Here is a 169,829-nt window from a genome sequence, read left to right as displayed (position 1 = left end):
CCCGCAGCCGCCGCTCCAGCTCATCCATGGAGGGCGGGAGCACGAAGATGGTGACCGCGTCGGGGTGCTTGCGCTTGATGGCCTGGCCGCCCTGCACGTCGATGTCGAAGATGGCCACGCCTCGACGGGCGCGAGCAGTATCCACCGTCGACTGGGGGCTGCCGTAGAAGTGGTTGTGGACCTCCGCCCACTCCACGAACTCGCCGCGTTCGATCTTCGCCTGGAAGGTGGCGACGTCCACGAACTCGTAATCCACCCCTTCCTGCTCCTTGCCCCGGGGGCGGCGCGTCGTGACGCTGATGGAGAAGTTCGCCTGCGGCGTCTCCTTGAGGAGCCGATGGGCAAGGGTGGTCTTCCCCGCCCCGGAGGGCGCGGAGAGGACGAGCAGCAGACCGGGCTGAAGGATGGTGGGTTCGCTCATTCGACGTTCTGCACCTGTTCGCGGATGCGCTCGACTTCGGCCTTCATCGAGACCACGCGCACGGAGATCTCCGTGTGCTGGCTCTTGGAACCGGTCGTGTTCACCTCGCGGTGCATCTCCTGCACGAGAAAGTCCATGCGACGGCCCGCGGGCTCGGTGCTCATCATGAGCGCGCGGAACTGCTCAAGATGGCTCGCCAGACGAGTGACTTCCTCGGCGATGTCCGTGCGCTCGGCGAAGAGCACCACTTCCTGCGCCAGCCGCTGCGGGTCCACCGCGACGCCGCGCGCCAGCTCCGCCACCCGCTCCGTGAGCCGCTGCTGGTAGTCCTGCACCGCGCGGGGAGCGAGGTGGGCCACTTCGCGGCTCCAGCCTTCGATCAACTTCAGTCGCGCGTCCAGGTCGGCATGAATCGCCTCGCCCTCGACGAGCCTCATCTTCTCCAAGGCCCCGAGCGCCTGGTCCAACGCCTCCGTCACCGCGGGCGTCGCCGACTCCAGATTCACGCCCTTCTCTTCCAGGCGCACGACACCCTGCTGGTTGGCTACCTGGGACCAGGCCACGTCCGCCGGGAGGCCCAGCTCCTTGGCCAGCTCGCGGAAGGTGCGCAGGTACTCGCGCGCCAGGTTCAGGTCCACCGTGGGCACCGTCCCGGTTGCAGTGGAGGACTGCCGCTTCACCAGCAGCTCGACCGAGCCACGGGCCAGCCGGTCCTTCACCTGCTTCGTGACGCTCGGCTCCAGCGACGTGAGCTCTCGAGGCAGCCTCGCCTTCACCTCGCAGAACTTGTGATTGAGGGAGCGCAACTCCACGGAGACCTCTTCGTCCCCCACGCGCGCACGGCCCGCGCCAAACCCGGTCATGCTCTTCAGCATTGGGCGGTTGCTAGGGGCTTTCCGTCCGCAGGTCAAGCAGCGTGCTTGCACCCCTTTCAGTTCTGTGTAGGGTCCGCGCCGCGATGGTCTGGCATAAGCGGCTCGAGTTGTGGGCGAAGCTGGCGCTGGCACTCGTGGCGTCCCTGCTGTTCTGGCGCCCCGGCCGCCGGCTCCGTCCCGGAAGTTCCCTCCCCGTCCCCCGGAAGGTGCTGCTCGTGCGGCCGGACAACCGCGTAGGAGAGGCTCTCCTCACCACCCCCCTGCTGCGCACCCTCAAGGCCCACGTGCACCCCACCCCCGAGGTGCATGTGCTCGTTCACGCCAAGGTGGCCCGCGTCCTGGCCGGGCACCCCGACGCGGACCAGGTCATCGCGTTCGACCGGCGGCGCATCTGGATGGGGCCACTGGCCCCGGGAATCCGAGCCCTCCGCCGCGCCGGGTATGACCTGGTGGTCGACTGCGCCAACTGGGAAGCCCCGTCGGTGACGAACGCCCTGGTGTCACGCCTCGCGGGCCCTCGGGCCGTGGTCATCGGGCCGAGCGTCTGGCCGGTGTCCAGCCTCCACTCCCTGTCCGTCCCGGCCCGTGCCGACAGCCGTAACGAGGCGCTTCAGCGCACCCACCTGCTGACCCCTGTCACGGGCGACTCGCTGGCGCGAGGACTCTCCTTCCGCGAACCCAACATCAGCGCTCCGTTCCGTGCCTTCCTGGAAGCGGACGCCAGCACGCCCAAGGCGGTCATCAACCCCGGGGGCCGGCTGGGACCTCGACGCATCCCGCCCGAGGCCTTCGCCGCGGCGGCTCGCGCGCTCCTCGAATCCGGCCGCGTTCCCATCGTCACGTGGGGCCCCGGCGAAGAAGACCTCGCCCGCTCCGTGGTGTCGGCTGCTCCCGGCGCGCGACTCGCGCCCGCAACAAACCTGGACGAGCTCGCCGCGCTCATGCGCGCCGCGGGCCTCACCATCTGCAACAACACCGGGCCCATGCACCTGTCGGTGTCAGTGGGCGCTCCGACGCTGGCGTACTTCCTCCGCATGGACATGGAGCGGTGGGGCCATGCGTATGCCCCGCACCGGATGGTCGACCTCACCAGCCTCGTCGACGGCGCTGGAGGTCAGGGGCTGGAGGCTCGCGCAGCCGAAGAGGCTCGCTCGTTCGCGGCGCAGCTCCCTCGTTAGGCAGAGCGACAACTGTTCCTGAACGAAGCTGGGGCAGAGTGGAGGCGGGCGGGGCGCCTGCATTCGTCTCGGAACTCGCGGCTACCTACTCAGGCGCGTCATCCGCTCGTGGAGCAGTTGAGGCACTCCGTCCTCCACGGGCCACTCACACTGGCATCGGGAACAGCGGACCTTCACCTGCTCGTCCTGCACGATGGTGGTGAGCGAGCCCTTGCACTGGGGACAGCCCAGCACCGCCAGGAGCCCCTCATCCAGGGTCGGCATGCCCTACTTCGCGCTCTCACGACCGAGCCGACGCGCCAGCTCCGTCGTGCTGTGGTCCTTCGGGTCACCCGACACCGCAGTGCGCCCACCGTAGGCCCGAACCTCGTCGCCCTCGGGGATGCTGTCCGGCGTGTAGTCCGTGCCCTTCACGTGCACGTCCGGCTTCAACACTCGAATGATGCCGCGCACGTTGGGCTCGTCGAAGACGATGACGCGGTCCGTGCACGCGAGCGCTGCGACCAGCTCCGCACGCTCCCCCTCGGGGATGTGGGGCCGCCCAGGGCCCTTGTACGCCCTCGTCGAGGCGTCCGAGTTCACCGCCACCACCAGCACGTCCGCCAGCTCGCGGGCACCTTCCAGGTACCGCACGTGGCCCACGTGCAAGAGGTCGAACACGCCGTTCGCGAGCGCCACCGTGCGGCCCTCGGCCTTCCAGCGCGCCCTCGCCTCCGCCACCTGCTCGAGCGACTGAATCTTCTCCAAGGTGCTCATCGCGCGCTCCGCAGCTCCGCCAGCAGTTCGTCCCGGGACACCGTCGCGGTGCCCGACTTCTGCACGACCATCGAACCGGCCACGTTCGCCAGCCGCGCCGCCTCTCCGAACGAGGCCCCCGCCGCCAGCGCCAGCGCGAACGTCGCAATCACCGTGTCTCCAGCGCCCGTCACGTCCACCGCCGCCTTCGCGCCGTGCACCGGAATGAGGTCCACCCCTCCGTCCGCGTCGAAGAGCGCCATGCCGTGCCGTCCACGCGTCACCAGCAGCGCGCGACACCCCAGCCTGCGCACCGCCTCATGGCCCGCCGCCAGCATGTCTTCCTGCGAACGCACGGGACGCCCCGCCAACGCCTCCAGCTCTGGCTCGTTGGGTTTGCACACCGTCAGCCCCGAGAACGACGACAGCGCATAGCGACTGTCCACGCACACTGGCAGCCCATCCGCGGCGAGCTTCCGAAGAACCTCGCGCACCTCGTCGTTCAGAACTCCCGAGCCGTAGTCCGAGACGACCACCGCGTCCGCATCCTTCGCCGCTTCGGCCACGTGCTTCGCCAGGGCCTTGCGCACACTCGGCGGAAGCGCCGAGCGCTGGCCTCGGTCCAGGCGCAGCATCTGCTGTCGCGTCGTGCTCACTCCGCCCGCGAGGATGCGCGTCTTCGTCTCGGTCGCCAGGCCTCGTCCACCCACCGCATGCAGGCGAACTCCCGACTCGGAGAACAGGCGGCGCAGCTCGCGGCCCATCTCATCCGCGCCCAGCATTCCGACGGCCGTCACCTGTCCCGTCAGCGCACGGACATTGGCCGCCACGTTCGCCCCACCGCCCAGCTTCACCTCGGCGGACTCGTAGCGGACGATGAGCACCGGAGCCTCCCGGCTCACCCGGTCCGTCTGTCCGTAGATGTAGTGGTCTGCGACAAGGTCCCCCACCAGCAACACCCTGCGGCGCGCGAACGCGAGCGGCAGGCGAGTGGGCAGAGGCGACGAGCGAACGGGCGAGACTGCGGCCATGGCGGCGGTTTGTCCCACAGCCCTCCGCGTCTCACAAGTCGGCAGACGCGCCCGACAGACCGAGCGCTCGACGCAGCTGAGCTTCGCCTTCCAGCACGTCCACCCCCAGCCGGACCTTCCAGGCCGAGAACCCCACGGGCAGACGCACCGCGTCCTTCTCCGTCGTCACGACCTTCACCGCCCCCAGCTTCGCGGCCCGAGCCTCCACGTCGCGCAGCTCGTCCACCGTGAAGCGGTGGTGGTCCGGGAAGAGCGCCGCGTCCAGTACCTCCACCCCGAGAGACCTCAGGGTCTTCAGGAAGCCCCCCGGCCGACCGAGCCCCGCCAAGGCCAACACCCGCTGGCCACTCAGCGCTCCCGAAGGATGCAGCCCTCCCGCTGGGTCCACCCAGGCCGAAGGTCCATAGCGCGCGCGGACGCGAGGGATTCCGTCCCCCTCGGGCGGCAACCCCAGGGTCCTCGCGTCGAATGGTATGGGCGAGGATTCGCTCGCGCCTGGGGCAGTGGACGTTCGCACCCAGAGCAACGTGGCCCTCCGGAGGGACGAAGCGGGCTCTCGCAGCGGGCCCCTCGGCAACATGTGGCCGTTTCCGAGCCCCACGGCTTCGTCCACCACAAGGAGGTTCTCGTCTCGCGCGAGGCGTCGGTGTTGGAAGCCGTCGTCGAGGAGCACCGTGTCCAGGCCGTACTCGTCTCTCGCCCGGTAGGCGCTGGAGACGCGGTCCGCGTTCACGAAGATCCTCACACTCGGGCAGCGGCGCGCGAGCAGCAAGGGCTCATCGCCTGCGTCCTCTACCGAGGGTTGTGACTCCGCCCCCGTGAAGGTGAGCGGCTCTTGCGAGCGACGCCCGTAGCCCCGCGTGAGGATGCCGACCTTGCGGCCCTCGCGCACCAGCAGGTCCGCCAGGTGGAGCACCGCGGGCGTCTTCCCCGTTCCTCCCACGTTGAGGTTGCCCACGGAGACGACGCGGAGGCCTTCCACCCGCTCGGCGCGCAGCAGGCCCAGGTCGTACAGGGCGCCTCGCAGATGCACCGCCGCGGCATAGGTCCACGACAGCGCCATGAGTGGGGACAGCAGGGCTCGCCGTCCCCAGGGCTCGGGCGACGGCGGGTAGAACACCCGCTCGATGGCGGTGGGAGACTCGGGAGCAGGAGTGCTCAAGACCTGGAGGCTCCACACATGGCGTGTCCCGACACGAATCGCCGGGCATCATCGAGGGTCAACATGCTTCCGACACGCTACCAGTCCATGCCATCGCGTACGACTCAGCGCGTGCGCGTCTTCGCCACTTGCGCGTAGAGGGCGAGAACGTCGGCGGCGATGCTCGCATTCGTCGGGTGCGCCACTGGCGCCCTTCGTCCCGATAGTGAAGCGGCCACCACCGCTTCGGGCGTGGGTTCAACGACGCGCGCATCCGCCAGCTCAGGGAGCGCGCCTTCCTCCACCGCCACCACTCGCACCCCACAGGCTCGGGCCTGTGCCGCTGCTCGCGCACTCCAGTCGTTGCCGAGCCCCAACAGCCAGACCTCGTCCAAGACCTTCAGCCACCGCGCGAAGTCCGCGCCCTGCTGATAGCCGGCGAAGACCACTGCCTCCGTCAGCCCCAGTGATGCCACCTGACTCCGCGTCGCCTCCAGCAACCCGCCGTCTCCCACCAGGACGAAGCGCGCCTCAGGCCGCTGCCTGCGGTAGAGCGCGAAGGCCTCCACCCCCACCGCGTGCCGTCGCGACGGCTGGAACGTGGAGACCATTCCCACCAGTGGCGCGCCCTTCAATCCGAGTTCGCGCCGCAACACCTCACGGTCCGACACGGGGCCAAAGCGCGGATCCACCAGCGCGGGGAGCACGCGGGCCGTCTTTCCTCGCTCCGACAAGCGGAGCAGCAGGGAGCTCGCTGGCACCGTGTACGCGTCCGCCGCTGGCAACGAGGAGCGGATGGAACGCGGTGCATGGAGGGAGCGGACCAACACCGCCCCCTCGGGACGTCCCCACCTCGCCAGGAAATGGTCGTGGCTGAAGTGCGAGTGCACCACGTCGACTCGCCGCGCGCGCAGCCGTCGCAAGTCTCGCCACACGCGCCAGGGTGGAGACTTCACCGACAGCTCGAGCCCCTCATCATCCAGCAGCCCCAGCTCTCGCAGCCGTGGCACCGCGGGCTCTTCCGCCGCCACTTCCTCGCGCCGACGGTCCACCGCCACCGTCACCTCGTGCCCGGCCTCCCTCTGCGCCAGCGCGAGCAACGCGACGTTCTCCGCAGGGCCGCTGAAGAAGGGGCTCGCCAGCAGGTGAAGGATTCGCATCCGACTACCGCCCGACCAGCGTTCGGTACAGCGACTCCAGCGCGTGCGCCTCATGCTCCACGCCACACCGACGCCGTGCCTCCTCGGCCGCGTTGCGCCCCACCTCGCGCGCCCGCTCCGGCTCTCGCATCAGCATGTCCAGCAGCTCGCGCAAGGCCTTCACGTCTCCTGGCTCGAAGAAGAAGCCCGTCCGACCATGCTCGATGAGCGTGTCCAGGTACGGCAGCTTCGAGGCCACCACGCAGCAGCCAGAGGCCATCGCCTCCACGTGCACCAGCGAGTACCCCTCCGCATAGGACGGATGCACCAGCACCGTGAGCCCCCGGTACCAGGGCTCGATGACCGACTGCTCGCCGGCCAGGGACACCCTGTCCTCGAGGCCAGCTCGCAGGCCGTTCACCCAATCCAGGTCCGCGCCCTTCGCCAGGCCCACCAATACCGACTGCCACTCGGGATGCTCGGACAGCAACGGACGCACGGCTTCGAGGAAGTCTCCCTGCCCCTTCTCCTTCCGGATACGACCGATGACGCCCACTCCGAAGCGCCCGCCCTGCCCCAGTCGCTCCCAGGCCTGGGCTCGGTCCTCCGGTGGATGGAAGCGCGTCAGGTCGATGCCATGCGAGATGACGGTCGACGGCAACGCGATGACCTCCGCCACCTGCCGCGTCAACGACACCAGCGCATCCGCGCCTCTCGCGATGAAGCGAGTGAAGCCGCTCGGCGCCATCGACGTGTGTCTCGTGAAGACCAGCCGCACCTGACGCCCCACCAACTTCAGCAACATCCCCGCGAGCAGCTCGTTGTTCCGGTGCGCATGCCACACCACCGGCTCCGAACGCGCCCGGCGCAACAGCTCCGGCCAGGAGATTCGCGGCAGCCCATCGCTCAGCCCCGAGCCGATGACTCGCGTCTCCGAGCCCGTATCCTTCACCAACGCGGGGACGACCGACTCGACGTGGCGCGTGACGCCCGTGTACCGCTTGTGGAAATGCGGGTGGACGATGAGCGTCATCGCGGCCCAGCCCTTCCGTGGGGAAAGAGCGTCGTCATCGCCTCGGCGTTCCTCTCACTCGCGCCGGAAATCCGGCTCACTGTCTCCAGGGCTCGCGCCCCCAGCTCCTCGATTCGACCCGGCGCATCGAGCAACTCCGTCAGCCTCGCGTGCAGCGCCTCGGCGTCCTCCACCTGGATTCCTCCGTGCCCCGCGAGCACCGCCACGCTGTCCTTGAAGTTGTCCATGTGCGGACCGAACAACACCGGCTTCCCCTGCCCCGCGGGCTCCAGGATGTTCTGCCCACCGCGCTTCGTGAACGACCCACCCACGAAGACCACCGTCGCCAATCGGTACGCACGCGACAGCTCGCCAATGGTGTCCAGCACCACCACCTGACCTCGCTCCGGATTCCCCTGCGAGCGAAGGCCGACACTCAAGCCCGCCTCACGCGCCAGCGCAGCCACTCGGGGCGCACGGTCCACGTACCTCGGCGCAATCACCAGCCGCAGGTCCGGCCACCGTGTGAGCAGGCGCCGGTAGACGCCGAGCAACACGTCCTCCTCGCCCTCGTGCGTGCTGCCCGCAATCCACACCCGGGCGTCGACTGGGAGCCCGAGCGCCTCGCGCAACACGTCGTCCTCCACCGCCGGCCCCGAGGCCAGCGAGTCGAACTTCGTGTTCCCCGTCACCAGCACCCAGTCCGGTCGCGCCCCGAGACTCCTCGCCCGCTGCGCCTCGTCCTCGTGACGCATCAACATCAGGTCGAAGTCCTTCAGCGGATTGCCGATGAGCCTGAACAACCAGCGGTAGCGCTCCACGTTCGTCGGCGAAAACCGGCCGTTGGTCATCACCACTCGCGCCCCACCCCGCTTCGCGGCACGAATGAGGTTGGGCCACACCTCCGTGTACTCCAACACCAAGATGTCCGGCCGCAGCGCCTTCACCGCCCGGCGCGTCGCCCCCCACAAGTCATAGGGCGCGTAGACGACCCCATCGATGTCCTTGGCGAGCCGGCCCGTCGCCATCGCATGGCCGCTGTCCGTCATCGTCGACAGGATGAGCTGGCACCCCGGGAAGCGCGCCCGCAGGGGACCGAACATGGGGGACAGCGCCAGCAGGTCTCCCGCACTGGCGCCGTGCAACCACACCACCGGCCCGTCCCCTCGTGGGGGTAGCGAGCCCCTCGCGTAGAACCCCAGCCTCTGCCACAGGCCATGACGCGTCTTCCGGTGCAGGCAGAGCGCCGGGAAGAGCAGCGGGAAGAGAAGATACGTAGCGAGGATGTACAGGAGTCGCATGGACGGCTCCCCGGCCCTCTATCAGATGCCAGGCCCCCGAGGCAGTACACGCACGGGGCTCGGGACAATCCACGGTCGCCACTCGGAGCCAAAGAAGCGCCCTGGCCCCTTCGCCCACACCTCCACCCGCACCACGCCCTCCCCCGTCAGCTCCACCGACGTCCCGTCCGGACCCAGCTTGCCCGCGCCCCACACCTCGACTCGGACCGTGTCCACGTCCGGGATGCCGGGCAGGCGCACCTTGAGCACGTCCCCTACCTGGGCTTCCCTGCGCTCGAGGTCCACCCCTTCGAGGGCGAAGCCCTCGGGTTCCCCCAAGGCGCGGAAGGAACACACGGCCCCACCACTCCGCAGCGCCCCCGTCACCAGCGCCGCCGCCACCTTCGCATCCGCCGGCAGGGGCGCGGGAACCTGCTCCGACGGCAGGTACATCGCGAGGGAGCGGAACACGGACTCGTAGGACGGAAGGCCGTGGGCGTCGTGCGCGCAGAACGCGAGGCGAAGTTCTTCTCGTGACAGTTCGAGGAAGCGCTCACCGGGCTCGTCCCCCGGCGCCACGAGCACCATCACCCCGTGCATCGGGTTCGCCAGGTAGGCACCGACGGCCGGCAACAATCGGCTCACGGGATTGCGCAGCGCGTGACGGAAGAAGGTGTCCGCCGAGTACAGCTCGAAGCCCTTCGCCTGACTCGCGCTCTCCGCGTCTGTCCACGGGTTGTGACGCTGCACAGGATGAGCGAGGACCGTCGTCCCTCCCGCCGCGTGCACGGCGCGCACGGCGTCTCCCGCCGGCATCCACCGCTTCATGCCCTCCAGCGGGCGCTCCATCCCGAAGGCGACCAGGTGCCCCGCCGACGTGGAGATCTCGATGCCAGGGACAAGCAACACGCCGTCCACCCACGTGGGCGCGGGCGGGGTGAAGTCGTTGTGGTCCGTGAGCAGCACGAAGTCGAGGCCCGCTGCCTTCGCGGCGCGCGCGACGGACAGGGGCGTGCCTCGTCCATCCGAGCGCGTGGTGTGCACGTGGAAAGCGCCCCGGACCCACTTCGGCGCTCCCTCCTGCGGCGGAATCACCGGGTAAGTCGCATACGAGGCGGGCAGTGCGAAGAAGCCGCAGAGCCCCAACAGCAGCAATAGCAGACCGACCAGCGCACGGACCGCCTTGCCTGCGTACTTGCGAAGCGGGCTCATGTTCGGCTCCGCCCCGTCACGCGGCGCCTCGCTCGACGGGCCCCTCCGTCTGCATCCGCCACAGGGCCGCGTAGCGCCCACCCTTCTGGAGCAGCTCCGCGTGCGACCCACTCTCCACCGCGCGGCCCGCCTCCATGACGTGCAGCACGTCCGCGTTCACCACCGTCGACAACCGGTGCGCGATGACCAGCGCCGTACGCCCCGGCAACACCGCCGCCAGCGCGGCCTGCACCTCGCGCTCGCTCTCCGGGTCCAGGCTGCTCGTCGCCTCGTCCAGAATCAGCACCCGCGCGCGCGCCAGCACCGCTCGCGCGATACACAGCCGTTGCCGCTGCCCACCGCTCAGCGTCACGCCCCGCTCACCGATGCGCGTGTCGTAGCCCTGCGGCAGCACGCGGATGAACCCGTCCGCGTTCGCGACCCTCGCCGCCGCTTCCACTTCCTCGCGCGTCGCGTCCGGCCTCGCGTAGCGCAGGTTCTCCAGCACCGAGCCCTGGAACAACAACGGCTCCTGCGTCACCAACGCGAACTGCTCGCGCAGGCTCGCCGCCGTGTAGCGGTCCATGTCCACGCCATCCAGCAACAGCTGGCCCGACCGGGGCCGCTCGAAGCGCAAGAGCAGCGTCGTCACCGTGCTCTTGCCGCCACCACTGCCACCCACCAGCGCCGTCACCTGGCCCGACTTCAGCTCCAACGTCAGCCCATCCAGCGCGGGACGGTCGCCATACGCGAAGCGCACGTCCTCCAGGCGAATGCCCTTTGACAGGGGCGGCGCCGGCACCGCGTCCGGCGCATCCAGCACCGGGTGCTTCAAGTCCAACAGCGCGAACAGCCGCTCACCCGCGGCCCCCGCCTGCATCGCGAACTGCGTCACCCGGCCCAGGTCCTTCACGGGCTGGTACACCAGGATGACCGCCGTCAGCAGCGACAGCAGGGCCTCCGGCTCCATCAGCCGCGCACCCGCCGCGTAGGCCAACGCCCCCGCCAGCGCCGCCGCCGCCAGGACCTCCATCACCCCCGGCACAGCGCCTCGCGCCCACGCCGCTCCCACCACCGCGTCTTCATGCGCCTTCGCGTGCGACGCGAAGCGAGCCAGCTCCGCCGACTGTCCGTTGAAGGCCTGAATCGTCCGCAGCCCGCCCAGTCCCTCGTGAAGCTGACCCGCCAGGTGCCCCAGCTGCGTCTGCCCCTCACGCGTGCCCTTCAACACCTTGCGCGTCAGCTTGGACGCGGGCAGCGCCGCCAGCGGAATCACCACCAGCATCAAGCCACCCAGCAGCGGGCTCATCGACAGCGCCACGCCCGCCAGGATGATGACCTGGAGGCTGTCGCGCAGGTACGAGCCCACCGTGTACATCGCCGCCGCCTCCACCGCCGTGACGTCCGAGGAGAACCGGCTGAGCAAGTCACCCTGCCGCTCGCGCGCGAGCTGCGCGGGGGACAACGACGTGAGCTTCATGAACAGCTCGCGCCGCACGTCCTTCACCACCCGCTGCGCGAACAAGCCCATGAAGTAGAACTGGCCCAGATACCCCACGCCCTTCACCGCGCCCACCACCACCATCATCAGCGGGAAACCCCACAGCGCCGCGTCGCGCGGCAGGCTCGACAGCCACGGGACGCTGTTCGCGCCAGTGAAGCCGTCCTCGCCCCCCGACAACAGGAAGTGCAGCGCGGGGCCCGTGAGGTACGCGTACGCCCCCGTCGTCAACCCCACCACCGCCATGCACACGAACGCCACCGCCAGCACCGCCACATGCGGGCGCGCGTAGCGCAACAGTCGCAACAGGGTCCGCCGCATTCCCTACCGTCCCACCTTGCGCAACGCCGCCTTGGCCAGCTGCGAGTACGGGTTGTACTCCAGCACCTTCAGCAGCTTCTTGCGTGCCAACGGCGCGTCTCCCAGGTCCGTGTCGATGATGGCCGCGATGATGTGCAGCCGCTCCACATACGGCCCCAATGACAGCGCCTTCTTCAAGACCTTCTGCGCCTTCTGCGCCCGCTGGACCAGGGGACCGCCCGACGCCTGGTACGTCGCCCAGGCAAGGAAGGAGTAGTACTCCGGCTCGCGCGGGTTGAGCGACACCGCTTCCTCGAACGCATGCATCGCCGACAGGAAGTCGCGACGCTTCAACGCGGACTCGCCCCGGCGCAATGCAATCTCAGCGTCCACCACCACCGCCGTGTTCCGCCCCACGTCCAGCTTGCTGAACAGGTACTGGAGATACGCCTTGCGCTTCTCCTCCACGCTCAGCACCCGGTACGACGCGGACAGCTTCTCCTGCACCGAGTCCAGCAAGTCCTTCAGGTCGGAGATGTCGAACTCGGCCAACGTGTCGGGATGAAAGCGCATCGCCGTCTCGTGGTACGCGCGCTCCACCGCCTCCGCGTCCGCCGCGATGTCCAACCCCAGACTTCCGAAGTAGCTGCGGGTGATGATGCGCACCGCCTCCTCACGCAGCGACGCCGCCGTCTCCACCGGCAACGACTTGCGCTTGCGCGGGCCAATCCTGTCGGGCACCACCGCCGCCGACAGCACGTCCGCCCCCGTCGCCACCGGCGTCGCGGAGAACGTCACCCCACCCGTCAGCTTCAAGAACCACAAGAGCGAGTACGCCGCGCTCAGCTCGCCCCGGCCATGCGCGAGCAGCTCCTTCAGGACGATGCGGCCATTGACCTGCATGGCGATCTTGATGTCGTCCGTGTCCAGCGCCATCGCCTGCAAGTCACGACCGAAGTCGGACGAGCGCACCGGGTACTCCCCCAGGTTCGCTCGGAGCGACGCCGCCATCACCTTCAACGGGAAACAGCGCCGCGCACCCTCGAGCACCTGCGCCAGCGGCGGCAGGTCCACCGAGGCGACCTCCGTGGTGAACTCATCGCCCGAGTAGAAGGCATACCGGCCCTCGCGCATGCCCAGCACCCGCGCCAGCTTGTCGCGCGTGTAGTCACGCAACAACTGCGACAGCTCCTCCCCCGCCGCCTCCACCCCCGCCTCCGCCAGCGCGGAGCCGATGCGCAACCCGGAGGCCAGCGCCTCCAACACCCGGTCCGCCTGCGCCGCCGTCGCCAGCTTGCGCTCGACGAGGTAGCGCGGAAGCGAGTCGTCCTTCGCCGACGAGTCGAAGCTCACCGGCCCACCGCGCAGGAAGTACACCCGCCGACTCAGGCCTCGGTGCGCCGCCACCAGCACACCATCCCTCCGCAGCCGGTAGATGGAGTGCAAGAGCCCAGGCAGCGGATAGCCCTTCAGGTCGCCGCTGTTCACCGCCGGACGTGACAGCGTGGCCGCCAGCCCCGTCAGCGGCACCGCCTGCGCCGCGCGCACCAGCGACTCCAGGCGCGGCACCAGCTCGCCCGGCTTGAGCGGGTCCGCCACGTACGCGTTCACCTTGAGGTCCAGCACGGAGTTCACGCCGCGAGCCCGGCCCAAGTGCCCCTTGTCGATGGCGACAATCGGCACGCGCCCGCCCTGGCTGTGCCCTCGGATGAGGTGCACCACATGCGCGCCATCCACGCGGGGAAGGTCCACCGACAACACCATCACATCCGGGTTGTCCGCCGCGAAATGCTCCAGCACCGCGATGGGGTCATTCACCGCGCGCACGGAATACCCGGCCTGGGAGAGCAGACCCGTCAGGTGTTCGAGCGTGGGGGGATGGCTCTCGGCGAGCAGAAGCGTCTTCAAGGGTAGCGCAGTCTACACCTTCACCCTGGCTTGCATCAGGGTACGATGCGCCCCCCTTACATGACGCCCCCGCCCCGAATCCTCGTCGTGGCAGGCGAGGCCTCCGGCGACGCACACGCCGCAGAGCTCGTCGCCGCCCTCCAAGCCCAACGCCCGGACCTCACCTTCTTTGGCATGGGCGGCTCGCGCCTGGCCGCTCGGGGAGTGGAGCTGCTCTTCGACGCCCGCGAGGTGTCCGTCATGGGCATCACCGAGGTCCTCCCCCGGATTCCGCGCATCCTTCAAATCATGAAGGGCCTGGCCCACGCCGCCGCCGAGCGCCGCCCCGACGTCGCCATCCTCGTGGACATCCCCGACTTCAACCTGCGGCTGGCCGAGAAGCTCAAGGCCCAGGGCATCCCCATCGCCTATTACATCTCGCCGATGATCTGGGCGTGGCGCCGGGGCCGGGTCCGCACCATCAAGCGGCTGGTGGACCGGATGCTGTGCATCCTCCCGTTCGAGGAGGACTTCTACCGCGAGGCCGGCGTGAGCGCCCGCTACGTGGGCAGCCCCGTCGTCGAGCAGGTCCCCGCCCCCGACACCGCCGTCGCCTTCCGCGAGCGGCTGGGCCTGGCCAAGGACGCCCCCACGCTCGCGCTGCTTCCGGGCAGCCGGATGAGCGAGATTCGCAGGCTCCTGCCCGCCATGGTGGACGCCGCGAAGCGCTTGTCCGCCGAGCGCCCCGGCCTCCAGGTCGTCGTCCCCGTGGCGCCCACCATCCCTCGTGAGGAGGTGGCCTCCCGCTTCGCGGGGAGCGGCCTGACGCCCGTGCTGGTGGACGGACGGGCCCCGGAGGTCGTGGGGGCCAGCGACGCGGCGATAGTCGCCTCGGGTACAGCCGTGTTGGAAGCAGGACTGATGCAGCGGCCCCTCGTCGTCATCTACCGGGTGTCGCTCATCTCGTACTGGGTGGGCCGGCTGATGCTGAAGGTGGCCTTCGTGTCCCTCATCAACCTGCTGGCGGGCCGGCGCGTGGTGCCGGAGCTGCTCCAAGGGGAGATGACGCCCGAGCGCATCGCGGACGAGGTGCGCCGGGTGTGGACCCCGGGGGCCCCCCGAGAGGAGATGCTCAAGGGCCTGGCGGAGGTGCGGGGGCGGCTGGGCGAGGCAGGGGCCGCCACCCGGGCGGCGGAGTCGGTGATGGAGCTACTGCCCCCGCGCGCCATTTAGGGTATGTCGGCCCGGCCATGAACCATGCGCTGGTCTGCATCCCCACCTACAACGAGCGGGAAAACATCGAGGCCATCACCCTGGCGGTGCTCAAGGCCGACCCCCGCGTCGATATCCTCGTCGTCGATGACAACTCGCCCGACGGCACGGGGCAGATCGCCGACCAGCTCGCGGCGAAGGAGCCGCGCGTGCGCGTCCTGCACCGCGAGAAGAAGGAGGGCCTGGGTCGTGCCTACCTCGCCGCCTTCCGCTGGGCCCTGGCAGAGGGCTACACGTACATCCTGGAGATGGACGCGGACTTCAGCCATGACCCGCGCTACCTGCCCGGCCTGCTGGACGCGGCCGAGGCAGGCGCCGACCTGGTCCTGGGCTCGCGCTACGTCACCGGCGGCGGCACGGTGAATTGGGGCGTCGGCCGGCAGGTCATCAGCCGCGGCGGCAGCCTCTACGCCCGCACCATCCTGGGCGTGGGCGTCTCGGATTTGACGGGCGGCTTCAAGTGCTTCCACCGTCGGGTACTGGAGGCCATCGACTTCAATGCCGTGCACAGCACCGGCTACGCGTTCCAGATTGAACTCACCTACCGCACGCTGAAGAACGGATTCACCGTGCGCGAGGTTCCCATCATCTTCGAGGACCGGCGTGTGGGACACTCGAAGATGAACAAGAAGATCTTCGCCGAAGCGCTCACCATGGTGTGGAAGCTGCGCCTCACCGTCTAGAGAAGAAGGGCGTGCGGTGATGAAGGTCTACCTGGCGCAATTCCTCGTCGCGCTTCCGGCCATCTTCTTCGTGGTGGACCCCATCGGCGTGGTGCCGCTGTTCCTGGCGATGACGTCCGGGGACTCGAAGGAGAAGATCCGCCGCACGGCGATGCGCGCGTGTCTGGTGGCGTGCGGGCTGATGACGTTCTTCGCCCTCTTCGGCACCATCATCTTCAAGGTGTTCGGCGTGTCGCTGGGGGCCTTCCGCGTCGCGGGCGGAATCCTCCTGCTCATCACCTCGCTGGACATGCTCCGCGCCCGGCCTTCGGCGACGCGCACCACGCCCACGGAGGAGCAGGAGGGCGCGGTGAAGGAAGACGTGGCCATCGTCCCGCTGGCCATTCCGCTCTTGTCCGGCCCCGGGGCCATCGCCACCGCCATGGTGCTGATGGCCCGAGGCAACTCGATGACCGCCACCCTTCCGGTGCTGGCGGCCATCATCCTCACCTTCGTGGCCAGCTACTTCATCCTGCGCGCCTCCGGCCTCGTGCAGCGCGTGCTGCGTCAGTCCGGAGTCGCCATCGTCGAGCGCGTCATGGGGCTCATCCTCGCCGCCATCGCCGTGCAGTTCATCGCGGACGGCGCCAAGGAATTGCTCAAGTAACTCACTTACCCGCGACCCACTGGGGGCCCGCGCGAGTCAACGTGCCCTGCGGCGTGCCTTCCAGGGTGAGCTCGTCCGGCCCGGAGCGGCGCGCGTCGTACGCGTAGCCCTCGCGCACCTCCTGCAGGTACACCACCACCGCGTCGAGGACGCTCTCCTGGACGACCTTGAAGGTGGCGTCGCCGCAGCGGGGCTCGTCCCCCTCGAAGAAGCGCTCCAGCATGGACTGCTCGGGGCGCCGCACGTACACCCGCACCGGGGTGGGCTCGTGGCGGCCCTGCGCGGCGATCTCCTCCACCATGCGCGACGGCGTCGGTTCCTTCAGCACGGATTGAATCAGTGTGCACTTGTCCGCTTCCACCTCCCGCCTCACGGCGAGCGGCGCCTGATGCGCGCAGCCCGACCCCGCCAGGAGCGAAATACCCACCACGCCCCAGGCCCACCGTTGGAATCCGTCCATCCGTCGCCTCCTCGTCACGTCTTCGCGTCCGCTACAGCTTCCTCCACCGCGGCGAGAAGGGCGCCCCGTCCAGCGTCGGGTCCTCCACCGCGATGATGTACTCGGCCCGGCGGTTGCCCGCCTCCGCCGTCTCGTCCGGAGTGCGCACCGCTGGCGACTCCTCCCCGAAGCCCTCGTAGAAAATCGGCACCTTCAGCCCGCGCTGTCGGAAGGCCGAAGCAATGCTCCGGGCCCGCTTCAGCGACAGCTCACGGTTGTCCGCCGTGGCCCCCACCGTGTCCGTGTGCCCCAGGACGTACAGACGAACCGTCGCGAAGCGGCCGTATTTCGCCAGCGCCTCCGCAATCAACGCATGGCTCCTGTCCAGCTTGCCTCGCTCCGCGGCGGGAATGTCCGCGCGGCCCGAAGCGAAGCTCACCTCTTCATGAGGAATGTCCACGCGCCACGGGAAGAGGTCTACGCCCGTGTAGAAGTCCGATGTGTCGAAGGCTCGGAGGGAAATCTTCATCACCCTGCCCTCGGCGGGTGGCCAGCTCAGGGGAAGCGGCGTGCCCCCCGGCTCACCCTTGAAGGGCACCTCGCCCTCGAAGGCCTTCTTTCCCGTGTCCATCAGCACCGTCAGCTCCACGCGGCCCGCGGGACGGGAGAGCTGGAAGCGAAGCTTGCGCCCCGCGACGTCCACGTCCTCCGGGCGCACGTCCAACCGCAGCGGCCCGTTGAGCTCCGTGTCGAAGGACAGCGGCATGCTGCCCGACTCGGCGTTGGGGAAGCGCACCACCAGCTCGCCCTCGTAGTGGAAGCGCCCTTCGGGCTGCTCCAGTTCGATGCGTCGGGTGATTCCTGGCTTTCCCCCGCCCTTCACCTCGACCACCTTCCCGTCGCCGCGCTTCAGCTTCAGCTCGAAGCCGGCGATGGGTTCGTCGATGTGCACGAGCAATGCCGGGAGCGCCTCACCCACCGCGGCCCGGCCCTCCAGGGACACCCGGATGGCGTCCGCGAACGCGGGAAGCGGAGTTGCGGCGACGAGACTGAGCACTAGTACCAGGCGGGCATTCATGGCGCGGCGTCGACCTCCGGCGTCACGGGCCGCGCTGCAACAGCGGTCCGCATGGGTGGATTCCTCCGCGACAGGGTAGGCGGATGCTCCATGCGAGGAAATGCTTCGCGAGCAAGACGCGCCCGGCGCGACGGAATTCACCCGCGCGCGCCCCATTCCCGCAGGCAGCCGGGGAGGCGTGCTCCGGCTTCCTACCTGCTCCGGGGAGGCACGCTCAGGGCACGCCGACGAGGGTGATGCCCGCGGCGCGCGCGCCCGCGAAGAGCTCCGGCGCGTCCAGCAGCACGGTGCGCCCGGCCTCCAGCGCCAGCACCTTCGCGCCCACTTCCTTCATCACCTCCAGCGTGCGGGGGCCCGCTGCGGGCAGGTCGAAGCGCAGGTCCTGCTGCGGCTTGCAGCGCTTCACCACCACCGCGCCCGCGCCACCCAGCAGGCGACCTCCGCGACGGATGGCCTCGTCGGTGCCCTCCACCGCCTCCAGCGCGAGGACGTGGCCCTGGTGCACCACCACCGTCTGACCCACGTCCGCCTGCCCCAGCAGCACGGCCACCTCACGCCCCAGCGCGACGTCCTGCTCCTGCGCCTGGCTGAGCGGCGGCCCCGCCAGGTGGCCTGGGGGGCACAGCACCTCGCCCAGGAAGTCCGTGGGGGCGATGATGGTGATGCCGCGCGACTCGAAGTCCGCGGCCACGGCGCGCAAGAGCGCGTCGTCCCGGAAGCTGCGCAGGCGGGAGATGATGCGCATGGCGCCCAGGTCCGGACGCGCGTCCTTCAGCGCCTTCACCCGGCCGATGCCGCCCGCCATGGCCGCCTGCTTCACGGAAGCGGACTGGAAGGCCTTCTGGATGCGGTTCACCTGCCCCACGCGCACCCAGGTGAGCGAGGTGACCTCCGAGGCCAGGGCAGGGTCCGTCTCTCCTCGATGGGCCACGGCCACCACCTCCAGCCCCCTCGCCCGCGCCGCGCGCGCGAAGAGGAGCGGAAGCTGTCCGTTGCCCGCGATGAGACCAATCTTGTCGACGACGGGAGGCTCGCGCGCCATGTCCACGGACTAGCGCGTCAGCCCGCGCTTGCTCTGCGCGATGAAGTCCACCAGGTGGTCGACCTCGGGGTGGCCCGCCAGCTCCGCGCGCAGCCGCGCCAGCGCTTCCTGGAGCCCCAGCTTCGAGCGGAACAGGATGCGGTGGGCCTCCTTGATGCGCTCGATCTGCTCCTTGGAGAAGCCACCGCGCTCCAGGCCCACGGTGTTCAGCCCCACCAGCTCCGCCCTGTCCCCCTGCGCCGTGGCGTACGGGGGAATGTCCATGGTCACCATGGCGCCGCCGGAGATGAAGGCGAACCTGCCCAGGCGGGTGAACTGGTGCACCGCCGCCAGGCCGCTGATGATGACGTGGTCCTCCATCGTCACGTGGCCCGCGAGCGCGGACCCGTTGCCGATGCGGCAGCCGTCGCCGACGACACAGTCGTGGGCCACATGGCTGTTGGCCATGAAGAGGTTGCCGTTGCCGACGCGCGTGGCCCCGCCGCCGCCCGCCGTGCCCTTGTGCAGGGTGACGAACTCGCGAATCGTGTTGTCGTCGCCGAGCGTGAGCTCGGTGTCCTCGCCCGCGTACTTCAAGTCCTGCGGGTCCGCTCCCACCGAGGAGAACTGGAAGATGCGGTTGCGCGCGCCGAGCGTGGTGCGGCCCTCGAGGACGACGTGGGGCCCCACGCGGGAGCCCTCGCCTATCGTCACCTGGGGACCAATGACCGAGAAGGGCCCCACCTCGACCGTCTCATGCAGACGCGCATCGGGATGAACCACCGCGGAGGGATGAACCTGAGCCATGTCGTTTCCTCTGCCTCGCCAGCTCGCGGTCAGGACGCCGCGCCCTCTGCCGCTCCAGCGTCCTTGTTCTTGTCCACCACCGTGGCCAGGAACTCGCCTTCGGCGACCTTCACGCCATCCACGGTCGCCGTGCCCTTCGTCTTCCACACGGCGCCCTTGTGTCGCAGCACCTCGATGAGGAGCTGCAGCCTGTCGCCCGGCACCACCGGCTTGCGGAAGCGCGCACCGTCCACGCCCATCAGGTAGGTCACCTTCTGGGTCGGGTCCATGTTCTCGCTCTTATACGCAAGGATGGCCGAGGCCTGGGCGAGCGCCTCCAGGATGAGCACGCCGGGCATCACCGGGTGCCCCGGGAAATGGCCGTTGAAGAAGGGCTCGTTGATGGTGACGTTCTTGTAGGCCGTGATCTTCTGGCCGGGAACAATCTCCACCACCCGGTCAATCAGGAGGAACGGATACCGATGCGGCAGCAGGTTCTGGATTTCACCGATGTCCATCACTCCCCCTTCGCCTTCTCGAGCTGCTCCACCCTGCGGCGCAGGGCCCGCATTTCCTTGAGCAAGTCCGCCACCTGCCCGGACGCCGCGCTGGCACGCAGCCACTCGCGGTGGGCAATCGCCGGACTGCCACTCACCACCTGACCATCCGCGACGTCATGGGCCACGCCGGACTGGGCGCCGACCTTGGCCAGATCACCGACGCGGATGTGGCCCACCACGCCCACCTGCCCGGCCAGCACCACGCCGGTGCCAATCTCCGCCGAGCCGGACACGCCCGCCTGCGCGCAGATGAGCGACATGGGGCCGATGCGCACGTTGTGGGCAATCTGCACCAGGTTGTCGAGCTTGCTGCCCCGCCCCACCACCGTCTCACCCACCGTCGCGCGGTCGATGCAGGTGCAGGCGCCCACCTCGACGTCGTCCTCGATACGGACGTTGCCGACCTGGGGAATCTTGAAGTGCTCCGGCCCCTCTGCGCCCTCGGGGTTGAAGGCGAAGCCGAAGCCGTCCGCGCCCACCACGCTGGCCGCGTGGAGGATGACGCGGTCGCCGATGACGCAGCGCTCGCGCACCGTGACGTTGGGGTGCAGCACGCTGTCCTCGCCCACCCGGGCGTGCTCGCCCAGATAGGCACCGGGGTACAGCACGCTGCGCGCGCCCACGCGGGCGCCCGCTTCCACACAGGCGCCGGCGAGCACCGTGGCCTCGGGGTGGATGAGGGCCTCCGGGTGCACGTGCGCGCCGGGACGGACTCCCGGCGCGGGACGGGTGACCGGATGAAACAGCCGCAGCAGCTTCGCGTAGGCGAGGTGCGGGTTGGACACACGCACCAGCGCCACGCCCTCGCGAGGCGCAGCGTCACCGCCGACCAGCACGGCCGAGGCCTTGGTGGCCTCGAACTGGCGGCGGTAGCGCGTGTTTCCGTAGAAGGACACGTCTCCCGGGCTGGCTTCCTCGAGCCCGTTGAGTCCGTGGATGAGCTGCTCAGGGTCACCGAGGAGCTCTCCCCCGACATGGGCGGCGAGCTCCCCGAGCCGTCGGGGTGCAGGGGAGGTCTTCACGTGGAGCCGACTACTTCGTCGGGGCGTCCTTCGCCGCCGTCGTCTTCGTCGTCTTCGCGCTGTTGTACGAGCGAATCACTTCGTTGGAGATGTCGTACTGGGCCTTGGCGAAGACGATGCCCGAGTCACGCTTGTCCAGCACCATGCCCAGGTCGTCCCGCTGGGCGATGGACGCCACCACCTGGTCGATCTTGTTGATGATGGGCTCCATCTCCTGGCGCTCCTTGGTGGCGGCCTCGCCGCGGCTCTTCTCCCACTTCTGGGCGAGCACCATCACCTTGCGCTGCAGGTCCGCTTCCTTCTGGGCGCGGGCGTCGGGAGTCATCGCGCTGGCCTGCTTGTCCAGCGTCTCCTTCTCCGTGCGCAGCGCGGTCTGCTCGGCGTCGATTTCCTTCTGCTTGCCCTCCAGCCACTTCTGGAGGCGGGCCTTGGCGGCCTTGCCGTCATCCACCTCGAGCAGGACGCGCTGGAGGTCCACATAGGCGACCTTCAGATCGGCGGCCGAGGCGGCCACCGGCAGGGCAAGCGACAGGACGGCGGCCATGGCCGCGACAGTGGTGCGAAGCGACATGTTCAACAGCTCCTCAGGGAAGGGTACAGGGTCCGACGTCAGACGCCCGGGCTTGTTCAACCCTTCCCGCCAGGGCGGGGCCGGGACGACGGACGACGGCTTATCAGAAGAAGTTGCCGATAGTGAACTCGAACAGAATCCGGTCGTCTTCCGGTCGCCTGGTCAGCGGGATACCCCACTCGAAGCGCAGCGGGCCGATGGGGCTGAACCAGCGGAAGCCGAAGCCCGCGGAGTGGAAGAGGCCCAGCGGTAGCTTGTCCTGTCGGTCCTGGAAGAAGCGTTCGTTCGAGGCGAAAGCATTGCCCGCGTCGTAGAAGAGCACGCCGCGCAGGCCGGCCTTCTCGAAGATGGGGAACTCGAGCTCGAAGTTGAAGACGAGCTGCTTGTTGCCGCCGACGAGGAAGTCCGTGACGGTGGCGTCCGGGTTGCCGGAGCGGGGCACCTTCACCGAGGGGCTGATGCTGCGCAGGTAGTAGCCGCGGACGCTGTTGATACCGCCCACGTAGTACAGCTCGGAGATGGGCAGCGGCTTGTTCGAGTCGAGCTGCTGGATGTAGCCGATGGTGGCGTTCGTCTTGAAGACGAAGCCCAGCGGCAGGGGGAAGTACAGGCGCGAGTAGGCCGTGTACCGGTTGAAGAGGAACGTGCCGCCCAGGAAGTCCGGGGCCAGCTCCACCGAGCCGTAGTGGATGAAGCCGCGCGAGGGGAACAGGCGGTTGTCGCGGCGGTCGAACGACAGCGACAGGCGCGCCGCGCTGGTGGTGCCGGACAGGAACTGGTTGGCCAGGAGCACGGCGCCCAGGTTCGAGCCCGCCTCCACGTTCACCCACTCACGGGTGTAGCCGACGGTGCCGAGCAGGTCGTCGATGAACTGGTAGCCGATGGAGATGGTGCCACCGGTGGAGTTGCGGATGAAGCCGTCGTAGTCGGCCTGGACGCGGAAGAACTCCGCTGACAGCAGGTAGTTGGTGTCCAGGAAGTACGGGTCATAGAACGACAGCTGCACCAGCGAGCGCAGGCCTGAAATCTGCGCGGACGCGGAGACGCTCTGGCCCCAGCCCAGGAAGTTGTTCTGGGAGATCTGCGCCGTGAAGATGAAGTTCTCCACGTTGGAGAAGCCCAGGCCCACCTGGAAGGTGCCGGTGGCCTTCTCCTTCACCTCCACCTGGAGGACGATGGTGTCGTCGGTGCTTCCCGCGCGCTGGGTGATTTCCACCGTCTCGAAGAAGCCCAGCGCGGTGACGCGCTCCTTGCTGCGGCGCACACCGGTGCCGCTGTAGAGCTCGCCTTCGTACACGCGCAGCTCGCGGCGGATGACCTTGTCGCGCGTCTTGCTGTTGCCGATGACGTCGATGCGCTCGATCGTGACCTGGGGGCCCTTCTGCACGTCGAAGGTCAGGTCCACCGTGCGGTTGTCCGCGTTGACGCTGGTGACGGGGTTGATGTTCGCGTACGCGAAGCCCCGGTCGAAGTAGACGTCCGACAGGCCCAGGATGTCCTGCGACAGCTGCGAGCGGTTGAAGCGCTGGCCCGGCGTCGACTTCATCAGCTCGGTCATCTTCTCCTTCGACACGTCGGAGAGCAGATCTCCGGAGAAGTCGATCTTCCCGATGTCGTAGGGCTCGCCCTCTGTGATGCGCAGGGTGATGTAGATGAAGCGCTTGTCCGCGCTGAGCTGGACGGTGGGCTTGTCGATCTTGACGTTGATGAAGCCCCGGTCGTAGTAGGCGATCTGGATGACGGCCAGGTCGCGCTGGAAGGCCTCTTCGCGGTAGGTGCCCTCGCCCGTGAAGAAGGAGAAGTAGCCTCCCTCGCGGGTGATCATCGTCTCCTTCAGCTCCGCCGGAGAGACCTTCTCCGCGCCGATGAAGGTGATCTGCTTCACCATCACCTTGGCGTGCTCGTTGATGAGGATGAGCACGTCCACGCTGCCGCCCTCGTTGGGCTTGATCTGGTACTTGACCTCGGCGAGGAAGAAGCCCTTCTCCACGTACTTGGCCTGGATCTTCTTCACCGTGTTGCGCACGGTCTCCAGCTCCAGGATGGTGTTGGGCTTGGCCTCGATTTCTTCCTTCAGGTCATCCCGGCTCAGCTCCTCGTTGCCCTGGAGCGTCACCCACCGGACGATGGGCCGCTCCTCGACGCGGACGACGTAGGCGACACCGCGCGGCAGCCGCTGCACGAGCAGCTCCACGTTCTGGAAGTACCCCAGGGCCCACACGGCCCGGAGGTCCTCGGCGCTGCGAGCGGAGGCCAGCGGCTGGCCGACCTTGGTGCGCAAGGCGCGACGGATGGCCTCCGCCTCCACGCGCTTGTTGCCTTCGACGCGGACCTCCACCACCCGGTTGAGGTCATCCTCGGACACGGGGGCTTCGTCGGCGGGGGCGTCGTCGACAGGGGCGTCCTGAGGACGTTCAGGAACGGGGGCCGGGGTGCTCGGAACCGGGGTCGCCGAGGGCGCACCCCCATTCACCTGCGCCTGGACGGAGCCAGGCACGAGCGACCACAGGACGACCGCCAGCAGCGGGAGCAGTGACTTGCGGGACAGAACGGGGTGCCTCAAGGGGAGACCGGCCAGAGAAAGGCGGGGCAATGTACGGGAAGGGGCGCGACGCCCTCAATCCAAAAGCGCGGAGCCATCAAGCCTCCGACACCTGCCCGCCAGCCAGCCGCAGGCGGCGGGGCATGGAACGGGCAAGCGTTTCATTGTGGGTGACGATGACGGCGGTGATGCCCAGCTCACGGTTGACGTCCCTGAGGAGCTGGTGGATGCCCTCGCCCGTGGCCGGGTCCAGGTTGCCGGTCGGCTCGTCGGCGAGCAGGACCGCGGGCTTGAGCACCAGGGCGCGCGCCAGGGCCACCCGCTGGGCTTCACCACCGGACAGTTCCCCTGGCCTGTGGTCCACCCGCTGCCCCAGTCCCACCCGCTCCAGCAGCTCCCGGGCATAGGTGTAGGCCCCGGAGCGCTCCTGGCGCTGGATGAGGGCCGGCATGGCCACGTTCTCCAGGGCGGTGAACTCCGGCAGCAGGTAGTGGCTCTGGAAGACGAAGCCCATGGTGCGGTTGCGGAACTCGGCGATCTCCGCGTCGTTCATGTCGAACACGGAGCGGCCCTCGAAGAAGACCTCGCCCGCGGCCGGGGCATCCAGGGTGCCCAGGACGTGCAGGAAGGTGCTCTTCCCCGCACCGGAGGCCCCGACGAGCGAGACGAGCTCGCCCTTGCCGATGTCGAGCGACACCGCGCGCAGCACGTCGATGCGCTTGCCGTGCAGGAAGTAGCTCTTGAAGACGTTGCGGATGGACAACAGGGTCATGGCTACTCCGCCTTGAGCCCTTCCACCGGTTCCACGCTGCTGGCCTTGAGGGCCGGATAGATGGAAGCCAGGTAGGTGACGAGCACCGCGATGACGACGGCCAGCGCGGTCTGCAAAGGTTCGATGCGCACCGGCAGCGCGGGAATGTAATAGACCTCCGGGTCCAGCTTGATGCCGACCTTCTCGATGAAGAAGCACCAGGCGAGGCCGGAGAACAGGCCCAGCAGCCCTCCAGCGACGCCAATCTGGAGGCCTTCCGCGAGGAAGATCTTCACGATGCCGCCATCGGGGACACCGAGCGCCTTGAGCACGGAGATCTCCTTGCGCTTCTCCAGCACCAGCATGATGACCGTGGCGACGATGAGGCCGGCGGCCACGATGATGATGATGGAGAGGATGATGCCCATCACCAGCTTCTCCAGGCGCAGCGCGGAGAAGAGGTTCTTGTTCATCTCGCCCCAGTCGCGGGCGCGGTAGGGATACCCACCGAGCAGCTTCACCACCTGGCCGGAGATGCGCCGGGCGTCGTCGATATCGAGCACCTTCAGCTCGATGCCGGACGCGCCCTGGATGTTGAAGAAGTCCTGCGCTTCCTTGAGCAGGATGTAGACGAACTTGGAGTCGTACTCGTACATCCCCGAGTAGAAGACGGCCGCCACCCGGAAGGCCCGGTTCTTCGGGATGGGCCCCGTGGGTCCCAGCTCCGTGCCCAGGGGCGACACCACGTTCACCCGGTCGCCCACCACCACACGCAGCGACGCGGCCAGCTCGCGGCCGATGACGATGCCGGGCAGCACGGGCGCCTTCGTCGGCTTGCCAGAGCGGCGGATGATGTCGTCTCCGCCCTCCTCCCCTTCCCCACCCTCGGGAGCCTCGGCCTCTTCCTCGTCCAGGCCGCGCGAGAGGATCTTCTCCGGCGTGTAGAGGATGTCGAGCGAGCCGTTGCCGAGGATGTTGCGGGGCAGGTCCGTCACCTCGCCCACCGTGGCCGGGTCGATGCCCTTGATGATGACGCCGTCGACGTTGCCCTCGGAGGCAATCATCACCTGGTTGATGATGAAGGGCGTCTGCCCCGCGATTCCGGGCACCTTGCGGATGGACTCCATCACCTTGGCGTACTCGGGCAGGTCCCCCGCGTACCGCGTCACCACCGCGTGAGCGTTGGTGCCGAGGATCTTCTTCTGGAGGTCCGCCTCGAAGCCGCTCATCACCGACAGGACGATGATGAGCGCCATCACGCCCACGCCCACGCCGCCCACCGACAGGGCGGTCATCATCATGGTGGGCGACTGCTCGCGCAGCTTCAGCGAGTGCAGCGCCTCCGACGCGGCCAGCGGATCCGACAGGCCCAGCGCGCGGATGCGGGTGCGCTCCACCGCGGCCTCGGCGGCGCGGATGATGAAGTAGATGAGCAAGGGCGGGATGATGCCGAACATCAACACCGCCAACGTCCCCAACAGCAGCGACGGGCGGAACACCGCGACATGGCGGCGCGCGACGAACAGCTCGAAGCCCAGCTTCAGGTCCACGCGCCCGCTGCCGGCGGCGACGAAGCCCGTGTTGATACCCAGCACCAGCGCCAGCACCAGGCCGGTGAAGGTCAGCCAGTACGCCAGCTCAGGACGGCCGAGCAGGCCCGCCACATACGTCACCTCGCGCAGCCGGTAGCCGAGCTGGAGCTGGAGCCAGGGAATCCGCTCCATCAAGGTGAGGAGGATGGGGACGGGCAGGCCCAGGTAGAGGACGCCGATGGTGGCTTCCGGCAGCGACAGCCGCTGCGCACGAGATGCCCCCACGAAGCCGGAGATGAACGCCACCGCGGCGGCAATCACCAGGGAGATGGCGAACGCGCCGGTGGGAGGCAGTGACAGCCCTCCGCCCGAGTCCTTCACCGCGCCCAGGTCCGTGGAGGGAACACCACTGGACAGCACCGTCTGCAGGAGGACGAGCACCAGCTCCGCGAGCAGGATGCCGCCGCCGTAGGCCCCCAGCGTGCTCCAGTAGAAGTCCCGGTAGCGCGCCAGACGCGGGTAGAGCGGAGCCCCGGCCGCCGTGCTCGGGCCTTCCGTCGTCGCGGGAGCGCGGCGGATCCCCGCGGCGACCAGTCCCCAGCCCAGCAGCCAGATGAGCGTGCCGGAGACGAGCGACCAGGAGCCGGCCGGAGGAAGTGAGTCCTTCACCGCCGCGTGCGCCGGCAGGAGGGAGACCCCGTTGATGGCCTGGAGCACCCCGCCCCAGCCGAACAGGGACAACCCCAAAGCGGAGCTGACCTCCGCCCAGGCGCCGGACGCGGAGATGGACCATGCGAGCAGGATGAATCCCACCAGGGCCACGAGGGCCCCGGCCCAGAGGAGAATCCAGCGGTGGACGGTCTGCCGTTCTGCCGAGTGCAATTGGCCTCCTGGCTACTTCGCCAGTGGCTTGAGGAGGGGGAACAGGATGACGTCGCGGATGCTCTGCGCATCCGTGAACAGCATCGCGAGCCGATCAATCCCGATGCCTTCACCCGCCGTGGGAGGCATGCCGTGCTCGAGTGCCCGGATGTAGTCCTCGTCGTAGTCCATCGTCTCCTGCTGTCCGCGCTGCTTGGCGTCGAGCTGGCCCTGGAAGCGGCCCTTCTGATCCAACGGGTCGTTCAGCTCGGAGAAGGCGTTCGCGATTTCCCGCCCCGCCACATACAGCTCGAACCGGTCCGCGATTTCCGGATTCTGGTCGTTCCTGCGGGCCAGCGGGGAGACTGCAGTGGGGAAATGGGTGATGAAGGTGGGATGAATCAGGGTGTGCTCGACGTGGGCCTCGAAGAGGGCCCCCACCAGCTCGCCGTGGTTCATCGTGTCAATCGCGCGCCGCTCGGACTCGGCGCGCGCCGTCTTGAGCAGTTCGTGGCGGAGCTTGTCGGCGTCCGCCATGTCCTTGTCGGAGAGCGCCCCGCCGCCCACGGCCTCGCGGATGGCCTCCACCATGGAGATGCGCTTCCAGCCCTTGCCGAAGTCCAGCACGTGCTCGCCGTACTTCACCTTGGAGTCGCCGGTGACGGCCTTGGCCGCCTCGGAGATCATCTCCTCGCTCAGGTCCATCAGGTCCTCGTACGTGGCGTACGCCTGATAGAACTCGAGCATGGTGAACTCGGGGTTGTGCCGGGTGCTGATGCCCTCGTTGCGGAAGTTCCGGTTCACCTCGTAGACGCGCTCCAGGCCGCCCACCACCAGTCGCTTCAGGTACAGCTCTGGAGCGATGCGCATGTACAGGTCGATGTCGAGCGCGTTGTGGTGCGTGGTGAACGGGCGCGCCGCGGCGCCCGACACCAGCGGGTGCATCATCGGCGTCTCCACCTCGATGAAGTCGCGCCCGTCGAGGAAGGAGCGGATGAAGCGGACGAGCTTGTTGCGCCGGAGGAAGGTCTGCTTCACGTCCGGGTTGGACACGAGGTCCAGGTAGCGCTGGCGGTAGCGGATCTCCACGTCCGTCAGGCCGTGCCACTTCTCCGGCAGGGGCCGCAGGGACTTGGTGAGCGGCACGAACTTCGTCGCCGCCAGCGTCAGCTCGCCCGTCTTCGAGCGGAACAGCGTGCCGGTGACGCCCAGGAAGTCGCCCAAATCACACAGCTTGAAGACCTCGTACGCCTCCGCGAGCGCGTCCTTCTTCATGTGGACCTGGATTTCGCCGGAGCGATCTCTCAGCTTGATGAAGGCGGCCTTGCCGAACGAGCGCATCGCCACGAGCCGACCCGCGACGTCGTAGGAGACGGGCGTCTGCTCCAGCGCTTCCGGGGTGTCGTCCGCGTGTTTCGCGAGGATGTCGGCCGCGAGGTGCTGGGGGCGGTGGCCATTGCCGTAAGGGTTGAAGCCGGCCTCACGCCATTTCGCGGCCTTCTCCAGCCGCTGGTCGTAGATTTCCTGCTCCTTCGAGCCCAGGTCGTTGTTCTGGTCGTCAGCCATCGCGCGCCCTTCCAAGAGGCGCGGCACCGTAGCCAAGGCTCCCTCGGGACGCAACGCAACACATCGGGAAGCTTCAGGATGCCGCCATCACCAGGAAGGCAGCCACCGCCGCGGCCAGCAGCAGGGGGATGAGGATCTCCACCGGAAAGCGGTGCTGCATGTGCGCCATGTGCAGGCCCTTCAGCCCGAAACGACGCTGACGACGCACGCGATTCATCACCAACGACGCCAGCACGGGCGGGGCCTTCTCGCGCTCCACGCCCTGGAGACGTCGTACGGTGCGCGAATATCCCTCCCACCCCTGGCGACACTCGTCGCAGCCGTCCAGGTGCGTACGCACTGCCTTCGCCTGGGGGGCGGGCAGCTCGTCGTCGGCGAGCGCGAAGAACAGGGCCTTCGCCTCGCGGTGGTTCAGGTGCGGGTCCACGTCCGGGAGTCTGCGATGGAATCCACTCATGGCTCAAGCCGCCCCAGGAGGTTCGCCAGCTTTTCGCGCGCCCGGTGGAGCCGGCTCTTCACCGTTCCCTCGGGCAGCTCCGTGATGTCCACGATTTCGTCGTAGCTCAGGCCCTCGATATCGCGCAGGGCCACCAGCATGCGGGCATCCGGCTCGAGTTGGGAGATGGCCCACTGCACCCGGGCCCGCTCGCGCGAGGACTCCAGGGCGGCATCCGGCGCGGGCGGTGCCCCCGGGCCGTCCACCCACAGGTCGCTCGTCTCGTCGTACTCCTCCGAGCGCCCCCTGCCGCGGCGCTTGAGGTACTTGAGCCGGTTGATGCAGTGGTTCTTGGTGATGCGGAACAGCCAGGTGGACAGCTTCGCGTCCTCGCGGAAGCGGCGGACGTGCTGATGCACGCTGACGAAGATTTCCTGCACCAGGTCGTGGGCCTCCTCGCGGTCCCCCACCATGCGGACGCAGAAATCGTAGAGCCGGTCCTGATGCGTGCGCACCAGTTGCTCGAAGGCCTCGGGCTCGCCCTGGCGCAGCCGGGCCAGCAGGGCCGCGTCCTCGCGCCGTGACGCGGTCGCATCCGCGGCCGGCCCGTCCTGTCCGATTTCGAGCACGCCGCCCGGCGACACCGATGTCCTCCCGCGACAGCCCCTCCGAGGAGGAAGGGCCACTGCCCCTTGAGCCTATCCCGTTCCCCTGCCCCACCGCCCCTCCGACAGCAAGGCGCGGAAAAAGGTTCCCGGGGCAGGCATGGAACATCGGAGCGAGGGGATATCCCTCCCGCTCCGGCGGGTATCGCGGCTAGTCCATCGCCGCGTTGCGGTTGGGGTTCTTCACTCCCAACAACTGCGCGTTAATGAACTCCTCCAGGTCACCGTCCAGCACCGCGTCCACGTTGCCCGTCTCCACACCGGTGCGCAGGTCCTTCACCATGCGGTAGGGGGCCAGCACGTAGGAGCGGATCTGCGAGCCGAAGGAGATGTCCTTCTTCGCGGCCTCGGCGGCGTCGCGCAAGGCCTCGCGCTTCTTCATCTCCAGCTCGTACAGGCGGCCCCGGAGAATCTTGAAGGCCATTTCCTTGTTGGCCGACTGGGAGCGCTCCGTCTGCGTGGTGACGATGATGCCCGTGGGAATGTGGCGCAGCTGCGCGGTGGAGGACGTCTTGTTGACCTTCTGTCCACCCGCGCCGCTGCCTCGGATGAACTTCAGCTCGATGTCCTTCTCCGGGAGGTCAATCTGGATGGCGTCATCCACCTCCGGGTAGACGTCCACCGACGCGAAGGCCGTCTGCCGGCGCGCGTTGGCGTCGAACGGGGAGATGCGCACCAGCCGGTGCACGCCGACCTCGGCCTTGAGGTAGCCGTAGGCGAAGTCGCCTTCGATACGCAGCGAGACGTTCTTGAAGCCCGCCTCCTCGCCCGGCACCTCGTCGCTGATCTCCACCTTCCAGCCCTTGGTCTCGCAGTAGCGCGTGTACATGCGCAACAGCATGGCCGCCCAGTCCATCGAGTCGGTGCCACCGGCACCCGCGTTGATGTCCATGAAGCAGCTGCTGCGGTCCTGCTCACCGGACAGCATGCGCGCCAGCTCCAGCTTCGCGACGTCGCCGTCCAGCCCTCCTAGTGAGGCCTCCGCCTCGCGGGCCGTGTCCTCGTCGCCCGCCTCCGCCGCCAGCTCCAGCAGCGTCTGCGCGTCGTCCAGCCCGCGCATCACCCTGTCGTAGGAGGCCACGCCCGCCTCCAGCGCGGACTTCTCCTTCAACATCCCCTGCGCCTTGGTGTTGTCGTCCCAGAAGGTGGGCAGCGTGCTCTCACGCTCAATCAACGCGATGCGGGACCGCTTGCGGTCCAGGTCAAAGATGCCCCCGGAGCGCCAACACGCGCTCCCGCAGGCCGTTGATCTTCTCCATCGAATCGTTCGCCATGTCTTGTTCTCCGCGGGCGCGCGGTGCCGTCAGCGGCCACCGCGTGGAAGTAGGTTGAAAACGAAAAGCGTCAGGGCGTCTTGAGCCGAGCGACGGTGTCGCCACGGTCCGCTGACGCGCGGTGTGTCCCGGTGATGCGCGCGAGCACCCGGTCCAAGCCGAACGCCCCGGCCATGCCCACGGAGATGGGCAGGATGAGCGCGATGAGGCGCAGGTTGTCCTGGTTGAACGGGGGCAGCACCTTGAGCACGATGCCCAGCACCGCCGTCACGGTGAGCGCGCCCCACAGCTTGAACAGCCGCGAGCGCGCCCTCGGGTTGCCCCGCATCAGCGACACGCCGAAGGGCACCGCCAGCAGCGTCAGCGGGTTGGCCAGGAACAGGTTCTCGTTCCGGTAGACCACCGTGTGGTCCGTCACCAGCCACATCACGAAGAGCGCCGTGCCCGGAATGCCCAGCACCAGCCCCAGCACCGCGGTCTCCAGGCCCAGCAGCACCCGCGCCGCCCTGCCCCCACGCTTGCGCTCCCAGGCCGCCAGTCCCAGCGCCCCACCGCCCAGCGCCACGCCCAGCGCCAGAATCCAGGGGCCCCAGGGTGGAGGCTCGGCGGGAGGACGCGCGCGCACGGGCGACGCGTAGTAGTTCCAGCTCTTCGCCACCAGCGGCCGCGTCTGCCCCTCCGCGTCCTTGAGCTGGAGCGTGGCCACCTGCGTCTCCAACTCGTCCGGGAGGAAGGCCTCCTCCCAGCGGGTGATGGGGTGGTCAATCTCGTCATTCATCATGTAGTCGAGCAGCACGCTCATCGGCGCATTCACCGACGTGTAGCGCCGCGTGTGCTCGCGCAACGTCATCCGCCCCGGGGCCCGGTCCGCCTCGCGGAGCTGCCCGCCCGTGGCCCCGTCAATCATGTCCCGCAGTCGCGTGACACAGTTGTCGTTGTAGTGGTGATACAGATACTCGCGATTCTCCGGCAGGACGTTGTCGGCCAGCCGCTTCGCGACTTGCTGGCGCTGCTCCGGAGTGAGGTTCAGCTCCTGGATGCGGACGTCGCGGTCCTCCGCTTTGTAGAAGCGGTAGGTGTTCTCGACGCGGGCCTGCCCCACCCAGAACTCCAGGCGTCCCATCGCGAAGCGCGCCAGCATCGCCTCGTCGAAGGAGAACATCCCGTAGTTGTAGACGCGTGCCACACCGAGCCGGCGGTCCTCCACCACCAGCGAGCCATGTCCCCACCAGGAGGGCACGTCGTCGCCGGGGCTGAAGGTGGCCAGCGAGACGACGAGGTCTTCGCCCTGGCTCTCGCCGGTTCCCCAGGGAGGCACGAAGTCCGAGGCCGCGCGCGCGGGAGCCGAGAGCAGCAGGCCAAGCAGGCAGAGGGCGATGAGCGACAAGCGGGGCATGGCTTTGTCCAACACGCGGGAGGCGGCCTACCTATCATGCACGCCGCCCGACTCAATCGACAGGATGCCGGATTGTCCGCCAGGGGGCCGTGCGAGGTCCCTACATCAGGCTGCGGGCCCGGCGGGCCTTCGCGTCCACCTGGAGCGAGTCCGCCACCATGCCGCGCTCCCCCAGCAGCTCCTCCTCCAACGCAGCCATCCGCTTCGCGTCGCGCGGACGCTCGTGGTCGTGCCCCAGCAGGTGAAGCAGCCCGTGCGCCAGGTAGCGCGCCATCTCCGACTCCAGCGTGCGGCCGTACTCCTTCGCCTGCCGCTTCGCCGTGTCCAGGGAGATGACCACATCGCCCAGGGGGCGAGGGCCCGGCGTGCCCCGGGGCTGCTCGCCCGCGGGGAAGCTCAGCACGTCCGTCGCCTTGTCCTTGTCCCGCCAGGTGCGGTTGAGCCGCCGGATGGCGCGGTCATCCACCAGTGACAGCGACAGCTCGCAGTGGGTCAGCGACAGGCGCTTCAAGTAGTCCCGGGCCCACGTCGTCAGGAGCCGGCCGAACTCCTTGCCCTGCCCGTGCGCGAGCTGCACCGTCACCACGTTCTCCTTCTCCTGGGGCGCCGGCGCCTCCATGTGCGCGCGCTCCGGACGGAAGGCCGGCGCGCAGATGGACCAGTAGTCACACGCGCCCTTGCCGTCGTTGCGGTACACGACGCGCTTGCCGCGTGGCACCAAGCCCACCTCACCCGCGGGGATTCGCTCGCGGCGGCCCTCCACCACCAGCGTCAGCTCTCCCGTGAGGACGATGACCATCTCGTCGAACTCGGGTCGCTGAGCCGGCTCGGACCAACCTGGAGGCGCGAGCATCCGCGCCACGGACGCCGCATCCGTCCCCGTCGTCGCCGCGCCCACGAACTCCTCGATGCGCTTGCCGTCTTCCCTGGGGATGACCTTGCCCTTGCGCAGTCTCACGCCGTCACTCCTCGCGTCCCACTCACAACGCCCCCGCCGAGCGCGGCTTGTCCTTCGCCTCCACGGCCTTGCCTCCCGCCACCACCAGCGGCGGCGCCTTGCCGCCTCCCACCGCGCCAGCCGGATAGACGGGACGCGTGTGGTAGATGCCCTCCAGCGTGAGCAGGAAGGACTGCGAGATGAGGTTCAGGTCCTTCAGCGTCAGGTCGCACTCGTCCAGTTGCCCCTCGGAGAAGATGAGGTTGATGATCTTCTGCACCTGCGCCTGCAGCTTCGTCGTGGTGGGGTCCGTCATGGACCGCGTCGACGCTTCCACCGCGTCGGCGATCATCACCAGCGCCGCCTCGCGGAACTGAGGCTTCGGTCCCGGATAGCGGTAGATGCTCTCGTCGATGGGCGGCGCGCCTTCCTTGCCCTCCTGCTCCTTCAGGGCCTTGTGGTAGAAATACCCCACCGTGCGCGTGCCGTGGTGCTGCGGAATCGCATCCGCCACCAGCTTGGGGAGCCGGTACTGCCGCGCCATCTCCAGCCCCTCCGTCACGTGGCGCTTGATGATGACGGCGCTCATCGCGGGCGCGAGCGCGTCATGCCGGTTCTCCCCCTTCTGGTTCTCCCCGAAGTAGAGCGGATTCCGACCCTTGCCGATGTCGTGGTAGTACGCGCACGAGCGCGCCAGCAGCGGATTGGCGCTGATGGTCTCCGCCGCGTTCTCCACCAGCGTGCCGATGATGATGGAGTGGTGGTACGTGCCAGGCGCCTGGACGATGAGCTCCTTGAGCGCCGGGTGGTTGAGGTTCGCCAGCTCCAGCAGCTTGATGTCGGACGCGTAGCCGAACGTCATCTCGATGAGCGGCGTGAGCGCCATCACCATGACGGGCACCGCGAGCGACGAGCCGATGAACGCGCTCACCGCGGTGAGGGCCGTGTCCGCCGACAGCCCCTTGCCCTCCACCAGGAACAGGAAGAGCACCGCCACCGTGTTGGCCGAGCCCGTCACCAGGCCCGCCCGGAAGATGCCCACGCGGTCCTTCGCCTTGACGATGCGGTCCGCCGCCACCAGCGAGCCCACCAGCGTGTAGATGCCGAAGGCCAGCGAGTTGCCCAGCATGACGCCGGCGAGGCACGCGAAGACCATGGCGAAGAAGAGCGCCAGCTCCTGCGTGAGGATGAAGCGCACCAGCATGGCGCCGGCCGCCACCGGGAACACGTAGTAGAGCGCCTCGATGGGCAGCGCCGTGTACCGGTCCTGGATGGCGTCCGCGATGGACACCCACAGCTGCAACAGGGCCAGCGTCCCCACCAGCAGGATGCCCAGCAGCAACCCGTCCTTGCGCGTGGGTCGGAAGCGCCGGAACGCGCTGAGGCAGAAGAAGTACGAGGCGACCACCAGCAGCGCCACCAGGCCCGTGCCCCCCAGTTGCACCTGCACCAGGTCCAACCGGTCCGTCTCCGCGCGCATCCCGCGCAGGACGACGAGGTGCCCCTCGTTCACCAGCTCGCCATCACCGATGACGCGCTGCCCCTTCTTGATGGAGATGACCGCGTCCTTCACCGCCTGCGCGGCCTGGTGACGTCGCGCGTCCGTCTCCGCGATGTTGATGGTCAGGTTGGGCCGCACCAACCGCTTGGCCAGCCGCAGCACCGCGCGGCGCTGCACACCGGGCGCGTCCGGCAGGAGGTTTCCTGGGATGGAGGCGAAGCGCTCCAGCTCCTGGTGCGCCTCGCGGATGTCCACCACCTGCGGCGCGCCGTTGGGCAGCGTGTCCTCGCCCTTGTTCACCACGTCCCGGACGGTGAGGCCCTGGGGCGCCTCGCGCGCCAGCTCCTCCCGGGAGCCCGCCACGTGCACCGGCCCCTGCTCGGAGCGATAGGCCCGCTCCAGCAGCACCAGCGTGGCCGCCTCCACCTCTTCCGAGAAGCCCTTCCCGTAGAGCGCCTGGAAGTCCTCCGCCTCCAGCCCCGCGTCACGCTGGCCGAAGAGCAGCTCCTGGAGCTCGGCCTGCATCGACTCGCGGGCCCGGCGCTCGCGCTCCACCTGCTCCGCCGTCGGAGGGGGGTGACGGCGCGACTTCTTGCCGTCCTCGGGCTCGGCGTCCGGCTGGGCGTCCGCCAGCTCCCCCAGCCGCTCCCGCATCGTCGCGAACGAGGCGCGGACCACGGTGCGCAGATGTCCCACCACCGCGGGGTTCAGGTCATAGACGGGTTTGACGGCGGCCCGGGCCTCCTGGCGCCGCTGGGTCGTCATGGCGCGGTGGACGACCTCGTAGTCCCGCGCGGCCTTGAAGCCCGCCGGAGAGCTGGCCCGGAACGGCTTGCCGAGGTTCTCCTCAGAGAGCGCGGGGATCTGCTGGCTGTAGAGGCCCGGGGAGATGACGAAGCCGGCGCCCACCGAGACCGTGAGGAGGAGGAACACCTGGACCGCACGCCGCCCCCAGACGCCCTTTCCCAACCCAAGGCGTGCTGCGAGCGCGTCCAAAGGACTGGGCGCGGGGGACTGCGGTTCCGGTTCGTCCATGGAGGTCCTCACCCTAGATAGGGGCCGTGGCTCCATCAAGGCCGCAGCGCCTCGGAAAATTCACGAGGGCGGAAATACGAATGCCCGCCCGCCAGGGTACGGGCGGGTGGGCATAAGTAGGCCAGAGCCTTGAAGTCAGCTGACAGCGGCCTCGGACTTCACCGAAGTCGAGGCGGCGTGGGCCGCCTCACGAGCAAGCTTCGCTTCGCTCTGCGCCAGCTCCGCCCTGTCGTAGGCGCGGATGACCTCCTGCACCAGCGGGTGGCGGACGACGTCCACGTCGGAGAACTCCGCGAAGTGGATGCCCTCGATGTTCTTGAGCACCGTCCGGGCGTGATTCAGGCCGGACATCTTCCCCGTGGGAAGGTCCACCTGCGTCACGTCGCCGGTGATGACGGCCTTGCTGTTGTAGCCCAGGCGCGTCAGGAACATCTTCATCTGCTCCACGGTGGTGTTCTGCGCCTCGTCGAGGATGACGAAGGCATCGTTGAGGGTGCGGCCGCGCATGAAGGCCAGCGGGGCCACTTCCACCACGCCCTCTTCCACCAGGGTCGCCGCGCGCTCGACGGCCATCATGTCGTGCAGCGCGTCGTAGAGCGGACGCAGGTAGGGGTTCACCTTCTCCTGGAGGTCGCCGGGCAGGAAGCCGAGCTTCTCACCCGCCTCGACGGCCGGACGCGCGAGGATGATGCGCTTGACCTTGCGCTCCTGAAGGAAGGCCACCGCCATGGCCATGGCCAGGTACGTCTTGCCCGTACCGGCGGGGCCCACTCCGAAGACGATGTCGTGGGCTCGGATGGCGTCCACGTAGCGCTTCTGGGCGATGCTCTTCGGGGCGATCTGCCGGTTGCCGGAGCTCTTGAGCACCGGGCCGAGCATGACCTCCTGGAGCGACTCCGCCCCCCGTCCGAGCACCTTGATGCCCTGCTCCACGTCCTCGCGGTACAGGGGGCGGCCCGCGCGACTCATCTCCTCCAGGTTCTGCAGGAGGCGCACGGCGAAGGCCACCGCGTCTGAAGGTCCGGACAGATGGAACTCCGTCCCCCGCTGTCCCACCCGGACACCGAGGCGTCGCTCCATCAGCTTGAGGTTTTCGTTCTGGTTGCCGCACAGCGCCATGGCCGTCTCATTGTCCCGGACATCCACCTTGGCGGAGGTCGTCGAAACGGCTGCGGTCGCTTCCAACGTGGCGGGATTTCGCAATGCGTGTCGTTCCTCGGTCGGTACCGCTGTCCTCAACGTAACGCCGCCCCCCTGGCCCCGAAAGACGACTTTGGGTGAAGGCTAGCGCAAGGGTGGCAGGAGGACGAACCGCCGAGCGGCCAGCCGCCGGTAGTAGTACTCCTCCCGCCAGGGGTATCTGAGTTCGTCCGAATTCAACAATCCAGCTTGCACCAAAGCATCCAATCGCTCTGGCAGCTCACCGCGTTCCAGACGGAACACTTCCAGCGCGGACTCGATGCGGACGCGTTGGGCATCGGAAACATGACGCTGAGCCGCGGCATCGGCGAAGGCGGTGGCCGCGCGCGTGCGCTCTGGGTCCGCCAGCGCCACCCGTGACACCACCACGGCCAGCACCGCCAGCACGCCCATGGTGGCGACGACGCGGCCCACCGCGCCCCCCAGGCGGGAGAGCAGGCGCTCGTCCCCCGGCACGGGGGCCCGAGCCCCTTCCGGGTGGATGACACGCACGTACTCGCCCCGAACCAGGTTGTGCAGGGCCTTGCAGGTCTCGAACTCGCCCAGACAGCAGACGTCCACCAGCTTGCGCAGGTCGCGCCCCGGCGCGATTTCGTCGTACACGCGCCGCTCGGTGGTGGCGATGACGCCCAGCTCGCCGCCTTCCTCACCTTCGCGCGGCGGCGGCAGCGCCTTGAGGCGCTCGAACGAGAGGTCGTCGCGGTGGATGGACTTCCGGATGACGGGCCACTCGTCCACCATCCGGAAGCCCTCCATGAGCACCGTCTCGGCGCGCAGGGGACGGATGGCCTCGGCGTCGGGCTCGACGGGCTCCTGGCTGAACTCGTAGGTGCCGGTCTTCCAGGTGAAGAGGCGGTAGAGCGTCTCCGTGGCCTGCAGCTGCATCATCGACTGGAAGCGGTCCGCGGTGAGGGCATGGCTCGAGACGAGCACGTCACCCAGCCGCTTGAGGGTGCGCCGCTGCGTCTCCAGCGCCGCCTCCAGCTGCGTCTCGGTGATGAGCTCGGCGCGCACCAGCATGGCGCCAATGAGGTCCTTTCGCTTCCGGGTGATGCTCTCGACCTTGATGATGTGGCCGTCCCGGAAGCCGATGCGGACCTCCTGGTCCTTGTTGGCCAGCTGGAGCGAGCCCGTCTTCTGCTGCTGCCCGATGAGCTGAAGGATGTCGCCGATGCCGAAGTCCTTGAGCGTGCCTTTCAGGGACATGGTCTCACTCCTCCCCTTGTCGCAGCCGGTGCAGGCCGCGCAGCGACAGCAGGTGGACACTCACCAGCAGCAACACCGCCGGCACCAGCTTGAGGTACAGCGGCGCGTCTCCATAGGGCGCTCGCACCAGTCCGTGGTGCAGGAGCGTCGCGGCCAGCGCGAAGAGGAAGAGGAAGGCATACAGCGCGCCGCGCACCGCGCCTCCGGAGAACACATGCCCGGCGCCCGACAGCACCGCGCCCACCGCGTACGTCACCCGGCCCGCCCACGCCTGATGGCGCTGGACCTGGTCCGCCTTGCGCTGCCGCAACTGCTGCGGCACCAGCCCCCGGCGGGAGAAGACATTCACGCACTGGCCGCACTGCTGGCTGCCAACGCCCAGCTCGGGATCACACCGCACGCACACCGGCCGGCCACAGCGCTCGCACACCTTCGCGGCCTTCAGTCGCCGCGTCAGCAGGCCCCAGCCGATCAGGAGCACCACCGCCACGGCCGGCAGCGCCCAGGCCACCGGTCCCGGCTCCACCCCTGGCAGCAGCCAGCGCTCCAGCTGCGCCTCCACCCGGCGCCCCGCCTCCGCGCCATCCGCGAGCGACAGCCACTCCGACTCCGGCATCGCCGGCGCCAGCATCAGGAGGTTGAGCAGCAGGCGATCATCCGGGGGTGGCTCGCGCCGGAGCAGGTCTCCGTCCAGCGCCTGCGCCGACGCGGTGGCGGTCGTCACGCGCTCCATCGCCTTGCCCACTTCCGCGTCCGGCAGCGTCTTGGCCTGTCGGCGGTAGAGCTGCGAGATGTTGTAGTGGGGCGCCGCCATCTGCGGATCCGCCCGGGACGCCTGCACATAGAGCTGCGCGGCGCCGTCCACGTCCCCCAGCCCCACCAGCGCATTGCCGAAGCGGGTCAGCAGCCGCGCATCCCCGCTGCGCACCGCCGAGGCCGCCTTGAAGTGCGCTCGCGCGTCCTCGAGCAGGCCCCGCCGTGACTCGTACTGGCCCAGGGCCGTCAGCTCCGGGAAGGTGGCCTTGCGCGCTTCGTGCCGCGCCTTGACGCGCGCCACCGCGCCCTCGGCGGAGAGGCCGCCGCGCTCCAGCAGGTACACGTCCTCGGCGGGCGTTCCCGCGAAGGCCGTCAGCCGGGTGAGCTGTCCGGCGGCCAGCGGCGTCAGGCCCAGCCCCGCCACCAGCACCGCCGACACCACCCGCTCCTGCCGGGTGAGGTAGGGCACCACCACCGCCAGCAACACGAGCAGCCGGGGCACCAGACCCATCCCCAACGTCAGCGGCAGGCCGAGCAGCAACACGCCCAAGAGCACGGACTGCCACCGGGCCACCGCGCGCGGCAGCAGGTGGTGGAAGTCATGCAGCGCGTAACGCACCCGCCGCAGGAACAGCAGGCCCACCAGCGCCACCGCCGTGGCCGACCACGCCAGCAACAGCAGCGCGCCGAGGTCCGCCAGCGCCGGTCCGCGATAGCGCGGGTCCAACGCCATGGACAGGAAGGCCGCGCGCAGCTCACCCAGATAGCGTCCGGGCTCCGCTGGGGACGACATCGCGTAGTGTTCCGCCAGCCCGAAGCGCGCGAGTGGCAGGCGAGGCGACAGCTCCACGGCCAGCTCCGCCAGCCGGATGGCGCCACCCAGGTCTCCGGCCCGCCCTCGCACCTCCGCCTCGCGAAGGAAGCCGACGCTGATGGGCTCCAGGTCCGACGCGAGCAGCTCGCGCCTCAGCGTCACCAGCTCCTGCTGCGCCTTCTCCGCCGTGGCCGTGTCGTTCGTCGCTCGCGCCTGCCGCCACCGGTCCCACACCGCCAGCACCTCGTCGTCCGACACGCGAGGCGTCAGGATGGGGCTGAGCACCGGCCTGGGCGCGATGACGACGGGAGCGGGCTCGACGGGGGGCGGCGTCACCGCGGACTTCGGGGGAGCCGAGAGGGCCGGCGCCTTCCCTCCACGCGGAGACCTGCGGGGAGCGTCGTCCCGCTCGGCCTCGGCTTCACCGTCATCGACGGCGCCGTCATCGGCCGGGTCCGTCGTGTCGTAGGACTCGTCCTGGAGGTCGGGCTCGAGTGGACCGGGGTCCACCTCCTGGAGTCGCGTGGGCGCCTCGAGCTGAGCGGATGCCAACGCCGGAGTCAGGAGCAGCAGGCCCCAGAGGATCAGGGAGGAAAGCGGGAGGCGGATCATCCAGGGCTCGGATGATAGGCGAGCCCGGCCGAACCACGAAACGGAACGCCACCTGCCTCGTCCTGTCGCCGCCTTTCCGGATGCGACCCACGGGCCGCGTGTTACAGGGACGCAGCGCCGCGGGACTGGCCCCGCGAGGAGGCGACCGTGAGCGAAGCAGGCACCCCCGGGACGGAGCTGGAGCGTCTGGTGGACATCATGCGGCGGCTGCGCGCCGAGGGTGGCTGCCCCTGGGACAGGGAGCAGGATCTGCGCTCGCTGCGTCCCTACCTGGTCGAGGAGGCGTTCGAGGTCCTGGACGAGATGGACCGCGTGGCCTCGGGCGGGCCCTGGCACCCCCTGTGCGAGGAGCTGGGAGACCTGCTCTTCCAGATTGTCTTCCACGCGCAGCTGGCCGCCGAGCTGGGCGAGTTCACCATGGCCGACGTCAGCAAGGCCATCAGCGACAAGCTCACCAGCCGGCACCCCCACGTCTTCGGGGAGCTGCGCGGGGTGAATGGCTCCGAGCAGGTCCTGGCCAACTGGGCCAAGCTCAAGGCCGATGAGCGCAAGCGCAAGACGGGCAACGCGGGCTCCGTCCTGGACGGGGTTCCCACCGCCGCGCCCGCCCTCCTGCGCGCCGAGCGACTGACGGAGAAGGCCAGCCGCATCGGCTTCGACTGGCCCGACCTGGCCGGCGTGCGCGGCAAGCTGGCCGAGGAGCTGGTGGAGCTGGACGAGGCCATCGCCTCCGGCGACCGCGACGCCATCGAGCACGAGCTGGGCGACGTCCTCTTCTCCCTGGCCAACCTCGCGCGCTTCGTGAAGACGCCCGCCGAGGACGCCCTGCGCATGGCCAGCCACCGCTTCACCACCCGCTTCCAGCACATCGAGGCCGCCCTGCTCGCCGAGGGAGTCCCCTTCGGCGGCGCCACCCTGGAGCACATGGAGCGCCACTGGCAGGCGGCCAAGGCGAAGGAGAAGTCCCTCCCGCCCCCCAAGTCCCTGCCCCGCGCGCCCATCTCCACGCTGCGGCTGGGCGTGGCGGACCTGGAGGCCCAGCGAGCCTTCTGGGACGCGCTGGCCCCCAGCCTGGGGTGGATCACCCACCGCCCCACTCCGGACGAGGCCCGCTACGAGGACGGCTCCCTGCGGCTCGTCTTCCAGCGCGCACCCGCCTCGGCCGCCGGCGCATCCTTCACGCTGGAGGCCCCCTCCGCCCTCGCGGTGGAGCGGGCCCGGCAGGTGGTGGAGAAGATCCTCCCAGGAGGAACTGGGAACTCCGTCGCCGGGCGACTGTCCTTCCGGGATCCTGCCGGCCTGGTGTGGGAATACACCCCCTCCGCCGGATGATTCCCCTCGCGAACCTCGCTGATCCGCGTCCAGAGTCCGGAAATCCCGGCTGGACGAGCACGCGCGCCTTGACGCTTTCGAGGCGTCGCAGTAAGGACGGCCCCTCTTTTTAGCCTGCCTTTCGCTGGAGATTTCTCTTGGCCAACACCAAGTCCGCAGAGAAGCGTCACCGTCAGTCCCAGAAGCGCCGCGCCCGCAATGTCACGGTCCGTTCCGACGTGAAGACCGCGGTGAAGTCCGCCCGGGAAGCCATTGGCTCCAAGGATGGTGCCAAGAAGACGGACGCGCTCAAGTCGGCCTCCAAGGCGCTGAGCAAGGCCGCGACCAAGGGCGTGCTGCACAAGCGCACCGCGTCCCGCCGCATCTCCCGTCTCGCCAAGGCCGCCGCCAAGAGCGCGCGTCAGGCCTGATGTACCAGGGGACTCTTCAGAGTCCCCTTCGCAGTCTCCGAAGCAGGCTCCCCGGGAGGAGGCATCCGCCTCCTCACCAGGTGTTGGCCAGCCGCTCAAACCCATCGCGCATGAGCACTTCCGCCAGCCGGTCCAACGCCGCCTGACGGTTGGACTCCGCCTCGAGAATGTCGCCACGCCCTGGCCGATAGTCCTCGGTCCCCGAGATGACCGTCTCCTGGGGCTGCTGCTGACCTTCGCGCACCAGCCGCAGCCGCACCGTGCCGGCGACGCGGAAGAACCCCTCGACGATGGTCGGCGAGCTCCACAGCGAGAGCACCGTCCCCTCGACGCGCGCGTCGCACGAAGCCCCGCTCCCCAGCCGCCCCACCCGCGTCAGCTCCTGACGGAAGTAGCGGGTGAACACCGTCTCGAGCGCGGGCTCGGACGTGTCGTTGCCGAAGACGGGCGCACACACCGTGTTCACCCCGGCGGGCAGTCCCGAGCCACGCGGCGTCAGGCGATAGCCACACCCCGGAAGCAACACCGAGCAGGCCCCCCAACCCATCAGCGACACGGCCAGGTGGAGACGCCGTGAGGCAGTCCTGAAGGGAAGCGACATGGCCCGGCACCCTACCCGCCCGGACCACTCCGTCAAGCACGAGGGACTTCAGGTGGCTCCGACGACGGCGAGGTGAGCACCGCACCGCTCGCGTCCCGAACCACGACGCCCCGGGCCTTCATGGCGCCCGCCAGCGTGTGCCAGGCGCCCAGGAGCCTCGCGTCGCGCTCCGAGCCCCGGCGCGCCAGCCCCAGCGGCCAGCGCAGCCGCGCGCCCGTGGACGTCTCCAGCACCAGGGCGTGCACCCGACACACCGCCGCCAGCAGCCCGCCCAGCGCCGCCAGGGCGAACATCACCAGCTTCAATGGCAGCCCCGCGGCCACGAGCCCCAGCAGGCCGAACCCACACAGCACCAGGGCCTCGAAGAAGGGGCGGGACTCCAGCGTCAGCGCCCGGAGCTGGATGAGCTCCACGACGAGGGGAGGAACGGCCTCGGCCGCGCGATAGGTGAGCCGCCCGGCGTCACCGACGAGGGAGCGACCTCCTCCCAGGTCCGCGGAGAGGAAGGGCCCGAGCGGCGTGGGCACGGGCGCCTCGGGAAGCGGGCCCCCGCAGGCGATGCACCGCGCGCCGCCGGCCTTTTGAGGCTGGCCGCACGCGGGGCACATGACGAGGACCTCGGCCGGCACCCGGGTCCCCGCTCAGCCGACGACGAAGTTCACCAGCCGCTTGGGCACGAAGACGAACTTGCGCAGCGTCTTGCCGGCGATGGCGGACTGGACCCGCTCATCCGCCTCGGCCGCCGCGCGCACGTCCGCCTCACCCGCGTCCGCCGCCACGCGAATCTCCGCGCGCAGCTTGCCGTTCACCTGCACCGCGTAGGGGATGACGTCATCCACCACCAGCGCCGGGTCGAAGTCCGGCCACGGCTGCGCGACGGTGAACTCCTTGCTCCCGTAGGCCTCCGCGATTTCGTCCGCGAGGTGCGGCGCGAAGGGCGTGAGCACCACCGCCAGCAGGCGCACCGCCTCCGCCATGGCCGACTTCTCCGCGGCCGTCTCCGGCGTCCCCGCGTCGTAGAGCGCGTTGAGGCACTCCATGGTGCCGGCGATGGCGGTGTTGAAGGACAGCCGCTCGATGGCCTCCCCCACCCGCTTCAAGCCCTTGTGCGCCGCGCGGCGGATCTCCAGCGCCTTGCCCTCGAAGGGGCCGTCATGCGTGGCGCCCGCCACCGAGGCGTGGTGCGTGGAGGCCAGCACCCAGACGCGCTTGAGGAAGCGGAACACGCCCTCCACCTGAGCGTCGGACCAGTCGAAGTCGCGCTCCGGCGGGCCGGCGAACATGACGTACGCGCGCGCGGTGTCCGCGCCGTACTTCTGGACGATGGAGGCAGGGGCGACGACATTGCCCCAGCGCTTGGACATCTTCCGGCCATCCGGACCGTTGACGATGCCCTGCGTGATCAGGCGCTTGACGGGCTCGTCCACCGGGCTCAAGTCGAGCAGCTTCATCACCCGGGTCCAGAACCGGAAATAGAGCAGATGCATGACCGCGTGCTCGGGCCCGCCCACGTAGATGTCCACGGGCAGGAAGCGCTGGGCCTCCTTCGGGTCGAACGGCGCGGCGTCGTAGTGCGGCGACAGGTAGCGCGCGAAGTACCAGCAGGAGTCGACGAAGGTGTCCATCGTCTCCGCTTCACGCCGGGCGGGGCCGCCGCACTTCGGGCAGGTGGTGTTCACCCACGAGGCGACCTTGGCCAGCGGGGGCTCGCCCTTGCCGGTGAGCACCTCCTGGACGTCGATTTCAGGCAGCTTCACCGGGAGCTGCTCCACGGGCACGGGGATGCCGTGGCGCTCCGGGTCGCACTTCTCGCAGTAGACGATGGGGATGGGCGTGCCCCAGTAGCGCTGGCGGCTGAAGCCCCAGTCCTTCTGGCGGTACGTCACCGTCGCGCGGCCCTGGCCGTCCTTCTCCAGCTTCGCGGCCATCGCGGTGCGCGCCGCCTCGGACGTCATCCCGGTGTACTCGCCCGAGTCCACCAGCACGCCGTACTCCGTGTACGCCGCCTCCAGCGCGTCACCCGCCGGGAGCTTGTCGCCCGTGGCCGGCTGGATGACGACCTTCACTGGCAGCGCGTACTTGCGCGCGAAGGCGAAGTCCCGCTCGTCGTGCGCGGGCACGCTCATCACCGCGCCCGTGCCGTAGTCGCTCAACACGAAGTTGGCGATCCAGATGGGCACCTGCTGACCCGTGAAGGGATTGACGGCGTGGGCACCCGTGAAGATGCCCTCCTTCTCCGTGTCTTCCCCTGTCCGCTCCGACTTGGACTGGGCCGCCATGCGCTTGACGAAGGCGTCCACGTCCGCGCGGCGCTCGGGCGTCGTCACCTGGGCCACCAGCTTGTGGTCCGGCGCCAGCACCACGTAGGTGCAGCCGTGGATGGTGTCGATGCGCGTGGTGAAGACGCGCAAGGCCGCGTCATGGCCCTGGATGCGGAAGTCAGCCTCGGCGCCATCCGAGCGGCCAATCCAGTTGCGCTGCATGGAGGTGATGCGGTCCGGCCACTCCTTGAGCGTGTCCAGCTTGTCCAACAGGTCCTGCGAGTACCGGGTGATTCGGAACGCCCACTCGGGCATCTCCCGGTCCACCACGGGCGACGAGCAGCGCTCGCAGACGCCGTCCTTCACCTGCTCGTTGGCGATGACGGTGTGGCAGCCGGTACACCAGTTCACCTTGCTGAAGCGGCGATAGACGAGCCCGCGCTCCAGCATCTTGATGAAGAACCACTGGTTCCAGCGGTAGTACTCGGGCTTCGAGGTGTTGACCTCGCGCTCCCAGTCGTAGCTGTAGCCCAGGCTCTTCATCTCCTGCTTGAAGGAGATGATGTTCTCCGCGGTGCGGATGGCCGGGTGCACGCCGTCCTTGATGGCCGCGTTCTCCGCCGGCAGACCGAAGGCGTCCCAGCCCATGGGGTGAAGCACGTCGAAGCCGCGCATCAGGAAGTACCGCGCGTACACATCCCCGATGAGGTAGTTGCGCACATGCCCCATGTGCATCTTGCCACTGGGGTACGGCAGCATCTCGAGCACGTATTTCTTCGGTGCACCCGGGCGCTTGCCTGCCCGGAAGATGCCGGCCTCGTCCCAGCGGGCCTGCCACTTACCTTCAATCGACTGCGGCTCGTAACGCTCGTTCATCGCCATGTCCGCTGCGCCTCTTATGGGAGGGCTGCCCCTGTGGGCAAGGCCCCTCGTCTCAGGCCGACGGGGCCAGATTCCTCCGACTGACCTGAGAGAACCGCCGACCCGGGCCACTTCTGTCCCCGTTCGAGCCCCCGTCCGCCCGTCCCGTGCCGCCCACGCCTGACTGCTCACGCCAACGCGGGCTGGCGAAAACCGACCTGCGGGCGCGGCGGCGGGCAGGCCGCCACCCGATTCGTGGGGTCGGCCTCCGGGAGATCCACGATGTCCCCTGCCAGGTAGAGGCGTGATCTCCCCCTGTTGCGAGGCGTAGCGCGCCCCGCGTCATCGCTGACTCGGTACGAGATCGGAATATTTCCGTTTGGATGGATTTGGCCAACATTCTTGAAAAACAAGTCTCGCCATTGACTGGTTCAGTTCAGACGGTGACGATTCGCGCCCACGGCACCTGCTGGGGGGGCCGTACCCACCGTTGCGAGGAAAGATCCGAATGACGCTTAAGAGAGCGTTGATTCCGGGGTGCGTGATCGCACTCTTCTCGTTGGAAACAATGGCGCAGGAAGCGAGCCCGCCCGCAGCGGAACCGCAGCCGGCACCCGCGGCTCAAGCTCCCGCGACACCGGCGCCCGCGGAGGCGGCCCCGGCCAGCACCACTCCGACGACTCCCGCTCCCGCCGCCACGCCCGTCCTGGGCCGCACCGTGAAGGGGCGCGTCGCGGACCGACTGACGAACGAGGGCCTGCCCCTGGTCCGCGTCATCATCAAGGGCACCACGCAGGGCGTGGAGACGGAGCTGGACGGCACCTTCGCGCTGCCCAACGTCCCGCCGGGCTCCGTCACGCTGCTCTTCTCCAGCCAGGACTACGGCGAGCGGGAGGTGCGCGTCGGCGCCGCGCAGAACAACGTGACGGTGGCGCTCGACAACATCTTCTCCGAGGAGATGGTCGTCGTCGGCCGCGCCTCCGAGCTGGCCCGTAAGCACCTGGCCAACTCCGTGGCCTCCGTCAGCGCGGAGGAGATGAACCGCGCTCCCGCGCAGACCATCGACCAGGCCCTCCAGGGCAAGGTGGCTGGCGCCAACATCCAGCAGAACTCCGGCGCCCCGGGCGGCGGCATCCAGATGCGGCTGCGCGGCGTGTCCACCATCAACGGCTCTACCGCGCCGCTCTACGTCATCGACGGCGTGCTCGTCAGCGACGTGGCCATCGCCTCCGGCGTGTACGTGGTGACCGACTCCGTGGGCGGCTCCAACCCGAACCCCACGCAGGACAACCAGGTCAACCGCATCGCGGACATCAACCCCAACGACATCGAGAGCATCGAGGTCCTCAAGGGCGCGTCCGCCGCCGCCATCTACGGCTCCAAGGCCGCCAACGGCGTCATCATCATCAACACCAAGCGCGGTCGCGCTGGTGAGCCCAAGTTCGAAATCACCCAGCGCGTGGGCGTGTACACCCTGGCCAACAAGCTCGGCACCCGTCGCTTCGAGACCGTCGAAGAGGCCGTCGAGCAGTTCGGCCCCACCGCGGCCGACTACTACACGGGCAAGACGTACGACCACGAGGCCAAGCTCGCGGGCCGCCGGGACTTGTCCACGGAGACGCTCGCCAGCGTGAGCGGCGCGTCGGGCAACACGAAGTACTTCGCCTCCGCGATGCTCCGCAGCGACGAGGGCATCATCGCCAACACGGGCTACGACAAGCAGTCGTTCCGCCTGAACCTGGGTCAGTCGTTGGGCGACGCGGTGGAGATCAACGTCGCCACCAACCTCATCCACACGTTGGGCCAGCGCGGCCTCACCAACAACGACAACCAGACCATCACCAACTACATGGTGCTGCCGAACGTGCCCGAGTTCCTCAACATGGAACCGAACGCGCAAGGCGTGTACCCCGTCAACCCGTTCCTGCGGAACGGCGCGAACCCGCTGCAGACGTCCGCGCTGGTGAAGAACGACGAGGACGTGTGGCGCTTCATCGGCTCCGGTGACGCCACCTTCCACCTGTGGAAGAACGACGAGAACCACCTGCGCCTGCTCGCCAACGCGGGTGTGGACCGCTTCCAGCAGGAGAACCGGCTGCTGTTCCCGCCAGAGCTCAACTTCGAGCCGGTGGACGACACCTTCCCGGGCACGTCGCTGTTCGGCACCAGCCAGGTGCGCAACATCAACAGCGGCATCAACCTGGTGCACTCGTACAAGCCCGCCTCGAAGTTCCTCACCGCGACGACGTCCGCCGGTGTGCAGTTCGAAGAGCGCCGCATCGACTCCACGTACGTCGTCTCCGAGAACCTCAACGCCGGTCAGCCCGGCGTGGACAACGGCACCGTGATTGGCGTGCGCGACACGTCGACGCACATCCGGGACCGCGGCTACTACGTCCAGGAGGAAATCGTCACGTTGGATGACCGGCTGACCCTGGTCGGCGCCATCCGCGGTGAGCAGAGCAGCGCCAACGGCAACCCGAACAAGCTGTTCTTCTACCCGAAGCTGGCGTCCGCCTACCGCATCCCCACGAACATCAACGTCCTCAACGAGCTCAAGGTCCGCGCGGCCTACGGCGAGACGGGCAACCAGCCCCTGTACGGCATGAAGTTCAGCGGCATGAGCGCGCTGGGCAACGTGCAGGGCACGCCGGGCCTCGTCGGCACGGGCGTCGCCGGTGACCCGAACATCCGTCCGGAGCGTCAGCGGGAAATCGAGGCGGGCATCGACGCGCTGATGTTCGGCGGCGACGTCATGGTGGAGCTGTCGGTGTACCAGCGCGCCATCAGCGACATGCTGCTGCAGCGCGCCCTGCCGAGCTCCACGGGCTTCACCACCCAGTTCGTCAACGGCGGCTCGCTGCGCAACCGCGGCATCGAGGCCATGCTCCAGGTGACGCCGGTGCGCGGGGCGCTCGAGTGGACGAGCTCCGCGACGTTCGCCCTCAACCGCAGCCGGGTGACGAGCCTGCCCGCGGGGTCCTTCCAGGCGGGTGGCTTCGGCAACTCCCTGGGCGCGTTCTTCATCGAGGAGGGTTCGTCCGCCACGCAGATTGTCGGCAACGTCGGCCGCGACGAGAACGGCGTCCCCATCGTGAAGAAGATTGGCGACACCGAGCCGACCTTCACGCTCGGCTGGGCCAACACCCTGCGCTTCTCGGACGTCACTCTGTCCTTCCTGTGGCACTGGCAGCAGGGCAGCGACGTCATCAACCTGACGCGCTTCCTGTATGACGGCGCCGGCACGTCCGAGGACTTCGAGACGGCGGGCCGTCAGCGCCTGCAGGACCGCCGCAACAACGCGGGCGTCTACGTGGAGGATGCGTCCTTCGTGAAGCTGCGCGAAGTGACGCTCAGCTACAACCTGCCCAAGAGCTGGGTGTCCGCGATTCCGAAGCTGCAGAACGCGCGCCTCAGCCTGAGCGGCCGCAACTTGCTGATGTTCACCAACTACTCGGGTCTGGATCCCGAGGTGAGCAACTTCGGCAACCAGGCCATCGCACGCAACATCGACGTCGCTCCCTTCCCCCCCAGCCGCAGCTTCTGGACGTCGCTCGACGTCGGGTTCTAGGCCATGAATATCAACCAGACGAAGAAGACAGTGGTGGCGCTCTGCGCCGTGCTGGGCCTGGGCGGCTGCGGCAGCCTGGACATCGGCGACCTGAACAACCCGAGCCTGGACGAGTTCAAGAACAACCCCACCAGCTCGGCCGTCAATAGCGCGTCCACGGGCCTGCTGATCGGACACCGCGCGGGCGTGGCGATTCAGAACGGCTACGTCGCGCAGCTGGGCACCATCGGCCGCGAGGCGTACGTCTTCGACCCCGCGGATCCGCGCACGGTGGAGGAGATTCTCGGGCCGACGCTGGACCCGGGCGCTGGCGCCTTCGGCGGTAATTTCTGGGCGGCCCCCTACTCCAACATCCGCAACGCCAACACGGTGCTGGCGGCGCTGGACAAGGTCGCGGCCTTCACGGACGAGCAGAAGGAGGGCATCCGGGGCTTCACGAAGACCCTCCAGGCGCTGGACTTCCTGGTGGTCATCAACACCCACGACACCAACGGCGCGCCCATCGACGTGGACCTGCCCCTGGGCCAGCTGGCGCCCATCGTCGGCAAGGCCGAGGTGTTCAACCGCATCGCGGCGCTGCTCGACGAGGCGGCTGGTCACCTGGACAACGCGGGTGGCGCATTCTCGTTCCGGCTGACCACCGGCTTCGTGGGCTTCGACACGCCGGCCACGTTCCGGCGGTTCAACCGCGCCATCAAGGCGCGCGTGTCCGTGTACATGGGCAGGAACGAGGACGCGCTGACGGCGCTGAGCCAGTCGTTCATTGACGCCACCGCGTCCGCGGACGATGGCGCGAAGGCGGCGGCCCTCTCGTCGCTCAACGTGGGCGTCTACCACGTGTTCCGGGCGGCCTCGGGCGACGTGGACAACAACCTCCTGAGCGTCACCATCGTCGCCCACCCCTCCATCGAGACCGATGCGCCGCGCCAGGCGAACAACGCGCTGGATGACCGGGTGACGCGCAAGACGGCCAAGCTGAGGGAGCCGGCGAGCGCCGCGGGTGGAGCGCTGACGACGGACCTGGGCTTCACGATGTACCCCACGGCGGAGTCGCCGGTGCCCATCATCCGCAACGAGGAGCTCATCCTCCTTCGTGCGGAGGCCAACATCGGCCTGGGCCAGATTGGCCCGGCGGCGGATGACCTCAACTACATCCGCACCCGCTCCGGCCGGCTGGCGCCTCGCGCGGACATCACCGCCGCCAACGCCCTGGACGAGCTGCTGGTGCAGAAGCGCTACTCGCTCCTGTTCGAGGGCGGGCACCGGTGGATCGACATGCGTCGCTACGGCCGGCTGAACGAGCTGCCCCGCAACCTGGATGACAGCTACGGGCCGCACGAGCGCTACCCCATCCCTGTCGCGGAAATCAACGCGCGGCCGTAGCAAGGGGTAGCAAGCCGCACCGGGGCCTCCAGGGATGAAACCTGGAGGCCCCTCGTCGTTTCAGCGGCCCTTGGGCAGCCCGGCGCGCTCCGCCACGAGCGCCCCCAGCGCGGACCAGTCCAGGTCCCCATGCCCCTGGGCCACGCCCCCGAGGTACTGGTCCCGCACGAGACTGGCCAGCGGCATGGGCACCTCCGCCGCGCGCGCCGCCTCCAGCACCAGCCCCACGTCCTTGAGCCCCAGCCGCATCGCGAAGCCCGCGGGGGAGTACTTCTCCTCGGCGATGGCCTGCGCGTAGCGCTCGAAGATGGGGGAGTTGGCGAAGACGGCCCGGAACAGCTCCATGAACTGCTGGGGCTCGATGCCTGACTTGCGCGTGAAGGCGAACGCCTCCGCGAGCGCCTCCAGCATCGACGCGATGAGGAAGTTGCCGGAGAGCTTCACCACGTTGGCCATGGAGGCCTGCTCTCCCAGCACCGTGAGCCCCCGCCCCAGCGCCTCCAGCAGCGGCCGGCAGCGCTCCACGTCCGCCTTCGCGCCCGCCGCCACCACCCAGAGCTGCTTCTTCTCGGCCGCCTCGGGACGGCCGAACACGGGCGCGGCCACGTACCCCTGACTGGCGCTGGCGTGCGCGTCCGTGAGGCGCTGGGAGAGCGCCACGGAGATGGTGCTCGACGAGACGTGCACCCCGCCCTTCGCAAGCCCCGCGACGATGCCCTGAGGGCCCAGCGCCACGCCCTCCGCCGCGCTGTCGTCCGCGAGCATGCTGAAGACGACCTCCGCGCCCTTCGCCGCCTCGGCGGGCGAGGCCACCGCGCGGGCGCCCTGCTTCACCAAGGGCTCACCGCGCGCCGGAGAGCGGTTCCACACCGCCACCTCGTGCCCCGCGGAGAGCAGATTCCTCGCCATGGGCAGCCCCATGTTGCCCAGTCCCACGAAACCCAGCTTCATGTCGCGCTCCCGTCCGTTCGGTCCGCGCAACCCTGCGCTTTCGCGTCCGGACGTCGCAAGCGCCCCGGGCACGTGCGTCCAGGAGCAAACGCCTTGGCCTACTCCGGACGGTCCTCGGAGACGTCCAGGTGTTCGAAAGCACGGCCCAGCGTCAGCACGCCCAGGCCCACCTCTCCCGCCAGCACCGCGGACGCCGCCGCCGCGCCCAGGGGCAGCGCCCATACGTCCAGCGTCGACCACAGCGGGAAGCCCACCACCGCGCCCGCCAGCGCCGCCGGCAGCAGGCCCACCAGCGACACCACCAGCGAGCCCATCAGCGTCAAGAGGCGCTGGCCCAGCGCCTCGATTCCGCGCGCGCTGCCCGTCCGGTCCGCGGGCACCCACGCGGGGAAGAGCACCACCGCGGCGTTCTGCACGAAGAGCCCGGCCAGCGACACCGAGGGCAGCAGCACCGCGAGCGCCACCCCACCCGGCCACCACCACGTCAGGAGCCACGGGTCCTCGGCGCCCGGGCCACTGACGAGCCCCACCGTGAGGAGCCCGAGCTGGAGCAGGCCCACCATCAGCGCCGACGCCGCCAGCTCCGCGCCCACCACCTGCCAGCCCGCCAGCGGCAGCGCGCGCAGCAAGTCCAGCTTCGGCAGGTCCATCCGCAGGTCCATGCGGAAGACGCTCGGCCCCACCACCGCCATCATCACCGCGAGCGACACGCCCAGCGGCCCCAGCACCCGACGCGTATCCGTGAAGAAGCGCGACTCACCCATCAGCGCGACGATGGCGCAGCCCAGCAGCAGCGAGGCCAGCACCGACACCACCCCGCCCGCCATCCGCCTGCGGGTGATGAGGTTCTTCCAGATGAGCGCCACCTCCGGCCGCCCGCGCGCCGCCAGCCGGAAGGGCGCCTTGCGCGACACGAGCGCCCTGCCCTTCGCGACACCTCCCGAGGCCCGCTGCGCCCGCTCGCGCGTGCGCGTCTCCGCCTGCGTCACCGCGGATTCCTCGAAGGGGACCTCCGCCAGCCGCACCCAGACGTAGTGCGCCAGCGCCAGCCCCAGCACCGGAGGCAGCGCGCTCAGGAAGGCGCTCGAGTCCTGGGCCAGGGCCGGTGCCACCAGCAGCCGCGCGGGCCACAGCACCGCGCTCAAGCCCGGGGAGGCCACCACCGCCTGGACCCAATTCCGGAGCACTCCGGGAGTCGACAGCGTCCTCGGAAAGGGGTGCGTCTCCAGCGCGGCGTACGCGGCCAGGCCCACCGCGGCGAGCACGCACCCCAGCGCCACCCAGCGCGCCACCAGGCCTCGCGTCCCCCACTCCTCCGCCCAGCGCGTGCGCATGAAGGACGCGGCCGTGGCGTGCAGGTACAGCGTCCCCAGCGACAGGAACGCGCCCAGGAAGAACAAGCCCGGCGCCGGATTCACCAGCCGACCGACGAACAGCGAGGCGAACAGCGCGCCCATCGCCGCGCCCAGCCCACCGCGCGCCAGCTTGTAGTGCAGCAGCGAGCTCCGGGTGACGGGCGCGGGGAACAGCTGCACCACCTCCGTCTCCGTGAAGGTCAGCGAGGGACGGTCCGGCCCCAGCGCCCACGCGGTGAACACGGTGACGAGCGCGGAGAGCATCAACGACAGCTCCGCGAACAGGCGCACGCCGGGCGGCACGTTGCTCAGCGCCCCGCCGAACTCCAGCCGCCGCAGGAAGATGGAGTAGATGTAGCCCAGCCCCACCAGGGCCCCGACGAGGTAGCGCGGCTTGCGCAGTCGCTGGAGCTGGAGCCGCAGACGGTTGCGCGAGGAGGCCAGCCACAGGAACACGACGGCGCTCGAGAAGCTCACGGCGGGGGCTTCTCCGTCCCGACCCCGCTGGTGATGCGCACGAAGAGGTCCTCCAGCGATGCGCTCTCCCCATCCGGGCCACTCAGCCGCGAGCGAATCGACTCCAGGCTGCCCAGCGCCATGGCTCGCCCTCCAGCAATCACCAGCAGCCGGTGGCACAGCTCTTCCACCAGCGGCAACAGGTGCGAGGACAACACCAGCGCCGCCCCCTCCTCCGCGCGGCGCCGCAGGGACGCCTTCATCCGGCGGATGCCAATCGGGTCCAACCCGGTGAGGGGCTCGTCCAGGAGGATGAGCTTGGGCGAGTGCAGGAAGCCGCAGGCGATGGACAGCTTCTGCTTCATGCCGCGCGACAGCTCGCCCGGCAGGGCCTTCTCCTTGCCCGTCAGCTCCATCTCATCCAGCAGCGCCTTGCCCCGCTCCTCCCAGTCCTCCACGCCGTAGAGGCGCGCGGTGAAGTTCAGGTGCTCCCACACCGTGAGGTAGTCGAAGAAGCGCGGCTCGTCCGGAAGGAAGGCCAGCTCGCGCTTGGCGTCCACCGCGTCCTTCGCCAAATCATAGCCCGCCACCACCACCCGGCCCGACGTGGGAGGGAGGATGCCCGCGAGGCAGCGCAGCGTGGACGTCTTGCCCGCGCCATTGGGGCCCACCAGCCCGAGCACCTCGCCGGGCGCCACCGCGAAGGTGAGACCTTGCACGGCGTTCACCGCGCCGTAGCGCTTCTCCAGGCCCGCCACCCGCAGGACGAAGTCCATTCGCGCGCTCGTCCTCAGTCCAACTTCAGCAAGTCCCTGACGGTGTCCATCACCACCTTGGCTTGCACGGGCTTCACCAGATACGCGCTCGCCCCCAGCGACAAGGCCCGCTCCCGGTCCGCCGCCGCCCCCTCCGTCGTGATGACGACGATGGGCACGTGGCGATGGTCCGTCGCCTGACGGATGTGGTGGATGAGCTTGAGTCCATCCATCAACGGCATGTTGATGTCCGTGAGCACCAGGTCGAAGCGGCCCTGGGTCAACTTCTTCAGTCCCTCGGCGCCGTCCTGCGCCTCGGTGCAGACCATCCCGCTGATGCGCTGCAACGCGTACATGATGCTGCGTCGCATCGCCTGCGAGTCGTCCACCACCAAAGCTCGAATCTGCTGCGTCATGACCCGCCCAGACTAACACCCGGGCCTCTTCCACCGCCCGCTGTTCCTCGTCCCCTCATCGCCGTCGCCGGGCGAGCGCCGCCAGCGCGGGTCCGATTTCCCCCAGTCGCAGCACCCGCTTCACCGCGCCCGAGGCGATGGCCTCACCTGGCATGCCGAAGACGACCGCCGTCTCCTCCGACTCGGCCCACACCTCACCGCCCACGCGCTGCACCTCGCGCGCGCCCGCCGCTCCATCCGCGCCCATCCCCGTCAGCACCACCGCCAGCGCGCGGCTGCCCAGCACCTGCGCCACGCTGGCGAAGAGCCGGTCCACGCTCGGCGCGTACTTGTCCAGCGACGTGGGGGGCGGCGTTTGCAGCTCCAGCCGCGTGCCGCGCTCCACCACCACGAGATGCCTCCCACCCGGAGCGATGTACACGTGCCCCGGCTGAACCGTGTCCCCCTCGTTCGCCTCCGTCACCGTGAAGGGGCCGATGCGGTCCAACCGGTCCGCGAAGGCTCGCGTGAACTGCGCGGGCATGTGCTGACTCACCAGCACGCACGGCGTGGGCTCCGCGGCCAGGCCCTCCAGCACGCGCTGCACCGCCGGAGGCCCGCCCGTGGAGGCGCCGATGGCCACCACCAGCGGGAGCTCGCCCGCCACCGCCAGCGCCCGCGCCCCGGGCGAGGCATGACGCTGCCCCGGCCGCACGTGCAGCGCCGCGCGCACCTTCTCCAGCAGCTCGGTGCGAAGGACCTCCAGCTCCGCCGGGGTGCCCTTGGCGGGCTTGGCGATGAAGTCGAACGCGCCCAGTTCCAGCGCCTTGAAGACGTCCGAGCGGTGCGCATAGCTGGAGATGACGATGACGGGCGTGGGCGCCGTGCGCATCAGCAGCCGGAGGAACGTGTAGCCGCCCAGCTTCGGCATCTCCAAATCCAACGTCACCACGTCCGGCTTCAGCTCCAGGACCTTCTTCAGCCCCTCCTCGCCGTCGGCCGCGCGGTCCAACACCCGGACGTCCGGCGCGGACTCCAGCAGCGTCGTCAGCGTGTGCCGGTTGTGCGCGGAGTCGTCGATGACGAGCACGGAGACACCCTTCTGCCCGCTCATCGCGCCTCGCCCCCCGTCAACCCTGGCAGCTCCGGCCGCCGGTACACCAGGTCGCCTCGCAGGTGGACCAGCTCGAAGTCCGCGCCCAGGTTGAGCAGGTTCTCCGAGTGGCCCAGCAGCAGGTAGCCCCCCGCCACCAGCCTGTCGCGAAGGATTCGCAGCACCCGTCTGCGCGCGTTCTGGTCGAAGTAGATCATCACGTTGCGGCAGAACACCGCGTCCATCTTCATCACCAACTGGCTGCCCGCCTCGTCCAGCAGGTTGTGATGGCCGAAGGACACCATCGCCCGGACGTCGTCGCGCACCCGCACCTTCGCGTTGCCCGCCGGCACGAAGAAGCGCTCCAGCAAATCCGCCGACGTGGCGCGCAGCGCGGACGGCCCGTACTCCGCGCGCCGAGCCATGGACAGCACTCGCCGGGAGATATCGCTGCCGTACACCTCCACGTCCCAGTCCTCGAAGCGGCGCTCGTCCTTGAGCAACATCGCCAGCGTGTACGCCTCCTCACCGGAGGAGCACCCCGCCGACCACAGTCGCAGCCGCTTCGTGCGCGCGTTGCGCTTCTCCAGGAGCGGCAGCAGCTCCTCGCGGAACGCCTTGAGCTGCGAGGGCTCCCGGAAGAAGTACGTCTCGTGCGTGGTGAGCGATTCGACGGCGGCTTCCAGCTCCGCGTGCCGGTTCGTGTCGTAGCGAAGGTAGCGGTGGTACGCGCTGAAGTCCGGCACGCCCAGCGCTTCCAGTCGGGGCCACAGCCGCCGCTCCATGACGAACTTCATGTCCTCGTGCACCAGGATGCCGCAGTGCGAGTACACGTGGTCCCTCAGGAGTCGGAACTCCTCCGCGGACATCTCCGGCCGGCTGTCGTCGAAGCGCGCCACCCCGTGTCTCCCGCTCAGCGCCGAGCCAGGCGCGCCACCGCATCCGACAGCACCTGTCGGGCCAGGACGTCCGACTCCGCCTCCAGCGCCCGTCGAGTGGGGTCCAGACTCTCCGGCCCTCCCGAATCTCCCAGCACCCGCGCCGCCGCCGCTCGCACGTCCCAGTGCGGATGCTCCAGCAGCGACACCGCCAGCGCCACGCCCTCCCGAGACACCGCCCCCGCCGACAGCACCGCCTTCACCACCTCCGCGTCCGGATGATTCGAAGCCTCTCTCAACACGCGCTCACCCACCCGACCCAGCCGCGAGAGCGCGCGCACCGCCGCCACCGCCAGCGCCCCATCGGGGTGACGCACCAGCGGCTCCAGCTCGGCGACGCGGTCCATGGCGCCACTCTCCCCCACCGCCTCCACCGCCGCCCGTCGCACCGACGACTCCTCGTCCTGGAGCGCGGAGCGCAAGAGCGCCCCCGCCTCGGAGCCACCCAGGCGCCCCATGGCCCGAGCACCCGCGGCCCGCACCGGCGCCGCCTCGTCCGCGAGCGCAGCGCGCGCCAGCTCCCGTCCCACCCCGCCGTCCACCTCGCCCGCGACTTCCACCGCCGCCGCCCGCCACCGAGGGTCCACGTCCCGCGCCAGCTTGCGCAGCGAGGGCAACGCGGGCGCGCCACCCACCCGGCCCAGCGCCGCCACCGCCACGGGCGTCGCCCTCCGAGCCACCGCCTCCTCCAGCGCCGCGAGCACCGCCCCGCGACAGCTCCCCGCGAGCACTCCCAGCGCCCGAGTCGCCGCGCCCGCCGTCACCGAGTCCCGCAGCAAATCGACGAGCGGGCGCGCCGCCTCCGGGGAGCGCGTGCGTCCCAGCGCTCGCACCACCACGCCGCGCAAGTCATCCTCCGCCCACTCCAGCAGCGCGCACAGCGGGGTGACGGACGTCTCGTCCACCAGGTCCACCAGCGCCTCGGCCGCCGCCGCCCGCGCGGGCGCTGACAGGTCCGACATCGCCGCGAGCAACGTGCGCCCACCCTCCGCGCCCAGCCGCCCCAGCGTGCCCAGCACGTCCCGGAGGAGGCGGTCCTCGCGCGCGGCCTCGGCCACGGGCACGGCCAGGGACGCCTCACCGAGCGCCGCCACCGCCAGCAGCGCGCCCGCGCGCACCGTCACGTCCTCCGACTCCAGCGCCTGCGCCAGCCTCGCCACCGCGTCCGGAAGGCGCCGCAGCGCCGCGCGGATGACCTCCTCCAGCTCACCGCGCCGCCCAGGCTCCACCAGCGACACCTGCACGCCGAGCGCGGCGAGGGCCGCCTCGCGCACCGAGCGGGTGGGCGACTCCAGGCCCTGGCACAGCCGCTCCGTGGCCGCCACCTGGGGAATGAGGCCCAGCGCCCGGAAGGCACTGCGCCGCAGCCGCGCGTCGTCCAGCAGCGCCACCACCACCGGCAACGGAGGAGGCCGGCGCAGCAGCACCAGCCCCTCCAGCGCGGACAGGCGGAGGAGCGGCTCCGAATCTTCCAACAGGCGCTCCAGCGCGCGCGCGCCGTGCTCACTGCCCACGCGCCCCAGGGCCTCCGACACGGCCACGCGCACGTTGAGGTCTGGGTCCTCCAGCGCCAGGACCAGCGGCGCCTCCGCGGCGTGAAGGCCGAGCTGTCCGAGGATGTCCGCCGCGAACTTGCGCTGGTCCGGGTCCGCATGGCCCAGCAGCTTCACCAGCGGGCCCAGCGCGGGAAGACCCAGTCCCACCAGGGCCTCCGCCGCCGCGTTGCGGGCCCCCGTCTCACCCCGCTCCCCCAGCACGCCGACCAGCCGGAGGGCCACGTCCAAGGGCGAGGACAACCTCTGGAGTCCCTCCGCCGCCGCGTGGCGCACCCGCCAGCTCTCGTCGTGCAGCCCCTCGACGAGCACGTCCAGGCTGCCCACCCCACGCGGGTCCAGCTCCTGGAGCGCCCGGTAGCGCTCCTCCTCCGCGGGAAAGACGGGCAGGTGGCTCATGAGGAGACGACCCGGTCGGAGCCTTCCTGTGCGTAGAACCAGATGGCGTAGATGCCCAGGCAGGTGCCCAGCGGGAAGTTGAACAGCCCGATGATGCCCAACACCAGCGCGAGCACCCGCGACCAGCCGCGCCGCTTCAACAGACCGATGCCGGTGATGACTCCCGGCAGGCCGAAGGCCAGGACACACGCGCTGATGCCGCCGCCGAAGAGCCAGTAGCTCGCGCGCTCCTCGGCCAGCGACGCCTCGCTCACCATCATCGCCCCGGCGAACGCGAAGAAGACGGCCAGGCCGATGCCCACGAGCACCGTCAGCGCGTTGATGGCGATGAACCCGATACCCAGGATGCGGCGGTGGTTGTCCAAGTCATTGCGCTGCATGTTCATCCTCATCGTCCTCACTTCGAGGGGCGCACCGCTTCGCGCTCCAGCTCCGCGCGCAGCAACGCCTTCAAGTCCAGCAGCAACCGCAGTCGGTCCGGCGGGCCACACACGCCCACCACGAAGGGCGAGCGCCCCGACACTCGCAAGGCCGGCGCGGGCTTGATGTCGCCCCGCCGCACGCGCAGCACCTCCGCCACCCTGTCCACCCGCACCGCCACGCGCCGCGCGCCCAGCCGACACACCAGGAGCCGCGCCTTGCGTGACTCCACCGAGGGCTGGCCCTGGAGCCGGCGGCGCAGGTCCACCACCGGAAGGATGACGCCGCGCAGGTGCAGCACGCCCTCCACGAACGAGGGGGCATGCGGAATGGGGGTCACGCGCTGGAGCGGCAGCACCTCCTCCACGCGCTGGATGTCGAGCACGTACTCCTCTTCCCCCACGAAGAAGGCACAGAGCTGCACCATGGTGTCCAGCTGCTCACCGGGCGCATCCGGCCCCCCCGAGGGGTGGCGCGCCAAGAGATTGACCGAGTCCTTCATGGCGCCAGCGCCTGTTCCGGGTCCAGCAGGATGAACAGCGAGGGCCCGCGACGACCGATGCCCACGACACAGTCCTTGTCTCCCCGTCGCAGTCCAGGCGGTGGCGGCTCCAGCATGGAGGGCTTGAGCTTCACCACGCCGGCCACGGTGTCCACCCACACGCCCGCGGGCCCCGTCTGCGTGCGCAGCACCAGGATGCGCGCGTCCCGAGGCGGCACGGGCGCATCCGGCCCGGCGAGCAGGGGCACCCGCTCCGCCAACCCCAGCCGGACCTTGATGTCATACGCGGGCAGCAGCTCACCGCGCAGGTTCATCACCCCGAGCAGGTGGGGCTCCGCCCTCGGAATCTCCGTCAGCGGGGGCACCTTGGAGATTTCGCGCACCGCGCGGATGGGCACCGCGTAGCACTCGCCCTCCAGGCGGAAGGACAGGTACTCCTCCGGGACTTCCTCGGGCGTGGAAGAGGCGACACCGTCGCTGCCGGCGGCGAAGTCCTGCAGGCCGCTGACATCCTCGTCCGGACGGAAGAAGAAGTCGTCGAGCAGTTCGGCGAACCGGGACACAGCGCGCGAGGATAGCAGCCGGCCAAGGCGGACGTCAGGCCCGCCTTCGCTCCAGGGCAAGTCCCTCTTCCAGCAGGGCTGCTACGTCCAGCACCAGCACCGGCTGCCGGTTCCCCAGGTCCGTCGCCCCGGAGATACCCCGGACGGACTGCAGCCGGCCGCCCAGGGGCTTGGTGACGATGTCCTGCTGCCCGTGCAGCTCGTCCACGGCGATGCCCAGCCGCTCCTGCGCCAGCCCCACCACCACGACGAAGTAGCGACTCACCGGCCGCTCCGGCAGTCCGAACAGCCGCGACAGCCGCACGAAGGGCAACGTCTGGCCCCGCACGTCCAGCACCTCGCGCCGCTCCATGGTGCGGATCTCCCGAGGCTGGACGGAGAGGATCTCCAGCACGCTGTTGAGCGGCACCGCGTACGTGCGAGCACTCACCCCCACCACCAGCGCGCGGATGATGGCGAGCGTGACAGGCAGCGTCAGGTGGAAGGCGGTGCCCTTCCCGCGCTCGCTCCACACGTCGATGATGCCGGAGAGGTTGCCCAGGTTGTTCTTCACCACGTCCAGACCCACGCCCCGGCCGGACAGCTCGGACACGCTGCGGGCGGTGGAGAAGCCGGGCAGGAAGATGAGGTTGAGCAGCTCCCGGCGGCCCATCTCCTCCGCCTGCGCGTGAGTGATGAGGCCGCGCGTCAGCGCCACCTCGCGCACGCGCAGCTCGTCGATGCCCGCCCCGTCGTCACTCACCTGGATGAGGACGTGGTTGCCCTTCTGCTCGGCCCGCAGCGACACCACCGCGCGCCGGGACTTGCCCGCGGCCATTCGCGTGTCCGGAGACTCGACGCCGTGGTCGATGGCGTTGCGGATGAGGTGCATCAGCGGGTCGCTCAGCTCCTCGACGATGAGCTTGTCCAGCTCCACCTCGCCGCCGCCGATGACGAAGTCGATTTCCTTGCCCGCTTCGCGGGTGATGCGCCACACCAGCCGGGCCAGCTTGTCGAACACCTGGCCCACCGGCACCATCCGCGCTTCCAGCAGGCCCTCCTGCAGCGCCTCCAGCTTGCGCTCCAGGCCCCGCGTCTCGCGCGCCAGCTCCTGGCCGAACAGCTTCGACAGGGGCACCACGCCATCCTGCCTCGCCGACTCCGCGAGCCGCTGGAGGCTGGCCTTGATGAGCAGCAGCTCGCCCACCATGTTGATGAGGCCATCCAGCTTGCCGATGTCCACGCGCACCGTCTGCGTCAGCGAGCGCAGCGACGGTTCCGCCGAGGCGGAGGATGCGGCCACGGCCCCTGCCCGCGGCGCTCCCGAGGGTGTCGCCGCGCGGCCGGGCGCACGACCTCCCGGACCCTGGAGATACGTCACCAACGAGGGGACCTTCGCCGCGGGGGCGAGCTCCTCGTCATCCTCGGACACCAACCCGGGCACGCCATTCGCGGACGCGCTCGCCCCCGTCTCGCCCTCCTCCGTGTCGGAGGGCTCGGAGGCCCTTGGATGCAGGGGCTGGTTGGAGGCCTCGGGCGCGGAGGCGACACCCAGGGCGCCCAGGACGATGGCGGGCGACGCGGTGGCGCGGACGAGGGCCTCGGCGCTCCGCGTCGTCGCGGGCCGCACGGTGAGCAGCGACAGCTCCGCGGGGGTTCCTTGAAGTCCCGACTCCAGCTCCGGCACGGAGACCTGAGTGCCGAAGATGAGGTCGAACGCGATGCCATGCGCGCCACCGGGCTGGGCCGACGGCAGCGTGCTGATGACCTCGCCCAGGGGCTTGAGGCGCGTGTTCAGGTCCGCCAGGCCCTTGTCGAAGTCGGACAAGTCGAACGCGGCGCGCACACGCCACATCGACACGCCCTTGCGCACGTTCTCCCGGAGCCGGTGCTCCTCGTACTCGGTGAAGACGGAGCGCACCTGCGCCTCCAGCTCCAGCCGGTCCAAAGGGTCCTCGTCCCGGGTGACAGGCGCCTCGCCCAACCGCCCCAGCCGCTCCGCCATGCCGTCCGCGCGCCGGGTGAGGCCGTCCGTCTCCGTGCCCCGCGCCGTCTCCGCCAGCAGCGCCTGGAACGCGTCCAGCGCTTCAATCAGCGTGTCGAGCACCGCGTCGTTCAAGTGCAGCTTGCCCAGCCGGAGCCTGTCCAGCAGGTCCTCCGTCCCGTGCGCCAGCCGGGAGATTCGCTCCTGGCCGAAGAGCCCCGCTAGGCCCTTGAGCGAGTGCGCCGCGCGGAAGATGCCGTTGACCCGGTCGGGGTCCGCCTCCTGGCCGCGCCGCTCGTCCAGCACGAGCAGGTCCTTGCCGAGCGCTTCCAGAATCTCGGTCGCCTCGGCCACGAACTCGGCCAGCGCCTTGCTCGGAGGACTCACGGCAGCTTCAGGTACCGGCGCAGGAGCCCTTCCAGGCTCCCCGGTTGGAACGGCTTGACCAGGTACTCCGCCGCACCCAAGGCCAGTCCCCTATCGCGGTCCTGCTCGCGCCCTTCGGTGGTGATGATGAAGAGCGGGACGTCGCGGTAGTTGGGGTTCTTCTTGACGAAGTTGATGAGCTCCAGCCCGTTGATGTCGGGCATGTTGATGTCGGTGATGATGAGCTCGAAGCGGTGGCGCGGCAGCAGCTTCAGGGCCTCGAAGCCGCTTGAGGTGACGACGGCCTCGATGCCCTCCACGGCCTCCACGGTCGACGCGATGTACTCGCGCGACGCCTTGGAGTCCTCGACAATCAGCACCTTGACACGCATGTGCGCACGCCCCGGACGGTCACCCCCATGCTAACAGAAGCCCTGCCCGGTCGCTGTGCTTCAGCCCTTCCTGCCTGGTAGGAGCCGGACGAGCGCCTTGTCCACCAGGAGGGCCACCCGTCCGCCCTTGAACGCTGGGATGAAGCCCTTCTGGAAGCCCTCTGCCCGCGCCGCGTCATCCAGCGAACCACCGGCGGGAATCTCCAGCGCCACCGACGCCACCTTGGCCCGGCTCAGCACCTTGCCCGCCCCGGCCAGCGCCTCCTGGAGCCCTTCCGCGTCCAGCTGGCGACGCGCTCCCAGGCCGACGACGAAGATGCGCGGCACCTCCAGCTTCCCGTCGGAGGGCAGCAGGAGCCAGTCGTCCTTCTCGCCGGAGAAGAAGCCGCCCTTGAGCACGCGCGACAGCACGCCGCACAGGCGCCAGTCCACGTAGCCCGCGGTGGCCGGCAGCGGCCGGTCATCCTGCGCCACGAAGAGACACAGGGCGTCCACTCCGGACAGCGAGTCCAGCCCTTCCATCCCGATGTCGTGCGTCGTCGTCTGGCTCACGGCGCGTCCCTCCTTCGGCTCGAAGCTACGGCGCTCAGGCCTTGTTCAACGCCACCGCCACCCGGTCCAACAGGCCGTTGACGAAGGCGCTGGACTCCTCCGTCCCGAAGTTCTTCCCCAGCTCCACCGCCTCGTTGATGGTGACCTTGCGAGGGATGTCCGGACGGTACTTCAGCTCGAAGATGCCCACGCGCAGGACGTTGCGGTCGATGCGCGACATGCGGTCCAACCGCCAGTTGTGGCTGTGCGACTCGATGAGCCGGTCGATTTCCGCGCGGTGGGCCTGCACGCCCTCCACCAGCTCGCGGGCGAACTTCACCGCGTCCGGCTCGCGCTTCTCCTCTTCCGACGCCGTCCAGGCTGACTCCAGGGCGTCATTCACGGACGCGCCCGCCGCCATCTCCAACTGGTAGAGCGCCTGCAACGCCCGCTCACGTCCCGTTCTGCGCGCGCCCATGACTACCCCTTCCTCGCGTCGAGCGTGGTGGCCAGCTTGCCGTACAGGTTCACCATCTCGATGCAGGCCAGCGTGGCCTCGGAGCCCTTGTTGCCGGCCTTCACGCCAGCCCGGTCGATGGCCTGCTCCACCGTGTCACACGTGAGCACGCCGAACGTGACGGCCGCCGGAGGGCTGGCCGCCGCGGCGCTGAAGGCCACCGCGCCAATGCCCTTGGCGCACTCGCCCGCGACGTAGTCGAAGTGAGGCGTTCCACCCCGGATGACGGCGCCCAGGACGATGACTCCCGCGTACTGACGCGACTCCGCGACGCGGCGCACCAGCCCGGGCAGCTCGTAGGTGCCAGGGCAGCGGTACACGTCCACGTCCGCGTCGGCCACGCCGTGACGCACCAGCGTGTCGACAGCGCCCTTGGCCAGCTCCTCGGTGATGAAACCGTTGAAGCGGGCGACGCAGATGGCGAAGCGGCCCTTGGGGGGGAGGAAATCACCTTCGATGTAGCGAGGCATGCGGGGCTTCCTACACCACCCAGGCTCCGGCGTCGCCTGCTACGGCGTCCCGAAACCCGCCGCCCGGAGGGCCGCCTCGGTCACCCCACCCGGGGCTGGAGCGCCCGCCTGCCCTCGCTGGAGCAGGTACAGGCGCGCCACGTACTTTCCAATGGGGTCCGCCTCCAGGTTGACCCGGGCGCCCACCTTCTTGGCCCGCAGCGTGGTGCGCTCCTGCGTCTCGGGAATCAGCTGGACGCTGAAGCGGTCCACGCCCACCGTGTTGACGGTGAGGCTGATGCCGTCGATGGCCACCGAGCCCTTCTCGATGAAGTACGGCGCCAGCGACTCCGGCAGCCCGAAGACCATCACCCACGAGCCGCCCTCCGGGTAGGTCTCCAGCACCGTGCTGACGCCGTCCACGTGCCCGGAGACCAGGTGCCCGCCCAGCCGGTCCCCCAGCGCCAGGGCCCGCTCCAGGTTGACCCGGTCGCCCGGCCGCACGGCGTCCAGCGTGGTGCGCCGCAGCGTCTCCGGCGCGGCCTGCACGCGGAAGCTGTCGCCCGTGCGCTCCACCACCGTGAGGCAGGCGCCATCCACGGCGATGGACTCGCCCAGCGCGAAGGCCTGCGCGCCCAGCGACGTGCGAATCCACAAGTCCGTCATCCCGCCCGGAATGACGCGCTCCACCCCGCCGATGTCCTGAATGAGCCCGGTGAACATGAGGGGGCTTATAACGGACCCGGCGTCGCGACGCCCACGGACAACCGGGGCCCCCACATCCCCCATTCAACGGCCCCGTCACTCCGACTCATGCATGAGTCGCGGGCGCGCCGCGCGCTCGGTCCGGACCTACAGCAGCGCCTGGAGCAGGATGTCCTGCCCGTGCTGCTCGAAGGTGAGGTCCTTGACGGAGAGGGCCTGGGTCATCTCCTTCACGCCCAGGTCGCCCGCCCAGGACATGCCCTGGCGGCCCAGGAGCTTGGGGGCGAGGAACAGGGCCAGCTCATCCGCCAGGTGCTCGCGCAGGAAGCTGCCGTACATCTCCGCCCCGCCCTCCACGAGCACGTGGTTGAGGCCCGACTTGCCCAGCCGGCGCAGCAGGGCCTTCAGGTCCACCCGGTCGCCCTTCTTGCGCAGCTGCCACACCTCCACGCCCTGGGCCAGGAAGCGCTTGGCCTTGCGCCCCTCCGGGTCCTCCAGCGTGGCGATGATGGTGCGCGCGGGGCTCTTCTGGGTGAAGACGGTGTAGCCGGGCGACAGGCGCAGGTGACTGTCCACCACGACGCGCAGCGGGTCCTTGCCCTTTCCACCGGGCAGCCGCGTGGTGAGCTTGGGGTCGTCGTGGCGCACGGTGTTCGCGCCCACGAGGATGACGTCCACGGAGTCGCGCAGGTGGTGCACCCACTCGCGCGCCTTCTCGCCCGTCACCCAGCGCGAGTCCCCCGTGGCCGTGGCCAGCTTGCCGTCCAGCGTCGCCGCGGCCTTCAGCGTCACCCAGGGGATGCCCGTGCGGATGGACTTGAAGAAGGGCCGGTTGAGCTTGTCGGCCTCCTCCTGGAGCACGCCCGTGACGACCTTCACCCCGGCGCGGCGCATCCGGGCCACGCCCTTGCCGCTCACCTTCGGGTTCGGGTCCGAGGAGCCGGTGAAGACGCGGCGCACCCCGGCTTCGATGATGGCCAGGCTGCACGGCGGCGTGCGGCCGTAGTGGTCGCACGGCTCCAGCGTGGAGTAGAGGTCCGCGCCCCTCGCGCGGGAGCCAGCGGCCTCCAGCGCCACCACCTCCGCGTGCGCGGTGCCGGCCTTCTTGTGATAGCCGCGGGCGATGATGCGGCCGCCCTTCACCAGGACGGCGCCCACCACCGGGTTCGGGCTGGTGCGGCCCAGGCCCTTGGCGGCCTCCTCCAGGGCGATGCGCATGAAGAACTCGGCCACGGCGCGGTCGAAGTCCGCCGCCCGCTTCGCCCGGGGCGCCCTGGTGGCTTCCAACCTGGCCCGCGTGAGCAGCCGCATGCGTGTCCCCTCAGCTTCCCCGGCCCGGAGCGACGGGCGGCTTCGCCTTGCGCTCGCGCTCCTGGTCCTCGAGCAAATCCTTCAGCTCGTGCATGAACTCGGAGATGTCCCGGAAGCTCCGGTACACGGACGCGAAGCGCACGTAGGCCACCTCGTCCAGCTCCTGGAGCCGGCGCATGACCTCCTCGCCGATGACGGACGAGTTGATCTCCTTCTCGCCCATGCCCTGCAGCAGCCGTTCGATGGCCACCACCGTCTCCTCGAGCTGATCCGCGGACACCGGCCGCTTCTCGCACGCCTTCTTCAGCCCGCTGACAATCTTCTCCCGGTCGAACGCCTCGCGCCGGCCGTCCTTCTTCACGATGAGCGGATAGAGCTCCTCCACCCGCTCATACGTGGTGAAGCGGCGCTTGCAGGCCAGACACTCGCGGCGCCGTCGGATGACGGAGCCCTCGTGTGACTCGCGAGAGTCGATGACCTTGTTTTCGGCATCCTGGCAGAACGGGCAGCGCATGGAGACGGAGCTGAACTCCTGGTCCCTTCGGTTACTTGAGGCGCGAGGCGTACAGGGGGAAGCCCTGCGAGAGTTCCTTCACTTCGCCGCGGATGCGGGCGAGCGCCGCGTCGTCCTGCGCCGCGTCCAGCGCCGCGCCGAGGAGCTTGCCCACCACCGCCATCTCCGCCTCGCGCATGCCGCGCGTGGTGATGGCCGGCGTGCCCACCCGGACGCCCGACGTCACCATCGGCTTCTCCGGGTCGAACGGAATCATGTTCTTGTTCACGGTGATGCCCGCCTTGCCGAGCACCTCCTCGGCCACCTTGCCCGTGAGCTTCTTGGGCCGCAGGTCCACCAGCATCAGGTGGTTGTCCGTGCCGCCCGACGTCAGCCGCAGCCCGGCCGCCTTCAGCGCCTCCGCCAGCGCCTGCGCGTTGGCGACAATCTGCCGCTGGTACGCCTTGAACTCGGGCGTCAGCGCCTCGCGGAAGGCCACCGCCTTGCCGGCGATGACGTGCATCAGCGGACCGCCCTGGATGCCCGGGAAGATCTGGCTGTTGATGGACTTGGCGTAGGGCTCGCGGCCCATGACCAGGCCACCGCGCGGACCGCGCAGCGTCTTGTGCGTGGTGCTGGTGACGATGTCCGCGAAGGGCACCGGCGAGGGGTGCACGCCCGCGGCGACCAGGCCCGCGATGTGCGCCATGTCCACCATCATCGCCGCGCCGACCTCGTCGGCCACTTCGCGGAACTTCGCGAAGTCCAGCGTGCGCGGGTAGGCGCTGGCGCCCACGACGATGACCTTGGGCTTGTGCTCGCGCGCCAGGGACTGAACCTGCGCGAAGTCGATGGTCTCCGTCTCGCGCGTCAGGCCGTAGTGGACGACCTTGTAGAGCTTGCCGGAGAAGTTGAACGTGGCGCCGTGGGTGAGGTGGCCACCGGAGTTCAAATCCAGGGACAGAATCGTGTCGCCCGGCTTCATCAGCGCCATGTACGCGCCCATGTTGGCCTGGCTGCCGGAGTGGGCCTGCACGTTGACGAAGTCCGCGCCGAACAGCTGCTTGGCGCGGTCGATGGCGAGGGTCTCCACCACGTCCACCACTTCGCAGCCGCCGTAGTAGCGCTTGCCGGGGTAGCCCTCCGCGTACTTGTTGGTGAGCACGGAGCCCACCGCCTCCATGACGGCGGGGCTGACGAAGTTCTCCGAGGCGATCAGCTCCAGGCCATCTTCCTGGCGCTGCGTCTCCTCGCGGACCGTCCGGGCAATCTCGGGGTCCACGTCGGCCAGAGTGCGGGTGTTCTCCATGGCGGCTTTCCTCTCGACAACGGGTACCGCGATGGCCACTAGCCCTGGGACTCGGCCTCGCGAATCATCTGCACGCGCCGCTCATGGCGACCGCCCTCGAACGCCGTGCCGAGGAACGCCTCCAGGATGGCCCGACCCACGCCCGAGCCCACCACGCGCTGGCCCAGGCACAGCACGTTGGCGTCATTGTGGGCCCGCGCCATGCGCGCCTCGAACTCCGTGGTGCACAGGGCCGCGCGGATGCCCCGGTGCTTGTTGGCGACGATGCTCATGCCAATGCCGGTGCCACACACCAGCACGCCCAGGGTGGCCTCACCGGACGTCACCGCCTTGGACACCCGGGCAGCGAAGTCCGGGTAGTCCACCGAGTCCCGCGCGAACGGACCCACATCCTCGTGGGCCACGCCGCGCTCCTTGAGCGCCGCCACCAACTCCTGGCGGAGCTCCAGGCCCGCGTGGTCCGAAGCAAGAATGACTTTCACGCGGGGTCTCCTCTCCTGCCACCTAGCTGAAGCGCTTGAACAGCAGCACCGCGTTGGTGCCGCCAAATCCAAACGAATTGCTCATCACCGCGTCCACCTTGGCCTCGCGGGCCTTGTTGGGCACGTAGTCCAGATCACACTCCGGATCCGGGCTCGTCTGGTTGATGGTGGGCGGCAGGATGTTGCGCGACAGCGCCAGCGCGCTGACCACGCCCTCGTAACCACCCGCCGCGCCGAGCATGTGGCCCGTCATGGACTTGGTCGACGACACCGCCACCTTGCGGGCGTGGTCACCGAACACGGCCTTGATGGCCTTCGTCTCGTTCGCGTCGTTGAAGGGCGTGGAGGTGCCGTGGGCGTTGATGTAGCCCACATCCTCCGGGTTCATCCCCGCCGACTTGAGCGCCAGCCGCATGCAGCGCGCCGCGCCCTCGCCTTCCGGCGCCGGCTGCGTCACGTGGTACGCATCCGAGTTGGCGCCGTAGCCCACCAGCTCCGCGAGAATCTTGGCGCCGCGCTTCTTCGCGGCCTCCAGCTCCTCGAGGATGAGCATGCCCGCGCCCTCGCCCATGACGAAGCCGTCACGGTCCTTGTCGAACGGGCGGCTGGCAGCGGCCGGGTCATCATTGCGCGTGGACAGCGCCTTCATCACCGAGAAGCCACCCAACCCCAACGGGGTGATGGCCGCCTCGGCGCCGCCGGCGATGGCCGCGTCCGTCTCGCCCAGCTTGATGGACTTCCAGGCCTCGCCAATGGCGTGGGCGCTGGTGGCGCAAGCGGACACAGGAGCCCAGTTGGGCCCCTTGCAGTTGTAGCGCATGGAGATGAGGCCAGGCGCCATGTTGACGATCATCTGGATGATGAAGAAGGGCGACAGCCGGTCGAACCCCTTCTCCAGGCCCTTGCGGTGCTGCTCCTCCAGAGAGGAGATGCCGCCAATGCCCGAGCCGACGATGACGCCCACCCGCTCCGGCGTGTAGCCGTGCGGCACGTCCGGGCCTACGGGAAGCCCAGACTCCTCCACCGCCATCGCCGCCGCGGCCATGGCGTACTGCGCGTAGAGGTCCATGCGGCGCACTTCGCGCCTGTCGATGAACTTCTCCGGCTCGAAGTCCTTCACCTCGCCGGCGATTCGCGTGTCGATCTTCTTGGGGTCGAAGCGAGAGACGAGGGAAATGCCTGAAGTGCCGGCAAGCAGCGCCTGCCAGTTCTTCTCGGTTCCTGTACCCAGTGCCGAGATAAGCCCGGTACCGGTGATGACGACTCGACGGTGTGACACGGTCCTCTCCGGTGGCGCCTGGGACGCCGGGGACGCCGCGCTGGACGCGGCATCTCCCCGCCCCCCGGCACGCCGTGGTGCTGCCTACTTCTTGTGGGTGGTGATGTAGTTGATGGCGTCGCCGACGGTCTTGATGTTCTCGGCCTCCTCGTCGGGGATCTCGACCTCGAACTCCTCTTCCATCGCCATCACCAGCTCAACGATGTCGAGGCTGTCGGCGCCAAGGTCTTCGATGAAGGAAGACTCGGGCTTGATCTCATCCTCACCCACCCCGAGCTGATCAGCGATGATGCCCTTGACCTTGGTCTCAATTACGGACGTCGACATAAGTGATGAACCCTCCAGGAACCAGATGTAGGCCCGGAAGGCTTCCCGAGCCCTGTCGAAAGCCGGCGCGGTATATCCCACGCCCGCCGGCAATCCAACCTTGGGTTACATGTACATGCCGCCGTTGACCTTCAAAACCTCGCCGGTGATGTAGGACGAAGCGTCACCTGAGAGGAAGAGAACGGCCTGGGCCACCTCCTCCGGGTTGCCCAGTCTGCCCAGCGGAATGCCGCCAATCATCTTCTGGCGCAGGTCGTCATTCAGGTGGGCCGTCATGTCCGTGGAGATGAAACCCGGGGAGACGGCGTTGACGCGGATGCCACGGCTGGAAAGCTCCTTGGCCACCGTCTTCGTCAGGCCGATGAGCCCCGCCTTGGCCGCCGAGTAGGCCGACTGACCGGGGTTGCCCATATCCCCCACGACGGAGGTGACGTTCACGATGGCGCCGCCCCGCTGCTTCATCATGGGCCGGCAGGCCGCGCGGATGAGGGCGAAAGGGCCCCGCAGGTTGGTGTCGAGCTGTTTGTCCCAGTCCTCGTCCTTCACCCGCATGACCAGGCCGTCCACCGCCGTGCCCGCGTTGTTGACGAGCACGTCCAGCCGGCCGTGCGCCTTGACGATGCCCTCCACGGCGCTCGTACAGGCGTTCGTATCCGACACGTCGAAGCGCAGGGCCTCCGCCTTGGCGCCCTCGGCGGTGAGCAGGCCCACCGTCTCCTGGGCCGCCGCCTCGTTGCCCGCATAGCTGATGATGACCGTGGAGGCGCCCGCCTTCGCGAAGGCCACCGCGCACGCCCGGCCAATGCCGCGCGAGCCGCCCGTCACCAGCACCACCTTGTCCTTGAAGCTCATGCGCTCACCCCAGCGCCGCGAGGACCTTCTCCAGGCTCGCGGCGTCCTCGACGTTGAAGAATTCGATGTCCTTGGTGATGCGCTTGATGAGGCCGCACAGCACCTTGCCCGGACCCAGCTCCACCACGCGCGTGACGCCCTCGGCCTTCAGCGCCTCCACGCATTCAATCCACCGCACCGGCGCGCTCACCTGCTCCAGGAGCAGCGGGACGATGCGGGCCACGTCCGAGTTGGGCCGCGCCTCCACGTTCGTCACCACCGGCACCGACGGCGCCACCAGCTTCACGCCGCCCAGCACCGCCGCGAGCTTCGGCTTCACCGGCTCCATCAGCGCGCAGTGGAAGGGCGCGGACACCGGCAGCGGCATCACCCGCTTGGCGCCGGCCTCCTTGCACTTCACGCCCGCGCGCTCCACCGCCGCCGCGTCGCCGGCAATCACCGTCTGCTCGGGCGAGTTGTAGTTGGCCGGAGACACCACCTGGCCCTCGGCCGCGGCCTCACACGCCTCCTTCACCTTCGCCGGCTCCAGGCCCAGAATCGCGGCCATGGCGCCCACGCCCGCGGGCACCGCCTCCTGCATGAAGCCGCCGCGCGCGCGCACCGACCTCGCCGCGTCACCCAGCGACATGGCGCCCGCGGCCACCAGCGCGGAGTACTCGCCCAGCGAGTGGCCCGCGACGAACGACGCCGCCGGGCCCCGCTTCGAGAACACGGCGTGCGCCGCCACCGACACCGTGAGGATGGCCGGCTGCGTGTTGGCCGTGAGCTTCAGCGCATCTTCTGGCCCCTCGAAGCAGAGCTTGGAGAGGCTCTCCGCGAGCGCGTCATCCGCGGCCTCGAAGACGGCGCGGGCCTCGGGGAACTTCTCGAAGAGGTCCTTGCCCATCCCCACGGCCTGACTGCCCTGCCCGGGAAACACGAATGCGACCTTCGCCATGTGCGGTCTCTGCCTCCTGAAACGTCCAGTCCCGTGCCCGACTACCAGCGCACCACCGCGCTGCCCCACGTCATGCCCGCGCCAATCGCCATCATCGCGATGACGTCTCCGGGCCGGAGTCTCCCGGCGCGGTGGGCCTCGTCCAGCGTCATGGGCAGGGACGCGGACGACGTGTTGCCGTACTTGTGCAGGTTCAGCCAGCACTTGTCGCGGGGAATCTCCAGCCGCTCCAGCGCGGCGTCCAGGATGCGGACATTGGCCTGGTGCGCGATGACGTGGTCGACGCCCCGCGCCGTCAACCCGTGAGAGGCCAGCGCACCCCGCGTGGAATCCACGAGCGCGCGCACCGCGAAGCGGAACACCTCGCGCCCCTTCATCTTCAGCTTGTGGAGGTGGGCCCGGACGCCCTCCTCCGTCATGGGCGTGCGCGAGCCTCCGCCCGGAATGGTGAGCACGTCCGCGAGCGTCCCATCGGTGAACAGGTGGGTGGAGAGGATGCCCCGCCCCTCCGCCTCCGAGGGCGCCAGCACCATGGCCCCCGCCCCGTCCCCGAAGAGCACGCAGGTGTTGCGGTCCGTCCAGTCCACCACCCGCGTCAGCAGCTCCGCGCCCACCACCAGCGCCCGCTTCACCTGCCCGGAGCGGATGAATTGATCCGCGATGCTCATCGCGTACAGCGAGCCCGCGCACGCGGCGGCCACGTCGAAGGCGAAGGCCCGGCGCGCGCCCAGCTTCGCCTGCACGAAGGCCGCGCACGAGGGCATGGGCATGTCCGCGGTGATGGTCCCCACCACGATGAGGTCCAGCTCCTCCGGCGCCACGCCCGCCATCTCCAGGGCCTTCAGCGAGGCGGCGACGGCCAGGTCGCTGGTGGCCTCGTCGTCCGCGGCGCGTCGCCGCGCGTGGATTCCCGTGCGCTCACGAATCCAGGCATCGGACGTGTCCACGCACGCCTCCAGCTCCTGGTTGGTGATGACCCGGGAGGGAGCGTAGGAGCCGGTGCCGATGATCTGCGTGCATGCCACGAGGGTTCTCCGCAAAAGGAGCTTCATCGAACCCAACGCCCAGGCGCCGGTCTCTAATCGGAAACGGCTTCCTCTGTCCCTCTTTTTCCCCTCGGGTGGGTAGGGAGCCAGGCAGAGGCCCTGGCGATGCATTGCGTCAGTTCCTCCTGGAGTCCCCCCTGCGCGGTGGCCAGCGCGGCCCCCAGGGCGTTGTGGATGGCCCGGGGAGAGGAGCGCCCGTGGGCCACGATTCCCACGCCGCGCAGGCCCAGCAGTGGAGCGCCTCCGTACTCGGCGTAGTCCACCATCTTCCGCAGCCCCTTCAGGGCCGGCTGGAGCAGCAGCGCTCCCAACTTCTCCGACAGTCCGCCCCGCTTTTCGATGGCCTGCCGCAGCATGCCGATGACGCCCATGCCCACGCCCTCGGATGTCTTGAGGACGACATTCCCGGTAAAGCCGTCCGTCACCACCACCTGCACATCGCCCGAGAAGAGGTCCTTGCCCTCCACGTAGCCGGCGAAGTCCAGGTCCGACTGGCGCAGCAAGTCGCTCGCCTCGCGCGTCAGGACCGTGCCCTTGGAGGCCTCCTCGCCGTTGGACAGCACGGCGACGCGAGGACGCGCCACGCCCAGCAGCAGGCGGACATAGGCCTCGCCCAGCACGGCGAACTGCGCCAGGTGCGACGGGCGGCAATCCACGTTGGCGCCCGCATCCAGGAGCAGGCAGCGCCCGCCACCCTTGAGCGCGGGGAAGAGCGCGGCGATGGCGGGGCGCTCCACGCCCGGCAGCCGGCCCAGCGTCATCAGCCCGCCCGCCATGACCGCGCCCGAGTTGCCCGCGGACACCAACGCGTCCCCGTGCCCGTTCTTCACCAGCTCGAAGCCCACGCGCAGCGACGAGTCGCGCTTGCGCCGGAAGGCCGTGGAGGCGTGGTCATCCATCTCCACGACCTCGGAGGCGTGGTGCACGCGGAGGTTGGGCGGAGGCAGCCCGCGTCCCAGCAGGGGCGTCACCCGGGCCGTGTCTCCCACCAGGACGACCTCGTGCTCGGGGTGGGCCCGGGCGAAGAGCACCCCGCCCTCCACCGGCGCCCCCGGCGCGTGATCTCCCCCCATCGCGTCCAGGACCAGCCTCATCCGCTCCCTTTCCGTGTCTGCGTGCGTGTCATCTCGGCACCTACCCGGCCCGCCGGGCGGCGCGCAGCACACCAGGAACCTCCCAGGGGGGCAACGACTCGCTTGCCCCGTCACGTGGGGTGGGTCCAGGTGGGCAGGAGCCCATGGGTTCGCGCGGCGAGCCCCCGGGTTCGGATGATCCACGGAGGCGGGCGGAAATGAGCCCATCTCCAGCGTTGTCCCGGCGGAGCGCGTGAGGTATCTGGCGGTCGGGCGGCCCCGAGACACTTCGCGGTGTGACTGGGCAGTACACGCGCATTGACTCGGGCCTGATGAGCCGCTAGGGTCCGCCGCCTTTCAAGCCGGACCGGGAGTACGCGAGCTCGTCGCGACTGCTTCAAGTCCGGTGTTGACCGACATGTTGCGCAGGCAGCCGGGGACCCCGGCACAGCGCGTGAGACAGAGGTGAGCCGTGGGCGTCCCCAAGAAGCGTACTTCGAAGATGCGTCGTGACACTCGTCGCGCTGGCAACAACAACCTGCGCACCGCCGTGCAGGTGACCAAGTGCCCCAACTGCAAGGAGCCGGTGCTGCCTCACCGCGCCTGCACGTCTTGTGGCCAGTACAAGGGGCGCGAGCTGCTGCCCCAAGCAGAGGCCTGAGGCCTTGTCATCGACGCTCCTGAAGAGGAGCGTCGAGCAGCACGAAGGGCCGCGCCTCCCCAATCGGAGGTCGCGGCCCTTGCTCTTTTCCGGCCCCGAATCCCAGCGGGGCCGGCGTCCTCACCGGACTTCAGTTGCCGAGCTTGATGTTCTTCAGCGACGCCAGGCGGGGGTCCACCTGCTTCGTGTCACACTGGCACTGGGCCTCGTTGAAGTTCGTTCCGCACTGCGAGCACAGGCCCTTGCAGTCGTCCTTGCAGACCAGGTTCATCGGCAGGGCCAACAGCAGCTGCTCGCGGACGATGGGGTCCAGGTCGATGGTCTTCCCATTGAAGACCTCCTGGTCCACGCCATCGATTTCGAACGAGCCGCCCGTCTCCCCCTGCTGACGCTCCTTCTTCTCCATGGACTTCTCGTCGTCGTCCTTGAAGTCGTCGCCACGCACCATCGACTCGGGCACGAGGTTCAGCGAGAAGACCACGGGCTGGGCCAGCTCCACGTCCTTCAGGCAGCGCTTGCACGGACTGGTGACGTGCACGGTGAAGTTGCCGTTCAGCAGCACCCCGCCGCTCACCCTGCGCAGCGTGGCCTTGAGCTGGGAGGCCTGCGTGGCCCGGAAGCCGGTGTCCAACCCGGACGCCGTCCCTTCCAGCGCGGCGCTCAGCAGCTCCGGCGAGATGGGCTCATCCAGCTTCAGCCCCGCCTCATGAATTTGTTCAACCTTTACGAGCATTTACGCGACATCCAGGTAAAATTGGGCGGGCAACATAGAGGGCGGCCCCTCTAGCGTCAACACGCCCAGGTTCAACAGCACCGCGAAGATGTCACTGCGCCGTCACCACCGGTGGGGTGGCCTTCGTGGATCCTCCAGACAACGCTTTGCTAGGGTCGGTTTGATGCACAGGCACGATTTGCCGTTGCGAATGGGGGCTCTCTTCCTCGTCGTGGGCCTCCTGGCTCCACCGGGGCTGGCCCGTCCCCTCTTTCCCGCGCCCGCCCTCTCGCAGCTCGGGCCAGCAAGCCCAGAAATCACCCGCGCCCGCGAGCAAATTGACGACGGCGAGTTCGAAGAGGCCCGCCGCACGCTCCAGGCCGGCCTGGATGCCCCGGACGTCACCGACGACCAGCTCGTGGAGCTCTACCGCCTGCTCGGCCTCACGGCCCTGTACCTGGGCGACGAGGACCAGGCGCGCGAGGCCTACGAGAAGCTGCTCCAGGCCCGGCCCGACTACGAGCTGCCCCGCACCGCGCCGCCCAAGCTGCGCGCGCTCTACGCGCGAATCAAGGAGGACATCCGCAGCCGGCGCGTGCGCCCCGTGACGCTGGACGCGGATCCGATTCCGGACCCGCCCGGCGGCGAGCCCATCGTCGTGGAGGCCACCATCCAGGAGCTGGCGCTGGGCGCTCGCGCGCGGCTGTTCTACCGGCGCGCCGGAGACCAGGCCTACAACTCCGTGGACTTCGTGAAGGACCGTGGCGAGAAGGAGCGCTTCCGCGCCGTCGTCCCCGCCTACGACGTGCCCGTGGAGCCGGAGCCCTATGAGGTGGAGTACTACTTCGAGGTGGTGGACGCCGCGCAGCGCCGGCTCGCCGGCCGGGGCGACTCCTTCCAGCCGATGCTCTTCCAGGTGGCACCGCAGCGCTCGACGGCGGCCGCCGCCGAGGTCTCCGAGGGACGCCCCTGGTACAAGAGCCCCTGGCTCTGGGTGGCCGTGGGCGCGGTGGCCATTGGCGGCACCGCCGGCGTGGTGGCCCTCTCCTCCTCCGAGGACCGCGGCCGCGTCCCCATCACCATCCGCGTGGACCCCACCCAGCCATGAGCCTCCGCCTCCTGAAGTCCCTGCCGCTCGCCGCCGTCTTCTGCGCGTGCGGCCCCGATGACTCCGCGACGGTCGGCCGCTTCGGCCTGGACGTGACGATGTCGCGCGCCGTGGCCACCGAGGTCCACGCGCTCCAGGTGAGCGTGCTGAAGGACGGCTCGCGCCGCAGCTGCACCGAGCTGCAGCGCACCTGCCTCAACAGCCAGGTGAAGCGCGATGACCTGGTGGTGCTGGAGGACGTGCGCGGCAACGAGGGTCGCGCGCTGCGCTTCACCGTGGACCTGACGGCGATGCAGAACGGCGGCAGCCAGGCGCTCGAGGTGGATGTGCCGGTGGGCCGCGACTACGCGCTCGTCATCGAGGCCATCGCCGTGGGCTCACCGTCGCGCTTCCTCGGCAGCTCCTGCAACTACCTCAAGGTCGTCAACTCCGGCGACAACGTGCCGGTGGTCGCCGCGCCCCTCGTGCTGACCGAGCAGTCCTGCGACCCCTCCATCTCCCCCTGAGCGAGGCGGCGCTCGCGCCCTCGGGGCGCTGGTGCCACCGCGCTCGCGGCCACTCACCGCGCTACACCTTCTTCCGTCGAGCTACCAGAGGACATCCCAGAGGACCCCATGACGCGCATCCTGATCATCGAGGACGAGCAGGACCTCGCCGGGCTCGTCGAATACAACCTCCGGGCCGCGGGCTTCGAGACGGAGTCGGCGAACACCGGCGCCGGAGGACTGGCCCGAGCCCGGGCGAATCCACCGGACCTGCTGCTGCTGGACATGATGCTGCCGGACATCGCGGGCGGCGAAGTGCTCCGCATGCTCAAGCAGGACCCTGAGCTGCGAAAGACGTCGGTCATCATCGTCAGCGCCAAGGGCCAGGAGTCGGACCGCGTGCAGGGCCTGGAGCTGGGCGCGGACGACTACGTGGTGAAGCCCTTCTCCGTCCGCGAGCTGCTCCTGCGCGTCAAGGCGGTGCTGCGCCGGGGCGACGCGGACGAGGGACCCGCGCAGGTGCTCGCCGCCGGGGACATCCTCCTGGATACGTCCCGCCACCAGGTGCGCGTGAAGGACGTGGAGGTCGTCCTCACCGCGCTGGAGTTCCGCCTGCTGCGCACGCTGCTGGAGCGCAGCGACCGGGTGCAGACGCGCGAAATCCTCCTCTCCGACGTCTGGGGCATCCAGGCGGAGATCCACACCCGCACCGTGGACACGCACATCAAGCGGCTGCGGGAGAAGCTGGGCCCCGCGGGCGACATCATCGAGACGGTGCGCGGCGTCGGCTACAAGCTCAGTCCTCCCTAGTCGGCCCGCGCCATGCCCCTGCGCTACACGCTCCTGCCCCTGCTCCTGCCGGCCACCCTCGTCGGACTGCTCGTGGCCGCGCTGGGCACTCCAGGCGCCGCGGTGCCCGTGGCGCTCATCACCCTGGCCGGCTCCCTCATGGCGCTGGGCCTGAGTCGCGGCGCGCTGCAGCGGCAGTTGGACCGGCTGGCGCGCAGCACCCGGGGCCGCGCCGAGGGGGGCGGCGGACCGACGCCGGACCCGGACCGGCTGGAGGAGGTGGCCAGCCTCGAGGGCGCCATCGACTCGCTGCACACCCGCCTGTCCGCGCGAAACACGGAGCTGAACCAGGAGTCCCGCACGCTCACCGCGGTGCTGGACAGCATGGCCGAGGGCATCTGGGTGACGGACGCGGAGGGCACCGTGGTGCGCCACAACGACGCGCTCCGGAACATCCTCCAGACGGGCGCGCCCATCGTCGGCCAGCGCCCCCTGGCCGTCATCCGCGATGACCAGCTGCACGACGCCGTCATGCGTGGCTGCCGCGAGGGGACCTCCACCCACCTGGAGCTGGCCCTGGAAGGCCTGTTCCCCCGCACCCTGTCCGTGCGCGTGACGCCGCTGGGACGCGACTTGCCGGGCAGCGCCGCCGTCTTCCACGACGTCACCGAGCTGCGCCGGCTGGAGAAGGTGCGCAAGGACTTCGTCGCCAACGTCTCCCACGAGCTGCGCACGCCGATTACCGCCATCCGGGGCTACGCGGAGACACTCCAGGGCGGAGCGCTCGGTGACGCGCAGGTGGCTCCACGCATGGTGGAAATCATCCACCGCCAGTCCGAGCGCCTGTCCGAGCTGGTGGAGGACCTGCTGGAGCTGTCGCGCCTGGAGTCGCAACAGGTGAGCCTGAGACTCACCGACGTCCCCCTGGCGGAGGCCGCCGCCCGGGCCGCCGACACGGTGCGCCCCAAGGCCGAGGGTAAGGGCCAGGTGGTTTCACTCCACGTCCCAGCGGGACTGCTGGCGGTGGGAGACCCGCGCGCGGTGGAGCAGGTGCTGCTCAACCTCCTCGACAACGCGGTGAAGTACACGCCCGCGGGGGGCCGGGTGGACGTGGACGGAGCGTGCGAGGACGGACGGTGCGTGGTGCGCGTCCGAGACACCGGCGTGGGCATCGAACCCCGCCACCTGTCCCGCATCTTCGAGCGCTTCTACCGGGTGGACAAGGGCCGGAGCCGGGACATGGGAGGCACCGGGTTGGGTCTTTCCATCGTCAAGCACCTGCTCCAGGCCATGGACGGAGAGGTCAAGGTCGAGAGCCAACCGAACGAGGGGAGCACCTTCACGATTTTTCTGCCCCAGTCGGCTCCCGCTCGGTCTGCGACGGGGTAGGATGGCACGACCATGCGGGTCGCCATCCTCGCGGACATTCACGGCAACCTCCCCGCCTGCGAGGCCGTCCTGGAGGACATCGCGCGCTCCGTTGCGCCCGATTACATCGTCGCCGCCGGCGACCTCGCACTGCGCGGAGCGCACCCTCGCGAGACGGTGGACCTCCTCTTCGACCGCTGCGACTCGGTGTTGATGGGGAACACGGACTGCTACCTCGCCGGGAACTACCTGGGCGGTGCGTACCGCGAGCGAGACCATTGGAAGACGGAGCTGCTTCGCTGGACGAGAGATCAACTCGGCGACGCGCACCTGCGCCAGCTGGGCGCCCTGCCCTTCTCCGTGCGCTACACGCCGCGCAAGGGACAGGACCTCTTCGTCTGCCACGCCAACCCGCGCAACCTCGAGGAGTCGCTGGACCCCACGCTGGATGACGTCGCGGTGCGCCGCTACTTCGCGCACCTGGACGCGGCGGCGTGCGCCTTCGGCCACCTGCACTTCCCCTACCGCCGTCGCGTGGGCCGCATGCTCATCGCGGACGTGGCCAGCGCGGGCATTCCGCGCGATGGCGACCTGCGCCCCGCCTATGGCGTCTTCACGTACACGCCCAAGGGCTGGCGCGTGCAGATTCGCCGGGTGCGCTACCCGGTGCGCAAGGCCACCCAGGCCCTCACCGCGCGCCGCGTCCCCGGTGGCCCGCTGCTCATCCACAAGCTGGTGGAGGCGCGCTACCGCCACCACAACGCGCTGATGGAAGCCGCGCGCCGCCACTCCGGTCTGCCGCCTCCGGGCCCCGTGCTGCGGCCGCCTCCGGGCGCCCCCATTCGCAACGCGGCGGTGCCCATGGAGGGCCGCGCGCCTCCGGATGTGGACCCCGCCTCGCTGCCCACCGACATGGACGGCACCGTGACGGACGCGACACCGCTGTCCCTGGATGTGTTGAACGACCTGGACGGCTGAGCTTTGTCGCCAGGACGTTGCTTGCCCGGCGCGGTGGCGGGTGGTTGAGGCAGGCCACCATGTCTGCTCGCGAACTGCCGCTGCTGCTCGTCCGCCACGCCAAGGCCGAGGACACCCACGTCCTGGGTGACGAGGCCCGTGCCCTCACCCCGGAGGGCCGCGCCCTCTTCCGCCAGCACGCGCGCAAGCTGGCCCGCCTCACTCCGCTGCGCGGCATCGTCACCAGCCCGCTCGTCCGCGCCGTGCAGACCGCGGAGCTGCTCGCCGAGGCGCTGGGCCTGTCACGCGTGGAGGTCCACCCCGCGCTGGTGCCGCGCAGGAGCGCGCCCCGACGCATCCTCGAGCTGGCGCGGGAGCTGGGGCCGGGCTTCGCGCTGGTGGGCCACAACCCCTCGCTGGAGCAGGCGCTCGCGCTCGCGCTGGGCGACGACACACAAGCGCCAGAGCGGCTGCGCAAGGGCACCGCCGTGGCGCTCCAGTCCACCGGGGACGACGCGGGCTATCAGCTCGTCTGGTGGGCCGCGCCGGGCCGCGCGCTCAAGCGCTATGACTCGGAAGGGTGAAACGCTCAGCCCTCCGCCGCGCCCACGAGGAAGGACACCAGCAGCAACGTCAACACCACGGTGGTGATGGCCACGAAGAGCCGGTCCTTCTGCTGCCGGAAGATGAGCAGCGACAGCGCCACGCGCATCACCGGCACGGCCATCATCACCAGCAGCCCCGCCATGACGAAGGACTGCCCGCGCGCGGCCATGGCGCCCGCCACCACGTCCGCCAGCCCATGCGGCACGGGGTGCGGCGCGGTGAGGCGCTCCAGCGCTTCGGACGACACGAGGTAGTCGGGGTGGCGGAAGAACGTCACCAGCGTGCCCAGCGTCACCAGCGACAGGCTGATGAGGACGCCGTAGCGCAGCAAGTCGCTGATGAGCAACTCCGGCACCAGGGGCACCGCCTCCGGCCCCGTGGGCAGCGCCACGCTGGCGGGCGGCGAGGGACGCGGCTCGGACGACGGCGCTTCGCTCATGACGACCACCCCTTGCGCAGCATCTCGAGGGCCACCCACAGCAGCACGCAGACGAAGAGGGCGCGCAGCCACGACGCGTTCACCTTCGCCATCAGGTGCCGCGAGCCCAGCCACGCGCCCAGCGTCACGCCCACGCACACGGGGCCGGCGATGAACGGGTCGATGTAGCCTCGCGCGAAGTAGACGCCCGCGCTGGCCGCCGCCGTCACGCCAATCATGAAGTTGCTGGTGGCCGTGGAGACCTTCAGCGGCAGCCGCATGGTCAGGTCCATGGCGGGCACCTTCAGCGCGCCCGAGCCGATGCCCAGCATGCCGCTCACCGTTCCCGCCACGTACATCAACCCCAGCCCCGCCAGCGGCCGGGTGACTCGGTACTCCACCTCGCGTCCCGTGGACTCGTCCCAGTAGCCGCCGTGCAGCGCCAGCCGGTCCGCCAGCGCGTCCTCGGGCACCGGAGCGACTTCGCTGGAGTGCATCCGCCGCAGCATCACCAGCGCCGAGCAGGCCATGACGGTGCCGAAGACGAGGTACACCCCGCGCCCGCCCACCCGGCCCGACAGGAAGGCCCCGGTGAGCGCGCCCGCCGTCGTCGCCAGCTCCAGGAACATGGCCACGCGCAGGTTCACCATGCGCTCGCGCACGTACGCCGCCGCGGCGCCGCTCGACGTGGCGATGACGGAGACGATGGAGGCACCCACCGCGTAGTGGATGTCCACCTTCAGGAGCAGCGTGAGCACCGGGATGAGGATGAGCCCGCCGCCAATGCCCAGGAGCGAGCCCAGCAGGCCCGCTCCCACGGAGAAGCCCAGGACGACGAACGTGAAGAGGAAGGGAGTCATGCGGCGCCAGGCCGCATCCTTCCTCTCCAGCGCCCGGTTTTCCAATCAGGAGTCACGGCCTTGTGCGGGCCGTGCCCCTTGCCTGCTTGCTACGAGCGGCTCAGTGGCCGCTGGCGGCCACGGAGTGGATCCGGGCGACACCCTCGCCGCCGGTCCCCTCCTGGTTCGCCGCCCGGCCCTCGTCGGGGTGGTAGAGCGGGTCGGCTCCGAGCTCGCGCAGCAGCGCCTCTCCCACCAGCTCCGTCATGGGGATGAAGCGGCCGTGGGACGGACGCCACACGTGCACCTGGGCGCTGGCGATGTCGAACCACCAGCCGTGCAGCCGCAGCTTGCCCGCGGCCACGCGCTCCTTCACCAGCGGGTAGCTGGACACGTGCTCCAACTGCTGCAGCACGTTGAGCTGCGACAGCTTGTCGTACTCGGGCAGCCCCTCGCCCACGTTGGTGCCCGCCTTGAGCGTCGTCAGGGACTGCTTGCCATGCGCCAGCCACGCGGAGAGGTTGGGGGCACCGGCCACCTCGCCGCCCCCCAGCACCGCCTTCATCGCGCCGCAGCTCGAGTGGCCGCAGATGACCAGGTCCTCCACCTCCAGGTTGGCCAGGCCGAACTCCAGCGCGGCGGCCTCGGACTGGTCGCCCATGGAGACGCCGTGGGCGTCCGACGGCGGCACCAGGTTGCCCACGTTGCGGACCACGAACAGGTCGCCAGGGTCCGTGGACACGAGCAGGTTGGGCACCAGCCGGCTGTCCGAGCACGAGATGAACAGGCAGTCCGGATTCTGGCCATTGGCCAGACGGGCGAAGACCTCACGATAGGCAGGCCGACCCTTGAGCTGGAAATCCAGCAGACCGCGGATGAGCTTCTTCATGGGGCACCTTCGGAGGCAAGAGTGTTGGTGGAGACCTGCGAACCGACTTCAGGACGGGAGGCCCGGGACGTCCCACTGCGAACCCAGACCTCTTCGAGCGACTCCATGACGACCGAGCCGCCCGTCTTGCGATGCGTGTCACTCCAGCTCTCGATGGCCTCGAAGCCCGAGTGGTCCAACGTCTCCACGGCCAGGTCCACGCGAACCTTGGAGCCCGAGGGAACCTGCGCCAGCGCCATGGACAGACGCGGCACGCCGACGAAGGTGAGCGAGCCCGTCACATGCACGAGGTACTCCCCGTGCGCCTGCTTGACGTCCACCTTCACGCTGCCCAGCCGCCACAACAACCGGAGGATGGCCACCATCAATCCCAGCCCGATGCCCGCCAGCAGGTTGATGCCGACGACGCCCGCCACCGTCACCGCGTAGACGAGCACCTCGCCGCGCTTCTGCAGCTCGCGGATGTGGTGCAGGTTCACCAGCTTGGTGCCGACGACGACGAGCAGACCCGCCAGCACCGTCAGCGGCACCAGGCCCGCCACCGAACCGAGCGTGGTGACGAAGACCAGCAGCAACACGCCGTGGATGATCGCGGACCAGCGCGACTTCGCGCCCGCCGCGATGTTCGCCGCGCTGCGGACGATGACGCCCGTAATCGGCAGACCGCCCACGAGCCCGGACACCGTGTTCGCCACGCCCTGCGCGAACAGCTCCTTGTCCAGGTTGGCCCGGGGCCCCGTGTGCATCTTGTCCGTGGCCACCGCCGACAGGAGCGACTCCGCGCTCGCCACCAGCGCCAGCGACAGCACCGCCGCCACGAACGCACCCCAGTTGCCGGTGGGAATCGTCGGAAGCTGCATGCTGCTGAACACGTTCTCCGGCAGCACCACGCGCGCCACATCCGCGCCCCAGAGCACCGACGCAGCCGTCGCGCCCACCACCGCCACCAGCGGCGCCGGCACGAGCTTCAGCTTGCCCTTGGCCAGGAACGGCCACACCACCATCAACCCGATGGTGACCAGACCCAGCACCGCGGCCGGGCCATGCAGGCCGATGATCTGCTCCGGCAACTCCTTGATGTTCTGGAAGGCGCTCGACTGGGGACTGCCACCCAGGACGATGTGCACCTGCCCCAGCACGATGAGGATGCCGATACCCGCCAGCATCCCGTGAATCACCGCGGGAGAGATGGCCAGCGCCGCGCGCGCCACCTTGAGCCCGCCAAAAATCATCTGCAGCACGCCCGCCACGGCCACCGCCGCGCACGTCATCGCCAGACCCATGGTCTGGATGAACCCGAACACCATCACCGCCAGGCCGGCCGCGGGGCCACTCACTTGAAGCGGCGCGCCGCCCAGCAGGCCCACCACCACGCCACCCACCACGCCGGCGATGAGGCCCGACACAATGGGCGCACCCGAAGCCAACGCGATGCCCATGCACAGGGGCAGCGCCACCAGGAAAACCACCAGGGAAGCGGGCAGGTCAGCGGCCAGACTCTTCCAGGCCGAGCCAGCGCTCCCATCACTCGTCGTCATGCCACACACCTCCACGAGAAGACGCCACCCCACGGTGGCGCACGCTGAGTCTCGCGGTGCGTCATGGCAACGACTGTGCCAGGACCTATGTGGCTGAATTCACAAGGGAATGCGGTGCTCGACGGTGGCCGGCCAATGAAAGGAACTTCAAGTGGCCGCGCGGGACTTCAAGAAACTTGAGCAAGGAACTTGAAGCCCCTGCCTGGCGCGTCGGACGGGCGCGCCCGACGCCTCAGGACTCCTCGAGCTTGCGGAGGAACGTGGGGTAGGAGAGGCCCAGGGCCTTGGCCGCCTCCATCCGCCGGCCGTCCAGCCGCCCGAGGACATGCTTCACGTACAGGCGCTCCACCTCGTCGAGCGAGCGAGGGGCACCCGACACCACGAAGGCGTCCGGGTCCGTGGCGGACGGCCCCAGGGGGCCGCGCGGCTCCAGGGCCTGCAGCTCCAGCGCGGGACCGGGCTCGAGCACCAGCGCTCGCTCCAGCACATTGCGCAGCTCGCGCACGTTGCCCGGAAACGGGTAGCGCGCCAGGCGCGCCTTCGCGGCGGCGGAGAAGTCCACGGGCCTGCGCCCCAGCTCCGCGCACAGCTCCACCAGCAGCGACTCCGCCAGCGGCAACACGTCCTCGCGGCGCTGGCGCAGGGGCGGAATCTCCACGCGGAAGACGCTGAGGCGGAAGTAGAGGTCCTCGCGGAAGCGGTTCTCCGCCACCTCGCGCGTGAGGTCGCGGTTGGTGGCCGTCACCACACGGGCATTGCTCGTCAGCTCCGTCGTCCCTCCCAGCCGGCGAAAGGCGCCCTGGTCCAGGAAGGTGAGCAGCTTGGCCTGGAGGCTGAGCGGCAGCTCGCCAATCTCGTCGAGGAAGAGGATGCCGCCGTCGGCCACCTCCACCAGCCCGCGACGGGCCGCGCGCGCATCGGTGAAGGCGCCCCGCTCGTGGCCGAACAGCTCGCTCTCCACCAGCGCGGCGGGCAGCGCGGCGCAGTTGACGTGGACGAAGGGCCCCTGGTTGCCCTGCACGTTGTGCAGGTGCCGCGCGAGCACCTCCTTGCCCGCGCCCGTCTCGCCGGTGATGAGCACCGGGCTGCGGGGCGCGGTGGCGATGCGCTCAATCATCTGGAGCGCGGCCACCATCGCCGGCGCGCGCGGACGCAAGAGCCGGCGCCGGCCTCCCAGCTCGCTCTCCGCCTGACGCAGCCGCTCGTGGAGCTGGAGGTCCGCGGCGGCGCGGCGTGCGCGAAGCACGAGGTCGTCGAGCTCCACCGGCTTGGACAGGTAGTCGCGCGCGCCCTGCTTGATGGCGTCCACGGCGCTGGCGATGTCGCCGTGCGCCGTCACCATCATCACCGCCGTGTCGGGGAACTGCGCGCGCAGCTCTGGCAGCAGGTGGATGCCGTCTCCGTCCGGCAGGCGGCGGTCCAACACGACGACCTCGGGCGCCTGCCGGGCGAGCGCCGCGCGTGCGTCGTGGAGCGAGTGCGCCAGCGTCACCCGGAAGCCCTCGTGACGCAGCACGGTGGCGGCCAGCGAGGCGAAGGTCCGGTCGTCGTCCACAAACAGCAGATGGATGCTCATGTGGTGCGCTCCAGCGGCAGCCGCAGCGTGAAGAGGCTGCCCTGTGGACGGCGGGTATAGGTCAGGCTTCCACCATGCGCCTCCACCGACGTGCGCGCCATGGGCAATCCCAGGCCCACCCCTTTCGCGCGTCCGGTGGCGAAAGGCTCCCACAGCCGGGGCTCCAGCTGGGTGTCCACGCCGCCCGCGTTGTCCTCCACCACCAGCAGCGCCTCGTCGCCGTCCCGCGACAGCCGCACCGCCACCCAGGGAGCGGGCCTGAGGCCCGTGTCCTTCGCGACGGCGCCCGCCTCCACCGCGTTGCGCACCAGGTTGTCGATGGCCGAGACCAGGAGCGCCGCGTCACCCTGGACCGCCAGGTTCTCCTCCAGCGACGTGCGCAGCTCCACCTCCTCCGACTCCGGCAGCATGCGCACCGCCTGGAGCGCCTCCTCCACCAGCAGGTGCAGCTCGCAGCTGCGCCGCATCGCGGCACGAGGCGCGCCAAACGAGAGCAGCGAGCGCGCCAGGTGGCCCAGCCGCTCCACCTGGGAGCGCAGGCCCCGCACCGGCAGCTCGCTGCCCGCGGGCGTCGTGCGCAGCACCGACAGCGCGGCCTGGATGCCGTTGAGCGCGTTCTTCACCTCGTGGGCGATGAGCGCGGCGGCGGTGCCCAGCGCGGCCATCGTCTCCTGTCGGCGCAGCCGCTCCTCCGCGGCCAGCAGCGAGCGGTAGGAATGCCGCAGCAGGACAAGGAACAGGCCCAGGGTGCAGGTGAGCAGCGCGATGTGGAACGCGAGCTGACGCAGGAAGCGCGAGCGCAGCCCGGCCGTGGCCGACTCCTCGTCCTCGAGCACCACGAGCAACAGCTCGCTGCGCCCCACCCACGCCGCCGCGCCCATCATCCGGACGCCCTCCAGCATCAGCGGCCCCGGCGCCCGCGCCAGCGCGCGCAGCGCCCCGGAGAAGTCCTCCTGGTGGGACAAGGTCGACGACGGCAGGAGCAGCCGCCCGCGCGCATCCATCAGGAACAGCGCCGTCTCCTCCGTGGAGCGCGTGGGCAGCGCCTCCGTGCGCACCTCGCCGAGCAGCACCCCCTTGAGCTGGCCCTCCTTCATCATCGGAACGGCGACGACCAGCGGCCCACCCTCGCCCTCCAGCAAATCGATGGTCGGCGCCTTGCGCTCCACCATCCGCTGGAACCACGGGCGCCGGGTGATGGGGGACGCCCCCAGCGACATGCCGGGCGGATCGCTCCATACGCGCTCGCCTCGCGGGCCGAGCAGGGCCACGCCCTCCGAGAAGAGGGACGAGTGATAGAAGGCACTGTCGAGCAGCGCCTGCTCCGCGGGGGACGCCCCGTCCTCCGGGAAGAGCGTGGGGTGTCCCGCCACGCGCGCCAGCTCCGCCTCCAGCAGCAGCAGGTGGACACCCAGCGCGTCGGCCTGCACTCGCGCCTGGTTGGACAGGTGCCCGAGCAGTTCCTCGCGCGCGTTACCCACGTCCTCCAGGTAGCCGAGCACGGGGCTCGTCAGCGCAACGACGCCCACCAGGCCCAGGCCGAGCAGCGCCGAGCGGCCACCGCGCCGCTGCGTCTGCGCCAGCTCGCCCGGCGTGGGAATCAGCGTGGGCACCGGCAGCGTGCGCAGCGGTGAAGACGGTGGCGGCGGAGAGTGCGAGTCAGGCGGAGTCATGGGGGGCTCACCCCGCCGTTGTGGCACAGCCCCAAGGCGGGTGGGAACCAGAACACGCGGCGGAGCCTCGTTCCTCCGCGCGCTGGCTCCCTCCCCTTCCACTGGACGACGGCCCTACTCGATTTCGTCCTGGAGCCCCGTGCGCAGCGCGGACGGCGTCAGCGTCACCTGCTCCCCGCCACCACCGCGCATCCTGTCCAACACCTGCCGCGCCCGGTCCACCTTCACCTCGCCCTCCTGGACGAGCAGCGCGGCGATGGCCTCCACCCACTCCGGCGGCGCGCCGACGCTCGACGCCACCGTGCGCGCGTGCAGCGCCATGTGGCCGCGCTGGATGCCCACCGAACCCAGCGTGCGAATCGCCGCCAGGTTCTGCGCCAGCCCCACCGACGCGAAGATGCACGCCAGCTCCCGCGCGGAGGGATGTCCCAGCACCTTGAACGCGGCCTGGACGCCCGGATGCACCAGCAGCGAGCCCCCCACCGTGCCCAGCGCCAGCGGCAACTGGATTTCACCCAGCAGGTTGCCGGCCTCCCGGCGCCACACCGACAGCGGACCATATCGCGTCGAGCGGGCCGCATAGGCGTGCGCGCCCGCCTCGATGGCGCGCCAGTCCTGCCCGGTGGCGAGCGCCACCGCGTCGATGCCGTTCATGATGCCCTTGTTGTGCGTCGCGGCGCGGTACGGGTCCGCCAGCGCGAAGCGGCTCGCCTGGACGACGCCCTCGGCGATCTCCCCGCCGCTCAGCCCGAAGTCCGCCAGGGCCCGCTCCGGAATGGAGCAGCGGGCCCGGGCCAGCCGCCGGTCCGACAGGTTGGAGAGGATGCGCAGGTAGACCTTGCCGCCGGTGAGCTGCTCGATGCGGGGCGCCAGCCCCTCCATCATCGTGTTCACCAGATTGGCGCCCATGGCCTCCTGCGTGTCGACGTGCACGTGCACCACCAGCAGCGGCTCCATGCCGGGCCCCTCCGGTGGCGGCAGCAGCCGGACCTCCACATCCTTGGCACCGCCCCCGCGGCGCTCCAGGTTCGGGTGCAGGCCATTGGCCAGCGCCAGCAGCTCCGTGCGCGCCTCCAGGATGCGCGCCATGGCGAAGCTCGGCGGCCCGAAGCGGGTGACCTGGATCTGCCCGATCATCATCGACGGGTCCGCCTCCGCGACGAAGCCTCCCGCCGCGCCCACCAGCTTCGCGGCGAACGAGGCCGCGGCGATGATCGACGGCTCCTCCACCACCATGGGCACCGCGTAGTCCCGCCCGTTGACCTTCAAGTGCAGCCCCAGGCCCAGCGGCAGACTGAAGAGGCCCACGGCGTTCTCCACCATCGTCAGGGCCGCCTCCATGGACAGTCCCCGCTCCCCGGTGAGCCCTTCCAGCGTGTCCGTATCAAGCCCCAGCCCCAGGCCCAGACGCTCGCGACGCTCCTCCAACGACATACGGTGAAAGCCGGAAAATACCGACTGATTAGACTCATCCCCACGAGCACCCTGGGTATCCACCAGCTCCTCAGCCATCAATCACCTCACACCGAAACAATCCCTCTCAAATGAGTCATTGGCAACCCATGAGCAATATGACACATCCCCACCCCCCCATGACCGCTGTTGCCCCCTGAACACTTCCGGGGAACCGGGGTCATCCACCCCACGGAGGAATAGGACCCGGGTACAGCGAACATCGCCGTCTGGTACCTGGGGCGTCACACGCGCTGCCACTCATTCGCCACCCCTGAAAACAACCCAATCCCTCAACGAATCACAAGACAAGCCCGCACCCGGCGCCCGCAGCATTCAAATGTGTCTGACTTTTTCGGATGTCTTGGCGACATCTCGCCCGCAGCAGGCGCCAGGCCGTGCGCCGCCACACACCTTCTAGAAAAGCCGAAGGGCCTCTACAGGTAACGACGCGCCCCAGAAGCGCGACGTGCCCCGCGGTGGGTCACCGTTGTCACCTTCTCCCCAGTGCTCGCCCGCCCGCACGCGACCGCCAGCCTGGCCGCCGCTCGGCGCGCATCACACAATCGTTGCAAACGCGTCACCTGCATGAAAATCGAGACGCGCAGACTCCGGCCCGCCATGGCCCACGTCCTCATCGTCGACGACGAACCCGACCTCGCTCACCTCATCGACTTCAACCTGCGCGACGCGGGCTTCTCCACCCAGCTCGCCGCCACAGGCGAAACGGCGCTCGCCGCCGCTCGCGAGCACCCGCCGGAGCTGGTCCTGTTGGACCTGATGCTCCCCGACATGTCCGGCATCGATGTCTGCCGGCAGCTTCGCGCCGGAGCCCAGTCCCGCGAAATCCTCATCGTCATGCTCACCGCCAAGGGCGAGGAGACGGACCGCATCCGCGGCTTCGAGGTCGGCGCGGACGACTACGTCGTCAAGCCCTTCAGCGTCCGGGAGCTGGTGCTGCGCCTCAAGGCCATCCTCCGTCGCGGAGCCGCGCCCCAATCCCCCCAGGCCGCGCCCCTGGCCCTGGGCGCCCTCAAGCTGGACCTGTCCGCGCACCGCTTCTACGTCGAGGAGAAGGAGGTCCCCCTCACCGCGCTGGAGTTCCGCCTGCTGGGGCACCTCATGACGCGCACCGGCCGCGTCCAGACGCGCGAGCAGCTCCTGGAAGAGGTCTGGGGCCTGTCCTCCTCGCTGGAGACGCGCACCATCGACACCCACGTCATGCGCCTGCGCGACAAGCTGGGCCCCGCGCGCAACCTCCTGGAGACGGTGCGCGGCGTCGGCTACCGCATCGTGGACCCCACCCACTGACTTCGTGACACCGATGTCACACAACGGCCCTGAAACGGCCACGAGCGTTACCTAGAAGCCAGTTTCGTGACCCTCCCGAAACCCTCCTCCCCGATGCGTCAACTCGTCACCGCGGTCCTCACCCTCGCCCTGTGCCCGGCCCTCGCCCGGGCCCAGGAGCCCGCCGCGCCCACCACCGATGAGTCCTCCGCCCAGGCCCCTACTTCCGACAGCGCCACCGCGGAGGCACCTGCCGCCGACGCCGCGCCCGCCGACGCGGACCTGGATGAGCGCATGACGAACGCCGAGGGCAAGGTCGCCGCCCTGGAAGAGCAGAACGCCGAGACGAAGAACGACCTCTTCTCCCTCAAGAAGCTGAAGATCTCCGGCTACGTCCAGGCCCGCTACCAGTACCAGGAGAGCCTGGAGGACACCGGCACGGGCGGCTTCAGCCGCTTCGCCGTGCGCCGGGGCCGCATCAAGACGACCTACACCACGGACTGGGCCCAGATGATGCTGCAGATCGACGCGGTGCCCACCGCCCCGTTCGCCACCGTGCGCGACGCCGAGGCCACCCTCTTCATCCCCGGCACCCACCAGCAGCTCGGCCTCACCCTGGGCCAGATGAAGTGGCCCTTCGGCTACGAGGCCGTGCAGTCCTCCGCCGACCGCGAGATTCCCGAGCGCACCCGCGTCGTGCGCGCCTTCCTACCCGACGAGCGGGACCGGGGCGTCAAGTTCGCCGGCACCTTCCTCGAGGGGAAGGTCAACGTCGCCGCGGGCCTCTTCGACGGCGACGGCATCTTCAACCAGGGCTCCGTCGGTGTGGACAACGACAAGGAGAAGGACGTCATCGGCCGCGCCGGGTTCGACCTGGGCTGGCTGTCCGGAGGCGTCTCCGGCTGGTACGGCCACACCATCACCAAGGGCCCGGCGGACACCTTCCGCAAGGCGCACACGAGAGACCGCGTGGCGCTGGACGCGCAGCTCTACCTGGACGTCCTCCCCTGGGGCGCGACGGCCATCAAGGGCGAGTACATCACCGGCAGGTCGTACTGGAAGAGCTCCGGCGACGTGAAGGTGGAGCAGCCCGGCGTGCCCGCCAGCGGCTGGTACGGCCTGATTGTCCAGAACATCGGCGTGTCGGACGCCGTGGCCGTCCGCTACGACTTCTTCGACCCGGAGAATGGACGCAAGAACAGCACGTCCGAGGGACGTCCCGCGAGCACCAACTCGGTGGGCACCCTGGCCGTCGCCGTCGTCCACTACTTCGGGGAGAACCTCAAGGTCACCGCGGCGTACGAGATGCCCATGACGGCCCACCCGGACGACGCCAAGGACCCGCACGACAACCTCTTCACCTTCCAGATGCAGGCCCGCTACTAGGCCCTACCTTCCTTCAACACCACCACTTCGCTGGAGCTGAATCCGCCATGAAGGCAATTTTCGGTTCACTGGTCGTCGGGTTGCTGCTCGCCCTCCCGCTCTCCGCCCATGCGGGCAACGTCACCGTGAAGGGCTCGGACACCATGGTCATCCTCGGGCAGCGATGGGCCGAGGAGTTCATGAAGAAGGCGCCCGCCACCAAGGTGCAGGTCACCGGTGGCGGCTCCGGCGTGGGCCTGGCGGCGCTCCAGAACGGCACCACGGAGATCGCCATGTCCAGCCGTGAAATCAAGGACGCGGAGAAGCAGAAGCTGCGCGCCCGCTACAACACCACCGGCGTGGAAATCCCCGTGGCCAAGGACGGCGTCACCTTCTACGTCAACGAGAGCAACCCCCTGACGGCGCTCACCGTGGAGCAGCTCCGGGGCATCTACGTGGGAGACATCACCAACTGGAAGCAGCTGGGCGGCGCCGACGCGCCCATCATCATCTATTCGCGCGAGAACTCCTCCGGCACCTACGTCTTCGTCAAGGACCACGTCCTGGACGGAGATGACTACGCGGCCTCCGCCCAGACGCTGCCCGGCACCGCCGCGGTGGTGAACGCCGTGTCCAAGGAGAAGAACAGCATCGGCTATGGCGGCTCCGCGTACGCCAAGGGCATCAAGGAGCTGAAGATCAAGAAAGGCAACGAGGACATCGCCCCCACGGCGGAGAACATCAAGACGGGCAAGTACCCGCTGTCCCGAGACTTGTACTTCTACCTGCGCAACAAGCCCTCTGGTGACACCAAGACGTTCATCGACTTCGCCCTGTCCCCCGAAGGACAAGCTGTCGTCACGAAGGTCGGCTACTTCCCGGTGAAGTGAAGTCTCCCGTCACACGAATGTCACGAGAGGACCCGAGCCACTATGGATAGACAGGCCATCATGGAGCAGGGTCTCAGTCAGCCGCTCGTCGCACCGTTGCTGTCCCCGGCCGCGCGGCGGCGGCAACTGCGGGAGAAGGTCATCGCGGGGTTCATCACCCTGATGGCCTTCACCGGCATCGCGGCGCTCATCCTCATCATCATCTTCGTGGCCAAGGAGGCCCTCGCCCTCTTCACGGAAGCAGAGGCCCGGCACGAGGCCAGCCTCTCCAAGATGTTCCTGGCCCAGGACGTGGCGCCAGGGAGGCCGCCCTTCCGCTGGCAGCCGGTGTCGAAGGTGCCGAAGGTCAGCATGATTCCGCTGTTCGTCGGCACGCTGAAGACGACGTTGGTCTCCATGCTGGTGGCGGTGCCCCTGGGCGTGTTCGGCGCGCTGTTCGCCGCGGAGTTCGCGCCCCGCCGCCTGCGTGAGCTGCTCAAGCCCGTCATCGAGCTGCTCGCGGGCATCCCCTCCGTCGTCCTGGGCTTCTTCGCGCTGATGGTGATGTCCACGGTGGTGAAGGAGGCGCTCGGCTTCGACCGGCCGCTCAACGCCATGCTGGCGGGCCTGGGACTGGCGCTCGCCATCGTCCCCGTCATCTTCACCGTGTCGGAAGACGCGCTCACCGCGGTGCCTCGCAGCTACCGCGAGGCCTCCCTGGCCCTGGGCGCCACGCCCTGGGAGACCGCGTGGAAGGTGGTTCTCCCCGCCGCGGCGCCCGGCATCCTCGCCGCGTGTGTGCTCGGCTTCGGTCGGGCCATCGGCGAGACGATGATCGTCCTCATGGCCTCCGGCAACGCGGACGTCATCTCCTGGCGCCTGGGGGACTCGGCGCGCTCGCTGTCGGCGACCATCGCCGCGGAGATGGGTGAGGTGGTGGTGGGCAGCCCCCACTACTCGCTCCTGTTCTTCATCGGCGTGCAGCTCTTCATCTTCACCTTCGTGCTCAACCTGTTGGCCTCCACGTGGACCAGGCGGGTCATCCGCAAGCTGACGGGAGGTGCGGCATGACGCCTGGCACTCGCCGCGCCGTGGGCTTCGGGCTCACGTCGCTCACCGGCCTCGCGGCCTTCATCATCATCGCGATGCTGGCCATCATCCTCTTCAACGTCGTGGAGAACGGGGCGGGCGGCATCACCTGGACCTTCCTCTCCAAGCCGCCCGAGGATGGAATGATGGGCGGCGGCATCTTCCCCGCCATCTTCGGCACCGCCGCGCTCACGCTGCTGATGACCGTCGCGGTGATGCCGGTGGGCGTGCTGACGGCCGTGTACCTCCACGAGTACGCGCCTCCGAACTCGCTCTTCGCGCGCATCGTCCGCGTGGCGGTGGTGAACCTGGCGGGCGTGCCGTCCATCGTCTTCGGCCTGTTCGGCCTGGGCTTCTTCATCCTCTTCGTCGGCCAGGGCATGGACCGCGCGCTGGGCCACGAGGAGATGTACTGGGCGCAGCCGGGCATCCTCTGGGCCTCGCTGACGCTGGCGGTGCTCACGCTCCCCGTCGTCATCGTCTCTACCGAGGAGGCGCTGCGCGCGGTGCCCATGGACCACCGCACCGCGAGCCTGGCGCTGGGGGCCACCCAGTCCCAGACGCTGGGGCGCGTCGTCCTCCCGGGCGCGCTGCCGGGCATCCTCACCGGCGCGGTGCTCGCCATCTCCCGAGGCGCGGGCGAAGTGGCGCCCATCCTCTTCACCGGCGCGGCCTACTTCCTGCCGGACCTGCCCACCCACCTCAACTCGCAGTTCATGCACCTGGGCTACCACACGTATGTGATGGCCACCCAGTCACCGGACGTGGATGCCACGGGCCCGCTGCTCTACTCGACGGTGCTGGTGCTGCTGCTGCTGACGTTCGCCCTCAACCTCGTCGCGGTCGTCATCCGCACCCGCACGCGCCGCAAGGCCGCGGGCGCCCATTGACCTCACGGTACACGCCCTCCATGTCCCTCAATCCCAACGCCCCGCGCCCGAAGATGGAGGCGCGCGAGCTGACCCTGCGCTACGGCACGAAGGCTGCCATCCAGAAGGTCTCCCTGGCCATCCTGGACCGGCGCGTCACCGCCCTCATCGGCCCCTCCGGCTGCGGCAAGTCCACCTTCCTGCGCGCGCTCAACCGGATGAACGACTTGATTCCGGGCGCCAACCACTCGGGCACCATCCTCCTGGACGACACGGACATCCACGACCGCAGCGTGGACGTGGTGGACCTGCGCCGCCGCGTGGGCATGGTCTTCCAGAAGTCCAACCCGTTCCCCAAGAGCATCTTCGAGAACGTGGCCTACGGCCTGCGCGTGGGCGGCATGAAGGACAAGACGGCGCTGGAGCAGCGGGTGGAGAAGTCCCTGCGCGGCTCCGCCCTCTGGGACGAGGTGAAGGACCGGCTGCACGAGAGCGCCCTGGGCCTGTCCGGCGGCCAGCAGCAGCGGCTGTGCATCGCCCGGGCGATGGCGGTGGAGCCCCAGGTGTTGCTGATGGACGAGCCCGCCAGCGCGTTGGACCCCATCGCCACGGCGAAAATCGAGGAGCTCATCCACGAGCTGAAGTCGACGTACACCATCGCCATCGTCACCCACAACATGCAGCAGGCCGCGCGCGTGAGTGACAGGACGGCTTTCTTCTACATGGGCGAGCTGGTGGAATGCGGCGCCACGGAACAGATTTTCACCAACCCGCGTGAGAAGCGCACCGAGGACTACGTCACCGGGAAGTTCGGGTGAGCGAAGAGAAGGGATTGGCGGCGATGGCGTTGACTCACACGGACAAGGCGTTCGAGCAGGACCTGAGGGACTTGCGCGAGAAGCTGCTCGCGATGGGCGCGAAGGTGGAGGGCCTCATCGCCCAGAGCATGCGCGCCCTCACGGACCGCGACAGCGCGCTGGCGGAGAAGGTCGTCGCCGCGGACAAGGACGTCAACCGGCTGGAAGTTGAAATCGACGAGCTGTGCCGCCGCATCCTCGCGCTGCGACAGCCCGCCGCCAGTGACTTGCGCCTCATCACCACGGCGCTCAAGATTGTCACGGACCTGGAGCGCATCGGCGACTTGACGGTCAACATCGCCGAGCGCGCCATCGACCTCAACCAGGCCCCCCCGCTGGCGCCCTACGTGGACACGCCCCGGCTGGCGGAGCTGGCCCAGCGCCAGGTGAAGCGCTCCCTGGACGCCTTCGTCTCCGGCGACGTGGCGAAGGCCGAGGAGGTGCTCCAGGGCGATGACCTGCTGGATGCGCTCTTCCTCAAGATCTTCAACGAGCTGCTGGCGTACATGATGGAGGACTCGAAGAACATCCGCCGCGCCACCGCGCTGATGTTCATCGCCAAGCACCTGGAGCGCATCGGCGACCACGCGATGAACGTGGCGGAGATGGTCGTCTACATGGTGCGGGGCAAGGACATCCGCCACCCGCGCAGCCGCAACCTGGGCGACTAGGCCCGGCCGCTTCACGGCGCTGTCACGTCGAATTGGCCCCGGCGCCGCGAGCGCTCCGCGGGCCCGACGCGCAAGCCCCCTAGCGTGGAACCCAGGTCGCGCGATGACCGCGCGCCTCCCTGGGACTGCCCGCGCATGTCGCTTGCTTCCGCCCTCCTCCTCTTCGCCGCCTGCTTCGGCCTCACCGCGCTCGTCATCCAGTACGTGCTCGTGCTCCGCCACCGCCGGCAGCGCCCCGGCGCCATGCCTCCGGACGCGGCGTGGCCGGGCATCTCCATCCTCAAGCCCTTGTGCGGCGCGGATGACGACCTGGAGACCAACCTGAAGCACTTCGCCCACCTGGACTACCCCGGCGAGTACGAGGTGGTGCTGGGGGTGAAGGACACCCGGGACGCGGCCTACGCGGTGGCGCTGGAGGCGGTGCGCCGCTGGCCCGGCGTCATGCGGCTGGAGCTGCAGGAGGGCGCCCCGGGGCTGAATCCGAAAGTGAACCAGCTCATCACCCTGGCGGACCGGGCCCGGTTCGACCTCTTCGTCATCAGCGACAGCAACACGCGCGTGGGCCCCGGCTACCTGGAGGAGATCGCCGCCAGCTTCGCGGACCCCGCGGTGGGCTGCGTGACGCACCCGGTGGCGGGCATTGGCGAGCGCAGCTTCGGTTCGCTGTTGGACAACCTCCACCTGACGTCCAGCGCGGCGGCGGGGATGATTGGCGCCAAGCGCTGCGCGGACCAGGACATCGTCGTGGGCAAGTCCATGGCGCTGCGCCGCGAGGACGTCCAGGCGCTGGGCGGCTTCTACTCGGTGCGGGACGTGCTCGCGGAGGACTACGTCATCGGCCAGTGGGTGACGCGCAAGCTGGGCCGGCGCGTCGTCGTCGCGTGCGCCCCTGTCTACAACGTGTCGCTCGGCAAGAGCGTGCGCGCCTTCTTCCAGCGCTACCTGCGCTGGAGCGTCATCCACCGGACGGCCGTCGCGCCGCCCACCTATCTCGCGCAGGCCCTGCTCAACCCGATTCCGCTGGCCCTGCTGGGCGTGCTCGCCAGCCCCACCCTGGAGGCGGTGAGGGTGGCGACGGTGGTCGTCCTCGGCAAGGTGTTGGTGGACCTGGCGGTGTTTCGCGCACTGCGACCGCAGTCGGTGTCGTGGCGCGCCGCGCCAGCGGTGCTCGCAAAGGACCTGCTGCTCTTCGCCGCGTGGTGGCACGGCGCGTTCTTCCGCACGGTGGACTGGCGCGGCACGCGCCTGCGCGTGGGCCCTGGCACCCGGCTGTTGCCGCCTCGCGCGGCGGTGTCCACGGTGAACAACACCCTCCCCCCTGGGGACGAGTGGGTCGCCGGGTGATGCACATCTGTTTCATCGCGCTTGCCACGGATTCACCGCACCGACGTGAAGGCGCCGCGAGGGATGCCTACCATGCTTCGCATGCCCCTTCGGACGTTGGCCCACCTTTCAGATCTCCATCTGGATCTGAGCCCCGCCAGTGATGCCTCCGCGCAAGCGCTGCTCTGTGCCGTCCAGGCCAGCCGCGCGGACCACGTGGTGCTGACGGGGGACCTGACGCACCAGGGCTCGCGCGAGGAGTACCGTCGGTTCCTCGACATCTTCGCGCCGCTGTTGGACACCGGACGGCTCACCTTCATCCCCGGCAACCATGACCGCCCCGGCGAGGACGTGGGCGGCGCGTGGATGGACGGCCTGAAGGTCCGCACGGTGGAGCGCCCCGGCGTGTACTTCGTGTGCGTGGACTCCACGGGCGAGCACAACCGCAACTACTTCGCGAGCCACGGTGAGCTGTCGCTCGAGACGGTGGAGCAGGTGGAGGCCGCGCTCGACGCCGCGCCGCGCGATGCGCTGGTGGCGGTGCTGGTGCATCACCACGTGCTGCCGCTGCCCGAGGAGAGCTTCCCGGAGCGGCTGGCCACGCGCATGGGCTGGCCCCACGCCTCGGAGTTGTCGCTGGGCGCGGAGCTGGTGACGCGGGTGCAGGGACGGTGTGATTTGGTGCTGCACGGCCACCGTCACCAGCCCGGCCAGACAGTGCTGGACACGGCGCAAGGGCGGCCGTTGCGCGTCTTCAACGCGGGCAGCTCCACGGACCTGGGACGCTTCCGGCTGTTCCAACACTCGGACGGCCGCCTGCTCGGTGAGCCACAGTGGTGCCACTCGACGCAGCCCGAGCGGCCCCGGACGGCGGGGCACAATGTGCGACCCGCGCTGCAGTATCTGGTGACCCAGCTGGGCATGGCCCTGTTCTGAGGTCGCCTCCCTGCTCTCCAGGCAGGGGCCATTTCTCTCGCGGAAGCGAATGTCGAGGGTGCGCAGGGAGGTTCTTTCCGTGTCGGGGAGGATGCTTGGCGCGACTGGACACGGATGAAGAAAGCGCGAGACGGGTACTCGTCGTCGATGACGACGCGGACTGGAGGGAGTTCCTCCGGCTCAGCCTGGAAGATCTGGGTTATGAAGCCACGGAGGCGGCCGACGGACACGAGGCCCTGGAGAGCCTCCGGCGTGGAGAGCGTTACGAGGTCATGCTCCTGGACCTCAACATGCCGGGCATGAGCGGCCTGGAAGTGGTGGCGCGGCTTCCTCGCGGCCACCTGCCCCGCGTCGTATTCCTCACGTCGGCGGCGGCCCAGGACGTGGGCGACGCCCTGCTGTCAGGCCCCCACTACTACCTGCCCAAGGGCGCCAGCCAGGATCAACTGTCTCTCCTCTTGCAGTCACTTGGTGAGTGAGCGGCCGGGCATCCAGGGATACGGTAGAGGGCTCCTGATAGGAGGGCCATCATCGTCTCAGAGCTGCTCATCATCTTGTTGCTCGTCCTGGCCAATGGCGTGTTCGCCGGGGCGGAGCTCGCGGTCATCTCCCTGCGCCGCACGCGGCTGAAGGAGCTGGTGGACCAGGGCAGTGGCTCCGCGAAGGCGGTGGAGGCGCTGCGTCAGGACCCGGAGCGCTTCCTCGCGACGGTGCAGATTGGAATCACGGTGATCGGCGCCACGGCGGCGGCCTTCGGTGGCGCGAGCATCGCGACCCGGCTGGCGCCGCTCCTGGCGAGCTTCGGCCTGCCGGCGGAGACGGCGGACGAGGTCGCGCTGGCGGGCGTCGTCGTCATCGTGTCGTACCTCTCCCTGGTGCTGGGCGAGCTGGTGCCCAAGTCCCTCGCGCTGCGGGCCGGAGAGCGCTACGCGCTGCTCATCGGCCGTCCGCTGAACGGGCTGTCGTGGGTGATGCGGCCGGTGGTGTGGTTCCTCACCGCCAGCTCCAACGTGGTGCTGCGGCTGTTCGGCGACAGGACGAACTTCAGCGAGAGCCGTCTGTCCGCGGAGGAGCTGCAGGCGCTGGTGGAGGAGGCCGCGAAGCAGGGCTCGTTGGACCCTCGCGCGGGTGAAATCGCCGCGCGGGCGTTCGAGATGGGCGACCTGACGGTGGGCGAGCTGATGGTGACGCGCGAGCAGATCGTCGCGCTGCGCCGCCACGCGAACGCGGAGGAGATTCGCCAGACGCTGCTGGAGCACGGGCACTCGCGGATGCCGGTGTTCGAGGGGACGCTGGACAACATCGTCGGCTACGTCATCGCCAAGGACCTGCTCGGCGTGGCGTGGGAGGGGCACCTCATCGTCCTGGAGGACGTGGTGAGGCCGGCCTTCTTCCTCGTGGAGACGATGCGGGCCATGGACGCGCTGAAGGAGCTGCAGCGGCGGCGCATGCAGTTGGCCATCATCGTGGACGAGCGCGGCGGCGTGGTGGGCCTCGTGACGGTGGAGGACATGGTGGAGGAACTGGTGGGCGACATCCTCAGCGAGTCGGAGATGCCCGAGGAGCTGGTGCTGCGCGAGAGCCCCTTGGCGGCCGTCGTCCAGGGCAGCGCGGCCATCCGGGACCTCAACCGCGAGCTGGGGTTGGACCTGGCCGAGGACGACGACTACTCCACGGTGGCGGGGCTGACCATCGCGCTGGCGGGCGGCGCGATTCCGGAGCCCGGCACCAAGCTCCAGACGAAGAACGGGCTGGAGCTGGAGGTCCTGGAGGCGACGCCCCGGCGCGTGCGCTCGGTGCGCATCCACCTGCCGGCGCCCAAGCCCGAGGAGTCCTGAGCTGGCGGCGCGAGGGGCGACGACTCACCCCGCGTGGATCAACCCCAGCGCCAGCGCCTTCACGACGGCCTGCACCTTGTTGGTGGCGTTGAGCTTGAGCAGCGCGTTGTTGATGTGAAAGTTCACGGTGCGCTCGGAGATGCTCAGGATGGCGCCGATATCGCCCGCCGTCTTTCCGTCACCCGTCCACAGCAGCACCTCGCGCTCGCGCGCGGTCAGCGCCGTGCCGACATCCCGCGCGAGTCGGGGCGAGAGGAACGCGAGCATCAGCGTGTGCAACAGGTGCGTCGTCACCAGCAGGGGCTGACGCAGGTGCTCCAGCTCTGACTCCGACAACGGCTCCGGTGCCCGTCGAGCGAACGTCAGCAGTCCGAAGACGCCGTGCGCCGCCCAACTGGACTGGGAGACGGCGGAGCCCAGCCCGAACCCGCGAGCCTCCGTCCACAGGTGCGGGGCCGACGCGAAGAGCGACTCCGACCAGACCATCAGCGCCGTGCTGCTCGCGCCCAGGCGGACCACCGGGTCGATGCGCAGGTAGTCGTTCTCCCGGTAGTGATTCATCCAGCCCAAGGGCTGGGAGTCGAAATACGCCACCGCGGGACTCGAGACGGGCCACGGCATCCGGAGCACGTCACAGCAGGAGTCGAAGCCCCGCTCTTGAGCGAGGGCCTCCACCCGCGTGAACAACTCCTGCTCATTCCTCGCCTGATGAAACCCGCTCCAGGAGTCTTCCCAGCGCACCATCAACCCTCCACCCCAGCCCTCGGGCTTGAGCTGAATCGCGACAACTCAACAAGATAAGCCATCACTCCCGGGGGCGGCCACCCGCGTGGCCCGCAGCGTCCTCGACCGACACGACGCTGCGGGCCGCGAAGCCATCCCATCCGCGCAGGATTCCAAGACAGCCCGACAAAGACTCACAACGACGGCGAGCAGCTCCGCCCAGGCGGGCGGAGCTCGACGGCGAGGAGGCAGCGCCTGAATCTCAGGTCTTCTTGGGCCGGGAGCGACCGGACGACGCAGCGCGCGCGGGAGGTCGCTTCGAGGCACGCGGCTCCTCGCCAGTCTTCTTCAGCCGTCGCGCCGCGACATCCTGATGCGCCAGCCGACGCAGCGCGATGAGCACGGGCTCGTGGACCGCCGTTCCCAGCACGGCGTACTCGACGGCGGCCGGTGCCTCCCGGGGGATGCTGTCGACATCGAACTCGGCGATGGCGCGGATGTGCGGCCCGTAGACGGCCAGGCGCGCGTCGTCCAGTGGAATGCCCGCGGACTCGGCCGCGGCGAGCGCCTGCTCCAACTGGGCGACCGCGGCGAAATCCGGGTCATAGACCTGGCCCAGCTTCTCCAGCACCGCGCGGGCTCGGGGATGGTTTTTGGAGGCCTCCGGCGTCACGTCGGGTGGCAGCGCGGCGATCGCCCGGCCCAGCGTCGCGAAGAGGTCGTCCTCCGGGCGGTCGATGAGCTCGAGCACGTCCCGTGCCTTCTGCACGCTGAGGCCCACCGTCTCCGTGAGCGCGCGAATCACCGCGATGCGCCGCACATGGGCCTCGCCGTACTCGGCCCGCGTCGCCGACGTCGCCTCGCCCGCCGGCAGGAGCCCCTCCCGCAGGTAGAACTTGAGCGTCGCGAGCGGAACGCCCGTCCGCTCCACCAGTTCAGAGATGCGCATGCACGGCCCCTTGCATTGGATACCCAAGGTATCTATCATTGGATACCATGAGTATCCAACCCCACACCCTCATCCTCTTCGGCGTCCTGCTGCTGTCTCTCATCACCGTGGAGTCGGGCGGTTGGTTCCTGACGCGTGTCGGACGGGGGAGTATCCCCGCGAACGCGCTGCAGAAGAACTTCTTCCGCGCGGGTCATGCGCATGCGGCCGTGTTGCTGCTGCTCAGCCTCGTCATCCTGGTGGTGCTCGACGCGGCCCGGTTGCCGCTCGGCTTCGACCTGGTGGCGCGCTTCGGAGTGCCGGTGGCCGCGCTGCTCATGCCCGCGGGCTTCTTCCTCTCCGTGCTGGGCAAGGACCCTCAGCGGCCCAACCGGCTCCTGGCCCTGCTGTGGGTGGGAGCGGCGAGCCTCACGCTCGGCCTCTTCACGGCCGGCGTGGGGCTCATCATCGCGGGCCTCGACGCCGCCTGATTGGGTGGCGCGGTCTCGGGGCGCCGTCGGGGCTCAAGCGGCGAGCGCACCCGACGCGGCGAGCTCCACGAAGGTGGCCGGAGCGGGCAGCGCGATTCGCATATCCCTCTTGTCGACGAGCCACTGGTCCACGTCGAGCAGCCACCAGGCCTCCAGCGTCGCTTCATAGAAGCGCCGGGGGCCGGCTCCGATGAACTCCGACTCGGGCAACATCCACTGTCGGCGCACCTGCTCATCAGGGAAGTTGAGCCGGTAGAAATGCTCACGGGTCTGCTCGAAGCGCGGCCCCTCCACGGCCTGGGCCCGTGCCTGGAACTGGAGGCCGTCGAGCCCCAGCGCCGCCGAGGCCCCCAGGTCCGTGCGGAAGATGGAGCCTGTCACGAGCGGCTGGTGCTCGATGTTGCGGGAGTGCCGCGCCTCGCGCATCGAGTACCAGACGAGCCGCACCGAGCCATCGAGCGTGTGGACGTAGCCGACGGTGGACGCCCACGGCTCCCCCGTCGGGGACACGGTGGCGAGAGTGACGAAGTGCGTGCTGCGCAGCAGCAAGGCGGCGCGCTGGGCGAGCTTCTGGACCTCCGGCGTCATGGCGAGACCCCTTCCTCTGGATTCAATGCCGGCTCGGAATTGAGCCCGCACCCTGCGCCAAAGAGCGCCGCGAGCACGGGATGGCTCCTTGAATTAAAGGCAGCCGCGCCCCCTGGGGGTAGCTGTCAGAACTACCAGTCCCCTGGCCCGCAGCTTCCGCCGACACCAATTCCTGGCGGAGTCATCCGAGAGAGGGCGAGCAGGCGTGCAAAACGCATCGCACGCGTCATGCCCTACCCAGAGGCCACGAGGACCCTTGCCCCAGTCAATGACCCATCTGAACAGCCGCGAGCACATGGATTAATCTGGAATCCGCCTCAATGAGAGGCCTTGACCGGAGCCAGACATGACACGTGCATTGGGAGTTCCCGCGCTCGCGGCGCTGTTGTTGTTGGGAGGTTGTGACGGAGTGAATCCCGAGGAGACCCTGGGGCCCGTGGGTGAGCTGGGCGTCCATGAGGGAGCGGTGGGTGAGCTGGACTTGAGCGTCGAGGACCTGGTCGCGTCATGCCAGGCCACGTCGCTGACCCTCTCGGCGGTCATCCAGAACAAGTGGACTTCGGGCATCGGAGGCTCCACGGCGGCCGTCTATGCCGGAGGCACCGGAGCGGGCGGAACACGGCTGGGCACCATCAGCGTGCCCTTCCTGGTGGGTGGCGAGCGCTTCCCCTTCCAGCTCTCGTTCACGGTGCCTGAAGGCACCCAGCGGGTGGTGGTGGTCGCGGACGACGACGGAGTCTTCGAAGAGGGCGACGAGACCAACAACATCGCCTCGTTCGACTTCCCCATTCCGTGTGCGACGAATCAGGGTCCGGTGGCGCTCTGCCAGAACATCACGGTGGCGGCCGATGCGACCTGCAAGGGTGTGGCGTCCGTGAATCACGGCTCGTACGATCCGGATGGCTTCCCGGGGCCGTTCAGCGTGACGCAGCTTCCCTCGGGGCCGTTCTCCCTGGGGACGACGCCCGTCCAGTTGGACGTCACGGACGGAGCGAGCACGAACAGCTGCGCCGCGACGGTGACGGTCGTGGACACCACCGCGCCGGTGCTCGGGGCCAGCCGCGGGCTCGTCCTGACGCCGTCGGTGGGCTCGGACTACGTGCTGGTCTCGCTGGCGGACTGCGCGTTGCCGGCGACGGACAACTGCGGTGGCGAGCTTTCGTTGGCGCAGACGGGCACGCTCATGCGCGTCAGCTCCGACGAGCCGAACGATGCGCTGTCCCTGCTGCGGCTGCTGGCGTGTGACGACATCAAGCTGTCGCAGGACGGCAAGTCCGCGCTGGTCCGAGCGGAGGCGGCGCTGCTGGGCAACGGGCGCGTCTACACGTTCACCTACGGGGTGAAGGACGCGACGGGCAACCAGGCCACGGGCGCCTGCCAGGTCCGTGTCCCGGCGCTCTTGGGCAATCCGGCGGTCGACTCGGGCGTGACGTACTGCCAGGGCGCGGGCTGCCCGTCGGGGACGACGGGGCGCGGCCTGCTCTGCTCGCTGCTGCCGCTGCCGTAGTCCGCGCGTCGTGAGGGCCCGCCCGGGGAAGCTACCGGGCGGGCCTGTCCGCCGCGACAGTGGTAGCCTCAAGCGCACCCATGGAAGAATCCCCATCCCCGCTGGCGTGGTTGGCCGTCGGCATGTTCCTGTGTGTCTGGCTCTACCTGATGGTCCTCGGAGTGAAGCGGCACTTCTTCCGTCCGCGGAGCCTCCCGAAGGGCGTGCATGAGTTCATCAAGGTGATCCGCTGCCCCACGTGCGGCGGCAAGTACAACAGCAACGTGCTGACGGTCATGCACAGGACGCTCCCCTCCCCCGGGAAGGAGAACCGCTCCAACCCGTCGTCCACCCACTTCGAAGCCACGTGCGACGCTTGCGGAGAGGTGACCCAGGTCCCCGTGGATGGACAGCAATTCCCAGTGCTCAGCCTGAAACCTCCGGCCCCTTGATGACGGCGCGGAGGGCCCAGCAACAAGGGTGACGGAGCCTCCGGTAGCTCCGTCACCTGCTCGATGTCTGCCAACGACTCATGAGGGCCGCCACTCCGAATCACGTGCCGGAGCACATCCACTTCTTCCCGAAGGTGCAGAAACACTGCCCCTCCTGGTCCGAAGCGAAGCAGCAGTCCGCGGTATCCCCCGCCTCTCGGCAATTGCCGCCCCGGAGGCTCTCGCACAGGTCCACGCCCGGGCATCCCGTTGGCGTAGGTGGCGGGCATGCGGTGAACACCCCATTGCAGGTCACGCCTTGATTATCCGTCGAGGAGCAGCTCGTCGTCCCCGCCGGGCAGCTGACCGTGCCCGTGGAGCACTAAACCGAAGTTCGTGATTCTCGATCAGGCCGGAGGGCGGGCAGGCGTGAAGTGAGCGGGAAGAGGGAGCAGGGGCACCTCTCGTTCGGCTCTGTGTGCGCAGAAAACCTGAGAGCGAGAAGGCCCTGCCCAAGGGCAAAGGTAGGCAGTGGCTGAAGAGGAAGCAGCGCCAGGCGCTGCTGCGATGGGGCGAGAGGAGCGGCTGCCCGCTCACCATGCGACGGTGCATGGCCGTGGCTGCCGTGGGGAGGGGTGCCTCGTGCAACGCAGCAGCCCGGGACTTGGGCTGTGCCACCTCCACCGTCGTCAGCGCGGTGCGCCGCTACCGGGAGGACGGACGCGGAGCGCTGCGAGACAGGCGGGAGGGCAACGGCCAGCGCAAGGTCGACGAGCGATTCCGAGAGAGGCTGGCGCGGGTGCTGGTGGGAACGCCCGAGGACTGGGGCTGGTGCCGGCCCACCTGGACACGGGAGCTGCCGTGCCTGGAGCTTGAGCGCCGGGGGCTGCCCCAGGTGTCCGTGGCGACCATGGGACGCGCGCGCACCTCGCTCGGCGCGCGACGCAAGGCCGCCAAGCCCATCGTCGAGTGTCCCTGGCCCGCCTGGAAGCGTTGGCGCCGGCTCTACGAGTTGAAGTGCCTGCATGCGCACAAGCCCCCCGAAGAGCCCGTGCTCCACGTGGATGAGGTGGACATCCATCTCAACCCCAAGGTGGGACACGACTGGTGTCTTCCGGGGCAGCGCCGGGTGGTGGTGACACCGGGCAACAACCAGAAGCGCTTCCTGGCCGGAGCGTTGAATGTCCGGACTGGGAAGCTGACGTGGGTGGAGGGCAAATCCAAGGCCAGCACCCTCTTCATCCAGTTGCTCTGGCGCCTCGCGGGTGAATACCGGCGCGCTCGCCGCATCCACCTCGTGCTGGACAACGCCGCGGTCCACACCAGCCAGAAGACTCGCAAGGCCCTTGCCCAACTTGGAGGGCGCACCATGCTCCACTTCCTGCCGCCATACTGTCCCCAGGGCAACCGCATCGAGCGCGTGTGGTTGGACCTGCACGCCAACGTCACGCGAAATCACCGCTGCCGCACCATGGACCAGCTCATGGCGCGGGTACATGCCTACTTCAACGCGCGGAATGCACAGCGCTCTGCCTGTCCATCCCTGCGCCGAGCCGACCTCAGGCGTGCCTCCTGACGTCGTGCGAGAATCGAGATCGTTGGTTTAGTACGACTTGGTCACATCCGCGAGGGCAGCTCAGGCGGCGCTCTGGCGTTGATGGCCCTGTTGCAAAGCGGGCAGGTGCCAATCTGCTGGAGCAGGATGGGTTGAATCGCGCGCCGCACCATCGGCAGGGTCCAGTGCACTCGGCTCTGGGGGGAAAAGCGCCCGACGGAGCGCGAGGAAGCCGTGGGCCACGGCGCAGAGGGTGGCGTGGTGGTGGAAGCCGCGCCACGTGCGCCCTTCGAAGTGGTCGAGGCCGACTTCGGCCTTCAGCTCCTGATAGTCCCGCTCGACGCGCCAGCGCAGCTTCGTCAGGCACACCAACTGCTTGAGGGACGTGTCCGCCGGCAACGTGGAAAGATGGAACTTGGTGGGCCCCTCCTCGTTCCTGGGCCATTCGCAGAGCAGCCACTGTTCGTCGCCCGGGGCCAGCCCTATCGAGTGTCCATGGCCAATGCGAATGCGCAGTGCCGCGAAACGAGAGCGCTTGCGGCCCTTGGGACCTTCACCCCAGGTGAGCGACTTCCATGCGGTGGGTGGTAGGTCGGCGGCAAGTTTCTGAGCGGCAACGGGCCTCGCTTCGCCATAACGGTAGCGCGTGCGAGCTGGCCCACTCATGCCCGGGGGCTTCGAGGGAATGGGCGGAGGCTCGAATCCGGGAGGCCAGACCACGGAGTCTCCCCGAATGCCGACGATGTACGGCAACCCTCGGCGAGTGAGTTCCTCTCGGAACTCGATGTCATTCCCATACCCGCAGTCCGCAAGGAACAGCCGCCGCTTCACTCCCCAATCCAACGCACGGCCAATCAGCTCCAGAGCGATGTCCCGCTTCGTCTTGAACACCACGTCCTCCGGCACGCCCACCTTGCTCAGGCGCTCCGTGTCGGACGTCCATTCCGCCGGCAGATACAGCCGCATCCCAATGCAGCCGCTGCCCTTCTCACCAGCCAGATGCAGGCTGACGGCCACCTGGCAGTTGTCGGTGCGGCCCAGCGTGCCCGAGTACTGACGGGCCACGCCCACGGAGTGCTTGCCCTTCTTGGGGAAGCCCGTGTCATCCAAGACCAGAGCTTCGATGCCTGGCAGGTCCTCCTCCAGTTTCAAGGCCAGCCGGCGCATGACCTCATCGTCCGCCCAGTTGCTGCCACTGAGGCACTGCTGGAGGCGCTGGCGCATGGCCTCCTTCTCGGATGCTTGCTCCACCAGTCGCCCCGCCATCGGGTCGATGCTCTTGCGCTCGCCTTCAAGCAGCAGTCCTTTGACGTACCAGTCCATGGCCCGGCGCCGCTCCACACGTCCCAAGCCCGAGAACATCGACTCCAGGAAGCTCGCCAGCTCCCCCTCCAGTCGTTTCATCTGCGTCGGCGTCATGCCTGGGGAACAGTCCGCCCTCCCTCACGCATTCTTGAAGTGACCAAGTCGTATTAGGCGACGCCCGGAGGCGTGCAAAAAGACCCCGGTGTCGTCAGCGGCCAGAACATGCATTCCAGCTCCTCCTCGCAGTCGGCGCTACCCAGGAGGAAAGGAGGATCCGCAGCACCAGCAAAGGCCATTCGAGCTTCATGTTCTCACCTCCGACGACGAGCAGGCGGACTCAGGGTTGAGGAGGGCGAGTATCGTAGGTCACGACGCGACCGTCCGGCGTGATCAAGACGCCCGGAATGTTACCGCTGATTGTCATGTCCCCTTGGGATGGCACATTTCCGTCCTTTGGATCAGAACTCCATTCACTTGTCTTGTATGCGACGTTTGGATGGGAGTGATAGGAGGCGACGACAACGCCACCGGTCGGAAGGCGGAAGATGCCCGACTCCCAAGAATCTGAATACCTTTGCGCGGTTTCCTTGTTGTCCAACCTCCGTGGCCACGTGGTGGCATATCCGCCATTCGAACACTGGTTGCCCTCTGTCAGATAGACCAGCCCCGACCATTCGTAACCGAAGTTATAATGCCTCCTCTTCATCCAGTCATAGGTGTCCTTGACTGCGGCCGCTGGGCTTGAAAAGACGTCACCTGGTGCGAGACCGCTTGGGTCGTTGTACGTGAGTGGGTTGTTCGAACCATATGCGTAGGCTGGCAATCCCTGCCCATTCAACGCATATGCCTGAAGCGCCCCGGGGATATGCGCGAGCGGCTCCTCTTGCAGGAACCGCCCCGTGGACGGATCGTAGTAACGGGCCCGGAAGTAGAGCAGCCCCGTGTTGTCGTCCTCACGTCCCGTGAAGGTCTGCCTGTTTCCGGCCGTCGTCCCCATGGAAGCCGTCTTGCCATAAGGCTCGTAGGTATACGTCGCGCTCAAGGCACCACTGCCATCCACCAGTGCGACCGTCGACTGCATCGCATCCGTCAGGAAGTCCTGCGACCCCAGGGATGAAGTCTGGCTGAACACCTCATCCAGCCCGAACCCCGTCAGGAGGTCGGTCATCCCAGCCAGTGATTGAACCTGGATAAAGTTCCCTCCACTGTAGAGGTAGTCCTCCGCGGTCCCGGACACCGTCTTGCGGGAACGCCTTCCGGTCGGCTCATAAAGGAACGTGGCGAGCGGCCCCGTGCCTGTGCTGATCTGAGCTAATTGATTGCGGACATCCCACGTATAGGTTCGCGTGCCATCTGAAGCCAGGTTGCCATTGGCGTCGTAGGACAGCGTTTGGCCATTCCAGGTCGTCAACTGGCTCGCCACGTCGTAGACGGCGCCAGAAACGGCGTTCGGCAAGCCCGTCCGCGCCTGGGTCCCGCCCACAGAGACGCGGTTCCCGTCGTCGTCGTAGATGTAGCTCAGGTCCCCCACCATGACCATCCCCTGCTTGTAGGTGATGGCAGTCAGCTGTCCCGCCAGGTCACGGACGTAGTGCTGCGATACCCCGTTGGGGAGGACTACGGACTGCCGGCGGCCCACCGCATCATGCGTAAAGGAGACCGTGCGGCTGTCCTGGACGAGGGAGGTCATTCGCCCCGAGTCGTCGTAGGTGTAGGTGACGGGTGACTGCCCCGTGGCCGTCATGCTCGTCAACCTCCCAGCGACGTCGTAGCTGTAGTCGACCGTGCCGTTCGGGGACACTTCCTGCAGGAGACGATCCAGGCCGTCATAGGACTGGGAGATCTCCGGCCCCAGGCTGTCTTCCATGCTGATGAGCCGGCCCCCCAGGTCATACCCGAAGGAAATGGTGTTGGAATACGCCGTCGGCGCTGTCGCCGTCGCACCGAAACCGGCCTGGACCATCGCGCCAGAGGAGTCATAGCTCCAGCCGCTCACCTGCCCCTTGCGGTCCTTCAAGGACTTCAAACGCCCCGCCGAATCGTACGAATACGTCGCCGTCCGTCCCAGCGGGTCCATCCGCTCGGAAATGAGTCCCAGGTTGTTGTAGACATAGTTTGTCAGCTGACCCCGAGCGTCCTTGCTCGCGACGATCCGCCCTGAGTTGTCGTAGGCGAACTCGACGACAGCTCCAATGGCATTGGTGTAGCGGGTCAGGCGATCCCGGGCGTCGTACTCATAGCGGTCAACATGTCCTCCCGGACTGCGCCGGGTGACCACCCGACCCAGGGCGTCTTGGGAAAACTCGTCCGTCAGACCGGTGCCGCTCGTCACCGCGATGATGTCCGCCCCCTCGTACGTGAAGGTGACCGGCGCCTCCGTGCCAGCGCGCATCGTCAGCAGCCTCCCCTGCGAGTCATATGTGAACTCCTGGGTCCGGCCCGTCGCGTCCTCGATGCCCGTCAGGTTGTCCAGGGCGTCGTACTGGTACTCCGTGACATGCCCGAGCTCGTCCTCGACCGTGGCGACCTGCTGGGTCGACGTGTACGTGTACTGGGTCGACACGGCCTGGGGCGTTCCCGCCAGCCCCGTCATCTGGGTGATGTTTCCCCAGCCGTCGTATTCGTACTCCGTGCGCCGGCCCATGGCGTCAACCAGCGCATCCAGCCGGCCCGTGGACGAGTCCAATTCGAAGTTCGTCTCGCGCTCTTCCGCCGTTCCCAGGGGATAGATGTCCTGGGTGATGTACCCGGAAAGGAACGACACCCGCCGCGTCTGTCCCGAGCGATCCTTCACATCCGTCTGGACGATCTGCTCGCCATCACGGACGTTGCAGCCGCCTTGCGGCAGGCACTGCTCGACGAGCCCCAACTGGTAGGTGAACTCGTAGGTGCTCCCATCCGCGAGCGTCTGCTTGGACACCCGGCCCATCGCTCCGTACTCATTCTCGACGACGAGCCGGTTCTCCTCGTCCACCACCGTCTCGATGTAGTTGGAGGAGTTGTACGTGAACTGGCGGGACTTGCCCGCGGCGTCCGTCACCTGGGTCAGCCTGCCCTGGGTGTCGTACGTGTACGTGACGGTCCGTCCCGTGTGGTCCTTGGCCTGGGTGGCCAGACCATCGTTGTGGAGACTGGTGCCGATGGTGAACTCCACCCAGCGTCCAGAAGGACCATCCAGCCGGACAATGGGACCTGAATTCCCAGACTCACGGGTGACGGTCACCGCATTGCCAAAGCGGTCCGCCAGCCGGGCCAACCGGTGGGCATGGTTGAACGTCCAGCGGCTCCCGTCCCGGAAGATCAGGTCCCATCCCAGGTACTCCTTATTGTGAAGGATGCGTGAACCGGCCAAGGGGCCCGGGTACGTCGTCTGGAAGACGGCTGTCGTGTCATCCATCCCGGGAGAGATCCGCTCATACCGGATGCGGGTTCCGTCCGGACTGACCAGCTCGTACTCCGTGAAGTCGAGCGTCGACCGCCAGAGGAAGTATTCGTAGTTGCTGACCATGCCGACGCCGAACTGCCGGCGCGTCAGATCCAACGAGCGGTAGGTGCGCTCCACCCGGAGAGGCATGAGGTCCGCGACGACGAGGTCCACCTCGTGGGTGATGAACTGGCCGGAGGCGAGCTGGACCGGGTCGCCGCCGGTGGAACTTCCCGGACTGCCGGCGGATCCACCCGAGCAATTCCCACCCGAGCCCCCGCCATTGCCGCAGCACTTACTGTTGCAGCCGCCACCCACCTGCGGAGGGGGCGCATCCGGGTTGCTGTAGCCCGCGCCGACGAAGCCATAGAGGGCCACGCCATCCTCGGGAATCACCTGGCGGCCATCCGCGCTGACGCTGCCCAGGCCATAGGCGAACCAGCCGCTGGCGTTGGCGTCATAGCTCCAGAAGTTGGCCTTCGCCCCGGGCAGCTCGCCCCGGTAGTTGGCGTAGTACAGCTTCGCGCCGCTGAAGCCCGGAGACAGCCCCTCGAAGCGCGCGTCGCCCGGCTGGAGCGTGAAGTACAGCGGCATCTCCAGGTTGGGGAGCGGGAACGGAGCCTGGTTGATGGGCAGCGGCGTGATGTTGATCTCCGTGAGCAGGTTGCCTGCACGGTCGCGGACCACCGTCCCGGGAGGCAGCCGCAGCTCCAAGCCGGGGATGGCGGGGGTCGTCACCGCGACCTCTTCCGTCGTGGGGCTCGGGATGGAGACCGTTCCCTGGGGATCCAGCCGAGTCATCCACACCGTGTGGCCCAGGGGGTTGGTGATGCCCTCCTTGATTTCGACGTGCATGAAGAACAGGCCGTAGCGGACCGCGCCACGGTTGGCCGTCTGGCCATTGACCTCCAACGTCTGGCCACCGGGCTTGAGCCCCTCCACGAGGAAGCGGCCCTGGGCATCCGTCATCGTGGCCACGCCACGCACCACGATCCGCACACCCGCCAGAGGCTTGCCATTGAGGCGCAGCACCCGTCCGGAGAGGGCGGTGACCCCGGGGGCAGCCTGGAGCAGCTCCACCGGCGTCACCTGGGGCTCCCGCGAGCGCCAGTGGCCCGTGAGGTTCTCCTGGCCCGGCAACCAGGTCTCCCCGTCATCGAAGAGGGGCCGCTCCGGCGCGCGCCAATCGTAGCGGCCATCCGCGCCCCGCTTCTCCAGGGGCCGCAGGGACGCCACCGGCTGCGCCGTGGCCCTGGGACGCCCCAGCTGCGGCCGCGGAAGCCGGGTGTCCGGACGGCCTTCACCCGCCGCCACCGTCGCGGTGGTGAACGCCACCGTGGTGAGCGGCAACTCGCGGTGCTTCGCGTCCCGCAACCCCTGGACGTAGAGCGTGTAGGCCGTGGCCGGCAGCAGCGCCTGCGCAGGACGGAAGAAGAGCAGCCGTCCGTCTTCCGCGAAGGTGTGCTCCCCCGCGACCTCGCCCACGGGCCCCACCAGAGAGATGGAGGCCTTGTCGTCCTGCACCACGGGGTGGCTCAGCCGCACCGCCAGCAGGACCTGCCCCGGCACCGCGGGGTCCTTGTCCTTGGGCAGTGAGCCCGTCATCGCCAGCGCGGCATCCGGCGCTGGCAGCCGTTCGCGCTCGGAGACATCCACCCGGACGAACTCGTCGCGCACCGGATCGAAGATTTCGGCGGTGGGGACCGCCCTGGGCGCGTCGCCCCCCGCCAGCAACACGCGACCGTCCGGAAGCAACACGGCCGTGTGACCGGCGCGGGCCACCTGCATGCGCGAGGACAGGCGCTTCACCTGGAGCGTGCGCGTATCCAGCACCTCCGCCGTGTCACTGGTCCGCGCATCCGCCGTCTCTCCGCCCGCGAAGAGCACCCGGCCATCCGTCAACACCGTGGCGGAGTGCCGCGCCCGCGGCGACGGGTGGACCTCCGCCGCGCTCACGAAGCCTGCTTCATCCGCGGAGAACCACTCGGCCGCCTCGACGAGCCGTCCCGTGGCATCTCGGCCGCCCACCACCAGGACCCGGCCTCCTGGGACCATGGTCGCCGTCTGACCCGACCGCGCCCAGACCAGGCTCCGGGACAGCGGCTCGACGCGCCCGGGCTCAAGCTGGAGGGACGCCGCGGAGGACGCGGTTTCGCCCCCCAGCAGCAACCAGCGTCCGTCCGACAAACGGGTCGCGCTCCGCCCGCCCCTTGCATGGGGCCGCTCCGCGGTGAGCTGTTGAACGACCTCGTCTGGAACCTGCGCGAAGGGAATCTCCTCCGTGCAGCCTGAAAGCACCCCCAGCAGCACGAGGCAGGCGGTCGCAAGGATACGTCTGGCGTGAGGCATGTTTTTTCCGTGAAAGGACAAGAGAGTCTTGGAGGTCATGGCGTCACCCCCACGCGAGCCGGCGCGAAGGGAGCGCCCTGGGTCTTCACGCGAACGGAGATCTGGCCGGTGTCGGCGTAGGTCGGGTCCACGACGATGCTGTACGTGCCTGCCGTGGAGGCGGTGAAATTCTCCGAGTAGGTCGTGCTGGGGAAGGCATTCCTGCCAACAGCATGAGAGCCATCGGGACGCTTGACGCTCACTGCCACGCCGCTTGTGAACGTCGCCGACGTGAGCACCAGGCTCAGGTTGGCATTGGCGCTGGCCGTGAACGTGTAGAAGCCGTCCTGGCCCACCCGGGTGGTGCTGAAGGTGGTCGCGCTCCCATCCACCGTGAGGCTACTCTCCACCGTGCGAGACAACAGCAGCCCCACGGATGCCGTCGCGGTCCCCGCGGGGTTGACGGTGATGACATACGTCCCCGTCACCGGCAGCACCGGCGGGTCGCAGTTGTCGGGAGCGCCGTGGCTGCCACAGCCCTGGAAGAGGGTGCCGTCAGGTTTGAAGATGGAGATGAAGGCACTCCCTCCGGAGGGCACCGTGCTGAAGCTCGTGATGCCCAGGCCCAGGCGATCTCCGGTCGTACCGCTGAAGGTGTAGCGGCCGTTCTGCCCTGCCCCCAGGCTCACGGTGGTGAGCGTGCCGTCAATGCTCCCCGCGCTCCCAGAGGCCTCGGTCACCAGTTGGAGGGTCATCTGCCCGGTGCTGGCCCGGTATGGGTCCACAGCGATGCCGTACGTGCCGGCCGTGGGTGTGGTGAAGTCCAACGTGTGGCCCGCGGTGGAGCCGGTGGTCATACTGGCCAGCTGCGAGCCATCCGGCTTCAGCACCCGCAGCTGTGTGCTGGGTGCCAGGGTAATACCCGTGAGGACCAGGTTCAGGTTGGCATTGGCGCTGGCCGTGAACGTGTAGAAGCCGTCCTGGCCCACCCGGGTGGTGCTGAAGGTGGCCGCGCTCCCGTCCACCGTGAGGCTGCCCTCCACCGTGCGCGACAGCAAAAGCCCCATGGATGCCGTCGCGACCCCCGCGGGGTTGACCGTGATGGCATACGTCCCTGTCACCGGCAGCACCGGCAGGTCGCAGTTGTCCGAGGTGCTGATGCTGCTGCAGCTGACGAGCGAGCTGCCGTCGGGTTTGAGGACGGAGATGGCGACACTCTCTCCAGAGGGCACCGTGCTGAAGCTCGGGATGCCCAGTCCCAAGCGATCTCCGGTCGTGCCGCTGAAGGCGAAGCGACCGTTCTGTCCTGCCCCCAGGCTCACGGTGGTGAGCGTGCCGTCAATGCTCCCCGCACTCCCGGTGGCCTCTCCCACCAACTTGAGGGTCATCTGCCCGGTGCTGGCCCGGTATGGGTCCACGGTGATGCTGTACGTGCCCGTCGTGGGTGCGGTGAAGTCCACCGCATAGCCTGTGGGAGAGCTGGTGGTCAGACTGGCCAGCTGCGAGCCATCCGGCTTCAGCACCCGCAGCTGTGTGCTGGGGGCCAGGGTAATACCCGTGAGGACCAGGTTCAGGTTGGCATTGGCGCTGGCCGTGAACGTGTAGAAGCCGTCCTGGCCCACCCGGGTGGTGCTGAAGGTGGCCGCGCTCCCGTCCACCGTGAGGCTGCCCTCCACCGTGCGCGACAGCAAAAGCCCCATGGATGCCGTCGCGACCCCCGCGGGGTTGACCGTGATGGCATACGTCCCCGTCACCGGCAGCACTGGCAGGTCGCAGTTGTCCGGGGTGTTGAGGTTGCCGCAGCTGACGAGCGAGCTGCCATCGGGGGTGCGGACGGAGATAGCGACATTCCCTCCGGAGGGCACCGTGCTGAGACCAGTGATGCCCAGGCCCAGGCGATCCCCGGCCGTACCGCTGAAGGTGTAGCGACCGTTCTGTCCTGCCCCCAGGCTCACGGGGGTGACCGTGCCGTCAATGCTCCCCGCGCTCCCGGTGGCCTCTCCCACCAGTTGGAGGGTCATCTGCCCGGTGCTGGCCAGGTACGGGTCCACAGCGATGCCGTACGTGCCAGTCGCGGGTGCGGCGAAGTCCAACGCATAGCCCGCGGAGGAGTCGGTGGTCAGGCTGGCCAGCTCCGAGCCATCCGCTTTCAGCACCCGCACCTGGGTGCCGCTGGCGAAGGTAACGCCCGTGAGGACCAGGTTCAGGTTGGCATTGGCGCTGGCCGTGAACGTGTAGAAGCCGTCCTGGCCCACCCGCGGGGTGCTGAAGGTGGCCGCGCTCCCATCCACCGTGAGGCTGCCCTCCACCGTGCGTGACAGCAAAAGCCCCATGGACGTCGTCACGGTCCCCGGAGGATTGACGGACACCGTGTACGTCCCCGCCATGGGCAACGGGGGCAGGTCGCAATTGTTCGGGGCACTGATGTTGTTGCAAGTGAGGAGTTCCCCTCCGGGCCTGAACACGGTCAGGGTGACGGCCTGGCCAACAGGTGTGGTGGTGATGCTCGTCACCCCCAATCCCAGGCGCTCACCGACTCCTCCCACGAAGGCATGGTTGCCGTTCTGCCCTACCTGGGTGACGAAGGTCGTCGGCGCGCCGTCCTTCTCGAGCACGCCACGCACGGCGCGGACCAGGGCAACCGTCGCGCTGAAGCCCGTCGTGGTTCCCGTGAGCCTCAACACCGCCGTGTAGATGGCATCCCTCGGCGCGATCGGAGCGTCGAAGACGCCTCCCGCGGCCGTCACGACGAAGGCCTCTACAATCGAGCCCTGCTGGTTCTCGATCCGCAAGTCCACCTGGTAGATCCCCCCCAACACCACCGAGGACGCCACGATGCTCACTTGTTCCCCGCGCTGGACCGGGAACGTCAGCACGGCCTTTCTCGTCGCATCCGGCAGCACGATGCTGACCGGCGCTCCCCCCACTTCGGGTTGAAGCACGGTATCCATCCCGCCCGGGACATCCACTGTCGGCACCACCAGGAAGTCCGTGGTGCTCGTCACATGCCCTGCGGGAGTGGTAACGCGCACCCGTCCCGTGGCGCCCTGCGCGGCGACCTTCACGACGAGCTGCGTGGCCGTGGCGGAAACGATGGAGGCCTGGATGCCTCCGATGAAGACCCGGTCGAAGAGGCGGTCGGGATTGAAGTTCGTGCCCGTGATCGTCACCGTCGTCCCCACGGGGCCACCCACTGGAGAAAACCCGGTGAGGGTGGGACCACTTCCCTGGGCCGCCACTTCGAAGTCCTCGTGGCTGGTGGCGGTCACACCGCCGACCGTCACGCTCACCGGGCCTGTCGTCGCGCTCGCGGGGACCGTCACCACCAACCGCTGAGCGCTCGCCGCTGTCACGACCGCGGCCACGCCATGGAATAACACCGAATTGCTAGCGGGGGTCGTGCTGAATCCCGTCCCCGTCAGGATCACCTCCGAGCCCGGCGCGCCGGTGTTGGGCGAGAAGTCGAAGAGCCCCAGGCCCGTGGCCGTCAGCCGTTTGATTTCGAGGAGGTTTCCACCTTTGTCATAGACATACTGGGCGCTGGCACCCGTGCCGTCGTAGACACCGACAAGCCGCCGGGACTCGTCATAGGCATAGTTGATGGGCGGTCCCGCATCCCCCAGCCCGCTGGGCTGGGTCGCCAGTTCAGGAGAGGACACGGGGGAACCACCACACGCGGACAACAAAAGGGCACACCAGAGCGCGAGGAGACCGCGCTCCCCAAAGGGGCGTTTCAAGAAAGACTCCTGGATGGAAATGGGATCAGCGGGCGGACAGCGTCACGGGGCTGTCTGTGTTGGTACCTGGGGACTCGTCAGCGCCTGAAGGAATGCCACGAGGCTGGAGCGGTCCGCAGGCGTCAGGTCCCCGACCTGAAGCCCTTCGCTCGTTCGGTAGTACAGCTCGCGTTCAACAGCTTGGGCCAGCGTGGGAACGCTCCCGTCGTGCATGTAGGGGGCCGTCCTGGCCACGTTGCGAAGGGAAGGCGTGCGGAAACGGCCCAGGTCGGCCGCCCGAAGGCTGACGGCGTAACGACCCAACGCCGCCACATCCGCGCGAGCTGGAATCGCGGCGCGGCGCGCCTCTGGATCCCATCCCAACATGTTCCGGGCGGCATCCGGCTGACGCGGAACGAGCGCGAGGGGGACTTCACCGGGATGGTATGCCCCGTCCGTGAAGGCGCCCTCCTCCAAACGGTGGCAGCGCGCACACCCCGCGCGCCCCACGAAGAGCGCGAACCCCCGGCGCTGCTCCGGGAGGAGCGCCTGTGCGTCCCCCGCCTGGAAGCGGTCAAATGGAGCTGGAGCCGGAACCAGCTGGCGGAGGTACGCGACGAGGGCTTTCGCCACGGTCGCTTGGGTCACGCCCTCGTCAGGAAAGACACGCGCGAAGCCCTCCGCATGACGAGCCTGCACCAATGCCAGGACCGCACTTTCTCCAGCCAGCCCATGCTCCTCCGCGGTGGTGAGCGGATCCATGACGAGTGCTTCCAGGGAGGTCCTCCGCCCATCCCAGAAGAACTCCCGGGTCTGCGTGAGGCCCATCAGACTGGGAGCATTCCGGGTTCCCTGACGGCCAAATGCTCCGCGCGAAACAGCTCGACCGTCTGTGAAAGCGGCATCAGGACGATGGCACGTCGCGCATGCCACCGCGCCATCCGCACTCAGCGACGTGTCGAAGAACAGAGCCTCCCCCAATGAAGCCAGGACCTCTCGCTCGGCGGTCCTCAACCAGGCCTGGACCGTCGCGTCCTCGTGAAGGCCCGCGCGGCGTGCCTCTTCGGCGAGCAGCGAGCGCTCCACCAGGACATCCTCCAAGGCCTCGCCCGCCTTGAGGCGTAAGCGAGAGGATTCCTCGATCAGCTCCGCCTGGGTGATGACTCCTCCGTCGAAGCGGCCGACCACCCGGCCCTCACCGGCGACCGCATCCCCCGTCGGAGTCTCCGGCGCGGGCTTCGTGCAGGCGCAGCAGAGCACCCACGCGACCAGCACGGCGCGACCCTTCCGTATCGTTCCTTGAGGACAATTTCCCTGCTGCCCATCGAGCCTGGTCCGAGGAACCAAGGGATTCGCGCCTTGCACCATGTTGGAGATACGAGACAGGCCCACTTTTTTGGTTGTCGTTTCACGCGGTGTCCGCCGCCGCCACTCGAAAGCGCTGCGGGTTCACACCCCAGGTGAAGCTCCGCGGTTGATTCCACCCAGGCACACGCCCTCCGTCCGCACCCGAGTCCTCTCAGCCGTCGTCGCCCTCGCCTTGTCCGCCTGTAACGGTGGGAGTCCGCTTCCAGCGGAGGCTGGGCCCAAGGACTCAACCCCCGTCATCGCGGTCATCAATGACCGCAGTCTGACGACCCAGGAGGTGAAGGCGAAGTTGGACGAGCAGCCGCTGTTCGTGCGCAGCCGCTACGCCACGTTGGAGAAGAAGAAGGAGTTCTTGGACAACCTCATCCGCTTCGAGCTGGTGGTGCAGGAGGCTCGGAAGCAGGGATTGGAGAAGGACCCCGAGATTCAGGCGACGTTGGAGAAGGTGATGGTGCGGAAGCTGCTGCGCAAGCAGCAGGAGGCCGGCGCCGGCACGCTCACCGAGGCGGAGCTGCGCAAGTACTATGATGAGCACCCCGCGGAGTTCGTGAGGCCCGAGCGCGTCCGGGTCCACCACATCTTCCTGGAGGCGCCGCAGGCCGACGCCGCGAAGCGCACGCAGACGCGGGCGACGATGGTGAAGCTGCTAGCGGAGGTGAAGGCGAAGGAAGCGGGTCCGACCAAGAGCGCGTTCGAGCTGGCGGCAGTGCAGCAGTCACAGGACGTGGACTCCAAGCCCGCCGGTGGGGACCTGGGCTTCCGCAGCAAGGGTACCGGGCGTCCTCCTGGCGGACATCGCCTATGGCAATTCCAGCGACTTTCGTGCGCGCCTTCGCTCGCTGGGCTTGCATTACGCGGTGGCAGTGGCCCCTCAGACGAGCGTCTGCCTCTTGGCTGCGAAGGGCCGCCCCCCGAAAGGACGTGCGAAGCGTTTCGGACCTGGCCCTGCGTCTTCATGAACGGGGCGGCTTCCGGCGGTGCACCTGGCGCCAGGGCACGCAAGCCGCCTTGTCGGCACGCTTTGCCCTGCGCCGCGTCGTCGCCGCGGGCGTCCCCCTGCGAGAGCAGGAGCCTCTGGGGTTGCTCATTGAGTGGCGCGACGGTGAGCCCGAGCCCGCCAATTACTTCCTGATATCCCTGCCAGAGGGCCGGACGAAGAAGCAGCTCATTCGTCTGGTGATGCAGCGCTGGAGAACCGAACGCGTCTACGAGGACCTCAAGGGGGAATTGGGCCTGGACCATTACGAAGGCCGCCGTTTCCCCGGCTGGCATCACCATGTCTCCGTCGCGCTGTCTTGCTACGCCTTCCTCGTGGCGGAACGCACGCGGCGTTTTCCCCCCTCGGTCCGAAGGGCGGCTGAAGCCCACGCGCAGTCACTCTCGGCCTGAGCGACACTTCCTCGACAGCTTCATCACCGCACGGCTCGCCATGGCGCGAGTGATTGCCTCGTGGTTGCCGCGCTGCCCCACCTGCCACCGCACCAACCCCCACCGCACCTCACGTCGCCTCCCCGGCCTCCCCGTCCACCCTTCGGGCCCCTGACGCAATAGTGTTAGTTGGCCATTCGGGAGGCTCCGTCGAGTCGCGGGAACTGCCGCGTCCCGAAACCGGGCAGGAGGAGCGCTCGCGCAGACGATGGCCGATGCGTGTCTCGACACGCATCACGGAGTGGAAGCGGTGGCCCCCCGGCGGTCTCCCCCACCCCGGTGCCGCCGCACGTCGCGCTGTTCTGGAGCCAACAGGAATCATCGGACTGCCCTTCCCCTGCTCCACCTGGGCTCAACTCCTGTCACGCATGTGTATAGTGAATGTCCGCTTCGCCGAGCCGCGACTCCACACCTCGCCCCGAGTCGACTCCATGCTGACAGCGCCATCCAGCCCCCCTGCTGATGCCTCATGCGCCCACCATCCAGACCAGCCCGCCACGGGAACCTGTACCCGCTGCGGACGCTTCTTCTGCGAGCAGTGCAAGGGGCGTGACGCCCGTGCATGTACATCCTGCCACGCGAGGGTGAGGCAACGTCCCCTGTCCTCCGCGAGCCCCTGGGCGGTCGTCGCAACCTGCGCCATCGGCCTCCAAGTGGTCGCCGAGTTCGCCTACATCGCCGTGAGGCGCTGGCTCTTCAGTTTCGTCCGCGAGATCGGCTACACGCAGTCCGAGGCCTTCGACATCTATTTGGAAAGCCTCATGGCCCTGCACCTCATCAAAATCGTGACCTTGCTGCTCAGCGCGATCTGCTTCCTGACGTGGCAGTACCGGGCAATCCGTATCGCGACACTGCTCAAGGTCAGCCAGGCCTCGCCCCGCTGGGCCATCCTGTCCTGGTTCATCCCGGGCATGAACCTCTTCAAACCCTATCAACTACTCCGCGACCTCTGGCTCGACCTGGGAGGCGAGGCCAGCCGAACTGGCCTGATACGCGCATGGTGGTACACAGGGCTGCTCACCTTGGCGCTGGGCATGTGGCACCATTCGATGAACTACCTCGCCGAAATCGCGGGCATCAGCTCCGGCACGCTGCGCCGCATCCAAACTGCCCATAGCGCGATATTCCTGCTCGCCACCGCGCTGTGCATCGGCATCGTGGCGCGCATCCAGCAGCAGCTCGTGCAAATCAAGGCGGAGAGGCTTCGCGCCCCGTAAGAACGGACACGACCCACTCGCCCCGGTGCATGAGCGAGCCGGATGGTTCGACTGCGACAAGAGGAAGCCGTGGCGATCCAGTAGCCAGTGCTCACTGTTACGTCACGGCTTCGCGCCCCGGCGCAGATCCCGGCTTCCGCAGTCGGCCAGGTGGAACGTCCCCTGGCGACTCATGCGGGAGACGACGCGGGCGCCAACGTGGGTGGCGAAATCCGAGGGCCCGCCTTCCCTCCGCTGCACCGAGAGCCGGGTGATATACGCCGTCACCATGCCGGGCCTGTCCCGACTGTCCACCAACTCCTCGAGGAGCTCCCGGTGGCGCGGACCCATCTCCTCGCCCGGCGGCCCACCGACGTCATCCAGCACCAGGATGCGCACCTGGACAGCACGCTGAAGCAGCTGCCTGTCCTCCGCCTCGTGGTCGCTGGCGCGCTTCAACCGCGACCAGTGCACGAAGAGCCCGGCGGACGCGTCCCACTCGGGCAGACGCTGGCCGGTGCGCGTCTCTTGGCGCACCGCGGAGCGGAAGAGGTGGCACGCCCCGACGGTCTTCCCCACCCCACTGCCGCCGGACAGCAACAGTGTACGCAGGCCCTCCCGCAGGACGTGCCTCGCGGCGCGGAGGGCAGCCGTCTCCAGCACCGCCTCCCCAGCGAGGGCCGCCACGGCCTCCTCGGGGACGTGGCACGACTTCAGGTGCAACGGCCACGCGGCGGCGTGGGCGGCCTCATGCCGGGCCTGCTCCGTCACCTCGGCCTGCTTCAACTCCACCTCTCGCTGCTTCCAGTCCGCCTCCAGTTGGGCCAGCCCCGCTGAAGGCCGCTCACGGGCCTGGGACATGCCCTTCCGCATCAGGTCCGCCAGCCTCCGGGGCGCTTGCGGCAGGGGCTCGGCTGGCGGCGCCTTCTCGTCGTCCTGGCTCATGGGCTGACCTCCACTCCTTCCTGGGCGCCATCGGCGATGACATGGCGGCCCAGCGCACGCACGGATGGCGTCGGCCGCGTCTGGGCGAGGTTCTTCGCATTGTTGGCGTTCATGAGGAAGCGCGGGAAGCTGAACCGGGACGGCGGAGGGCTGTGCGATTCCAACGTTTCGGGGTTCCTGCCGCGCGGAGAGCCGCGCATCGAGGTCGTCCTCGGAGTCGTTGAGGACTTCCACCACGCGCCGGACGAGGCCCTCATTGTGGCGCTCCACCTGGATTCAGCCGGCGAGGATTTGCGAATTTCCTCGGAGGAAATGACGACCTGCACGGCCACCTGCGCATCCGGCACGGTCAGTGGCCCGGTAACCACGACAGCCTGTTCCGCTTCCAATAGCTTCCCTGCAAGATAGTTGCGCCGTGCCGAGCAATTCCCCCGGTGCACCGCCAGACCTGCCCCCTGGCACGTTTCTTTTGCGTGACTTGATCGCTGAACACCGTCCCGTCGGGCATGAGGTGCAGCGTGCGCGGCGTCGCCCGTCCCCGGTTCACCGCGTTGTGCGCCTGGTAGAGGGTGCCGACGTGCCCGGGGAACACCAGTTCGCCGCTCAAGACGGTACGCACCTCCGGGTCCGCGAGCTGGAAGGAGTGAGCGCCGCCCCATTCGAACGGATGGACTTCGCCGACATGCCAGCCATTTACGTCGGGGTCGACGTGACTCCAGATGCGCCGCCGCGCGTGCTCGACGTCGGCGATTCGGGGCGGTCCAGACTCGCCTCAGCAGCCATGACCGGCGCCACGAGTGGCTGCGTGAGGCGTGTGGCGACCTCCACGTGTGCGTCTACTACTCGCCCAGAACCATGCTCTGCGATGACACACGCCGCGACGTTGAGCGGCGACTGCGCGACACCACGAACCCACCATGCGGTGAGCGGTAATCGGGCGGGTCAAAGGGTCCGCGTCACTTGAGCTGTCAATTTTCATTGGGCTGGGAAGCCACGCTGAGCACGACACGGACTTGACTATCCATCACACTGCAACTGAGGCAGTATCCGTGTGGTCACGCCAGACGCAGTGGAAACCACGCAAAGGGGACCCATGAAGAAGACACTCTTGGCGGTGTTTGTTGGACTTTGTTTTGGGGCCGGTGCGGCTTTCGCCGCCGAGTCCCGCGTTGTAGAGGAGGCAGCGGCGGCTCTAGCACCGTGCTGCTTTGACTGTGAGCCCAACTATAACGACTGCATAGCGGGATGTGCTGGGGACCCTACCTGCGGACAGCTATGCCAGAGTAGGCGGAACCGATGCCGCGCAACGTGCGACCGCACAGCCTGCATCTGACCACAGCTCAAGCTGCCGCACCGGATGCTTCTTCCTGGTTTGAGGAGCGGGGGCTGTAGCTGACTGGAGTAGGAGCCCGCGGGTGTAGGACTGGGCTGCCTTCCGGAGCCTGTCCTTCGCCTTCGCGAACGCCTCCTCGTCGTCGCCCGCACCCGCGTAGGCCAGGGCGGCTGCGACGAGCCTCTCACACGGCATGGCGTACGTCTCAGCCACGGAGGTGGATAGAGGCTGCCCCGCGTCGCCCGCTTCTGATGCGCGAAGCAGTGCTTCCGCCCAGGCGCGGCGTTCCGCGTGCAGTCGGCCACCGCGCCATAGTCGTTGACGGAGAGCACCGCGCCACCGGCGATGAGCACCGCCCCGAGCACCCCCTGGAGGACACCCGCCGGCTTCGCGCCCGCCAGCGCCGGAAGAATGGTGATGCGCGTCTCGCCCGTGACGACGCCCAGCTCCTTGGCGCCGACGTCCCGCTCTCACACGAGGACGTGGTAGCCGGGCGCGCTGTTGGACATCGTCCGGGTGGTCGAGGCCTCTCAAACGTATGGGAAATCCCCTAGACCGCCGCACGACCTTCACCCACGACGCGAAGTGGCACCTCACGCAACGTGCAATTTAGAAACCTGAAAGCAATCTCATTCCTCCGCACGATTCCGCCGGAAGTACAAATCCTCACACACGCAGCCAGCAAGACGGGAGTGATTCGCCTCCGGACAGATTCACGCCCAGTACAAGGCGCGTTAGACTTCGCAGCGGCCGGTGCTTCGACTCCCTATCGGGACCGTTGCGAGCCAGCCTCGAACGCTTGCCAGGAGGTACCGATGATCACGAGGATGACCGTATTCGCACTGGCCTGTGGCGCGTGGATGTTCGGCTGCGGTGTCGAGCCAAGAACCGCTGACGACACTCAGGAGACTATCGACAATCTCGTTGAGGCTGGATTTCCGGCGAGCGACATCATGGTCGTCGATGGCGTCGTATATGTCGGGGGGGGACGCTGCGGTGAGCCTTCAGGCATCGCGGGAGATGCTCGAACGAGACGACAACAGCCAAGAGCATTATCACACCACCAATCTGGTCTCTTCCACCATTCAGACGATTTTCATTCACCCCACGTCGTCTATCCCAACGGCTATCTACATCGGGATCCAGGACGCAATCGCAAACTACAACGCTCTCGCTCTCGGCCTCGAGTTTTCATACACTCCCAATCCGTGCCAGGAAACCCCTGGTTGTCCGCCCCGTCCGCCCTACGCAATCATTGAACTGGCGATCAATCCTGTCCTCCCTACCGGGCCCAGCGCCACCAGCGGGTTTCCTTCGGGTGGCAAGCCGTTCCCTTCGATCTCACTCGGCTCAGGGCTCGCGGCGTATCCTCGCGACACGATAGAGCACGTGATCACCCACGAGATCGGCCACACAATCGGATATCGCCACTCGGACTACTTCAACCGCGCGATCAGCTGCGGCGGCAGCGCGACCAATGAAGGCTCGGCCGGCGTTGGTGCTATCCACATCACGGGAACCCCGACTGGCGCCTCAGCCGGTGGCTCGCTCATGAACTCCTGCTTTCCCACGGGCGCGACAGGAGAGTTCACCGCGAGCGACGTCACAGCATTGGAGGCCCTGTACTAACGAGCACGACCACACAGCGCGGTCAACATCCCGTCACCAACCGAATACAACCCGGGCCGTCTCAGGCAACAGGTGAGTTTCGGCACGGTCGATCCAGAGGCTGCGAAGGTAGGACGACGTCTTGAATGGCTCGCATCCACCCTTCGTCACCTCAAGAGCCCGACCCCTGGAAAGCCACCGTACGGAAGAACGGCGGTTGCCCCAAACCGCACCTTACAGCTCGAGAGGCGCTTCCCGCACCGGTCCTCGGCCGCGCTGGACGTCGGCGTGTCATCGGCCTTCGCCACGGGGGAGCCTGCGTAGCCCCCCTCCCTCCGGTACTGCCATCCGCACATCTGGGTGATGACGCGCAGGGGAATCCGGACGCCTTCGAGGTCACACCGCGCCGCGAGGGTGAACTCGATGAGGTGCTTGTTCTCCGTCGTCTTCGCGTCCACCACGAACTCGTCGTCAGGGAAGCCCTCCGACGGGCTCGCGGTGGGGTTGCCGCCTCCGCGGAAGTTCACTGCATCCAGGTAGCGGACGAAGGTGCGCTTGCGGATGACGCGTGCGCCCAGCAGGTCGTTGCAGCCCCGCGCGAGGGCGCCCAGTGTGCCCTGGAGGTTGGCCACGGTGAGCGTGGGCCGGGGAAAGCGCCCGGTGCCCGACCTCTCGAAGCCGCGGGCCTGCACGGGCCAGGGCTGGTACGAGGCACCCTGCCACACCACGGGCCCGCCCAGGCCGTTGGTGCCCGCGTGGAAGTGGCTGATGCGCATCCGGGGATGGACAACGCGTCCAGGGCGAAGGGCCCCACCAGGGCACTTGGCTCCAGCTCCAGTCCTTCCTCTTCGACAGAAACACCCCGGTCCGGGTCGTCCACGGGGCTGACGGAGAGCCGTGGTTCGTCGCCAAGGACATCGCCGTGGCCCTGGAGTATCGCGAGGCGTTCACCCTGACGCGCATGCTGCCCGACGACGAGAAGGGTCCGCGCCTTGTGTGGACGCCTGGCGGAGAGCAAGAGGTCACCACCATCAGCGAGCTGGGGCTGTACCGGGCCATCTTCGCCGCCAAGCCGCAGGACGACGAGAAGGCGAAGAGGGTGGAGCGGTTCCGCAGGCGGGTGACGCACGAGGTTCTCCTCACCCTCCGCAAGACGGGGAGCTACTCACGGGTCCAGCCCCAGCTGTCGGCCGACATAGCAGCACTCTTCGCCCAGCCGAACTCCGCCCTCTTCCGTCTCGCGGCTTGATTGACCACGCCTTGCGGGGAGCGAAATGTCACAAACACATTCATCCCCGAAGACACGCTGCCGTCCGCCGCCAGACAACATTCTTCAGTCCATCCGCAACAAATCACTTCGCGGCAATGCACACCAACAGCAGATTTGCCACACGCACCGCAACCACGTAGGAGGCAAGAATCTTCTCGACTTCACATCACTGCCACCTATCAGGAGTTTTCATGCATCACCTATCCGCCCCCTTGGTTGTCGCCTCATTGCTCACGCTGACATCAGCCGCATGGGCATCTCCGCCTGTTGAAGGCGCCCCCACTTCGGCTCAACTCCCCAGCTACGAAGCCTCGTATCTGGACGCACAGCCCCAAGAATTTTCCCTGGCGCCTGTCTCAGGAGCCGCCACCCGATACGACGGCTGGGCTAGCGGCAGCGGAGTCAGGCGCTTCACATTCTGGTGGCCCGTCATCCGCCGAGGATCGCTGGTTTTCATCTCTGCGAGCGAAGTCGACAATGCGGGCAACCGTTTCATTGCGTCTGCGCCATACACCGTCATGAACATCGCGCCGAGGGATGGGTATGTAGAATTCCTAGTCAACGTCGGCTGGAACTCCCCAATCAGGATCTCAACGGACTTCCTGGTCATCAACCCGTAGAGCCCATTTCGTTATGGAAGAAGTCGGCCCGCCTGCTGCGATCTGTCAGCAGGAGGGCAGGCGCATGGGACTGCCCGGGACCCTCCGCTCGGCGGCAGACTTGGCCGAATGGTGGCTGCCCAGTAGCGCAAGCTCGAGGCCCAGGCGCCCGCGGTGAAGCTGGCCAACGACTTCCTCTCCACCACTCGCTTGATGAGCCTCATGGACGCGGCTCGGCACCTGCGCCTGCCCATCCGCGACTTCTTCCGGTGGCTGAAGCGCGACGGGGTGTCCTTCAAGAAGGACGAAGACAGCCCATGTGTGTCTTATACGTCCTTCATCCGAGACGGCCGTCTCGTGTACCAGGTGTGCGTGCTGCGTCGGCAGAAGCAGGGCCAGGACACACCTCACACCCATCCAAACGCTGGTGACGCCCGCCGGCGTGGCATGGTTCACGGAGAAGTGCGGGCACATATCCACGCCGAAGGAGCCCGAGCAGGTTGGGCGTGGCCCGGTTCCGTAGACAGGTTGGTTACGCTGCCATCCTCTTCGTTGTGGACACTCGCTCGAACTCGACTGGGCTGATGTAGCCCAGGGAGGAATGACGCCGCTTCCGGTTGTAGAACACCTCCATGTACTCGAACAACGCTCGCTTTGCTTCCTCACGTGTCTTGAAGTGGGTGACGTAGACGAGCTCCAGCTTCAGCGTGGAGAAGAAGCTCTCGGCCACCGCGTTGTCCCAGCAGTTGCCCTTGCGCGACATGCTGCACGCGATGCCGCGCTCCTCGAGCAGCCGGCGGTAGTCCTCGCTCGCGTACTGCTTGGGTTCAAGGGGTCGTCGCAACACTCCAAGAAGGAGATGTCGCGATGGGCACAAGAGGACGTCGACGCGCGGAGCGGGCCGGGCGCACACGGATGTCGTCGCCCGGTCGTCCACCGGTGGGCAGGCGTGAGCATCGAGAGCGCTTTTGGGCGGCCATCGCCCGAGGTCTTTCGAGTGAGGATGCAGGGTCAGCAGCCGGCGTGTCACCGGTGGTCGGGACGCGCTGGTTTCGCGAGAGTGGCGGAATGCCGCCGTTTCGCCTGGCCAAGCTGTCGCAGCGCTACCTGTCGTTCGCTGAGCGCGAAGACATCGCTGTCTTGCACGCCCAGGGGTGCGGAGTACGCCACATCGCGCAGCAAATCGGCCGCTCGCCATCGACGGTATCGCGAGAGCTGCGCCGCAACGCTGCGACCCGGGGCGGCGCCTTGCAATACCGCGCCACCGCCGCCCAATGGCACGCTGACCGACGCGCCCGGCGCCCCAAAGCAGCGAAACTCGCGGTGAACGACAAGCTGCGTCGGTACGTACAGGATGGCCTCGCTGGCACGCTCTGCGCCGCCAATGGGGTAGCCGTGCCAGGCCCGACTGTGGGCTGGAAAGGCCGACGGCATGGTCGCAGGCAGGACCGGCGCTGGGTGACGGCGTGGAGCCCGCAGCAAATCGCCAACCGACTCCAGGTCGACTTCCCGCAGGAGTCCTCCATGCGCATCTCCCACGAGGCCATCTACCAAGCGCTCTACGTGCAGGGCCGCGGCGCACTCCGGCGTGAGCTGGCTGCGTGCCTGCGGACGGGCCGGGCCCTGCGGGTACCCAGGGGGCGCACCAAGAGGCGCGGCAAACACTTTGTCAGCCCAGACGTCATGCTTCGTGAGCGGCCTGCCGAGGCAGATGCCCGCGAGGTGCCGGGGCACTGGGAGGGCGACCTCATCGTCGGTTTGGGCAGCTCGGCCATTGGCACCCTGGTGGAGCGCACCACCCGCTTCACAATGCTGCTGCATCTGCCCCGAATGGACACCTACGGTCAGCCCCGGGTGAAGAACGGCCCTGCGCTCGCTGGACACGGCGCCCTGGCAGTTCGCGACGCAATTACAGCATCCATCATCACGCTGCCCGAACAGCTTCGCCGCTCACTGACCTGGGACCAGGGCGCCGAGATGGCGCAACACGCCCAGTTGCGCATCGACACCGGCCTGGCCGTCTACTTCTGCGACCCGCACAGCCCATGGCAGCGCGGCACGAACGAGAACACCAATGGGCTGCTGCGCCAGTACTTCCCCAAGGGCACAGACCTGGCCAGGCACTCGAGCCGCGCCCTCGCCGCTGTCGCCGCAGCGCTCAACAGACGCCCTCGCAAAGCACTCGGATGGAAAACACCTGCTGAAGCCTTCAACGAGCACCTATACTCATTGCAGTCCAACAGCGTTGCGACGACCGATTGAATCCGCCCTGGCTGCCGCGGTCCGAGTGGTGCAACTCGGGCGCGGGGCGGCCGAGCAACGCCATGTCGAGCGCGCGCAGGACGAGGCCCCGGTCGATTTTCTCGCCCATCGCCCAGCCCACCACCTTGCGGCTGAAGAGGTCCAACAGTACGGCCAGGTACAACCAGCCCTCGTCAGTCCAGACGTAGGTGATATCGCCGGCCCACGTGCGGTTGGGCCCGTCGGGCAGGAAGTTCCTCTCCAGCGTGTTCGGCGCCACCGGGTGGCTGTGGGCTGAGTCGGTGGTCCGCACGAAGCGACGCGGGACGCGAGCGCGCACGCCGGCCTGGCGCATCAGGCGAGCCACCCGCTTGCGGGCCACGCGTCGGCCACGCGCCTTCAGCTCCGCGTGCACGCGAGGAGCGCCGTATGTGCCTCGGCTCTCCTGGTGCACGGCGACCACTTCAGCGCTGAGGGCCCTGTCACTCCTCTTGCGCTCGGACTCGGGCCGTTTCGCCCAGGCGTAGTAGCCGCTGCGGGAGACGCTCAGGTGACGACAGAGGGAGGAGACCGGAAAGAGGGCCTTCTTCGCGTGGATGAAGGAGAACTTCACTTCATCTCCTTCGCGAAGAAGGCCGCTGCATTTTTTAGTATCTCCCGCTCCAGCCGCAGCTCGCGGTTCTCCTTGCGCAGCCGAGCCAGTTCCTCGCGTTCCGCTGTCGTCAACGCACCGGGCTTGCCCTCGCCCCTGTCCGTCTTCGTCTGCGCCACCCACAGCCGCAGTGCCGACTCCGTCAGGTCCAGGTCGCGGGCGACTTGCGGGAAGGACTTGCCCTCCACCAGCACCAGCTTCACCGCCCCGGCCTTGAACTCCGCCGAGAACTCACGGCGCGGCCTCCGGGGCTTCTTCTGCTTCTCCTCGTTCGCGGACATCCCGTCCTCCTTCCATCACATCTCGGGTGTCCACGGAACTGGGCTACTCCCATTCGCGAGCCATCCCGGCCCGAGGGCTCTCCGCGGTACGACCTCGTCCGTGTCAGCCTCATGGACGGGACTCCGGTGTGGACCATCCGCGCCCGCGGATCGCTGGGAGGCGCCGGCCCCGCGCGCCTCGTGTACGGGGTAGTCCCCGACGGCTTCGATGAGGTGCAACCCGCCCTACCGCTGGAGGAAGGACGCACATACGCCATCTCCGTATCGGGCGAAGGACGTGGAGGGCTCCACTTCCGCGTCCAGGAGAACGGTATCCTCACGACAGCGCGGTAAGCCGCCCCTCGCGTGCGACTCTCGGGGCGAGGTGGCGCTCCAGTGAGGCATTAAGCCCCACAAGCAGGTCGTGCTACTCTTGTGATGCTTTACATCCCTGAAACTCAGGAGGACGTATGAAGCCAAGCATCATCGGAGGGTTGCTGGCCCTTAGCCTGCTTGTGAGCTGCGGTGGCGCGACAGATGCGGACGAAGCCCCCGCCACACCGCTCGACCCGGAAGGTGTCGAGCAACAGATGGACCCGAAACCAATCGAGTGCAGCGATAGTGGGATGTGTTCCGGCAGCAAGATTTGTTGTCCGCCCGAAGGGCGTGACCCCCGGCGCTACTGCCACCCATCCGGCGCCTGCCCCATCGTCGACTTTTAGGAGCAGCGCGGCCCGCCCCCGTTGCTCAGGAGCGAGCCGCACGCTACAGGCCGAACGTCCGCCGAGCGCCGACACCCGCCATCCTCTCGCGGCTGTTGGCTTCGACGAATCCGAATAGCCCCAGGTTGGGCCGGAGCCGGGCACCTGCCTCAAGGCGGGCGAACGCGCCCGAGAGAGAGGAAACGCCCGCCTGGGCCTCCAGGTAGCCCGTCCTCACCGGGACGTCGGAGAGGACCCGAGAGAGCCCCGCGGCAACTACGAGCCACGGGGCGTCTGAGGGACCGGCGCCATCGCCGGGGCGAGCGCAGCCGAGCTGCCGATGGCACCGAGCGACAGCGCGGCCGTCATGACTTCATCCACGGTGGAGCCTCCGTGGTCCGCCTTCATCTTGTCGAGAGCGGCCTCGATGAGGCCACTCAGGGACGAGCCCACGCTGCCCGCCGTGAGCTGGAGCACCTGCTGCAACTCCGCGAGGCCACGCTTGCCCAGGGACTTCACCAGCCGCTGAAGCGCTTCATCCGTGAGTTGCTGGAACTCGGCCGCGGTCAGCTCTCCGTCCGCCGCCGCAGCCTCCAGCTTCGGCTTCATCGTGACTTCGATATCCCGGACGATGCCCTCGGCCAGCAGGCTGGCGTGGGACGCGACGAGCGCGAGCCTCGACTCCCCGGCCTGGGCCTGGAGCTTCCTCGTGAGCCCGGTGAGCCCCGAGACGATGAGCGCGGCCAGCGCGGTCGCCAACACCGGAGCCACGCTAACGAGGATGGACGAGACAACGGACGACAGCGAGGGCTCGGTCGGACTGGTGCCCGTCTGCGCCAGCGCCATCGGCGCGGTGAGGGCGGCGAAGGTAAACAGCTTCTTCATGCGGGGACTTCTTGGGACTGCGAGAGGACTGCGGGGGTGAAAGCGAGCGTCACGTGCCGGGCCATGGCGCTCACGGCCGGAACGGCAGACGCCGGATGCCCATGCGACGAGCGCGGTAGTCGAGACTGGAGAACGTCTTCACGTTCGCCTTTGCCTTGGCGGCGTCGGCCAGGGTCAGCGTCGTGCTCCCGCCTCCGGAGGCGCCCACCACCACGCCTCCGCCCACGTGCACCATGACGTGCTCCGCATCGGTGGGGGCACCCTTGCGGAGGTACAGCACCAGGTCGCCGGGGAGCAGCTCCGCCACCGGCACGGGGACACACCGCGTCCACGGGACGTCCGTGTTGGCGTGGGCGCGCCAGTCCGGCCCGTCCGCCTCACGGAAGGCCCAGGTGACCAATCCCGAGCAGTCGAAGACGCGCTGTCCAGTGGTGCTGTCGCGCTCGCCCTTGCCGTTCCACCGGTAGGGCGCGTGCATCTGCGAGAGTGTTGGCGGTCATCGAAGAGCGCGGGAATTTGGTCACGGAGGTGGTCATCGCTGGGTGCGGAAATCGGGTCATCGACGCAGGACGGCCCCACTGCCGCCCTGGAAGAGAGAGCGGCGAGCGGGGCCGGTGGCCGAGAGAGCGGGAGAGGGTCAGCCCTTCTTTGCCTTGCGCTCGGCGCGCGACTCCTCGGCGACGCGGCGGCGGTAGCTGTCACCCTCGATGCTGATGATGCTCGCGTGGTGGATGACGCGGTCAGTCAGCGCAATGGCGCAAGCCGCGTTGGGGAAGATGTTTGTCCATTCCGAAAATGGCAGATTGGTCGTCAAGACAATCGGCTTCTTCTCATACCTGCGAGAGACCACCTGGAAGAGCAGGTCCGCGTTCCTGGCGTCGTAGGAAAGGTAGCCAATCTCGTCGATGACGAGCAGCGCAGCCTGGGTGCAGTAGTGCTTCAGCCGCCGGTCCAGGGCGCGAGCCGACTCCTGCGCTCCCAAGTCCAGCAGCATTTGAGAGGCGGTCGTGAAGAGGACGCAGTGGCCCGCCTGGACGGCGTTGTAGGCGATGTTCTGGGCAATCATCGTCTTGCCCAATCCCTGAGGGGCGACGAGGACGACGTTGGCGGGGCGCTCCATGAAGTCCAGGGCGAGGGCGCCCTCCACGGCCGTCCTGTCGATGCGCTTGGGCCAGCCCCAGTCGAAGTCCGCCATCGTCCTCATCGTGCCCAGGCGGCTGCGAGACAGGCGCCGCTCGACGCCGCGCCGGGCCCGGTCCTTCGTCTCCTCGTCGACGATGGCCTCCATCAACTCGGCGGGCCCCCAGCGTCTCTTGGTGGCGGTGGCAATCAGGTCATCCAGCGCGTCGCTGGTGTGACGCAGGCCGAGTTGGGTGAGGCGAGTCTTGAGGGTGGGCGAGTTCATGAGTCGTCATCCTTCTGGCCCTTGAGCAGGGCGTCATAGTCGGTGAGGGAGTGCTGGGGGACGCGCTGCTCGCGCACGCGCGGGTCATCGGGGAGGACGAGGGGCAGAGGGGGCGGAGCGCCGCGCTGCCGTGCACGCTGCTCGAGCAGGTGCGCGACGGAGGCGGGCCCCAGGGCGCCACGCGAGAGGGCCTCGGCGAGGGCGACGTCGAGTTCCTCGGGGCCGTACCGGTCGGCGAGCGCCAGCAGCTTCACCGTGTGGTTGCCGAGGTTGTCGCCGCGAGCGGCGAGGGCCTCGAGCATGCGGTCCGCGTTGCGGCAGCGAGAGCGCAGCACGTCGCGGCCACGCAGTTCGTGTGCACGGGCCTTGGTGCAAGCGAGGGCGGACAGGTGCGCCGCGTCCTCCAGCGTCTGGCCCTTGTCCCAACTGCGCGCATGGCGGGCCACCTCCTCCTGGCCGCGCAGCAGGCGGACGGTATTGGCGGAGGCCACCAGGGTGAGGGGCTGGCGCACCAGGGTATGGGGAATGGAGTAGTCATTGCCGTCGAAGCGTACGTAGGGCGTCTTGCCGGAAGAGACGGAGTGCACCCCGTCGCAAGGCAGCGGGTGCGTGGGCAGGGGCAGCAGGCGCGGGCGCTCGTCTTCGAGGGCCTGCGCCACCGTGCGGCCCGAGGCTTCGCCCGGCACGCGGCGCTGGTGGGCCACCTCCTCCACCCAGCGGTGCAACTGGCGGTTGAGGTCGTCCACGCCGTGGAAGCTTCGGGCCGCGAAGAAGGAGTCGCGCAGGTAGCGGATGGTGCGCTCCACCTTGCCCTTCTCGTTGCCCCGGTAGGGCGCGCAGGGCTTGGGGGCGAAGTGGTAGTGGCCCGCGGCCTCCAGCAGGCGTGGGTGGAAGCGGATGGCATCCCCGGCACGCTCCAGCACCACGGACTTCAAGTTGTCGTACAGCAGCGAGCGCGGCACGCCGCCCAGGGCCTCGAAGGCGCGCACGTGGCCCTCGAGGAAGCACTCCATGGACTGGCCCAGGAAGAAGCGCGCGTACATGGCGCGGCAGTGGCCCAGCACCAGGACGAAGCAGGAGAGCGTCCTGCTGGCGTGGCCCACGGCCACCTTGCCGAAGCAGCCCCAGTCCACTTGCGCCTCCTCACCCGGCAGCGTGGTACGGCGCAGGAAGGCCTCCGCGGCTGGCTGCGGGCGAGTGCTTCGCACGTAGCGCTTCACCTGCTCGTAGCCACCCGGGTAGCCGCGCGCCTTCACCATGTGAAACAGGCGGCTGGCGCGCAGGCGCGGGTGCTCTTTCAACGTGACGTCGATGAAGGAGGTGTAGGGGCCCAGCAGCGTGGCCCTCACCGTGCTGGTGTTGGGACTCACTACCGGACTGTCCTCGAGCGCGCTCTCCACCGTGGAGTGGTGCAGTCTCAACTCCGTCGCGATTGTGCCCACGGGCCACTTCTCCGCGTGGTGCAGCCGGCGAATGCGAGCGCGGGTTTCAGGTGAAGTCATCGCTTCACCTCCTCACCCGGAGTCGCGACGCCAGCGTGGCCCGGCGCGCGTGAGCGCCAGCGTCGTATGCCGCAGGAAGAGACTGGAGTGCCCGCAGGTGGTGCAGGCAGGGGAAGACGGCGGTGCATGCTGGGGTGGCCTCGCTGCGCTCGGCTCCACAGCCACCTCCACGGGGGACGGGGCCAGCGCGGCAGCTACCGTCGCCTCCTGGCCCCGTACGGCTGGAGACTGATGCGTCACTTTCTGCCGTCGTCGCTCACGCCAGGAGGATTGGCGCGCGGCGTGCGCATGGCGGCCATCGCGTGTGCGCTGGTAGCGAGCCCCGGCCGCGCGCAGCGACTCGCGGCGGGCCCTGTGGCTGCACCTGGCACCGCAGTAGCGGCGTCCCCTGTTGCAGCGGGTGCAGAGATAGAAAACCCGCCGACACTCGGGCCACCCACACACCACGAAACGCAGCGACTCCAAACGGGGCCTCCGCGCGCGCCTGCTTCTGGCGCCACGCCCCGCAGTGCGCTACTTCCCTCTCACCGGCCCGCCCCTCTCGCACACCAGGGCGCGCCTTCCAGGAAGGCCCTCCAGCCGCTACTGGTGGGCCTTCCGTCTTTCTGGGAGACGCGCGCGGGAGCGGACCTCACTGGCACCACGGGCCGTCCACAAGTTTTCGGTCTCCCTCGACTCCTCTCCAGCTCACGGCAGGTCCTTCGTCCTCAGCTCATGCTCTGACGCAGTCCTGACCTGACCGACGAGAACGAGAACGAGAACGTAGGAACCCAGGTCCACCCATGACCAGATTCCCGCGCTTCTTGGAGACCATCAACATTGAGTTGCGTCACGGCGCCCCTCCCCGGCGCAGGTCCCGGTTTCCGCAGTCAGCCAGGTGGAACGTCCCCTGGCGACTCATGCGGGAGACGACGCGGGCGCCAACGTGGAGTGCGAAATCCGAGGGCCCGGCGTCCCTCCGCGGCACCGAGAGGCGCGTGGTGTACGCCGTCACCATTCCGGGCACGTCCCGCCTGTCCACCATTTCCTCAAGGAACTCCCGGTCTCGCGGGCCCACCTCCTCGCCCGGTAGCCCGCCGATGTCGTCCAGCACCAGGACGCGCACTCGGACAGCGCGCTGGAGAAGCTGCCCGTCCTCCGCCTCGGAGTCGCTGACGCGCTTCACCTGCGACCAGCGCAAGAAGAGCCCGACGGACGCATCCCATTCGGGCAAACACTCCGCGGTGCGCGTCTCGTGGCGCACCGCGGAGCGGAAGAGGTGACAGGCCCCGGCCGTCTTCCCCACCCCGGGGCCGCCGGACAGCAACAGCGTGCGCAGCCCCTCTCGCAGGACGTGCCTCGCGGCGCGGAGGGCAGCTGTCTCCAGCACCGTATGGCCAGTGAGGGCCTCCACGGCCTCCGCAGGGGCGTGGCACAGTTTCAGGTGCAGCGGCCACGCGTCGGCATGGGCGGCCTCTTGCCGGGCCCTCTCCGCCGCCTTGGACTGCTGCAACTCCGCCTCTCGCTGCTTCCAGTCGGCTTCGAGCTGGGCCAGCCCTGCGGAGGGCTGCTCACGGGCCTGGGACATGGCCTTCCGCATCAGGTCCGCCAGCCGCTGGGGCCCTTGCCTCCGGGGCTCGGCCGGTGGCGCCTTCTCGTCGTCTCGGCGCATAGCCCGTCCACCACTCCTTCCTGGTAGCCTTCGGCGTCGAGCGACCGGCCCGGCGCACGCGAACACCCGCGTGCGAGACAGGAGCATGGACACCGACCGGGGTCATCTCGGCCAGGAGCGGGCCGCTTCAAGAACCAGGGACCGTTGGCCTCCGGAGCCAAAGGCCGGACGTCCACCACGTGCAGCCCCCACGCGGGAACAGTCCTCGTGGAACGAGGGCGGATGAAGTCAGGGAGTCGCGGGAGGAAGCAGGTCCGAAGGGCAACCCGGGAGGAGCAGTTCACCGCCCTCCCGGGCACCACATTCCGGAGTCGCATCAACCACTTGCGACGACGCGCGATGCAGGAGTCGAACCTGCGGCCTTTGGCTCCGGAGGCCAACGCTCTATCCAGCTGAGCTAATCGCGCAGAACCGCTGCAGCGAGTGGACAAGTAGCCGAACTCCCCGGCCGACGCAAGCCCGCATTCCGCCGAGGGCTGACGGGAGAACACCTCACCTCAAGGCCCCCCCCGCCCGCCCGAGCGCTTCAGCTCTCCCGACGGCGCCGGCCTACCCGCAGGGCCAGCCCCCCCAGGACCAGGAGGACGAGCGACGTGCCCCCTCCCCCGCCCGCCGAGGCACAGCTCAAGCCTCCGCCTCGGGCGTCGATCTCCAGCGACGGGTCCAGCACGAAATTGATGATGGCGGATTGTACCGACGCATTCCCCGCCTTGTCCTTCGCGACCAGCGTCACCGTATGGCTGCCGTAATCCAGCGCGTTGCGCGGAACGAAGCGCCAATCACCGCTCGCGTCCGCTTGAACCGTGCCGATCTCCACCCCATCCAATTGGATGGAGACCGTCGACTCCGCCTCCGCGTCGCCCTGGAACGTGGGCGTCCGCACCGACAGGATGTCGTTCGCCCGGGGAATGGACAGCACGGGCGCCACGGGGGCCTTCAGGTCCACCCGCCAGATGAACTCCTCGGGCGTCGGGTCCTCATTGCCAGCCTGATCCCGCGCCTTGACCCGCAGAGTGTACTTCGTGTCGTCCACGTCCGTACTGCCCAACCCCGTCCAGCGATAGTCCGTGGGATTACAGCTCTCGTAGGAAGCCTCGTTGAGACTGCAGAAATAGACCACGTTGTTCTCATTCGATTCGAACAAGAAACGGGCCTCCTGGGAGTTGGTCCGCTCCTTCGTCTCGGTGAGGATGGTGGTGTTCGGCAGCTTCGTGTCGACCTTCCACGTCCGCGACAGCACCGGCGATACGTTGCCTGCGATATCTATCGCGCGGACGACCATCGTGTGGGTCTCATTGTTGCTGTTCACAGTCCCCGTGTGCGGCGACACACACGCCTCGTACTCCAACGAGCCGTCGAGCAAGCACTCGAAGCGCTCCAACGGTTCGTTGGCAGCGAAGGTGAAGGAGAAGCTGTCCGTGGTGAGCCACCCCTGGGGTCCCAACAGAATCGTCACTTCGGGAGGGAGCAGATCAATGGAGAGCGTGTAGGGCGCGGAGAGGGGCCCTACGTTCTTCGCCAGGTCAGTCAGTGTGGCGGTGATTTGGTACTGACCGCTTTCCAGACTGGTCAGCGGTGAGAAGGTCCAGAGGCCTCCCTTCACCTCGGCGGTCCCCCAGATACCTCCATCCTTGTAGAGGGTGATGGTCCCCTTCAACTCGGGCGACTGCCCCCGGATGACTGGCTTGCCCTCGTCCTCGTTGGTGGGGAGGTTCGCTTGGGGAGCGGTAATCCGAGGAACCAGTGTCGGAGGCGAGGTATCAACCTCCCAGATCCACACCTTGGCGACGGAATCCCTCTGTCCCGCGAAGACAGCTCGGACACTGAGCGTGTAGGTATTGTCTTGAAGGTTTGAGTAACGCGCGACGTTGTAGAGGTCCGCCGGTATGTTCCTGGGACAGGGACTGAAATCCAGCGCAGGGTCTGGATTGATGCGCTGCTCGAGCTTGCACTCGAAATCCACCTCCCCCTTGTTCGAGGAGAACAAGAAGACAGCGTCCGTCTCGCTGATAGGCCCAGGACTGGGGCCATCCTCGATTTCGGTACTCAGCGGGCCCGTGTTGATGGTCCAGTTGTAGAACGCTGGCGAGTCATCCCGGTTGCCAGCCGCGTCCACCGCGCGGACCATCAGCGTATTCGGCCCGTCCACCAGATTGGTGAGCTGGATGAAGCTGGCGTCCGTCCCTGGGGGGAGAGGCGGGCAGGGAGTGAACGCCTCGGCCGTGACGCCCCCCGTGCTCCGTCGGCACTCGTAGGTCAGGGGCTCCGGCCGTGCGAGCTGGAAGTCCACCGTGGTGAAGGCATCACGAAACGGCGGACCGTCGAGGATGATCGTCTCCGGCTTCGTCACATCCACGGTGAACGACACCGGGTCCGAGTCCGTGAAGCGCCCCGCCCCATCCGTCGAGCGGACGAACACCGAATTGGGCCCTTCGTTCAGCGGAGTGGTGCGCAGGTAGCTCCACTGTCCGCCAGGTCCCACGCTCACCGTGACAGGTTCTGGCATCGAGCCGAAGTAGACCCGCAATGAGGTCCCCACCTCCGCAGTACCACTCAAGGCGGGATACTGCGTGTTCACATACGTGCCGAGCGACGCCACGACGGGCTTGGCCGGGTCCTTCCGGTCCACATGGAACGTGAGCGTGCCGGAGAACGCGCTGACGTTGCCCGCCGGATCCCTCGACATGGCGCGAACCCAGTGAAAGCCATCATCCGCGGGGGACGGAGAGTACGTCACCGACCAGTCTCCGGACGCATTCACCGTGGCTGGCCCCAACTCCACCGAGTCATCCACATAGACGGTCACCGCTGTATTGAGATTGAGCCCCACCGTGGACTCGAGCGTGCCATCCAGCGTGATGGGAACGGCGGTGTAGTAAACGCCCAGGATGGATGGATTGAGCACGGGTCGAACGGGCGCCACCGTGTCCACGGTGATGATCGCGTCCGCGGACTCCACGAAGTTCCCCGCCGCATCCGTCGCCCGCGCGCGCAGGGTGTACCTCTCTTGGTCCAGCGCGGCGGGCACGACACTCCAACTTCCCGAGGGGCTGCTGGCCACCGTGCTCAAGGTCTGCAGCGTGGCGCCAGAACTCGTCAGTCGTACGGTGACGACCACGCGTGCTCCTGCCTCCGTCGTTCCGGCGATCGTCGGCGTTTGCGAGCGCACCCAGCCCGCGTTGGGGGACGCCACCAGGATGGACGTGGGGGCTGTGAGGTCTACCCGCCAGGTGTAGCTGACGGGCGAGGGGTCCACGTTCCCCGCGGCGTCGACCGCGCGCACGTGGAACTGATTGGAGCCGGGCGTCAACCCCGTCAACGTGCGACTGCCCGTTCCCGTCCCAGGGCATGATACCGAGGTGAAGGTGAGGCCATCGACGGAGCACTGGAACGTCGCCGTGGAGTCGTCCGGGCTCTGGTAGTTGAAGAGCGCGCTCGCCGAGTTGCTATCGGCCGGAGGCACATCGGTAAAGGATGTATCGGGAACAAGGGTGTCCACACGCCACGCATGCGTCGCGGGGGACGGGTCTGGAGTTCCCGCCGCGCTGTAGGCCGTCACCTCCATCGTGTGGGCACCGTCGGTCAGGTTCGTATAGGTCTGGGTCGGACCGCAGGCCGTGGCCATTCCGCCGTCCCTCGAGCACTGATACGTGACGCCTCCCGAGAAGGTGAAGACCGCGATCTTCGAACTCGTCGGCGCGCCGGGCGGACTGGCAACGGGCCCCCCCGTGATGGCTGTGTTGGGGACGGAGGTGTCCACCTTCCAGTCGAAGCTCTTCGGATTCGGGTCCTGATTGCCCGCCTCATCGATGGCGTAGACCGTCACCCGGTAGTCCCCATTTCCGAGCGGGCTGGCCACATACGAGGCCGGGCAGGTAACGAAGGGCGCGTCCCCCAGGGGAAGCGTACTGTCGCGAGCACAGCGATACGTGGACGTCTCTGTCGAGCTGAAGGTGAAATTCGCGATCGTGGAGCTGGAGATCGGCGGAACACTATGGGGCGTGAGCGTCGTCGTCGGAGGGACGTTGTCGAAGGTGAAGTTGAGCTCCGGGCTCATGGCGCTGTAGGCCCCCAGGAGCCCGGCCTGCGCCGCGATGCGGTAGGCCGTGTTGGGGCTGTTGCTCGGAGGCGTGAATACGTGGACGAAGGACTTGAGGCTGTCCGATGCAGTCCTCCCCCAATACGTGTACGTGAGGTTCGGGGTGGTTCCGGTGACCTCGTAGAGGACCACCTCCGACAGGCCCTGCTGCGTCGTTCCCCTCAGCAAGGGATTGTTCGTCCGAGCAGGCGGCCCCACCGGGGCGAGCACCGGAGCGTTGGGCGTGGCAAAGGCCGTGTCGACAAGGGTGACGGTGCCCACGGAGTCCGGATCCGCGGCCGACGTGGGGAGCGCACCGTTGCGATGAACAATGTTGTTGAATCCCGCCAGACCCGCTGGAACCTGGGGGGAACAGGCCGTGGGTCCTTTTGCCTGGAAGAACACGCGACCACCACCACCTCCACCGCCGGGCCCCATGTCCGGGGCGCCGCCGCCGCCGCTATTCGACCCCTTACCGCCTACCGCTGTCACCGTGTCGGGATCGCACGTGCCGTTTCCCGTGAACCGCAGGTGCAGGGTTCCTCCGGCTCCACCACCATGCCCCACCAGGGTCCCCGAACTCGCAACCCCGTCCTCGCCATCCGCCACGATGGACCCAACCCCTGAGAGCGAAGCCGCGCGGATGAAGATGATGCCGCCTCCTCGCCCGCCTGCGCCCCCCGTGGGAGGGGGAGTGCTCCGGAGGTGTCCGCTGCCGCCTCCCCCACCGAACGTGAGCCAGTTCATGGTCGAACCGCTCAGAGCAACTCCTCCCTTGCCCCCGTTGATGTTGTTGCTCCCCTGTTTTCCATAGCCTCCCACGCCGCCCCACCCACCGTTGCCCCCGCCACCACCGCCTCCTCCGTTGCACGAACCACCGCCTCCTCCGTTGGTGGAGTTCTGCACGGAGTAAACCTGTGCCGGCACGATGTCCTCGCCACTTTGCCCCACGTTGCCATCCGCCGAGCCGCCGCACGCAGCGCTCGAATCACTCAGGTACGCGCCGCCACGCAATCCCAGCCCCGAGGCATCAATGGTCCCGTTGTTGGTGAGGGCTCCATTGGCCAGGAACGCCAGCACGCCACCCTTGCTCCCATCCCATGGGGCCGCGGTGATTTCTGCATCTGCCCGAACGGTGACGGCCTGGTAACGAGGCACGGTGACGAGCTGCGCCCCAGGGGCCGTGTAGCTGTACGCCAGTTTCCTTGTGAGGGTCACCGAGGTCGTCGTCGAGGACTGGACCTGCGCCAGTTCCCACTGGCCCACGGTGGGCAAACCACCACCCGACAGGTCCACCGCGGTCTGCGTTCCCCTCGTGGGCACGGGGCTCAAGCCGGTGGACTGGATGATCATCACGAGGTCGTTCGCGGCGAGCGGCGGGACGGTCCCCGTGAGCTGCAGGATGGTCGCTCCCTGAGCGGCACTCTGGCCGAGCGCCACGTACTTGTTGGGCGTGAATGGCGAGTCCGCGATTTTGACGTCCAGGTTTCCAGAAGAGCCATCGCTGAGCCCGAACCTGTCCAGCTCCGCGCTCGCGGTGCCGCACATCAACAGCACGCCCCACAGCAGCACTCGCGTCAGCAGCGTTCTCATGGCCGCACCTCCCCTGGCTTCACGGCTCCGTCCGCGGGAGCCGCCCCTCGCGACTCTTGCGGGTCGACGAACTTGAACTCGATGCGGCGGTTTTCTTCACGGTCCTGATACGTGTTCTCCGGGGTCACCTTCGGCTTGGTCTTCCCGAAGCCCACGGCCATCAGCCGGTCCGCCGGTGCCCCCTTGCTGATGAGGTACTGGCGCACCGCATCCGCGCGGGCCTGTGACAGTCGCCGGCTGGCGTCCAGCGGCGAGCGCAGGTCCGTGTGCGCCCCCACCACCACCATGGGCAGCTCCGGGTGCTCCTTCACGATGCGCGCAACCCAGTTGAGCTGCTCGAGCGAGCGGCTCTGGATGACCACGCCCGAGGCCTCGAAGTAGATCTTCTCGAACAACTCCAGACCGCCCGACTTGATCTCCACCAGCGGCGGCACATTGGCGGGGCAGCCCAGGTTGTTCGCCGCGCCCACGTCCTTCACGCAGCTGTCCAACCGGTTGGGCACGCCGTCCTTGTCCGAGTCCATCTCCGGGCAGCCCTTGCGCTCCGGCGGACCCGGCTCGTTGGGGCACTCGTCGTTGTCGTTCTCGATGCCGTCCTTGTCGAAGTCACGCACCGGGCAGCCCCGGTTGTCCTCGGGCCCCGGGTCGTCCGGGCAGCTGTCCTTGCTGTCCTCGACCTCGTCCTTGTCCCGGTCCTCGATAGGACAGCCATTGCGCGCCGGAGGGCCGTTCTGGTCCGGGCACTCGTCGAGCATGTCCTCGATGCCGTCCCCATCCGAGTCCTTCGCCGAGCAACCTCCGCGCGCCGCGTCCCCCGCCACCAGCGGACAGCGGTCCACGCTATTGATGATGCCATCCCCGTCCTCGTCGGAATCGGGGCACTCCTGGATGGGGTCCGTCAGCGTCCGCACCAGCCCCGGCTCACACCGCACCGACGACTCACCAGGCCCGCGCGTCGGCACCACCTTGCCGAACGCCCCGCCCACCATCAGCCGGAACAGCGGCGTCCCCGGGGCCGAGCCCACGCCCATGCCCGCCAGGGCGAAGAGCTCCAGCGACGGACTCGCCAGGTAGCGCGCGCCCGGCAAGAGCTCCACCGCGCCGGGCTGGTCCGTCAGCGGAAACATCGCGCGCACGTTCAGCTCCCAGCGCAGCCGCCGCCCCGTCGTGGACAGCGCCGCGCCCAGGCGCACCTCCTGCCCCACCTCGTCCTCCAAATCCCCCGTGCGCTCGGTCAGCAGCATCTTGTCCCGCTGGACGTAGCCGACCTCCAAGCCCGCGCGGATGCGCCCGAAGTGCCGCCCCATCATCAGCTTGGGCGACAACCGCACCGAGCCGTCATCCCGCGAGTAACCTTCCGCGCTACCCAGGGGTACGCCCACACCCAGCTCCGCCGCCAGGTCCAGGATGCCCGAGGCCTCCTGCGTCAGCAGCCCCACCCGGCCGCTCAGCGACGGCGTGGAGAGCGTCTGCGCGCGCGGCTCCGGGATGCCCGCACCCGCCAACCCGGTGCTGTTGCCACCCTGAAACGCCACCAGCGGCACCTGCAACCCCACCTGCAACCAGCTCAAGGGCGCATAGGCCGCGGTCAGGTGCGCCGTCGCGCGACTGCCCACGACGGCGAGCTTCTTCCCGGTGTTCATGTACACCAGCGGCTCGTGCGCGTACTGCATCGCCACCGTCGCTCGGAAGTCACCGGCCGGGAGCAGCTCCCCCAGGCCCACGAGCAGCGAGCCCTCCGCGCCAGGATTCAGCTCCAGCCGCTCCAGGTCGAACCCTCTCAAGGGCGACGTCTGGGGGACGGGGGGCACGTCGTCCTGGGCCCCGGCGCTCGCGGACGCCAGCGCGAACGCAAACGCGAGCACGCCTCGCAGCAGCCTGCTTCGTCTCATGACTCTCCCGGATGAATGGGCGTGTGGGTATCCCGGAGCCGCCCCACGTTTCAAGCCGGCCCCCCGCGTTCACTCTACACCAGATGCGCCCCTGCTCTCGCTCCAGCCCGCACGCGCCAGGTCCTCCTGTCTCGCGAGGTCCGTGACAACGCTGCCACTGAAATCTCGGGGCAGGGATTCACGCCCGGTCAATTCGTGGCATGCTGGCGCATCACTCACCTCCCCGCGGCTCGCGCGGGGTCTGGCGCCGGGGGCACTCTGATGATCGCGAACGCCGCGTTGCTCGCGAACCAGGCCGAGTTCGAGTTCGAGGCAGGTTCCTTCACAGCCGCGGAGCTGGCGGTGCTCGGCTTCGAGGCCGAGGAAACCCTCTCCCAGCCCTACACCGTCGAGGTCGCCCTCGCCGTCCGGCCCGACCTCGAGGTGGAGGAGAAACTGCTGCTGGGCAAGGACGCGCGCCTGACGGTGATGCTCGGTGATGGCACCGCCCGCTTCTTCCAGGGCGTCGTCTCGCGGATGACGCGCTGGGACGAAGGCAGCGGCCCCGAGCGCCGCCGCTACCGCGTCACCGTCGTCCCGCGCCTGTGGACGCTGCGCCACCGCCGCAAGAGCCGCATCTTCCAGGAGCTGACCGTTCCGCAGATCGTCCACAAGGTCCTGGACGAGGCCAAGGTGGAGCACCGCCTGGCCCTCACCGGCACCTATCCCGTGCGCGACTACTGCGTGCAGTACCGCGAGTCGGATCTGGACTTCGTCTCGCGGCTCCTCGAGGAGGAAGGCATCTTCTACTTCTTCGAGCACGCCGAGAGCTCACACATGATGGTGCTGGGAGACGGCGCGTCGGCCAATCCCTCCATGCAAGGTGAGCCCAAGCTCGTCTTCCGCGAGCGCTCGCACATGATTGCCTCGCAGGAGTACGTGCACGAGCTGGTGGCGCGCACCGAGGTCCAGCCCGGCGTCGTCGCGCTGCGTGACTACAACTTCCTGCGACCGGCCCAGTTGCTGGGCGCGGAGGCGGAGTCGGACGACGGCGAGACGGCGCTGGAGATCTACGACTATCCCGGCCGCTACGAGGAGCCGGGCCCCGGCCGCAACCTGGCCCAGGTGCGCCTGGAGGAGCTGCGCGCGCGCACCCAGACGGTGACGGGCGCCAGCTACAGCCGCCGCATCTGCTCCGGCCACGTCTTCGAGCTGGCCGAGCACCCCGACGCGACGGTCAATCGCAAATACCTGCCCATCTCCGTGCGACACACCGGCCACCAGTCGGAGGCGGTGAGCATCGACCAGTCCACGCTGCGCTCGCGCGAGGGCTACCGCAACGAGTTCCTCTGCCAGCCCGCGGACATCCCCTACCGGCCCGCTCGCGTGACGCCCCGCCCGGTCATCCCCGGTGCGCAGACGGCGCGCGTCGTCGGCCCCGCGGGCGAGGAGATCCACACCGACGAGCATGGCCGCATCAAGGTCCAGTTCCACTGGGACCGCGAGGGCAAGGCCAACGACAAGAGCTCCTGCTGGATTCGCGTCAGCCAGGCCTGGGCGGGCCCGGGCTGGGGCGCGCTGTACCTGCCGCGCATCGGCCATGAAGTGGTGGTGGAGTTCCTGGAGGGAGACCCGGACCGTCCCCTCGTCACCGGCAGCGTCTACAACGGCCAGAACCCGCCGCCCATCGACCTGCCCGGCAGCAAGACGCAGAGCACCCTGCGCTCCAGCTCCAGCCCCGGCGGCGACGGCTCCAACGAGCTGCGCTTCGAGGACGCGGCCGGCTCGGAGCTCGTCTATCTGCACGCGCAGAAGGACTTCAACGTCGTCGTCGAGAACGACAAGACGCAGGAGGTCCGAGGCAACGAGACGTTGCTGGTGAAGAAGGACCGCTCGCGCGTCATCGAGGGCAACCAGTCCCTCGAGGTGAAGAAGGACGACGACAGCACCATCAGCGGCAATCAGTCGCTGGCCGTCACCGGCAACCGCTCCACCACCGTGGCCGGCAACCACACCGAGTCCGTCAAGGGTGACCAGTCCATCGGCGTCAGCAGCAACCAGAGCCTGGCGGTCAGCATGGCATCGGCGGAGACGGTGGGCCTGGGGAAGATGCTCACCGTGGGCGGAGCGCTCGCCATCAGCGTGGGCGCCGCCTTCAACGAGCTGGTGGGCGGCGTCAAATCCGAGCAGGTCGGCGGCGCCAAGGTGGAGGTCGTCGGCGCCAAGAAGACCGAGTCCGTCAAGGGCGCCCGCTCCACGCAGGTGGGCGGAGACCTGTCGGAAGAGATTGGCAAGTCCCGCACGTTGAAGGTGGACAAGGACCTCATCGTCAGCGTCGGTGGCAAATCCAACCACGTCACCAAGGACGCCTACGTCCTGCAGGCCAAGGAGATCGCCCTGGTCGCCGAGGAGCAGTTCACCCTCAAGGTCGGCTCCGCCACGTTGCAGGTGAAGAAGAACGGGGACGTCGTCATCAAGGGCGCCAAGATTGAGATCACCGGCAGCGGCGACGTCATCATCAAGGGCTCCAAGATCTCCGAAAACTAGGTCGCTCCAAGCAGACCCGGGGGGGTGGCTTGAAACCGGTCCACCGTGTCTGGCACTTTACGCTTCGCCCGGAACCGACAACGGGGCCGGGCACTCAAAAAGGAATGGGAATTTGGCGCTAGGACACACTGGCGCCGGTGCGGCGGGGGTGGCCGGCCGGTGCCTTCGGTGGGGTGTGGTCGCCGCGCAGGCACTGGCCTTGAGCGTGGGAGCAGGCTGCGCGAAGCGCGTGCCCTTCTCCTGTGAGACACCGCCACCCTTCCAGGTGGTGGTGGAAGCGGCCGAGCAACTCAACCCGGATGCCAAGGGCCGCTCGTTGCCCACCGTCGTCCAGATTGTCCAGCTCAAGGACAGCGTGAAGCTGGAGCGCGCGGGCTTCCGTGACTTGTGGGGCAAGCCCGAGGCGCTGCTGAAGGAAGACCTGCTGCAGGTGGCCGAAGTCGTGGTGGCGCCCGGCAAGCAGGAGAAGCGTTGGATACAGAGAGACCCGAAGGCGCGCTTCGTGCTCGCCATGGGCCTGTTCCGACAGCCACTGGGTTACTCCTGGCGCGCGGTGGCGACCTTGCCCGTGGTGCCGGAGTCGCGCTGCGTGGAGCGTCCCGCTGGAGACCAGGGGCCGCCGAAGGAGGACGACGAGGTCTTCCGCTACCGGCTCCAGGGCTATCAGATCGACTTGATGTTCCGGCCCCTCAGCCTGGCGCCGGAGCAACACAACAACCCCGAATCCGGCGACCGAGAGTCGCCCCGGAGAGGCGCATGAAGTCCGCGCAGCGCGTCGTGTGGTCCGAGGGCATGTTCATGAGCCCCCACCACCTCCAGCAACAAGACCTCTACCACGAGCAGCTCCTGGAGAACCGGCTGGGGGCCCTGGAGCCCTATCCGTGGGGCGTGGTGGCCATGGAGCTGGACCAGGAGGCGCTGCGCGCCGGCCAGGTGCAGCTGTCGAACTTCGTCGGCGTGCTGCCGGACGGGCTGACGGTGTCCTTTGAGTCCGGAGACGCCGAGGCCCCCTCCGCGCGCCCCGCCGAGGGCTACTTCCCTCCCGCGCAGCGCACCCTGGACGTGTACCTGGGCGTGCCGCGCGAGCGCAGCGGCGTGGAGAGCTACGGCAGCGGAGAGCGCATTGGCGGAAGCCCGCGTTACACGCCCGTCACGCGGCCCATCAGCGACCTGACGGCGTCCACGTCCATCTCCCAGGTGGGCTTCGGCCAGCGCAACGTGAGGCTGCTCTTCGGCACCGAGCCGCGCGACGACTTCGAGGCCATCAAGCTGTTCGAGCTGACGCGCGACAAGTCCGGCAGCCTGGCCATCGTGGACGCCTACGTCCCGCCCTGCCTGCGCATCGACGCGTCGCCGTACGTCATGGGCGAGTTGCGCACGCTCTTGCGGCTGATGGTCTCCAAGCAGCGCCAGCTCGCCTCGCGCCGCCGCCACCGGGACGCGTCCGCGCTGGAGTTCACCGCGGGCGACGTGACGCTCTTCCTGGAGCTCAACGCCCTCAACGGAACCATCCCCTTCCTGCAGCACGCGCTGGACGCCGGCAACCTGCGGCCTCGGGACCTGTACCTGACGCTGGTGCAGTGCGCCGGCCAGCTCTGCACCTTCTCCTCCAGCGCGGACCCCACGACACTGCCGTCGTTCCAGTTCACGCATCTGCGGGCGACGTTCGAGGAGCTGTTCCGCCGGCTGTCGGAGCTGATGCGCTCGGTGGCGCTGGAGCAGTGCCTCACCGTGGACCTCTCCGCGGGCACGGACGGTATGTTCCGAGGCAAGCTGGAGGATGAGCGGCTGGAGCGCTGCGGCGCCTTCCTGCTCGCGGTGCGGAGCGATTTGCCCGAGCGAGTCGTCGCCGAGCAGTTCCCCAAGCTCACCAAGGTGGCCTGCTGGGACGACATCCCGGGCCTCGTCCGCGCCGCCGCGCCGGGTGTGCCGCTGGCCGTCACGTACCGCCCACCGCCGGAAGTCCCGGTGCAGCCGGGCACCGTGTACTTCAGCCTCTCGATGAATGACGGCTACTGGAAGAACGTGATGCGCGACCACAACCTCGCGCTCTATCTGCCGCAGCCGTTCGAGGCGGCCCGAACGACCGTGGAGCTGCTCGCGGTCCCCACCGCCAATCGCTGACGCGCAGGGATTTCCATGGACCGAGTGACCGAAGCCACGAAGGACTGTTTCGACGCCGCCATCCACCTGCGCGCCTCGGAGGCGGCGGCCATTCCTCCGCCCGAGACGCTCTATCACCGCCTGCGCGGCGTGGTGGACGAGCTCTTGAGGCGCGCCGCGGTGCTCGGCTTCAGTCACCAGGACGCCCAGGACATGGCCTACGCCATGGTGGCGCTCGTCGACGAGGTCGTCCTCAGCCGGCCGGAGGAGTACCGGCAGTTCTGGATGACCAACCCGCTGCAGCTGCACTACTTCAACGAGAACATCGCGGGCGACGGCTTCTTCGCCAGGCTGGACCTGGTGCGCAAGGACCCTCACCGGGCCGAGGTCCTCCAGGTCTACTACCTGTGCATGCTCTTCGGCTTCCAGGGGCGCTACCGCATCCGCGGCGGCGAGCTGGAGCTGATGACGCTCATCGACACGGTGAAGAAGGACCTGGAGCGCGCGCGGCCGTTCGACTTCGACGTGCTGTCGCCGCACGGTGACCGCCCCACCGACTCGCTGCTCTCCAAGCGCAGGAAGACGCCCGTGCTGGCCCTGTCCGCCGGCTCGCTGGCGGTGGCGGTGCTCTTCTACGGCGTGCTGCAGTTCTTCCTGAAGGACAAGGTGGACGAGCTCAAGGGCCGCATCGAGCTGCACGCCGCCAAGAACGTCGCCGGCACGCTGGCTCCGCCGCAAGCGGGCGCCACCGCCAACCCGGGAGGCACGCAATGATGGCCTACCTGCTACCGCTGCTGGGCATCGGCGCGCCCATGTTCGCGCTGATGAGCTACATCGGCCTCTCCCCGCCGCAGGCCGCCATCGTCGCCGCGCTCGCGGGCATGCTGGCCATGGGCGTGGTGTGGGTGGTCAAGCGCATCCGCGCGCGGCGCGCCGCCAAGAAGCTGGAGGGCGCGCTCGCGGCTCAAGGTGAAGAGCAGGCCGCCACGGTGCGGCCGGACCTGCAGCCCGAAATCAAGGCGATGCAGGACGAGTTCACCAAGGCGGTGGGCGCGCTCAAGGCGTCCAAGCTGGCGCGCGGCGGCAAGGACGCGCTGGCGGTGCTGCCCTGGTACCTCATCGTCGGCCCTCCGGGCGCGGGCAAGAGCACCGCGCTGCGCAACTCCGGCCTGAAGTTCCCCTACCTGTCCGCGCGCGGTGGCGTGCGCGGCGTGGGCGGCACGCGCAACTGCGACTGGTGGCTCACCAACGAGGCCGTCATCCTCGACACGGCGGGCCGCTACACCAGCGCCGAGGAGGACCGTCCGGAGTGGATGGCCTTCCTCGACACGGTGGTGAAGCACCGCCCCAGCCGCCCCATCAACGGCCTCATCGTCGCCATCAGCGTCAGCGAGCTGATGACGGCGGACCCGCAGGCCGTGGGCGAGATGGGGCAGACCATCCGCGAGCGCCTGGACGAAATCACCGGCCGGCTGAAGATGCTGGTGCCCGTCTACGTGATGGTCACCAAGTGCGACCTGCTGCCGGGCTTCGTGGAGATGTTCTCCGACTTGTCCCGCGTGGAGCGCGGCCAGGTCTGGGGCTTCACCGTGCCGCTGGAGCACCAGAAGGACGCGAGCACGGACCTGTTCCGCGAGCGCTTCGACGAGATGCTCTCCGTGCTGGAGCAGCGCTCGCTCAGGCGGCTGGGCCAGGAGCGCCGGCTGGAGACGCGCGAGAACATCTACGGTTTCCCGCAGCGCTTCGACGCGCTCCGCAAGAACCTGGCCGAGTTCCTCCAGCCGCTCTTCCTGGAGAACGTGTTCCAGGACACGCCCGTCTTCCGCGGCCTGTACTTCAACAGCGGCACGCAGGACGTGCGCGCGGTGGACAAGGTGTCCCCGTCCGCGGGCGAGCTGTTCGGCAGCACCAACGGCCGGCCGCAGACGGACGGCGCGTCCACCGAGGGACGCAGCTACTTCCTCTGGGACGTCTTCACGAAGGTGATGTTCCAGGACCAGCAGGTGGCGGTGCGCAGCTCGCTGGAGGAAGCGCGGGTGCGCCGGCAGAGCATGGTGCTGGCGGGCGCGGCGCTGGCGGCCACGGCGCTCTTGCTGTCCATGCCCACCCTCTCCTATTTCCAGAACCGCGCCCTGTCGGAGGCGGTCACCAAGGCCATCACCGACGTGAGCCTGGACCCGCGCGACGACGTCCGGCGCGTGGAGGACCTGCTGCCGCTCAGCAAGCGCCTGGAGGAGCTGACGCGGCACGAGGAGGAAGGCGCCCCGGTGTGGATGCGCTTCGGCCTCTATCAGGGCCACAAGCTGCTGCCGCAGGCGCGCCAGTTCTACAACACCGCCTTGCGCCGCGTGCTGCTGGGCAAGCAGTTCGAGCTCATCGAGCAACGGCTGGAGGGCTTCGCGCGCAGCCCGGACATGCTCGCGCTCAGGGACCCGAGGGAGCACGCGCGCCGCTCGTCGGAGTTCAAGCAGTACGTCGATGACCTGAAGATGTACCTGTTGGTGACGACGCCCCGGGACCCGAAGGAGCCGGAGCTGGACGAGGAGCAGCGCCACTGGCTGGTGCGCCAGATTGTCGACCACTGGGCGGGCGTGCGCGGCAGCGCGCTGGACAAGGGCACGGTGGCCACCCACGCCACCACCTTCATCAAGATGCTGGGCGCCGAGCAGGCCATGCCCGACGAGCAGAAGCCCGCGCGCGAGGAGCGCATCGCCTTCCCCCGGGAGAACGCGCTCATCGTGGGTGCCCGCCGCGCGCTCATCCGGGTGCCCCTGGAGAAGCTGGAGCTGGCGCGCATCGTGGAGACCACGCGCGCGCAGTACGGAGACGTCACGCTGGAGCAGCTGATGGGCTCGGTGCCGCAGTTCAGCGCCAACATGGTGGTGCGCGGCGCCTTCACCCGGAACGCGTACGAGAACGACGTGAAGCAGCAGCTCGAACGGGCGTTCTCGGACCAGGACGCGTGGGTGCTGGACCGCGACGTCAGCATGGACGTGGAGGCGTCGCGGCGCGCGCTGCGCACGCTCTACTTCTCCAGCTACGTCCAGGAGTGGAAGGACTTCCTCAACGCCATCAAGGTGGCCGAGCCCGCGGACGACGTCCGGTTGGAGGACCTGCTCGCCAACCTGACGCGCGGCACACCCAAGCCGTACAGCCGGCTGTTCAACTCCATCGTCAACAACGTCCAGTTGGAGCGACGCGCGCCCAAGGTCGAAGCCACGAGCACGAACAGGCTGACGGCGTCCGTCAAGAAGATGTTCGGCTCCGATGACGACGCCGTCACCGAGAAGAGCCGGGAGAAGCTCAACCCGCTCGCGCCCTCCGGCGAAGAGGAGATTCTCCCCCGGGACGTGGCGCGCGAGTTCGCCTCCATCATCCGGTTCGCCACGGAGCGCTACAAGACGGACGACGGCGAGGAGACGCTGACGGCGCTCGTCGAGTACGAGGAGCAGCTCGTCACCGTGCACACGGCGATGCTGGCATCGAAGGACAAGTCGACCGAAGGCGCGGAGCTGACCAAGAAGGTCAACGCCGCGCGCAGCTACGTGGAGATGCTCATCCGCAAGCAGACGGACAACATCGCCATCTTCGAGCGCCTGCTGATGCCGCCCTTCAAGGACACCATCGCCGTCTTCGCCCAGGGGCAGGCCCAGCAGAAGAGCAAGCTGTGGTGCGAGCAGGTGGTCCTCCCGTTCAACCGGGCGTTCAAGGACCAATACCCGTTCAACGCCGGCTCGCAGCGGGACGCGCCGCTGCCGGAGGTCGCGGAGTTCCTGCGGCCCGACAACGGGGTGCTGCGCAAGTTCATCAAGGAGCAGCTCAGCGACCAACTGGTGGCCACGGGCCGCAGGTGGGACTACACCTCGGCGGCCAGCGGGCGCTACCGGCAGGAGCTGCTCACCTTCCTGGAGAAGACGCAGGCGCTGGCGGCGACCCTGTTCCCGGGCGGCGAGTCGGTGGGCATGGTGGATCCGCTCGTGCGCTTCCAGGTGCGCATCCGTCCCGGCGTCTCCGTGGACGGCTCCGCGTCGCAGATCTCCTCCATCGTCTTCACGCTCGATGGGACTGACGAGGTGTACCGCAACGGTCCCGACACGCTGTGGAAGCCGATGATCTGGCCCGGTCAGGCCGGCAAGCTCGGCGCGCGCATCCTCGTGCAGAGCGTGGATGGCGCCACGCAGTCCGTGCTGGAGGAGGAGAATGACTGGGGCCTGTTCCGCCTGCTGGAGCGGGTGAAGAAGATCGAACCCAGCCCGGACGGGCGCTACTTCACGGCGACGTGGGAGATCGAGGAGATGAATGGCGAGCAGGTCTCCATCGACTTCCGGCCGGAGCGCACCACCAACCCCTTCTTCGGGCTGGCGGGCAACACCTCCAAGCTGATGGGCATCTTCCGGGACGCTGGCATGAAGATCCCCATGGGCATCTCGTCGACCGGCAGGGGATGCGAGCCGGAGGTCGTGGCCGCGGGCGGAGCCCCCTGATGGCGGTGCAGCAACCTCCTCGCATCGGCCTGCTGGGAAAGACGCCGCGCCAGGCGGAGTTCATCCGGTTCAACGCCTCCACGCCGCTGGCCCTCCACCTCTACGGGTGGATGGAGGCGGGCGTGGAGCGCGCACGCAAGGCCCGGATGGACCTGCCCTCGGAGCCCGCGCACTTCGTCTTCACCGCGCCCGGCCAGAAGCAGGCGCTGGTGGGGTCGATGGCGCCCAGCATGGACAGCGTGGGCCGCGCGTTTCCGCTGGCCGTCTTCACCGAGGTGCCTTCGGCCAGCACCGCGTCCCGCTTCGCGCTGACTCCAGAGGCCTATCAGCCCTTCCTTCAGGCGGCCGGAGCCCTCTCCCGCGCGGCGGCGGAGCTGGACGTGCCGCAGCTCACCGAGCGCACCACGGCGCTGCCCGTGCCTGGCCCGGGTGACTTCAGCGTGGCCGAGCGGCTGCGCGACAGCGTCCTGTCGGAGCACCACCTCGCCGACCTGCTGGGCCCCGTGACGGAGGGCTCGCCCACTGGAGGGCAGTACTACGCGCTGCACACCTTCCTCACCGCGTGCATCGGTGAGCGCGGACGTGAGCAGTCCGCCGCGGGCGTGGTGCTGGACTGCCCGTTGACCCCGCGCGTGGGCCCGGTGGCGTGGCTGGAGTTGTCCTCGCGCCTCTTGCGCTGGCCCCACCAGCCGCCGTCCTTCTTCTGGTCCGAGGGAGACAAGCCCCGGCTGCTCTTGAGCCTGGGCTCCGCGTCGCCCTCCGTCTTCCTCGCGCTCGCCCAGCCCGGCCGCCCCGGCGCCCAGGTGTGGCCGCTGCGCACCGAACGTCCCGCCGCCATCGACAACGCGCGCAAGGGCCTGACGGCCTCCGCGCGCCAGGTCATCGACTCTCCCACCACCACCCTCGACCAGCTCCTGCGCGCACTGTCGCGCTGAGGGCACACGAAGCCTCGCACCATGCCTCCCACCCTCGAAGAGCTCCGTGAGCGCGCACGTCCCTGGCTCCAGCCCGTGCCTGGCACCGCGCCCGCCGGCACGCAGGCGAAGCATGAGCCCGCCTACGAGGCCATCACCGCCGAGGTGGCGAAGCTGGAGTCCCCCGCCAGCAACGCCGTGCGCTGGGACGATGTCGTGCGCGGCGCCGACGAGCTGCTCAAGGGCACCACGAAGGACCTCTGGCTCGCCTCGTATCTGGCCTACGGCCTCTACGTCACCCGGGGCATGGACGGCGCCGCCACCGGCGCCGCCCTGCTCGCGGAGGTGACGGAGCAGTTCTGGCCCGACCTCTTTCCGGAGCTGAAGCGGCTGCGCGCGCGCGCCAACGCGGTGGGCTGGTTCGTGGAGCGGCTGGGCAAGCTCCTGCCCTCCCTCGACCAGGCCAGCGTGAGCGCCGAGTCGCTGGACGCGCTCGCCTTCGCCATCAAGCGCCTGTCCACCCTGTCGCGGGAGCGCTTCGCGGACCAGGCCCCCGCCTTCGGTCCGATTCAAGACGCCATCTCAAGGCTGCGCGCCGGCCTGCCCGAGCCGCTTCCCGAAGCCCCCCCGCAACAGGACTCCGCCCCGGCCGAGCCCGTGGACAGCGCGCCGGCCGCGCCCGCCGCGATGGGGCCGGAATCGACCACGAGTCCTGTCTCCACCTCCGCGAACGCCGAAGCTTCGTCACCGGTGAACACTCACACGGCCCCGAAGACCGAGGCGCCCCCGAGCACGCGGCCCGCGTCCCCGAAGACCGCCCTGCCGTCAGCGCCCTCGCGGAACGGTGCCCAGCCCTCGGCGTCACCACGTGGCGCGTCCCCTCAGGGCCCGGCGGTGGCGACGCCGGTCAACGTCGTCGTGCCGCCGCTGCCCGCCCTGCCCGCACAGCCGGACCTCACCAGCACCGAGGCCGTCACCGACTTCCTGCGCAACGTCGGCGCCGCGCTCCTCAGCGCCGCGAACGCACTGCGCCATGCGAGCAACGCGGACCCTGTCTCGTACCGCCTGTTGCGCACCGGGGTCTGGCTGCACCTGGCACGGCCGCCCAACCCGGGCGCCAACGGCCGCACGACGCTCCAGCCGCCACCAGACTCGCTGCGCTCCAAGCTGGAGACGCTGGAGGCCAACCAGCGCTGGAAGGAGTTGCTCGACGAGGCCGAGTCCGCCGTCGTCCAGCACCGCTTCTCATTGAGCCCGCACCGCTTCAGCGCCGCCGCGCTCAAGGGCCTGGGCGAAACCCACACCACCGCTCACGCCGCGCTGGTGCGGGAATTGCGCGTGCAGCTCCGCCGCATGCCGGGCGTGGAGGAGCTGCTCGCAGCGGATGGCACGCCGCTCACCGACGAGGCCACGCGCGACTGGCTGCGCGCGGAGGTCCTTCAAGCCGCCCCTCGCGCCCCCCTGTCGTCCCCGCCGACCCACGCCTCGACGACAGCCATTTCCCTGCCCCCGCTGTCACTCGACACGGACGCTCCCCACGCCCAGCCCCTGGGCGAGGAGCAAACCCAGGCGCTGCTGGCCGAGGGCCGCGTGCAGGAGCTTGTCGCCGGACTCCAGGCGGACGTGGCCGCCGCGAACACGGGCCGCGCGCGCTTCGTCGCCCGCCTCACCCTGGCGCGCTTGTGTGCCCAAGCCGGACAACTGCCGCTGGCGCGCGCTCTTTTCGACGCGCTCGACGAGGAGGTTTCCTCTCATGCGTTGGACCAATGGGAGCCTTCGCTGGCAGCGGCTTGCATCGAGGGTTGGCTCGCCACCCGCACCGTCGAGGAAAAGGAGGGGGGACGGTTGGCAGCGAAAGTTCGAAACCGCTATCGTCGTCTCGCTCGGTTGGATTGTTCCGCCGCGCTCCGCGTCGTCGGCCCCTGACGTCACCAGGTTGTTCCGCGGCGAAGCCTCCCCCCATGCGACGCCCGCGCATTTCTACGTAGGTCTCAAGGAGAGAGCCGCAGATGAGCAAAGAGAGTTCCGTCGCCCCTACCGAGCGCGTCAACATCGTCTACAAGCCCGCCACCGGCAATGCGCAGGAGCAGGTGGAGCTGCCGCTGAAGGTCCTGATGATGGGGGACTTCACGGGCCAGGCGGATGACCGGCCTCTGGAGCAGCGCGCGCCCATCAACGTGGACAAGGGCAACTTCAACGAGGTGATGGCCCAGCAGAACCTCAAGGTCACCCTCACCGCCGCGGACAAGCTGTCCAACGAGGCGGGCGCGAGCATGAATGTCTCGCTCCAGTTCAAGAACCTGTCGGACTTCACGCCCGAGAGCGTCGTCAATCAGGTTCCCGAGCTGAAGAAGCTCCTGGAGCTGCGCAGCGCGCTCAACGCCCTCAAGGGGCCCCTGGGCAACCTTCCCGCGTTCCGCAAGAAGCTTCAGGCACTCCTGGCCGACGAAGAGGGCCGCAAGGCGCTCATCAAGGAACTGGGGCTCGAGGAAAAGTCCAAGTAACCGTTTACGGGGAACAGAGACACCATGCCTACCGAGACCCTGACCCAGAAGTCGCCGGTTGCCGGCGCCGATGCCTCGCTGTCCCTGCTCGACGAAATCCTCTCCGAGGCGAAGCTCAAGCCCAAGGACGAGGGCTACGACGTCGCCAAGCGCGGCGTGCAAGCCTTCATCACGGAGATGCTCGCGCCCAACCGCTCCGAGGAGCGCGTGGACAAGGCGCTCGTCGACGCGATGATCGCCGAAATCGACAAGCGCCTGTCGTCGCAGGTGAATGAAATCCTCCACGCCTCCGAGTTCCAGAAGCTGGAGTCGTCCTGGCGCTCGCTGAGGTTCCTGGTGGACCGCGTGGACTTCCGCGAGAACACCCGCGTGGAGATGCTCAACGTCTCCAAGGAAGACCTGCAGAAGGACTTCGAGGACGCGCCCGAGGTCGTCAAGAGCGGCCTGTACAAGCTGGTGTACTCCAACGAGTATGGCGTCTTCGGTGGCAAGCCCTACGGCATCATCTCCGCCAACTACGACTTCGGCGTGGGTCCGCAGGACATGGAGCTTCTGCGCAAGTGCGCGTCGGTGGCCGCCATGGCCCACGCGCCCTTCATCGCCAACGCCGCGCCGGAGACCTTCGGTGAGCCCAGCTTCCTGAAGCTGCCGGACCTCAAGGACCTCAAGTCCCTGTTCGAGGGTCCGCAGTACGCGCGCTGGCACTCCTTCCGCGAGAGCGAGGACGCGCGCTACGTGGGCCTGGCCCTGCCGCGCTTCCTGTTGCGTCTGCCTTATGGCGAGAAGACGGTGCCGGTGAAGGCTTTCAACTTCACCGAGGACGTCGTCGGCAGCCACGAGAAGTACCTGTGGGGCCATGCCTCCGTCGCCCTGACGTCGCGCGTGGCGGACTCCTTCGCGAAGTTCCGCTGGAGCCCGAACATCATCGGTCCCCAGTCCGGCGGCGCGGTGGAGAACCTGCCCCTGCACCAGTACGAGGCCATGGGGGAAATCCAGACCAAGATTCCCACCGAGGTCATGCTCACCGAGCGGCGTGAGTACGAGCTGTCCGAGGAAGGCTTCATCGGCCTCGTCTTCCGCAAGGACTCCGACAACGCGGCGTTCTTCAGCGCCAACTCCACCCAGAAGCCCAAGTTCTTCGGCAACACCCCGGAGGGCAAGGCGGCGGAGACCAACTACCGTCTGGGTACGCAGCTGCCGTACATGTTCATCATGACGCGCCTCGCGCACTACATCAAAGTGCTGCAGCGCGAACAGATTGGCAGCTGGAAGGAGAAGGCCGACCTGGAGCGTGAGCTGAATCACTGGCTCAGCCAGTACATCTCCGACATGGATGACCCGGCGCCCGCGGTGCGTTCGCGCCGCCCGCTGAAGGCCGCGCGCGTCGTGGTGGAGGACGTGGAAGGTCAGCCGGGCTGGTACCGCTGCAGCCTGCAGGTGCGCCCCCACTTCAAGTACATGGGTGCGTCGTTCACGCTGTCTTTGGTGGGCAAGTTGGACAAGGAGTGATGGACCCGCTTCACCCAGTGTCGTTGAGATCAGCTATCCTGAGGGCTCCACTCCCAGGCTCTCTTCGAGTCTGGGCCACCCGCGCGCCTCCGCGCGCACAGCAAAGAGGTTCGTTCCATGGCTGAATCAGTTTTTGTGTACCTGAAGGCGAACGGGCAGGACATCCAGGGTGAGAGCACCCAGACGAGCCTCGGCCGCGAGGGCGCCATCGAGGCTGTCTATTACGAGCAGAAGGTGTTCACCGCGCGCGAGTCGGGCTCCGGCCTGGCCGTGGGCCGCCGCCAGTACGAGGGCATCACCCTGCGCAAGCGCATCGACAAGGCCTCGCCGCTGCTCATGAAGGCGCTGTGCGAGAACACCGTCATCGAGGCGACGTTCAAGTTCTTCCGCCCGAACCCCACCGGCGACGGCACCACCGAGCAGTTCTACACGACGTCCATCAAGAAGGCGCGCATCAACAGCATCAAGCAGTTCGTCCCTGACGCGTTCATCCCGTCCGGCTCGAACAGCCCGCCGATGGAGGAGATCAACCTGGTCTTCCACACCATCAACTGGACGTACACCAACGGCGGCCAGACGCACGAGGACACCTGGGACACCCAGCGCTGATGCCTCCTCCTCCGCCGGTCGTCCGTGGCGCTTTCGACGCGGACGGCCGGGGGTGGCCTCAATAAAAGACACGCATGGGCTCCCGAGGTTTGTTGTCACGCATCGCCGAAGGCAATGGCGCGCTCGCCCCACCCGGCGAAGTGGTGGAGTCCATCGCGGAGCACCTTCGCGCGTTGCTCAACACGCGCAAGGGTGAGTCCGTGGCGTCACCGGCCTTCGGCATCCTGGATTTGAATGACGTCGTCCACACGTACTCGTCGGCGGTGCCGCGAATGGCGCAGTCCATCCGCACGGCCATCCTGGACTTCGAGCCGAGGCTGAAGAGCGTGGTGGTGACACACACGCCGGACCCGGACGACCCGACGGCCTTGCGCTTCGACATCACCGCGCAGCTGGCGACGCGAACGCGCAAGGGAACCGTGCGCTTCCACACGCAGGTGAAGCCGGGCGGGCGCGTGGACCTGTGGTGAACCGCGGGGTGTGTGGCGGAGGGCGAGGATGTTCAGCAAGTACTACCTGAGCGAGCTGACGTACCTGCGGGAGATGGGGCGGGCCTTCGGGATGGCCAACCCGTCGCTGGCGGGCCTGCTGGTGGAGCGCGGCGCGGACCCAGACGTGGAGCGACTGCTGGAGGGCTTCGCCTTCCTGACGGCGCGCATCCGCGAGCGCGTGGACGACGACGTGCCGGAGCTGGTGCATGGGCTGACGGAGCTCTTGCTGCCGCACTACCTGCGCCCCCTGCCCGCCGCGTCCATCGTCGAGTTCTCCCCGCACCTGCGCGCGCTGCGCGGCCGCTCCAAGCTGGCCGCCGGGGCGGAGGTCGCCTCGCAGCCCATCGACGGCACCCGCTGCGTCTTCCGCACGACGACGGACGTGGACCTGCTGCCGGTGCAGCTCACCGACGCGCTGTTGGACCGCTCGTCGATTACGTCCCCCGTGCTGCGGCTGTCCTTCCAGACGACGGAGCAGGGCCGCGCCGAGGTCTTCCGCCAGCAGGGCCTGCGCCTGTTCATCCACGGAGAGCTGTCCGCCTCCGCCGTGGTGCTGCTGTGCCTCATGCGCTACTGCGGCCAGGTGCGCGTGCGCGGCGCGTCGTCGCAGGGCGACGGAATCAAATTGCCCGCGGGCTCCATCCAGGCGGTGGGCTTCCAGCGCGACTTCCGGCTCCTGCCGTGGCCGCGCGCGAGCGAGGGCTACCGGCTCTTGCAGGAGTACCTGACGCTGCCGGAGAAGTTCCTGTTCTTCGACGTGAAGAACCTGGACGCGGCGGCGCTCCACGTCCGCGAGGACCGGTTCGAGCTTGCCTTCCACCTGGAGCGGCCACCGCCCCTGGACGCGCGCATCCACCGGGAGATGTTCCGGCTGCACTGCGCGCCGGTGGTCAACCTCTTCCACGCCCCGGCCAACCCCGTCCTGCACAACGCCCTGGACGGCGAGCACCTGCTGCGCGCCGCGGACCTGCCGGCGAACCATGCCGAGGTGTACTCGGTGGACACGGTGACGGGCCTGCAGGCGGGCCGCAACGAGCGGCGCGGCTACCGGCCCTTCTTCGAGTTCAGCCACACGGCGGGCGGCGACGCGGAGCAGTCCTTCTACCGGCTGCGGCGCACGCACTCGCCGCTGGATGAAGGCATCGACATGTACATCACCCTGGAGACCCCGCGCGACGTGGCGCCGGTGCTCGGGTCCGAGGAGGCGCTCTCCATCGACCTGACGTGCACCAACCGCATGTTGCCGTCGCGGCTTCAAGTGGGTGACTTGACGGAGTCCACGTCCGCCAGCCCCACCCAGGCGAAGTTCAAGAACATCTCCCCGGTGAGCCGGCCCGCGCGCGCACCGCTGGGCACGGAGCTGCACTGGCGGCTCTTGTCGCACCTGGCCATCAACCAGCACTCGCTGGCGGACGCGGCGGCGCTGCGGCGGCTGATGGACCTGTACAACTTCCACTCGCTCACGGACAACCTGGCCGCGCGCGCCAGCCGCCTGCGCATCAACGCCATCCGCGCTGTGGAGACCAAGCCGGTCACGCGCTTCCTGGAGGGCGCGCCGCTGCGAGGCCACCGCACCCGGGTGGACCTGGACGAGGAGAACTTCATGGGCGTGGGGGACTCGTTCCTCTTCGGCTGCGTGCTGGAGGAATTGCTCGCGTCCCACGTCACCATCAACTCCTTCAACGAGCTGAGCATCCGCCTCCACCCCTCGCAGACGGAGTACATGTGGCTTCCGAGGAACGGCTCCCAGACGCTCTTGTAGAAGCGGCCCGGAAGCTGGCCGAGGCGGCGCCCCGGACGGGCTTCTTCCCGCTGGTGGCCTTCCTGGAGCGGCTCACCAAGGACGCGGTGCGCGTGGGCGGGCCCGGTCCCGTCAACGAGGAGATGATCCGCTTCCGGCACGACCCGTCGCTGGGCTTTCCTTCCGGCGACGTCAGCGAGGTGACGCTGCGGCAGGTGCCGGTGCGGCCGGAGGACCCGTACTCGCGCCGTCCGCTGTTCGAGGTGGTGACGCGCTTCATGGGGCTGACGGGCTCGGTGAGCCCCCTGCCCCACTACATCGCCGAGGAAGTGGCGCAGGAGGACCCGGACGCGCCCGTGCGGCGCGAGTTCCTGGACCTGTTCCACCACCGGCTCCTGTCCCTCCTGTATCGAATCGAGTCGAAGTACCGCATCACCAGCGAGACGGACACGTCCTTCACGGACCAGTGGTCCCGTCGGCTGCTCGCGCTGGGCGGCTTCGACACGTACGAGCAACCCCGCAAGGGCGGCCTGCCGACCTGGCGCCTCTTGCGCATCGCCCCGCTGCTCGCCAGCCGGGCCCGCACGGCGGAGCAGCTGGAGGTGGCGCTCCAGGACGTGCTGAACGAGGACCTGGAGGGCGCGCGCGTGTCCGTGCGGCAGTTCGTCGGCCGCTGGGTGGACATCGACGCCCGGGTGCAGTTGGGACGGGCCAACCACGTGCTCGGCCGCAACATGCTGCTGGGGGGCAAGGCGTTCGACCGGACGGGGAAGATTCAGCTGCACATCAGCCCGCTACCGCCGCGCGCGTACAAGCGGCTGATGCCGGATGGGGACCTGCTCCCCCTGGTCCGGGAGGTGGTGTCGCTCTTCGTCAGGGATCCGCTGGAGTACGACTTGGAGCTGGGTCTCACGGAGGGCGTCCGCCAGCAGTTCCGGCTTTCGCGCAAGGAGCCGAGCCAGCTCGGCCGCGACACCTGGCTGGGCTCCAGCCAGCAGACACAGCTGAGCGTTCCCGTCGTGAGATGAGACACTCCGGGAGGGGCGGCCCCGGGGTGCGGGGATTTACGGCGCAAGAGCCGCCCGGTATACCTTCGACCACCGTCGTCACAGCTTGGGGGCTCCCATTCGCGTCGATCCGAAAGCGCTTGTCCGTCGCCTGACGCCCACCTCCACCCGCCTGCTCGAAGCAGCGGTGGCTCGCGCGAGTGCGGGACGGTTCTACGAAATCGTCCCCGAGCACATGCTGGCGCAGATGCTGGAGCCGGAGGACTCGGACGTGGCGCGCCTGCTCCACAACTTCGGGGTGGACAAGCGGCACCTGACCACCAGCATGGAGCGCGCCCTGCAAGGCCTGCGCGCCGGCAACGCCGGGCGGCCCGTGTTCTCCGAGACGCTCTTCCAATGGTTCGAGGAGGCGTGGCTCCTGGCCTCCGTGGAGCACGGCGCGACGCGGCTGCGCTCCGGCCACCTGTTCGTCCAGTTCATCACCCGCCGCTCGCGCTACACCGCCGAAATCTTCCCGGAGCTCGACGCCATCCCCCGCGACGAGCTGCTCGGCTCGCTGGACGTGCTGCTCCAGCCCTCGCCGGAGAACGTGGAGGTCGTCACCTCCGACAGCGCTGCGAGCGGCTCGGGCGGAGGCTCGGCGAGCGCTCCGGGAGGCCGAGGTGACGAGGCGCTCAAGCGCTTCGCCACGTCGTTCACCGGCCGCGTGCGCGAGGGGAAGGTCGACCCCATCTTCGGCCGTCACCGCGAAATCCGGCAGATGGTCGACATCCTCTCCCGGCGCCGGAAGAACAACCCCATCCTCGTGGGCGAGCCGGGCGTGGGCAAGACGGCGCTGGTGGAGGGCCTGGCCTGGGCGATTGTCCGAGGCGAGGTGCCCGAGGCGCTGCGCAACGTGGACCTGCTCGGCCTGGACCTGGGCCTGCTGCAAGCGGGCGCGGGCGTGCGAGGCGAGTTCGAGAACCGGCTCAAGGCCGTCATCGCCGAGGTGAAGGCGTCTCCCACGCCCATCATCCTGTTCATCGACGAGGCGCACACCATCATCGGCGCGGGTGGCTCTCAGGGCGGCACCGACGCGGCCAACCTGCTCAAGCCCGCGCTGGCGCGTGGCGAGCTGCGCACCATCGCCGCGACGACGTGGGCCGAGTACAAGAAGTACTTCGAGAAGGACGCGGCGCTGGAGCGGCGCTTCCAGCCGGTGAAGGTGGAGGAGCCCAGCGAGGAGGACGCGGAGCTGATGCTGCGCGGCCTGCGTCCCACGTACGAGGCGGCCCACGGCGTCACCATCCGCGACGAGGCCGTCACCGCGGCGGTGCGGCTGTCCAGCCGGTACATCTCCGGCCGGCAGCTCCCGGACAAGGCAGTGGACCTGCTCGACACGTCGGCTGCCCGCGTGAAGATTGAGCTGTCCACGCGGCCCGAGGAGCTGGTGGCGCTGGAGCAGGAGATCTCCGGCCTGGAGCGCGAGCGTGACGCGCTCAAGCGCGACCTGGACGACGGTGAAGGCGGTGAGGACGAGCAGGAGGCGCTGGCCGAAGCGGAGGCGAAGCTGCGCGCCACGCAAGACTCGCGGGCCTCGTTGCACGCGCGTTGGGAGACGGAGCGCGCGGCCGTCATCGCGCTGATGGACGCTCGCAAGGCGCTGCGAGAGCCGGCCCCGGGCGCCGAGCCCTCGGCGCTCAAGGAAGCGGTGGACGCGGCGGCGAAGACGCTCGCGCAGGCGCGCGGCGAGGTGCCGCTGGTGCACTCGGACGTGGACGCGGACATCGTCGCGCGCGTCGTCGCGGGCTGGACGGGCGTGCCGGTGGGGAAGATGCGCGGCGACATGCTGGAGGCCGTGCTGAACCTGGAGGACCGGCTGCGCACCCGCGTGCGCGGACAGGAGGCGGCGCTCAAGAAGGTGGGCGAAATCATCCGCATCTCCCAGGCGGGCATCCGCAACCCGGACGCACCCATTGGCGTGATGCTCTTCGTGGGGCCCAGCGGCGTGGGCAAGACGGAGACGGCGCTGGCGCTGGCGGAGTCGCTCTACGGCGGCGAGCGCTTCATGACGACGCTCAACATGAGCGAGTTCCAGGAGAAGCACACCGTGAGCCGGCTCATCGGCTCGCCGCCGGGCTACGTGGGCTACGGCGAGGGTGGCCTGCTCACGGAGGCGGTGCGGCAGCGCCCCTACTCCGTCGTGCTGCTGGACGAGTGCGAGAAGGCCGACCTGGAGGTGATGAACCTCTTCTACCAGGTGTTCGACAAGGGGATGCTGACGGACGGCGAAGGCCGCGCGGTGGACTTCAAGAACACCGTCATCATCCTCACCAGCAACCTGGGCTCGGACCGGGTGATGAAGATGTTCGAGGACGGGCTGGAGCCCTCCTCGGAGCAGGTGCTGACGGCCATCCGCCCCACGCTGAGCCAGCACTTCAAGCCCGCCCTGCTGGCGCGCATGACGGTGGTGCCCTTCGGCCCCGTGCAGCGCGACGTCATGCGGCAAATCGCGGAGATGAAGCTGAACAAGCTGGTGGGCCGGCTGCGCGAGGCCCACGACGTGGAGACGACGCTGGCGCCGGAGCTGCTGGACGAGCTGGCGCGCCGGTGCACGGAGTCGGAGATGGGAGCGCGCAACATGGAGCAGATCCTCCAGGGCTCGCTGATGCCCGTGCTCTCCCGCGAGCTGTTGCAGCACCTGGTGGGTGGCGCGGTGCCTCCCAAGCTGCACGTGGCCCTCACCCCGGAAGGCGACTGGGACCTCCGGTTCGCCGAGGCCTGAGAACCCATGAAACGAACGCTTCAGGTCTGCGGTGTCGCCCTGTCCCTGCTGGCCGGCTGCGCCAGCGCACCCAAGCCGGCGATGTGCTTCGCCGAGGCGGGCCCCAACGCGCGCTCCTTCCCCACGCCAGACATCTGGTTCGCCCTGCTGCTGCACGGCTACGACAAGGACACCAGCGCGGCGCCCCAGCCCGCGGTGGACTGCGCGGGCGCGCCCGTGTGGTGGCAGGACCCCTCCGCCGACGATTGCGTGGAGGCCGGCCCGGACGCCCTGCCCCTGCCCCCGGCGGCGAAGCTCACCGAGGAAGACCTGGTGCTGGAGACGCTCCAGGCTGGCCAGCGGCTGGCGTGGGTGATTACGCGGCGCTTCACCAACGGCGAGGCCCTGGGCCCGGTGGCCCTGGTGGAGACGACGGAGCTGGGCTTCCGAGTGGAGGCGCTGGGCTCGCTGCGCTCCATGCCGAAGAACGCGAAGCTGCGTCTGGAGCGCGTGGGCGGCGCGGACGTCCTCGTCGCGGAGGGCGACGCGTGCACCACGGATGGCACCGACGTGTGCCGCCGCTACGCGCGCGTCATGCCGCTGCGGCGCAACCGCTTCTTCACGGAGTCGGTGTCCAGCCCGGAGCGCGCGTGCCTGGGCGCCGCGTGGTTCCCGCTGGCGCGCGAGGCCACTTTCAAGCTGCCCAACCAGCTCATCCGCAAGTTCGAGCTGACGTCCACGCTGTCCTTCAGCGAGGCGGGCATCGGAGTGCAAGAGCAGGTGCAGGTGAGCGACTCGGACCCCGCGCAGCCGGACGTGGGGCCGCGCATCTACCGCCGCGCCCAGGACACCCGCACGCTGGTGCTCGAGTCCAACGCGCTGGTCAGCACCAAGGCCTCGCTGTGGTCCCGCATGGTGGAGCAGCAGGTGCGCATCGGCGCGAAGATGGACCCGGAGAAGCCGCTGGTGCCCATGCCGCCGAAGAACAAGCCCGCGACGGCCGCCGCCACGCCCGAGGCCCCAGAGGCGAGCAAGCCGGTGGCTCCGCCCGCGAAGACGCCTCCAGCTGCGGCGAAGAGCGGCGGCCCGTAAAGGCCGAACAGCCCCAGGCACCTCCTCATTCCGCCCTGGAACCCTTCGTTTTTTCGAAGGTGTTCCGGGGCTTTTCCTATTGGCGCCGAAAGTCCCGCGCCTGCAGATAGGAGAGAGGCCCATGGGGGGCCAGAAGGAGCCGAGGATGCGAATCGAAATCCGAGCCCGACACTTCACCCTCACCGACACCCTGCGTCACCACGTGGAGCGCCGCGCGCGCTTCGCGATGGGGAGATTGTCCGACAGGGTCCGCGAGGTGACGGTGCGCTTGGAGGACATCAACGGCCCACGCGGTGGCGTGGACAAGGTGGCCAAGGTGACTGTCCGACTCGAGCAGGGCGGACAGCTCGCGGCGGAGGCCGTGGACGCGAGCTTCGCCGGGGCGGTGGACAGGGCCCTGGAGCGCGCGGGCCACGCGGTGGGCAAGGCCCTGGGGCGCTCGCAACGCAGCGACGGGGAGAGCGTGAGGACCGCGCCCTGGGAGCCCGAGGAGCAGCACAGCCCCTCCTGACGTGAGGTGAGTTGCGTCAGGGCCCCTCCACCCGGAAGGGCCCTGACGGTGGCAGGATGATTCAGTGCCGCGAGGGCCCTGGCGCCCGCGCGGCACGGTGTGGAGGCCGTGGATGCAAGGCGGGTCCGGAGCGCTGGGAAACGTGCGGGCCGCCTGGGCGCGAGCGCGCCAGCGCTGGTGGGTGCGGTGGGGCGTGGACCTGGTCCTGCTCGCGCTCGTCTTCACTGCGGTGGCGACCTGGCAGACGCGCAACCTTCCAGGCTCGGGTGCTCCGGCGCCGGACTTCACGCTGCGCACCCTGGACGGAGAGACGGTGTCGCTGGCGTCGCTGCGCGGCAAGCCCGTGGTGCTCGCCTTCTGGGCGCCCTGGTGCGGCGTGTGCGGCGCGGAGTCCTCCAACCTGTCCCAGTTGCGGCGGCTCGCGGGAGACTCCGCGCACGTCGTCTCCGTCGCGCTGGCGTACGAAGACGAAGAGGCCGTGCGGCGCTTCACGCGAGAGCACGCGGTGGACTACCCGGTGCTGATGGGTGACGACTCACTCCAGCAGGCGTGGCGGGTGAACATGTTTCCGACGGTGTTCTTCCTGTCACCCGAGGGGCGCATCGAGCGCTCCGTGGTGGGCTACACCACCCTGGCTGGACTGTCGTGGCGGTGGATGCTGTAGCGCGTTCGAAGACGGCGTGATGTGACATTGCCGCGCTGTGCGGGCAGCCCGTCGTCTATTCGCCAACCAACAGACACCGGCCCGCGCCTTTGCCTGTTCATGGAAAATGGCATAGCAACTTCACGGCTCTCTCCCCAGGAGCACCGATGAAGACCCGCTTCACTGAACGCTTCCAGTTGAAGTATCCCATTGCGTGTGCGCCCATGGCGCTGGTGGCCGGTGGCGCCCTCGCGGGCGCGGTCAGCCGCGCGGGAGGTCTGGGCTTGCTGGGCGGTGGCTATGGCGACATGGCATGGATTGCCCAACAGCAATCGCTCGTCGGTGGCGCCCCCGTCGGAGGGGGCCTCATCACCTGGTCGCTCGACCAGACACCCGAGCTCCTCGACGCGGCGCTGGCCTACAAGCCCATCGCCTTCATGTTGTCCTTCGGTGACCCGCGCCCCTACGCCGCGAAAATCAAGGCCTCGGGTGCGGCACTGATTTGCCAGATTCAGCGCCTGTCCCAGCTCGACGAGGCGCTCGAGGCGGGCGCGGATGTCATCGTTGCCCAGAGCAGCGAGGCGGGAGGCCATGGGATGACCAACCGCGCGACCATCACCCTGGTCCCGGAAGTCGCCGACATCCTGGCCAGGCGCGCGCCCGACACCCTCCTGCTCGCGGCTGGAGGCATCGGCGACGGGCGCGGGCTGGCGGCGGTCCTCGCACTGGGCGCCGACGGCGCGCTGGTCGGCTCCCGGTTGTGGGCCAGCCAGGAGGCCCTCGTGAACGAGAACTCCCAGGCGAGGGCCGTCGAATTGACTGGAGATGACACCGACCGCTCCAACGTCTTCGACATCCTGCGCGACATCACCTGGCCGCCCGGGTACACCTTCCGCGCCCTCACGAACACGATGACCGAGCGCTGGTCCGGCAATGAAGACGAGCTCCTGCTCGTGGCCGATGAAGAACGCGAGAAATACAACGCCGCCATGGCCGCCAATGACTACACCATTGGCCACAGCCCATGCGGGCAAGTGGCGGGACTGATTCGCGACATCCCCCGCGCGGCGGACATCCTCGAGGCGATGGACACGCAAGCCACCGAGATTCTCTTGCGTCTGGGAAAACGGCTCCAACTTCCGCGCGCGAGGGAACTCTCTCCCCTGGACCTGCCAGGAGTCGCTGGCCCACAACGCGGCCTCCGTGGCGAGGGCGGTTCGTCTGATGGGTGACGAGACGGACCGCTCCACCGTGTTCAACATCCCACGTGGGTTGAGCTGACCGCCTGGCGACACCATCAGCGCCCTCCAGCACCAGCTGGAGGAGCGCGCGTCCCGCCGCGAGGACGACCCGCTGACCGCCGCCGTCGAGGAGCGAATGAAGTTTCATGACGCCCTGACCGTGTGTGTGACGACAGGGTCGGACACAGCCCCGCCGGACGAGCCGGGGCTTGATTCGCGACATCCCCACCGCGGCGGAGATGCTTGCCCGGATGGACAGACAGGTCGCCGACGACTTCTGCGGCTGAGACCAGGGACCTAGCTTCCGCGCGCGCATGGCCGGACTCGTCACGAGTCCGGGCGCGCACGGAGGCTTCATGAATCGCGCGGCGAAGTGGGCGATCGGTCTGGGTATCGCAGGGGGCGCGGCCCTCGCGTTGGCTGTACGACGAGACCGTCCCGCGGGCGAAGTCGAGACACGGCGCGCTCGCTCGCCATCGCGGTTCATCGACGTCGATGGCCTGCGAACGCACTACCGGGACCAGGGCAAAGGCCCTCTCCTCGTGTTGCTCCACGGCTCCAACGCGTCGCTGCACACCTGGGAAGGCTGGATGGACTCGCTGACCCGCGAGTACCGGGTCATCACCGTGGACCTGCCCGGACAGGGCCTCACCGGACCGGACCCGAAGAACCGCTACACGCCCCTGGCGGAGGTCTCCTGGCTGGACACCTTCGTCAGCGCGCTGGGGCTCGAGCGCTTCACGCTGGGCGGCAATTCCATGGGCGGTGGCCTGGCCTGGCGCTACACCGTGGTCCACCCCGAACGCGTGGAGCGGCTCATCCTGGTGGACGCCTTCGGCCTGCGGCGCGAAGAGCCGATTCCGCTCTCCCTCCGGCTCTACGAGACGCCCGTGGTGAGCCGCGTGGTGCGCTGGACGACTCCGCGCTTCATGGTGAAGCGCACCGTGAAGAGCACCTACGGCGACCCGAGGAAGGTGACGCCAGAGACGGTGGACCTCTACGTGGACATCCTCCTGCGCGAGGGCAATCGGGAGGCCACCCGCCGGCGCTTCGCCCAGAAGGACTCAGACCCGTCGCTCGAGGAGCGGCTGTCTGAAATCAAGGTCCCCACGCTCATCCTCTGGGGCAGCCGCGATGAATGGATTCTCCCCAAGTACGCGCGGCGGTTCCACGCGCGCATCCCCCAGTCCCGCCTGGTGATGATGGAAGGACTGGGGCATGTGCCCATGGAAGAAGACCCGCACAAGACGGTGGCCGTGGTCCGGGA

The 169,829-nt window shown here is 68.6% G+C and carries 138 protein-coding genes, 1 tRNA gene and 6 pseudogenes (2 of these 145 cut by a window edge); 56 read left to right on the top strand and 89 right to left on the bottom strand.

Going from position 1 to position 169,829, the window contains the following annotated elements:
* Together gmk and ACN469_RS06845 are read right to left on the bottom strand one after the other, a co-directional pair.
* A protein-coding gene (gene gmk, locus ACN469_RS06850) for a guanylate kinase (RefSeq protein WP_498765330.1) crosses the window boundary here: on the bottom strand, nt 1-421 show its 5' portion. 209 nt of this gene lie to the left of the window's left edge; the window shows 421 of its 630 coding nt (coding positions 1-421); the start codon lies at nt 419-421; the stop codon falls past the left edge of the window.
* Entirely contained in the window at nt 418-1,296 is an 879-nt protein-coding gene (locus tag ACN469_RS06845) for a YicC/YloC family endoribonuclease (RefSeq protein ID WP_498765328.1), read from the bottom strand. The genes gmk and ACN469_RS06845 overlap by 4 nt, the downstream gene beginning before the upstream one ends.
* 83 nt (nt 1,297-1,379) lie before the next feature.
* Here ACN469_RS06845 and ACN469_RS06840 point away from each other — a divergent pair, with 83 nt between their 5' ends.
* On the top strand, nt 1,380-2,474 hold the full coding sequence (locus ACN469_RS06840) for a glycosyltransferase family 9 protein (protein WP_498765326.1): 1,095 nt from the start codon (nt 1,380-1,382) through the stop codon (nt 2,472-2,474).
* Between the two features lie 81 nt (nt 2,475-2,555).
* Here the strand turns inward: ACN469_RS06840 and ACN469_RS06835 are convergent, their stop codons facing one another.
* From ACN469_RS06835 to ACN469_RS06790, 10 genes are all read right to left on the bottom strand, one after another.
* Nucleotides 2,556-2,738 (bottom strand): Trm112 family protein, encoded by a 183-nt coding sequence (locus tag ACN469_RS06835; RefSeq protein WP_498765324.1) that lies wholly within the window; start codon nt 2,736-2,738, stop codon nt 2,556-2,558.
* 3 nt (nt 2,739-2,741) lie between these two features.
* Complete coding sequence (locus ACN469_RS06830; RefSeq protein ID WP_498765322.1) at nt 2,742-3,230, bottom strand: adenylyltransferase/cytidyltransferase family protein; 489 nt, start codon at nt 3,228-3,230, stop codon at nt 2,742-2,744.
* Entirely contained in the window at nt 3,227-4,240 is a 1,014-nt protein-coding gene (locus ACN469_RS06825; protein ID WP_498765320.1) for a bifunctional heptose 7-phosphate kinase/heptose 1-phosphate adenyltransferase, read from the bottom strand. The genes ACN469_RS06830 and ACN469_RS06825 overlap by 4 nt, the downstream gene beginning before the upstream one ends.
* A 31-nt stretch (nt 4,241-4,271) precedes the next feature.
* Nucleotides 4,272-5,402, bottom strand: coding sequence for a tetraacyldisaccharide 4'-kinase (gene lpxK, locus ACN469_RS06820; RefSeq protein ID WP_498765318.1), 1,131 nt, complete (start codon nt 5,400-5,402; stop codon nt 4,272-4,274).
* 104 nt (nt 5,403-5,506) lie between these two features.
* Nucleotides 5,507-6,541: a glycosyltransferase gene (locus tag ACN469_RS06815; RefSeq protein ID WP_498765316.1), complete on the bottom strand. Its 1,035-nt coding sequence runs from the start codon at nt 6,539-6,541 to the stop codon at nt 5,507-5,509.
* A gap of 4 nt (nt 6,542-6,545) precedes the next feature.
* The gene (locus tag ACN469_RS06810; protein WP_498765314.1) at nt 6,546-7,553 is read right to left on the bottom strand and encodes a glycosyltransferase family 4 protein; all 1,008 of its coding nucleotides are present in this window, start codon (nt 7,551-7,553) and stop codon (nt 6,546-6,548) included.
* Nucleotides 7,550-8,833, bottom strand: coding sequence for a 3-deoxy-D-manno-octulosonic acid transferase (locus tag ACN469_RS06805; RefSeq protein WP_498765312.1), 1,284 nt, complete (start codon nt 8,831-8,833; stop codon nt 7,550-7,552). The genes ACN469_RS06810 and ACN469_RS06805 overlap by 4 nt, the downstream gene beginning before the upstream one ends.
* A gap of 21 nt (nt 8,834-8,854) precedes the next feature.
* Nucleotides 8,855-10,024 carry a CehA/McbA family metallohydrolase gene (locus ACN469_RS06800; protein WP_498765310.1) on the bottom strand — a complete coding sequence of 390 codons (1,170 nt, stop codon included), beginning with the start codon at nt 10,022-10,024 and terminating at the stop codon, nt 8,855-8,857.
* Nucleotides 10,025-10,040: 16 nt separating this feature from the next.
* A complete protein-coding gene (locus ACN469_RS06795) occupies nt 10,041-11,825 on the bottom strand; it encodes an ABC transporter ATP-binding protein (protein ID WP_498765308.1) in 1,785 nt (594 codons plus the stop codon).
* Nucleotides 11,826-11,828: 3 nt separating this feature from the next.
* Nucleotides 11,829-13,712, bottom strand: a complete 1,884-nt coding sequence (locus tag ACN469_RS06790; RefSeq protein ID WP_498765306.1) for a DUF4388 domain-containing protein — start codon at nt 13,710-13,712, stop codon at nt 11,829-11,831.
* 60 nt (nt 13,713-13,772) lie between these two features.
* Here ACN469_RS06790 and lpxB point away from each other — a divergent pair, with 60 nt between their 5' ends.
* Genes lpxB through ACN469_RS06775 form a run of 3 tightly spaced genes read left to right on the top strand, consistent with a single transcriptional unit; the run spans nt 13,773 to nt 16,292 of the window.
* Complete coding sequence (lpxB, locus tag ACN469_RS06785) at nt 13,773-14,924, top strand: lipid-A-disaccharide synthase (protein ID WP_498765304.1); 1,152 nt, start codon at nt 13,773-13,775, stop codon at nt 14,922-14,924.
* Nucleotides 14,925-14,941: 17 nt separating this feature from the next.
* The gene (locus ACN469_RS06780; protein ID WP_498765302.1) at nt 14,942-15,646 is read left to right on the top strand and encodes a polyprenol monophosphomannose synthase; all 705 of its coding nucleotides are present in this window, start codon (nt 14,942-14,944) and stop codon (nt 15,644-15,646) included.
* Nucleotides 15,647-15,665: 19 nt separating this feature from the next.
* Nucleotides 15,666-16,292, top strand: a complete 627-nt coding sequence (locus ACN469_RS06775; RefSeq protein ID WP_498765361.1) for a MarC family protein — start codon at nt 15,666-15,668, stop codon at nt 16,290-16,292.
* A 1-nt stretch (nt 16,293) separates the two neighbouring features.
* On the opposite strand, the gene ACN469_RS06770 is transcribed toward ACN469_RS06775, so the two are convergent.
* The 20 genes from ACN469_RS06770 to ACN469_RS06675 form a co-directional block, all read right to left on the bottom strand.
* Nucleotides 16,294-16,752, bottom strand: coding sequence for a hypothetical protein (locus tag ACN469_RS06770; protein ID WP_498765300.1), 459 nt, complete (start codon nt 16,750-16,752; stop codon nt 16,294-16,296).
* Between the two features lie 31 nt (nt 16,753-16,783).
* On the bottom strand, nt 16,784-17,809 hold the full coding sequence (locus ACN469_RS06765; RefSeq protein WP_498765298.1) for an OmpA family protein: 1,026 nt from the start codon (nt 17,807-17,809) through the stop codon (nt 16,784-16,786).
* Between the two features lie 214 nt (nt 17,810-18,023).
* Nucleotides 18,024-18,851 carry an LpxI family protein gene (locus ACN469_RS06760; protein WP_498765296.1) on the bottom strand — a complete coding sequence of 276 codons (828 nt, stop codon included), beginning with the start codon at nt 18,849-18,851 and terminating at the stop codon, nt 18,024-18,026.
* 9 nt (nt 18,852-18,860) lie between these two features.
* The gene (gene lpxA, locus ACN469_RS06755; RefSeq protein ID WP_498765294.1) at nt 18,861-19,637 is read right to left on the bottom strand and encodes an acyl-ACP--UDP-N-acetylglucosamine O-acyltransferase; all 777 of its coding nucleotides are present in this window, start codon (nt 19,635-19,637) and stop codon (nt 18,861-18,863) included.
* Nucleotides 19,638-19,666: 29 nt separating this feature from the next.
* Entirely contained in the window at nt 19,667-20,134 is a 468-nt protein-coding gene (gene fabZ, locus ACN469_RS06750) for a 3-hydroxyacyl-ACP dehydratase FabZ (protein WP_141648302.1), read from the bottom strand.
* Nucleotides 20,134-21,198, bottom strand: a complete 1,065-nt coding sequence (lpxD, locus tag ACN469_RS06745; RefSeq protein ID WP_498765291.1) for a UDP-3-O-(3-hydroxymyristoyl)glucosamine N-acyltransferase — start codon at nt 21,196-21,198, stop codon at nt 20,134-20,136. The genes fabZ and lpxD overlap by 1 nt, the downstream gene beginning before the upstream one ends.
* A 10-nt stretch (nt 21,199-21,208) precedes the next feature.
* Nucleotides 21,209-21,769: an OmpH/Skp family outer membrane protein gene (locus tag ACN469_RS06740; RefSeq protein WP_498765289.1), complete on the bottom strand. Its 561-nt coding sequence runs from the start codon at nt 21,767-21,769 to the stop codon at nt 21,209-21,211.
* Nucleotides 21,770-21,872: 103 nt separating this feature from the next.
* On the bottom strand, nt 21,873-24,110 hold the full coding sequence (gene bamA / locus ACN469_RS06735; RefSeq protein ID WP_498765359.1) for an outer membrane protein assembly factor BamA: 2,238 nt from the start codon (nt 24,108-24,110) through the stop codon (nt 21,873-21,875).
* A gap of 298 nt (nt 24,111-24,408) precedes the next feature.
* Nucleotides 24,409-25,083, bottom strand: a complete 675-nt coding sequence (locus ACN469_RS06730) for an ABC transporter ATP-binding protein (protein ID WP_498765287.1) — start codon at nt 25,081-25,083, stop codon at nt 24,409-24,411.
* A gap of 2 nt (nt 25,084-25,085) precedes the next feature.
* A complete protein-coding gene (locus ACN469_RS06725; RefSeq protein WP_498765285.1) occupies nt 25,086-27,476 on the bottom strand; it encodes an FtsX-like permease family protein in 2,391 nt (796 codons plus the stop codon).
* A gap of 12 nt (nt 27,477-27,488) precedes the next feature.
* Nucleotides 27,489-29,021 carry a lysine--tRNA ligase gene (gene lysS / locus ACN469_RS06720; RefSeq protein ID WP_498765283.1) on the bottom strand — a complete coding sequence of 511 codons (1,533 nt, stop codon included), beginning with the start codon at nt 29,019-29,021 and terminating at the stop codon, nt 27,489-27,491.
* Nucleotides 29,022-29,094: 73 nt separating this feature from the next.
* Complete coding sequence (locus tag ACN469_RS06715; protein WP_498765281.1) at nt 29,095-29,478, bottom strand: anti-sigma factor family protein; 384 nt, start codon at nt 29,476-29,478, stop codon at nt 29,095-29,097.
* The gene (locus ACN469_RS06710) at nt 29,475-30,101 is read right to left on the bottom strand and encodes an RNA polymerase sigma factor (RefSeq protein WP_498765279.1); all 627 of its coding nucleotides are present in this window, start codon (nt 30,099-30,101) and stop codon (nt 29,475-29,477) included. Before ACN469_RS06710 ends, ACN469_RS06715 begins: the two co-directional genes overlap by 4 nt.
* 172 nt (nt 30,102-30,273) lie before the next feature.
* Nucleotides 30,274-31,396, bottom strand: a protein-coding gene (gene prfB / locus ACN469_RS06705; RefSeq protein ID WP_498765277.1) for a peptide chain release factor 2 whose coding sequence is annotated in 2 segments (ribosomal slippage) — nt 30,274-31,326 and nt 31,328-31,396 — 1,122 coding nt in all. Because the reading frame shifts where the segments join, the coding sequence is not laid out codon by codon here.
* 70 nt (nt 31,397-31,466) lie between these two features.
* Nucleotides 31,467-32,792, bottom strand: a complete 1,326-nt coding sequence (locus ACN469_RS06700) for an Lnb N-terminal periplasmic domain-containing protein (RefSeq protein ID WP_498765275.1) — start codon at nt 32,790-32,792, stop codon at nt 31,467-31,469.
* Nucleotides 32,793-32,892: 100 nt separating this feature from the next.
* The gene (gene ybeY, locus ACN469_RS06695) at nt 32,893-33,750 is read right to left on the bottom strand and encodes an rRNA maturation RNase YbeY (protein ID WP_498765273.1); all 858 of its coding nucleotides are present in this window, start codon (nt 33,748-33,750) and stop codon (nt 32,893-32,895) included.
* Nucleotides 33,751-33,772: 22 nt separating this feature from the next.
* Nucleotides 33,773-36,265, bottom strand: coding sequence for an HD family phosphohydrolase (locus ACN469_RS06690; RefSeq protein WP_498765271.1), 2,493 nt, complete (start codon nt 36,263-36,265; stop codon nt 33,773-33,775).
* Nucleotides 36,266-36,400: 135 nt separating this feature from the next.
* Complete coding sequence (locus ACN469_RS06685; RefSeq protein WP_498765269.1) at nt 36,401-37,468, bottom strand: PhoH family protein; 1,068 nt, start codon at nt 37,466-37,468, stop codon at nt 36,401-36,403.
* 81 nt (nt 37,469-37,549) lie between these two features.
* The gene (locus tag ACN469_RS06680; RefSeq protein WP_498765267.1) at nt 37,550-38,671 is read right to left on the bottom strand and encodes a DUF4388 domain-containing protein; all 1,122 of its coding nucleotides are present in this window, start codon (nt 38,669-38,671) and stop codon (nt 37,550-37,552) included.
* A 4-nt stretch (nt 38,672-38,675) separates the two neighbouring features.
* Entirely contained in the window at nt 38,676-40,853 is a 2,178-nt protein-coding gene (locus ACN469_RS06675) for a tetratricopeptide repeat protein (RefSeq protein ID WP_498765265.1), read from the bottom strand.
* Between the two features lie 198 nt (nt 40,854-41,051).
* Here ACN469_RS06675 and mazG point away from each other — a divergent pair, with 198 nt between their 5' ends.
* Together mazG and rpsT are read left to right on the top strand one after the other, a co-directional pair.
* Complete coding sequence (gene mazG, locus ACN469_RS06670; RefSeq protein WP_498765357.1) at nt 41,052-42,185, top strand: nucleoside triphosphate pyrophosphohydrolase; 1,134 nt, start codon at nt 41,052-41,054, stop codon at nt 42,183-42,185.
* Nucleotides 42,186-42,322: 137 nt separating this feature from the next.
* Entirely contained in the window at nt 42,323-42,595 is a 273-nt protein-coding gene (gene rpsT / locus ACN469_RS06665; RefSeq protein WP_498765263.1) for a 30S ribosomal protein S20, read from the top strand.
* 73 nt (nt 42,596-42,668) lie between these two features.
* Here rpsT and lptE read toward each other — a convergent pair whose 3' ends face one another.
* The 3 genes from lptE to leuS all read right to left on the bottom strand — a co-directional run bounded on the left by lptE (nt 42,669) and on the right by leuS (nt 46,339).
* The gene (lptE, locus tag ACN469_RS06660; RefSeq protein ID WP_498765261.1) at nt 42,669-43,196 is read right to left on the bottom strand and encodes an LPS assembly lipoprotein LptE; all 528 of its coding nucleotides are present in this window, start codon (nt 43,194-43,196) and stop codon (nt 42,669-42,671) included.
* A gap of 32 nt (nt 43,197-43,228) precedes the next feature.
* Complete coding sequence (locus ACN469_RS06655) at nt 43,229-43,723, bottom strand: hypothetical protein (RefSeq protein WP_498765259.1); 495 nt, start codon at nt 43,721-43,723, stop codon at nt 43,229-43,231.
* A 114-nt stretch (nt 43,724-43,837) separates the two neighbouring features.
* Nucleotides 43,838-46,339 carry a leucine--tRNA ligase gene (leuS, locus tag ACN469_RS06650; RefSeq protein ID WP_498765257.1) on the bottom strand — a complete coding sequence of 834 codons (2,502 nt, stop codon included), beginning with the start codon at nt 46,337-46,339 and terminating at the stop codon, nt 43,838-43,840.
* A gap of 547 nt (nt 46,340-46,886) precedes the next feature.
* On the opposite strand from leuS, the gene ACN469_RS06645 reads away from it, so the two are divergent.
* Nucleotides 46,887-49,889 carry a SusC/RagA family TonB-linked outer membrane protein gene (locus ACN469_RS06645; protein ID WP_498765255.1) on the top strand — a complete coding sequence of 1,001 codons (3,003 nt, stop codon included), beginning with the start codon at nt 46,887-46,889 and terminating at the stop codon, nt 49,887-49,889.
* A 3-nt stretch (nt 49,890-49,892) separates the two neighbouring features.
* A complete protein-coding gene (locus ACN469_RS06640) occupies nt 49,893-51,272 on the top strand; it encodes a RagB/SusD family nutrient uptake outer membrane protein (protein WP_498765253.1) in 1,380 nt (459 codons plus the stop codon).
* 60 nt (nt 51,273-51,332) lie between these two features.
* Here the strand turns inward: ACN469_RS06640 and ACN469_RS06635 are convergent, their stop codons facing one another.
* From ACN469_RS06635 to plsX, 26 genes are all read right to left on the bottom strand, one after another.
* Nucleotides 51,333-52,223 (bottom strand): NAD(P)-dependent oxidoreductase, encoded by an 891-nt coding sequence (locus ACN469_RS06635; protein WP_498765251.1) that lies wholly within the window; start codon nt 52,221-52,223, stop codon nt 51,333-51,335.
* A gap of 98 nt (nt 52,224-52,321) precedes the next feature.
* Nucleotides 52,322-54,055: a putative ABC exporter domain-containing protein gene (locus ACN469_RS06630; RefSeq protein WP_498765249.1), complete on the bottom strand. Its 1,734-nt coding sequence runs from the start codon at nt 54,053-54,055 to the stop codon at nt 52,322-52,324.
* Nucleotides 54,052-54,810: an ABC transporter ATP-binding protein gene (locus tag ACN469_RS06625; RefSeq protein ID WP_498765247.1), complete on the bottom strand. Its 759-nt coding sequence runs from the start codon at nt 54,808-54,810 to the stop codon at nt 54,052-54,054. The genes ACN469_RS06630 and ACN469_RS06625 overlap by 4 nt, the downstream gene beginning before the upstream one ends.
* Nucleotides 54,811-54,824: 14 nt before the next feature.
* Entirely contained in the window at nt 54,825-55,205 is a 381-nt protein-coding gene (locus tag ACN469_RS06620; protein ID WP_141644343.1) for a response regulator, read from the bottom strand.
* A gap of 55 nt (nt 55,206-55,260) precedes the next feature.
* Entirely contained in the window at nt 55,261-56,298 is a 1,038-nt protein-coding gene (cheB, locus tag ACN469_RS06615) for a chemotaxis-specific protein-glutamate methyltransferase CheB (RefSeq protein ID WP_498765245.1), read from the bottom strand.
* Complete coding sequence (locus ACN469_RS06610; protein WP_498765243.1) at nt 56,295-57,176, bottom strand: CheR family methyltransferase; 882 nt, start codon at nt 57,174-57,176, stop codon at nt 56,295-56,297. Before ACN469_RS06610 ends, cheB begins: the two co-directional genes overlap by 4 nt.
* A gap of 14 nt (nt 57,177-57,190) precedes the next feature.
* The gene (locus tag ACN469_RS06605) at nt 57,191-59,167 is read right to left on the bottom strand and encodes a HEAT repeat domain-containing protein (protein WP_498765241.1); all 1,977 of its coding nucleotides are present in this window, start codon (nt 59,165-59,167) and stop codon (nt 57,191-57,193) included.
* Nucleotides 59,164-59,547, bottom strand: coding sequence for a hypothetical protein (locus tag ACN469_RS06600; protein ID WP_498765239.1), 384 nt, complete (start codon nt 59,545-59,547; stop codon nt 59,164-59,166). Before ACN469_RS06600 ends, ACN469_RS06605 begins: the two co-directional genes overlap by 4 nt.
* Before the next feature lie 17 nt (nt 59,548-59,564).
* Nucleotides 59,565-60,089 (bottom strand): chemotaxis protein CheW, encoded by a 525-nt coding sequence (locus tag ACN469_RS06595; protein ID WP_498765237.1) that lies wholly within the window; start codon nt 60,087-60,089, stop codon nt 59,565-59,567.
* Nucleotides 60,086-60,652, bottom strand: a complete 567-nt coding sequence (locus ACN469_RS06590) for a chemotaxis protein CheW (RefSeq protein ID WP_498765355.1) — start codon at nt 60,650-60,652, stop codon at nt 60,086-60,088. The genes ACN469_RS06595 and ACN469_RS06590 overlap by 4 nt, the downstream gene beginning before the upstream one ends.
* Before the next feature lie 34 nt (nt 60,653-60,686).
* Nucleotides 60,687-63,002: a chemotaxis protein CheA gene (locus ACN469_RS06585; protein ID WP_498765235.1), complete on the bottom strand. Its 2,316-nt coding sequence runs from the start codon at nt 63,000-63,002 to the stop codon at nt 60,687-60,689.
* A complete protein-coding gene (locus ACN469_RS06580; protein ID WP_498765233.1) occupies nt 62,999-63,373 on the bottom strand; it encodes a response regulator in 375 nt (124 codons plus the stop codon). Before ACN469_RS06580 ends, ACN469_RS06585 begins: the two co-directional genes overlap by 4 nt.
* 60 nt (nt 63,374-63,433) lie before the next feature.
* Nucleotides 63,434-63,925, bottom strand: a complete 492-nt coding sequence (locus ACN469_RS06575) for a M17 family peptidase N-terminal domain-containing protein (protein WP_498765231.1) — start codon at nt 63,923-63,925, stop codon at nt 63,434-63,436.
* A 34-nt stretch (nt 63,926-63,959) separates the two neighbouring features.
* Nucleotides 63,960-64,382 carry a transcription antitermination factor NusB gene (gene nusB / locus ACN469_RS06570; RefSeq protein ID WP_163869689.1) on the bottom strand — a complete coding sequence of 141 codons (423 nt, stop codon included), beginning with the start codon at nt 64,380-64,382 and terminating at the stop codon, nt 63,960-63,962.
* Between the two features lie 2 nt (nt 64,383-64,384).
* On the bottom strand, nt 64,385-64,891 hold the full coding sequence (gene ribH / locus ACN469_RS06565) for a 6,7-dimethyl-8-ribityllumazine synthase (protein WP_498765229.1): 507 nt from the start codon (nt 64,889-64,891) through the stop codon (nt 64,385-64,387).
* Between the two features lie 39 nt (nt 64,892-64,930).
* Nucleotides 64,931-65,593, bottom strand: a complete 663-nt coding sequence (locus ACN469_RS06560) for a riboflavin synthase (RefSeq protein WP_498765227.1) — start codon at nt 65,591-65,593, stop codon at nt 64,931-64,933.
* Between the two features lie 129 nt (nt 65,594-65,722).
* Nucleotides 65,723-66,886, bottom strand: a complete 1,164-nt coding sequence (gene ribD, locus ACN469_RS06555; protein ID WP_498765225.1) for a bifunctional diaminohydroxyphosphoribosylaminopyrimidine deaminase/5-amino-6-(5-phosphoribosylamino)uracil reductase RibD — start codon at nt 66,884-66,886, stop codon at nt 65,723-65,725.
* Nucleotides 66,887-66,896: 10 nt separating this feature from the next.
* The gene (gene nrdR, locus ACN469_RS06550) at nt 66,897-67,400 is read right to left on the bottom strand and encodes a transcriptional regulator NrdR (protein ID WP_498765223.1); all 504 of its coding nucleotides are present in this window, start codon (nt 67,398-67,400) and stop codon (nt 66,897-66,899) included.
* A 31-nt stretch (nt 67,401-67,431) separates the two neighbouring features.
* On the bottom strand, nt 67,432-68,688 hold the full coding sequence (gene glyA, locus ACN469_RS06545) for a serine hydroxymethyltransferase (RefSeq protein ID WP_498765222.1): 1,257 nt from the start codon (nt 68,686-68,688) through the stop codon (nt 67,432-67,434).
* A gap of 38 nt (nt 68,689-68,726) precedes the next feature.
* Nucleotides 68,727-69,170 (bottom strand): ribose 5-phosphate isomerase B, encoded by a 444-nt coding sequence (gene rpiB, locus ACN469_RS06540; RefSeq protein WP_163869683.1) that lies wholly within the window; start codon nt 69,168-69,170, stop codon nt 68,727-68,729.
* A gap of 22 nt (nt 69,171-69,192) precedes the next feature.
* Nucleotides 69,193-70,449 (bottom strand): beta-ketoacyl-ACP synthase II, encoded by a 1,257-nt coding sequence (gene fabF, locus ACN469_RS06535; protein ID WP_498765220.1) that lies wholly within the window; start codon nt 70,447-70,449, stop codon nt 69,193-69,195.
* Nucleotides 70,450-70,533: 84 nt separating this feature from the next.
* On the bottom strand, nt 70,534-70,776 hold the full coding sequence (gene acpP, locus ACN469_RS06530) for an acyl carrier protein (protein WP_163869745.1): 243 nt from the start codon (nt 70,774-70,776) through the stop codon (nt 70,534-70,536).
* Between the two features lie 105 nt (nt 70,777-70,881).
* Nucleotides 70,882-71,628: a 3-oxoacyl-[acyl-carrier-protein] reductase gene (gene fabG / locus ACN469_RS06525; protein ID WP_498765218.1), complete on the bottom strand. Its 747-nt coding sequence runs from the start codon at nt 71,626-71,628 to the stop codon at nt 70,882-70,884.
* A 4-nt stretch (nt 71,629-71,632) separates the two neighbouring features.
* On the bottom strand, nt 71,633-72,565 hold the full coding sequence (gene fabD, locus ACN469_RS06520) for an ACP S-malonyltransferase (protein WP_498765216.1): 933 nt from the start codon (nt 72,563-72,565) through the stop codon (nt 71,633-71,635).
* A 41-nt stretch (nt 72,566-72,606) separates the two neighbouring features.
* A complete protein-coding gene (locus ACN469_RS06515) occupies nt 72,607-73,590 on the bottom strand; it encodes a beta-ketoacyl-ACP synthase III (protein WP_498765214.1) in 984 nt (327 codons plus the stop codon).
* 53 nt (nt 73,591-73,643) lie between these two features.
* Complete coding sequence (plsX, locus tag ACN469_RS06510; RefSeq protein WP_498765212.1) at nt 73,644-74,705, bottom strand: phosphate acyltransferase PlsX; 1,062 nt, start codon at nt 74,703-74,705, stop codon at nt 73,644-73,646.
* A 451-nt stretch (nt 74,706-75,156) separates the two neighbouring features.
* Here plsX and rpmF point away from each other — a divergent pair, with 451 nt between their 5' ends.
* Nucleotides 75,157-75,345, top strand: a complete 189-nt coding sequence (gene rpmF / locus ACN469_RS06505; protein ID WP_498765210.1) for a 50S ribosomal protein L32 — start codon at nt 75,157-75,159, stop codon at nt 75,343-75,345.
* A 130-nt stretch (nt 75,346-75,475) separates the two neighbouring features.
* Here rpmF and ACN469_RS06500 read toward each other — a convergent pair whose 3' ends face one another.
* Nucleotides 75,476-76,078 (bottom strand): YceD family protein, encoded by a 603-nt coding sequence (locus tag ACN469_RS06500; RefSeq protein WP_498765208.1) that lies wholly within the window; start codon nt 76,076-76,078, stop codon nt 75,476-75,478.
* Nucleotides 76,079-76,268: 190 nt separating this feature from the next.
* On the opposite strand from ACN469_RS06500, the gene ACN469_RS06495 reads away from it, so the two are divergent.
* The 6 genes from ACN469_RS06495 to ACN469_RS06470 all read left to right on the top strand — a co-directional run bounded on the left by ACN469_RS06495 (nt 76,269) and on the right by ACN469_RS06470 (nt 81,348).
* The gene (locus tag ACN469_RS06495; RefSeq protein ID WP_498765206.1) at nt 76,269-77,165 is read left to right on the top strand and encodes a tetratricopeptide repeat protein; all 897 of its coding nucleotides are present in this window, start codon (nt 76,269-76,271) and stop codon (nt 77,163-77,165) included.
* Nucleotides 77,162-77,671, top strand: a complete 510-nt coding sequence (locus tag ACN469_RS06490) for a hypothetical protein (protein WP_498765204.1) — start codon at nt 77,162-77,164, stop codon at nt 77,669-77,671. Before ACN469_RS06495 ends, ACN469_RS06490 begins: the two co-directional genes overlap by 4 nt.
* A gap of 108 nt (nt 77,672-77,779) precedes the next feature.
* Nucleotides 77,780-78,460 (top strand): response regulator, encoded by a 681-nt coding sequence (locus ACN469_RS06485; protein ID WP_163869673.1) that lies wholly within the window; start codon nt 77,780-77,782, stop codon nt 78,458-78,460.
* Between the two features lie 12 nt (nt 78,461-78,472).
* Nucleotides 78,473-79,828: a sensor histidine kinase gene (locus ACN469_RS06480; protein ID WP_498765202.1), complete on the top strand. Its 1,356-nt coding sequence runs from the start codon at nt 78,473-78,475 to the stop codon at nt 79,826-79,828.
* A gap of 12 nt (nt 79,829-79,840) precedes the next feature.
* On the top strand, nt 79,841-80,785 hold the full coding sequence (locus tag ACN469_RS06475) for a metallophosphoesterase family protein (protein ID WP_498765200.1): 945 nt from the start codon (nt 79,841-79,843) through the stop codon (nt 80,783-80,785).
* A 59-nt stretch (nt 80,786-80,844) separates the two neighbouring features.
* Nucleotides 80,845-81,348, top strand: coding sequence for a SixA phosphatase family protein (locus ACN469_RS06470; RefSeq protein WP_498765198.1), 504 nt, complete (start codon nt 80,845-80,847; stop codon nt 81,346-81,348).
* A 5-nt stretch (nt 81,349-81,353) separates the two neighbouring features.
* Here ACN469_RS06470 and ACN469_RS06465 read toward each other — a convergent pair whose 3' ends face one another.
* From ACN469_RS06465 to ACN469_RS06435, 7 genes are all read right to left on the bottom strand, one after another.
* The gene (locus ACN469_RS06465; protein WP_498765196.1) at nt 81,354-81,809 is read right to left on the bottom strand and encodes a DUF1634 domain-containing protein; all 456 of its coding nucleotides are present in this window, start codon (nt 81,807-81,809) and stop codon (nt 81,354-81,356) included.
* The gene (locus tag ACN469_RS06460) at nt 81,806-82,648 is read right to left on the bottom strand and encodes a sulfite exporter TauE/SafE family protein (protein WP_498765194.1); all 843 of its coding nucleotides are present in this window, start codon (nt 82,646-82,648) and stop codon (nt 81,806-81,808) included. The genes ACN469_RS06465 and ACN469_RS06460 overlap by 4 nt, the downstream gene beginning before the upstream one ends.
* Nucleotides 82,649-82,748: 100 nt before the next feature.
* On the bottom strand, nt 82,749-83,516 hold the full coding sequence (locus ACN469_RS06455; RefSeq protein ID WP_498765192.1) for a carbonic anhydrase: 768 nt from the start codon (nt 83,514-83,516) through the stop codon (nt 82,749-82,751).
* Nucleotides 83,513-85,054 carry a SulP family inorganic anion transporter gene (locus ACN469_RS06450; RefSeq protein WP_498765190.1) on the bottom strand — a complete coding sequence of 514 codons (1,542 nt, stop codon included), beginning with the start codon at nt 85,052-85,054 and terminating at the stop codon, nt 83,513-83,515. Before ACN469_RS06450 ends, ACN469_RS06455 begins: the two co-directional genes overlap by 4 nt.
* Before the next feature lie 232 nt (nt 85,055-85,286).
* Nucleotides 85,287-86,630, bottom strand: coding sequence for a sigma-54-dependent transcriptional regulator (locus ACN469_RS06445; RefSeq protein WP_498765188.1), 1,344 nt, complete (start codon nt 86,628-86,630; stop codon nt 85,287-85,289).
* Nucleotides 86,627-88,303, bottom strand: coding sequence for a sensor histidine kinase (locus ACN469_RS06440; protein ID WP_498765186.1), 1,677 nt, complete (start codon nt 88,301-88,303; stop codon nt 86,627-86,629). The genes ACN469_RS06445 and ACN469_RS06440 overlap by 4 nt, the downstream gene beginning before the upstream one ends.
* 114 nt (nt 88,304-88,417) lie before the next feature.
* On the bottom strand, nt 88,418-89,815 hold the full coding sequence (locus ACN469_RS06435) for a hydroxymethylglutaryl-CoA reductase, degradative (protein WP_498765184.1): 1,398 nt from the start codon (nt 89,813-89,815) through the stop codon (nt 88,418-88,420).
* A 561-nt stretch (nt 89,816-90,376) separates the two neighbouring features.
* Between ACN469_RS06435 and ACN469_RS06430 the strand changes: the two genes are divergently transcribed.
* The 11 genes from ACN469_RS06430 to ACN469_RS06380 all read left to right on the top strand — a co-directional run bounded on the left by ACN469_RS06430 (nt 90,377) and on the right by ACN469_RS06380 (nt 100,862).
* Nucleotides 90,377-91,066 carry a response regulator gene (locus ACN469_RS06430; protein WP_498765353.1) on the top strand — a complete coding sequence of 230 codons (690 nt, stop codon included), beginning with the start codon at nt 90,377-90,379 and terminating at the stop codon, nt 91,064-91,066.
* Nucleotides 91,067-91,159: 93 nt separating this feature from the next.
* Nucleotides 91,160-92,431, top strand: a complete 1,272-nt coding sequence (locus ACN469_RS06425; RefSeq protein WP_498765182.1) for a porin — start codon at nt 91,160-91,162, stop codon at nt 92,429-92,431.
* A gap of 47 nt (nt 92,432-92,478) precedes the next feature.
* The gene (locus ACN469_RS06420) at nt 92,479-93,300 is read left to right on the top strand and encodes a phosphate ABC transporter substrate-binding protein (protein ID WP_498765180.1); all 822 of its coding nucleotides are present in this window, start codon (nt 92,479-92,481) and stop codon (nt 93,298-93,300) included.
* A 60-nt stretch (nt 93,301-93,360) separates the two neighbouring features.
* The gene (gene pstC, locus ACN469_RS06415) at nt 93,361-94,350 is read left to right on the top strand and encodes a phosphate ABC transporter permease subunit PstC (RefSeq protein ID WP_498765178.1); all 990 of its coding nucleotides are present in this window, start codon (nt 93,361-93,363) and stop codon (nt 94,348-94,350) included.
* Nucleotides 94,347-95,258 carry a phosphate ABC transporter permease PstA gene (pstA, locus tag ACN469_RS06410; RefSeq protein WP_498765176.1) on the top strand — a complete coding sequence of 304 codons (912 nt, stop codon included), beginning with the start codon at nt 94,347-94,349 and terminating at the stop codon, nt 95,256-95,258. Before pstC ends, pstA begins: the two co-directional genes overlap by 4 nt.
* A 53-nt stretch (nt 95,259-95,311) precedes the next feature.
* Complete coding sequence (pstB, locus tag ACN469_RS06405) at nt 95,312-96,055, top strand: phosphate ABC transporter ATP-binding protein PstB (RefSeq protein ID WP_498765351.1); 744 nt, start codon at nt 95,312-95,314, stop codon at nt 96,053-96,055.
* A 23-nt stretch (nt 96,056-96,078) separates the two neighbouring features.
* Nucleotides 96,079-96,765 carry a phosphate signaling complex protein PhoU gene (gene phoU / locus ACN469_RS06400; RefSeq protein ID WP_498765349.1) on the top strand — a complete coding sequence of 229 codons (687 nt, stop codon included), beginning with the start codon at nt 96,079-96,081 and terminating at the stop codon, nt 96,763-96,765.
* A gap of 135 nt (nt 96,766-96,900) precedes the next feature.
* Nucleotides 96,901-98,109 (top strand): glycosyltransferase, encoded by a 1,209-nt coding sequence (locus ACN469_RS06395; protein WP_498765174.1) that lies wholly within the window; start codon nt 96,901-96,903, stop codon nt 98,107-98,109.
* A gap of 72 nt (nt 98,110-98,181) precedes the next feature.
* The gene (locus ACN469_RS06390) at nt 98,182-99,024 is read left to right on the top strand and encodes a metallophosphoesterase family protein (protein ID WP_498765172.1); all 843 of its coding nucleotides are present in this window, start codon (nt 98,182-98,184) and stop codon (nt 99,022-99,024) included.
* Nucleotides 99,025-99,119: 95 nt separating this feature from the next.
* A complete protein-coding gene (locus ACN469_RS06385) occupies nt 99,120-99,503 on the top strand; it encodes a response regulator (protein WP_498765170.1) in 384 nt (127 codons plus the stop codon).
* Nucleotides 99,504-99,581: 78 nt separating this feature from the next.
* Entirely contained in the window at nt 99,582-100,862 is a 1,281-nt protein-coding gene (locus ACN469_RS06380) for a hemolysin family protein (protein WP_498765347.1), read from the top strand.
* A gap of 24 nt (nt 100,863-100,886) precedes the next feature.
* On the opposite strand, the gene ACN469_RS06375 is transcribed toward ACN469_RS06380, so the two are convergent.
* Both ACN469_RS06375 and ACN469_RS06370 read right to left on the bottom strand, forming a co-directional pair.
* Complete coding sequence (locus ACN469_RS06375; protein WP_498765168.1) at nt 100,887-101,606, bottom strand: autoinducer binding domain-containing protein; 720 nt, start codon at nt 101,604-101,606, stop codon at nt 100,887-100,889.
* 241 nt (nt 101,607-101,847) lie between these two features.
* Nucleotides 101,848-102,534, bottom strand: coding sequence for a MerR family transcriptional regulator (locus ACN469_RS06370; protein WP_498765166.1), 687 nt, complete (start codon nt 102,532-102,534; stop codon nt 101,848-101,850).
* Between the two features lie 47 nt (nt 102,535-102,581).
* Between ACN469_RS06370 and ACN469_RS06365 the strand changes: the two genes are divergently transcribed.
* Complete coding sequence (locus ACN469_RS06365) at nt 102,582-103,004, top strand: hypothetical protein (RefSeq protein ID WP_498765164.1); 423 nt, start codon at nt 102,582-102,584, stop codon at nt 103,002-103,004.
* Between the two features lie 33 nt (nt 103,005-103,037).
* On the opposite strand, the gene ACN469_RS06360 is transcribed toward ACN469_RS06365, so the two are convergent.
* The gene (locus ACN469_RS06360; RefSeq protein WP_498765162.1) at nt 103,038-103,592 is read right to left on the bottom strand and encodes a pyridoxamine 5'-phosphate oxidase family protein; all 555 of its coding nucleotides are present in this window, start codon (nt 103,590-103,592) and stop codon (nt 103,038-103,040) included.
* 346 nt (nt 103,593-103,938) lie between these two features.
* On the opposite strand from ACN469_RS06360, the gene ACN469_RS06355 reads away from it, so the two are divergent.
* The 3 genes from ACN469_RS06355 (at nt 103,939) to ACN469_RS06345 (ending at nt 107,085) form a co-directional block, all read left to right on the top strand.
* On the top strand, nt 103,939-105,099 hold the full coding sequence (locus ACN469_RS06355; RefSeq protein ID WP_498765160.1) for a CARDB domain-containing protein: 1,161 nt from the start codon (nt 103,939-103,941) through the stop codon (nt 105,097-105,099).
* 80 nt (nt 105,100-105,179) lie between these two features.
* Nucleotides 105,180-105,530 carry a hypothetical protein gene (locus ACN469_RS06350; protein WP_498765158.1) on the top strand — a complete coding sequence of 117 codons (351 nt, stop codon included), beginning with the start codon at nt 105,180-105,182 and terminating at the stop codon, nt 105,528-105,530.
* 457 nt (nt 105,531-105,987) lie between these two features.
* Nucleotides 105,988-107,085, top strand: coding sequence for an IS630 family transposase (locus ACN469_RS06345; RefSeq protein WP_498765156.1), 1,098 nt, complete (start codon nt 105,988-105,990; stop codon nt 107,083-107,085).
* A 60-nt stretch (nt 107,086-107,145) separates the two neighbouring features.
* On the opposite strand, the gene ACN469_RS06340 is transcribed toward ACN469_RS06345, so the two are convergent.
* The 4 genes from ACN469_RS06340 to ACN469_RS06325 all read right to left on the bottom strand — a co-directional run bounded on the left by ACN469_RS06340 (nt 107,146) and on the right by ACN469_RS06325 (nt 119,112).
* Nucleotides 107,146-108,483: an IS701 family transposase gene (locus ACN469_RS06340; protein ID WP_498765154.1), complete on the bottom strand. Its 1,338-nt coding sequence runs from the start codon at nt 108,481-108,483 to the stop codon at nt 107,146-107,148.
* A gap of 223 nt (nt 108,484-108,706) precedes the next feature.
* Nucleotides 108,707-114,142, bottom strand: a complete 5,436-nt coding sequence (locus ACN469_RS06335; RefSeq protein WP_498765152.1) for an RHS repeat-associated core domain-containing protein — start codon at nt 114,140-114,142, stop codon at nt 108,707-108,709.
* Between the two features lie 35 nt (nt 114,143-114,177).
* On the bottom strand, nt 114,178-117,780 hold the full coding sequence (locus ACN469_RS06330; protein WP_498765150.1) for a pre-peptidase C-terminal domain-containing protein: 3,603 nt from the start codon (nt 117,778-117,780) through the stop codon (nt 114,178-114,180).
* Between the two features lie 120 nt (nt 117,781-117,900).
* Nucleotides 117,901-119,112: a cytochrome-c peroxidase gene (locus tag ACN469_RS06325; protein WP_498765148.1), complete on the bottom strand. Its 1,212-nt coding sequence runs from the start codon at nt 119,110-119,112 to the stop codon at nt 117,901-117,903.
* Nucleotides 119,113-119,203: 91 nt separating this feature from the next.
* Between ACN469_RS06325 and ACN469_RS06320 the strand changes: the two are divergent.
* The 3 genes and pseudogenes from ACN469_RS06320 to ACN469_RS06310 all read left to right on the top strand — a co-directional run.
* A pseudogene (locus ACN469_RS06320) lies at nt 119,204-119,929 on the top strand (peptidyl-prolyl cis-trans isomerase); the annotation flags it as partial.
* 49 nt (nt 119,930-119,978) lie between these two features.
* A pseudogene (locus tag ACN469_RS06315) lies at nt 119,979-120,594 on the top strand (IS701 family transposase); the annotation flags it as partial.
* A gap of 692 nt (nt 120,595-121,286) precedes the next feature.
* A complete protein-coding gene (locus tag ACN469_RS06310; protein WP_498765146.1) occupies nt 121,287-121,850 on the top strand; it encodes a DUF4328 domain-containing protein in 564 nt (187 codons plus the stop codon).
* A gap of 102 nt (nt 121,851-121,952) precedes the next feature.
* Here ACN469_RS06310 and ACN469_RS06305 read toward each other — a convergent pair whose 3' ends face one another.
* Together ACN469_RS06305 and ACN469_RS06300 are read right to left on the bottom strand one after the other, a co-directional pair.
* Nucleotides 121,953-122,774: a P-loop NTPase family protein gene (locus tag ACN469_RS06305; RefSeq protein WP_498765144.1), complete on the bottom strand. Its 822-nt coding sequence runs from the start codon at nt 122,772-122,774 to the stop codon at nt 121,953-121,955.
* Nucleotides 122,771-123,163: a hypothetical protein gene (locus ACN469_RS06300; protein ID WP_498765142.1), complete on the bottom strand. Its 393-nt coding sequence runs from the start codon at nt 123,161-123,163 to the stop codon at nt 122,771-122,773. The genes ACN469_RS06305 and ACN469_RS06300 overlap by 4 nt, the downstream gene beginning before the upstream one ends.
* A gap of 1,940 nt (nt 123,164-125,103) precedes the next feature.
* Between ACN469_RS06300 and ACN469_RS06295 the strand changes: the two genes are divergently transcribed.
* Nucleotides 125,104-125,736 carry a M57 family metalloprotease gene (locus ACN469_RS06295; protein WP_498765140.1) on the top strand — a complete coding sequence of 211 codons (633 nt, stop codon included), beginning with the start codon at nt 125,104-125,106 and terminating at the stop codon, nt 125,734-125,736.
* Between the two features lie 146 nt (nt 125,737-125,882).
* Here the strand turns inward: ACN469_RS06295 and ACN469_RS06290 are convergent, their stop codons facing one another.
* On the bottom strand, nt 125,883-126,491 hold the full coding sequence (locus tag ACN469_RS06290; RefSeq protein WP_498765138.1) for a phage minor tail protein L: 609 nt from the start codon (nt 126,489-126,491) through the stop codon (nt 125,883-125,885).
* A gap of 101 nt (nt 126,492-126,592) precedes the next feature.
* Here ACN469_RS06290 and ACN469_RS06285 point away from each other — a divergent pair.
* Together ACN469_RS06285 and ACN469_RS06280 are read left to right on the top strand one after the other, a co-directional pair.
* Nucleotides 126,593-126,964, top strand: a pseudogene (locus tag ACN469_RS06285) (BRO-N domain-containing protein); the annotation flags it as partial.
* A 782-nt stretch (nt 126,965-127,746) separates the two neighbouring features.
* A pseudogene (locus tag ACN469_RS06280) lies at nt 127,747-128,169 on the top strand (phage antirepressor KilAC domain-containing protein); the annotation flags it as partial.
* On the opposite strand, the pseudogene ACN469_RS06275 reads toward ACN469_RS06280, so the two are convergent.
* A pseudogene (locus ACN469_RS06275) lies at nt 128,117-128,404 on the bottom strand (IS3 family transposase); the annotation flags it as partial. The pseudogenes ACN469_RS06280 and ACN469_RS06275 overlap by 53 nt on opposite strands.
* Nucleotides 128,405-128,451: 47 nt before the next feature.
* Here ACN469_RS06275 and ACN469_RS06270 point away from each other — a divergent pair.
* Nucleotides 128,452-129,846 carry an IS30 family transposase gene (locus ACN469_RS06270; RefSeq protein ID WP_498765136.1) on the top strand — a complete coding sequence of 465 codons (1,395 nt, stop codon included), beginning with the start codon at nt 128,452-128,454 and terminating at the stop codon, nt 129,844-129,846.
* 7 nt (nt 129,847-129,853) lie between these two features.
* Here the strand turns inward: ACN469_RS06270 and ACN469_RS06265 are convergent.
* The 9 genes and pseudogenes from ACN469_RS06265 to ACN469_RS06225 all read right to left on the bottom strand — a co-directional run.
* A pseudogene (locus ACN469_RS06265) lies at nt 129,854-130,758 on the bottom strand (IS3 family transposase); the annotation flags it as partial.
* A 956-nt stretch (nt 130,759-131,714) separates the two neighbouring features.
* Entirely contained in the window at nt 131,715-132,323 is a 609-nt protein-coding gene (locus tag ACN469_RS06260; RefSeq protein WP_498765134.1) for a hypothetical protein, read from the bottom strand.
* A gap of 70 nt (nt 132,324-132,393) precedes the next feature.
* Entirely contained in the window at nt 132,394-132,801 is a 408-nt protein-coding gene (locus ACN469_RS06255; RefSeq protein WP_498765132.1) for an NlpC/P60 family protein, read from the bottom strand.
* A gap of 159 nt (nt 132,802-132,960) precedes the next feature.
* On the bottom strand, nt 132,961-133,728 hold the full coding sequence (gene istB, locus ACN469_RS06250; RefSeq protein ID WP_498765130.1) for an IS21-like element helper ATPase IstB: 768 nt from the start codon (nt 133,726-133,728) through the stop codon (nt 132,961-132,963).
* A complete protein-coding gene (gene istA / locus ACN469_RS06245; protein WP_498765128.1) occupies nt 133,725-135,230 on the bottom strand; it encodes an IS21 family transposase in 1,506 nt (501 codons plus the stop codon). The genes istB and istA overlap by 4 nt, the downstream gene beginning before the upstream one ends.
* 829 nt (nt 135,231-136,059) lie before the next feature.
* Nucleotides 136,060-136,881 (bottom strand): ATP-binding protein, encoded by an 822-nt coding sequence (locus tag ACN469_RS06240; RefSeq protein ID WP_498765126.1) that lies wholly within the window; start codon nt 136,879-136,881, stop codon nt 136,060-136,062.
* Nucleotides 136,882-137,214: 333 nt separating this feature from the next.
* Nucleotides 137,215-137,288, bottom strand: a tRNA-Arg gene (locus ACN469_RS06235).
* Between the two features lie 119 nt (nt 137,289-137,407).
* Nucleotides 137,408-142,552, bottom strand: coding sequence for an adventurous gliding motility protein AgmC (gene agmC, locus ACN469_RS06230; protein WP_498765124.1), 5,145 nt, complete (start codon nt 142,550-142,552; stop codon nt 137,408-137,410).
* Nucleotides 142,549-144,444, bottom strand: coding sequence for an OmpA family protein (locus ACN469_RS06225; RefSeq protein ID WP_498765122.1), 1,896 nt, complete (start codon nt 144,442-144,444; stop codon nt 142,549-142,551). Before ACN469_RS06225 ends, agmC begins: the two co-directional genes overlap by 4 nt.
* Before the next feature lie 261 nt (nt 144,445-144,705).
* On the opposite strand from ACN469_RS06225, the gene ACN469_RS06220 reads away from it, so the two are divergent.
* The 19 genes from ACN469_RS06220 to ACN469_RS06130 all read left to right on the top strand — a co-directional run.
* Nucleotides 144,706-146,970, top strand: a complete 2,265-nt coding sequence (locus ACN469_RS06220) for a type VI secretion system Vgr family protein (RefSeq protein ID WP_498765120.1) — start codon at nt 144,706-144,708, stop codon at nt 146,968-146,970.
* Between the two features lie 199 nt (nt 146,971-147,169).
* Nucleotides 147,170-147,730, top strand: a complete 561-nt coding sequence (tssJ, locus tag ACN469_RS06215) for a type VI secretion system lipoprotein TssJ (RefSeq protein ID WP_498765118.1) — start codon at nt 147,170-147,172, stop codon at nt 147,728-147,730.
* Nucleotides 147,727-149,094 carry a type VI secretion system baseplate subunit TssK gene (gene tssK / locus ACN469_RS06210; protein WP_498765116.1) on the top strand — a complete coding sequence of 456 codons (1,368 nt, stop codon included), beginning with the start codon at nt 147,727-147,729 and terminating at the stop codon, nt 149,092-149,094. The genes tssJ and tssK overlap by 4 nt, the downstream gene beginning before the upstream one ends.
* Nucleotides 149,095-149,109: 15 nt before the next feature.
* Nucleotides 149,110-149,847, top strand: coding sequence for a DotU family type IV/VI secretion system protein (locus ACN469_RS06205; protein ID WP_498765114.1), 738 nt, complete (start codon nt 149,110-149,112; stop codon nt 149,845-149,847).
* Nucleotides 149,844-153,557 carry a type VI secretion system membrane subunit TssM gene (tssM, locus tag ACN469_RS06200; protein ID WP_498765112.1) on the top strand — a complete coding sequence of 1,238 codons (3,714 nt, stop codon included), beginning with the start codon at nt 149,844-149,846 and terminating at the stop codon, nt 153,555-153,557. Before ACN469_RS06205 ends, tssM begins: the two co-directional genes overlap by 4 nt.
* Entirely contained in the window at nt 153,557-154,492 is a 936-nt protein-coding gene (gene tagF, locus ACN469_RS06195; protein WP_498765110.1) for a type VI secretion system-associated protein TagF, read from the top strand. The genes tssM and tagF overlap by 1 nt, the downstream gene beginning before the upstream one ends.
* A 21-nt stretch (nt 154,493-154,513) precedes the next feature.
* Complete coding sequence (locus tag ACN469_RS06190; protein WP_498765108.1) at nt 154,514-156,397, top strand: TssA family type VI secretion system protein; 1,884 nt, start codon at nt 154,514-154,516, stop codon at nt 156,395-156,397.
* 83 nt (nt 156,398-156,480) lie between these two features.
* Entirely contained in the window at nt 156,481-156,975 is a 495-nt protein-coding gene (gene tssB, locus ACN469_RS06185; RefSeq protein WP_498765106.1) for a type VI secretion system contractile sheath small subunit, read from the top strand.
* Between the two features lie 24 nt (nt 156,976-156,999).
* Nucleotides 157,000-158,484 carry a type VI secretion system contractile sheath large subunit gene (gene tssC, locus ACN469_RS06180; RefSeq protein WP_498765104.1) on the top strand — a complete coding sequence of 495 codons (1,485 nt, stop codon included), beginning with the start codon at nt 157,000-157,002 and terminating at the stop codon, nt 158,482-158,484.
* 117 nt (nt 158,485-158,601) lie between these two features.
* Nucleotides 158,602-159,093: a type VI secretion system tube protein TssD gene (tssD, locus tag ACN469_RS06175; RefSeq protein ID WP_498765102.1), complete on the top strand. Its 492-nt coding sequence runs from the start codon at nt 158,602-158,604 to the stop codon at nt 159,091-159,093.
* 74 nt (nt 159,094-159,167) lie between these two features.
* Nucleotides 159,168-159,563, top strand: a complete 396-nt coding sequence (gene tssE, locus ACN469_RS06170) for a type VI secretion system baseplate subunit TssE (RefSeq protein WP_498765100.1) — start codon at nt 159,168-159,170, stop codon at nt 159,561-159,563.
* Nucleotides 159,564-159,591: 28 nt separating this feature from the next.
* The gene (gene tssF, locus ACN469_RS06165) at nt 159,592-161,346 is read left to right on the top strand and encodes a type VI secretion system baseplate subunit TssF (protein ID WP_498765098.1); all 1,755 of its coding nucleotides are present in this window, start codon (nt 159,592-159,594) and stop codon (nt 161,344-161,346) included.
* Nucleotides 161,310-162,353: a type VI secretion system baseplate subunit TssG gene (gene tssG, locus ACN469_RS06160; protein ID WP_498765096.1), complete on the top strand. Its 1,044-nt coding sequence runs from the start codon at nt 161,310-161,312 to the stop codon at nt 162,351-162,353. Before tssF ends, tssG begins: the two co-directional genes overlap by 37 nt.
* Before the next feature lie 85 nt (nt 162,354-162,438).
* The gene (gene tssH / locus ACN469_RS06155) at nt 162,439-165,096 is read left to right on the top strand and encodes a type VI secretion system ATPase TssH (protein ID WP_498765094.1); all 2,658 of its coding nucleotides are present in this window, start codon (nt 162,439-162,441) and stop codon (nt 165,094-165,096) included.
* Nucleotides 165,097-165,102: 6 nt separating this feature from the next.
* Nucleotides 165,103-166,167, top strand: coding sequence for a hypothetical protein (locus ACN469_RS06150; RefSeq protein ID WP_498765092.1), 1,065 nt, complete (start codon nt 165,103-165,105; stop codon nt 166,165-166,167).
* A gap of 145 nt (nt 166,168-166,312) precedes the next feature.
* On the top strand, nt 166,313-166,678 hold the full coding sequence (locus ACN469_RS06145; protein WP_498765090.1) for an HPF/RaiA family ribosome-associated protein: 366 nt from the start codon (nt 166,313-166,315) through the stop codon (nt 166,676-166,678).
* Nucleotides 166,679-166,790: 112 nt separating this feature from the next.
* Complete coding sequence (locus tag ACN469_RS06140) at nt 166,791-167,342, top strand: TlpA disulfide reductase family protein (RefSeq protein WP_498765088.1); 552 nt, start codon at nt 166,791-166,793, stop codon at nt 167,340-167,342.
* Between the two features lie 146 nt (nt 167,343-167,488).
* Entirely contained in the window at nt 167,489-168,553 is a 1,065-nt protein-coding gene (locus ACN469_RS06135; protein WP_498765086.1) for an NAD(P)H-dependent flavin oxidoreductase, read from the top strand.
* A 365-nt stretch (nt 168,554-168,918) separates the two neighbouring features.
* Nucleotides 168,919-169,829, top strand: partial view of an alpha/beta fold hydrolase gene (locus ACN469_RS06130; protein WP_498765084.1) — the 5' portion only. The gene runs 73 nt beyond the window's last position; 911 of the gene's 984 nt are visible here — the first part of the coding sequence; the start codon lies at nt 168,919-168,921; its stop codon lies beyond the right edge, outside the window.

Source organism: Corallococcus terminator (genome assembly GCF_049194865.1).
In the GTDB taxonomy this organism is placed as follows: Bacteria; Myxococcota; Myxococcia; order Myxococcales; family Myxococcaceae; genus Myxococcus; species Myxococcus terminator_A.
This window is presented reverse-complemented; position numbering and strand designations above follow the sequence as displayed.

Coding starts and splice junctions, on each gene's coding strand:
- ACN469_RS06845 (WP_498765328.1), bottom strand. CDS start 1,296: ATGCTGAAGAGCATGACCGGGTTTGGCGCGGGCCGTGCGCGCGTGGGG.
- ACN469_RS06840 (WP_498765326.1), top strand. CDS start 1,380: ATGGTCTGGCATAAGCGGCTCGAGTTGTGGGCGAAGCTGGCGCTGGCA.
- ACN469_RS06835 (WP_498765324.1), bottom strand. CDS start 2,738: ATGCCGACCCTGGATGAGGGGCTCCTGGCGGTGCTGGGCTGTCCCCAG.
- ACN469_RS06830 (WP_498765322.1), bottom strand. CDS start 3,230: ATGAGCACCTTGGAGAAGATTCAGTCGCTCGAGCAGGTGGCGGAGGCG.
- ACN469_RS06825 (WP_498765320.1), bottom strand. CDS start 4,240: ATGGCCGCAGTCTCGCCCGTTCGCTCGTCGCCTCTGCCCACTCGCCTG.
- ACN469_RS06815 (WP_498765316.1), bottom strand. CDS start 6,541: ATGCGAATCCTTCACCTGCTGGCGAGCCCCTTCTTCAGCGGCCCTGCG.
- ACN469_RS06810 (WP_498765314.1), bottom strand. CDS start 7,553: ATGACGCTCATCGTCCACCCGCATTTCCACAAGCGGTACACGGGCGTC.
- ACN469_RS06805 (WP_498765312.1), bottom strand. CDS start 8,833: ATGCGACTCCTGTACATCCTCGCTACGTATCTTCTCTTCCCGCTGCTC.
- ACN469_RS06800 (WP_498765310.1), bottom strand. CDS start 10,024: ATGAGCCCGCTTCGCAAGTACGCAGGCAAGGCGGTCCGTGCGCTGGTC.
- ACN469_RS06795 (WP_498765308.1), bottom strand. CDS start 11,825: ATGCGGCGGACCCTGTTGCGACTGTTGCGCTACGCGCGCCCGCATGTG.
- lpxB (WP_498765304.1), top strand. CDS start 13,773: ATGACGCCCCCGCCCCGAATCCTCGTCGTGGCAGGCGAGGCCTCCGGC.
- ACN469_RS06780 (WP_498765302.1), top strand. CDS start 14,942: ATGAACCATGCGCTGGTCTGCATCCCCACCTACAACGAGCGGGAAAAC.
- ACN469_RS06775 (WP_498765361.1), top strand. CDS start 15,666: ATGAAGGTCTACCTGGCGCAATTCCTCGTCGCGCTTCCGGCCATCTTC.
- ACN469_RS06770 (WP_498765300.1), bottom strand. CDS start 16,752: ATGGACGGATTCCAACGGTGGGCCTGGGGCGTGGTGGGTATTTCGCTC.
- ACN469_RS06765 (WP_498765298.1), bottom strand. CDS start 17,809: ATGAATGCCCGCCTGGTACTAGTGCTCAGTCTCGTCGCCGCAACTCCG.
- ACN469_RS06760 (WP_498765296.1), bottom strand. CDS start 18,851: ATGGCGCGCGAGCCTCCCGTCGTCGACAAGATTGGTCTCATCGCGGGC.
- lpxA (WP_498765294.1), bottom strand. CDS start 19,637: ATGGCTCAGGTTCATCCCTCCGCGGTGGTTCATCCCGATGCGCGTCTG.
- fabZ (WP_141648302.1), bottom strand. CDS start 20,134: ATGGACATCGGTGAAATCCAGAACCTGCTGCCGCATCGGTATCCGTTC.
- ACN469_RS06740 (WP_498765289.1), bottom strand. CDS start 21,769: ATGTCGCTTCGCACCACTGTCGCGGCCATGGCCGCCGTCCTGTCGCTT.
- ACN469_RS06730 (WP_498765287.1), bottom strand. CDS start 25,083: ATGACCCTGTTGTCCATCCGCAACGTCTTCAAGAGCTACTTCCTGCAC.
- lysS (WP_498765283.1), bottom strand. CDS start 29,021: ATGGCTGACGACCAGAACAACGACCTGGGCTCGAAGGAGCAGGAAATC.
- ACN469_RS06715 (WP_498765281.1), bottom strand. CDS start 29,478: ATGAGTGGATTCCATCGCAGACTCCCGGACGTGGACCCGCACCTGAAC.
- ACN469_RS06700 (WP_498765275.1), bottom strand. CDS start 32,792: ATGCCCCGCTTGTCGCTCATCGCCCTCTGCCTGCTTGGCCTGCTGCTC.
- ACN469_RS06690 (WP_498765271.1), bottom strand. CDS start 36,265: ATGGACGAACCGGAACCGCAGTCCCCCGCGCCCAGTCCTTTGGACGCG.
- ACN469_RS06680 (WP_498765267.1), bottom strand. CDS start 38,671: ATGTCCCTGAAAGGCACGCTCAAGGACTTCGGCATCGGCGACATCCTT.
- ACN469_RS06675 (WP_498765265.1), bottom strand. CDS start 40,853: ATGATCCGCCTCCCGCTTTCCTCCCTGATCCTCTGGGGCCTGCTGCTC.
- mazG (WP_498765357.1), top strand. CDS start 41,052: ATGCGGCGGCTGCGCGCCGAGGGTGGCTGCCCCTGGGACAGGGAGCAG.
- lptE (WP_498765261.1), bottom strand. CDS start 43,196: ATGTCGCTTCCCTTCAGGACTGCCTCACGGCGTCTCCACCTGGCCGTG.
- leuS (WP_498765257.1), bottom strand. CDS start 46,339: ATGGCGATGAACGAGCGTTACGAGCCGCAGTCGATTGAAGGTAAGTGG.
- ACN469_RS06645 (WP_498765255.1), top strand. CDS start 46,887: ATGGCGCAGGAAGCGAGCCCGCCCGCAGCGGAACCGCAGCCGGCACCC.
- ACN469_RS06640 (WP_498765253.1), top strand. CDS start 49,893: ATGAATATCAACCAGACGAAGAAGACAGTGGTGGCGCTCTGCGCCGTG.
- ACN469_RS06635 (WP_498765251.1), bottom strand. CDS start 52,223: ATGAAGCTGGGTTTCGTGGGACTGGGCAACATGGGGCTGCCCATGGCG.
- ACN469_RS06625 (WP_498765247.1), bottom strand. CDS start 54,810: ATGGACTTCGTCCTGCGGGTGGCGGGCCTGGAGAAGCGCTACGGCGCG.
- ACN469_RS06620 (WP_141644343.1), bottom strand. CDS start 55,205: ATGACGCAGCAGATTCGAGCTTTGGTGGTGGACGACTCGCAGGCGATG.
- cheB (WP_498765245.1), bottom strand. CDS start 56,298: ATGAGCGGGCAGAAGGGTGTCTCCGTGCTCGTCATCGACGACTCCGCG.
- ACN469_RS06605 (WP_498765241.1), bottom strand. CDS start 59,167: ATGAGCCACCTGCCCGTCTTTCCCGCGGAGGAGGAGCGCTACCGGGCG.
- ACN469_RS06600 (WP_498765239.1), bottom strand. CDS start 59,547: ATGCAGCGCAATGACTTGGACAACCACCGCCGCATCCTGGGTATCGGG.
- ACN469_RS06595 (WP_498765237.1), bottom strand. CDS start 60,089: ATGAAGGACTCGGTCAATCTCTTGGCGCGCCACCCCTCGGGGGGGCCG.
- ACN469_RS06580 (WP_498765233.1), bottom strand. CDS start 63,373: ATGCGTGTCAAGGTGCTGATTGTCGAGGACTCCAAGGCGTCGCGCGAG.
- nusB (WP_163869689.1), bottom strand. CDS start 64,382: ATGGGCGCGCGCAGAACGGGACGTGAGCGGGCGTTGCAGGCGCTCTAC.
- ribH (WP_498765229.1), bottom strand. CDS start 64,891: ATGCCTCGCTACATCGAAGGTGATTTCCTCCCCCCCAAGGGCCGCTTC.
- ACN469_RS06560 (WP_498765227.1), bottom strand. CDS start 65,593: ATGTTCACCGGGCTCATTCAGGACATCGGCGGGGTGGAGCGCGTCATT.
- ribD (WP_498765225.1), bottom strand. CDS start 66,886: ATGCGGCTGCTCACGCGGGCCAGGTTGGAAGCCACCAGGGCGCCCCGG.
- nrdR (WP_498765223.1), bottom strand. CDS start 67,400: ATGCGCTGCCCGTTCTGCCAGGATGCCGAAAACAAGGTCATCGACTCT.
- glyA (WP_498765222.1), bottom strand. CDS start 68,688: ATGGAGAACACCCGCACTCTGGCCGACGTGGACCCCGAGATTGCCCGG.
- acpP (WP_163869745.1), bottom strand. CDS start 70,776: ATGTCGACGTCCGTAATTGAGACCAAGGTCAAGGGCATCATCGCTGAT.
- fabG (WP_498765218.1), bottom strand. CDS start 71,628: ATGAGCTTCAAGGACAAGGTGGTGCTGGTGACGGGCGGCTCGCGCGGC.
- fabD (WP_498765216.1), bottom strand. CDS start 72,565: ATGGCGAAGGTCGCATTCGTGTTTCCCGGGCAGGGCAGTCAGGCCGTG.
- plsX (WP_498765212.1), bottom strand. CDS start 74,705: ATGAGGCTGGTCCTGGACGCGATGGGGGGAGATCACGCGCCGGGGGCG.
- ACN469_RS06500 (WP_498765208.1), bottom strand. CDS start 76,078: ATGCTCGTAAAGGTTGAACAAATTCATGAGGCGGGGCTGAAGCTGGAT.
- ACN469_RS06495 (WP_498765206.1), top strand. CDS start 76,269: ATGGGGGCTCTCTTCCTCGTCGTGGGCCTCCTGGCTCCACCGGGGCTG.
- ACN469_RS06490 (WP_498765204.1), top strand. CDS start 77,162: ATGAGCCTCCGCCTCCTGAAGTCCCTGCCGCTCGCCGCCGTCTTCTGC.
- ACN469_RS06485 (WP_163869673.1), top strand. CDS start 77,780: ATGACGCGCATCCTGATCATCGAGGACGAGCAGGACCTCGCCGGGCTC.
- ACN469_RS06480 (WP_498765202.1), top strand. CDS start 78,473: ATGCCCCTGCGCTACACGCTCCTGCCCCTGCTCCTGCCGGCCACCCTC.
- ACN469_RS06475 (WP_498765200.1), top strand. CDS start 79,841: ATGCGGGTCGCCATCCTCGCGGACATTCACGGCAACCTCCCCGCCTGC.
- ACN469_RS06470 (WP_498765198.1), top strand. CDS start 80,845: ATGTCTGCTCGCGAACTGCCGCTGCTGCTCGTCCGCCACGCCAAGGCC.
- ACN469_RS06465 (WP_498765196.1), bottom strand. CDS start 81,809: ATGAGCGAAGCGCCGTCGTCCGAGCCGCGTCCCTCGCCGCCCGCCAGC.
- ACN469_RS06460 (WP_498765194.1), bottom strand. CDS start 82,648: ATGACTCCCTTCCTCTTCACGTTCGTCGTCCTGGGCTTCTCCGTGGGA.
- ACN469_RS06455 (WP_498765192.1), bottom strand. CDS start 83,516: ATGAAGAAGCTCATCCGCGGTCTGCTGGATTTCCAGCTCAAGGGTCGG.
- ACN469_RS06450 (WP_498765190.1), bottom strand. CDS start 85,054: ATGACGACGAGTGATGGGAGCGCTGGCTCGGCCTGGAAGAGTCTGGCC.
- ACN469_RS06445 (WP_498765188.1), bottom strand. CDS start 86,630: ATGAGCATCCATCTGCTGTTTGTGGACGACGACCGGACCTTCGCCTCG.
- ACN469_RS06440 (WP_498765186.1), bottom strand. CDS start 88,303: ATGACTCCGCCTGACTCGCACTCTCCGCCGCCACCGTCTTCACCGCTG.
- ACN469_RS06435 (WP_498765184.1), bottom strand. CDS start 89,815: ATGGCTGAGGAGCTGGTGGATACCCAGGGTGCTCGTGGGGATGAGTCT.
- ACN469_RS06430 (WP_498765353.1), top strand. CDS start 90,377: ATGGCCCACGTCCTCATCGTCGACGACGAACCCGACCTCGCTCACCTC.
- ACN469_RS06425 (WP_498765182.1), top strand. CDS start 91,160: ATGCGTCAACTCGTCACCGCGGTCCTCACCCTCGCCCTGTGCCCGGCC.
- ACN469_RS06420 (WP_498765180.1), top strand. CDS start 92,479: ATGAAGGCAATTTTCGGTTCACTGGTCGTCGGGTTGCTGCTCGCCCTC.
- pstC (WP_498765178.1), top strand. CDS start 93,361: ATGGAGCAGGGTCTCAGTCAGCCGCTCGTCGCACCGTTGCTGTCCCCG.
- pstA (WP_498765176.1), top strand. CDS start 94,347: ATGACGCCTGGCACTCGCCGCGCCGTGGGCTTCGGGCTCACGTCGCTC.
- pstB (WP_498765351.1), top strand. CDS start 95,312: ATGGAGGCGCGCGAGCTGACCCTGCGCTACGGCACGAAGGCTGCCATC.
- phoU (WP_498765349.1), top strand. CDS start 96,079: ATGGCGTTGACTCACACGGACAAGGCGTTCGAGCAGGACCTGAGGGAC.
- ACN469_RS06395 (WP_498765174.1), top strand. CDS start 96,901: ATGTCGCTTGCTTCCGCCCTCCTCCTCTTCGCCGCCTGCTTCGGCCTC.
- ACN469_RS06390 (WP_498765172.1), top strand. CDS start 98,182: ATGCTTCGCATGCCCCTTCGGACGTTGGCCCACCTTTCAGATCTCCAT.
- ACN469_RS06375 (WP_498765168.1), bottom strand. CDS start 101,606: ATGGTGCGCTGGGAAGACTCCTGGAGCGGGTTTCATCAGGCGAGGAAT.
- ACN469_RS06370 (WP_498765166.1), bottom strand. CDS start 102,534: ATGCGCATCTCTGAACTGGTGGAGCGGACGGGCGTTCCGCTCGCGACG.
- ACN469_RS06365 (WP_498765164.1), top strand. CDS start 102,582: ATGAGTATCCAACCCCACACCCTCATCCTCTTCGGCGTCCTGCTGCTG.
- ACN469_RS06360 (WP_498765162.1), bottom strand. CDS start 103,592: ATGACGCCGGAGGTCCAGAAGCTCGCCCAGCGCGCCGCCTTGCTGCTG.
- ACN469_RS06355 (WP_498765160.1), top strand. CDS start 103,939: ATGACACGTGCATTGGGAGTTCCCGCGCTCGCGGCGCTGTTGTTGTTG.
- ACN469_RS06350 (WP_498765158.1), top strand. CDS start 105,180: ATGGAAGAATCCCCATCCCCGCTGGCGTGGTTGGCCGTCGGCATGTTC.
- ACN469_RS06340 (WP_498765154.1), bottom strand. CDS start 108,483: ATGACGCCGACGCAGATGAAACGACTGGAGGGGGAGCTGGCGAGCTTC.
- ACN469_RS06335 (WP_498765152.1), bottom strand. CDS start 114,142: ATGCCTCACGCCAGACGTATCCTTGCGACCGCCTGCCTCGTGCTGCTG.
- ACN469_RS06305 (WP_498765144.1), bottom strand. CDS start 122,774: ATGAGCCAGGACGACGAGAAGGCGCCGCCAGCCGAGCCCCTGCCGCAA.
- ACN469_RS06290 (WP_498765138.1), bottom strand. CDS start 126,491: ATGCGCATCAGCCACTTCCACGCGGGCACCAACGGCCTGGGCGGGCCC.
- ACN469_RS06270 (WP_498765136.1), top strand. CDS start 128,452: ATGGGCACAAGAGGACGTCGACGCGCGGAGCGGGCCGGGCGCACACGG.
- ACN469_RS06260 (WP_498765134.1), bottom strand. CDS start 132,323: ATGAAGAAGCTGTTTACCTTCGCCGCCCTCACCGCGCCGATGGCGCTG.
- ACN469_RS06255 (WP_498765132.1), bottom strand. CDS start 132,801: ATGCACGCGCCCTACCGGTGGAACGGCAAGGGCGAGCGCGACAGCACC.
- istB (WP_498765130.1), bottom strand. CDS start 133,728: ATGAACTCGCCCACCCTCAAGACTCGCCTCACCCAACTCGGCCTGCGT.
- istA (WP_498765128.1), bottom strand. CDS start 135,230: ATGACTTCACCTGAAACCCGCGCTCGCATTCGCCGGCTGCACCACGCG.
- ACN469_RS06240 (WP_498765126.1), bottom strand. CDS start 136,881: ATGCGCCGAGACGACGAGAAGGCGCCACCGGCCGAGCCCCGGAGGCAA.
- agmC (WP_498765124.1), bottom strand. CDS start 142,552: ATGAGAACGCTGCTGACGCGAGTGCTGCTGTGGGGCGTGCTGTTGATG.
- ACN469_RS06225 (WP_498765122.1), bottom strand. CDS start 144,444: ATGAGACGAAGCAGGCTGCTGCGAGGCGTGCTCGCGTTTGCGTTCGCG.
- ACN469_RS06220 (WP_498765120.1), top strand. CDS start 144,706: ATGATCGCGAACGCCGCGTTGCTCGCGAACCAGGCCGAGTTCGAGTTC.
- tssK (WP_498765116.1), top strand. CDS start 147,727: ATGAAGTCCGCGCAGCGCGTCGTGTGGTCCGAGGGCATGTTCATGAGC.
- ACN469_RS06205 (WP_498765114.1), top strand. CDS start 149,110: ATGGACCGAGTGACCGAAGCCACGAAGGACTGTTTCGACGCCGCCATC.
- tssM (WP_498765112.1), top strand. CDS start 149,844: ATGATGGCCTACCTGCTACCGCTGCTGGGCATCGGCGCGCCCATGTTC.
- tagF (WP_498765110.1), top strand. CDS start 153,557: ATGGCGGTGCAGCAACCTCCTCGCATCGGCCTGCTGGGAAAGACGCCG.
- ACN469_RS06190 (WP_498765108.1), top strand. CDS start 154,514: ATGCCTCCCACCCTCGAAGAGCTCCGTGAGCGCGCACGTCCCTGGCTC.
- tssB (WP_498765106.1), top strand. CDS start 156,481: ATGAGCAAAGAGAGTTCCGTCGCCCCTACCGAGCGCGTCAACATCGTC.
- tssC (WP_498765104.1), top strand. CDS start 157,000: ATGCCTACCGAGACCCTGACCCAGAAGTCGCCGGTTGCCGGCGCCGAT.
- tssD (WP_498765102.1), top strand. CDS start 158,602: ATGGCTGAATCAGTTTTTGTGTACCTGAAGGCGAACGGGCAGGACATC.
- tssE (WP_498765100.1), top strand. CDS start 159,168: ATGGGCTCCCGAGGTTTGTTGTCACGCATCGCCGAAGGCAATGGCGCG.
- tssF (WP_498765098.1), top strand. CDS start 159,592: ATGTTCAGCAAGTACTACCTGAGCGAGCTGACGTACCTGCGGGAGATG.
- ACN469_RS06150 (WP_498765092.1), top strand. CDS start 165,103: ATGAAACGAACGCTTCAGGTCTGCGGTGTCGCCCTGTCCCTGCTGGCC.
- ACN469_RS06145 (WP_498765090.1), top strand. CDS start 166,313: ATGCGAATCGAAATCCGAGCCCGACACTTCACCCTCACCGACACCCTG.
- ACN469_RS06140 (WP_498765088.1), top strand. CDS start 166,791: ATGCAAGGCGGGTCCGGAGCGCTGGGAAACGTGCGGGCCGCCTGGGCG.
- ACN469_RS06135 (WP_498765086.1), top strand. CDS start 167,489: ATGAAGACCCGCTTCACTGAACGCTTCCAGTTGAAGTATCCCATTGCG.